This window comes from Hyphomicrobium sp., assembly GCF_009026145.1.
Taxonomy (GTDB): Bacteria; Pseudomonadota; Alphaproteobacteria; order Rhizobiales; family Hyphomicrobiaceae; genus Hyphomicrobium_A.
The window spans coordinates 1-229,415 of the sequence record NZ_WBUE01000002.1; the positions used below are offsets into that span (position 1 = coordinate 1).

Below are 229,415 nucleotides of genomic sequence, written 5' to 3' on the forward strand. Positions count from 1 at the left end.
CTTTAGGTCCTGAGCGATGATAGCCCGGCCCGTGAAGCGCCGGGTGGGACCCTAAGGCCCGTTGCCGTCGTGAAGAGCACCCTCGGCTTTGCGAGCCACCGCACGCGGGCGCCGAAAGGCTGCCGGAATTTGACTATGGATGGCGGTCGTTTGGCGCCCGCGTTCCCTCACTGCCGCATGCCTCGGAGCGCCCGCTCGCGAGCGGCGATGCGGCGCGCCCCGCAAGCAAAGGAGAAGAGCACGCATGCAATCCACCGCGCCGGGGAAGCGAGACAACCGCAGCGGCGGCGCCGCGCAGACGGCGCAGGAGCTGTTCGGCGAGGAGGGCTATTTCGAGAAGCGCCTGCTCGCCTCGGCCATGGGTCTGCCGCGCGTATGCCGGGTGAAGAAATGCCGGCGGCGCAAGCGCTGCTTCGGCTTAGGCGTCGTCTGCCTCGACGATCACGCCAGCCTCGCCAAGAAGCGCTTTCGCAGCGCGATGGCCATCCTCGGCTTGTCGCTATCCGACGCGGACGGCACGCCGATCAAGGGCAACGGGCAATAGGCCATGGGCGGGACTCGACTGTCATCCCGGGCAAGTGAGCGGCAGCGAACGCAGACCCGGGATCCAGCACAAGGTGCGCGCAGCTATTTAGCAATGCGGTGTCTTCGACTGGATATGCGCTGGATTCCGGATCGCCGCTGCGCAGCGTCCGGGATGACAGACGGAAAGGCGGGATCAGCGTTTGCCGAGGGCGAGGCTCTGCACGCCGGTGGGCGCCAGCTTGGGGCGCACGCTCGAGATCTGCCCCGAGTTGACGCCCGCCCAGCCGATCTCGCCCGACAGACGCCCATACTCGATCTTCGGGCAGCGGTTCATGACCACCTTCAGCCCCGCCGCCTCGGCCTCGCGCGCCGCCTCCTCGTTGCGCACGCCGAGCTGCATCCACACGACCTTGAGGCCGAGCTTGTCTTTCAGCGCGATCGCCTCGCGCGTCACCTCGAGCGCGGCCTCCGAGTTGCGGAAGATGTCGATGACGTCGACGGGGCCCGGCACGTCGGCGAGGCACGCGTATACGGTCTGCCCGAGAATCTTCTGCCCCGCATTGCCCGGGTTGACGGGGTGGATGGTGTAGCCCTTGCCCGTCAAATACTTCATGGCGAAGTAGCTCGGCCGCGAGGTGTTGGCCGAGGCGCCAACGAAGGCGAACACCCGCGCTTCGCGCAAAATGTCGGCGATGTAGTCGTCGCTGTAGCGGTCGTGGCTGGTAAGCGGTTTGCTCATGCGCGGGGTCTATCACATGTCGAGGACGACGCGGCCACCATCGTCGAGCGTGAAATAGGGGTTGTGTGCCACCTCCCACAAGTGGCCGTCGGGGTCGGCGAAGTAGCCGGCATAGCCGCCCCAGAAGGTCTTGCCCGCCGGCTTGATCAGCTTGCCGCCGGCGGCGACCGCCTCGGCGAGCGCCGCGTCGACGTCGGCCTCGCTGCGGGCGTTGTGGGCCAGCGCGATGCCGGCAAAGCCTCTAGCCGTGCCGGCGGAGCCGGTCGGCGTGTCGGCGACGGTGGCGTCCTCGGCCAGCGCGCCGCGGCCGAACAGGGCGAGCACGACGCCGCCGGCGGGAAAGAAGGTGACGTTGTCATTGGAGGCGCGCCCGGCTTTGAAGCCCAGCGCCTCGTAGAAGGCGCGCGCACGGGCGAGGTCGGCGACGCCGAGGGTGATGAGCGACAGGCGCGGCTGCATCGGCGGCTCCTCAGCAGCCCTTCCACTCCGGCTTCCGCTTGCCGAGGAAGGCGCTTATCCCCTCCTCCGCGTCGCGTGCCATCATGTTGTCGACCATCACCTGCGCCGCGTGGGCGTAGGCCTCTTTCAGCGGCATCTCGGCTTGGGCGTAGAAGGCGGCCTTGCCCATGGCGACGGTGAGCGGCGACTTGGCGGCTATCCTTTCGGCGAGGCCGATGGCTTCGGGCAGCACCTGGCTCGCCGGGACGGCCCGGTTGACGAGGCCGAGGTCGGCGGCCTCGGAAGCCGACAGCATGTCGCCGAGCAGCAGCATCTCCATCGCCCGCTTGCGCGGCACGTTGCGCGACAGGGCGACCATGGGCGTCGAGCAGAAGAGGCCGATGTTGACGCCGGGGGTGCAGAACTGGGCTTCCTCCGCGGCGACGGCGAGGTCGCACGTGGCGACGAGCTGGCAGCCGGCGGCGGTGGCGGTGCCCTGCACGGCGGCGATGATGGGCTTGGGGCAGGCGACGATGGCCTGCATCATGGCCGAGCAGCGGGTCATCGCCTCGCTGTAGAAGGCGAGGCCCTTGTCGGCGTCGGCGCGGTGGGCGATGAGCTCTTTCAGGTCGTGGCCGGAGGAGAACACGGGGCCGCTCGCGGCGAGCACGATGGCGGCGACTGATTTGTCGGCGCCGAGCTTGTCGATGGCGGCGTGCACCTCGCCGATCATGGCCAGCGACAGCGCGTTGCGCGTCGCCGGCCGGTTCAAGGTGAGGAGGGCAACGCCGGGCCGCGGCCGCTCGAGGGTGAGCAGCGGCGCCTCGGTGGTCGACGGTGTAGCGGCGGTGTGCGTGCGCTCCTGCATCATCAAGTTATCCTCGCCGGCTAAGGCCGGCCTACAATGCTACTGCAGGGCGCGCTCGATCTCGGCCCGGTGCGCCTTGACCAGCTCGACGTTTTCCAGGTGCTCGAGCCGCGGCGTGGTGTTGATCGCATCGTTTAATTCCTCAATGAGCTGCTTCTTGTCGGCGTCGGGGATCGAGGCATCGGCGGTGACGTCGGCGAGCTCCTTTTTCAACGCCTCGACCGGCTCGGTGAACTCGCCGGATTTGGAATCGAGGCCGGCCATGACGATCGAGATGTTGGCGGCGACGTCGTCGAGTTCGGAAAAGCTGCCGAGCCCGTGCTTCTTGGCAATGGCGTCGAGCTCGGCTTGCAGGCCCGCGTCGATGTTGTCGCCGGCCTCCTGCAGCTTCGTCGCCACGCTGGCGAGGTCGGGCTGCGCCGAGATGAAGCTTTTCACCTGCGCCTCGGTCAGCTTGATCTGCTTGATCGGCTCTTCCTTCGGCTCCTGCGCCGCCGCCGGAAGGCCGAGCGCTAGGCACATCACCGCCAGCAAGGGGATAAAACGTATCAGAGCCTGCCGCATTCGGTCTTCTCCCTGGGAGTTATGTTCCGCCTGCGCGGATTTGAACGGCGATTGCCATCAATATTTTGCGACGATTTCACGCCCTGAGGACAAAGCGGCGCTGATGCTTTCACTCATCTTTGCCAATTGCCTCAAACCGGCCGGCGCCGCAAGCACGCCCCCCACAGCTTTTGCGTCGTCGCCCGCTCGCCAGGCGGTATTACGTTACCACATTGCATAATACATTGATATGCTTTGTGTTTTCAGTTTTTAGCGGCAACTCAATTGACAGGCGGCGGCGGATCTGGTTTCAAGGCGCCTCTCGCGCCGGAGCGTGCAGCGCATTGGGCGCGCGCCATTCTGGCGATCCAGCATTGGAGCCCCGACTATGACGACCTACGTCGCCAAGCCCGGCGAGGTGGAGAAGAAGTGGATCCTCATCGACGCCGATGGCCTCGTCGTCGGTCGGCTCGCCGCTCTCATCGCCACGCGCCTCAAGGGCAAGCACAAGCCAATCTACACCCCGCACGTCGACTGCGGCGACAACATCGTCGTCATCAACGCCGAGAAGGTGATCTTCTCCGGCGATAAGCACAACGACAAGGTCTACTACCGCCACACCGGTCATCCGGGCGGCGTCAAGGAGACCACGCCGCGCCGGATCCTCGAGGGCAAGCACCCCGAGCGCGTGGTCGAGTTGGCGGTCGAGCGCATGCTGAAGCGCGGGCCGCTGCAGCGCAAGCTGATGCGTAATCTGAAGATCTACAAGGGCACCGAGCACCCGCACGCGGCACAGAGCCCGGAGAAGCTCGACGTGGCGAAGCTCAACCGCAAGAACGCGAGGGTCTGAGGCGATGGCGCAGGAAACCAAGTCTTTGGAAGACCTCGGCGAGATCAAGGGCGCGGCCATGGCCGCCGCCGCTCCCCAGCACGTGCAGAAGCTCGACAGCCTCGGGCGCGCCTACGCCACGGGCAAGCGCAAGAACGCGGTCGCCCGCGTGTGGATCAAGCCCGGCCGCGGCGCCATCACCGTCAACGATAAGGACTACACCAAGTATTTTGCGCGCCCGGTGCTGCAGATGCTGCTGCAGCAGCCGCTGTCGGCCGTGAACCGCGCGACGCAGTACGACATCATGGTGACTGTGGTCGGCGGCGGATTGTCCGGTCAGGCCGGCGCCGTCCGCCACGGCATCTCCAAGGCGCTGACCTACTTCGAGCCCGACCTGCGCAGCGTCCTCAAGAAGGGCGGCTTCCTGACGCGCGACAGCCGCGTCGTCGAGCGCAAGAAGTACGGCCGCATGAAGGCTCGCCGCAGCTTCCAGTTCTCCAAGCGTTAAGGAACAAGGCCGGCTTCGGCACGGTTTTCAGACGGGCCACTCCTCGGAGTGGCCCGTCGCATTTTGGCGACCTGAGACTTGCCCACCGTTCGCGGGAATGCCACATACGCGGCCGGTGGGAGACACGGCGTTGCGGCCTTTGCCGCCAACGCCATGACAGGGCAGGTGAAATGGATTGGCTGCTGCAAGACCTCGGCACGATGCTGAGCGTAGTCATTGAGGAAGCCGGTCATCTGCTCTCTCCCGAATGGTACCGGCAGAACTTCTTCGCCCTCATCAACATCACCATGATCGACCTGGTGCTGGCGGGCGACAACGCCATCATCGTCGGTCTCGCCGCCTCACGCGTGCCGAAAGAAATTCGCGCCAAGGTGATCTTCTGGGGCATCGCCGCCGCGGTGGTGCTGCGCGTCTTCTTTGCCGCCGTCACGGTACAGCTCCTGGCCATCATCGGCTTGACGCTCGCCGGCGGCCTGCTGCTTTTGTGGGTCTGCTGGAAGATGTACCTGCAGATCACCACCGGCAGTCAGCATACGGATATCGAGCCCGGCGAACCGGTGCAAAACGGCGAGCTCGGCTTTTGGACGGCCGTCGGTCTCATCACCATCGCCGACGTTTCCATGTCGCTCGACAACGTGCTGGCTGTGGCCGGCGCTGCCAAGGGCTCGACGCTGGTTCTGGTCATCGGCCTTGCCGTGGCCATCGTGCTGATGGCCGTTGCCTCGCACTACATTGCCGAGCTGCTGGTGAAGTACCCCTGGATCACGTGGATCGGCCTGCTCATCATCCTGTGGGTGGCGCTCGGCATGATTTACGAGGGCTCGCACGAGGTGACCTGCAAAGCATTCAACTTCGGCTGCTCGGAGACCTTGTGGGAGGGTATCCTGCACCGCTTGGGGCTGGCCTCGCCTCCAACCCCGGTTCCGGCCCCAGCGCCCTAGTTGCCTATCCGCAGCGCTACCTCGCGCTCTATATTATCGGCACGCAATTGACAGGCCGGTGCGCGGCGCCTTAAGCCGCGCGTGCGACAGGCCGCTTACTGCCGCGGAACCCAGCCAATGAGCACGTCACAGCACCCGAAAATCTTCATCGACGGCGAGGCCGGCACGACCGGGCTCGAGATCCGCGAGCGGCTGGCGCGCGTCGCGGGCATCGAGGTGAAGAGCATCGATCCAGCGCTGCGCAAGGATGCAGCCGCGCGCAAGGCGATGCTGCGCGAGGTCGATCTCGTGGTGCTGTGTCTGCCCGACCATGCGGCGCGCGAGGCCGTCGCCCTCGCCGACGAGTTGGGCGCCGAGGCGCCGCGCATCCTCGACGCCTCGACCGCGCACCGCGTGGCGCCCGGCTGGGTCTACGGCTTTGCCGAGCTGAATGCTGCACAGGAAGAGGCTGTCCGGAAAGCCAGCCGGGTGGCTAACCCCGGCTGCTATCCGACGGGCGCCATCGCGCTCATCCGGCCGCTCGTCGATGCCGGGATCATCCCCGCCGACTACCCGCTTACCGTCAACGCGGTGAGCGGCTATTCGGGCGGCGGCCGCAGCATGATCCAAGACTATGAGACCGGCACCGCGCCTTCGTTCGAGCTCTACGCGCTCGGCCTTGAGCACAAGCACGTGCCGGAGCTGATGCGCTATGCCGGCCTCAGCCGGCGCCCGATATTCGTGCCCTCGGTCGGCAATTTCCGCCAGGGCATGCTGGTGTCGGTTCCCTTGCACCTCGATGCCCTGCCGGGCAATCCGTGCCTGCGCGACCTCGAGTTGACACTCGATGCACATTATCGCGGCCAGGAGCTGATCAGCGTCGCCCGCGAGCCTATGGCCAAAGCCGTGCGCCTTGCCGCCGAGGAGCTCAACGGCACCGACCGCATGGAGCTGTTCGTATTCGGCAAGGCCGACCTGAAGCAGGCCGTCCTCGTTGCTCGCCTCGACAATCTCGGCAAGGGCGCCGCCGGCGCAGCGGTGCAAAACATCGGTCTGATGCTGGGGCTGGACTCGGCCGTCGCACCGGCATCTTCGGCTAAGGCGCGGCAGCCCGCGCAATTGCGCTGAGATGCAGCGTGGCGGCGGCGATCACGATGGCCGCGCCGGCCTGGTGCGCCAAGCCTAGAGCCAGCGGCACGCCCGACAGAAGCGTCCAGATGCCGATCAGCATCTGTGCAAGAAGGCAAACGGCAAGCAGAGCCGCGGACCCTACGACGCGCTCGTCGTCGGCGGAGCGTATCAGCGATACGAGGTGCACGAGCGCGAGGACGACGACGACGTACGCGACGACGCGATGATCGAACTGCGTCGTCGTCACGTTCTCGAAGAAGTTGAGATACCAGGGCGTGTGCGAGGCGAGCCCGTCGGGTACGAGCTTGCCGTCCATAAGTGGCCAGGTGTTGTGGGTGAGGCCGGCCTTCAACCCGGCGACCAGCGCGCCGAGGCCGGACTGCACGAAAATGAGGGCAAACAGCGCAATTGCCGTGCGCCGCTGGCCGCGCGTCACCGTGTGAAGACGGATGCGCCCGCTCTCAGGCCCGGCTTCGAGCGCCAGCCAGACGAGCAGCGCCAGGATCGAGAAGGCCGTAAGAAGGTGCAGCGCGAGACGGTATTGGCTGACGTCGATGCGCTCGCTGAGCCCCGACTTCACCATGTACCAGCCGATAGCCCCTTGCAGGCCACCCAGCGCGAAGATTCCAAGACACTTGAGCGCGAAGCTGCCGCGCAGCTTGCCCGTGAGCCAGAAGAAGAGGAATGGCAGGGCGAAGGCGATGCCGATGAAGCGGCCGAGAAACCTGTGTGTCCACTCCCACCAGTAGATGGCCTTGAAGGCCTCTAGCGACATACCCGCGTTGACGATCGAGTACTCGGGGATCGCCTTGTACTTGTCGAACGCCGCCTGCCAGTCGGCCTCGCTAAGCGGCGGGATGGCGCCGAGCAGCGGCTGCCACTCGGTGATCGATAGGCCGCTGTCGGTAAGACGCGTGGCGCCGCCGACGACGATCATGGCGAACACGAGCGCCGCGACGATGAGCAGCCAGACGCGTACGGCGCCATCGGCGCTGGCGCCGGCAGCGCCGCTCATGCGGTGTGGAACGGGTATGGCCAAGGCGTGCTCTGCCCCTACTCAACCTGAGGCCGGGTGATAATGGCCGGGCCATGCGCGATCAAGGCGCCGAACGCCGCGGGCGATGCTGCAGTGCGAGCAGGCTTCAGGCGGAAAGCCGCGCGCCGGCGTAGCGCTTCAGCGTGTTCATCAGCGCGAACGGAACGCCCGACAGCAGTGCCTTGACGTAGCGCAGATCCTGAAAGTCGCCGTTGAGGGAAAGACGGGGCAGCGCGGTCAGCTCGTGCGCGTGCTCGGGGTAGAGCAGCCCCTTTTGCGTGGTCACAGCCGTCTCGATGCCGAGCTCCTCGGCGAGCCGGAACTCGCGCCCACCGGCGCTTTTCGCACAGCCGTAGGGGTAGCTGAAATGGCGGCAGGGGCGCCCCAGCTCCGCCTCGATGCGGATGATGCTCTCCGCCATCTCGGCGCGCGCTTCGGCCTCGCTCAACTTGGCGAGCGCGAAATGCCGCTTCGTGTGGGCACCGATCGTGACCAGTGGATCGTCGGCAAGATCGCGCAGCTCGTCCCACGACATGACCAGATTGGCGTGCGCGGCCTTGGGGTCGATGTTGTGCGTGGCGGCGAGCTCGGCCACCACGGCGCGCGCTTGCGTCTCGGGCAGCGCGCGCAGCCACCAGTAGATCTCGTGATGCGCGGCCTCCTTCTCGGCGGCCGTCGCTAGACGGAAGTGACGCGTTTCGCCGCGCATGGCAAGGGTGATCTGCGGCGCGGCGCGCAGCACCTTCTCGAACGTCAGCCACCAGAAGTCGCCGCGGCCGTCGGCGAGGTCGGTGGTGACGTAAACGGTGAAGGGGGTGCCGTAGCGGCGGAAGACCGGATAGGCGTATTCGCGGTTGTCGCGATAGCCATCGTCGAGCGTAAAACAGGCAAACGGCCGCGCTTCATCCGCGTACTCGAGCCGCTCGCGTACCGCATCGAGCGGGATGATATCGAAACCGGCGTCGATGACCTCGCGCACGACGGAATCGAGGAAGCTCGGCGTCACCTTGAGGATGCGGCTCGGCTCGAACTCCTGTGGCGGGCTGGGATCCACATGGTGCAGCATGAAGATGACGCCAGCGCCGCGTGTGTAGGGGGCAAGCAGACTGCCGGCGCCGGAATAGTGCACGGCGGCCAGCGCCGTCTTGATGAGCGTTGTCGATCGCCTGCTCATGCTGTCCTCTTGCGCGGGGTGTCGCGCGCCGCAGCGCGTACTGCCGACACTCCAGCAATATTCGTGCAGGCGCCTTCGCTGGGTGATTAACCCACTCGGGCGAGCAGGCCGTTTGGCTAATGCCCCATTAAATGGGGCAGTCCGTCACTCTCGGTCAGCCAGTGCGCGCTTCGAGGTTGCCCCTGGCGGCGAAGCGAGCAAGCCGCTCGCGCGCCAACTGGTTCGATTTGGCACGCTCGAGGCGGAACAGCTCGATATCGGTGACCTCGAAGCCGAGGAAGCTTCCCGGCACATCCGGCATGGCACCCCGACGCTTAGGCTCGCTGACGACGATGCCGGCATCAAAGCGTCCGAGGATCGCCTCAAACAGCGCGCGCGCGACGTCGTTGCGGGCCGCCACCACGATGTGATCGTAGGCAGTGTCGAGCGCGTCGAGCGTGAGGTTGAGCTGGTCGGGGTCGAGCACGGTGTCCCGGTCGAGCACGGCGGTTCCGGCCGGGATGAAGTGTGCGCCGCTGGCCGGGATGCGGGTAACGACGTCCTCGAAGGTTGCCTTGCCCTGCAACAGCTCGTTGAGGCCGGCGCGCGGCTCGAAGCCCATTCGCTCCGCGATCCCGTGGCCCTCCGGGCTCCAATCGATGAGGATCACATCGGCGCCTGCGTCGGACATGGCCTTGACCAGCTCGACGGCCTCGGTGCCAACGTCGATCTGGTCGGAGGCGCCGGTCATCAGCGCGCGGTAGCCGCCGATGTCCTGTGGATGCGCCACCAGCTGGAGGGCAAGGTCGCCGATCGACTGCACGACGTGGACGCGGCTGGCGTCGCGCGCGAAGACGGGTAGCCCGCCGGCGCCAACGGCGGCGCCGCTTTCCCTGCCGGCAGGCTGACGCTGGGCAGGAGCGGCTCGCGCGGCGGTGAACAGCGCCCTGGTGACGACGACGGCGATGCCGAACAGCAGCGTCGCCAGAGCGACGAGGATCGCGTAGGGCAACGGCTTGGGGAAGCTCGGCACGCTGGTCGGGCGCGCCACCGACACGATCTGTGCCTCGACCGGCACCGCGCGCCGGTCGGCGGTCACGCGGTTGGCTTCGAAACGCGCCTGCAGGCGCTCGAGCTCGGCGCGCTTCGACTTGGCGACGGCCTCCAGCTGGCGCAGCTGCACTTCGTCGTCGCCGGTGCCGACGACCTGCTTCTTCATCGCTTCGAGGCTCTGGCGCACGGCGGCTTCACGCGAGGCGGCGATGGAGGCGCTCTTCTCGATGCCCTCGACGATCTTGCCCACCTCGCTCTTGATCTGGCGCTGCAGTCCTTCGAGGTCGGCGCGCAACTGGCGCATGCGCGGATGGGCGGGAAGCAACGTCGCCGACAGCTCCGACAGCTGGCGCTCGACGCGCACGCGTTGCTGCACGAGGTTCTGGATGAGCGGCGAGCGCTGCACGTCGGGAAGCGCCTCGGCATTGCCGGCGCGCACCATCTCGCGCACCGACTGGGCGCGCGCATCGGCTTCACTGCGCGCCGCCTGCGCCTTGGTCAGCTCGGCATTGAGGTCGGCGAGCTGCTGCTGGTTGAGGCCGGTGTTGTTCGGGCCGCCCTTGAAGATGTTGGCTTGAGCGCGGAAGCGTTCGACCGCCGCCTCCGCCTCGGCGACCTCCTTGACGAGCTTGTCGATCTTCGGCTGCAGCGCTTTCTGCACCTCGTCGGTTTCCGACAGGGTGCGGGTGGCGAGCAGCGTGCGATACGTCTCGGCAATGCGGTTCGCCACCTCGGCGGCGAGCTTCGGGTCGCTGGAGGTGAATTGGATGCCGATGACGCGGCTCTCTTTGGGCGAGTAGACCTCGAGGCGGCTGAAGAAGGCCTTGAGCACGCGGTCCTGCTCGCTCTCCTCGTTGCGAGTGCCGATATCGAGCGCCCGCAGGATCCGATCGAGCTTACTCGGCGGCTGCAGCGCGTCGTTGAACTCGGGGTTCTTGTCGAGCTTCTCCTCGGAGATGATCTGCAGGGCGAGGTCCGGAGACAAGAGACTACGCAGGTGCGTGTTGATCGCCTCCTTGTCGAGGCGTGCCGCCACCGAATCGAAGGTGCGGTCGTTGCCATCCTTGGGCGCGACCACCTGGATCTGTGCCTCGGACGTATAGCGCGGCGGGAATTGCGACAGGACCGCGTAGGTGATGCCGCCGGTAATGAGGCTCAGCACGATGAGCTTCGGCAGGGCGCGCCGCAGCGAGCGCCACACGGCACTGATGTCGATGTCGTCGGGGGACGCGGTGGTCATTGGGGGCCGCTTCAAATGAAGACCTAATGGTTGCTTCAAATTAGAGCGCTGTCGGGTTGCGATTTGATTAAGCGTCCAAAGATCGGACGCCCGCTCAGAATTTGTTAACCGATCGGCCCGCACAGTGAGTGTGCGACGAACCTATCCGCTCCGGCTCTCGGTCCATGTCCTTGCGCATCGCATCATTGCTGGCTGCTGCGGCCGTCCTCATGGGCGGCTGCGCGCAATCGCACCTGGCCCAGATGAGCGAGGACCTGAGCGGGCTGGGCAAGCTCGACGCCGTCAGCGTGCTGCCGGTCGATGTCATCTACGACAAGCCGGACGCCGCCACCACCGACCCGGCGCAGCCGGTCAAGGCTGCGGCTTGGGGCGAGGCCGTCGTCCAGCAGGGCGCCTCCGACAAGGTCACCGGCTGGGGCGACACTACCGTCGACCAGGTGCTGCCGCTCAAGGGCAGCGACACCGGCATCGACACCGGCACCAACACCGCGGCGCCCGCGCCCGTGAAGGTCGCCGACGGCTGGCATACCGACGCCTCTCGCATAGTCTCGCCGGTTCCCGTGGGGCCGCCGCCTGCTCCCGTCGCCTGGGGCCCCGCCGTCGTCGTCACCGCCATGCCCTCAGGCGGGCCGACTGGCTTTGAGCCCTACATCCTCGATACCGGCGACAGGCTGCGCGTGTTCGTCTACGGCCAGCCGAACCTGTCGCGGCTATACACGGTCGATCAGGTCGGCAACATCGCCATTCCGCTGATCGGCTCGGTGCGCGCCCGCGGCCGCACCACGGTCGACCTGGAACGTACCATCGCCGCCAGGCTGGGGCGCGAGTTCGTCAAGGATCCGCAAGTGACCGTGGATGTGGCGCAGAACCGTCCGTTCTTCATTCTGGGCGAGGTACGCCTCCCCGGCCAGTACCCGTTCATCTCCGGCATGACGGTCGAGCAGGCCGTCGCCGTGGGCGGCGGTTACACCGAGCGCGCCAGCAAGCGCTCGTACCGCATCACCCGCAAGCTGGGCGCCCTCATTGACCAAATCGAAGCACCTGCCGACTACCCATTGTGCCCTGGCGACACCGTTTACGTCTTCGAACGGTGGTTCTAGTTGCAGGTGAACATCGGGAGCCGGCGTGGCCGAGCGCTTGCGCATCATCCATTGTTTTCGCGCGCCCGTCGGCGGCCTGTTCCGGCACGTGCTCGACCTGAGCGGCGAGCAGGCCGCGCGCGGGCACGAGGTCGGCTACATCCTCGATTCCACCGTCTCCGACCCGCTCACCGAAGCACGCCTCGCCAAGGCTGAAGGCCACCTGACGCTCGGTATCGCGCGCATTCCCATGGGACGGTTACCGGGGCCGCGGGACCTCGCGACGAGCCGCGCCGTCCGCGACATCGCGCGCCGACTGCACGTCGACGTGTTGCATGGGCACGGCGCCAAGGGGGGCGCCTACGCGCGCCTGGCGGCACGCGAGTTGCGCCTCGACGGCCGCAACATGGCGACGTTCTACACGCCGCACGGCGGCAGCCTGCACTACAAGCTCAGCTCGCCCCAGGGTATCTTGTACGCGGCGATCGAGAAGTTCCTCGTCCGCTACACCGACGGCCTCATCTTCGAGAGCGATTTCATCCGCCGGGTCTACAATCGGAAGGTCGGCGCCCGCGGCGTGCCGGAACGGGTGATCCCCAACGCGCTGCAGCCGGGCGACTTTGCCCCACATCAGCCGAACACGGACGCAGCCGACTTCCTGTTCATCGGCGAGTTGCGGCAGCTGAAAGGCGTCGATGTCCTGTTGCAGGCCATCGCGCGCCTCGCGGCCCTGCGGCCCGTGCGCGCCGTCATCGTCGGCGCGGGGCCTGACGCCACCGCATTCAAAGCTCTGGCCCATCAGCTTGGTCTCGATGCCGTCGTCGATTTTCGCGACGCGATGCCGGCTCGCGCCGCCTTCGCGCTCGGTCGCAGCCTCGTTGTCCCGTCTCGAGCCGAGAGCATGCCGTACATCGTCCTGGAAGCAGCCGCCGCCGGCATACCGCTGCTGGCCACCAACGTCGGCGGCATTCCCGAGATCGTTAACGGCACCGGCACGCCTCTCATGCCGCCGGGCGACGCCGAGGCCCTGGCGCGCGCCATGCAGGGCTTCCTCGATGACCCCGAGGGCGCCAAAGCGCGCGCCGAGCGCCTGAAAACGGCAGTCGCCGAGCGCTTCACAGTCGCGCGGGCGGCCGACGAGGTGCTGGCCTTCTACGCCGAGCGTCTCGGCCGCTAACCTTACCTGCAAAGCTTACCGACCGAGCTGCCCCGCATCCGCGCCGTGGCACGAAGTCTGCTTACGAGTTGGGCAGTCTCGCGTCACAGGTCACGGATCCCACCGAATGCTCAACATTGGCCACGCCTCCGTTCCGCAGACGGTACCCATTGCGCGCCAAGCCCCGCGCCTCGCCGATTTCCGCTTCGACGACAAGACCAGCCTCATGTCGATGGTCGTCATCCGCGGGGCCGTGCGCGCACTCGACATCGTCCTCGTCTGCATGCTCGGCCTGGTGGTCGCAGAGTTCTACGTCGACGAGCCGGTGATCATCGGCAACCCCTACTACATGGCAGCGATCGGCATGACGGCGGTGGTAACCGCTGCCGGCTTCGACATGCTCGGCCTTTACTCGCATGCCTCGTTCAACTCCTTCATCCGGCAGATGCCGCGCGTCCTGATTGCGTGGACGGCTGCCTTTGCACTGCTGCTCGCTGGCGCCTTCTTCCTCAAGGCTGGCCACGAATTCTCCCGCGTCTGGTTCGCCGCCTGGTACGTCACCGGCATCGTCGTATTGCTCGGCGAGCGCCTCGTCGTCGCCGGAATCGTTCGTCGCTGGACGCAGCAGGGGCGGCTCTACCGCCGCGCCGCGATCTATGGCGGCGGCGTCATTTCGGAGAAGCTGATCTCCGACCTCGAGGTCGACGTCGACAGCGACATCCGCATCACCGGCATCTTCGACGACCGCAGCGATGACCGCGTCGATCGCGTCATTGCCGGCTACCCGCGCCTCGGCGGGCTGAAGCAGCTCGTCTCCTTCGCCCGCAACTCGCGCCTCGACCTCGTCATCGTCGCACTGCCGATCACCGCCGAGAAACGCGTGGTCGAAGTGACGCGCTCGCTGGCCGTGCTGCCGGCCGATATCAAGCTGCCGGCGCGCGCCACCGAGCTGCGCTTCACCCCCGGCACCTACTCGCGCATCGGCAACGTCGCCATGATCGACTTGCTGGAGAAGCCCATCGCCGACTGGGGCTCGGTGTCGAAGTGGGTGTTCGACAAAGTGGTCGGCACCTTGGCGCTCATCTTTCTGGCGCCGCTCATGCTCGCCGTCGCAGCAGCGATCAAGCTCGACAGCCGCGGCCCCGTGCTGTTCCGCCAGAAGCGCTACGGCTTCAACAACGAGCTGATCGAGGTGTTCAAGTTCCGCTCGATGCACACCGACCGCTGCGACGCCAACGCCGCCAAGCTCGTCACCAAGGACGATCCGCGCGTGACTCGCGTCGGGCGCTTCATCCGCAAGACCAGCCTCGACGAGCTGCCGCAGCTGTTCAACGTCATCCTCGGCAACCTGTCGCTGGTCGGGCCGCGTCCGCATGCGCTCGAGGCGAAGGCCGCCGGCGACCTCTACGACGAGGTCGTCGATGGATACTTCGCACGTCACAAAGTGAAACCCGGAATTACCGGTTGGGCACAAATCAACGGCTGGCGGGGAGAGACCGACACTCCCGAAAAAATTCAGAAGCGCGTTGAATGCGACATTTACTATATCGAGAACTGGTCGCTGCTGCTCGATACCTACATCCTGCTAAAGACGCCCTTCGCGCTGCTCAAGTCTGAGAACGCCTACTGAGCGGTGAGCGCGGGAGCGCAAGGATGACGGTCATCGCCGCAGACATTGACAGTGGCGGCGCCGCGCCCGGCACAGTTGCAGCGCGGCGCGGCCTCGTCACTCGGCTGGCGCTTGCCGCCGTAGCGCTGACGATTGCGGCGAGCGGCATCGTATTCACTGAGCCGGCGCCGGTCGACGCGCTCACCGTCGGCCTCATCGTGCTGCTGCCGACCATCGGACTAGTTGCCTTCAATCCTGGGATTTTGGCCTTCGGCGCGCTGTGGCTCGTCGCCGGTGCCGGCGCCATCCTCGCCGCCTCGTTCTCGCTCGACCTCAGGGCGACGGCGACCCATGTCGCCGTGACGCTCTATCTCTACGCCGCGTGCTTGATATTTGCCGCGTTCGTCGCCCGCTCACCCCGCGCTCACACCCAGCTGATCCTCAAGGCGTGGACCTTTGCCGCGTTCCTAGCGTGTGGCGCCGCCGTGCTCGGCTATTTCGGACTGATCCCCGGCGGCTATGAGGTCTTTACGCACAACGACCGCGCCAGCGGCACGTTCAAGGACCCCAACGTGTTCGGGCCGTTCCTCGTCGTGCCGCTGCTCTACGTGCTCAATTCGGCCCTGGAGCGCTCGCTCGGCAAGATGCTGCTGCCGCTCGCCGGCGCCGCGTTCCTCGCGCTCGGCGTCTTCTTGAGCTTTTCGCGCGGCGCCTGGATCAATCTCGTCGTGGCTCTCGCAATCTACGGCTACCTGCTCCTGGTGACGACGCGGCAAGCGCGTGTACGCCTGAAGTTCATCGGACTGCTCGCGGCGGGAGGCATCCTTGCCGCCGGCGGTGTCATCGCCGCGCTCAGCTCCGATCAGGTCGCCGACCTGCTCAGTCAACGTGCCAGCTTCGAGCAGTCGTACGACACCGGCACCGAGGGGCGCTTCGGCGGCCAGGAGAAAGCCGTCGGGCTTATCGTCGAGCACCCGCTCGGCATCGGCGCCAAGGAATTTTCCGCCCGTCACCATCCAGAAGAGGTGCACAACGTCTACCTGACGCTGCTCTTGAGCGCCGGCTGGCTGGGGGGCGGCATCTACTTGATCCTCGTAGCGCTGACGCTCATGCTCGGCTTCCGCTTCACCCTGAAGGCGACCGACACGCGTATGCTGTTCCTCGTCGTCTTTGCCGGATTCGCCGCGACGGCGTTCGAGGGCGTCATCATCGATAGCGATCACTGGCGCCACTTCTACCTCATGATGGCCATCATCTGGGGAGTGATGACGGCATCGCCGGCGCCGCAGCGTGCGCCCGTGATCGAGCGCCGGGTGCCGCGTCTATTGCGTCCGTTGCCGCGCGCGCATCTGCCAGCCCTCGACGCCCGCACCTCATCGGATCGGCGCCACGCGCGGCTTGATCTCAGCCGATGAGGCGCAGGTGATTGTCGAACGCGCGGCCGGGAAAGGTCGTCGTTACCAGATGAGTGTGGTCCGGCCGATCGGTCTGCAACACGCCCATGCCGGAGCTCATCGCGAACCCTGAGCGCGAAGCCCCCGTCACACCGCAGCCATCCATCAGCAGCGTCTCGCCGATGATCGCTGCGCGCTCGGTGTCGACATAGATGATGCGGCCGGCGCGCGGAGCCGAAGCCGCAATGATGCGCCCATCGCCACTGACGGCAACGGCGCCGATGTACCCGGCCAGCTCCGCACCCATCGGCCTTGCCGGCTCGACGATCCGCAGCGGCTGATCGAGGCCGGCGCATCCGACGAGTTCCGGCGTCTCCGCGTCCGCCCCCTCCCACTGGCAGCCGAACCACACGAGCCCGCGCGCATCCTGCGCCAGGTGGCGGATCGACAGCTTGTGTAGGCTGGCGCGCTGCATGTGTTGGGAAAGGAGCCTGCCGCTCGCGCTGTCGATGAAGGCCAGCGAGGGCTGCATGGATGAGAGATTGAGCTTCTCGCGCCCCGTCTCGATGTGAGTCTCGATGCCGCCGTTGGCGACGGCGAGCGTCTTGCCGTCGGCCAGGAGGATCACCTCGTGCGGACCGATGCCGTAGGTGGGAAACTCGCCGATGCGGCGATAGTTGCCCATAGCGTCGTAGACGCCGATGCGCCCGTCGCGCGTGTCGTTATCGTGCTCGGTGGCATACAGAAGCCGCCCGTCGCGCGCGAACACGCCATGGCCGTAGAAGTGGCGGTTGGCGGGGGTGGTGAACAGCACCGGCTCCCGTCGATCGTGCAGGTCGAAGGCGAGCGCGAACGAGCCGGGGCGACGGGCGAACACCACCGCCTGTCCGCTGGCGCGGTCGAGCGCGATGTCGTGGCCACGCCCTTCGAGCGGCAGCTCGCGCAGGACGGTGCCGTCGAGCGACAGCACCACGACCGAATAGCTGCCGTCGGGCCGGCGGCAGGCTGCGATGAGATCGCCTGCCGCGACGCCGCTGCCGAGGTCGCCGTCAAGCATGCCGGCGAATGCGCGCGTGGCACCCGCCGACGCCATGGTGAGCGCCGTGCCAATCAGGAAGTGCCGCCGGTCAATCGCCATCGAGCTCGTTGAACCCTACCGTCAGTCCCGCCAGCGGGGCGATCTCGCGCCCCACCAGCTTGCGAATGCCCTCGACGTGAAAGCGCACCATGCGCAGCTCGCGCTCGCGGTCCTTGTGGTCCTTGGCGCGCGGGATATTTTCTACCGCGGCGGGTGCGTCGCGAGCCAGCCTCTCGAATGCCGCGGAGATCCAGCGCGGCATCCAACCCTTGTCGCTGGGGACGCTGCGAGCAAGGCCCATCGTCTCGTAGAGAGCCTTGGCGGAGGCGATGCCAGAGACGATATAGCGCGCGCTGAGCCCGGAGCGCTGAAAGGGCAAGCGAGGCGGCTTGTCGGGGGTAGCGATAGCCGCGATCATCGGTGCGACCTCGCGGTCCTGGATCATCTGCAGCCCGGTGACGAGCGCGCGCGCAAAATCTGCCGCGGCCTCCTCCGCCGTCTTGTATGGGGTCCCCTGCGGGTCGGGCTCGAGCATGCGGCGGCGCCAACCTCCTTCGCCATCCCATTCGGCGACGACCTCGGAAGCGAGACCGTTCATCGCTCGCGCTATGGCCAGAGCCAGCCGGCAGCGGTAGCGGGCGTCGTCGTCAGCGCCGGTGATCGGGTGTTCGTCGTCGTGGAGCAGGACCTCGAGGGCCGATAAACCCTGTACGGCGGCGCTCTTCTTGGCGAGTGTGACGGGATCGAGCGCGGTCGCGTCGCGCTTGGCGATGAGCGCATTGATCTGGCGCTGCGCAACGCCGCGCGGATCGGGCCAGAAATAGAACCGCTCGGGGCGCCCGATCTCGGACATCGGGCCGAAACGGAGGAACTCCGCCTCCGCCCAAGCGAGCGCCGTCTCCGCAAAATCGCGCTTGGCGTTGGCGAGCCCGCCCTTGGCGCCATCGCAGATGCGCGCGATGTCCGCGGCGAGGCCTCCGCTCGCCTGTTCCAGACGCTTGAAGCGCGGCAGAACGTAAGAATCGATGACGCGCGCGCTGAGCTTGGAAAAGGACGGCGCAGCCGGGGCAGCCGGCACCGTGCCGGCAGGCGCGATGATGCTGAAGATGCAGACGGCGGCGAGGCCCCGCGCGGCAGCTCGTGTCATCTTCATCCGATCCAGCACCGCCGGCACCTTTTGCCGCCTGGCCTGCGTTCTCTTACCGCAAGCGAAGGGCTTTATCGTCGCCCGGCCCAATGGCGTTCATTGGACCGATTTCATAAAGTGCCGCGAGACAAAAATATTCTTGACTTCGGCAGTCTGAAATCATTGAGATCACCCGCAAAAGTGCGCGCACACATGCGACTACTGGCCGAGATTAGATCGGCAGCTTGCCGGTGGCGCTGCCGACAGAGCCGAGGCAGATTTGGTCCAAATTCTAGAGGTGCAATGGACATGCTGAGAGCGCTAGCTGCCCCCACAGTATGCCTCCTCTGTGCCGCTGCCTTACCGCCAGTTGCCGCCGCCGATGCGCCCGATGTTGCGGCGGTAGCGAAGACCTATGCCGACATCGCCGAGGCCGGCTATACCGACTCGCTGATCGAGGCGCGCAAGCTCGAGGCGGCGATCGACACACTGATCAAGACGCCGACGGAAGACAACCTTGCTACCGCACGCAAAGCGTGGATCGCCGCGCGCGTGCCTTATATGCAGACGGAGGCGTTCCGCTTCGGCAACAAGATCGTCGACGACTGGGAGGGCCGCGTGAATGCCTGGCCGCTCGACGAGGGGCTGATCGACTACGTGTCGCAGGACTACGTCGATCAGGCACCCGCCAACGACCTCTACGTCGCCAACATCATCGCCAACACCTCGATCAAGATCGCCGGCGAGCCTGTCGACACCTCGAACATCACCAAGGAGCTGCTGTCGGGCAAGCTGCAGGAGGCCGGCGGCGTCGAGAGCAATGTGGCGACCGGCTATCACGCCATCGAGTTCCTGCTCTGGGGACAGGACCTCAACGGCACCGGCCCCGGCGCCGGCAACCGCCCGGCGACGGACTACGATACCAAGAGCTGCACGGGGGGCCATTGCGATCGCCGCGCCCAATATCTGGAGGTGGTCACCGATCTGCTGCTCGATGACCTTGCATTCATGGCCGCCCAGTGGGGCCCGGATGGCGCCGCTCGCCAGGCGGTGATGGCCGATGGCGGCCGCGCCGCGCTCATTGCCATCTTCAAGGGGCTCGGCAGCCTGTCGTACGGCGAGATGGCCGGCGAGCGCATGAAGCTCGCCCTCCTCATCCACGACCCGGAGGAGGAGCACGACTGCTTCTCCGACAATACGCACGACGCGCACTATTACGACGCGCTCGGCATCCGCAACGTCTACCTCGGCAGCTACAAGCGCCTCGACGGCTCGGTCGTCGCCGGCCCCAGCCCCTCCGACATCGTGCGCGCCAAGTCGGCCGAGGCCGACGCGCGCACGCAGTCTGCACTCGATGAAACGATGAAGCTCATGGACGCGATCGGGCAGCGGGCCAAGGGCGGCGAGGCCTACGATCAGATGATCGGCGAAGGCAACGAGGCGGGAAACGCCCTCGTCGACGAGGCGATCCAGGCGCTCATCGCCCAGGCGAAGGAATTCGAGCGCGATATCACCGCTCTCGACCTGAAAGCGATCGAGTTCGAGGGTTCCGACAGCCTCGACAGTCCCGGCAACGTCAGGTGAAGCCAACGTGCCTCAGCGCGGCCAACGATCCCGTAGCTCGTGCGGCGCAAGCAAGCATTCGGCTGCGCTGCCGCACGCCGGTAACCGATAAGCGCGCATGCCCCAGAGCCCCAACAATCGGCCATTGAGACTGCGGCTCCCGCTGCTCCTCGTTCCCGGACTGACGGCCGTCTGCCTGGCTGCTGCAGCGCTAGGCGGCGCGCCGGCTCCCGTCCGCATCAGCGAGGCTGCAATCCCCAACGAGCCTGGCGAGGAAAGTCCCGGCGGCAGCGCGACGACCCGGGATAGCATCGACACGCGCGAGGCCTTCTCACACTTCTCGCACGGCATCGGCCTCGAGGGGGAAGCCAAGTTCAAGGTCGGCAATGCCATCTTCCGCAAGCTGTGGGTCTCGGCCCCCTCCTCGACGACGAGCTCCGACGGCCTGGGCCCGCTCTATAACTCCCGCTCCTGCCAGAGCTGTCACCTGAAGGACGGGCGCGGGCGCCCGCCAGCGGCGAATTTCCCTGCCGATACGGCGGAATCGATGTTCCTGCGCCTCTCCATCCCGCCGCAGAACGACGAGCACCGCCGCCTGCTCGCCGAGCGCCACGTCAACACCATCAACGAGCCGACCTACGGCGAGCAATTGCAGAACATCGCCATCCAGGGCCTCGACAACGAAGGCCACATGCACATCGACTACAAGGAGGAGCCGCTGGCGCTCGGCGACGGCACCGTCGTCAGCTTGCGGCGTCCGACCTACAGTATCGAAGGGCTCAAGTACGGCCCGCTGCACCCCGACACCATGCTGTCGCCGCGCGTCGCGCCACCGATGATCGGAGTCGGCTTGCTCGAGGCTATTCCCGAGGCCGATATCCGCACCAGGGCAGACGCCGGCGACAAGGACAAGGACGGCATCTCTGGCCGCACCAACGAGGTGTGGTCGGCGGAGCATAACAAGGTCGCGCTCGGACGCTTCGGCTGGAAGGCCGGCAAGCCTTCCGTGCGCGAGCAGGCGGCCGGCGCCTTTGCCGGCGACATGGGGCTGTCCACCCCGCTCGTCCCCAATCCGTCGGGCGACTGCACCGCGGCTCAGCCAGCCTGCCTCAACGCGCCCAACGGCAACACCGAGCGGGACGGCGGCCTCGAGGTCGGCGCCAAGCTGTTCGACCACGTGGTGTTCTACTCGCAGAACCTCGCTGTGCCGCCGCGCCGCAACTTCAACGATCCAGCGGTCAATCGCGGCAAGACATTGTTCTATGCGCTTCGCTGCCAGAGCTGCCATACGCCCTCGTTCACGACCGGGAAGGTCGAAGGCCAGCCGCACTTGAGCAAGCAGAAGATCTGGCCGTACACCGACCTTCTGCTGCACGACATGGGCGAGGGGCTTGCCGATAACCGCCCCGAGGGGATGGCCGACGGACGCGAGTGGCGCACGGCGCCGCTGTGGGGGCTCGGTCTGACCAGGCTCGTGAGCGGCCACACGCAGTTCCTGCACGACGGACGCGCGCGCAGCATCGAGGAAGCAATCCTGTGGCACGCCGGGGAGGCGAAATCCGCCCGCGACGGGTACGCGGCGCTCTCCAAGGCTGATCGCGAGGCGCTGATCAAATTCGTGGAGTCGCTTTGAGGAAGGGATGCCGGCGCGGCGCACGGGGGTGCGTGCTTTGGGCGGCGATGCTCCTGGCTGCAGCGCAGAGTCCGACCGCCGCGTTCGACGACGCGGCGCTTGCGCGGCGGAGCTACGACAACATCATACTGCCGGGCTACGCGCGTTTCGCTGAAGCCGCGCGCGCATTCGCCGCCGAGGCCGACCAGCTTTGCCAAGCCCCATCGCCAGCGGCGCTCGATGCCACGCGCGCCGTGGCGCGCGACGCGCTACTCGCCTTCGGCCGCATCGAGCCCTTCCGCTTCGGCCCGATTACCGCCAAGCAGCGCCTCGAGCGGCTGCTGTTCTATCCCGATCCGCACGGCATCGTCGGCAAGCAAACGAGCCGGCTGCTCGCCAAGGGCGACGCGGCCGACCTCGATCCAGAGAAGCTCGCCAGAGCTAGCGTCGCGGTGCAGGGCTTCGGAGCCGTCGACGCCGTGCTTTACGGCAACGGCTCGGAAGTGCTGGCCGCGGGCCGGCCCGACGCCGGATTCCGCTGCCGCTACCTGCGCGCGCTCGCCCTCGGCATCGCGCAGATTGCCGGCGATGCGCATGCCGAATGGGCCGCAGACTATGGGCGCACGTGGCTGCAGCCAGGGTTCGGAAACATGGAGTATCTCACGGCCGAGGAGACGACACAGGCGCTGTACCGCGCCTACGTGGCGGAGCTGGAGGTGACCCGCCTGCAGCGCCTGGCACCGCTGCTGGGCGGCGAGGCGAAGGCATCCGCTGCAGCAACGCCGCTACTGCCGCACAGCGACCTCGGCCTGGCGTTCAGCCTCGCCGGCATCGAAGGCGCGCGCACCATCCTCGGGCCGAGCGGGTTCCTCGCCGGCGCGCTTGCAGCCAGCGACAAGGAGCGCTCGGCCATCTCCATCCTCGGCAGCGTCGCCACCGATCTCGGCTTCGCCCTGCGCGCCGGGGAGGCCGCAGAGGAAGCGGTGCCAAACGCCCTCGCCGACCGCCCAGCGCTGCAGCGACTAGCGCCGATGCTGCTGTCGCTCAAGAACGCTGAGGACACAGGGCGCGCCGCGCTCGGAGAGCTCACCGGACGCACGCTTGGCTTCAACTCGCTCGACGGCGACTGAGCGCGCGACTATTCCGCCGCCTCGGCTGTTTTCCGCGGCTGGAACTGGCCCGACATGTCGACCACGGACTGCGCGGCCGTCGGAGACGGCAGACGCATCACGTCCTTGGCATTGAGATCGAAATGATTGAGATCGACCATGCGGATCGTCTGGTCATCGTAGCTCTTATAGTAGACACGCAGGCTCTGCGGGTCGCGCATGGTGGTGAAGATCGTCTGATCGGCGTGCGTGACGCCTTGCGCCTCGACGCGCGCGATGCCGTAGGGAATGTCGAAGTTGTTGAGGATGTGGAAGCCGCTCAAGATTCCCGACTGCGCATCGGGTACGGCGAACGCAGTGGCACTGAACACGGCGGCGCGCACGAAGCGCGAAGGCGGCGTGAAGTCGCCCGGCAGCCCGAGCATTCCCGCCCCCATGCCGAAGCTCTGGAACGTCGTCCCGTCGAGCTTCACCGGTGGCACGTCGCGCGGGCTGAGCGCGATGTAGTTGCGCAGGTTCGTCATGTGCCAGTCGAAGCTCGGCGAGTTGGTGAGCACGCCCAGCGGATTGTCACTCACGACCAGCTTGCCGCCGAGCGGCTCGATGACGATGCTCTTGCCGCTCTTATCGTAGACGACCCAGTGGAAGGGCTGCACCGTCGGCGGCCAACCCGGCAGCAGCGTCGGCGCGACGATAGCCTCGCCGGCTTCGACTGCCGCACGGACCTCATCGACGGTGGCGAACTGGGTGAGGATCCACGTCGAGAAGTCGATGGACGACATCGACTTCGACTGATTTTCGGGCGTCGTCGGCGTGTACTCGGCCGCGGTGGGGAAATAGAAGGCGCCGATGGCGAGCCCCTTCTCGTTGACGCCATCCATGACGCCGAGGTTGCCGAATACGATGGCGCCGAGCACGCCGTAGCGTGTCGTCCACTTTTTGCCGTCGCCCAGCGGCGTCTGGCCCGTGAAGTTGTAGTTGCGCGGCAGGACGGCGTACGTGATATCGAGCGGGATACCGAACTCCACCGTGCGTCCGTGCACGATCGTGCCGTCGGCATTGCGCAACATGATGCCGGTGCAGGCGCTGGCGCCCTGCGCGGCGGCGAAGGTGAGGATCGCGGCGAGCGCAAGGGCGCGGAAAAGCACTGAATGGCGGTTCATGGGTCGGGCTCCCTGGTCCGGTCGCAAGGGCGCCGGCTGGGGACCAAGACATACAGAAGCTTGCTTGAGATCCGGTGCGATCGATCGTTCGAATTGTCTGCGATGGCGGGCGGCCCTGCTGCACTGCAGCAGGGCCTGCTCGTGAAGCACAAGAGACTGTCTGTGTTGCGCTTCTGCCACGCCATTGCGGGCTAACATTCCCCTTGTGTCGAGAGACCAGAGCAACAAGGGCTCCGGCACAGAAAACCTAGGGGAGAAGACAAATGGATCTCGTTACGGCACTGGCTCTCAGCATCGGCCTTTTAGGAGGCGTTGCGACCTATCTTTATCTTTCCGATCCGCTCATGCTCGGCCTGCAGATCTGGGCAGCGTTCATCGCCTGGGCGAGCTTCTTTCACTGCGGCGGCAAGATCCAAGGTTTCTTTTCGAGCATCCTCGCCAACTTGTGGGGCGTGGTGTGGGGCGCGCTCACGCTCATCGCTTTCTCCAATCTCGACCTCGGCTTGGCTGCTCCGATCTGGGCGGGCATCTGCGTGGCGGTCGGTGTCGCCCTGATGATTTTGGGCAGCAAGATCCCGATCTTCTCGGCAATCCCGGCGACGGTCTATGGCTACGCTGCCACGGTCGCACTCGCGCTGCTGACGAACACGGTGCCCGGCCTCGTCGAGCCGACGCTCACCAATCCGGCGGCGATCGTCGCGATGTCGATGATCGGCGGCGCCATCTTCGGCCTCATCTCCGAGGCGCTGGCTGGCGCGTTGGCAAGGTCGTAAGCGCGGGCGAGCAACGGACGTAGCGCCATTGGGTGGTTTGCCCAATGGCGTTGCGTTGCTTAGTGGCCGCGGGCGCGATGCTCGCGGTAGCGGTGGATCAGTGCGTTGGTGGAGCTATCGTGCTCGAGCTTCGGCTCGTCCGCAGCGCGCAACTCGCCGATGATCTTCTCTGCCAGCACCTTGCCGAGCTCGACCCCCCACTGATCGAACGAGCCGATGCCCCAGACAGCGCCCTGCACGAACACGCTGTGCTCATAGAGCGCGATGAGCGCCCCGAGCGTGCGCGGATCGAGCCGCTCGGCAAGGAGCATGTTGCTCGGCCGGTTGCCTTCCATGACGCGGTACGGCACGTCTGCAGCTTCCACGCCCTCGGCAGCGACCTCCTCAGCCGTCTTGCCGAAGGCCAGTCCTTCCGCCTGGGCGAAGAGGTTCGCCGTCAGCAAATCGTGCGGCGCCGCGAGCGGGCTCATAGGCTCGAGGAAGCCGATGAAGTCGGCTGGCACGAGGTGCGTTCCCTGGTGCAGCAGCTGGTAGAAGGAGTGCTGGCCGTCCGTGCCCGGCTCGCCCCACAGGATCGGACCGGTCCCATAGTCGACACGGCGGCGCGTCAGGTCCACGCACTTGCCGCTGCTTTCCATCTGCAGCTGCTGCAGGTAGGCGGGGAAGCGCGCGAGATTTTGCGCGTAGGGAAGCACCGCCAGCGTCTCGGCGCCGAAGAAGTCCGCATACCACACGGTCAAGAGCCCCAACAGAACGGGCAAGTTCCTGTCGAGCGGCGTGGTGCGGAAGTGCACGTCCATGTCATAGTAGCCGGCCAGCATGGCGCGGAAATTCTCCGGCCCGACGGCGAGCATCGTCGACAGGCCGATGGCCGAATCGAGCGAGTAGCGTCCTCCCACCCAGTCCCAGAATTCGAACATGTTGGAAGTGTCGATGCCGAAGGCGCGCACGCCGGCGGCGTTGGTCGACACGGCGGCGAAGTGCTTAGCGACGGCGGATTCATCGCCGAGCTTGTTGATGAGCCAGGCGCGCGCCACGTCGGCATTGCTCATCGTCTCCAGCGTCGTGAAGGTCTTGGAGGAGACGATGAACAGGGTCTCGGCGGCGTCGAGATCCTGCGTTGCTTCGGTGAAGGCGGCGCCGTCGACATTGGCGATAAAGCGAAAGCGCAAGTTTCGGTCGCTGTAGCGGCGCAGGGCCAGGTAGGCCATCTCGGGGCCGACGTGCGAGCCGCCGATGCCGATGTTGACGACGTTGCGGATGCGCTTGCCGGTGTGCCCCTTCCAAGCGCCGGAGCGCACGCGAGTGGAAAAGTCCGCCATGCGGTCGAGCACGGCGTGCACGGCGGGGACGACGTTGCGGCCATCGACCTCGATCACGGCATCGCGCGGGGCCCGCAGTGCGGTGTGCAGCACGGCGCGGCGTTCGGTGACGTTGATCTTGTCGCCGCGGAACATTGCCGCGCGCTTCTCCGTCAACCCGCGCTCCTCGGCGAGCTTGACGAGGAGCGCAACGGTCTCGCCAGTGATGCGGTTCTTGGAATAGTCGAGGAAGATGCCGGCGCCTTCGGCGGTGAAGCGCACGGCCCGTTTCCGGTCGTCGACAAATAGCTTGCGCAGGTGCACGTCTTTGATCGCCGCATGGTGCTCGGCGAGCGCCTGCCAGGTGGCGCTCGAGGTGAGCGGCGCCTCGGCCGAGTCGCGGATCATTGGCGTCCCCTATGCCAGCGCCTTGCTCTTGGCTCCGATCGACTTGAGCAAGTCCTGCCACGAGGCGATGAACGCCTTGGCGCCGTCCGACTGCAGCTTGCGCGCTAGAGCCGCCACGTCGATACCGGCCTTGGCGTAGGCGGCGAGCACGGCATCGCAATCGCCGCCATCGGGGTTGAGGACACCCTTGATGGCGCCATGATCGGCAAAGGCGCGCAGCGTATCCTCGGGCATGGTGTTGACGGTATTCGGCGCCGCCAGGGCTTCGATGTAGAGCGTGTCGGTGGCGCGCTTGTCCTTGCTCGAGGTGCTGGCGAATAGCAGGCGCTGCGGGCGCGCGCCGATCCCTTCCAGCCGCTGCCAGCGGTCCGAGGCTGTCAGCCCGCGGTAGGCGCGATAGGCATGCTGGCCGACGGCGATCCCCAAGCGGTTCTTCAGCTCGTCCGGCACCTCCTCGACGACGGCGCGGTCCCAGCGGCTGATGAACACCGAGGCGACCGAGCGCACGTCGGCATCGAGCCCGGCCGCGACGCGCCGCTCCAGGCCGCGCATGTAGGCTTCGGCGGCCGCGAGATAGTCTGCCGACGAGAACAGCAGCGTCACATTGACGGACACCCCCGCGAACGTCGCCGCCTCGATGGCGGGCAGCCCTTCGCGCGTGCCGGGGATCTTGATGAATAGGTTCGGCCTGCCGGCCTTGGCATAAAGGCGCTTGGCCTCGGCGATGGTCGCCTCGGTGTCGTAGGCGAGCAGCGGCGACACCTCGAGCGACACGAAGCCGTCGACACCGGACGTCCGCTTGTGCACCGGCAGGAAGAGGTCGGCGGCACGCCTTAGATCATCCAGTGCCAGCTCGAAGAACAGCGCCTCGTCGCTGAGACCCTTGCGCATCAGCGCCTCGACGGCAGCGTCGTATTCGGAGCCCTTGCCGATCGCCTTCTCGAAGATGGTCGGGTTGGAGGTGAGGCCGGTGACCGACAGCTCGGCGATCATCTTTTGCAGTCGCCCGCTGTCGAGCATGTCGCGTGTGATGTCGTCGATCCACAAGCTCTGGCCGGCGTCGTGCAGTTGTTGTGTCGCCCTCACGGCGTTGCCTCCAATTTCGTCTTTGAGACCTCAGGCTGGCGCGAGCAGTCCCAACGTTTGTTCTAGCGGCCTTTTGGCCGATCGGACTGTATTTCTTGGCTGAATTTTGCACCGTGGCGTAGCACTACAGGCCGGGCCGCGCCACGACTTTCGCGCCCTTCTCGGCGGTAAGGTTGAACCTGCCAGGATCGGCCGACCGCCGTCGCCGTTACATCATCCGGAGCCCCGCAGCACTACATCAGCTGGGCAGCACTCCACCGAGCGCTTTGAACCGCTTCGTCCCTTCTCCGGCCATACTCTGCAACAGCGTCGCCTCGCTCGCGCGGTGCTCGGGCTTGCCTGAACCGGGAAACACGATTGTTATCACATTCGGCCCCATACCCGCGTTGATGACGGTGCCGTTACTGCGCAGACGTTCCTCGCCCAGCTTACGCATAAGCTCGATCGAGCCTTCGCCGATCTTCGTCTTCGGCCCGCGATCAGCAAACACCGCGAACGACAATTCGTCCTTGTAAACTACGGCCGCATAGTCTCCCAGACTGATGCCGAATTGAGTCGGCCAAGACTCGGGAAGCGGCAGCACGAAGTAAGGGACGCGATTGGAATCGATCGAGGTCTTCTTGGCGTCTCTATAACGGAGCGTGGTATCGGGCTGCCAGTAGATGTCCCCCTTACCGCGCCCGTTCGCCCAGCCGTCGGTGTCGAGCTGAAGCTCGGAGTCGAGGTACAGCTCCTTTCCGGGCAGCGTCGCCAGCATGCGAGGCGGCAGCTTGAATGCCTGGTTGATGACCTTGGCTTGGGCCACCAGCTGGCTGATGCCACCGAGAACCTTCCGACTCGCGGCGGGCGGCACATAGGAAGCGGCGAATGCCGGACTGGCAGCAAACGCCGAAACGACATTGCTCAACATCGTGCTCGCCAGCAGATGCGTTGGGATATCTGTCTCGAGCGTGCTCGGGCTGTGCGTAAAGTACTCCTTTGGAAACTGCTTCTGCAGCAGCCGCTCAATTTCGACGACGATCGCATCGAGGGGCAGCGCCGGGTCTATATTGAAGCCTGCCAGGGCATGGCGCGATTTGGGGCCGATGGCACCGTCCATATTTCCGATCTTCTGGCCCAGACGAATTAGTCCCGATTGGATGTAGCCCGTGCGCGGATCGGGGCCCAAGTCATCGACTTTCTGACCGGTCGACACGATGGCACTCGCCGCCATCGCTCTATAGGCGCTTTCGAAATTCGTTCCGTTGCCAGCATTGTAGTAGTCGTAGACGAGATCGTGGCTGCCCCGGCAATCGAAGTGCCAAGCCTCGCTCAAACTCATATCCGGTGATTTGATGATTGGGACCAGATTGAACGAGCGCGCGATCGGCCAGAATGCCGGCAGGCCCAGCTTCTTGATCTGGTCGAGCTCAAGATCGAAGGCACGCCCCGCCTCGTGCATGCTGCCGCCGGGCGGGGGGCTGTAGGCCTTCTTCTTGCCGGTGACATAGTCGAGATGTGCCTGGCGCTGCATGTCGTAAGATCGATAGAGATCCGACAGCACGAGACTTGCCTTGTAGGCAGGAAGGCTCGCTCGCAAGCCGACGATCGACGCGTACATGTCGGGCGTGCATCTCGCGAGATGAGAGGGGAGATCGCCTTTGTAGATGGAAGGTGTCTTAATGGAGACAAGTGGAGCAAACATGGCTCACCTATAAGAATTATCTGCAATTTCGAAATTATATCCCGGCGGCCCAGGCGTCGCTAGCTGGGCTGCGCAGTGGGCACGGACACCTCTGTCACTGGCCCTCAGAGGGGCGGCTCCGCGTCACTTCTGCGCCTCCACAGCCCTCCCGATTCCGCTCAGGATCGCAGCTGACACTCCCCAACCTCCGGCAGGAACTCGACCATGGAATACCGGCGTCTTGGCGCATCTGGATTCAGTGTCCCCGCGTTGAGCTTCGGCACCGGCACCTTCGGCGGCAAGGGCGAGCTGTTCGGCTCCTGGGGCAACACCGACGTCGCCGAGGCGCGGCGCCTGATCGACATCTGCCTCGACGCTGGCGTTTCGATGTTCGATACCGCGGACGTCTACTCAACAGGCGAGTCCGAGCGCATCGCGCGGCGTCCGAGTACGAGGTTTCTCCATTGCAAAAGGATCGTTGCGTGTTCATACTCGTAGCGAGCATTTTTGTGGTCATTGCGTCCGCGGCTTATCGCGGACATTGAAGCGCCGGCCAAGTCGGCGGATTCCATTGCGACACAAGGGTCTTAGTCGGGCTCTCCCCGACAAGCACATAGTGTGAGGCGATTGGTGAGCCGTATGCCGATTTCGAAAACTGATTGGGAACTACTGATTGAGCGCAAGCGCGTCGATACGCGAGGCACGCGCAAACGGACCGTTGGTCGATATCAAGTCTACCACGATGGACGCGCCGTCTCCGGTCTGTCCGGTGTCGTTGCTGAGACGCGCGGACCGGGAGACAACTCTCGACCTGGGAACAATCGTCGGATCGAGGCCGGGCGCTATCCACTGTTGACGCAAGACGGCACCAATTATGTGACCATCGGCTACACGCCCAACCGCAACCCGGCGGCAATCCCGCGTCCCGGATTGGAGCTCGGCAAGACGGGGAAGCGGTCGGAGATCCTCTTCCATCCTGGACGCGGTTTCCTTTCCAGCGTCGGCTGCATCAATCCGGCGCGTACGCTTGCCAACGCCAACTCGGACATCGACTTCGAGGATAGCCGCAAGCGCGTGATCGCCGTCATCGATGACCTGAAATCCTATCTCGGCTCCTCTTTTCCAGGTCGCAACGGCAAGCCGATCCCCAAGGCAACCGTCGTAATCGATGGAGAACCCTAGCGCGCCGCGGGCGCTTGGGCGGCGCGAGACGTCCGGCGATGCACGAATTGCGCGGCGGCGCGCGGTGCCCACGAAGGGCCCGTGCATCGAGGCGCGCAGCTGGCCGTCCCCATCACCTGCCGACCTCACCGAGCCGGAAACGGGTGAAGCGATCGACGACGAGATGGCAATCCAAGTGATGGTCGGAGCGGGGAGATTTGAACTCCCGACCCCCAGTCCCCCAGGGATAGGAGGTGCGTTTTCGCGGCTCCATCAGGTTCATCCTGGTTCAGACGAGGGGCGCCCAAGTGATCAATCCCACGCGAAAAAATGCGAACACCGGCGAACCTGCCGGAACGCTCAATAACTGTCACGCTGAGACACCAGTGAGACACGGACTTGCCTTGAAAAAGTCATGTCTCAATTTCCAGCATTATGCTTGTAACTCCATGACATAGGCCGCGCGTTCGTGGTCTGGGGGTCAAGCAGTCTCTTGGAACTGGGGTCTCAAGTTCATGCCAAGCCTGGATCCGCGCGGCCGCGCGATCGCTCGGGCGATCAACGGTCCGCGCGCCACGTATGCGATCGAGCGTCACGATCGTCTCTACCTCGACGTCCGCGGAGGGGGACGCGCCGCTTGGCGGATTCGCTACCGTCCCAAGCCAAACGCCAATCAGCGCTGGTTCACGCTCTCCGAAGACGCCCGCAACGCGGACTTCAACAAGATCGCGCAGAAGGCGAGCGAACTGCTCACCGCGCTGCAGCTACACGGCGTCGATCCTCAGCTCGAACAGAAGAAGGCATCAGCACCGCAACGCGGCCTGACCGATTGCTACAAGCTGTGGCTCGATCACACTGGCAAGCGTCGTGGCAGGCCCCTCAGCCCGAGAACACGCGCTGCATACGAGTCTCTGTTCGAGATGTATATCGAGCCGCATCTGGGCAAATGCTCGTTATCCGAGATCGATCGGCCGACAGTCGAGCAGGCATTGGCAAAGGTGAAAGCGGCCTCGACCAATGCCGAGAAGGGCTATCGCGGTCTTCAGGCGACCAAGGTCCTGAAGGTCCTGTCCAGCGTCTATGAGTGGTGCATGGACCAGGAATGGATTGCTCGCAATCCGTGTCGCGGGATCGACAAGCCGGTGCCCATCGCTCATCCCAACGGCAAGCAGTCGCGTCCGCCATCCAATTCCGAGCTGCGCCAGCTGTGGAACGAAGGCCCCAACGTGATGTCGCCAGCGCAGACTCGGGTGATGCGACTGGCCATTCTTATCGGCCGCCGCATCAGCGAAATCACCGGAGCAGATCGTGAGGACGCCAAGCTTGATGGCGTGATGCCGTGTCTGTTCATCCCGGCCCAGCGCGAAGGCAACAAGCCAAAAGTCGATGATGCCGTGCCTCTGCCGCCGCTCGCGCTATCAATCATGAAGGAGGCGCTTGCCGCATCGAAGCCGGGCGAGCCCCTCTTCGTAGGGGCCGCCACGCGGTGGACGACGTCAAAGGTGCTGACCACAACACGGCGTGCCTGGAATTGGCCGGATCCGCCGGTGCGCTTCCATGACTTTCGCAGGCTCATCAATGATCAGATGGCCGCTCTCGGCGTCCCCACCGAGCTGCGCAGCCGCACGCTGCATCATACCGGCGACCTGCAGCAGCTCGCGAATACAGTCTACTCGGCATACGATTTTCTGCCGGAGCGCCTGCGCGCGCTGCAGCTGTGGGAGGATCGGCTCCTGGAAATCGTAACAAACCGGCCACCTGCAGGCCTGCGGTGGTGACCAACCTATGTAACGCGTGCATACGGAGCTATCCCAGCACTTATTGGGGGCTGGAGGCGCGATTTCCTCCTTCCACGCGTCAACGCGCTCTGCTGGTCCTTCCAATCGAGCCTGAGTAAATATGCCCTTGACAGCATATGTTGTGAAAGGAATACTCATGAGCTGGGAAGTTCTGTTCCATGATGCGTTCGAGCCAGAGTTCGATCAGTTCTCTCAAGCCGTGCAGGATGAACTTCTCGCCCATGCCCGGCTGCTTGAGGAATTCGGACCGTCACTTGCGCGACCGAACGTGGATACCCTCAAAGGGTCGGGCCACGAGAATATGAAGGAGCTGCGCTTTAAGGCCGACGATGGTGTGTGGCGCGTGGCCTTCGCCTTCGATCCGAGGCGCCGGGCGATCCTGCTGGTAGCCGGGGACAAGTCAGGCGGCAGCGAACAGAGATATTACAAGAGGCTGATCAAGAAGGCGGATGAGCGCTTCGACAGCCACCTTGAGCTGCTCAAGAAGGAGCAGCAGAAGGAAAAGGGACAGTAACATGGCAAAATCACTGAAGGATAAGATGCAGTCGCTGGATGCGAAGCGTCGAAAGAAGATTGAGGCGCGTGCGACTGAGCTTGTTGCTGAAGAGATGTCCCTGCGGGATCTACGCAAGGCGCTCGACAAGACGCAGGTCAAGATAGCGAAGACGCTGGGCATCAAGCAGGATGGCGTCTCGCGCATCGAAAAGCGAAGCGATCTCCTGCTCTCAACGCTGCGCAGCTATGTGGAAGCGATGGGCGGAGAGCTGCGGCTGATCGCGGAGTTTCCCGATCGTCCGCCGGTCGCGCTCTCCGGCGTTGCGGAGCCCGAGGCTCAGGTTATTCCAGCAAAGCCCGCGAGACACTCGGGCAAGGACAAGCATTCTGCCTAGCGAGAGGATAGCCGCCAGCGATCTCTGCGCGCTGTGCGGTCTCCCAGGCGCCAGCTTAGGATCCGGTTCCCGTCAGGTTCGAGTTGCTCTTTATCGTCATCGCCACCGCGAAGGCGCTTGATCTGGATCAGGCGGCTCCGGCTAAGTGCGGGCCTGCACGCGCGAATGCCTGGCACTCGTCGCCGATACTTCGCTCTCAGGCGCCCGCAGGTCACCTTGATTGAGAGACAGAGCAGCGTGCTCCCACGTCTACTCAAAACTACTGATGTCACGACGCCTTTCTGGCCAATTCTTCCGTCAAGTGGTTACCACCTGCCGATTTTGACCCTTCTCTGCCCTCTGCTTCGCCGGCAGGCATCGTCTGGAGCTGAGGAAGAAGCGGACCAGCCGCCGACATCCATCCGACGGAAGAGGCTGGCAGAACAGCGGAAGAATGGTCTCAGACAAGCTCCGCTCTGAGGCGCTGCGCCACCTCGTCGACGGCGGTGCCAACGGCGGGGCTGAGCGACGCCCCCGGCTCGAAGCGGGCGCCTTCGATCGCATAGACGATGCAGCGGGTTGGAAGCTGTCCCAGAGCACGGGCCAGCTCGATAGCTTCGGCGAGGCCGAGCCCGTGTGTCGAAGCGGCAGATGCATGCTGGGGTAGGCGCGCTTCGGCTACATCGAAACGCGATACTGAACCAGGAGGCGCGCCCGACGCACACGCGTCGATGAGGTAGGCCGCCTCGGCACCTTCGATCCGTGCCAGGATCCTCACAACCTCTCCCGTCTCTTCGGCTAGGAGGACGTCTTGCGGCAGTGCGCCCCGCAGCCGCTGCACAACCTCACGCCCCGCCGCATCGTCCCCGCGATCGGGATTGCCGATGCCGAGCACCACCCGGCGGCCAGCCACGCGCGGCATGTCAGCCCCGATCCATGTCGAGACGCAAGAAGTGCGTGGCGCACGAGATGCACGGATCGTAGTTGCGCACGGTCTGCTCGCAGCGGCGCCGCAGGGCGTCGTCCGGCAGGTCGAGGAAGCCGCCGATGTAGCTCGCCAGGTCCTCCTCGATGCTCATCTGGTTCTGCGAGGTCGGCGGCACGATTTTCGCCTCAGCAATCGTGCCGTCCTGCTCCAGGCGGTAGCGGTGATAGAGCAGGCCGCGCGGCGCCTCCGTTGCGCCAAAGCCGACGGCAGCGCGCGGTTCGGCGGCGATGAACGGTTTTTCTGGCGGCTCGTAGGCTTCAATGATGCGGAGAGCCTCGTCGCAAGCATAGAGCACCTCGACGGCGCGCACGATGATGCTGCGGTAGGGATTGGTGCATGTCTCTTGAAGGCCTGCCGAGCGTGCGGCCTCCTGCGCCAGCGGGGACAGCTTGTCGAAGTTGAGGCTGTAGCGGGCCATCGGTCCGCACAGATAGGAGCCGGCGCCGATGATATGGGAGCGCAGAGCGGTAGAGTGTTCGGCGTGCCTCTCCTCGAAATGCGCTTCGTACGCGTGCGGCGTGATCGAAAGCCCGCGGTTCGAGGTGATCTTGCCTTGGTTGAAGGGATACTCGTCGGGGTGAGAGAGCGCTACGAAGGTGTAGTCGCGTGTCCGGTCGGGGAAGTCGAAGCCGGCAGTCCATTTCACGGTCTCAAGCGCCAGCTCGCGCGCCTGCGTTAATTGCTCGGCAAGGGGGCCAAGCTCGCGCTTGCGCGGGGCGCGGTAATAGCCGCCGACGCGCGCATTAATGGGGTGGATCTCGCGCCCGCCGAGCAACGTCAGGATCTCGTTGCCGGCCTTTTTGAGCGCCAGCCCGCGGCGCACCGCGTCGCGGTGGTCCTGCGCCATGGCAATCGCGCTGTCGTAGCCGAGGAAATCGGGTGCATGCAGCATGTAGATGTGCAGCACGTGGCTCTCGATCCACTCGCCGCAGTAAAGGAGACGCCGCAGATCGCGTAAGGGTCCGGTCACGGCGATGCCGAGGGCGTCCTCCATCGCATGGATCGCGCTCATCTGGTAGGCGACCGGGCAGATGCCGCAGATGCGCGCGGTGATGTCCGGCGCCTCCATGAAGCTGCGTCCGCGCAGGAACGCCTCGAAGAAACGCGGCGGCTCGAAAATGGAAAGCTCCGCCGACTGCACCGCGCCGTCGCGCACCACTACCTTGAGCGCGCCCTCGCCCTCGACGCGGGCCAAATAGTCGACCTTGATGGTCCTAGGAGCCATTCTTTGCCTCGTGGCGCGCGCTCTCCTTGCGGAACGCCGGCGCGTTGGCATTGAAAGTGCGGTAGACGCGCTGCAGCGCCCGCTCGTCCATGCCGAGATCGCGCAAGGCGCGACTGAGCGAAACGGTGTCGGGCGACTCCATCGGGCCATAGCAGCCGTAGCATCCGCGGTCGTAGGAGGGACAGATGGCGCCGCAGCCCGAATGCGTGACCGGCCCCAGACATGGAGTTCCGTGGGCCACCATCATGCACACGTTGCCTTTGAGCTTGCACTCGATGCAGACGCTGTGTGGTGGCGTCACCGGGCGGCGCCCCGCGAGATAGGCGGAGATCACTTCCAAGAGCTGGCGCTTGGAGATGGGGCAGCCGCGCAATTCGAAGTCGACGGGCACGTGATCGGCAATGGCCGTGGAATGCGCCAGCGTCTTGATGTACTCGGGGTGGGCATAGACGACCGAGACGTACTGCGAGACGTCGGCGAAGTTGCGCAGCGCCTGGATGCCGCCGGCGGTGGCGCAGGCGCCGATTGTGATCAGCGTCTTTGAGCGCTCGCGCACCTCGCGGATGCGCTTAGCGTCGTGTGGCGTGGTGACCGAGCCCTCGACCAGGGACACATCGTACGTGCCCTCGATCTCGCCCTCGGTCGCCTCCTTGAAGTAGGCGATGTCGATGGCGCCGGCCACGGCCAGGAACTCGTCCTCGCAGTCGAGCAGGCTCAACTGACACCCGTCGCAGGAGGCAAACTTCCATACCGCCAGTCGGGGTTTGCGCTTGCCTTCGGCCACCTCAGATCTCCTTCAGGGCCAGGTACCTGCTGATGCGGTCGTGGCGGAACACCGGACCATCGCGGCAAACGAACACCGGCGCAAACTGGCAATGACCGCACAGCCCGATGGCGCACTTCATGTTGCGCTCCATGGAAAGATGTATGGAGCTATCCTGCATCGCCGCATCACGCAGGGCCGTGATGGCGAAGCGCATCATGATCTCGGGCCCGCACACTAGCGCGACGGTGCGTGCAGGGTCGAAGCCGGCGCGCGGAATAAGCGTGGTGACGACGCCGACGTGACCGTGCCATGTCGCCGGCGCATGATCGACGGTTACCTCGACATCCATGTCGAAGCGGGCTCGCCAGGCGTGCAGCTCCTGGCCAAACAGGATGTCGTCAGGGCTACGTGTACCGTAGTAGAGCCAGATCTTTCCGTATTGCGCGCGCTCGGCGAGGAGCCGGTAGAGCGCGGGCCGCAGCGGCGCCAGTCCGAGTCCGCCGGCGATGACGATCACGTCGCGGTCGGCAGCATCCGCCATCGGCCAGCCGACGCCGAATGGCCCGCGCAGCCCAATCGCGTCACCGGCGCGCAAAGCAGTGAGCGCCCGCGACACGGGACCGACCGCGCGAACCGTGTGGACAAGGCGGCTCTGGTCGGCCGGGTCCCCGCTCATGCTGATCGGCACCTCGCCGACACCCGGCACCGACAGCATGTTGAACTGGCCGGGTACGAACGCCGGCAGCGACGCGCCGCCGAGATCAAGGTCGAGGGTCCAGATATCGCCGACCTCATGGTGGTTATGGCGCACGCGCGCTGCGAGCGGCAGCATCGGATCAGCGTGCATGTCGGACATCGCGGTCTCGGTCTCAGGTTTTCGTCCCATAGACATCGAGGATCTGCAAACGCGTTCCGTGCAGACGCTGGATGAGAACCGGAACGAAGCGCTTCATCATTTCGTAGCCCAGATCGTGATCGGCGTCGCACTTCTCTCTGAGGCAGGTGGCGTCCATGGCGATCGCGCGCACGAAGTCGACTGCCCTGGCGTCGTAGCTCCAGCGATAGGGCGGAATGAGCCACGACACGCCCACGATCTCACCCTCGCCGATGGTCTGGAAGACAATGGGCGCGCGGCCCGGCGCGGCGATCTCGAATGCCACCCGGCCCTGCCGCAACAGGTAGAGATGGTCGGCCGGGTCGCCCTCGTGGCCGATATACTGGTCCGCCTCGAAATGCACATTCTTGGCGCAGCCGCACACGAGCTTGCAGAACGCATCGCTAACACCCGCAAAGAAGGGATGCGCTTTGATGGTGTCCTCGAGGGATTTCACCTCCATGACATCCTCCGTCAGTTGCCTTCGCTTTCCCGGATAGCATGCACCTCCTCGGTGATGTCGATGCCGACGGGGCACCAGGTGATGCACCGCCCGCATCCGACGCAGCCGGAGGTCCCGAACTGGTCAACCCAGGTGGCGAGCTTGTGGGTCATCCACTGGCGATAGCGTGAGTGTGGGCTGGCGCGCACGCTGCCGCCGTGGATGTAGGAAAAATCCATGGTGAAGCACGAATCCCAACGTTGAGTGCGTTCCGCGCGCGAACCATCGAGCGCACTGTGATCCTCAACGGAAGTGCAAAAGCACGTGGGGCACACCATCGTGCAGTTCGCGCACGTCAGGCACCGCTCCGCCACGTTATCCCAGCGGGGATGGTCGAGATTTTCCATAAGAAGCTCGTGCACGTCGTCGGAGCGCATCTGCCGCCCCATCGCAGCGGCGGTCGCCTTGACGATCTGCTCGGCCGCGGCCACCTCCTCCTGCGTTGCTGCGCGCTGCGGCAGCTCGCCCAGCACCCGGCGGCCAGCATCGCTTCCCGCCTCGATCAGAAAGCGGTGCTCGTCGCCCTCGAAGAGTTCGGTGAGGGCGAGGTCGAACCCGGAAGAAACACCGGGCCCGGTGTTCATGGAGGCGCAAAAGCAGGTTCCGCCAGCCGTTGCGCAATTGATGGCGACGATGAACGCGCTCTCGCGCCGCGCCTTGTAGTGCGGGTCAACGTAAGAGCCGCCGAGGAACACCCGGTCCTGGATGGCGATGGCGGCGAGGTCGCAGGCGCGCACGCCGATGAATGCGAAGCGGTCGGGCACGTCGGGGTCGCGCGTAAAGCGCAGATCCTTCCCCTCGCGCTCGGCCATCCACAGCCGCAGCATCGGCGGATGCAGAAATCTCTTCCAGGAATGTGCGCCGACCGCAAAGCCGAACAGCGCCTCGTCGTTGCTCCGGATCAGGCGGTAATATCCGCCATCCTGCTCGTCCGTCCATCCCTTGGGCAGATCGGTGATCGAGCTAATGTCATCAATGACGATAGCCTGATCGCGCACCGTCGGGCCAATGACCCGGAACCCGCGCGCTGCAAGCGCACGAAGCAGCTTATCGAGGCCATCCAGCGTCAGGATTGCCGGCTCGCCCGTTGGCATTGCGGCTCCTTTCCATCCCACACCGCGCGGGATGCGTCACCCAATATTACGAGGATAACCGGGTAGTCGCCCCGTTTCGAGCGCCAGGGTGATTTTATCGCCCTCAGGTCTGCCTGTCATGGTCGGGCGATCCGCGAGAGGATACATCTCAAATCCAGCGCCGAGCGAAGGCGCACGGCATCTGCACCGTTTGGTCCTTCTAGGGGGAGAGGATATTCGCGTCGCCGCGACGCGCTTTAGCGGTTGGGACAGCCAATCACCCGAGATAAAGAGCGCCTGCCCGGAGTGAAGACGGGAGGAATGAGCGTACATCTGTGTCGGCGGCGTCGAAGTCCGGTCCTGGCCCTGGCTGTGGGAAAAGACCTCCCCTTCTATGATTCCCCTGATGATTCTCAGGGCGTGATCATGAAGCGGTTCGTCGAGGGAGCAGATCGTGCGCAATCGACACTGCTGCCGGAGTACCTTGACGACTGGATCGACGAGGAGAACCCGGTAATCGACGCTTTCGTTGATGCGCTCGATCTCGGCGATCTCGGGTTCGACGGCATCGAGCCCGCCGCGACGGGAAAGCCAGGCTTCCACCCATCGGTTCTCTTGAAGCTCTACGTCTACGGCTATCTCAACCGCGTGCAGTCGAGCCGGCGGCTCGAGCGCGAAGCGGGACGCAATCTGGAGCTTCTCTGGCTATTGCGTCGCCAAGCGCCCGATCACAAGACCATCGCCGACTTCCGCAAGGACAATGGCCCCGAGATTGCGCCAGGTCTGCGCACGCTTCGTGGAGCTGTGTCGCGAGCCCGGACTGCTCGCGACGGCGAGTGTCGCCATCGACGGCAGCAAGTTCGTCTTGGCGAAGCCAAGCTCCGCTTGGACGCCCGTCAACAACCGCGACAAGAACTTCACCAAGGGCAAGGTAGAGCGTCGTAGGGCGCAGCTGGAAGAGAGCGTTGCGCGCTGTCTCACCCAGCTCGATACGGCCGACCGACAGGAGCCGACGGAGGCACTTGCCGCGAAGGCTAAGCATCTCGATGAGAAGCTTACCAGGCTGAAGAGCGAGATGGATAGGCTCGCCGCCTACGAGCGACAGATGCTTGCCTCGCCCGATCAGCAGATCTCGTTGACCGACAGCCGCTCAATGGCAACGAGCGGACGCGGCTCCGGCGTTGTCGGCTACAACGTGCAAGTGGCCGTCGAGACCGAGAACCATCTGATCATCACGCACGAGGTGACGACCTCAGGATCGGACCGCCTTTGCGGCCTTGCCAACGCGCGGCAGCTGTGAGCGGTCCGAGCCTAGGTCATCGTGCTCGAGCTTGCCGAACCGTGACCTCGCGTCTGGGCGAGATCATGCAATTTGCCGGTGGCGTCATGCTCTCTCCATCGCTGTTGATCCTGGCGATGACAGTCCTCACAACCCGAGATTCTGAAGGGGACCCAATGCAGATCCTGAAAGGATCAATGCTCGGCCCACTAACAGCGACGGCCCTCCTATCCAATCTTGTGCCTCAATCCCCTGCTGTCAATGGAGGCCGAGCAGGTCGCCACTGCGGCAGCGAACCTTGATGCTGGGCATCTTCCAACCCCTTCAGGACACATGATGCGGAAGCGCGGCACGACTTCCTCGTGCGCCAGCACGATGGCGACTGACAGTCGAAGTTCCTCGAGAACATTATCCTTCATCCGGACTTTCGCAGATGGCGTTCGATCATCAGCTCACCCGCATCGCCGGCATTTCTCCATGCCTGCCAAACACCCGCTCGAGCTCCGCGATTACACGCGATGTCATCGCCGTCTCACGGCGCGGCAACAGGGCGATTAGCCCTTGTTCTATGTCGCTTTCCGTGAGCGCCGTCGTTTCGCCGAAGGAGATTGCAGGTCGGCGTTCGATACGGCGCATCATGCCTTGGCGCACGTCGCGCGCAACGGCACACGATGAGATGGAATCGGCCGCGTGCAGATGACCAGAGATCGCGAAGCCCGTCGCCAGCTTCCAGGCCATGAAGTTCCCGAGCAGTCGGATGCGCCTTCGACGATCGGCGACGTCGTCGGGCAGCTGCATGAGGATGACGAAGTGCCCATCAGGCGTGCAGATTCGGAAGCGCGGGATCACGGCATGACCGTCGCGCACGATCGCTTCGGACATGCCGAGCTCCTCGAGCAACAGGTCCTGCAAGCGGCTTGCCGTGTACCGTGCGCATGTTGCTGACGGTCGCTGTTCCGGGCAGCTGGCATCATCTACCGCCCTCGGCCTTTGACCTATCTTCTTCTGTGCCGGCTTCGGCAGGAGCGACCAAATAATCTCCATCAGCATATCGCCAGAGATTTCGTCGCCCGTCTTCAGGCTCTCAACCACGAACCTGTGGACCTCTTCGTATTGCTCACGGCTGCCGGCGCGCAAACGTCCGCCGACCTGCTGACCGAGCCGCTTATCGTCGCTGTCCGATCGCATGACCAACCCCGCTGACAAGACGCCACCTGCGATTTTATCAACGCGCCGCAGCAGGGCTATCGGGCGCCGCCCTCGGAGACGAGATGTCCCCTAAAAAACATCTCGGAGCGCCGAATACGACGACGAAGGCTGCAACCCGCCAAAACACGGCCGCTGCAATCGTCGCAGCAGCCGCCCTTGGAACTTCCGGCAGCGGTTGCAGGCGTTGTTTCGCGTGCAGCGCAGCGTCGAAATGGCTCGACTCCATCAGTCCTTACGTCAAACGATCATCTGATCACGTTAACTGGAGAGGATACTTCGAGGGCGGGAGGTTTGCCATGCTGCACGGCGATCGGCGAATGGTCTTCGAGAGCGGCAGTACCGATGCTCTCCAGCGCGCGTACGACGGCGCGTGCTGGACAGCGGGCATCCACACGCGTCCTCACGCGAGCGATACAAGCGCGATCGCTGCGCCCCGCGATGCCCTCACCCAGGCCGTCGTCAAGTTCGCGTCCACCGGCGTGGGCGATGTCCAGGAACTCAAAGCGCGCGCCCTGAAAAGCGTATTTGATAAGTCCTTGGTTTTTCTGCGCTGTCGAGCAGACGGCCAACACTAGCGCACTTGGACGATAGGTTGGCACCTTTGGCTTGGCCCTAGCGTGCCGTCTTTCCCGCCGCAACTTCATTTGGCCTGCGGCGGCTCTATCATGCGCGCCCTGGAGATGCGCGGGTCTGTCATCGGCGCGAGACGAGCGGCTGCGCGGTGCCCATTGGAACGCTGGCGTGATCCAGCGCGGAGACGATCCATGAACGCAATGCAACCGAATAGTCGACCCGAGGCACCCATGAGTGCCATCAGGAGAGCGGGAATCGTCGTCATTTGGCTATTCCCCTACCTACTGGCGACCGGCACCTACTTCGCCGGCGCGGTCTACGAGCCCGCCCTCGCTTTGCGGACGCCCGTCCTCCAATGGCCGGTGCCGCAGCCTGTGTACGGCGGATTGCTGGTCTTGCTGCTGATCGCCATCACCTGGCTCATCGGCGAGTTTTTCTCGGTAACAAGCCGCGAGACCGTCGTGACGGCGCTGCAGTTCGATGCCGTATTCAGCACGACGGCCGCGATACTCTTCACGGGCGCCGCTGGGTGGCTGATCGGCACCGGCCGGCTCGAGTGGTGGTTCGTCGTGCCGTGGATCGCCACCATTATCGATGCACTGACTGCTGGCTGGCTCAGCGTCAATAATGCGGCGCAAAAGCCGTTCATGAGCCAGAAGGGCACCGTCTGAGGAAGTAAGGCGATCATTGTCTTTGCATGGGCGACTGCTAGGCTCTCCGTTCTTGCAAGCGGCCGGGCCTGACGATGAGCAGCTTCCTCAGATCTCTCTTTGTAACAGGTAGTGTTGTCGCGCTTCTCCTCATTCTTGTGATCGTCGAGGTTGTCGTCGCGATGTTCGCGTACATGTACTTGGCGCTCAATCACGTCGAGACATTCGGATACCTCGTCGGCCTGTCGCGCGACGTGCTCAAACTCTTCGCCGATCAATTGAAGCAGCTCTCTCCAGAGCTTGCCCTCCGTGCCGACACGACACTGCTCGGCGAGCTTGGCCCAAAGTCGATCCTGCTGTTGTTGATCGGTCTGACGGTGAGCGGCTTGGGGCGGCTTGCAGGATGGATCGCCCGACGCTGGTATGCGCGGGCAAGTTCGGCTTGATCTCTTGCGTTCCGACGCGGCGCTTCTTGTTAATCGACAATCCCCACCCGTCTCCAAAGACCGCAAGCGCTCATAGTTGCCCGCGTCACAGTAGGCCTCGCGCCACGTCGCCCTGCCGATGAAGGGACAATGAACGTCAGCTTCACAACGAATTCATTGCCCTCGGCACTAGATCGCCACAAGGCGCGAGATCCCGGCAATGGAAGAATAGACGCCGGGCCTTGCAGTCGAATGCGACAACGAGGAGACGGAGATGAAATACAAGCTGCCGTTTGCGTCGCTGGGTGCCCCTGGCATTTGGTGTTGTGACTACCGCTGCTCTGGCCGCACCTGCAAGCGGTCTTAATGGCATGCGCTCTGACCAGGGCTCGAAATTACTCAACACTGTTCGTGACGATCACCATCATCACGACCGCGGCCCTTGGTGGCGACGGTATCGTTGGAATGATGATGACCGCGGACATGGCCAGTGGTGGTGGCAGCGCCGTCATCACCGCGATCGGGGCCACGACCGTGGTCACCACGATCATGATGGTCGCGATGGTCACCGCAACCGCTAGCTCCACCCGAGCTGGTTGAGCTTTCCACGTGAATTCACCCCTGGAGCCCTGGCCCTACTGCCGGGGCTCTTTGCCTCTGCCTTCGGCGCAACCCGCATCACGGATCCCAGTTCATCCCGGTTCGGCCAGCCCTTCGCCAGCACCCTAGAATCCGTTGAACATGGTAGGGATACATCGCGCGTCTGATCAAACGATCGAGTGTGACGAGCGGTGGGAGGCTAGTAGGGCGTGCACAACGATATCGAGCACCTCAATGCGGACTGCACCTGCGTTACGCTTGATCGTGATGCGCTGTGCCGGGCGATCGAAAAGGTGGTCGCGGATCCGGATTTCTGCCGCGACTTGGCCGTGACGCGTCCACAATTGCTCTCAGCCCAGCCGTTGTTCCTCGCCGCCGCGCACGCCGAGCGTATGCAGCAGACCATCCGCGCCATCGAGGCCATTGCGTGCCTGCCAGCCTACCAATCGGCGGTGCTCGCGTATGCTCCGGAGATCGCTCTGTATCGGCCCGGCCCCATTGGCGTCTTCATGGGCTATGATTTTCATTTAGGTGCCGCAGGTCCCAAGCTTATCGAGATCAATACCAATGCGGGCGGGGCACTGATCAACGCCTACGTGCTGCAAGCGCAGCGGGCTTGTTGCAGTGATATGGTCCGGGCCGCTTCCTTGCCCATAGATCTCGATGTCCTCTGCGCTGACTTCGCGGCAAGTTTTGAAGCCGAGTGGCAGCGGCAGGGTCGCGTGGGGCCTATTCAGACCGTGGCGATTGTCGATCACGCACCGCGGGAGCAATTCCTCTATCCCGAGTTCGTCCTGTTCCAGCGACTATTCGAGAACCACGGCATCGCTGCGATCATCGCGGCGCCCGCAGAGCTATCACATCGCGGGGGCAACTTGTGGCATGGTGAGCAGCGTATCGACGTCGTTTATAATCGGCTGACCGACTTCTATCTGGAGCAGCCTGAGAGCCGTGCGCTTCGCAGTGCCTACTTGGCCGGCGAGGTTGTCGTGACCCCCAATCCCTGGGTGCATGCGCTCTACGCAAATAAGCGTAACCTGGTGCAGCTGAGCGACGGCGACCTGTTGCGGACGTGGGGCGTCGCTGAAGATCAGGTTCGCCTACTGCATGAAGTCATCCCGCACACTGTCGCAGTGACGCCAGGCCGTGCCGCCGAATTGTGGAGCCGGCGCGACAAGCTCTTCTTCAAGCCGAGCTCGGGTTACGGAGGCAAGGCGGCCTATCGGGGCGACAAGATCACACGCGGGGTGTGGGCCGATATTGTGGACGCCGGGTATGTGGCCCAAGAGCTCGTGCCCCCCAGCACCCGGACGATCGCCATCGATGGAAAGCTGGAGCGGCTGAAAGTCGACGTGCGAAACTATACCTATGACGGCAAAGTTCAGCTGATCGCGGCGCGCTTGTATCAGGGCCAGACAACGAATTTCCGAACGCCCGGTGGCGGATTTGCTCCGGTCTTCGTCGGAACATCTGCAGCGGCGGCCACCGATGGAGGCATCAGCTGCGGCTCTTTTCCGCGCTCCCAATGAGAGACAGCCCTTTCGTAGTCCTGGTCACTCGCCGCAAATGCGATTGCTCCCAGCACGAACCAAGCGCCGGTTCAAAGCTCAATTCTCATGGTCGTCATCATGCACCTTGCGTGCTTCTTGTCCCCGCAACACGTCAATCTCGGCAGCTGGGGCTTCGTCAAGGCAACCTTCTTCGACCTGCAATGTCGAGAAATACATTCCGAAATTTGAGCGCAAAAGGTCGTGCACTTCCTTCAGCACACGCTGACCATCACGCGCTAGATCGTCCACGCGGATATGCGCCGAGAAGACGTTGCGTCCTTGCGTCAGGCTCCACGCGTGAACGTGATGCACATCGACGACACCGACCACGCTACGGATGCTGCCCAACGCTGCATCCAGATCAAGTCCTGGAGGCGTGCTCTCCAACAGAATGACCAAGGAATCCTTGAGAATCTGCCAGGAGGCCCAGAACAGCACGAGGCCAAATGCCATGCCGAGCACCGCATCGATGGCCAGAAATCCGGTAAGCCACACGACTGTCGCGGAAACGATGATGATGATGCTGCCGACGAAGGTTTGCACGACATGCCAAAAGGCACCACGCATATTGAGGTTCTCTCGCTGGCGGCCATACAGCAACCGCAGCGCAATCACCTCCGTCGCGATGCCGCCTGCGGCGGCGAGCAACATCGCTCCCGTGCGTAATTCGACAGGTTCCATCAGACGCATGCCGCCCATCCACAGCACATAACCGGCCATGAGGAGAAGGAACACGCCATTGAAGAGCGCTCCGATGATTTCGGCGCGCGCCCAGCCATAAGTCTGCGCCAGGCTCGCTCTGCGCTCGCTGAGGCGCTGTGCAACGAGCGCGATCAAGACGCCGCCGACGGCGGAAAAGGTGTGGAAGGCATCTGAGAGAACGGCGACCGAACTGGCCTGCCCCTCGGAACGATACCAAGCCCTAAGTTAGAACCCGGCCGTGTTCAGCCAGCGTCTGGGCTGGCCGGAGCGGAGCGTAGGGCAGACCGGATGCTGGGGGCAAGATCGCTTCTGGAGCTGGCGGGCGATAGCCGAGGGATGAGTGCGGGCGGATGGCATTGTAGTGGCGCCTCCAGTTCTCGATCAGAACTTGCGCCTCCCGCATCGTGGTGAAGATCTCTCCGTTTAGCAGCTCGTCTCTGAGCTTTGAGTTCAGGCTCTCGCAGTAGCCGTTCTCCCACGGACTTCCCGGTTCGATGTAGAGCGTCTTCACTCCCATCCGGTCAAGCCATTCGCGCACGTTGATGGCGATGAACTCGGGGCCGTTGTCTGACCTGATGTGCTGGGGTGGGCCGTGGGTAACGAAGAGATCCGTCAGGCACTGGAGCACGTCGTCGGATCTGAGCCGTCGCGCAACAACGATCGTCAGGCAGCGGCGCGTGAACTCGTCGAGCACGACGAGCATGCGGAAGGCGCGACCGTCCTCAGTCCGATCCTGGACGAAGTCGTAGGACCAGACGTGGTTCGGACGCTGCGGTCGGAGACGGACGCACGATCCATCGTTGAGCCACAGACGGCCCCGTTTGGGTTGCTTCATTGGCACTTTCAGCCCTTCCCGGCGCCAGATGCGATAGACGCGTTTGACGTTGACCCGCCAGCCTTCGGCGACAAGCATCTCGCGAATGCGCCGGTAGCCGTAGCGGCCGTACCGCGTCGTCAGGCGTCTTGAGATGTCGCCTCTGCGTCGCACGTGGCTGTCCGACGACAGAACACGCGCGACGCTCCGAGACATCCGGCTGCGAACGCACGTGTTCGACGCACGCGCGCTTCCGGGAAGGGCTATTTTCCCTCGAGAGCTTCCTTCAGGATCAGCTTGTCGAGCGTCAGCTCGGACACCGCCTTTTCAGACGGTCGTTCTCACGTTCGAGATCCTTTAGGCGTTTGGCCTGATCGAGCTTCAACCCACCGTAGTCACGCCGCCAACGATTGTAGCTCTGCTCCGAGATGCCGATGCCCCGGCAGATCGTGCCAATCGCCTGCCCTTGTCCGAGGCGGACCTCTGCTTCCCGCAGAAGCCCGATGATCTGCTCTGTCGTGTACCGCTTCCGTGCCATTCCCTGCTCTCCTCAATCGAGGTGGAAATAGCCGGATTCGCTCACTCAGCTTGGCATCGGTTTAGGGGAGCAGACCACGCGTCATTGACGCCATCTCCGACCATGCCGACCCTCTTGCCCTGGGCCTGCAGCTCTTTAACTTTCGACGCTTTCTGACCCGAAAGCACGTCGGCAAGGACGATGTCGAGGCCAAGATCGCGAGCGATGCACTGGGCGGTGCCGGCGTTGTCGCCGGTCAACATGGCGACCCGAACGCCGCGCTCGCGCAACTTGGCAACGGGGGTGGCTGCGGTCTGTCGTGGCGCATCGGCGATCGCGATCAGTCCGATCACCGTGGCAGCCCGCGCCACATGCACCACGGTCCTCCCGGCGCCCTGCAACCGCCGCGCTTCTGCGGCAAGCTCGCCGAGAGCAAGCTTCTGCGAATCCATGAGCCGGCGATTGCCAAGAAACACGGTCTCTCCGTCGATCTCGGCGCGCGCGCCCATACCCTCCAGGTTCTCGAAACCGGATTGGGTAGGAACAGCGAGGCCTTGTGCGCGCCGAACAATGGCCTGCGCCAGGGGATGATCCGAGCCCTGCTCGACGGAGGCTGCACTCTTCAGAACGTCTTCGATCCTGGCGTCCTTCGCTACGACCACGTCGATGACCTCCGGCTGGCCGACGGTGAGCGTCCCGGTCTTGTCGAAAATGATGACATCGAGCTTGGTCGCGTCCTCCAAGGCGCCGGCGTTCTTGAATAAAATTCCGTTCATGGCGCCAAGGCCGGTGCCCACCATGACCGCCATTGGCGTCGCCAACGCCAGGGCGTCTGGGCAGGCGATGACAAAGACGGTGATCGTCAGAGTCATGGCGAACAGTAACGGCTGGCCGACAGCAGCCCGATCACAATGGCGGCGAGCACCAGCCACTGCGACGCGCGGTCAGCCAGAAGCTGAGCCGGCGCCTTGGAGTTCTGGGCCTCCTGCACCAATTTCACGATCTGCGCGAGTGCCGTATCCGCGCCCACCTTGGTGGCGGTGTAGCGGAACGCGCCGCTCTTGTTGATCGTAGCGCCGATCACTGTGTCGCCGGGTTTCTTCTCGGTCGGCATCGATTCGCCGGTCAACATCGACTCGTCCACCGGCGAACGCCCCTCAGTAACCTTGCCGTCAACCGGAATCTTGTTGCCTGGCCGGATCATCACGATGTCGCCCACCAAAACCTCGGCGGTCGGAATCTCCTGCTCCTGTCCATTGCGAAGTACTGTTGCCATCGGCGGCGCCAGGTCAAGGAGAGCGCGCATCGCTTCCGAACTCGAAGGGCATCTCACCTTCGCCTTCAAGCATGAAGGGCTCGATCTCACTGTCCTCTGCCGGCTTTTCGATGCACTCGATCCGGCCGAGATCGAAGCCATTGTTCGCGCGAAGCCCACCGGCACGTACGGCCGCCGCGCCTGGTTTCTTTATGAGTGGCTGACGGGAAGGAAGCTCGATCTGCCCGCTATGACCATGGGCAACTACGTCAACGTGGTCGATCCCAAGCTCCAGTATGAGGGGAGCCCCAGCGCCTCACCCCGCCACCGGGTGAAGAACAATTTGCCTGGCACCCGTGAATTCTGCCCCCTAGTCTTTCGCACCAAGGCGCTTGACGAGTTCCTCGCCACGGATCTTGCGGCAAGGGCACGAGAGATTGTGGCCGACGTGCCGGCTGATGTGCTCGCGCGCACGGCCGCGTTTCTTCTGCTCAAGGATTCAAGGCAAGCTACACCATCGAGGGCGAATCGCCGCCGCACGACCGCATACAGCGGTGGGGGCGCGCCATCGGCGAGGCCGGACGCCAGCCGCTCGATCTCGATGAGCTGCTTCGCCTCCAGCGCATCGTGATTGGCGATGACCGTTTTGTTCGTCTCGGCTTGCGCGACGAGGGCGGCTTTGTCGGCGAGCACGAACGCGAAAGCCGCATGCCCGTACCCGACCACATCAGCGCGCGGCCGCAGGACCTCGCTTCTCTCATCGACGGCATGATCGCCTTCGACCGGGACGCCGCCCCGCACCTTGATCCCGTGATCGCCGCGGCCGTGCTCGCCTTCGGCTTCGTCTACGCACATCCCTTCGAGGATGGAAACGGCCGCATCCACCGCTACCTCATCCATCATGTCCTTGCCATGCGAGGATTCAATCCGCCCGGCGTCGTGTTTCCCGTGTCTGCCGCCATCCTCGACAGGATCGACGACTATCGCCGCGTTCTCGAATCCTACTCGCAACGGCTCCTGCCCGTCGTGAAGTGGAAAGCCACCGAGCGCGGCAATATCGAGGTCCTCAACAACACCGCGGACTTCTACCGCTTCTTCGATGCGACGCCCCACGCCGAATTCCTCTATGCCTGCGTGCGCAAGACAATCGAGGAGGATCTTCCAAACGAAACCACCTACTTGCGCCGCTACGATGCGTTTCGGTCAGGCGTCGGGGCAATGATCGACATGCCCGACAGCACAGTCGAACAGCACAGTCGATCTGCTCTTCCGCATGCTCCGGCAGAATAGCGGGCGCTTGTCGAAGCGCGCCCGTGAACGTGAGTTTGCTCAGCTCACAGATGAAGAAGCGGTCAGCATCGAGCAACTTTACGGCACCATTTTCAGCGCCGACGAGTTGGGTCGAGGCAGGAACGAGATACTGATCGAAGCGCGCCGCGCAGGCGCGAGAACGCCTGGCCGGGGTCCCTGAGGAGGAGAAGGAGCTGCTTTGGGTCGTGCTCGCCAACGGCGAGGCAAGCCCGCGTCGCGGACAACGAAGCGGCCTTCCTGCGGCGTTACGATAGTTTCCGCGCAGGCATTGAGGCGTTCCTCGACATGCCTGATCATACGATGGACTTGTGTTCCGCATGCTCCGCCAAAACAGCGGCAAGCTCTCCGAACGCGCCCGCAAGCGCGAGTTCGCGAAGCTAACTGATGACGAAGCCAAACAGATCGAAGATCGCTACGAGGAAATATTCGCGCAGTAGGGCATCCATGCCGCATCCAAAAGCTCCGCGCCTTTGGACCGTCGCTATCGCGACAAAATCTGGATAACTAAGAAGATAAAGACCAAGGTCGTAAGCGCGATGTGGAAGTCGAGAACCAGCCGTTGGGCATGGCCTGCTGTCATCCATCGCGATAAGAAAAGTGCCATTCGGAACTTCCTTCCTGAGCGAAGGGTTACTCTCTTTGCTGGCCCACGCGGACTCGCACGCGGGCCTCATTATTTTCTCCCCAATATCCAAGTCGGGCTGAATTCGTTTCCGTTTTAGATTGCTTTCAGAGACGGTGCCGTTGACCTTCGCGAACTCCTCACAATTCCTTCGGTAGTCGCAGCCCCGATGTGTTAAGGAGGAGCATGCGCTATCACAAAGCGGTTCAGATCACGAAGGTGGAAGCCGACTCCATCATCGCGACGACGCGTGCTTCGCCCACCGGCGTCGTTGTGCTCTCACATCACGAGAAATGGTACGACGTTCGCACCATGACGCGTGCCGAGATCGAGGCGTTCACCGCCGACCTGGCCCGCATCGACATCGCCGCCGACGCAGCCAAAACGGCCCTGCCCAACTGATTGTCGCGGAACTGAAACGAGCTACCGCTTGCTCGGTTTCGCGAGCGTCTTCGAGGGCCGCGCGAATGAAGACGTCACGGACGATATCGCCAAGTCTGCGCGCTTTTGCACGGGCTCTTTCTTGGGTTTGCGGATTTCACGGTTCGATCTGGTATGACCTTTGGCCATCTTGAGCGCCTCCAATGCCTTTTCTGTTGCCTTGCCTCATACCGATCTCATCCGACCGACCGGAACGCACCGGCACACGAGGTTGCTTTCCTCGACGATCCGCTCGCACGGCTCCATGATCGTCTTGATCCGATAAAGCCGTTCCGCGCCCACTTGCGGCAAAAGCCGAAGGATCTTGTAGGTCCTGACCGAACCCGACCCACCTGAGCGAGAGGGGATGAGATCGACCATCTGGCCGACCTTGAACTTGTGCACTAGCCGCCCTCCCCATCGCTTGCGAGGGCTGCCTCCAGATCCGCGGGCACGACCTCGACGAGCTGCCGCGAAAGCGACGCGGAGTTCGTCGACGGGAGCTCAATCGTCGTTCTCACGCGGCGATAAGCAACGAAGGAAAGCCCGTCGAGCTGCTCCTCTGTCACCACCACCGAGTAGACACCCGGAGGAAAGGTGCCCTGCACGCCTCGCAACGAGAAGGGGTGCGCAAAGGTCACCGTCGCGTTGGTCAGCCGTTCCGTCATTCGAGGCCTCCGCCGTAGCTCGGCCATCAGCCGGCCTATAACACCAACGGCCCCTCGCAATGAGCGAGCGTGAGCCGTTGGTTGGCCAAGGGGCCAGCCTCTAGAGCTGGCGACCCTTTGCGAAGGCATCAACGTCCTTCTGGGCCTGAGCGCGGTCGAGCTGATACTTGGACTGCACCTGGGACACGAGGTCATCCTTGCTCTTCAGAGCGATGACGTCCGCCTCGGTGAACTTCGACCACTTCTGCGCGATCTCGCTTCGCATGCCCGCGCTGCTTGCCGGGGCGGGGCTCGCCTGTGTGTTCTCTGTCATGAGTATCTCCATAAAATATGAAAGTATAATTTGAATGCGAACCACCAAAACTATTGTTGTGATTTATACGCGGAGATGATGTTCAAAATGTGTCCGCGCAAAATATTTTTCTAATCAAGGGCCCATATATACCTACAGTATGCAGGTAGTGACTTGGAGCGCAATTGGCACTTGGGACAGTAATACTTCTTTGGCGATCACGGTGTCTAAGAAACTCCGTGAACTTCTACAGTACATAACGCTCACTGTCGTGCCCCCCGCGTGTCACCGCCGCTCCGCTCGTCCCCGCTGCCACGCGCGTCAAAGCTGTCCGAAACGTTGACCATGGCGCGGTCAGCGCACCATTCACCCGAGAGCAGGAGAAGGACGACGACGCTCCCTCGAGCGGGAATATACTCGTCATCGAAGATGACCCGGCTGTGCGCGAGACGATCAAGCTGCTTCTCGATGGAGAGGGGCACCGCACGTCCGTCGCAGTCGATGGAGCGAGCGCTCTCGAGCTGGCGGCGCAAGAGGCGACACGGCCCGACCTGGTGATCGCCGACTACAACCTGCCGCGTGACGTCAACGGCCTCGATATCATCGCGAGCCTGCAGAGCCAGCTACCGCACCAGATCCCGGCCATCGTCCTCACGGGCGATATCTCGACCGACACCTTGCGCGAGATTGCGCGCCACGGATTCATCCATCTGAACAAGCCGGTCAAGGCCCAGCAGCTGACCCGCCTCATCCAGCGCCTCCTCATCAAAGCGGTGCCATCAGCTCTCGAAAACGTGCCGCAGCTGGCGCTACCCTTGGACGGCCGGAAAATGCCCACGGTGTTCGTGGTCGATGATGATGCGGCCGTCCGCGAAGCGACGCGCGACTTGCTCCGGGAGAACGGCTACGCCGTCGAGGTATTTGCCGACGGCGAAGCTTTTTTGCGAGCGGATCGGTTTGAAGGTTGCCTGTTGGTCGACGCGCGAATGCCCGGCATGACCGGTCTGGAGCTGATCGAACGCCTCAAGGCAGATGGCCGTGCCCTACCGACCATCATGATCACGGGAAGTGGCGACGTCCCTTTGGCGGTTGAGGCCATGAAGGCCGGCGCGATTGATTTCATCGAGAAACCGATCGGGCACATTGACCTGCTCGCCAGCATCGAACGCGCGCTCGATCACAGCGGGGATGCGCTGAAGCTGTCGCAATCGCAAGACACGGCCCGAACGCGTGTCGCAAGCCTGACGGCGCGTCAGCGTCAGATCATGGATCTCGTGCTGGCGGGTCGTCCGAGCAAGAACATTGCCGCCGACCTCGGCATCAGCCAGCGCACCGTGGACAACCATCGCGCTGCCATCATGAAGAAGACGGGGTCGAAGTCTCTTCCTGCTCTGATCCGATTGGCAATTGCGGCTGCCTGAAACCACGCCTCGCCGGTGGGTCCGACGGTAAAGCGGCCCGACTGTGCGGGGAGCAAGCCGGGCCGCCTTGCGGAATGAGGGTCCACTTGATCGAGTACGCGGAACATCTCTCTCTTTCGCGTGTTCCCTCAAGTCCGGATTAAAGCGCTCGATGGGTCCGTACGCCAAGCTACGGAATGTACCTAGCCGCGCTTTACTAACCCGGCTGGTCGGACCGTAGACCGGTAACCGATCATCAGAAGCTCCATCGACACGCCGGCGATAACACCCGACAAGAAGCCGATTCAAGCTGCGGGGGGCGGACCGAGCACGCTCAAGCTCAGGCCATACCCCGCCAAGCCACCCACGACAGACGCGATGACCGAGTTGATCAAGACGATCCCGGGAATGAGCAACCTCCCTGGGCCCGGACCGGCCGCGCGAATTGATGCGAAGATGGTGAAGTGGCGAACGACCGTGGCCACGAGCACCGCCAGAAATGCGGCCGCCACTGCCAGAAGGGCTCTGTTCGCGACGATGTCATCAAGCGCAAGGCCAGCCACCGCTCCGGCGACTCCACTTGTGACAACCGCAAGGACGATGCCCGTCGATATGAGCTTTTGATATTGTGACGTTCTTGGCCTCCTAGTCTCGTTTGGTCCTGGCAGTGTGCGACGTCGCGAGCGCCCAGCGCGCCCACGCTCTGTGTTCAATCCGCGCTCAAATAAAGCACTGATCCGGCAATTAAGATGATCAGCGCGACGCAAATCGCCGGCGGCGGCGCGATCCATGCGTTAAGCGGCCGCCAGCGAAACCCATCGGCGGCTATCTTCTGGGCCGTATAACGCACGGGACACATATCCTCTTTGCCAGGTTATGCGGCGACGATGCAGTCGCCGGCCAACAGCAAACACGCGCGCATGCATGCTCAAATCCGGACGCGCGTGTCAGCGGACATTACCGAAAGAGGTGGGCCGCACGTAGAGTCGGAATGTACTCAGGCTGCAAGCGGTCGTTGCCGACAAAGCTCTAACCCTCGACGGGCTAGTCGCTGATACGCGCTATCAACCTACGGATATCGCTCAGACCTCGCTCGATCGCTTGGTGCGACGATCGTGTGGCTAGAGTGCAAGGCTTGGAAGTAGTTCGACCAAGCAGTGTCTGGTGACATTGGCGGAGCGTCAACTGGCAAAGGTCGGTTCCTCCAGGACGCTGAACCGGCGAACTGACCGCCGGCGTCTGGAATTGGCTCTTGGACGAAAGCCATGTCAACCGTCGGACGAGCGTTCGCGAAGTACCGGAGACGTCTTATGTCCAGGTCCTTGACGACCATCGCGCTGGACCATTTCGGTCCAGTGCGGTCAGCGATTATTGGCTAAAGAACTCGTGCGACATGACCATAACGGCCGCGCCTTCGATCGGTGGCGCATGCGCCCGAAATCAACGTAGAGCCGCAATCGATCACGGTCTGGGGAATTCGCATCGATCCTGACGGCACAATTCGTGGAACAACCGGTACCCACGCGGAAGCGACTTTTGCTGGTTGCCCCGCATTAAAACTGGCAGCGCCGCGAGTGATCTTCTGCTACCTTTTCACAGGTACAGATAAAGCGCGTACCCAACGATCCCAGCAATAAAGAGGGCCGGGATGACGATCGGCGGGACGAACCACTCCTGCCAGAACCCATACTGTGGCGTTTGCTTAAGCATGGTCGCAGGCTATCACGCCCGCCAACAGTCGCGCAATCAAGCTCTGAACCGAGTCGCGCAGCGGTGGTGGGGGGTTGAGTACGGCTATCGAACCTGGACTGCGATCGGTAGCGGCGCCCGCTAGCATACGGGCGCCGAAACGTTCGACCTCTTAGTTGACGGGTCAGTGGGCAAGATGGGCGCGGGCCTGACCTTCAGTGAAGTGGCTTTTGCGACCAGCTGGCGCCACGTCAGTCGTCGTGGCTTGGTTTCTGGGAGTGCGATCAGAAGTGCCTTCCGAAGTCCGGGCAGCTTCCGTTCCGGTCGCGCCAGACCACGTCGCGCCCCGGGTACGATCAGGCGTCGCATCGCCAGGTGTGCGATCCGACGTCTTATCCGCCGCATCGCTCGCCCCGTCGACAGCTGAGGTCGAACTCTGAGCCCGCGGAGCGGGCGCCTCGGCGTCGGCCGATGACAGCCCGGCCGCGCCGAAAGCAAGCGTCGCCGCGCCCACAATGATGGCTTTGAACATTTTTCTATCCTTTATTCTCGGGAACTCGACAAATCGGATTCCTGGGGAGCAGGTGCGCACAAAGCGCCCGCTCGGCCAAGATTCGGAAAGTGCTCATTCGCCAACTTCAACGGACGAGAGGGCACTGAGCGTCCGCGATCATTAGACTGAAATCGCGGCCGACCCTCGGAACGGACGTGGATTTCGGCAGCGTCGATCTCCAGCTCCTTGTTTTTCGCCTGCCGCGCATATGCCCTCAGCGCTTCCAATTTGTCGCAAATGGCCCTGGCCTCATCCACCTTTTAGCATCGAGGCTAATTGCTTCTTTCTGAGCGCAGTGGCTTCAATGGGCACTTGCTCAGAAGCCCCATAGCCGGGAGGGTAACCGGCCCTGATGCTCGGCATCCGTCAGTTCGCGGACGTCACGCGGGCATGAGTGCTGGAACTCCCGTTTCTTGGTGATCAGCCCGTCATGTCCCTTCTCACCCGTTCGCTTCACGACAGACGTCGGCTGCATTCGAAGGGTAAGCGGACCGGATGCAGGCGTCCGCTGAACGGAAGAGGCTCGCCCGTCGGCGACATGACACTGACGCCGCTCGATGTCCGCCATCAGGGGATGAGAAGTTCATCTGGCACCCAGTCCGAGACCGGTTGCGGTGGCCAGCAAATAAAGATCAATTCCAGCTCGCGCCACCGTTATTGGCGCGAGCGAATTGCGGCCCGCGATTCCGGGTGCGTCGCGCGCCAAATGCCGGATGTCTGCCGCAAAGGCGGCCACAACATTGGGAATCCTCTGACACACCGCCGTTAGAGCCGCTCAGGGGCTTGAGCGAGGTTGAGATAGCGGCGAGGGACGACGTTGTTGGCCAAGGCCTAACATGAGCAGGGTGCGACGACGCGCAAAACGGCCCGCAAGCGGGAACGGCTCCCCCAGACGCAGCCAACGACAACGCACCGGACGGCACTGCCCCTTCGCCAGTGGAAACCTATTGACGTGCCTCCGTCAGTACCCGCCAACGCCACCCGACGCGCTCACCGGCACCTAAGCGTTGCAGCACGTGTTTTCCGCCTTTTTTCAGGCCGAACGTGACAGCCCTCTGAAATTCTGACAAAAATCGGACGGGGGTTGAACGGCATCCATTGACCGGGTGACGTCATGACCAACAAGGGGTTTGGCGAACCTGTCCTTGAGGCTTCCCTGCATCAGCTTGCAGCGATCCTGCAATCCGCTATTGACGCCATCATCTCGATCGATGCGCTTGGCACCATCGAGAGCGTCAATCCAGCGACCGAGAAGATGTTCGGATACACAGCTGCCGAGCTGATCGGGCAGAATGTGAAGCTGCTCATGCCTGAGCCGTATCGGCGCGATCATGATAGCTATATCCGTCAGTACCGCCACACGGGGCAGCGTAGGATCATCGGCCTCGGCCGGGAGGTGACCGGGCAACGCAAGGACGGCTCAACATTTCCTATGCACCTCTCGGTCAGCGAGTATGAGATTGGCGGCAAGCGTCATTTTGCTGGCGTCGTGCGGGATCTGACGCACCAGGCGCAGCAAGAAGAGGTGCTGCGCCGGTCACAGCGCATGGATGTGCTCGGCCAGCTCACCGGCGGCATCGCCCACGACTTCAACAACCTTTTGACCATTATCATCGGCAGCCATGAGCTGGCCGAGGAAACGTCGGATCCAGAGAAGGTGCGCGAGCTTATGCGACGCGCCAATGAAGCGGCGCACATGGGAGCGAGGCTGACCAGCCGACTCCTCAGCTTCTCCCGCCAGCGGAAGTTGGAGCCGGCCGTCATCAACCTCAACGAGCACGTCCTCGGCATGCTGGAGCTGCTGCGCCGGTCGCTTGGTGAGACCATCAGCCTCACGACGTCATTGGTCGGCGATTTGTGGAGCGTTTGCGTCGATCCGAGCGAGATCGAGAATGCCGTACTCAACCTTTCTCTCAATAGCCGCGATGCCATGCCCCAAGGCGGCAACCTCAGCCTCGAAACGCGCAATCACAAAATCGTCAGCGATGACGCGGAGCAATACGGTCTTGCGCCAGGCGAATACGTGCGGCTGACAGTCTCTGACACTGGCTCGGGCATGACTCCCGAGGTCGCCGCGCGCGTCTTCGAACCATTCTTCACGACAAAGCCGGTCGGTCGTGGCACAGGGCTCGGGCTTGCCAGCACCTACGGCTTCGTGAAGCAGTCGGGCGGTAGTGCTACGATCTATAGCGAAGTCGGCCGTGGCACGACAGTCAACCTCTATCTGCCGAGACACGGCGCGCAGCAAAGTCGCCTGGGCGGGGATACGCCTGTTAGGGCGCCGTGCGCCGACGATGAACTCGTGCTGGTCGTTGAGGATAACCCGGAGCTGCGTGCTTTGACACTCGATCGCCTGAAGTGCCTCGGCTATCGCGTCATCGAGGCCGACGGCGGTCCTGCGGCACTGGCGATACTCGAAGCGGGAGAGCCGATTGATCTGATCTTCAGCGATGTCATCATGCCGGGGGGCATCACGGGTAATGAGCTTGCCGCCGCCGCTCGGGAGCGCAATCCGGCAATCAAGATCCTCCTCACTTCGGGGTATGATGCCGAACTCGCCGTCGAAGCCGACACGATGGCAGACGATTTGAAAGTGCTGCGCAAACCTTACAAGCAAGCCGATCTTGCCCGCGCGCTGCGGGACATCCTTGACTCTTGAGGTCGCGACCAGCGAGCAGGAGAACGTTCCTGTCCCCGAAGGCACAGCTGCCGTGGCTCGTCACCGTTATCGCGCTTGCGGCAGTGTTAGCCGCTCCTGCACCAGCACTCTCACAGTCCATCGAATCCGGTAAATCAGACTACCTACGCCTTTGCGCACTCTGCCACGGCTTGGAGAGCACGGGTCTCGGGCCCCTTCGCGAAGCCATGAAGATCGCCCCGGCCAATCTCACCCTCATCACACGTCGACATGGCGGCAAATTTCCCGCCGACTACGTCAAGCGGGTTATCACCGAGGGCGGCGGCATAAGGGGTCACGGTTCCTCGGCCATGCTGGCCTGGGGTCCTGTCTTCAACGCCGAGCAAGACGGCGCCTCACCAGACGCGCGCATCGAGGAGTTGACCCGCTACATCGAAAGCATCCAGCAGCGCTGACGGGCATCCCCATCGGCCCACTTGGAAGGGCCCACGCAGAAATCCCTCCGAACCAACTCCGATCGCAGATCGCGGCTCTCGTCGACTGCTACACGTGTCCCTCGCTACAACGGCGTTCCCGGACAAGTCATCCGCCAACACCCGAGACGGCCGAGCGAACCCTTAACCGGCCGTGGCGGTCCTCATTCCGCATTGGTGCAAGGAAGGGGATGGGAGGCGACATCGCCCGCGTGCAGGAGCAAGTGAACTCTATCGAAGCGGAGCTCAGGCACGGCTGCTACGAGAGACCCGCCTCGGCAACCTCGAGCACAAAGTCTTCGGTGTCCCTCGCCGCTAGTCAGTCTTGATCCAAAGCGGTGATATGGTGTTCCTATATGAAGGCGGTCCCGACTGCGGCCGAGCCGTGTCTCACCCGTCGTGAGTCCAGACTGGAGCCCGCGCTCAAAGCAGAAATACTACCCGGATGACCAGGCGACGGGCTCCAAGCCGGGCGAGCTGCGCGGCGCTTTCACCGTCACTCAAAAACTGAAGTGAGCCTCATCGCCAGAGCGATTTGCGCGTTGCACTGAGGACAGAAATTCAGCCGGCATATTCTCCGTCGGATCACAACGGCAAAGAAAATGCAAAACCGTCTCTTCAAGCTTGCTGCCGTTGCCGAGCTTACCGTCCTGGCCACGGCCGCCCTGGCGGTGCCGGCCGACATCGTCGTTCGCGTGCTGAGCAAGGATGCCAAGTTCATCGGCACGAGTATGGGCGGGATGCGGGTGACGCTGCGCGATGGCCACACCGGCAAAGTGCTAGCCACCGGGCTCACGCGTGGTGGCACCGGCGATACCGAGCGCCGCATGCACGAGAGCGCGGGGCGCCGCGCACAGCTGTCAGATCCCTCCGCCGCCAGGTTCTCGGTAACCGTCGATCAGCCGATGGGGGGCGCATACTGCTCTGTGTCTCAACCAAGGAGACAGGCCATGGAAAACGATCGCCTACCTGACAAACTGGTAGGCAGATCCGCGTTTCGATGAGCAAATACAATGATCGAATGTTATCGGACACGGTGTGGGTTCTTCCAAGCCAGCCGAATTGGATTTTTTTAACAGCCCAACTTTTTGCGTTCTGCGGCACGCGCCGCGATCCATGCCTCGACCTCCGACAAGAGCCATGCCACGCGGTTCGCGCCAACCTGGATCCGGCGCGGAAACAACCCGCGCTTCTCGAGCCGCAGGATATGCTGCGGTGTGTAGGGCACGATGCTGCGCAGCTCCGCTCTCGTGATCAGCCGCGTGGGCGGCAGAGCCATAGTTCCTGCCTCGTCCCCGACCGGCGCATCGCGGATGCGCATAGTAGAGGTGGTCCCCGCTTGCGCCGCGTCAACATCCTCGCCTTTCACTCCTTTGGGCTTTGCAGCCTGCGACGGCAAGCGATGCGACATCGGCTCGCGCTCCTTCGACCAGGAAACCATCGAGCCCATCAGCTCTCCTCCTTCTGCTCGCGTCGCCAGACAAGCCGCACGACGCCGTCCTCAGTGGCTTCGAACAGCGCGCCCCAAATCGGCTGCGGCAATGCGGGATCATCGAGCTTGACCCGCAAATAGCTCTCCTCGCTCCCCTGCTTGGTGCGTCGCCAGGCAACCCCGATCTCCGTCGAGCCGGCCATGACACGGAAGTCGGGTCCCGCCTGCCCCTCCTTGCGGTCGTTGGCGATCAAGCGGACTTTGGCCGTTACGGTCAGCGTGCGGATCGTGCCGGCGTAGCCGTCTTTGACCGCCGAGAAAATACCAATGACGGGCATCTGCAGGTCTCCTCGCTTCTCTGTTGGATGCGTGTGTCGGGTAGGGACGCAGGACGATGTCCTTGTGCACGATGACGCGCAGCGGCCAGCCGGGCCGCACGGTGATCGTCGGCTGCACATTGAGATTGCGCTCGATGAGGCGCTGGCCGGCGCGGTTGGTGGTCGATTGCGTGGAGAGCTGCAGCGCCCGAACCAGATCGCTGTCGCTCGCGCCGAAAGCGAGCTCGCTGCCGACGCCGAGCACGGTGGCGAGTGCGACGCCCTTCAAGAGCTTCCAGGTATGCAGATCGACCTCGTCGGCAAGGCCGGCATAGCCGCCGGTATCCGTCGCCGGGAGATTGTCGATCACCACCGAGCTGCCGTCGGGCCGGATGATGCGCTGCCAGACGACGAGGGCGCGTTCCTGCCCGAAGGCGACGACGTTGTCATACTTGCCGATCAGGCGCGATCCCTGTGGGATGAGGAGGAAGCCGCCGGACACCGTGTCGAAAACGTTCTCCGTCACGTGCGCGATGACAACCCCGGGAAGATCGGAGTTGAGGCCGCTGACCAGGCTCGCGGCGATGACGGTGCCGGCCATCAACTGGTAGGGTGAGGCCGGCGTCTGAAGGCCATGCGGGTTGTAGATCTCCTTCTCCGGTGCGGCCGTGAGGAACGACAGCTTGCGCGTTGCCTCGGTCGCATCGGTTCCGACCGGATCGACGTCGCCAATGGCCAGGCTACGCGCGCGCTCGGCCGCCCGCAGCACAGCGTGCGCCGCCGTGTTGCCCTCGGCTGCGGCCGATCGCGGTCCGGCATCGGCATGCGTCGCCGGCGCAGCGACCTCGCGTGCCGGCGGCGCCTTGAGCTGCAGCCGAAAGAAAACCTGGGACTCGCGGGCCTGGACGGCCATGCGGACGAGGTGCTCCTTCTCGATGCGCTCGGTGTCGCCGCGCGGATCGGCAAGGTTTGGCGGCGTCAGCTTCGGAACACCAATCGGCACCTTCGCTGCCTCCGTCTTCTCCTCTCCCGGCTTCTCCTCTCCCGGCACGCTGTCGTAGGTGGCCGGGAGTCTGGCCAGCCGGTCGGTGATCGGTTTGTGCTCGACGTTGATGAGCTCCTCAGGCGTGAGGGCGCGCAGGGTCGGTGGCTTGAACGCCACGAGGACAAGGCCCGAGATGAGGATCAAGATCAGAGCCGCGCCGCCGATCAGCACCTTGCGGTTGATGCGGGTGACCGGCTGCGGCCTTGCCCGCAGCGCGAACGCTTCCGGCGCCGCTTTGGCATCAGGCGCATCGGCCTTGTCGGCACCAGTGTCGGTCATTACCGCGTCTCCCGCCAGACGGCGTCGGTGCGGACGATGCGCACCACGCGCTGCGGCTCCCGGCCAAGCCGGAGCTCGGCGGCAGCAAACAGGCGGTCGACGATGTAGGTCGTGCCCCGCACCCGGTAGTTGACGAGCGCCGGTTTGCCGTCGGGTCCGATGACGAACAGCGGCGGCGCCTCGCTCTGCGCCAGACCTGCGGGGAACTGGATGTAGACCTTGTGGCCATCGTCGAACACCTGCCGCGGCTTCCAGGGCGCATCGCCTTCCAGGCGATAGCGGAACCGCAGCTGATCGATGTTGACGCCGACGTCGGCGACCGCCGTCGCCGCGGCGTCTCGCTCGGCCTGTTGCTTCCGGAGCGCGATGAGCTCGCCAGCCGGATAGGTCCACGACACGGACGCCATGTACGTGGCATCGCTCGAGCGCATCTCGAGGTGATAGGTGCGCCGGTCGGTGGTGATGACTAGGTTGGTCTGAAGGTCGGCGGCGATGGGCTTGACCAGGATATGCACCTGCGCGTCCTCCTCCTCGCCGCTCGATGTGTCGCCGACCACCCAGCGCACCGTATCGCCGGCGGAAACGGAGACCAGTCTCTCGCCGCTCTCGAGCGCGATGTCGGTCACCTGGTTGACGGCCGCATAGAGCTGATAGAGCGCACCCTTGGTGTAGGGATAGACCTGGATGGCGTTGATGTAGCCGTCCTTGACCGGCTCCAGGCGCGCCGCGGCGTTGGCGCCGGCCACGCGGTCCTTGGGCGCGCGCGGGTCCTTATCTTTCTCGCCGGGCTTCGGGACCGGCTTCAATTGCCCAGGCAGCGGCAGAGGCTTCGGCACCTCGACGTATTGCACGAGCGGCTGCGGCTCCGGCTCGCGTTGCGCCGGCTTGAACACGGCGTTGTCGAGCAAGGGAACCTCCGGCACCATGGCGGTGGCGGCGCAGCCGCAAAGGAGGCCCGTCAGGGCGACGGCCGCATAGATCCGTGGCGATGTCATCTGGGCTCTCCTGCGCTGACGTCCTGCGACCAGTTGAAGGTGTGCACGTAGATGCCGAGCGGGTTCTTGCGCACGGCTTCGGCGGTCCTGGGTGGCATGATGAGGATGGAGAACAGGCCGGTGAACCGACGGGTCCCTTTCAGCGCACCGCCCTCGAAGGTTCGCTCCAGCCAGCGCGCTTGGAATGAGGAGTCCGAGGCGCGCACGACGCTGGTGACCTCGACCGCGACAGTCTCGCGACCGACCTTGGCGAAGGGGTCGTTGGCGCGCGCATATTCGTTGAGCGTGACCGCGGCCCGCTCGGTGACGAAGTCGTAGGCCTTGAGCCAGTTCTGCTTGACGACCACGGCATCGCTCGACAGCGCGCGGACGTTGTCGACGAAGCGCGCCAGGTGATAGGCGATCTGCGCATCGTTCGGCTTATAGGCCTCGGCCGCGGGGCCGACGGCGCGGGCCCCGCCGCGCGGGTCGACCTCGACAACGTAAGGTGTCGTCGTTGGGGACCGGCCGATCCACAGCAGGGTTGCGGCGAGGATCAGCGAGACGCCCAAGCTGCCGAGCGCCATCAGGCGCCAATTGCGCGCCTGCACGCGGGCGCTGCCGATGCGCTCGTCCCAGACTTGCGCCGCCTTCTGATAGGGCGTGACCGGCTCCGGGGTCTCGCCATAGCGCAACGTCGAACGTTTGAACGACATGCGTCCTGTCTCCTTTATTTGCTGGTCTTGAGATCCGGGCCACCGCCACTCGCCGGCCGATCGCCCTCGCGCAGGGCTTGCGCGGCCACCATGCCGGCCTGCGTCAGCTGCTGCCGACGTGCGAGGCTTTGCGCCCACGCGGGCGGACTTTGCTGTATGGTGCCAGGCGCAATGGTGCCGGCGCCGGGATCGCTGGCGCCGGACGATGGACGCGTATCGCGATAGCCCTGGGCCGCACCTTGCCGGTAGGCGTCACGCACCGGTGCCGTCGCCGATGCCATCATGCGCGAGGGCGGAGCCGAGATCGTCGTGCGCGCGACGCCGGACATGCCACTCGTTTCATAGGCGGCGCCGACCCGACCCGCGAGAGAGGCGGCGGCCTTAATGCTGCCGCCCGCAGCGCCGCCAGCCAATCGCGCGCCGCCCGCCAACGCCAATCCGCCGGCAACCGCCGTACCACCCAGCGCCGCCGTGGTGGCGACGGCCGCGCCGGCGCCGAGCTGCGGGGCGCCCGAGATCAGGCCGGCGGCGATCGCCGGCACGAAGACGGCCAATCCGAACACGGCGATCGCCGCCAGGATGCACGATGCCGCCTGCGTCAGGGTGATTTCGCCTGCCGGCCCGCTCAACGTGCCGAACAGCGTGGCGCCGATGCCGATCACGATCGCCAGCACCATGAGCTTGATGCCGGAGGAGATAACGTTGCCGAGCACGCGCTCGGCAAGGAACGCGGTCTGGCCGAACAAGGCGAACGGGACCAGCACGAAGCCTGCCAGCACCGTCAGCTTGAACTCGATGATGGCGATGAACAGCTGGACGGAGAGGACGAAGAAGGCGAGGAGCACGATCGCCCACGCCAGCATCAGCACGGCGATGGTGGCAAAGTTGGAGAAGAAGGTCGTGAAGCCCATGAGCTCGCCGGCCTTCTCCAAGAGCGGCTTGGAGGCCGTATAGCCGGTCGACGCCACGAACCCCGGCCGCATCAAGTCGGCGGCGGTGAGCGACGTGCCCGACGCCTTCAGCCCCAGTCCGGCAAACGACTGGAAGACGATGTCGGCGAGCTGTCGGAAGTTGGAGAGCAGGAGCGCGAAAAAGCCGACGTACAGCACCTTCTTGATCAGCTGTGCCGGAAGGTTGTCCTCGCCCATCAGCGCCCAGAACAGGCCCGCCAGCGTGATGTCGATTGCCACCAGGATGCTGGTGAGGAAGGCGACGTCGCCGGCGAGCAATCCGAACCCGCTGTCGATGTAGCGGCTGAAGGTCTCGGTGAAGAGATCGATGATGGCGAGATCGTCCATGGGGTCCTCGGGGCGTGTCGGCAAAGCTTCGCCGTCGGCGGAAAATCGGTTCGCCGTTGGCCATGTCAGAGGGCGGCTAGTGTCGTCGGAGGCTGCGATCGTGACCGGGCATGCGTTTCTCCATGTGCTATCGGCTCGCCGAATATCCGGAGCCGGTCCCGACAAAGGACTTGAAGCGCTGACGCGCCTCATACTCGGTGGCGAGGTCACGGGCCCGCGTCAGCGTCTCGGCACGCGCCTGCGCCGCAACGAGGCCCTGCAGCGCCAGCGACTGCTTGACGCTGAGGCCGGCGAGCTCGTTGCCGGCTTGCGCGGCTTCGAGCGCTCCGACGGCGTGGCGCGAACGCGCGAGGGCATCACCGAGCAGGCGGGCGCCGATCTCGATGCTGTCGGCAATCTGACCCTGCACCAGGGCAGAGCGCCGGAAGGCGGCGTATTCCTCCTCCCAGCGGGTCGTGGCATTGCGCAGCACATCGTCAGAGGTGAGCGCGGCCGACGCTTGCCCGGGAAACATTTTGTCGTAGTTGGTTTGCGTCTCCCGCAGATCCAAGGCAATGCCCTCCCCGGCCTTCATCTGGCTCTCGATGTCGGCGAGCGTGCGTTGCAGATCCGGGGAGATCGTTTCGCCCAGCGGTGAAAGGTTCTGGTCCATGCGCACAAGAATCTGCGCCTGGTTTTGGAGCGCGCGAATCTGATTGTTGATCTGCTCGAGCGCCCGCGCGGCGGAGAGCAGGTTCTGCTGGTAGTTCGACGGATCGAACACCGTCATCTGCGCGCGCGCCTGCGACACGCCGCTGATGAGAACGCCGGCGGCGAGCGGCAGCATCGTGAGCACTGTGCGGCGGGGTGTCATTGGCCTGCTCCTTTGGCTTGGCTCGGGGTGACGCGGAACGGTGAGAGGCGTTGCGGCAGCGGTGGGCCGCCCGGCAATCCGGGCAGTGGCGTTTGCTCCGCAAGCGAGGTGTTTGCAGACGGCGCCTTGGGCGCCAACGCCGTGCGATCCTTGGGCTCTGCCGGGGCCTCGGGTTGCACCGCCTCCTTCCGCACTGCCGGAGGCAAGGGCGGCGGGATCGCCGTCGGGGCCTGCCAGCCGTCGAGCAGCTCGGCGGCCCAGGCCAGATTCTTGGCGGCGAGGAAGCGCGCGGCGAAGCTTTTGGGTTCGCTCGTCGCCAGACAGTGCTCGATGAGCCGCTGGTCGTCGGGCGAGGACGCCCCGCACAGCGCGAGCGCCACCGGCCCGAGGCCCAACGCGAAGAGACGATTGCCGCGGGCCGTCTGGGCGTAGTAGTCGCGCTTCGGCGTGGCGACGCTCAGGATCTCGATCTGGCGAGCGTTGAGGCCGAAGCGTTCATAGACGGTCTTCGCCTGCGGCTCGAGCGCGCGATCGTTGGGCAGGAAGATGCGGGTCGGGCAGCTTTCGATGAGGGCCGGGGCAATGCTCGAGCGCTCGATGTCGGCCAGCGACTGGCTGGCGAAGACGACGGCAACATTGCGCTTGCGCAAGGTCTTCAGCCATTCGCGGATGCGCGCGGCGAACAGCGCGTCATCGAGGAAGGTCCAGGCCTCGTCGAGCACCAGCAAGGTCGGCTGCCCGTCGAAGCGCGCCTCGAGGCGATGGAACAGATACGTCAGCACCGGCGGAATCAGCGCCTTGTGCGCCATCAGCTGCTCCAGCTCGATGTGCAGCACGTCCGTCTCGGCAATCTCCTCCGATGAGCCATCGAGAAGCCGGCCATAGGCCCCTTCCAGCGTATAGGGCGACAGGGCGGCGACCAGCGCCGCTGACTGGATGAGCACGGCAAGCCCAGTCAGGGTGCGCTCGGCGCGCGGCGCCGAAGCCAGACTCTTGAGGGCGGTCCAGACCGCATCCTTGACTTCCGGCGTCACGCGCACGCCTTCGGCCGTGAGGAGCGCCGTTACCCATTGCAAGGCGAAGGCGATCTCGCCGGGCTCGTCGATGCGCGCCAAGGGCTGCAGCGAGAGCGTGCCTTCGAGGCCGAGATCGATGCTGGCGCCGCCCATGGCGAGGGTGGCGGCGCGGGCCGAGCGGCCGCGGTCGAAGAGCACGACCTGCGCGCCGATGAAGCGGCGGAACTGCAGCGCCAGCAGGGCGAGGAGCACCGACTTGCCGGCGCCGGTCGGACCAACGATGAGCGTGTGGCCGACGTCGCCGACGTGCAGATCGAGGCGGAACGGCGTTGCCCCGCGCGTCTCCGCCATCATCAGCGTGGGAGCATTGAGGTGGCGGTTCATTTCCGGCCCGGCCCACACCGCCGAGACCGGCATCATGTGGGCAAGGTTCAAGGTGTGCATGATCGGCTGACGCACGTTGGCGTAAGGGTTGCCGGGCAGTGAGCCGAGCCAGGTTTCCACGGCATTCAAGGTCTCGCGGATGGTGACGAAGCCGCGGGTGTTGATGATCCGCTCGACGGCGAGCAGCTTCTCGTTCGCCTGGCGCACGTCGACATCGGCGACCACGATGGCGGTGGTCAGGTAGCCGAACGCCACGTCGTCCTGTCCGAGCTCCTGCAGCGCCTCATCCGCGTCCATCGCCTTGTTGTCGGCGTCGGGATCGACGAGCGCCGTCTCGCGGTTGAACATGACCTCGCGCAGGATGGCGCTGACCGACTTGCGCTTGGCAAACCATTGGCGCCTGAGCCGCGTCAGGTGACGCGTGGCTTCGGTCTTGTCGAGGGCGATCCACCGTGTCGTCCAGCGGTAGGCAAAGCCGAGGTCATTGAGGGCATCGAGCACGCCCGGCACGGTGGCATTGGGGAAGCCGAGCACGGTCAGCACGCGCAGATGCTGATCACCGAGCTTCGGCTCGAGGCCGCCGAGAAACGGGCGGTCGCAGAGGATGGCGTCGATGTGGGCCGGGACCGCCGGCACGGCGACCGGATGGCGCTTATCCGAGATCGTGCCATGCAGGTAGGTGAGCGTCGCCGCATCATCGAGCGCCTCCGCCTCAGGCAGGATGGAAGCGAGCATCTGCAGCGCCCGGTCGGTCTCGGTGATGAACCATTCGAGCTGCGCCCGCGGCTCGACACCGATGGCCGTCTCGTCGCTGCGCTCGTAGAGCAGGCGATCGGCCCGCGCCTCGTTCTCGGGCGGCGGCAGATAGAGGAAGGTCAGGTAGTAGCGGCTCTCGTGATGGACGCCGTCGGCGCTGAAGGCGGCATAGCGTTCCTGATCGACGAGCCACGAGGCCGGATCGGCGAACCGTGCACCGGGATACGCGTTCGCGGGAATGCGCTCGGCTTCGAAGAAGAGCGCCCAGCCGGCACCGAACCGCTTCAGGACGTTGTTGAGGCGCGCGGTCACCGAGACCAGCTCGGCCTCGGTGGCGCTGTCGAGATCGGGACCGCGATAGCGCAGCGTGCGCTGGAACGAGCCGTCCTTGTTGAGCACGACACCCGGCGCCACCAGGCACGCCCACGGCAGATAATCGGCCAAGCCAGTCGATGCCTTGCGGTACTCGGCGAGGTTCAGCATGACAGCGCTCCCTTGTGGCGGGCATGACGGGAGAGCACAGTGAGGAAGGCCGGATCCTTGCGCGTGACCCAGACGGCGACGGCGTGACCAGTGAGCCAGATCAGCAAGCCGGCCAGCCACAGACGCAGGCCGAGGCCGATCGCGGCGGCGAGCGTTCCGTTGAGGATGGCGAAGTTGCGCGGGCTGCCGGCCAAGAGGATCGGCTCGGTGAGCGCGCGGTGCAGGATGACCTCGTAGCCTGGGGTGGTGGACGGTTGACCGATCATGGGGTGCTGATGCTCCGCGCTTCAGTTGATGAGGGCGCCGCCGGCAAAGGAGAAGAACGACAGGAAGAAGGAGGTGGCGGCGAAGGCGATCGAGAGGCCGAACACGATCTGCAGGAGACGGCGCAGGCCGCCGCCCATATCGCCGAAGGCGAGGCTGAGCCCGGTGACGATGATGACGATGACGGCGATGACCTTGGCGACGGGGCCTTCGATCGATTCCAGGATGCGATGCAGCGGCGCCTCCCAGGGCATGCCGGAGCCGGCGGCGTGCGCCGTGGCGGCCATGAGTATGAAGCAACCGCTCACGCAGGCTGCGGTGCGCATGAGACGTTGGACCAGGCGTGACATCTGCTGCTCCCTCTCAAACTGTGTGCAAGGTTGGCCGCCCGGGCGGTTGCAGCTCGTAGTCGCCGTCCTCATCGAGGCGCACCAGCTCGAGCACGCTCTCGACGCGGCGGCCGATGCCGCGCCCGGCGAGGAACACGACGACGTCGATAGCTTCGGCGATGAGCTCGCGCGGCACCGTGACGACCGCTTCCTGCACGAGCTGCTCGAGCCGGTAGAGCCCCGCCTCGGCGGAGTTGGCGTGGACGGTGGCGATGCCGCCGGGATGCCCGGTGTTCCAAGCCTTCAGCATGTCGAGGGCTTCCGGGCCGCGGACCTCGCCGACAATGATGCGGTCGGGACGCAGCCGCAGCGTCGAGCGCACGAGATCGGCGAGCGAGGCGATACCTGGCTTGGTGCACAGCGCCACGCAATCGGCCGCGGCGCACCGCAATTCGCGCGTGTCCTCCAGGATCAGCACGCGCTCGCCAAGCTCGGCGACCTCGGCCAGCAGCGCGTTGACCAGCGTGGTCTTCCCCGAGGAGGTGCCGCCGACGACGAGTATGTTCTTGCGCTGGCGCACGGCCAGCGTCAGGGCTGCGGCCTGGGGCGCCGACATGATGCGCGCGGTGACGTAGTCGGCCAGGCGATAGAGCAGATCTGCCGGCTTGCGCACGGCAAAACACGGCGCCGGCGCCACCGGCGGCAGGATGCCCTCGAAGCGCTCGCCCGTGTCGGGCAGCTCGGCGGACACGATCGGCGCCTTGTCGTGCACCTCGCGGCGCACGTGCGCGGCGACGAGGCGGATAATCCGCTCGGCCTCCGCGCTGCCGATGCGCTCGCCAGTATCCTGGCGGCCGACGGTGGCGCGGTCGATCCACAGCCTGCCGTCGGGATTGACCATGACCTCGATCACGGTCGGGTCGGCGAGCGCGGCGGCGATGGTCGGGCCGAAGGCCGTGCGCAGCATCTGCCGGCGGCGCCCTTGCGCGACCTCGGCGACCGGCAGGGACACGGGATCAGTCATGGGATCAGTCATGGGCCTTCCCTCCTTCGGATCTTTCATTCGGTGCCTGGCCGTTGCGATGGGCGGCCCGATTCTTCAGCGGCGCGTCGTCGGACGCCGTCACGAAGAGATCGGGGTCGTTGACGGCGATCGTCTCCAGCACCTCGGAGACGAGGCGCTGGTCGCCGGCGAGGCGCCGGCCGATCTGGGCGACGAAGACCTGGAAGCGCTCCTTGCCGAGGAGGCGTGCCGGCTCCTGCTCGCTCTGCGCCAGCGGGGGCGTGATGGTCAGGTAGTAGCGCACGAACAGCGCCAGGGTCTCCGTGGCGATGGCGACATCGCGCTTGATGGTCGCCACGGATTTGCTCAGCTCGTTGAGGCGCCGGGCGAGACCCTCGTCGACGCCCGGATGCTGGTGCGGCTCAAGGCTGGCCCGCAGCGCTTCCTCGACCAGGGCCGACTTGGCGCCGTTGCGTTGCCGGGCGACGAGATCGAGCTGCCGGGCGAGCGGTCGCGAGAGATAGAGTGTGTAGCGCTTCTTGCTCATCTAGAGACGCAGCCCCGGAAACTGGATCACCGTGTCGAGATCATCGCTTGTGGCCGGCGCTTCCTCCTCGAGGGCTTGATCCTCAAGGCTCGCCGCGAACAGCGGCAGATCGCGCAAGGGACGCTCCGGCTTGTCCTTCTTCTGGCGCGAGACCTCGCGCCGAGGGCGTCGGCTGTCGTCATCGGCGGTGTCGGAGGTCACGAGCTCCGACCAGGCCCTGTCGAGACGAGGATCCGTGCCGCGGATCTGATCGGACCAGTCGTCACCGCGGGCGCGGGGCATGTGCGCTGCGTGATCCCCGGAGAGCTCGGGTGCCGGCAGGCATCGCGTCAGGAAATTGCGATCGGCGTAGTACCTGAGCTTGCGAGCGCGGATCGGCGGCACGCCCGACACGAGCACCAGTGCCTCGTCCTGCGGCAACTGCAGGACCTCGCCGGGCGTCAGCAACGGCCGTGGCGTCTCCTGCTGCGAGATCGTGGTGTGCGACAGCCAGGCCGACAGGCGCTTGCCGGAGAGGTTCGTTTGCCGCTTGAGCTCGGTGGCGGTGCCCAGCGCATCGGACAGGCGCTTGGCCGTGCGCTCGTCGTTGGGGGCGAAAGCAACGCGGAAGTGGCAATTATCGAGGATGGCGTGATGGGTGCCGTAGGCCTTGTCGATCTGGTTCAGCGACTGGGCGATAAGGAAGGCCCGCACGCCGTAGCCGGCCATGAACGCCAGCGAGGTCTCGAAGAATTCGAGGCGCCCGAGCGCCGGGAACTCATCGAGCATCAGCAGGAGCGGGCGCTGCGGGGTCTCGGCCGTGGCGGCCGGTAGCGTCTCCGTGAGGCGGCGTGCGATCTGATTGAGGATCAGGCGCACGAGCGGCTTCGTGCGTGAGATGTCGGAGGGCGGCACGATGAGGTAGAGCGAGACCGGGCGCTCGGCCGCGATCAGATCCGCGATGCGCCAGTCGGAGTGGGCCGTGTTGGCGGCGATCAGCGGATCGCGATAGAGACCGAGGAAGCTCATGGCGGTCGAGACGACGCCGGAGCGCTCGTTCTCCGACTTGTTCAAGAGCTCGCGGGCAACCGAGGCCACGACCGGATGCACCATCGGCGCCTCTGACGTGCCAAGATGGTTGGTCGTCAGCATGATCTTGAGGGTGCGCAGGATCGAGCGCGAGGGATCGGCGAGAAAGGTCGCGACGCGCTCCAGCGTCTTGTCCTTTTCTGCGTAAAGGACGTGGAGGATGGCGCCGGTCAAGAGAGCGTGCGCCGTCTTCTCCCAATGATCGCGCCGCTCGCGCGCCCCTTCCGGATCGACAAGGATATCGGCGATGTTTTGCACGTCGCGCACCTCGTGCGCACCCTTGCGCACCTCGATGAGGGGGTTGAAGCGGGCCGAGCCCGGATCGGTCGGATCGAAGCGCAGGCAACGGGAGAACTGCGCGCGCCAGCCCGCGGTCAGCTCCCAGTTCTCGCCTTTGATGTCGTGGACGACGGCGGAGCCGGTCCAGGTGAGCAGCGTCGGCAGCACGAGGCCGACGCCCTTGCCGGAGCGCGTGGGCGCCACGGCGAGCACGTGCTCCGGGCCGTCATGGCGCAAGTAGCGGTCGTCATAGAGACCAAGGATAACGCCGCCATCGCCCAGGAGCCCCGCGCGCGCGATGTCAGAGGCGTCCGCCCAGCGGGCCGAGCCGTAGGTCGTCGCGATAAACCTGTGGCTTGCCCGCCGGGCGGCCCCCCCGAGCGCGATGGCGCCGCTCAGCAGCCCCCCGGCTGCGGCGAGGACGCCGGCGCGCGCGAACACATGCGGCGCCTGGTTGTCGAAGGCCAGCCACCAGGAGAAAAGCTGCCAGGGCGCGTAGATCTTGACCCCGGCCAGCTCGATCCAGGATGCCCCAAGCGCGGCCTGATAGCCGAGCATGGCAGCGGCCCACTGCGTGGCAGCCCACAGGCTGAGGAGGGTCAGGATGAAGGCTGCGGCGACTTGCAGTGCATAGCTGCGATCCGGCATGACTTCCAATCGTCCCGACCACGCTTTCGACTGCCGCTCAGCATGGGCGCGCGGCATCGCAGCGTGAATTAGGAAACGCCGTGAAAGGCGTGACGATGCGGGAAGTCGCGGGAAGTATGCCGTTCGAAGCGTCCTCTTAGAAAGTACTGGGACCTCGTCGTGTGTCTGCCTCACGGAGCCGCCCTTGCCTGCGGCCCCCTTTGGGGGGCGGCTCCGGGAGGCGGACCACGGCCATGCCTCATGGTGGGCCCGGCGTCGTCGCCCAATCGCCGCGAACGCATAGCGAGGTGGAAATTGTGGTCCGCGCCACGGGACCGTCACCCGCATGGGCCGAGACCCGCCGCGGCTGGCGGGGCTCGGGCACGCGGCCCTACGCCCGCGGGGTAGGGCCCGGCCGCGGCTTTTGATGCCGCGGGGCGCGCAACCGAAGGGACGTAGCACATTCAGCAACGATCAAGCGAAGCTTGCTTGGTCCATCCGGCAAGGTGCCGGCAGCGTGGACACTCACGGCTCTGCTGTCGCCGCGCGAAGAGGGTGCGCCCTTGATGGGCACATCGACTCGACTTCATGGAGCTCATCACCGCGGCGGACCGGCGAACCCAAACGAGCGGTCAGAGTCAGTCGCCGGGTAAAAGCTGTAGCGAGGGTTCAGATCACTGGATGGCCGATCATGATCTGAGGACGTCGGTTCTTGAACAGCCACCTCTTGGCGACTTCCGCACGGCCGAGATAGCTGTCATTCAGTTGCATTCGGCACGGCACCTGGACGCGACTTTGTTGTCGTCCGTAGTCCACCCGAACGTGTTGCAGAACTCCCATTGAGGCCGCTGGCGAACCATGATTCCGTTGCTCACGAAGCGGCAGCGGCTGGGGCGAGCCATGATGGGGCGAAGCAAGTCCGGGCAAGGGCAGTTCTTCTACAAGTTCAATCTCGACGACGTTGTGCCGCCCGACCACCTCGTGCGCAAGATTGACACCGTGCTCGATCTCGGCTGGGTGCACGAGGAACTGGCGCCCTACTACTCGCACACGGGTCGACCATCGATCGATCCCGAGCTGATGATCCGAATGCTCATCGTCGGCTACGTGTTCGCCATTCGCTCTGAGCGCATGATCTGTCGCGAGGTCCAGGTGAACCTCGCCTACCGCTGGTATTGCAGGCTCGGCATCGAGGACCAGGTCCCCGATCATTCTGCGTTCTCACGCGCCAGGCACGAGCGTTTCCGTGAGAGCGATGTCCTGCGCCGCGTGTTCGAGCGGGTGGCGACGATCTGCATCGTGGCGGGCCTCGTCGGCGGCGAGGCGTTCTCGGTCGACGCGAGCCTGATCAAGGCAGACGTCGACAAGCACAAGCGAGTACCCGGCGATCAGCCGATCGACTGGCCGACGCCGGAGCAAGCTTCGCACGCGGTCCGTGAGTATCTGGCGACCCTCGATGCTGCACCCGATGATGAGGGCGAGAGTGGAGATGGTGGCTCAAGCGGTGGCGGTGGCGGCAAACCGCCGAAGGAGATGTCGCTGACCGATCCGCAGGCGGCTTGGGTCGCGCGCAAGAGCATGGATCCGTTCTTCGCCTACGACGCGAACTATCTCATCGACAACAAGCTCGGCATCATCGTCGACGCCGAGGGAACGCGCGCCAACCGCACTGACGAGATCGCCGTCACCGAGACCATGCTCGAGCGGGTCGAGCGCCGGTTCGGCTTGGCGCCAGAGCGGCTCGCCGGCGATACCGCCTATGGCGCGGCAAGGCTCCTGGCTCTGGGATAGAGGCATCGTTCCGCACGTGCCTGTCTGGGACAAGTCGAAACAAACCGGCGGCCGCTTCACGAAGGAGGACTTCGTCTTCGATCGCGACAGGAACGTCTACATCTGTCCGGCCGGCGCTGAGCTCGCGCATTCCGGGATCGTCGACCAGGGACGCATCCTTCCCTACCGGGCGAGCAAGAACGATTGCTCCACCTGCGCGCTCAGGCCTCAGTGCACAACGGCTCCGGCCCGCAAGGTCTCGCGCGACATCGACGAGGACGTACGCGATCAGGTCCGTGCGCTCGCCAACACCGAAGCCTTCCAGGTCTCGCGCCGCGAGCGCAAGAAAGTCGAGATGAGGTTCGCGCACATGAAGCGCATCCACAAGCTCGACCGGCTGCGCCCGCGCGGTCTATCGGGAGCGAAGGACGAGGTGCTGCTCACTGCGACGGCGCAGAACCTGAGGCGGCTCGCAAAGCTCCTCTGCCGGGCCCGCCCCGTGTCACCACCTTATGTGCAGCATAGGCGTGCAGTGGCGTGAGGTGTTGGTGCCAATGCGTCCACGCCGCCGCCCTGTAGACGAGCGGAATAACGAGGCCGGCGAAAAATCGCCGCCGAGCCCCGCGACTGAGCTTCTATGGGGTTTTGCAACACGTTCCACCCCTGAGCGGACGAAACTTCCACTTCTCGTCATCAGCTTCGAGCGGAAGTCCGAACACAACGTCCGCGGAGTGCGTGTGATCGCCGGGCCTCGTCCTGCGTCCAGCCTTTATGTTGCAGGAGCCGGAGCGCGGAGCTGTGGGATATCGTCCTGGAGGCGCGACCAGACGTTTGTCGCTATTCCCGGCGACCTGACGTGCACCCCGATGTCGCCGAGTGGGAAATCGGGATCGCTCGCGGCCGAGCCCCAGTTGAGGCTTGAGGTGACAACGTTGTCGCCGTCCCACAGCAGGAGCTTGCCGTGCATCGGCGGCTTCTCGAGCTGTATCAGCTCGACGCCGTGCTCGGCGGCTTCCTGCTTGAGCTCCCGGATATGGCGGTTTTTGAGGGGACCGCTCGGCTGCGTATACAGCACCTTGACGATACGGGTCGTGCGTGCCGCGGCCTCGGCCGGCAGCAGCGCGCCGGGCCGCGCGGTCGACCCCAGCCGGTGCGTGCCGATGACGAGAAGATCGCGGGCCTCGCCGCCGGCGCGGCGCAGCAGGCGGTGATGATCCTCGCCGGTGATGACGTCGACCAGCGCGTCGCCGTCACTGCCGCGCAGCCATGTGAGCTCGCTCCTCAGTAGCGCCATCTCGTTGGCGAGCGTGTCCGACAGTCCGCGGTCGCCGGCCATCTTGCCGATCGCGGCAGCGATGCGGGACACGAGCTGCGGGTGACGTAGTAGCGTCGTGATCTCGACGGAGCGGAACGGCGACTTCAGCCAATTGCAGGAGCTGACGGCGGCGATCCAGCCGCCCTCTGGCGTGTCGAACAGCAGCAGCTTGGCATGCGATCCCGTCGACTGCAGGGCCACCCTGACCCTTCGATGCAGGACCTCGTCGCGGCGCACGATGTCGATGAGACGTTCCGCCGTTACGGCGTGGCGCGTCTTGTCCTCCTCGTCGCCGGCGGCGCCCCAGAGGATGTCGATGGTGACGCCGCGCGCGCAGGCTGCACGCATGGCGGGAAGCAGCGGGTCGATGTCCTCAAGGCGCAGGAAAGTGGAATGGATGACGAGGCGCGACGCAGCCTCCCCGACGAGCTGGCGCAGCAGCGTACCCTGCGCCGAGCCGCCAATGACGATGTCGTCGGGTGCAAACCGGCAGCGTACGGGATCCTGTGGCGCCGGCCGATCGAGGGAACCGGCGAAGGCGACAGAGTAGGCGCGATCGTCGCGATTGCCCGATGCCGCCTCGAGCACGATCTTGTGCAGCACTTGCCCGGCGCTTTCGGGCAGGTCGCGGACGATGCCGTTGTCGACGGTGACGCCGATATATTCCTTGGAGATGACGCCGGTGCCGGGCTCAATGGCGGCGAGCTTTTCCTGCCGCCCGCGGGTGGCGAACTGCGAGATGCGGGCGATCATGACATCGGTGCCGATGTCGAGGACGCCGCCGGTGACGTCGACCACAATGGCGGGCGTTCCCTTGCGGTACTTGCGATGATGATCGAGATCTTTCTGCCGCATGCGGCGCACGTCGCGCGCGGCGATGACGCGGCCGCTCACGCGCTCGAGAACGAAGCTGATCCAGGCGTCGGTCTCCTTTGGGATGAAAGGCAAGGGATCGCCGCTCTGCACCAGTCTGGTGCCGTAGGTGCTGGCAACGAACTTATGCGCACCGTCGATGACCGCCAGCCGAGCGAAGCGAAAGCGCATGAGCCGCGACAGGGCGGAGACGATGACCTGGTGCGGGAGGTTGGCGTCGCTGGCGAGGTCGCCGATGGTCTGGGCGCGCTTCGATATGGCCCACAGGACGAGCTCCTCGACGGGGGTCCAGGCGCGGCCCTGATGCAGCCGCACCTGACAGCGGACGCGGTAGACCGGGATGCAAACGAGCTTCGTCATCGACGCCTCCGCAGGTCGCGGGGGGCGATGATGGTGGCCAGCGGCAGGCCAGGGCGGCGTTCCTGTTGGCGCAGTTTGTCGATGGTGGCGAGCATGGTGAGGATGAAGTCGAGAGGATGCTCGGCCTCATCCGGGTTGACCCCCAGCGCCGCCTCGCGCAGGAAGGCGAGGCTGCCGACGAGGATGAGCTTGTGCTTGGCGCGGCTGAGCATGACGTTCATGCGCCGCCGCTCGCGCAGGAAGCCCAGGGCTCCGACGCCGACGCGCGGATTGTTCCTCACCAGCGAGATGACGACGACGTCCGCCTCGCTGCCCTGGAAGGAGTCGACGGTGCCGACGAGGCCCATGCCCTTGCGTACCGGGACGAAGCCGTCGCGGATATGCGCGAGATCCTTCTTCAAGGCCAGGGCGAGGCGCTGCTCGAGCAGGGCGACCTGTCCGGTATAGGGCGACAGGATGGCGAGCGAGGGCCGCTTGCCCTCGGCTGGGGCGAGGTGGCGCAGCACTTCGATGACGGCATCGGCCTCGGCGGGGTTGTGCCATTTGGGCCTGCTGCGTTCGGCGAACCTGTCGTCGTGGGTGGCGCTGACATGCGGAAAATCGACAACGACGACCGGCGAGGCGGTGAGCGCGGCGCTGCAGTCGACGGGCGGGGGTTGCGTGGCGGCGTCGGCCTGTCGCTGCGCGTCGGTCTCAAGCTTGCCGGCGTAGAAGGCCGCGGACACGATCTCGGCGATCGCGGGGTCCATGCGGCGTTGCTTGGTGAGCGTTGCCGCGACCTGCTGCGGCTGCGCCGACGCGACGGCGCGCCGCTCATCCTCCTCGACGATCGATTTGAAGGGCTCGATGAGCTCGCGGGCGAGGCGCTGGATCTCGGCCTTATGGGCGTCGTTGCGCAACAGCGCGCCGAGCTGTTCTAGCACCGCCTCGTTGAAGAGGGGACCGACGGCGTCCGGCGCGTTGGCGACCATCTTCTTGACGACCGTGGCGTCGCAGAACACACGCTCGAGCTGGGCGGCGTCGAACGGCGGCAATTGGCGATGATCGCCGATGAGCAGGCGGCGGTTGCCGAGCGCCAGCGCGCCGGCGAGCTCTGGGCCGGTTGCCTTACCGGCCTCCTCGACGACGACCCAGTCGAACGATTCCTGCGCCGCTACCATGCGGGCGACGTCACCGGAATTGAGGGTGGTGACGACGATATTCGCCGCCTCGAGCATGAGGCTCCACAGCACGCCACTGTCCTCGTTCTCGGCATCCTCGGTCGCAGTGGCGGCGGCGAGCTTGTCGACATGGGCGCGCAGGCCGGATGGGGCGTTGTTGACGAGGCTGCTGAGGCGGAACTTGTGCAGCGCAGCGTCGGCGACCTTGTCGACGCGGCGCGGGCTGCTCACTTTGCCGTCCGCGGCCATGGATCTGACGAGCAGTAGGTCCTCGGAGAGCGTGCCGTCGTCTTTCAGCTCGGCGATCTTTTCCTCGATGTGATTGAGCGCGTCGTGGCCCTGTGCGCAGATCAAGAGGCGCGAGGCTGCATCGTGGCGGAAGATGGTTTCGACGGTGGCGGTGGCAAGAGTTGTCTTGCCGACGCCCGGCGGCCCGACGACCAGGAAGCCGGGTGCCGTGCTCCACAAGTGCCGCAACGCCTTCTGCTTGGGATCGTCGAGGCGGGCGAAGGTGGCGCTCGTTTCGTCCAACTGCGCATGGCGTAGCCTGCGGCGGGCACGCCAGGGGTCGTGCAGCATCTCCACGAGGTCGAGGCGCGCGTCGAGGGCGTCGATATTGCGCATGCGGCGCTTGATCTGCTGCTCGGTGCCCTTCTCCTGCTCCGGGCGCAGATAGAGCGAGCTCGCCATGGGGAGACTGCCTTCGACGTTGAAGCAGTACCCGTCGAGACCGTCGACCTGCTCGTTGCCGACATAGGTGACGGCGACGTCCTGGGCGCGGGAGGCGCCCAGGCGCCCGGAGCCGCTAATCCGCCAGCGCACGCCGGAATCACGTTCCTCCTGCTCGAAGAGGCGCTGCAGGGCGGCGCTCGTATGCGCGATGCCGATGTGCTGGGCGATGGCATCGCGGTCGTTGCCGGGAAGCGCCCTGACGACGACCTGCCGGTGATCGCCGGTGCGCTCGGCGAGGATCTCGATGGGGAGGACGTCGAGCGATTTGATGACGGCGCCGACGATCTCGAGCAGATTGAGAGCCGTCTTGACGATGACGAGCGTGTCGGGCGCCTCGCTTTGCGGTGTGCCGGCAATGGCCTCCCAGCTCATGCCGGCGCGGCCGACAGCCGTGCGGTACTCCTCCGCCTCCCGGTCGGTGCTGGCCACATCGATGGCGACGTCGAGGGCGTGCGGGCGTAAGCCGGCGCCGCCGGGCAGCGTGTCTGTGCGCGCCTTGATGTCTTCGCACACGGCGATGTCCCAGGTTTCCTCGCCGTCGATGCTGTGCGGACGCAAGCGGTAGACGAGCCGCTGGGTGACGAGGTCGAGGCGCAGGAGGGCTATATCGTGCCGCGCCGGAGCGAGAAGCGTGGCGCCGGCATCGAGATCGGCGCGCGCGAAGGCGATCTGCTGCGCGCGCTCATCGACCGGGATGGCCCCTGCCGTGGCATCGTATACGGCCCGCGCCAGCCCGGCCTTCGGCCGTAGCAGCAGCGTGAGCCGGCCTTGCTGGCGGGAAGCCGTGGCGCCGACCTCGACGGCGATGTCGGAGCATTGGCGCGCAAGCGCCTGCGCCTCCAGCGAATCCCTCGGGCGCGGCCGGCAGACGTGGCGCAGCCAGCTCTGCTCGGCTTTGCTGAGGAAGGGCACGTCGCGGCCGGCCTGCGGGCCGATGATCCCGGCCGCATCGACGACAATGCCGAGAAGGTGGCAGAGGATGGCGCCCAGCGCCTTCCAATCGTCGACAAAGGCGATGGCGCCGTCGTAAGCATGCAAGGCTTTGGCGGCGGTCGGCGGATCGGCGTTGCGCCGTTCGGCGTCGAGCCAGAGCGACCATTCAAAGCCGGTGAGGCGAAAGTCGGGGCTCGATCCGCCCTCGGTGAAAATGACGTCCTCGCTGACGCGCCCGTGTACAAGGCCTTGGGCGTGCACGACGCCGAGCGCGATGGCGATCCTGCGCACGTTCTGCCACAAGCGCGCGCGGTGCGCGGGGATGCCGAGGGAGCGCAGCCAGTGCGTCGCCTTGCAGCGTTCGAGAAGGTCGGACAGCGGGTGGCCGGCGCGCTGCATGAGGACGCCGAAGTCGTTTTCGTCCTCGACGAACTCGACCAGGTCGACGACGACGTCGTGTGCGCCGGCGTGCGACATGACCCGCTGCACATGGCGCATTTCATGGCGCCAGATCTCGCGCAGCTCGGCGTCGGCCGGGCTTCCGGTCTTGCGCCAGAGCTTGAGGCAGAACTCTTCGCCGGTCTGCCGGTCGGTCACCTCGAAATAGGTATGGCCAAGCGCCTCGCGCGACCTAGTGGTGACGCCATCGCCGTCGAATTCAAACCGCGCATCGAGCGAGCGGCGCTTCTGACTGGTCTTGCCGGATGGGTTTCCCATGAGCCAGAGCATGTCGCGGTGCGCGGCGCATTAACAGCCAATTGTCGGCCCATTTCAGATCGCTGGTGTGGATAAGTGACATTTCGGTGCAGCGGATGATGGTGGTCGCTTGCAAGTGCATAGCTGCTGCAATTGGGCGGCGTTGCCGAGAGGCGCGGCGCAGTGCTGAATAACCATCCCGGCCTTTGAAGGATTGGGGCGAGACATGACGGAATGCACGATCTGGGTTGCCTACAACAGCGACGACGAGTACTTCCTCACATGCGAGCGCCCAGGAGGCCATGGAGCGCCTGGTGCAGGGTGTCGGCTATGCCGAGGGGGCGGCGCGTCGTGGCGCTGAAGGTTACTCTCCCATGCGCCAAGCCCGCGAGCGCGCCGGCGACGATCGCCGACGGGAGCCGCAAGTTGCGGTGAAAGTCGAGTGATGGTGGCCGTAAGCGAATTGCGCTGCATTGGAGCGCATTGGGCAAGCACCATCACGCTCGAGGACGTGACAATTTGTGGCTGGTCTAGTGCCGGTAACGACATCAGGGGCCCGGCAAGTTTGCCGGGTCTCAACCAAATAGCGGACATGATCGGCGACACATTCCGGTCGCAAGTCATCTGCGACCGACTTCCGCTAGTGGGATGTCGCGCAGGATTGGGCACCGCACGAGCTAGCGGACATCGCTTTGAAACCGTGCCAACGGGGTCAGAGGTTCTCCGCCTTATGCGGAGGCGCGGTGATCACGACACAGTCAAGCACCACGCCTCGCGTGCCCACGGCGAGTTCCGCGGCGTGGATTAGGCGCGATCGCCACTGGCTTTGGTCGGACATCCCGTCCTATCCATGCTGCGCGGGTAGCTGTAAGGGGAGCTCTATGACTTTCGACGACACGACGACTTTCACTGAAGGCGCACTTGAGCAGGTTGCCATCCAGAACGCACGAAAGCTCGATGATGAGAGAGGAACTGCTTCCCGGAAGCACTTCCTAGATGCGTACGCTGAGCACCTAGAAGCGCTGAAACGTGGCCGCTCGACGAGGTGATCACTGGCCACCGCTCCGCGCTTTGTGGAGCGGGTGGTACTTGAGATTCGAGAATGACGATTGTGGATGAGTGGCGTCAGGTGGCTCAGCCGCACGCAGTCGCCCAAATCTAAAGCTGCCAATGGTAGCAGTGATCCAATAGCGGCCCTCGGCTCGCCGACGCTAAGGGCCACTAGCCGACATGCAGGCTAGTAATGCGTGATCGCCGTACACGGGTGCTCATCCCAAAAGAGGCCTTCGGCTTAGGCGGCAATGCGGTGAAGCCACAACGTCCCGTCTAGCCCGACAGACTCTCGTAGCGTCCCGCACTCAGAAACTGCAGCAGGATGAGGGCGGCGGCCGTGAGCCCGAGAGCGGTTCCAAGCTCGTTAAACGGGCCCACAGGCTCCAGGCCACTGAGCCGCGCCGCCAGAAACGGCCCTAGTGCGAGCGCGATGAACCCCGCAGCGAGAAGCATGCCGGACAGGCCGGGTTCAGAGCGGCTCTTCTTCGCAAGACGCATCCCAACTCCATCAGTCCTGCCGCATGCACCTTTCCCCGCCAGGGCGGAAATGAACGCGGCCGCCGCTATTCGAGACCCTTGGCCCAGTCATCCCATTGATGCCAGGCCTCCTGCGGATAACCGATCTTCCTATCGACCAGCCCCTGCACCGCGGCCGCCAGCTTCTTGCCGTCGGCTGCCTCCTCGGGTTTGATCAGATGCGCCTCGATCAGCAATCGCATATGCTCGTCCGTCAGGACGACCGTAACCTCGCGCCGCTCTGCATTTGCCATTCATGCGGTCCTTTCAAAAGCGCAGGCGGTATCATGGCCGCCCGCCCGCGGCTCACGACTTCCTCCCGATCTTGCGTTCAAGCCGCGTCGCCCCGGCGACTGAATTGAATATGGTTCCGAACTTGCGGACGTTTTCGTGCAGCAGATCGAGCCGGCGGTCCGGCTCGTCGGTATTGACGATGAACTCATAGGTGATCGCCACCGTCTCGAGCGGCTTGGCCTGACGCACGTCGTGCAGCTTCACCTCGACACCGCGGAACGCAAAGTGCAGCATCGACGCCACGCGCTCGATCGCCACCGCTGCAACGCTGAGCCAATACACGGTGGTGCGGGAGCAGGCTTGGGTGCTTCTTCAGGGCAAGTGCTTTCGCTAGTAGGGGGCGAACCGGTGGTTCCGATTGCTGGAGCTAGGGCCGCGGAAGGCGAGGCGCATCTGTTTTTCGGTCTCGATTAGAGCGAAGAACACCGCGCCGACAGCGACGATCAGGAGACCATCCGCCAGCGGGACGCCTTGCGTACCGAACACGGCCTGCAAGGGCGGCAGGTAGATGATGGCGAACTGCGCAGCCGTGACCGCGGCGACGCATGCCCACACGACCTTTGTTCCCTTTGCCGCGGCCCAGGTCAGCGACGTGCCGTGAATGTTGCGTATGAAGAAGAGGTGGAAGATCTCCAAGACCACCAGCATGTTCATCGCCATGGTCTGTGCCAGCGCGACGGGATACCCCCTGTCGATCGCGTAAAAGTACATGCCGAAAACCGCAATGAGGAAGAAGGCCGAAACCATCACGATGTGCCAGATCAACCCGCCTGTGAGCAGCGGCTCGTCGCGCGGGCGGGGCGGGCGGCGCATGGTGCCCGGCTCTGAGGGCTCGAAGGCCAGAGCGAGGCCCAGCGTCACGCCGGTGATGAGGTTGATCCAGAGGATTTGCACCGCTGTGATCGGCAGCGCCATGCCGGCGAAGAGTGCCACGACGATGGTCATCGACTCGCCCGCGTTGGTGGGCAGCGTCCAGCTGATGACCTTCTTGATGTTGTCGTAAACGGTTCGCCCCTCACGCACGGCCGCCGCGATCGAGGCGAAATTGTCGTCGGCTAGCACCAGTTCGGCGGCCTCCTTCGCGGCCTCGCTGCCCTTTTGCCCCATGGCGATGCCGGCATCGGCGCGCTTGAGCGCGGGCGCATCGTTCACCCCGTCGCCGGTCATGGCAACGGTGAGCCCCCGCGACTGCAGCGCAGTCACGAGGCGTAGCTTATGGGCGGGTGACGTGCGCGCGAAAATGTCAGTGACTACCGCCGCCTCGGAGAGATCGGCCTCATCCATCGTGTCGATGTCAGCGCCGGTCAGCACGCGCGTCGTGTTTTTCAGCCCGATCTGGGCGGCGATCGCACGTGCCGTTGCGGCATGGTCGCCCGTGATCATCTTCACCCTGATTCCCGCCGCGTGGCACTCGGTGACGGCTTTGATGGCCTCGGCGCGTGGCGCATCGATCAGGCCAACCAGGCCGATCAGTGTGAGGCGCCCATCCAAATCCGCGGCGTTTAGGACCGTGTGCTGCTGCCGCACGGCGCGCGCAGCGACTGCGATGACGCGCTGGCCGTCAGCAGCAAGTTCTTCCACCAACCTGTGCCAGTGACTCTCGTCGAGCGGCGCAGTCCCACCATCGGCGGCACGCTGGCCGGAGCAGAGCGCCAGCACCACCTCGGGCGCGCCCTTGACGTGGATGCAGGCATGGCCCTCGTGGTCGTGGTGCAGGACGGCCATGTAGCGGTGTGCGGCGTCGAAAGGTATCGCGTCGGTGCGGTTCCATTCGCGGAAGGGCTCGGGGCCCGCGCCCGTGATCCTGCCGGCGAGCGCCATCAGCGCGCCCTCCATTGGGTCGCCCTCCACCCGCCAGCCATCCTCTGCTTCGTGCAGCATCGCGTCGTTGCACAGCCCCGCGGCGCGCGCGAATTCCATCAGGACGGCGTGCTCGACCGGGTCGGCATCCGCCTCGCGCCAGCGCACCGCGCCTTCGGGCGCCTAGCCCTCGCCTCCGATGGAGTAGGTGTGCTCCGTGGCGGCGAGCGTCGCCGCCATCATCTCGTTGCCGGTGAGCGTACCGGTCTTGTCGGAGCAGATGACGGAAACCGAGCCTAGTGTCTCGATTGCCGGCAGGCGCCGGACAATCGCGTTCCTCCGCGCCATGGCCTGCACGCCCACGGCGAGCGTGATCGTCAGCACCGCGGGCAGTCCTTCGGGAATCGCGGCGACCGACAGGCCCACCACGGCCATAAAGAGCTCCGCGAAGGGCAGGTGGCCGACGAAATAGCCATAGGCGAGAAGCGTTCCGGCGACGATCAGGATGAAGACCGTCAGCCAGCGGGCGAAGGTGTCCATCTGTTCCACGAGCGGCGTCGTCAGCGTCTGGACTTCGGACAGCATCCCGCTGATGCGGCCGATCTGGGTGCCCATTCCGGTGGCCGCGACGACGCCATGCCCCGCACCGGCGGCGACCAGCGTGCCGCTGAACAGCATCGAGGTCCGGTCTCCGAGCGCGGCGTCCATCGCGACCGGCGCCGTGCCCTTCTCAACAGGAACGGATTCGCCCGTCAGGATGGCCTCCTCGGTCTTCAGGCCTCGTGCCTCGATCAGCCGCAAATCGGCCGGAACGCGGTCGCCGGCCTCGATCAGCACGATGTCGCCCGGCACCAGATCTGCCGCGTCCACGCTCTGGCGCCGCCCGCCGCGCAAAACGGCCGAGCGCGGTGCGAGCATGCTGCGGATCGCCGCCATTGCCTGCTCTGCGCGGCCCTCCTGCACGAAGCCGATGATCGCGTTGACGATCACGACCGCGAGAATCACCCCAGTATCCGCCCAGTGCTGCAGCGCCGCCGTCACCGCTGCCGAGGCGATCAGCACATAGATCAGCACGTTGTGGAAATGCGCGAGGAATCTCAGGACGGCGCTGCGCTTCGGCGGCTCCGGCAGACGGTTGGGCCCGTGCTCGGCCAGGCGCCGCGCCGCTTCCGTGGACGACAGGCCAGCCGCTGTCGCCTGTAGCGAACGCAGTGCGTCGTCCGGCGAGACGGCGTGAAACGCGGGGCTCTGGGGGTGCTCGGTCATTCCTGTCTGCGTGCCCTCTCCCTGCGGTCCCCTAGCCTTTCGCCACGAGCACGTCGAGGGGTGAGATCGCTCAGCATACTTAACGCCACGCTGCCAATGACCGCATGGCTGAAACCGGCTCGTCCGTGTGTGCCAAGGGCTAACAGGTCCGCGAGAAGATAGACATCTGGTCGCTACCGCAATACCCCGATCAGCGGACGTGGTCGGCGACGCTCGCCTCGCCGATCACGGGGCGGCCGATTTCCGCTTTTGGGATCGAGCGACACTCTCCAGCTGAGTGAAGCTGACCAGGCTAATGACCGCTACTGGCCCTGAGCGCTAAGTCGCGTGTCGGCTGCTTCCAGAGGTTGAGCGGACATGGTCCTCAAGGGGATTTGGCGCTACGTCGGTGGCTCGACCTCCGGAATCTCTGCAACGCGTAGGTCACCACCGTGGCAACGAAGTTAGGTCCCTAAGTCGCTTCGGGTCATCATTCCCCGTCCAGGTAACGTCCGCGGCACGGCCGGTCTCCCCCCAGCTGCTGACGACTTGGTTTGGCGTTGAAGTAACTATCGCACGAAAGAAATAGCTCGTAATCGCGCCTCGCCATGCCCATGTGTGTTTGATCGTCTGTCATCGAACAGGACTTCACCAAGGCGGCACCTTCACTCAGGACCTCCATATCCAGCGCCGACGCCGTTTGAGAGCGTCCTGACGGAGCGCCCGCGCTGTCCCACCTGCCACCCCCCCCCGCCATTGCTCCAGTGGTGTCCACGTATTGTCGGGAAGGTCTCGTTGAAAATGATTGGGTCCGCAGCGCTTGTGGATTTGAGTGGAGTAGTGGCTTCAAGGGACTGTTAGTTTGAGACGCAGCAACCTCGTCGTCGGCGCATTCGTCGTCGCCTCCGTGGTCTTTGGCTATCAGCTCTACCAGGTGCGGCAGAACACGAAAGGGCGTTCCAATGCCATCGCAGAACGATAATGGCGGCCGGGGTGGCCCGTGGGGTAGCGGGGCCAGACCCGACTCCGATCTTGAGGATCTGATCCGGCAGGGGCAGGGTCGCCTCAAGCAGATCATGCCGAGTGGTAACCCGCGTGGAGTAATCGTCCTCGCCGTCCTTGCTCTGGCCGGCCTAGGCGTATGGACGGCCTATTACACTGTGCCGAGCGATTCTGTCGCTGTCGTGCAGCGTTTCGGTAAGTATCTCAAGGACGTCCCGCCCGGACTGCATTTCAAGCTGCCGCTGGGCATTGACGCGGCCACGATCGTCCCCGTCAAACGGCAGTTGAAGCAGGAATTCGGGTTCGCGACCCCAGGCGCCAGCGATCCGTATCAGAGTCCTCGCGACGCAACGCGGGAGACCCAGATGGTGACCGGCGACCTGAACGCCGCGCTGGTCGAATGGGTGGTTCAATACCGGATCTCGGATCCCGTTAAATTTCTTTTCGAGGTTCGTGAGCCGAGCGAAACCCTCCGCAATGTTTCCGAGTCCGTGATGCGCGAGGTCGTAGGCGACCGCACCGTCGACGAGGTGATCACCATCGGTCGCCAGGAGATTGAGAGCGAGGCGCTGACCAAGATGCAGGCGCTCTCGACCAAATATGCAATGGGGATCAGCATCGACCAGGTTCAATTGAAAAACATCAATCCGCCCCAACCGGTGCAGGAGTCGTTCAACGAGGTCAACCAGGCCCAGCAGGAGAAAGAGAAGCTGATCAACGAAGCCAGGCGCGATTACAACAAGGTGATCCCGCTGGCCGAGGGCGAGAAGGATCAGCGGATTCGCGAGGCCGATGGCTACCGGCTCAAGAGGATCAATGAAGCGGAAGGCGACGCAGCCCGGTTCAGCACGCTGTTGGCGGAATACACCAAGGCTCCCGAGGTCACTCGCCGCCGCATCTATATCGAAACCCTGCAGGAGGTCATGCCGGGCATACGCTCCAAGATAATTGTCGACGAACAGACGCGCGGCATCCTGCCATTGTTGAACCTCGACACCCAGAAGGGAGAGAAGCCATGAACCGGATCACGCAAATAGCGATCTTGGCGGTTTTGGGCGTCGGGGCGTACATCGTGATGAGTGCGATCTATACGGTCAGCGAAGTGGAGCAGGCGATCATCACGCAGTTCGGCAAGCCTGTGGGCGCGCCGGTGACCACCGCCGGTCTGAAGTTCAAGATCCCGTTCATTCAGGACGTCAATCCGATCGACAAGCGGGTCCTTGAGTGGGACGGCAATCCATCGGACATGCCGACCAAGGACAAGCTCTACATCTCAGTCGACCTATTCGCCCGCTGGCGGATTACAGACCCCCTCCAGTATTTTCTGCGGCTGCGCGATGAACGCAGTGCCCAGTCCCGCCTCGACGATATTCTAGGCAGTGAGACCCGTAATGCTGTCGCTAAGCATGAGCTGATCGAGATTATCCGCACCACCAAGGATCGCGTGCCGTTGCGAGACACGCTGCTAACCGAGGCTGAACGCAATCAGGATATCGGGGCGCTGGTGCCGATCCAGAAGGGGCGCAAGCTGGTCGAACAGGAGATCTTCTCTGCGGCTGCCGAGAAGGTTCGCGTTTTCGGTATCGAATTGCTCGATATTCGGTTCAAGCGGATCAACTACAATGAGAGCGTTCGCCCGAAGATCTACGATCGCATGATCAGCGAACGGCGGCAGATCGCGGAACGCTTCCTGTCAGAAGGTAACGGCGAGGCTGCCAGAATTCGCGGCAATCGTGAGCGCGACCTGAACAAGATCCAGTCTGAAGCCTACCGTCAGGTTGAGGAGATCCGCGGCGTGGCGGACGCGAAAGCCACTGAAATCTACGCGAAGGCTTACAACCAGAGCCCTGAAGCGGCTGCATTCTATGAATTCACACGGACCATGCAAGCCTACAAATCCATCATCGCCAAAAACACGACCCTTGTCCTTTCCACGGACAGTGACCTCTTCAAATTCCTAAAGGGTATGACCCCAAAGAGCAGCGTCGTTCCGGCCCAACCTTCCGGCGGCAACTGATGACAACGCGCGGACGTTGCAAGCGGGTGACCTTCATACGGCCCATCGTCCTCCAGGCCGCTGAAAAACTCCTCGCGCGTTGATGATCGTGGCATCGTCTCCGCTGCGCGCCGACGAGGTGATCGAGTAGCGGTTCGCTGCATGTCGGCTCAGGGTCAAAATCGACGCTTGGTAACCAGACGACGGACGAAATAGCCTGTAAACAGTCGTCAGATCCGTTGCTCAGCTCATGGCGGTCACATGCTGCTCTGTCTCTCAACCAAGGAGACAGACCATGGAAAACGATCAGCTAACTGCGCTCGAGACGGTTCGCCGCCCACCTTGGAACAAAGGCAAGCTCGTAGGCGCCAAGCCGCCCCTGCGACCAAGCCACGTCTGGTCGATACGAACGAAGCTGCAGATGGCGGGTCGAAAGCGCGACCTCGCCCTATTCAACCTCGCCATCGACAGCAAACTGCGCGGCTGTGATGTCGTCGCTCTGCGCGTGGATGACGTGGCGCCAAGCGGCTATGCCATGGATCGCGCAACCATCAGGCAGAAGAAGACCGGCCGGCCGGTACGCTTCGAGCTGACAGACCAGACTCGTCTGGCCATCGATGAGTACCTGAGACTGACCGGACGGAAGCCGGACCAGTTTCTGTTCGCCGGCCATGGCGACAACGTGCGCGGGTTGACGACACGACAGTACGCCCGCCTTGTGCAAGAGTGGGTAGCCAGCATCGGACTCGACCCGGCCAAGTTTGGCACCCACTCGTTGCGACGTACGAAAGCGGTGTTGATCTACCGGCGCACCGGCAATCTGCGTGCGGTTCAACTATTGCTTGGACATTCGAAGATCGAGAGCACCGTCCGTTACCTCGGCATCGAGGTCGATGATGCAATCGAGATCGCGGAGAAGATCGACATCTGACGCTATACGCCAATCAGCGGACGTGGTCGGCGACGGCCACCGCCTCGCCGATCATGGGGCAGTCGACTTCCGCTTTCGGGATCAACCGGACGATAGCTGAAGTTTTGCGCCGATCGCCCTTGCAGCGACGGCGGGACCCACGCCAAGGCAGCTTCTATATGCAGGCCAGCGACGGGGCCGATGCTGTCGAAGAAGTAGCTAGCGCTTGAGCGTCGGAAGGGCGGCCTTAGCCGCTACAAGGTCGGGCGTAGCACCGCTCGAACCGACGCCAACTCACGCACGCGCAAGGCATTGCTGACGGCGCCCACAGTTGTGCGATCGGGTTTGCTCGGTGGTCATGTACGCCCTGGCAGCGTCCGGCCACGGTCAAGAGTCCAGGTCACGCGGCGTTGGCCGATCACACCCGTGACGACCTGTCCGCGGAACGGCTCAAGCGCCGGTCGCCAGGGCGCCAGCGTGAATGTATCCTGGCGCCGGATGACTGCGAGCTTGCCGCTCGGTGTCGTTATCGGGCGATCATAGACGCCCGTAATGGGTGCCCCTCGAGCGGCAGGGAAAAATGTGGCGCCATAGAGACGTGACAGGTCCTCTACCAAGCGCTCCGTTTCCGATCTGCGGAGGGTACGCATCATTTTGGGAGCGGTAACAATGTCGCCGGTGAGCGACACAGCTGCGAGCTTGCGCGTAGCCAACCACTGACCACGCGCGGCCATGGCATGTTCCACATCGCGGGCAAAGCCAAGCGTGCCAGGCTGGGGCTGCCATTGGGCGATGATGGCCTGGTCGAGCCACGTCGGGCCGTCGTAGTTGACCTGGCGCTCCAATTCGACCAGCGAAAGCTCCTGGAGTTTGGCAACCCGTGATGGCTTGCCGTCGAGGCTGTCGCCGACCAGCGCCACGAGGCCGCCACGCGCTGGCACTTGGGCAGCTTTGAGCCGCCCGAGCTCTGCGTAGTGCACGCGGCCATCGACGGCATCGATCACGATCCAGGTATTGTCGCTGATCTCGTCGACGAGGCCGACACCCACGACCTTGCCGATCAGCGGCGCCTTGCGCGCACCCCGCTCGAACAGCGCCAGGGCAGCGGCGCCGCGCTCGATGCCGGCCTCGCGCAGCGCAATCTGCATCATCTTGAACTTATCGGCGCGCTCGCCGAGCTGGCGCAGCTTGCTCTCCATCCTCGGGTCGAGCGCCCACACGCCCCGTTGCCGCTCCTCGGCAAGCCCGAGCCGCTCCAGCGTCTTGAGGCGACCGATCCGGAGCGTGTGCTGGGTCGGGTCCTGCTCCTCCGCGGACGTCATGACCAGGATACCCTCCTTGGCGCGCGCCCTTAGGGCGTGGTCGAGGCGGGTCAGCCTTTCCCGGCCGACCTCATTGAACTGCTTCTGGATACGCTCGAGCTGGCTTTCCGGCCCGAGCTCGAGCGTGACGAGTGCCTGGGCGCGTGCCCGCACCCCGTGGCTGATGTAATCCCGCGCCATGACCAGGTCCCTCCCCTCCTCGTCCCGGCCGCGGATGACGATGTGGGTGTGCGGATGACCGGTGTTGAAATGATCGACCGCGATCCAGTCGAGCTTGGTATCGAGGTCCCGCTGCATCTGGGCGAGGAGATCGCGGATGAAGGGCTTCAGGTCGGCGAGCCGCCTGCCTTCGTCGGCGGACACGATGAAGCGGAACTGGTGCGGATCGTTCGCCGAGCGGGCGAGGAACGCGGCCGCATCGACATCCTCGCCGGATGCATCATAGAGACGTCCGGGTGTGCCTTCGCGCGTGACCCTGTCGCGCAGGATGTATTTCAGGTGCGCGCGCGCCGCACCGAGATCGCCGCTGGCGATGCGCGTGTAGCGCGCCTTGACGATGACGCGCCGGCTGCCGGGTGCGATAAGCCCAGCAGCGGCCCGAAGCCCGGTGCCCATGCCGCGCGTCAGGCTACCAGGCGCAACGTGTCCTTTGTGCCGCAGCGCTCGGGCGCCGTGCTTGCCGGCCTGGCGGAAGACGAGCGTGGCGTGACGCTCCGCGCGTCCTCGGCGCGCATCGCGAATGCGACCAAGCTTCGGAACGAAGTTGTCTTGCGCCATGCGTCACCTCGCCTACGCGGTGGAACGCAAAGCGAGATGGCGTCGGGCTCGGCACATTCAAGACGGCGTCAAACATCGTGCTGACCACGCACGCGAAATATCAAGCGATGACGTCACCGACGCGTTGCTGATGTCAGGGCCGAGCGGCCCGTTGCGGCCTTGGACGCGCACCTGACGTCAGTCCTTTATCTTGATGTCCACTTCTACCCCGACTGGCATTCTCGCAGGTGCACGGATTCTCTTACCGATGGCTGAGAAGCTCGTCAGGTTGTAGGGGGCGACGTCTAGGCTCGAAGGACGAATAGAGGAATCGCCGCGCCGACAATTTCGGCGCGATCGATGGGGCCGAAGTAACGACTGTCGAAGCTCTCCGCATGCGTGCCGAGAACGAACAGCTGCCCCCTCTGCAGATGCTGGCAGCCTTGCCACACTGGCAGCCGCCGGCCTCCTCTATCGAAGCCTAAGGCGATGACGCGCCGCTGCCCGGACATCCATATCACCCGTCCCCGGCGGCACACGCGATCGCCCTCCATGGCGGCAACGCGCTTCAAGAGCAGCACGTGCGGGCCGACATAGTTGCGCCGCTCGGCGAGGGCCTGCGGCAAGCCGGATAAGCGGACCAGGACATAGTCGCCGATGCGCAGCGGCCGGCGCACAATGACGTAGAGCCCGATCTGCACACTCGCGGACGTGTTCCACACCAGCACAAGGCGCTTAGGTCCCAAGGCCGTGGCCGTAAGCAGCGCAACAGAGCCCAGCGCGAGGAGAGCCCCCGCCTTCATCCTCATTCGACTAGCCCGGAAGTCGCGCGCCGTCGCGTGCTCTCGGACCAGGCCTTGAGGTCATCACGGTGATAGACGACGCGGCCGCCATGCTTCCGGAAGCGCGGACCGATCCCCTGCCAGCGCATGTTGTCGAGCGTGCGCTTCTTCAAGCGCAGATAGACAGCCGCCTCTTTGACATCGAGAAATGGGGTTGCCTCTTCCTCCGTCATGCGTGCACTCCCGTGAATGGCCAGGCATGGAGAATGGGTGGGATTGCGCGCGATGGGGAGTGTCGAAGGGCAGGTGGCCTCATACGCCACCCCCCTCACAAGAACTCGCGGTAGCCTCCCGCAACCAGCGATAAGCCACGTTTCAGCGCCCGGCGGATGCGATCTTTGAGAGCCGTGCTCGCGCTCCGCCAAGCGTCTTCGGTGCGCTCGGCGCCGAAGATGACGGTGGCGATGGCGCGGTAGGTCGCGCCGACCCGATGCCCATCGAGCGCGATGAGCGCATCGCGCACCGCGAGGCTTGTCGCCGTCCACTGCCAATCCTCGGAACGCTCAATGTCGCGAGAGAGAATGTCGCTCAGAGTTGCAAAGCTATCCCGGGCACGCTCGAGACGCTGAAGGCCGTCGACGTGAAAGACGACGCGTGCCGGCGCGACGGCCACGGCCGCTCCGTCGAGAAGGATCGAGATCGTGCTCCGATCGGCGATGAACTTTAGGTGTTGCGTACCTTTGGCATCGATCAGGAGCTGTCGAATGGCCGGAAGAGTTGCCAAGCAGAGATCGCCGCCCTGCGCGCGAGATGCCGTCCCCGATAAGGTCAGCGGGAGAGCCTCGGGCGACCAAAAAACGTTTGCGGTGGGGGCGGGCTTATGGGGATCGGCGAAAGGAGCAGAGGCCCCAGGCTTCGGCCCGGCGGCAGCGGCGGCGCAGTCGACACAGAGTAATCCCTGTCCGATGCCGGCAGAGATTTGCGCACCGCCCGGCGTGCAATCGGTAGTCTCGCTGATAGTCTTTATTGCGACGGAGAAACTCCCATGCCCACCCGGGCCCGGGCAGCGTCCTCACATAGTCGTACTGATCCAGGATCGGGGGCCAAGACGGGCCGACCGAAGGGCGCGCCTTCTCAGGCGGTGTTCTTTGGGGTAGCCGGGCAGGCATAGTTATCCCCCTGGCGAGAGGCAGGCCTCTCGTCATCCTTGCTTCAATGATCGACTTTCGATGGCGATCGGATCGGATGACGTGCGATTGATCTCGATCGCTTCCCGCGAAATGCGGCCGTTATACAGCTGCTGAGCGCGCGCTGTCTTAAGTTGACTCTTGTTATCATGAATCAATGGAAAACCCTCGTGCCCGGAGGCACGAGGGCGAAGGCGAGAGCTTGCGCTCTTAGTCTTGCGGGTTCCAGATCAGCGCGAACACGCTGTCATCGTCCTGACCCGCCGCTCGGCCGAGGTTCGCATACAGCGTCCGCGACCCGAACTCCGGAGCGGCGATCGAAAGCGCGACGTAATCCTTGCCGGAGGTTTGACCCTTACGGATCCAGCCGGCGCCGATCTCGATGCCTTGCGACATCACCCGATAGTCGGGCTGGTTCGGCGCCGCCTTGTCCGAGACCGGCAGGAGTGCGATCTCGGCGCGGATCGAGAGGGTTCTGAGCTCGCCCTCAAAGCGGCCATCTTCGCGCTTGGTGACAGATCCGATGGTAGCCATGTGACTGGTCCTTTCTCTTGTCCGGCGAGAGACCATCTCCCGCCGGCGTGCAGGACCAGGCGGCCGGCTGGCGCCCGCGGAACCATCTTGGCCGGAGCGATCAGCGCAGGACCCGAGGCTCAAGGTTTTTTTGCAGCGTCAGCGGCGCGAGGAAGCCGGTCCCCTGACCGGCGGGGAACAAAAACCGCGAGCGCGAGGGTTTCCGCGCCAGGGCGACGCCGGCCGTAGTTTGCACGACAAGAGGCGGGGGTGGACGGAGCGGAAACGAAAGCAGGGCCGCGTCACGCTGGCTCGGATTGGCACGCGCCGAGGCTTGGACGCCGGGTGAAGCAGAAGCCGCCCGCCCGAGGTCAGCGAATTGCCAATTGGACCGCGAGCCCACCGGACCAGTGCTCGTAGCATGATGGTGCAGGCAAGGAGAGGCGCCCTGCCATGAGATCCGTCAGAAGCATCGGCGACGATTCGTTGCCTTCTGCCGCGACGTATCGGCGATCGGCCGCAGAAACGAGCGTCAGCAGCGGGTCAGGCCATCTGACGAGCGATCGCCTGTGCACCCGACCCGTAAGCGCGCGTGCAACTCTCGCCTTCGCCCCTCCTCAAAGGGCCGTTGGTCATTGCTCTCCGGTTGGCGCCAATAGACTACGCAACGCCGCGCGCCGCGCTTGATCCGACGCTCCTTCCGCCCATTCGCTCACCATCTGAGTGGTCGTCAAGGGAACAACTCCCGCCTGCAGCAGGCGGTCGATGGCGGGGCATTTCGCATGTCGGTCGCAGCTTGGGCAGGCATCCATAAGCACGAACACATCGAAGCCATCGGCAAGGGCGTTGAGGGCCGCGAACGTGACGCTGCGTTCGAGCCAAAAGCCGCAGAGCAGGAGGCAAGCCTTACCCTCTTCAGCGAGCGCCGCCCCGAGCCCGCTGCCAGACCACATCGATCCGGCGGAGCCGACAGCGTAGATGCGGGGTTTGGCGTGATCACAGGGTTGCGCAATCCATTCTCGTTCGTCGAGCTCATCTCCATGGATCGCAAAGAATTTTGGCACATCGAGAACCCTAGCAGCCTGCTGGACTAACGCGTGGCGACTGATGAGTGTGTCTTGGCCGCCGTCAGCCTGATCGGTGCGTTCGGCATTGCGCCGTGTGGGGTCGATAAAGAGTATGCAGCAGTCCTCAGGCTTAAGAAGTGGCGCCATGGGTGCTCCCCTCGCAGATGTCGGAACATCAGCAAAGGGCGCGAGATTTCGCCGAGGTCATGACCGAGGGATCGTCTCAGAGGACACAAAAATTTGTGTGGTGAGGGATAGTGCGGTAGCCAATGATCCGTTGACACGCTCTGACGGGTGCAGACCTTCCTCTGACCGGCGCGACCATGGATGGGGGTGGCGCTGATGCTGGTCGCGGCCACATTGCCAAGAGCATTCTTTTTTGCCGATTGTGCCATGTCCTGAGACGCAGCATCTCGCGCGCTGCCGATGGTTTCTCAAATTGCTTCAGCGGCGTGGTCTTTTCGCGCGAATTAATTCGCATGGATCGATGTCGAGCGCCATGGCCAGTCGGCCGAGCACCGTGACACTGGCCGATACCTTGGCACTCTCGATCTTCCCGATGTAGCGCGAGCTGATGCCGGCGCGATGCGCCAGCTCCTCTTGCGTCAAATCCCGGTCATGACGCGCCTGACGCAGGTTCACGGCCATGACCTCCTTGAGGTCCATGGCAGAGATGGAACTTGTTTAGGCATTATCGTTCCAGGAACGATAGTTCCTATTACTTTGTGACTGTGATAATTCTTGAGGACTTTTCGTCTGCCGCAAGTGGGCAAAAGAAAATCGGGCTGGGCAGGGTCCCCGCGAGACCGAGACATTCGCCGTTGGGCAAAACATGGACAGGACGCGCAAGCATGGGGTTGAGGGGCGGCTTACCCTCACCCTCGATGGCGGAGGCAAGGCCTACGTCGCAACCTATCGGGTCGCCGACACGTCGGGCCCCTTGGCTTCGATCGTGCTACCCCGTGAGGTCGTTGAGGCCGCCGTCTTCATCAATGCCCGCATAGGCCTTGAGCTGCGAACTGACGGCAGTCTGCTGGCCTTTGCGAGCCATACTTCTATGCAAACGCTGGCCTGCGCCTCGCTTAGCGAGCTGGTGGACGAAACGCTACGGCCGGAGTTTATTGCCCTGGAAGAAACGCCGAACGCTCTGACCGAACTCGAGGCCCAACTTGAGCGAGCCCTGGTCTCGGTGCGGGAATTCCGGTCGCGGCGGAGCATCGGCTAGTCCTCGTTAATTACCGAATTGGCATGCCAATTCGGTATCGTCGCCATCAAGCTCCGACAATGATGCTTTTCTCCGCCGATCAGTTTACCTCGTTGACGCAGACATCTCCCCTGCGCTGGCGTTCACGGCAACGGTCTACCATCGGGATCGGGAGAATACGCCAGTGGCCTGCCCCTCACCACGATACCAGGCTCTGAGTTAGAACCGGGCCGTGTTCGGCCAGCGTCTGCTCTGGCCGAAGCGGAGCGTAGGGCAGACCAGCTGCTGGCGGCAAGATCGCTTCCGGAGCTGGTGGCCGGTAACGGAGCGATGAGTGCGGTCTGACGGCATTGTAGTGCCGCCGCCAGGTTTCGATCAGCACCTGCGCTTCCCGCATCGTCGTGAAGATTTCGCCATTCAAGAGCTTGTCGCGGAGCTTGGCGTTCAGGCTCTCGCAATCGCCGTTCTCCCACGGGCTGCCTGGCTCGATGAAGAGCGTCTTGACGCCGATCCGGCCCAACCAGTCCCGCACGGCCGTGTCCGCGAACTCGGGGCCATTATCGGAGCGAATGTGCTCGGGCGGTCCATGGGTGACGAAGAGATCGGTCAGGCACTGGAGCACGTCATCGGCTCTCAGCCGTCTGGCAACGACAATCGCCAGGGATCGGTGGGTAAACTCGTCGAGCACGACCAGCATGCGGAAGGCGCGTCCGTCCCGGGTGCGATCCTGGACGAAGTCGTAGGACCAGACGTGGTTCGGCCGTTCGGGCCTCAAACGAACGCTCGATCCATCGTTGAGCCATAGGCGGCCCCGTTTCGGTTGTTTCGTCGGCACTTTGAGCCCCTCCCGGCGCCAGATGCGATAGACGCGCTTGACGTTGACCCGCCAGCCCTCGGCGACCAGCATCTCGCGAATGCGGCGGTAGCCGTAGCGGCCATAGCGGGTCGCCAGCCGCACGATATCGGCCGTCAGCGCTGCTTCGTCGTCAGATGTCTTGAGGCGTCGTCTCCGCGTCGCACGCGGCTGGCCTACGACAGCGCACGCGCGACGCTCCGAGATGGGAAGACAAGAGCGGACGTGCTCGACGCACGCCCGCTTCCGAGAAGGGCTCAATATTTTCGCTCGAGGGCTTCCTTGAGGATCAGCTTGTCGAGCGTCAGCTCGGACACCGCCTTCTTCAGACGGTCGTTCTCACGTTCGAGATCCTTGAGGCGTTTGGCCTGATCGAGCTTCAACCCACCGTAGTCACGCCGCCAACGATAGTAGCTCTGCTCTGAGATGCCGATGCCCCGGCAGATCGTGCCAATCGCCTGCCCTTGTCCGAGGCCGACCTCAGCTTCCCGCAGAAGCCCGATAATCTGCTCTGTCGTGTACCGCTTCCGTGCCATTCCCTTCTCTCCTCAATCAGGTGGAAATAGCCGGATTCGCTCACTCAGCTTGGCATCGGTTTAGGGGAGCAGACCACCTGGAGTCGGGAGATAAACGATAGCATGACCAGGCCGTTGAGCACGGCAACACCTGACAAAGCAATGAAGCCCACGCCGGCCGGTATGACGATTTGCAGGCGTGTGCTAGCGGAGATCAGCTGTTCGAACGTGCGGCCGTAGTGGATCCAATAGCCGGCCGGCAACTCAACCTCGCTGCGAACCCTTGTCCTGACCTCTTCGACGAATGATCCTTTTCTGAGGCTCGCAGGCAACTCTAAACGCGTCGATAGATAGCCTCTGTTCCCCTCCGGAACTGCAAACGCCCACGCCCCACCGCGACGGCGGCGATCGCACGCAAGATGCAGCGGGAGTTACTGCCAGTGCCCGAAGGGTAAGAGAGGCACAGCGACCTTGCCGCCTTGAATTACGGTTCCCGCAGCGGCCTTTGCCGCCGCGGGGCGTACGCACGACTAGTGGTGGTGGTGGCCATGGTGATGATGGCGGTGGTGCCCGTGCCAATGGCGGAATCCGTAGAAGGGCGCAGCGTAGAACGGGAAATGCCGATGGCGGCGATAATGCCTGAAATGCCTATGCTGATGATGGCGCCGATGAACCTTTTGCACCATGCCATTCTCGACGGTGACCGTACGCGGTGGAGCAACGGGAGCCGCGTAAAGCGACGTTGCGGTTAGCCCCAACGCACAGACAAGACAGCCCGCCCTAATCACATTCAGCATTGACGTTCCTCCTCAGAAATAGCGCTTGGCCGCTAGCGAAGGACGCCGAGCTCGGGGAGCAGCCAGCGTTCGACACTCGCGGCCATGATAGTTGCACGCCAAGCTGAAACCTACCTGAACGACTAAATCATCGTTCAGATGCGTTACGGTTGTGAGGGGCAGCACGATGCAACGTCCAGGCCCTAGGGGCCTGGACGCGTGGAGATCGCAAAGACGGCGAAAGGCGCTGAGCTAGTGACTGTGAGCGTCCTTGATGCCGAGCAGCTTCTGCGCGTCCTTCAGTGCCGCCTCGCATTCTTCTTCCTTCTTGGCAGTATGCAGCTCTTCTGCTTTCGCACGCGCCGCCTTCACCGTAGCCATGTCGGCATCATTCAACTTCGCGCTGGCCATAGCCTTGTCGACCGTGCCCATATCCTCATGACAGTGGCCTTCGCCGGCAATGGCCGGCGCCGCCAATCCGATCACGAGGGCGGCAGTCACCATGCTCACTTTCATCATGTTCGACCTTTCCTTTGCTCTCTTGCTGTGAGCCGAGAGCGCCTACGGGCTCTCGGCTCGGGATTCAGACAGTAGTCTACGAACTTGCTTGCGGGCCTCGCTCATCAGTGACGCGAGTGACCGTGCCGGTGTCCGCGCCGCGCATACCTGAACCAGCGGTCGCTGGACCAACGCGTGCGCACGTGGCCGCGGTTATGGCGATAGCCGTGCCGTGCGTACCCCCGGTCGTGATGGCCGGAGCTGTAACCAGCTCTGCCGTACTCACCTGCCTGTGCGCTCGATGCAAGACCGGCAGCAGCCGCGAGCGTCAGAAGGCTTAGGGCGACAAGTGTGGGTGTGCGTGCCATGAGAGATTCTCCTCTGATCGATTTTCTTGTTCCGCCGGCTCTCGTGGTCGGCACGCAATTCTTATCGGCCGCCGGATGTCTCGATGCTGAAAGGTGCATTCACCGGCAATTCATCGACCTGAGACGGAGCTGAATAAGAGCAGAGTTGGATGTTTTTCTGGCGCTCAGCTGAAACGAAACTGAACTGGCTCGCCCGCTCTTCTTGTGGTCACCTTGAGAAGTCTAAATGCGCTTCGCGGTCTAAGCTGCGGGGGTCCGCACGGGAGCTCTCGGCGAAGCGCCTGAAGTCATCCTGCGCGGCCTGCGTGTTCCCGAGTCGCTCATGCAGCAGCGCTCTGTCTGCTCGCGCATAGAGATCATCGGGGTCAAGCTCGAGAGCGGTATTGAGGTCGATGAGTGCTAGGCCATCGAGGCCCTTGCGGAGAAATTGCTGGGCGCGCCGGTGGTGCGCCTCGGCATATCTGGGTAGCGATTGGATCGTCGCATTCATATCCGATATCGCGGCGTCCAGTTGGCCCGTCTTTTGATATGCAAGAGAACGCTTGAAGTACGACATCGCAGGAACCTTGCTGCGCCCGATCGCCCGCGAGAAACTGACGATCGCTTCGGCGAACTTTCCCTGCACCATCTGGGCGATACCGAGATTGTCGAAGACCAGGCCTTCCCCGAAATCCGGATCCAGGAACGCTACCGCCGAGTAGTCATCGGCGGCGCTTGCCCACATGCGAAGGCGCGCGTAGATCAGGCCGCGATGGTAATAGGCAGCGGCCAAGGTCGGGGCGAGCGCGCGACGGCATAATCCGCGTCGCCGATGGCGCCCATGCTGTCACCACGCAACGAGCGAACATTTGCGCGTGCCGCATAGGCGATCGCATTGTCGGGATCGAACCGGATGGCGGTGGTCAACTGCTCAAAGGCGCGAGCCAAATCTCCGCGGCGGGTGTATTCAACACCGAGGTCGTAGGCCCGCCTGCTCAGCATCCGCTTCCGCAGTGAAAGACTCGGTGAGGCGTCGGTGAGCTCGATATTCATTGGCGGCGCCAGCGAGACAGTTTCGACGATGCGATATTCTGGTCGTATGGGCCGATGCGATGCAACGTCTGCCGCACGCGCCACGGCTATCGTGATGCCGAACATCACGATAGCCGTGGCGATACGCTCACTCATTCTGCGGGCTGGCCCTCGGCTGCTGGCTGCAGAGCAACCTCCTCAACCAGGATATACCTCTTGTAGAGGGCCGGCAGCACAATGAGCGTCAACAGCGTCGCCGTGATCAGGCCGCCGATCACAACCGTCGCCAGCGGCTTTTGCACCTCCGCGCCGGTTCCGGTTGCCAGCGCCATGGGCACGAATCCGAGCGAGGCGACGAGCGCCGTCATGAGCACCGGACGCAGGCGCGTCATCGCGCCTTCGAAGATGGCCTGCTCCCCCGGCAAGCCCCGCTCCAGCAGCTGATTGATGTAGGTGACCATCACCAGGCCGTTGAGCACAGCGATGCCGGAGAGCGCGATGAAGCCGACGGCAGCCGATATCGAGAACGGCATGCCGCTGAAATACAGCGTGAATATGCCGCCCGATACCGCAAGCGGCACGCCGGAGAAGACGAGCAGGGCCTCGCGCACGTTGCCGAGCGCGGTGAACAGCATCAGGAAGATCACGAAGAAGCACGCGGGCACAACGATCAGAAGCCGGCTCTGAGCGGCCTGCAGGTTTTCGAACTGGCCGCCCCAAGTGATCCAAGTGCCCGGCGGCAATTTCACCTGCGCGTCGATCTTTGCCTGAGCCTCCGCGACAAACGAGCCAATGTCGCGACCGCGGACGTTGGCCTGCACCACCACCCGGCGCTTGCCGTTCTCGCGACTGATTTGATTGGGACCTTCCTCAATATTGAAACTCGCCAGCGTCTTGATCGGCACGAAGTTCGGACGGCCACCGGCAGCCGAAGGAAGCGCAACCGGAAGGTTTCGCAAGGCTTCGAGGTCTTCTCTCAGGTTGTCCGGAAGGCGAACGATGATGTCGAAGCGCCGATCGCCCTCGAAGACCAAACCGGTCTCGCGCCCACCAATGGCAATCGAGATAACATCAAGCACGTCGCCGACATTGAGGCCGTTGCGGGCGATCGCCGCCTTATCCAGCTTGACGTTCAGCATCGGCAGACCCGTGGTCTGCTCGACCTTGACGTCCGCGGCACCCGGCACGGAGCGCAACACGCCGGCGATCTTGTTGGCGGTGTCTCCCAGCTGCTCGAATTTGTCGCCGAATACCTTCACGGCGACATCGCTGCGCACGCCGGCAATGAGCTCGTTGAAGCGCATCTGAATAGGCTGCGTGTATTCGTAGTTGTTGCCCGGCAGCAGGCCCACCGCCTTGGCAATGCGGTCGATGAGCTCTGCCTTCGTCTCGTATGGATTGGGCCACTCGTCCTGCGGCTTCAGCATGATAAATGTGTCGGAGACGTGCGGTGGCATCGGGTCCGACGCCATTTCCGCAGTGCCTGTCTTGGAGAAAACGAAGGCGACTTCAGGAAACTTCTTCACCGCAGTCTCGACCTGGAGCTGCATGTCAGTCGACTGGCTGAGCGACGTGGAGGGTATGCGCATCGCGTGCATAGCCAGGTTCTTCTCATCGAGCGTCGGAATGAACTCCTGTCCGAGCCGCGTAAACAGGAACATCGAGATGGCGAAAAAGCCGATCGCAACGAGGATGACGAAACCAGTGTCGGCGAGCCCGGCCCGCAGCATCGGGGCGTAGCGAGCCTTCGCCACGCGGATCACTAAGTTCTCTTTCTCTTCCACCTTCCCAGAGATAAAGATGGCGATCATCGCCGGAACGAAGGTCAGGGACAGCACGAAGGCGCAAAGCAGTGCGATGATGACCGTCAAAGCCATCGGCTCGAACATCTTGCCTTCTACGCCTGTGAAGGTGAGCAGGGGCAGATAAACGGTAATGATGATGATCTGACCGAAGACGGTCGGCTGAATCATCTCCTTGCTTGCGACCATCACCTCGTGCATACGCTCATCGAGCCTCAACAGCCGACCTTCGTGATGCTGTCGTTCAGCGAGCTTGCGGATCGCGTTCTCCGTGATGATCACCGCACCGTCGACGATAAGGCCGAAATCGAGAGCACCGAGGCTCATTAGGTTCGCCGAGATGCCGGTGTGCACCATGCCAATGATCGTCATTAGCATGGTGATGGGGATTACGAGCGCTGTAATCAGTGACGCACGCAGGTTGCCGAGCATCAAGAACAGCACAACGATGACCAGAAGGGCGCCTTCGGCCAAGTTCTTCGCCACCGTCTTGATCGTGGCGTCGACAAGCAAGGTGCGGTTCAGTACCGTCTGAATGCCGATGTCGGGAGGAAGCGACTTGTTGATTTCCGTGATCTTCGCATCCACGGCGTGTGATACGGTGCGGCTGTTGCCTCCCTTCAACATCATAGCCGTGCCGACGACAACCTCGTCGCCATTTTCGCTCGCGGAGCCCGTGCGCAACTCGCGCCCGATACCTACGTCGGCGACATCCTTGAGGTAGACAGGTATTCCGTTCTTGTTGGCGACGATGACGTTGCCAATGTCCTTGATCGTCTCCAGCCTTCCATCCGCACGCACAACATAGGATTCGCCCCGCTGCTCGAGATAGCCGGCGCCAACGCTGGTGTTATTGCGTTCGAGTGCGGCGATCACGTCCGGGAAAGAAAGCCCGTAGGAGAGCAACTTCTCCGGGTCCGGCTGAACTTGGTACTGTTGCTCGAAGCCGCCGATCGCGTCCACTTCGGCGACACCCAGCACTCCCTTGAGTTGCGGGCGGATAATCCAGTCCTCAACCGTGCGCAGGTAGGTCGCCAGCTCGAAATCCTTGCGCAGGTGCACGCCCTCGGGGGTGAGATAGCTCCCGTCGCTCTGCCACCCGGGTTGACCATCGCGGATCTCGGCACCCTTACCATTGGGGTGCTTGTAGTGCACCGTCCACATGTAGATCTCGCCGAGGCCAGTCGACACCGCCCCCATCCGCGGCTCGGCGCCAACGGGTAGATTTCCCTTGGCCTGGGCGAGACGTTCCGCGACCTGGGTGCGCGCAAAATAGATGTCGACGTTGTCGTCAAAGACGGCAACGACCTGCGAGAACCCGTTGCGCGACAGCGAGCGCGTGTAGGAAAGGCCCGGGATACCGGCGAGCGCTGTCTCGATTGGGTACGTGACGTTCTTCTCGATTTCGAATGGCGATAATCCTGGGACTTCCGTGTTGATCTGCACCTGATTGTTGGTGATATCAGGCACGGCATCGATCGGCAGCTGAGACAGCGATTTGATGCCGAACGCTGCGACGGCGGCGACCGCGAGCACGACCAGGAAGCGCTGTGCGACCGAGAAGTTGAGGATTTTCTCTATCATTGCCGCGCTCCTCAGTGCTCGTGCTCGGCTTCGGCCTTGCCGAGCTCGGCCTTGAGCGCAAAGGTTTTCTTGACGGCAATGGTCTCGCCTGGCTTGAGCCCGGATAGTACTTCGACGTGGTGCGAATCCTCCCGGCCGGTGGTTACAGCCCGAGCTTTGAAGCCTCCATCTTCACTCACGAAGACAGATTTTTGCCCATTGATGGTCTGAATGGCCTCATGCGGCACTGCGATGTCGACGGACTGTCGGCCAGAGATGAGCTGCGCGCGCACGTAATCGCCAAGCTGCCATTCACCATTGGCGTTGTCGACCTCGCCGATCGCCCGCGCCGACCGAGTCTCCGGATCGATCACCGGGCTGAGAGCAACGATCTTGCCGCGCGCCGTGCGCCCCGCGCCGCTCACGATCACTTCCTGGCCTTCCTTGGCGAACGGCAAATCGGCAGGTTGCACGGCAAGATCGACCCACACCGTCGACAGGTCGGCGATGTTGAAGATTTCAGTGCTGGTGGAGACCATCTCGCCGAGGACGAGGTTGCGTGCGGTTACCCGTCCTGAGATCGGTGAGCGGATCTCATAAGTGCGGAACGATTGCTCCTGCTCCGCCGGCTTGATGACATCATCGATATCCTGTTCCTCGAGGCCCATCGTGTGCAGCTTCTGATGCGCCAGCTCCAGCTGGATCTTGGCCATCTCGAACGCATTGTTAGCGTTGAGGTATTCCTGCTCGGCAGTTACTTTCAGCTTCCACAGTCTCTCCTCGCGCTGGAAGACGGACTTTGCCAGCTCCTCGGCGCGCCAAGCCTCGAGGTACTGTGATTTCGCATCGGCCATCTCGCGGCTTTCAAGGGTCGCGAGCACGTCGCCTTTGGTTACCGCCTCGCCGAGCCGCTTGTTGATGGTCGCGACCGTCCCGGACAGCTTGGGAACGATCTCGGCCTGCTTGTTCGCGTTCAGCGCGATGCGTCCGGGAACGCTGATCTCCTTGATCAGCGTTGTCGCCTCTACAGGTGCGCTCTCGATCCCGGCGGCGCTAATCTGCTCAGGTGTTAGCTTGACTAGGCCTTCGGCTTCCTTCTCGCCGTGTGCGTGGCCGCCTTCGCCCACATGTTTGTGGCCTTCAGGCTCGTTTGCGCCGTGCTCATGCCTATCCGGCTCCTTCTCATGGCCATCGGCTTCGGCTCCGTGCGTATGTCCGTCCTCTTCCTTGGCGCCGTGTACGTGCCCGTCGTCATCCTTGGCTGCACCGACCGCCGCTGTTGCACCGCTGCTGTCATGGAGGCCGAGCTTCTCGCCCAATGCTGAGAAGAAACCGGCTTCGCAGACACGCGTTGCAAAGCCCTCCTTGTCGGGTTCGTGGGCCTCCTCGTGACTATGTCCGCTCGTGGCAGGGGCGCCGCCACAGCTTTTCGAGACTTCGCGAAAGCCGACGAAAGCGAGCAGCCCAATAAGGGCGAGGCCAGTAAACAGTTTTGTCGTTCGTGTCATGCGATACTCACCTACCGAGGCCGTTCAGATCGCGCCCGATAAGCGCTTCGACCTGAACACGGGCCTTTTCGTAGTCCGCGCGCGCGTTGACGAACTCGCGGCGCGCTTCAAACAGGGTGCGTTGCGTATCGAGCACGTTCAGGAGGTCGAACTTTCCTTCCTGATATCCCGTGCGCGTTCGGTCGAAGGCCGACTGGGCGGCTGGTAGCACCCGGCTTTCGATAGCCTTGGCTTGCGCATCGGCGGCCGCCAGAGCTCCAAGCGCACCGATGAGTGTGTTGGTCAGCTGCGTGCGCGCCGCGTGCGCATCGAACTCCGCCCTGGCTATCCGATGATGCGCGGCTGCTATCGCGCCTTCGTTGCGGTCGAAGAGCGGCAGCGGAAGCGATACGGCGGCAATCATGCCAGAAGAATCGTCGGTTTCAAAGCGCCGGACACCCGCACCGATGGTCACGTTCGGAATCGCCTTTGATCGCTCCACCTCCAGCACCGCATAACGATGTCCAATGGTATCCCCCCAACGCGCCAAAGACGGATTGGCATCGAGGAAGGCCCTAACCTCCTCGAGGGAAGGCGCGCTGCGGTTGGCTCCCAGGCGCCCCGCCGCCCGCGAGAAGGTTGCGTGGCTGCTTCCCCAAAGGGTCGCCAATTGATCGCGGGTAGCTGCCAGGCGCGCCTCTTCGGCGGCCAGTGCAGCCTGGGCGTTGGCAACAGAGACTTTCGCTCGGTCAAGCTCGATCAGGCTCGCGCGGCCCGCTTTGACGCGTGCGTCGACCGCTGCCTGGGTCTTCTGCGACACGCTCACGAAATCGCGTAGGATTGCCACGCGCTCCTGGGCGGCGAGAACGTCGACAAAGAGCTGCGCTGCATCCGTGGCGGCCTGAAGGCGCGTCACCTCGTAGTCCCAGCCGGCGATTGATGCCTCGAGATTTGCTGCGTTCAGCCGCGCCAGGCGCTTGCCCCCCAGCTCGAGCGTTTGCGAGAGTTGGAGGCTTTCGCTCGAGTCGTCTTTGGCGATGCCGCCGGAATTCGGTAGGTTCTCGAGGTTCAGTGCCAGCTCGGGATTGAGGCGCCGCGATGCCTGGAAGGCGTCGCCATGCTTGGCCTCGATCTCGGCGTAGGCCGCCTTCATCGCGGGGCTGTAGGCGACCGCGCCATTGACTGCGTGGCCGAAGGTGATCGTCCCCGATGGGGACGGCACACTACCCGTTTCCGGAGGTGGCGGAGCGGATGTCTGCCAGCCATAGGTGACCCCCTGCGCCGCTTCCGGCACGACAAAAGTCTCCGTGTAGCCGCCGCAACCGGCTAGGGCAGAGGTCAATACTGCGATACTTGCTCGGCTTGTGGCGCCGTATCGGCGTGCCATGTTTGCTCCCGGATGCGTACTCAAGCGCGACGTCCTCCTATCCGGAGGCCGCCAGACTAAAGTTCCGCCCGGGTCTAGATCCGTAGAACGGTCGTTCTGTGCGACACCAGTCGGTCGACCGAGCGCTCGTATCCCCAACTCGGTCGAAGGTGCATACTTGTGTAGCCGTCATCGATCGCTGGTTCCCTGTAAGTTGCGATCGATGCGGGCGCAGGTGGCAGCCTTGTCACGGCGTGCTTAAGATCAGAGGATCGCTGCGGAAGGCCGTTGAGCGTTACAAGCTTGTAGTCGACGCAATCGTCCGACCCTTCCAGCACTGCACCGTGATCAGAATGATCGACAGCTGTACGAACATGCCGTGCCCCATGGTGAGGTGCGTTCTGGACAAGTTCAATCGCCCGGTGGCCATCAGCGCCAAGGCAGTAGACCAGCGGCAACCCCGCCGCGATGCTGGCGGGAATGAAAACGAGCAGAAGGATGGTAGCGACCAGGCGCCGCCAAAACCCCATTGGAACGAATCCTGCTAACACCTCGCTTACGCTAATGGGCATGAATGGCCTCATTTTCAAGCGAAACAGCGAAGTCGCGCGGATTGCCTGGCCGATTGTCGCCACCCCGCCACATGGCTAAACTTGCTGCGGCCTCCAAATTCACCATATCGGCCAACGATTCGTGGCACCTGATCATGTTCGCCCCCCCTCATGGCAGTCGGTCGTCGATGCGAGGCTTGTTGGTGGCCTCGCCCCTGGTCTTCGGTCACCTATTGCGAAGCATCGTAGACAACGGCAGCTGCGAGACGTGCCAATTGCTCGCGGTTGCGCTCGCCGCCCTGCACGGCTGTCATGATCCTGAGGGCCATCAGCTTTCGCGCAGCCTCGGATAGTTCCACGTTCTGATCGCGCAACGCCGCGCAGGCTTCGTCGTAAGCCCGGGCCATAGTGGCAGCTAGAGAAGTGCCGAATGCGACATCATCGAAAATCATTTTCTTCAATCGTTGGCGCTGCGAGGAGGCGGCGAAATCGAGCACACACTTTACCATCTTGAAAGCAGCACCGCTGGCGTGCAGCCAAGCCTCAGCGAGGGCCGTTATAGATGCTGCCTCGATGGCACTTCATACCAACGCGGCGCGTGTTGTGGCAGTGCAGATCACGATCGCCTCTCAGGTTATGCGGGCTCCGAACATTCCTCTCCCCTGTTGTCGGCTTGGCGAGCGCCGGCTTCTCGCAGCTTTCTACATGGTTCGGGACTGCAAGGAGTACACCGAATGAAATTGCGGCAAGTGCCGTAACTAGGACGAGTCTCATCGGGTACCTCTTCAGGAGGCGAATTGCACACCAAGCTGAAACCCACCTGAAAAGCCCTGCGGCTATGAGGTCACGTTCAGTGAATATGATGAACCTCAGCTCCCCTGGTATGATCCGAACGTGCATCATACCCCCGTCGAACCGGAGGGGTCGCCATTCGCATTTTGCTGGTCGAGGATGATGAGGAGATCGCTGTCCGCCTTGCCAGGGGCCTGAAGGCGGCGGGCTTCATCGTCGATCGCGCGTCCAACGGAGACGACGGCTACATGCTGGGGCGCGATCAGAAATTCGACGCCGCAATACTCGACTTAGGGTTACCAGGGATGGATGGTCTAAGTGTCCTCCAGATGTGGCGTGCTGAAAATGTGAGAATGCCGGTGCTCATTCTCACGGCACGCGGAACCTTGACCGAGAAAGTGAAGGGACTCAACGCCGGGGCCGATGACTATATCGCCAAGCCGTTCCACACGCCGGAAATCGTGGCGCGCCTTCATGCCTTGACGCGCCGGAGCTCCGGCGCTGCTCACCCTCTCCTCAGCCACAGAAACATCGCGCTCGACACGATTTCCGGCAAGGCAACCGTGCACGGACGGTCGGTTGCACTCACTGCTCTGGAGCTCCGCATGTTGACTTATTTTCTGCTACGGGTCGGGCGCATCGTGACCCAGGAGGAACTTGCGGAGCATCTCTACGGTGTTGATGACAGTGCAGAGTCCAACACCATAGAGGTCTATATCGCGCGGCTGCGCAAGAAGCTCGGGCGCGACCTCATCACGACGGTCCGTGGGCTCGGTTATCGGATGGACTGACGTCGAATGCGTAGCCTCAGGATGCGTCTCATCGTTGGCGCGGTAGTTTGGATCGCCATCGGCGTCGCTGCGGCGGGAGTGCTGCTTTCCGCCGTCTTCAAAGAGTTTCTGCTGACGCAGTATGCCGATCAGCTGCATGTCAGTCTGGACGAACTCGAGCGGCTTATCCAAGCGGGTTCGGATGGGCAGGTGAAGCTTGAGCGACCGCTGAGCGATCCCCGATACAGTGCTCATCTCTCAGGTGCCTATTGGGAGATTCAAAAGAACAGCACCGTGCTCGCTCGTTCGCCCTCTCTCGAGGGGCCGATGCTCAAGGTGCCTGCTGGCGCGGGTGAGGACGCACAAACCCATACGTACGAGATCGATGGCCCTACCGGAAAGCTAATGATCGCTGAGCGCCTACGTTGGCTCGGTCAGGATGAGGCGCCGACGCGCATCATTGTCGGCAACGATAGGAACGCACTCGATCGCGAAATGCAGAAGTTCAACTACGTGCTTCTCTGGTCGCTCGGGGGCTTCGCGATCTCGCTCATCGCTGCCGCCGCCGTTCTTCTGCTGTACGCCATGAATCCGTTTGGCCAGTTGCGAAAGGCGCTCGCGCGATTGCGGAAGGGAGAGGCGATCGCGATTAGTGGTGCCTTCCCTGACGAAGTGCAACCATTGATCGATGACCTGAATAGTCTTCTCGCCAACTCGGGAGAGCAGATGGTGCGCGCTCGCACACAGGCCGGGAACATGGCACACGGCTTGAAAAGCTCGCTCGCCATCCTGGTGGACGAGGCGCATCGCCTTCGCGAAAGGGGCGAGGCAGAAACGGCTACACTCATCTTAGATCATGCACGACGCATGCAGCGCCAGATCGACTATCAGATCGCTCGTGCTAGGGCTGCCGCCTCTCGTGCCAAGCCAGGGCAGGCATCGTCGCTATCGACGGCGACGGAGGTCATCGTTCATGCGATGGAGCGCCTCTATCACGAGCGAGGTATTCGCATAGACAATGTCGTCCCTTCCGGCACCACGGTTGCTTGCGACGCCGAGGATCTGAGCGAGATGCTGGCCAACATCGTCGACAATGCGTGCAAGCATGCCAAGCATATTGTTCGCATCGCCGTGGAGGAGTCAGGTCCGCGAACATTCATCGGCATCGTTGTCGAGGACGACGGGCCCGGCCTCCCGCCCGAGGCATGGGACGTGGTCTTTAACATTGGTGAACAGTGGCGCAAAACCTCAGGAGGTTCGGGTCTTGGTCTCACCATCGTGCGTGACTTGGCGCAGCTCTATAACGGGTCGGTGCAGCTCGACCAATCTGACCTAGGCGGGCTGAAGGTGACCCTGGAACTTCCGGTCCATCCAGAAACCGCGCGGGCTGCATAATCTGCTGGGAATAGGTCCCTATGGAATGCAAAAAGACCCATGACACGCGCTTGGCGGCGCACCCCGCCCGATACAAGCGCGTTCGTGCCGCCCATCAGACGGAGCTTGCGGAGGACTACGTCAAGCTCATCGCTGAGCTCATTGCTGAGAAAGGCGAAGCGCGGCTCGTCGATCTGGCGGAGCGGCTTGGCGTCACCAAGGCGACCGTCAACAACACCATCCTGCGCCTGAAGCGCGACGGCTTCGTAACCAGCGAGCGCTACCGAGCCATTTTCCTGACTGACAAAGGTCGGAAGGTTGCGGCAGCTTCACGCGCTCGTCATACCATCGTACATGATTTGCTCATCTCCCTCGGCGTTGATGCCGAGACGGCCGCCGCCGATGCCGAAGGTATCGAACATCACGTCAGTAAGACGACGCTGAAGGCGTTCTGCGCGCACCTCGTTAAGTACGCTCGCAAATAGGGCGGCGTAAGCTGGTGGTCTACAGAGAGCCCGCACCTCGGCTGTCAGGACTGTTCGATGCTGTCACGGTTCGGACGCCCAGTTTATCTTCGACAGGACAGATAACCAAGTCCGAGACCTGAACTCCAATGATGCAAGTCCAACCGGGCCATAACATCGACCAGCCTCCAGACCAATACGGCGCAGCCGGCTGCTGCAGCTCCGAGGCGAGCATTGGCCGCACCACCGCGGTCCGGCCTGGCCGCCTCTTTAAGATTCATGGCATGGACTGCGCGGAAGAAGTCGCGGCGCTCAAGCAAGCTCTCGGCCCGCTCGTCGGCGGCGCAGATAGGCTTGCCTTCGACGTCCTGAACGGGCGCATGACGGTCTCTGACAGTGCGTTCGACGTGCCTGACGGATCGATCATCAAGGCGGTCGCCGGAACCGGGATGAGCGCGCTACCATGGGAGGAGTACACAAGGAAGGATGAAAGCTACGGCCACCGCCGCCAGCAGATGCTCTTCACTGCGGCGAGCGGCGCCTGTGTGCTGCTGGGCTTGGTCCTCCACATTGTACTCGCAGGCGGTTTCCTCGAGGCCTGGCGACTCCTTAGCGGTCACGCTGGTCAGCCCATGCCATGGCCTGAGGTCGCGGCCTACCTCGCCGCAGTTCTCTTCGGCGGGCGATTCGTCGTCGTCAAAGCGTGGTACGCGGCGCGTAATCTGCGCCCGGACATGAATCTCCTGATGACCGTTGCCGTTGTCGGAGCCATGACAATCGGTGAGTGGTTCGAGGCTGCTACGGTATCCTTCCTGTTCGCCTTATCATTGGCGCTCGAGAGCTGGAGCGTCGCCCGCGCGCGTCGTGCGATTGCCGCACTCCTCGACCTCGCACCGCCAACCGCCCGCCTTCTCCATGTCAACGGTTCCGAAAGCATCGTGCCTGTCGCCGAGATCAAAACTGGCGACCGGTTCATCGTGCCGGCAGGTGAGCGGATCGCGCTCGACGGCCGTGTTGTAGCAGGCACGAGCGCCGTGAACCAGGCGCCCATCACTGGCGAGAGCGTGCCCGTCGAGAAGGAAGTCGGCGCTGACGTGTTCGCCGGCACGATCAATGGCGACGGGACGCTCACGGTGGAAACGACGCGCATTGCGCAAGACACGACGCTCGCTCGCATCATTCATATGGTCGAGGAAGCTCACGCCCGCAGGGCTCCATCCGAGCAGTGGGTGGAGCGCTTCGCGCGTGTCTACACGCCTGCCGTCATGGCGTTCGCCTTGTTGGTATTCCTTATCCCCCCGCTCCTCACCGGCGCTCTTTGGCATGTGTGGTTCTACCGTGCGCTTATCCTGCTGGTAATTGCCTGTCCCTGCGCCCTCGTGATCTCTACACCAGTGTCGATCGTCGCCTCGCTCACAGCCGCGGCGCGCGCTGGCGTGCTGGTCAAAGGTGGCGCTTTCATCGAGCTTCCCGCCCGCCTCAAAGCAATTGCCCTGGACAAGACCGGGACCGTCACGCGTGGCGAGCCAGAAGTCGTCACCGTTATTCCCCTCGACGGTCATACGGAAGCCGAGCTTCTCGCGCGTGCCGCGGCACTCGAGGCTCGGTCCACTCATCCCCTGGCGCGCGCGGTTCTCCGCCACGCCGAGCTTCAAGGCGTTGCCCCTGAGCCCGCAACCGACGTGACGCTGCTCAAAGGCAAGGGGCTCATGGGTGTCTTCAATGGTGAACCGTTCTGGCTCGGTTCCCATCGCTACGTTGTGGAGCGCGGCCAGGATGCGCCGGAGGTTGCTCGCCCTGCGGAAATACTGGAAGCGGAAGGCAAAACCGTGATCGTCATCGGCAATGCCCGGCACGTGTGCGGCCTGATCGCCGTGGCCGACACGATCCGTCCTGGGGCCCGTGCGATCATGCAGCAGCTGCACGCCGCCGGCATCGCGCATGTGGTGATGCTAACGGGCGACAATCGCGTCACAGCCGAAGCGATCGCGCGCGAAGTCGGCATTGACGAGGTGCACTCCGAGCTTCTTCCCGAAGACAAGGTCAGGAAGGTCGAGGAGTTGGTCGAGACGTATGGCACGGTCGCGATGGTGGGCGACGGAGTCAACGACGCACCGGCGCTGGCGCGCGCGAACGTCGGGATCGCCATGGGGGCGATCGGTTCCGACGCGGCGATCGAGACCGCAGACATCGCGCTCATGACCGATGATGTCGCGAAGCTCCCCTGGCTCGTGCGTCATTCCCGTCGCACCCTGTCCATCATCCGCGAGAACATCGTTTTTTCCCTGGGCGTCAAGGCCGTGTTCGTGGTGCTGACCTTTGCCGGCATGGCAACGCTGTGGGGCGCAATTGCCGCCGACGTCGGCGCCTCGTTATTGGTCGTGGCGAATGGGCTGCGGCTCTTACGCTAGATTCGCTGCAGTGACCGATGAGCGACTTCTCACGTAGGATTAGACCTAGCTATGCCTACCGAGTGTCGCCGGGATTGTCAGGTTCATTTACAGATCAACACTGGGATCGTGCTGGATGTGAGCACATGCAAGGCCTGGCTGCCGAGAAAGAAACGAGCAACGCCCCGACGTCCATGGGATGCCATGACGATGAGATCACATTTGTGGTCATTGGCCTGGTCGACGATTGCCTCGGCAGCAAAGTGATGAGTGACGTGAACCGTCTTACATGAGACGCCTAGCTCGCGGGCCATCTCGGCGACCTTTCCAAGAATCCGTCCCGCGCTCGCCTCTGCGACTGCGTCGTATTCCTTTATCGGAAATGCCAGTGCCCACTCTCCGGTGACCGCTGACGAATGAGGCTCGGTCACGTTTATCGCAGTGACGTCGGCGCCAAGTTTGGCGGCCAGGGCCAGACCTTGTTCGACTGCCCTATCAGAGAGCTCCGTTCCGTCGGTGGCAATGAGAATGCGGGAGTACATATTCCGATCGCTGCAGGTGGGCGCGGGGTGCTTCCCCCCGGTCACATAATATTAGCTCCCTCGTTGCCTGCAGCCAACATGGCAAGGGTCTTGGCCCTCCGGGGATTCTCAAACCCTGTGGGGCTCTTCGCTCTTCGCCTCTTGTTCCTGCATTCGGCTGCCCGATATCTTCCATCAGGTGCTGCACGAGTGGCACCTCGTGACGTCCGGAGGTGAAGAAGGTCTCCGTTCCCAGTCGAATATGAGAGGTGGATGGACAATGAGTACTCGCAAATGGCTGATAGTGGGTGCGCTGCTGGCTACAGCGGTGGTGGCATCGGGGGCAATGGCGCAGGACAAAGACCAACCGACGCCGATGATGGGGCCGGGCATGATGGGTCATGGGATGATGGGTCAGATGCCAATGATGGGGAATATGCCGATGGGCATGATGGGGCGGGGAATGATGGGGCCGGGCATGATGATCGGTCACGGCCCTATGATGGAGGGACAGCTCACCTACTTGAAAGCCGAGCTCGGCATCACCGACGCGCAGATGGAGGCTTGGAATGCCTACGTCGAGGCGGTGAAAGCGCGAGCGGCGACCATGCAGGGCATGCACGCCAGTATGATGCAGGCTATGCAGTCAGGTACTGCGTTGCAGCGCATGGAGGCACATACCCAGGCGATGCAGAGCATGGTTGACAGCATGAAAGCGATCAGGCCAGCGACAGAGGCGCTCTACGAGGTTTTGACAGACGAGCAAAAGAAGAAGGCCGATCTTCTGTTGGGAAATGGTTGCTGCATGATGTGAATATGTGAAGAGCTGAACCATCGGATACGGTGCTCGTACCAGTCTCGTGTTCTTACGGCTCTTCGGCCTCGGTAGCCTGATTGCTTGGCCGACGAGAGGGGCCACATCGCGCTTCGCAAGCTCGTTACCACCCTGTACGACGCTGCAAGTCCGGTAGACCTCTCCGGTAAAGACCTCAGCTTCCTGGATCTTAGTGACCTCGACTTCAAGCGCAGCAACCTTGCAGGCGCGAACTTACTCGGGCAAATCTGAGCCAACCTTGCCTTCGTCAATTTTGCCGACGCCAAGCTCGACCGCACTATTTTATCCCGAGCGAATCTTACCGGCGTCGACCTTGCACGGGTTACGATGTATGTGCCGTCGGTGCCCTCAGCTTCCACGCGCCGGCCTCCGACGCACCGAACCGTGACGCCAGCAAGAACCACACCCCAAGCGACCGCCCACGCCGTCAGATTCGACGCCGTGGCCGTGGGGCAAGAGCGGTGGCCGGCCGGCAGGCAGGCCTAGGAAAAAGAGCCCGGGCGCCAGGTGGGGTAATGCGATCCCCGGCCCTCGCGCAACGGCTCCCAAGTGCAATCGTCGGCTTAATAGGGCGGCGCACACTCAGCGCCTCGCCGCTCCATTTGAGGGATAGTGGTTCAGGCGTGGGGTCAGGCGGCTTTCCGTGCGGCGCTGTCACGCCTGCCAACCGCCCCATACGATGATGCCCATTCCGAGCAGCGTGACGGCGACGCCCGTCACATCCCAGGCCGTGAGAGCTGCGCCATCGACTTGCCGCAGCCAGACCAGCGCGACCGCGACGTATACGCCACCGTACGCGGCATAGACGCGCCCTGAATTAGTAGGGTGCAGGGTCAAGAGCCAGACGAACAGAGCAAGGCTCGCTGCCGCAATCGGCAGCAGCCAAAGCGGGCCCTGCTTCTTCAGCCAGAGGTACGGAAGATAGCACCCGACGATTTCGGCAATCGCAGTCACGATAAACAGGGCGAGCGTCTTGAAGAGGATCATGAGGCGGTGAGGCAATAGTGCGACGACGTTTCGATCCGCTTAACCTTCCTTTTCGGCAGCGAGCAATCTTCAAGGTGCACACAGCTGCATTTAAGGCCGACGTCGATCGCGCGCCGGATGCGTGCGCCCATTCGCTCACCATTTGCGCGGTTGTCAAGGGGACACCTCCGGCCTGCAGCAGGCGGTCGATGGCGGGGCATTTCGCATGTCGGTCGCAGCTTGGGCAGGCATCCATAAGCACGAATACGTCGAAGCCATCGGCAAGGGCATTGAGGGCCGCGAAGGTGACGCTCCGTTCGAGCCAAAAGCCGCAGAGCACGAGGCAAGCCCTACCCTCTTCAGCGAGCGCCGCCCCGAGCCCGCTGCTGGACCACATCGATCCCGCGGTGCCGACAGCGTAGATGCGGCGTTTGGCGCGATCACAGGGCTGGGCAATCCATTCTCGTTCGTCGACCTCATCCCCTTGGATCGCAAAGAATTTTGGCACCTCGAGAACCTGGCAGCCTGCTCGACTAACGCGTGACGGCCGATGAGTGCGTCTTGGCTACCGTCAGCCTGATCGGTGCGTTCGGCGTTCCGCCGCACAGGATCGATAAAGAGTATGCAGCAGTCCTCAGGCTTAAGAAGTGGCGCCATGGGTCCTCCCTTTGCGGATGTTCCGACATCTGCAAAAACCCGCGAGATTTCGCCGAGGTCATGACCGAGTGATCGTCTCAGAGGACACAAAAATTTGTGGTGACGAACTGCTCCATAGCAACGAGCTATAGAAAGTAGGCGCACATACGGGATTGACGGGCGGTTTACCCTCGCCCTCGATGGCGGCGGCAACGCCTACGTCGCAACCTATCGGCTCGCCGACACGTCGGGCCCTTTGGCTTCGATCGTGCTACCCCGCGAGGTCGTTGAGGCCACCGTCTTCATCAACGCGAGCGTCGGCCTCGAGCTGCGAACAGACGGCGGTCTAGTAGCCTTTGCGAGCCACACTTCCATGCAAACGCTGGCCTCGGCCTCGCTTATCGAGCTGGTGAACGAGACGCTACGGCCGGAATTTGTTGCGTTGGAGGAAACGGAGAATGCCCTGACCGAACTCGAAGCCCAACTCGCGCGCGCGCTGGTCGCCGTGCAGGAATTGCGGTCGCGGCGGAGCATCCGCTAGCCCTGCTACTCATTGAATTGGCAGGCCGATTTGAATCCTCGCCATCAAGCCCGGACGCTGATCCGTTTTCGGTCGCCTATTGAAGTGCTGTAGTCGCAGTTGCTAGCTCCTTTTCGTTATCGGATCGAGAATTGGAGCTCAACGGAGCCGGCATGGTATACGGCGCCGCTCTTGGGATCTGTCCAGTGCGAGTCCCGTGTCATTCTTTGAGCCACTTAGCCTCTTTGACACAAATCAACTTACGCCGACATACTCATGCTTATCTAAGCATGGCCAAGGACAACGACATTGCACAGCTCGAAACCGTTCCCCTTTGGAATGCTGGAAGCTTCGGAACCTAGAGAAGCTCCAAACCCGACAACCATCGCAAGCACGCCGAGATGCACATTGAGAAGGGCTGCTTAGGTTCTTAGGATCGCGGGGAACATTGCCGTGTCGCGCATCCATTCCAGCAGCAACAACACGGAGGCGCTTTACGCAATTGCATTGGCACTGCTGGTGGGAATTGGTGTCGCCGACATCAATTACAACCGTTGGGCGCCGGCAGCGACAGCTGCAGCCAAGGATCTGACCAAGAGCGGCACGGTATTCCAGGACTGCGCGGCCTGCCCGCAGATGGTGGTCATCCCCGCGGGCAGCTTCATGATGGGATCGCCGGAAGCCGACAAAGACGCCCGCGACGATGAACGTCCTCAGCACAAGGTCATCATCGCAAAGGCTTTTGCGGTGTCGAGGTTTGAGGTGACGTTTGCGGAATGGAACGCCTGCGTCGATGCTGGCGGCTGCGCGCATCGACCCAGCGACCAGGGATGGGGCCAGGGCGCGCGGCCCGTGATCAACGTGTCCTGGGACGACATCACCAAGCAATACCTGCCGTGGCTGAACAGGGTGACTGGCCAGGCGTATCGGCTACTGACCGAGGCGGAATGGGAGTACGCCGCGCGCGCGGGAACGATGACGCGCTACTCGTGGGGTGATGACCTCGGGGAGAACAACGCCAACTGCAACGGCTGCAAGAGCCGGTGGGACAACGAGCAGACGGCACCTGTGGGCTCGTTCAACCCCAACGACTTCGGCCTCTACGACATGCATGGCAATGTCTGGGAATGGGTGCAGGACTGTTATAACGAGAATGCGTACGCGACAGCTCCCACGGATGGCTCCGCCGCCCCCGACGAGCCCAACTGCTCTCGCGTTCTTCGCGGTAGCTCCTGGCTCGGCAATCCGAGGAGCATGCACGCGGCGTTCCGCAACGGGATCTATGCCGACTACCGGTTCAAAGGCTATGGCTTCCGTGTTGCCCGCGTTCTTCCCGCTGCCACGACAAATTAGCTTCTGCTGCGTCAACACTTTGCTTGTTCATTCAAGCTCAGCGAGAACCAAGTGACGACGATCACCCAAAGATCGAGAGCGAATTTACGCCGCTCATCCAGTCGACGAAGGCATAAATCACGACGAAGTGGGTAGGAGCGAGGTCAAGATTTCGATCCGTCGCGTGCATGACGCCGCCAAGCGGCTGCGCCAGGACGGCACGCGCCTGCAGCGCCACGTGGAGCCCGGCAAGGAGGCCGACCCAGTGGACGCGCCACGTGGCCGCGTCGACCGTCTGCAGCTCTGGCGGATACCTTTCGAGGCGCCACTTCTAAGTGGCGCCTCGACTTCAAGGGAGTGATCTTTCGCGTCTTTTCTATTGGTGATCGTGCCTGCTGCCCTTTTTGGGGACGGGCTCTGCGAGTATTTCTTTGCACCGCGCATGCGTCAAATTCATCGCGCTCGGTCCCTGGCCCTTGTCCTGTGAGTGCTCATGGCGTTGCTCGGTCCCCATCTGCTTTTCCATCTCCTCGCATTTTGCACGTTCCTCGGCTGTGGCCGCGAATGCGCTATGACTCCACGCTGCCATGATCGCTAACGCAGCCAGGCCGATGATCGGACTCTTAATAGGCACAAGTCTCATTCAACTTCTCCTTTTGTGCTCCAATAGCAGTTTCCGTATTTGCGCGATGGAGCGTCTTCGCAGCAAACCGTGACGCCATTCGGCATCAAATGAAGGTAGCTGTGGCTTCCGACCTGCCTCCGGCGCGGATAGCCCCCACAACGGGTTGTTTTCGGCTGAAAAGAATCACTGGCGAAACCATCGAGGGAACTATCTGAAGAACACGTACTTGATGAGCGCGGCGATGACGAGGACGAGGATGAGGAGCCCAATCCAGCTTCCGATTCCCATGCCCCACATCATCCACCCATCGGTCATGTCATGCATAATGGGACCCTCCAAGCTCGGGTTAGCGTACGTCGATGGTGTGTACCGAGAGCCTGCTCAAGCTAAGCGAGAACCAAGTGAAGATGACAACATCAATGAGCGTTACCATCGTCGCCTGTACCATGACGATCACCTGAAAGATCGAGAGCAAATTTACGCCGCGCATCCAATCGACGAAGGCGTAAACCACGACGAAGAGGGGTAAGAGCGAGATCAAGATCTCGATCATCGCGTGCATGACGCCGCTACGCGGTTGCGCCAGGACGGCACGCGCCTGCAGCGCGATGTAGAGAAGGGCAATGACACCGACCCAGGAGACATGCCACATGGCCGCGTCGACCGTCTGCAGCTGCGGGGAGTGCCCCCACCAGAGCACGTACAAAAGCAACCCGGAGAGGACAATTGGCGCTCCGTGGTTGAAAAGAAAGGCGGCGAGTCGCCGCCCGATTGGTGTCGTGCTTGCTTCAGGGGTTGTCATCGCCCACCTCCCGTTTCCATGCGGTGCTCGGCATTGGCAGTGGTCATCGTGTCGCTTTCAGCGGGGTGGCTGCCGCGATGTTCATGCCGCGCGCCGTCGCTTGCTGATCGGCTGGTCCGACATCGAGCGCAATCCTCTTACGGATTTGCTCGAGCTCATCTTTGGACAACGTCTCCTTGCTCAGCAGCTGCTTCGCTGACTGCTCCAGGAGTGGCCGGTGCTTTTCCAGAATTGCCACGGCGTGCTGGAACGCGCTGTCGACCAGTTCTTTGACCGCGTGGTCAATCGCCTCTGCGGTTCCGTCGGCATAAGCGCGCGGGCGCCAAGTTGGATGCTGGCCCACAAGAAAGGTCGCCGGCTCTGGCTCATAGGCGACCGGACCAAGTTCCGATGTCATGCCGTAGCGAACCACCATATTGCGCGCGATGTCCGTCGCCCGCGCAAGATCGTCGGCGGCGCCAGTTGAAACTTCGGAAAAGACGATGCTCTCCGCCGCGCGGCCGCCGAGCAGCACCGCCATGCGGTTGGCCAGCTCCAAACGGCCCATGAGAAAGCGATCCTCTGTGGGTCTTTGCAACGTGTAGCCGAGCGCACCGATTCCCCGCGGGATGATGGAGACCTTGTGCACCGGATCGGTTCCCGGGAGCGCTATGGCGACGAGCGCGTGGCCCATCTCGTGGTGTGCAACGACCTCGCGCTCGCGCGGGGTCAATATCCTGCTCTTCTTTTCTATTCCGGCCACGATGCGTTCGATCGCCTGCGTAAAATCCTCGAGCGTGGTCTTCTCCGCGCCCCGGCGGGTTGCAACGAGCGCTGCTTCGTTGACGAGGTTCGCCAGATCGGCCCCGGTAAATCCCGGTGTCAATGCTGCGATGGCATCGATGTCGAGGTCCGGCACGATCCGGATCTTTCTCAGGTGTACGGTGAGGATTTCCGCGCGACCCTTGCGATCGGGTCGATCGACGAGGACCTGTCGGTCGAAGCGGCCGGCCCGCAGGAGCGCCGGGTCGAGAATTTCGGGTCGATTGGTGGCGGCGAGAACAATGATTCCGAGGCTCGGATCGAAGCCATCCATCTCGGCGAGGAGCTGATTGAGCGTCTGCTCCTTTTCGTCATGGCCACCGCCCGGATAATCTAATCCGCGCGCCCGCCCCAACGCATCGAGCTCGTCGATGAAGATGATCGCCGGAGCCTGCGCCCGCGCCTGCTCAAAGAGGTCGCGCACGCGCGCCGCGCCGACGCCGACAAACATCTCAACGAACTCGGAGCCGGTGATGGAAAAGAAACGAACGCCTGCTTCACCGGCAACGGCGCGGGCAAGCAACGTCTTGCCGGTGCCCGGTGGGCCGACCAGCAAAGTCCCTTTCGGAATGCGCGCGCCGAGTCGTCCGTACGTCTGCGGGTCCTTGAGAAAGCCGACGACTTCCGCAAGCTCCTGCTTGGCTTCAGGCACACCCGCGACATCGGCAAACGTCACCTTGACGTCCCGCTCTGCGTAGATCTTTGCCTTGCTGTGGCCGATGCTCATCAAGCCGCCGTGCTGCGATGAGATCATCGGGCGCATGAGGAGCAGCCATAAGAGAATGAAGCCGACGCTCGGCAGCAGCCAGGAGAGGATGTTCTCGAAGAGGCCCGGTTCGGGCTCCCCGGAAAACTTGATATTCCGCTTTGTCAGCTCGTCTGCGGTCTGTGGATCGACCCGGATTGTGGAAAAGTGCTGCGGCTGTCCTTGGTCAGCGGGCCTCGCAAAGGACCCGGTGATGCGCGTCGGCCCGATCACAAGATCCTTCACCTCGCCCTTGTCGACAAGCTCCCGGAACTCGCTATAGGGAATTGTCTTGAGGTGCCCCTGTCCGACGAGAAAATCGCGAATGAGCAACACCGCGAAGATGGCGATGATGAAATAGAGCAGATCGAACTTGAATTCCCGCTTCGCGGGCATCTTGTACTTATCGGTCACGATCGCGCCCTTCCGCACTGCCGTAAGTGAAAAGACGATCCAAGCGGGGGAAGAACCCGGGCACAGTGTGCATGTATGTGCGGTACATCTCCCCGAACTCCGCGATCGCATCACGCTCCTCGTGATGCGCGAGGCGGACGTACATCCACACCAGCACCGGGAACATGAGAAGGGTGAGGATGGTCGGCCACTGCAGCAGGAAGCCGAACATCACGATGATGAAGCCGACATATTGGGGATGGCGCACGTAGGCATAGGGACCGGTCGTTGCGAGCGCGTGCCTTTTCTGTGCCTGGTAAAGCACAGACCATGCGCTCGAAATGAGATAGAAGCCGCCGCCGATGAAGACGAAGCTCAGAAGGTGGAATGGCCCGAAGTGCGGGTTCGCCTTCCAGCCGAACAGCATCTCCAAGAGGTGGCCGGCGTCGTGCGAGAACCAATCGACGTCGGGATACCGGCTCTGCAGCCACCCTGACAGGAAGTAGATGGTGAGCGGAAAGCCGTACATCTCCGTGAACAGCGCGACGATAAACGCGCTGAAGGCGCTGAAGGATCGCCAGTCGCGCGGCGTGTTCGGCTTGAAGAAGGTGAAGGCGAAGAAAATGAAGATCACCGAGTTGATGATCACGAGGCTCCATAATCCATAAGCCGGTGCTTGCTCGGTCATGACTTCTCTCCCTTCGATGCATCCCAGCTTCCGGTTGAGCCTCGTGTATCGGGGCCGGCCCGAGGGCTTGCCTGCTCACCATGTCCACCGTGGCCCCCGTGCCCAAAGATGTGCAGGAGGGGACAGGCGAGAATGAGCAGCCACAGGCCAACGCCAAGGATGTGCGCGCGATGCTCACTGACTAGGAGGAACCCGCCAATGAGCAGCAACGCCAACCACACGATGAAGGTACGAGACCCCCAAAAGCTTCCTTCCGACGATGGCCGCCTATCGTGCTCGGCATGTTCATGATCAGTCATGTTGGCGCTCCTTATTCAGTGAACCGGCCACGCATCAAATGGACGTTGCTTCATGCGGCCACTTGTTGATACCAACGGCTTGGTCGCTGACCACGACGTCACAAGCTCCCAATTGCGCGCGAGGACTTCAACGGGGGCAAAGCCAGCCCTTTGCAGGTAGGCTAATACGTCGCCGTACAGATTGGCAGCCGCAGAAGACGTGAACAGCAGCGGCCACACCAACAGCCACCACAGCGCGTTCGCCGGCCGATCGATGTCAACCGCGAATAGCCGTCCACCGTCCCTCGGGACGCGGTAAACCTCGCGCAAGCCAATGCGCTTTACCTCAGGTGGCAGGTGATGCAGCGTGAAGCTTGAAACGACGACGTCGAACGCTCCATCCGCAAATGGCAGCTCCTCCACTGCGGCGAGCCGAAACACCGCGGAGCTTCCCTCGAACACCGCCTTCCGCCGTGCGCCCGTGATCATCGCCGCGCTTGGATCAATACCTGTCGCGGATCCCGGGGGCCCGCCGGCGTCAGCAGCGAGACGCGTCAGCACGCCCGTACCGCAGCCCACGTCGAGCACACGGTCGCCGGTTGCGATGTTGGCGAGGCGCAACGTTTCACGCCGGAAGCTCCGGCCGATGCCGAGGCTGGAACACAAGGCATCGTGGAACGGAGCCGCCCAACCCATGGTAACGCTGTCGGTGTGCACCGCCGCCTGGTCGATGGCACGCTGTGACTGATGCCCAACCCACAGAGGCCCCACAGGCTCTCGCACGATAGGATGTGAGCCAAGTGCGCGCATTGCCGGTCTCTCGGCAGGCGCCGCGTATTCGCGAACATAGGTCTGCGGGTTGGCCTTGAACTTGGCCACACACTGTGTCGAACAGAAGTAATACGTCTTGCCCTTGTACGTTGCGGTTCCAGCCGCTTTGTCCGGAACGACTGTCATGCCGCAAACAGGATCCACGACCTCTGTTGTGGCCTTGAGCATGGCTGTCACTCACGAGCAACTAGATTATACGTCCAGGCGAAGATCGCGCCAGCTATGAACCCAACCAATCCGAGGCCAATCAGCCCGCAGAAGAAACGGAAGAGGCTAAGGGGCTGCGCCGACTTGATTGGGTTCAAGTCGAGCCCGTGCGCAAACGAGTTGAAAAATGCCAGCACCCCATCTGGCCAAATCGCAACCGCTATGGCGCAAAGCGTGTTGAGAACGGCGAGCGTGGCCGCGACTGCTATGCCTGCTGAAATAGGACTGAGTTTATCCACGGCGAGACTCCCTTTGTCGGGCACGAGGCGCCTCTCGCCTCTCTGCCTGCGGAGACACTCCGGTGCCCATCCTCGGCTTTTCACCGACGTAGCGATCGGGATGCGCAACAAAGCACCCGTGACATTGGCCACAGCAGAAGAAGTAGGCCCAGCCGCGATAATCTTCGTGGGCATGGGCGTCGCCGAGATCAAACTCTCGTCCGCAAACAGGGTCTTTGACGCGGATCATTTCGACACTCCCTTAGTGAAAGACCATGCCCGCGACGTGGAAGCCCGCATCCGCGTGCACGACCTCGCCGGTGATCGACGCTCCATAGTCGCTGGCAAGCAGTACTGACACCCGCCCGATCTCGCAGGCGTCGACCGTGCGCCGGAGCGGCGCCTTCTCGGCGGCCTCCGCAAGGAGCTCGTCGAAATGCTCGATGCCGGAGGCGGCGCGTGTCTTGATGGGGCCGGCCGAGATTGCGTTGACGCGAATGCTCTTGGGCCCGAGCTCGTGCGCGAGGTAGCGCACCGAGGCTTCAAGGGCGGCCTTGACCGGGCCCATGACGTTGTAATGGTCAACGACCTTCTCGGCACCGTAATAGCTCAGGGTGAGCAGGCTGCCGCCGTTCTCCATCAGTGGCTCGGCGAGTCGCGCCATGCGAATGAAGGAGTGGCAGGAGATCAGCATCGACTCCGCAAACCCATCTGCCGAGCAATCGACAAGCCTGCCGTGCAGGTCTTCCTTGCGTGCCCAGGCGATGGCATGAAAGACGACATCAAGGCGTCCCCACTTTTTCTTCACGGCGTCGAACACAGCCTCGAGTTGCCCGGGCACGGCAACGTTGCACGGCATCAGGATCTCCGCGCTCAGTTCGGTTGCGAGCGGCGCAACGTGCGGCTTCGCTTTGTCGTTCAAGTAAGTCATGGCGAGGTCCGCGCCGGCGCCGCGCAAATGCTTGGCCGCCCACCAGGCGAGACTGTCCGCGTTCGCCACGCCGACCACCAAGGCTTTCTTTCCCTTCAGATCGATGACTTCCATTTCAGCGTTCCATCTTGATCCGATACGCTCAGGGGAGCAGGACATATGTTCCAGGTGCATCGCATAGGGGCGCATAGCCCTTTGACGAGTCTCCCAGTCCAGGTGGCGGCACACGATCTGCGGAAGAATGTTTGCTCAGCCACTTTTGCCAGCAAGGCCACCACGAGCCTTCGTGATGGAAAGCGTTTTGCACCCAGTCGTCAGGAGCCACGTACTTCTCGCTTTCCGCATGCGTGGCGATCTGGTGTTTGCGGTTAGGACGACCCGGCGGATTGACGATCCCGGCATTATGACCGCCATTGGACAATACGAACGTCACATCGGCGTCGGTCAGAGCTTGGATCTTGTAGACCGATCGCCAGGGGGCCACGTGGTCAGAGATCGTGCTCACCGCGAAGACCGGCACGCGGATGTCGCGCAACGAGACTGGCCGCCCGTCGACCTCGAAATGCCGGGTTGCCAGCTCGTTATTGAGGAACAGGCGGCGAAGGTATTCCGAGTGCATGCGGGCGGGCATGCGGGTCGCATCGGCGTTCCACGCCATGAGATCGAACATTGGCGGACGTTCGCCCTTGAGGTAGCTCCGCACCATCGTCGACCAAATCAGGTCATTGGAGCGCAAGATCTGGAACGCGCCCGCCATCTGCCTTGTATCCAGATAGCCCTGCTCAGCCATCATGTCCTCGAGGAAGCTCACCTGAGCCTCGTCGATGAACAGCATGAGCTCGCCGGCCTCGGTGAAGTCGGTCTGCGCTGCGAGAAGTGTGAGTGAGCCCAGGCGCTGGTCACCATCGCGAACCATCGCCGCCGCGACGATGGCGAGCAACGTGCCGCCAAGGCAATATCCGACAGCGTGAGTCGGCCGGCCGGGGACGATTACCGAGACAACCTCGAGCGCGGCCATCATGCCGAGCCGCCGGTAGTCGTCCATGCCGAGGTCGCGATCCTCGCCGGTCGGGTTCTTCCAGGAGAGGACAAAAACGGTATGGCCGTGGTCCACCAGGTACTTCACCAGCGAGTTCACTGGCGACAGGTCAAGGATGTAGTACTTCATGATCCAGGCCGGCACGATCAAAACCGGCTCCCGATAGACGCTGTCCGTCACGGGCGCGTACTGAATGAGTTCCATCAGCCGGTTGCGCGCGACAACCTTGCCCGGAGTGACGGCAACGTCGCGTCCAACCTGAAATGCGTCTGCACCGAAGGGCTTCCTGCCTTCGACAAGGCGCCGCTGATCCTCCCAAAAGTTGATGGCGCCACGCACGAGATTCATTCCAGCTTGTCGAAACGTGATCTCGAGCACCTCAGGATTTGTCAGCAGGAAATTCGCCGGTGAGACCACGTCAAGTATCTGACGCGCGATGAAAGACGCGATGTCCTCGTGATGCGCGGAAACGCCCCTAACGTCAGTCGTCGCGCGATGCCACCACTGCTGTGTGAGCAGGAAACCCTGTGAGATAGCGTTGAACGGCCAGCGGTGCCATGCATCACCCACGAAGCGCTTGTCATTCGCAGCCAGCTCTACACAGGCCTCGCAGTCGGGATCGATCAAGGCCTTGGGGCAGTACTCAAGAAAATGCATCCAATTGTGAGCTGCGGCCTCTGCGAGTTCGATCTGTTTGTCTGGCGAGAAGAGCAGGTGCTGCGTCCAATCGGTGTAAGCCTGGATCAGGGCAGCGGGCGACACACCCATGGTCAGGCGTGCAATGGCTCCGTGCAGGGGGCGATCGAGCGAGAAGCGCAGCCGCTCCCTAGCCTCCGGGGGCTGCCCTTCGTTCGCTGGTGTTAGCTCTTGCATAGCGTTAGGCCGTCAGAGGATGGCAAGCCGACTCGGGCTGCGGCGCGCATTGAAGCGTCGGCTCCACAGGAGCGGGCTTTGAAACGACGAGGTTGGCAGTCCGGTCATGGATCAGGGCGGCCAGCGCCAAGGCGGCGAGCCGCGCCGGCGCGGGATCGGAGCGCGAGCTCAAGACGACGGGCGCGGATAACCCGAGGACGATGCCGGCTGGGATGGCATCGGCGAGGTACTCCAGGTTTTTCGCGAGGATGTTGCCAGAGACAAGATCGGGCACGAGGAGGATGTCGCAGTCCCCGGCCACCTTGGACGCGATGCCCTTTTCTTTCGCGGCCCTGAGCGAGATCGCATTGTCGAACGCGAGTGGGCCGTCCACGATGGCTGCGGTGATCTGGCCGCGTTGCGCCATGAGCGTTAGGCACGCGGCATCAATCGTGGACGCAATAGCGGGATTAACCGTTTCGACGGCAGATAGGACAGCGACTTTGGGCGTCTCCACGCCGAGCAGATGACAGAGCTCGATGGCGTTCTGAAGAATCTGCGTCTTCGCGTTGAGGTCGGGCGCGATGTTGATCGCGGCATCAGTGATAATGAGCAGCTTTGAATATGAGGGTATGTCGCACAAGAAGGCGTGGCTCACCCGCCGTCCCGGAACGCGCAGGCCATGCTCGGCATCGAGAAGCGCGTGCATCAAGGCGTCGGTATGAATAAGCCCCTTCATCAGGACGTCGGCCTTTCCCTCACGAACGAGCCTGACGCCCGCGGCGGCCGCCGCGGTGTCGCTGGTGGTTTCAACGAAATTCTCCGTCGCGACTTCGATGGCGGCCGAAGCCCTGAGATCGCGGATGGGTTTTGCCTCGCCGATGAGGATTGGCTCGACAAAGCCGAGATCGACGGCGTCATGGAGCGTATCGAGCAGCACTTTCTGCGCCGCGTTCACGACGGCGACCCGAATGGGATTCAATCCCTCGGCCTGATCGATGAGCTTTTGAAGCTTGCTCGCTTGGCGTCCCATGGTGTCACGCCCCCGCTTGCGCCAGCTGACGAGCGCACAGGTGTATGACGTGACGCGCGATCATCACCTCCTCATCGGAATGCACAGCCTGCACCGTCACGGCTGCCCCAGAAGGGGAGATGGTCATATCTCCCGCCAGATTGGTCTTGCGATCGAGGGTTATGCCGAGATAGGCAAGACCGTCGCAGATGCGCGCGCGGATTTCGGGGGCATTGGCACCAATGCCGCCCGTGAAGACCAGACGGTCAAGGCCCCCCAGTGCGGCCGTCAGCGCTGCAAGATGCTGTCGTGCGCGATAGCAGAAGAGATCAATTGCCTCCGCCGCTGCCGGATTGTCGTCTTGACTCAACAGCTGGCGCATGTCGCTCGACGCGCCAGAGACGCCGAGGAGTCCGGAGCGCTCATAAAGCAGCTTCTGCACTGCTTCAGCGCTCATGCCCTTTTCCATCAGCAGGTAGAGGAGTACCCCCGGGTCCAGATCGCCGGAGCGCGTGCCCATCATCAGGCCCGCGAGCGTGCTGAAGCCCATGGTGGTTTCGACACTCCGGCCATCCTTGAGCGCACACATGGACGCGCCGTTTCCGAGATGGGCAACGAGGATACGCTCACGCGCAACATTCACGCCGTCCTTACGGAGTGCATCGACGATGTATTCGTACGACAGACCGTGGAAGCCATAGCGCCGGATTGCTTGGTCTTGAAACTCCCGCGGCAGGGTTGTCAGCCTGGCGAGACGGGGCAGGCTGTGGTGGAAGGCCGTATCGAAGCAGGCAACCTGTGGCAGGTCCGGCTGCAGCTCCCGAATGGCGGCTATTCCGGCGAGGTTGTGCGGCAGATGGAGGGGCGCAAGCGGGACGAGGAGCTGCAGCCGCACTTCCAGCTCTTTCGTCACCGGCAATGGGCAATCACAATTCGCACCGCCGTGAACGATCCGGTGGCCGACAGCGCTAAGCGTCCGGGCGCCGAGTTGCTCCCCTAAGGTCTTGATCAGGAGAAAGAGCGCCGCCTTGTGATTCACGATCGAGGATGGTTGGTCAAAAAGTACCTTGCCGGTCTCATCCCTGACTTCGAAGCGGCCGCCCACAAGCCCGATCCTGTCGACGATGCCGGAAAGGAGGCGCGGCATTGTCGGATCCGTCGCAAAGACGGCGAACTTAACGCTGGACGAACCGGAATTGATGACCAAGACGGCACTGCCTGGTGCTTGTAGTGTTTGCGGGGTCGCCATGCCTACACCTCTGTTTGATCCCATGACACTCAAGCTCAGCCGCTAGGAGAATGAATGACACCCAAGTAGACGGCCGCGACTGCGAAGATCACCGCGAGGATTGCAGCGGCGACGAAACCGATTCTTTTGAGAGAACTCCTGCCGTGCGCTGTCTGGAGCCGCTCTATCAGCGTCTGGTACACGCGCTCAGTCATGGTAAGCCTCCTGTCAGCATTGAATGGGCCCGCATCAGAGACTTGCGTTCTCGCACCGCCGCATCGTGGCGTTACATCATGCAGCCCATCGAAGTGAGAAGCTCATCCGCTCTCTTCTTCTGATCGGGCGCCAATGCAGCATAGAGTGCCGCCAGCGGCGGTTTGATAACCTGGAGCGCCTTGACCCGCGCTTCCATTGCCGTGAGGTGCATCTCGAGCCGCTCGACCGGAGTCATATCCGACACGCGGCCATTCATTGTCTGCCGCATATCATGCATGCCTTGAAGATTGACCCTCAACGCATCGGCGTAGGCATCCCAGAGATCCTTCTGCGCGTCGGTGACGGCAAGCTCGGCCTTGAGAAAGGCTATGCGGCCCTCAGCGAATGAGGGCATGTCTTCGCCCCGCATCATGCCTCCCATCATGGGGCAATTCCCGGCCATCAGTCCCGCCATTGGGCCGACGCCTCGCATCATGTGCCACTGGGCGTCGGGCGTCGCCATGCCGCCACCCATCATCTTGCCGTGCATCTCCTGCATCATCTTCATCATGGGCATGTCCTTGCCGCCCATCATGCCCATGCCCTCTTTCTGCATCGGAGCAGTGCTCTCAGGTTGAGCCTGCGGCGCCGGCGCGGCGGGTGCCGTCTCCCCCCCAGGGTGGTGGCCTTGAGCGGATGCCCCGGTGGTCACGAGGAGCATCAGAGTCGCGGCCGCCATCGTGTTCGTTAAGAGCTTCATCACCTGCATCATGTCCATTCTCCTGGTGTGTGAGGAGCGCCAGCTACTTGCTCGCCTTATCGCTCCCGCAACAGCACGAGCTGTCGCCCGAGTGATGCGAGTGCTCGCGCTTGGAAGCTCCTTGCGGATTGGCTTGCTCCTGCGCGGCCGGCTGCGCCTTCTCGGCATTTGCATGGCTCTCGCCGCAACAGCCGTGCTTCTTTGGCTCCGCTGAGGGGTGTTCGTGCGTGTGAGTGGTCTTCGACATATCGCTTCTCCTCATGCTCAAGATCTGAATTTCGATACTGGCATCAGCACCCATGCCGATGCCGTTGACTCTCCTGCGCAGGGGCTGTGCCGCCGTGTGCGCCGTGGGGCGTTGCGGCCACTGTCGCTGGCTGCTCTGCCCCTTCGCGGGACGCTTCCGGATCGCGCCGGTCACGCCCATGACCGCCATGTCCCCGGCCGTGCCCATGGCCGCCATGGCCGAACATGTGCAGCGCGAGAAACCCGAGGGCGAAGACGATCCAAATCCAATTGTTTCCAAGCCATTCCATCGTTCTGTTCCTTCTCTTCGACTAAATCGCCTCATCCGCTTCGCTTCGACGTCGGGCCTGCTCACTCTGCGGCGATCTTCAGGCTCGCTTCACAACCCTCCTTAGCTTTGAGCGCCGCCTCCCGCTCCGCGAGGTAGTCGCGCGTGAGGGGCACCGCGTCCTGACGCTTGGCCAGCTGGATTTGAAAGACCATCAGCCCGCAGTGGCGGAAGGCGCATTCGCAGGCGGCGAGGTAAAACTCCCACATGCGGCAGAAGCGCTCGTCATAGAGCAATTTCGCCTCCCCGCGCCGAGCAAGAAAGCGCTCGCGCCACGCCCGCAGTGTCTCCGCATAGTGGAGGCGCAGGATCTCGATGTCGGTGACGACGAGGCCCGCGCGCTCAATTGCCGGTAAGACCTCGGAAAGCGCGGGGACATACCCACCAGGGAAGATGTATTTCGCGATCCAGGGATTGCAGGCACCGGGGCCGTCCACGCAGCCGATGGAGTGGAGCAGCATGACCCCGTCGTCGGCTAGGAGGTCCGCCGCCTTATTGAAGAACGCGCCGTAGTAGCCGACCCCCACGTGTTCGAACATGCCGACGGATACGATGCGGTCGAAGGATTCCGAGACTGCTCGGTAGTCCTGCAGGCGGAACCTGGCACTTGACGCGACACCCCGCTCGCGAGCGCGCGCGTTGGCAATTCCGAGCTGCTCCTCGGACAGGGTGACACCTGTAACGTCGGCCCCACAGTAGTCCGCAAGATAGAGCGCAAGGCCGCCCCATCCGCAGCCGATATCGAGAACACGCTGGCCCGGCTCAATGAGGAGCTTGGCGGCGATGTGGCGTTTCTTGGCGAGCTGGGCTTCCGCCAGGCTCTGGTCTGGCCGCTCGAAATAGGCGCAGGAGTACTGGCGATCGGGATCGAGGAACAGGTCGTAGAGGCGCCCGTCGAGGTCGTAGTGGTGCGCGACATTGCGCCTGGCGCGCCACGCACTGTTGTGCTGCTGGAGACGGCGGAAGGTGGTGCGAAGCCGGGTACGGGCTTTGGCTATTGGGTGCGGCTCGCGCAATTTGAGGTTCGAGGCCGCAAGAGAAAGCACATCATAGATCGAGCCCTGCGTGACGGCGAGGCGCCGCTCCATGAAGAGCTCGCCGAACGCGAGCGCGGGATTGAGGACGAGCTGGCGGGCTGCGCGATTGTCGGCAAAGCGAATGGCCAGTGGACTGCCGGTTCCGTCGCCCACAACGAAACGCGCACCGGTCGCCGTCTCGACCTCCAAGGTCCCGTGTTGCACAACCTGCTTGAGAAAGGCGCGAAGAAGGCGAGCCATGTCACTCTCCGTAGATGGTCGTGAAGGTGCGCTCTTGAGCTGCGTCGCGGAGCCGACGCGCCGTCTCCCAAAAGGCAGAGATGTGGGCGATGAGCTGCCGCTCCTGCGCCATGAGCGGATGGTCGTCCGCCATCGGATGGCGCCCCTTGGCTACGGCGTCGGCGAGGACCTCGAAAGCTCTCATCCATGGATTGAAGCTCTCCGACCAGAGATAGGTCTTCATGCGCATCGGGTGCAGCCACTGCATGGAGAGTGCGAGCCACGGGTTGGCAATCGCCTTCACCCACGGGCTCATGAACGTGCGATAGAGCGCCTCGTTGAACTCCGAGACGTTGCGCACGTTCTCGAAGGACTTGCGCGGATAGTCGAAGTGCAAGTCCTCGACCTTGCGCGGCTCGAAGCGCACCGAGTACTGGTCGCGCGCGCAATCCGGGTCGCCGGTCGGATTGTCGATCTTCATCTCGTAGAGCCCCGGAGCGAGCGCCTCGATGTCGGGGAGATTTTCAAGAATCGCGCGGTGCTCGAAGCGGACGACATTGGCCGAGACAAAGATGCCGAGATGCCCGATGCGCGGGTTGGTCAAATAGATGATGCGCTGCCCTGCCTGCTTGAGGGCCTCGGTGCTCTTGTAGACGGCCGGAACCCAGCCGAGCGCCTGGTGCGGCGGGGTGATGTTGTCGCCGTAGGACGCGAAGACGACGAGCGGGCTCTTGATCTTGGTAAGATCGACCGTGCAGTGCTCGTCGATGCGCAGTTGCCCCTGCTCGAGCTTGTTGCCGACGAACAAGTCCTCGACGATCGTAACGATCTCTTCGCCGCTCAGGCGGTAGAATCCATTCCACCAGCGCTCGAAGTCGAGGAAGCGATCGCTTTCGCCGTCGATCTTGGTGAAGAGGTTCGCGTACTTGTCCCAGACCGCGTTTCCGGGCTTCAGGTTCTCGAAATTCTGCACGAGCCAAGCCCCGTCGAAGCGATCCTGGTTGAGATCAGCCAGGAAGTGCGCCAGCCACACCCCGCCGACGAAACCGCCGAGAACCCGCATCGGGTTAACGCCCGGCTCGCCCTCCCAATAAGACAAGGGCGACCCGTTCAACACTACCGGGCCGACCGACCCCGGGCAGTGCGCCGACAGGAGCGTTGCTGCCCAGCCTCCCTGGCAATTGCCGTAGAGCACTGGTGCCTTGCCATCGTGGCGCGCCGCAACGTCCTCCACGAACCTGCGTAGTGCGGCGAGCACGTCGGACAGCGTCTGATGGGGGTTGGGCTCGGGGAAGAAGACGACAAAATACACGGGGTGGCCGGTGTGCAGCGCCACGCCGACCTCCGACTCGCGCTTGAAGCCGCCCATACCGGGGCCATGCCCAGCGCGCGGATCGAGGACGATCACGGGCGGCTTTCCTGGGTCGACGCAATCGTCCCAACAATCCTCACCGACCTCGGTGATGCGCAGAAGCGCGTAGTTCACCGGGCGCTCGAACTGGCGTGCATCGAGCAGCGTCTCATACTTGAAATTGAGAAGCGGCGGCAGGCCGGCACGCTCGTGGTCGAGCATGTTGTTGGCGCGCCGGCGCAACGTGTCGAAGAAGAGGATTGTGCGCTCCAGCACATCCCGCTGGTAGACCAGCAAATCGAGGGGTCCGACTTCCAGGGCGTTGCGTAGCGGCGCCGGGAGCTCCTCTTTAGCCGTGGCTTCTTTGCTTTGCGGCTGCCTCGCGGCGGACCGCCCGGGCTGCATAGGGCGGCTCTTGATGGGCGCCGACAGGACGGGATCGCGCGAGGTCACCAGCGCCTTCGTTGTCTTCTTCAGCTTGTCTTCCGACATGACGCCAATTCCCCTATCCGCGGCGAGCGGCAAAGAAGTTGAACAGAGCGCCGAAGACGACGGCCACATACCAGCCGTAGACCAGGCTCTCGACGAGACCGAGAAGCATTCCAAACGCAGTCCAATCGAAGCCAGGAAAGAATTGGAGCCACGGCAGGTGCATGCGCACATCCGGTAAAACGAGGCCGAGCGCGATGCAGATAAGATAGGAAATGGCGAAGAACGTGCTCAGGCTCAGCCCGAACGCAATGATCGGAATTTCCGCTTCTCGGGCCGTGGTCGTCTGATATCCGGCTGCCATGACACTTTCCTCGATCTGCCTGTTCAAGATTGACACTCAAATGTTCGACATCGCGTGCCCCCTGCTTCGATCATTCGCGCCGCCCCATCGGCTACGTCTCGTGAAGACGTTGAACAGCACGCCGAACACGGCCGCGCTGTAGAACCCGTAGGCCAGGCTCTCAATAAGGCCATGATGGATCCCTGCATCGGTCCAGCCGAAGCGCGGGAAGAATTGGAGCAGCGCGTGCGTCCCAATATTGGGAGCAAGAAAGCCCAGGCCGACGCACAGCAGGAAGGTGATCGCCAAAAACGCGCTCAGGCTGAAGGCCAAGGCGGTGATCGGAATTTGCGGCGCACTGTCGAGCGTCATGTCGTTGCCTCATTCAATCAACCGGTGCCAACCCCGATGCGGAGAGCAGATTTCGTCTTGGCAAGGCGCTCCTCGGATGCCCTCAAGGAAACTCTGTAGTGAGGTGAGCATCCGACAGTTGATTCTCGTCAATGGCGGTCCACCCATGAGCCACCTATTTGGTAACAGCCTGTAACAACGACGCCGTTAGACCGAGGAGGCGTTAGCAGATCGTCATGCTTAATCCGAAGAAGACGCTAGACCTTCCAGCGGTTGGAAGGTCAATCAGCAATTGAGGAGGCCCGGATGAAGCTTCGCATTGGCGACGCAGCTCGCTTGTCTGACGTCTCGGCCAAACTGATCCGCTATTACGAGAGCAGACGACTGTTGAGCCCCGCCGGCAGGGACGCCAGCGGTTACCGGGTCTTCGACGACCGCAACGTGCACGAGCTCCGCTTCATTAAGCGTGCCCGCTCGCTCGGCTTTCCGATCAAGCAGATCGACGAGCTGCTTAATCTATGGCGCGATAAGAGGCGCCCCAGCCGCAAGGTTCGTGTGCTGGCCGTTCGTCACCGCGACGAGGTCAAGGCCCGCATGCAAGCTCACCAAGCAATCATTGACGTGCTAAGTCGCCTGATCGCTGCCTGCAAGGGTGACGAACGGCCCGATTGTCCAATTCTCGATGAGCTTGCAAAGCGGAGCACTCGCGCACGTTGAGCAAGCAAATGCCCACGGCTCTTGCCGGGACCTGTTGCAAGGTCCCGGCGCGAGTCCAGTCAATAATTACGCTGTCGACCGGAGGAGGTCTTCGGGCTCTTCTGATCTCGGAGTTCTCGGCAGACCATCGTGGTAGCCGGGCTTGTGGTGGGCGATCACGATTGCTCCGCTGGCGGAGAACCGATCACGCGCCTTCTCGCGGGCCGCCTTCTTATTCGTCTTCAGAGTGTCGGCCTGTTTTCCATGGTCGTGCGGCACGGCGTAGGGTGTGCCTTTGTAGGGATAGACCCACACGGTGTTCGCAGTAGCTTGATTGACAGCACCCGCCATCGCGACTGCGGCAAGGGCTGCGGCAACAACCAGAGGCTTAAACATTCTCGTCTCCCGAGGTTTTGTATTGCGACTATGCCAATAAGTTCGCGACCCTCACTCGTTCGGTTACAAGGAACGAATGTACGCCGAGGCCGTGCCTCTTAATCGCGCTCAGTGACCTTCGGCGCGTAACCGAAATTGGGTGCCAGACGAACTAATCGACAGCGGGGAAGGTATGTTGGCCAATGAGGCCGAGCTAAAGAAGCTAATGGTGGCCGGCCTCAAAGGTGACGAGGCTTCCTATCGCGCGCTTCTCGAACAGCTCAGTCAGTACCTGCGGGGCTATTACAGAGCTAAGCTGGCGCAAGCCGGCCGGGGCCTAACGGACGCCGAGGACTTGCTGCAAGAAGTGCTGATGGCCATCCACACGCGTCGCCATACGTACGATCCCAATGCGCTGTTCACGCCATGGATGCATGCCATTGCGCGCTACAAGCTCATTGACTACCTGCGTCGAACGCAAGGCTCCCGTGTTGACGTCCCCATCGACGATGCGAGCGAGATTGCCGCACAGGACGAGCATGTCGCCGCGGAAAGCAGCCACGATCTGCAGAAGCTCTTGAGCCAGCTTCCCGATAAGATGCGGCGCGCGATTGAGAGTGTGAAGATCGACGGGCTGAGCGTCGCCGAGGCCGCGAAGCGCTGCGGGATGTCGGAATCGGCGGTCAAGGTCAACGTGCACAGGGGGCTCAAAGCCTTGGCCGCCCTGATCGCGCGGGAGGAGACAACGTGAAGACCAACGATCTGGTCGAGATTCTGAGCAAGAACGTCGAAACTGTGAACCCAAGGCGCGTGGCCCGCGAGCTCGTGGGAGCGGTCGTGGTCGGCACGCTCGCCGTGCTTGGCTTCGTATTGGTCGCTCGCGGCATTCGATTGGATATCCACGACCTGCACGCGCTGGCCTTCCTACTGCTCAAACTTGGCTTCGCGGCGGTAGTTGTCATTTGGGGATCGGTTTACCTTGTCAGGCTGGCGCGCCCGGGTGGTGATGCCGAAGCGACGATCGTCCGTGCGAGTTGGCCTCTCATCGGCATAGCGCTCCTCGCCACGCTCAGTCTTATGGCCGCGCCCGTATGGCACTGGCAAAGCATGGCCATGGGAGATGGATGGCTCGAATGTCTCATCTCTGTTCCGCTCATCGCCGTCGTTCCATTTGCCGTGGTCGTGTGGGTGCTGCGCCGGATGGCCCCGACCAACCTAGCGCGTGCCGGCGCACTCGCTGGCTTTGTCGCTGGCGGGATGAGTGCAATGGGCTACGCACTGCATTGCACTGGAGATTCCTTGCCCTTCATCGCGCTGTGGTACGGCGGCACAATCGCCCTCTGCACGCTGGCCGGTGCGATGCTCGGTCCTCGCCTCCTACGTTGGTGACGTTCGCGCGATTTAAGGTTACGGCGTCGCGAACGTAGCCGTTAGTGCTTGCATGGCTTGAACCCGGAATTATGGGGCCAGGGCAACACGCCGATCTTGAGGAGGCGTTTGGTGGAGATCACTTGAGGAGCCATTTCGTGGAGATCACCTTTCTGGGGGCGACCGGCACAGTCACTGGCTCAAAGTATCTTTTTGACGACGACGACACGATTTGCCTCATCGACTGCGGCCTCTTCCAGGGCTTCAAACAGCTCCGGCTGCGCAATTGGCAGCCATTGCCGATCGACCCGCGGCGCATCAGCTCCGTTGTGCTGACGCACGCCCACATCGATCACAGTGGATACCTTCCGCTGCTCGTAAAGAACGGATTCAGTGGGCCCATCTATTGCAGCCAGGCGACCCGCGAGCTTTGCCAGATACTGCTGCCCGACTCGGCCCATCTGCAGGAGGAGGAGGCGCGCTACGCAAACAAGCGGGGTTTCTCCAAGCACAAGCCAGCCTTACCCCTTTACACCGTCGAGGACGCTAATCGCGCACTCAAGAATTTCCATGCAATAAATTTCGACGAGCCGTTACGGCTCAGCTCGGCAACTTCCGCCCACTTGCTGCCTGCCGGACATATCCTCGGCGCATCGATGATCATGATTGAAAGCGGGGGAAAGCGGATCCTCTTCTCCGGCGATCTCGGCAGGCCCAACGATCCCATCATGCGCCCTCCAGTCGCCGTGGAGCGTGCCGATGTGCTCGTGCTCGAATCGACGTACGGGAACAGAAGGCATCGCGCCGCCAGCCCCGAGGACGAGCTTGGGTCACACCTCACGCGCACACTTGAGCGTGGCGGTGTCGTCGTAATTCCGGCGTTCGCCGTTGGCCGCGCGCAGACACTGTTACACTTGATGGCGCGTCTCAAAGGACGTGGCCTCGTTCCGAACGTGCCCATCTATCTCAATAGCCCCATGGCCGTCGACGCAACGCGCATCTATCACACCTACCGTTCCGAGCATCGGCTGAGCGTCGAGGAGTGCACGGCTGCCTGCCAGATTGCCGAGTTCGTAAATAGCCCCGAAGCGTCGAAAGAATTGAATCAGAAACGCGGTCCGATGATCATCATCTCGGCGAGTGGCATGGCAACGGGTGGCCGCGTTCTGCACCATTTGAAAGCGTTCGCGCCCGACCCCAAGAACATGATCCTGTTCTCTGGGTTTCAGGCGGGAGGAACGCGGGGAGCCGCCCTCGTCGGCGGAGCGGACAGCGTCAAGATTCACGGGCAATATGTTCCGGTGCGGGCTGAGGTCGCCAACCTCGAGGGTCTCTCCGGCCACGCCGACTACGCCGAGATCCTCGACTGGCTTCGAGCGTTTCGCCAGGCCCCCGGCAAGATCTGCATCACGCATGGAGAGCCGGCGGCAGCTGACGCCATGCGACTTCACATTCAAGAAAACCTTGGATGGAGAAGCCGCGTTCCCGCCTACCTTGAAAAGATGGCCCTGAAATGAGCAGCGTCGACAATCAACCACAAGCATCGGACGCCATCGATCACAAGGCCGAGCAATCGCCACCATCGCGACTCGTGCTGCGCCGGCTCGGCATCGACACTTATCAGGAACACATCGTCTTTATGCGCGCAGACTGCCATGTCTGCCGCTCCGAAGGTTTTGAAGCGCGTTCGCGCGTGCGGGTGGCGACAGGGGGCAAGAGCCTGCTGGCGACGCTGAACGTGATCAAGTCCGAGCTTCTGAGCCTTGATGAGGGGAGCCTGTCGGAGGCGGCGTGGACGCTGCTTGGCGTGCAGGACGGCGATGTCATCGAGGTGACCCATGCCGAGCCGGTCGAATCGGAGCGCTTCGTGCGCGCCAAGGCCTATGGCGAGCGTCTGCCAGATCCCGCCCTCAACGCAATCGTTGGAGATATCGCCGAGGGTCTCTATTCAGATCTCCACCTGGCTGCTTTTGTGACGGCGTGCGCCGGCAACCGCCTCGATCTCGATGAAACGATCGGTCTTACGCGGGCGATGATTGCCGTCGGCGATCGCATCTCCTGGCCATATCCGATCGTTGCCGACAAGCACTGCGTCGGTGGCCTGCCGGGAAACAGGACGACGATGTTGGTCGTCCCGATCGTCGCCGCACTGGGTCTGCCGATACCCAAGACGTCCTCGCGATCCATCACGTCGCCGGCCGGCACCGCCGACACGATGGAGATCCTGGCACCGGTGAATCTCGATTTGGCGACCATGCGCCGCGTCGTCGAGCGTGAGGGTGGCTGCATCGTTTGGGGAGGAAATGCGCGCCTCAGTCCCGCCGACGATATCCTCATCCGCGTCGAGCGCCCCTTGGACTTTGACAGCGAGGGTCAACTCGTGGCCTCAGTCCTTTCCAAGAAGCTCGCTGCCGGTGCCACGCACGCCGTATTCGACTTGCCCGTCGGCCCGACCGCCAAAGTCCGCAGCCGCGAGGCCGCGAAGCGGCTAGGTGAACGGTTAAGCGCAGTCGGCGCGATCCTTGGGCTCAACGCCCGCATCGTGGAGACCGACGGCACCCAGCCAGTGGGGCGCGGGATCGGGCCGGCGCTGGAGGCGCGCGATGTCCTCGCGGTTATCCAGCAAGGCGCGAGCGCGCCGACGGACTTGCGTGACCGCGCTCTGCATCTCGCTGGGCACCTGCTGGAACTTGGCGGCCGCGCGCGCCCGGGCGAGGGGGTGCGGCTCGCGGCTGAGGCACTCGAGACAGGCATCGCATGGCAGAAATTCCAGGCCATTTGCGAAGCGCAGGGTGGCATGCGAGCCCCGCCTCTGGCCCCGCAACTGCATCCGGTGGTGGCGTCGTCTGGGGGGCGTGTCGCCACGATGGACAACCGCCGCCTCGCCAAAGTCGCCAAGCTGGCGGGCGCTCCCAAGTCGCCCGCGGCAGGGATCGACTTGCACGTTCGTCTCGAAGACAGAGTGGAAGCAGGGCAACCGCTCTTCACCGTTCATGCCCAGTCCCGTGGGGAGCTTGCGTATGCGCTCAACTACGTCGCCGCCCAGCGCATGATTATCGGTGTCGTGGGGTAGTCATGAAACCGCTGCTGTTCGCGATGCCCGGTAACGAGGACTTCACCGGCCGCTTGATAGCCGCTCTCGGCGCAGAGCCCGGGTCGCTCGAGATGCGCCGGTTTCCCGACGGCGAGACCTACGTGCGGCTTGCCAGCGACGTTGATGGTCGGTCAACCGCGTTCGTGTGCACGCTCGACCGGCCCAACGACAAGACCCTGCCCTTGCTCTTCACGGCGCATGCGGCACGCGATCTCGGCGCTTCCCGCGTGGGCTTGGTCGCGCCCTATTTGGGCTACATGCGGCAGGACAAGCGCTTTCGTCCAGGCGAGGCAATCACATCAAGCGCTTTCGGCAGCCTTCTCTCGTCCAGCTTCGACTGGATCGTGACGGTCGATCCGCATCTGCATCGTCGCACGTCCATGTCGGAGATCTACGCCATTCCCGTCGCAGTCTGCCATGCAGCCCCGAAACTATCGGCGTGGATACGCGAGCACGCGCCAAACGCGCTCGTCATTGGCCCAGACGTCGAGAGCGAGCAATGGGTCAGCACCGTTGCTGCAGACGCAGGCGTGCCCTGCGTCACCCTCGAGAAGACCCGGCGTGGCGATCGCGACGTTGAGATCAAGTTACCCGATCTCGAAGCCTGGCGCAGCCGGACGCCGGTCCTCGTTGACGACATCATTTCCTCGGGGCGGACCATGGAGGTCGCCATCAGACACCTGAGCGAGCTTGGGTTCAGCCCTCCAATATGTCTGGGCATACATGGACTGTTTGCCGACGACGCATTCGAACGGCTCGAGGCGGCGGGGGCCTCCAGCATCGTTTGCACCAACACCGTGTCTCATAAGGCTACCGCACTAGACGTCAGCGATATCGTGGCAAAGGCAATGTCATCACTGGTCCAATAGGCCGGCCTAGCGCGGAGAGACCATATGGCGACGGACAAGTCCTCGAAGCAGACGGAAACGACTGCGCCAGAGCCATGCAGTCCGCCGGCAGCCGAAGCATGCTGCGATCAGGCCCTCATGAAGCTCGCCACCTATGAGCGTCTTCGCATTGCGGAGAAAGCCGCGGTCTATCGTCGTCACGATGCCCAATTTGCCGATTGGGCATGCGGAAGTTCGATCGTTGAGCACAGCGATCTTACGCAGGTGCGCGTCTACGAATTGGCCGAGCTGCTCGCCAAGCGGGGTACGGTCCCGACGGCGGGTTGGGTCTTTGAGAAGCTGATTGCGGCGGACCGCTTGACCAGCGCAGCGATGTGGCTTGTGGTCCATATGACATACGCAAAACGGGTCCGTCTTAGCGGTCAGGCGCTCGAAGCGGCCGACTTCAAGACGACGCCCGAGGGGCACACCGGCGGCTCCCTGAATATGGTGCCGGCATATGTTGGATACCTGACGGCCAATCTCGTTTCCGCAATGACTCGATCGTGGATCATGGGCCAGGGACACTGCGTGGCTGCGATCGAGGCGGTCAATACGCTGGTCGGAAACCTTTCGCCAGAGCAGAGGGAGCGATACTCGTTCAGCGAGGCAGGACTAAGCCAGCTTGTGGCGGACTTCTACTCTTACGCCATACGCCCGGACGGCTCTCCGGCGGCGCCGATCGGAAGCCATGTCAACGCGCATACAGCCGGCGGACTTTTCGAAGGCGGTTACCTCGGTTTTGCCGAGCTCGAATATGTCCATATGCCGCTCCCTGGAGAGAGCCTCGTCGCCTTTCTGAGCGACGGAGCATTTGAAGAGCAGCGCGGAAGCGATTGGTCGCCGCGATGGTGGCGCGCGCACGATAGCGGCCCAGTGATGCCGATCATGATCTTGAATGGACGCCGCATCGAGCAACGATCCGCGGTCACGCAGGACGGCGGAGCCGATTGGCTTCGCACTCATTTGCGCCAAAGCGGCTTTGATCCGATCGATATCGACGGCCGCGATGCTGCAGCATTCACGTGGGCCATTCTCGAAATGGAAAGCAGACTTACTACCAGCTCCGAGGCCATCAGATCCGGTACTCTGCGCTATCCCGTACCACTACCGTATGCCATTGCGCACACGATCAAAGGCTACGGCTTTCCGGGAGCCGGCTCCATTCAGGCGCACAACCTCCCCCTCGACGGGAATCCGTCAACTGACGCAGCAGCCAGACGTTCCTTCAACGACGGTGCAAAACGCCTTTGGGTCGCACCGGAGGCTGTGCGCGAGGCGGTCGAAGCCTTCAGCATCCATGCAGCACAGAAGCGCCACAAGGAGGCAGATCACAGGCTTGCTACGCGCTCCGTAGCGATTCCGAGTCTGCCGGAGCCTGCTTGGCGAAGTCCCGGGGAGACCACTTTTTCGCCCATGGGTGCAATCGATGCTTATTTCGTCGATCTCGTGCGCGCCAATCCCGGCTTGCGGCCGCGCGTCGCCAATCCAGATGAGTTGCAGAGCAACCACATGGGAGAGACGCTGAAGGTGCTAAAGCATCGGGTCAACCGGCCGGAACCGGGAGTGCCAGAGGCGATCGACGGTTCCGTCATTACCGCGCTCAACGAGGAGGCCGTGATTGGGGCTGTGCTCGGGAACAAGGGAGGAATCAACCTGGCGGTGACCTACGAAGCCTTCGCCGTGAAGATGCTCGGCGCGCTCCGCCAGGAAATGATCTTCGCGCGCGACCGCCGTGAGGTGGGGCGGCCGTCCGGTTGGATCAGCGTCCCTGTGATCGTCACCTCGCACACGTGGGAGAATGGCAAGAACGAGCTATCACACCAGGATCCGACGTTTGCTGAGGCGCTCCTCGGTGAAATGTCGGATGTTTCGCGCATTCTCTTTCCAGCCGACGCTAACACTGCAGTCGAGGCGCTCCGAAGCGTCTATACGCGGACTGGCCAGATTGCCTGCCTTGTCGTTCCCAAGCGTCCCGTCGCCGATGTCTTTGATGCAGAAGATTCGCGGATGCTCGTGTCGCGAGGCGGTGCGATCGTCGCGGGTGATGTGTCAGAATCCGCAATGCAACTGGTCGCGATTGGCGCCTATCAGCTCCGAGAAGCATTGCGCGCCCGTCAGCGCTTGGAATCACGCGGCTGTCGCGCGTGCGTGGCTTATCTTTTCGAGCCGGGGCGATTTCGTGAACCGCGTGACGCAATGGAGGAACAGGTTGTTGCGCGAGATGAGGAGCTTCGTTCGCTGTTCCCGGCAGTGCTCCCCCGAATTTTTATAACGCATACGCGACCGGAGCCAATGATCGGCGTTTTGCGACGGCTGGAAGCCGGTCGGGTGCCCAGTCGATTTGCAGGATTCAGGAACCGGGGTGGAACGCTCGACATATTCGGAATGCTATTTGCAAACCGTTGCACGTGGGCACATTTGGTCCAAGCTTGTGCCGAGCTCCTGGGCGCCGCCCCGCAAGGGATGCTCGAGCCAAATGAAATTGCGGCGCTCGCAGGAAACGGAGACCCGCGAGCCATTTTTTGAGGACTCCGTGGTGAGGATGGACGCCCAAGAGGGGCAGCATGATCGCAGATGAATACGTCTGGCTAGCGTGGTCAATCGGGCTCCTCATCCCATGGCTTGCTGTGTATGTGGCGTTTCCGCGCCAGCGCAAGGTCATGCTGTGGACCAGTCTGCTCACGATGCCATTCGGGTTGACCGAGCCGCTCTTCGTCCCCGCCTACTGGAGTCCGCCGAGCCTGTTCGATCTTGCGCGGACAACAGGCTTTGATATCGAAAGCTTCATTTTCTCCTTTGGCATCGGCGGCATCGGCGCTGTCCTGTACAATCTGTGGACTGGCCGAGAGCTTGCGCCGGTGGTTGACGGGGAGCGGCTCGCCCAGCGGCACAACTTGCACGGATGGGCGCTGGCTGTCCCATTCTTATCGTTTCCGATTCTCTACACGCTGCCTTGGAATCCGATCTATGCGGCCATCGTCGCCATGGCCTTGGGCGCCGCTGCTGCGATTTGGTGTCGGCCGGACTTGGCGCGCAAGACGTGGATCGGCGCCGCCCTCTTCGTGGCATACTACTCCGTGTTCCTCGTTGGGATCGAACTGACAGTACCCGGTTACATCGCGCGGGTGTGGAACCTCGGCGCTTTATCGGGCGTGAGCATCGGCGGCATGCCGATCGAAGAGCTCTTATTCGCCGCTGCGTTCGGCGCATACTGGTCGAGTGTGTATGAGCATTTCACGTGGCGGAGGCTGCGTGCCGACGCGGGGTAAAGAGAAGCCCCGGGGCCACCGTCTCGGCGTCGCGAGGGCAATCGCTCACGGTCCGCCCAATCGCGAAAGAGCGGTCGTCGCAGTGCCGAGGCCGTCGGCGCATGACAATGGTAGACGCGACAAACTCGCGGTAGCCACAGCCACGTGCGCGCCAGTTACAGACCGTTACCAATTTCCGCGGCTCTCCGTCCTGGGACGCGCTGGATTCCCTCTCCATGTAACACGGCCGGGCCACGACGCATCGAAGGAGGACGGCACGTTCTTGTCGTCGAGCGGCGGCCCGCAGTCTCGTCACGTGGTTGCTGCGCATGAACAGTTTCCGCGCAAGACAGAGCCTCGCTCCCATGCTGACGCTCCCCGCGGCAGGCGGCCTTGAATTGAGGAAACGGATGGAGGATCACACCATGAAACGGCTGATAACGCTGGCATTCGTTGCCGCGACATTCGCGTCGATTACTGGTGCTGCGCAAGCGGCGCCGGTAATGGGCGTGTCAGATGCACTCAGAGCTATATCGAGCACATCAGCCAGCGGCCAGGTCGAGCAGGTCAGGCATCGTCGTCATCGCCACGGCCATGTCTACCTTTACATCGGTCACCGTCATCACGGATGGCGACATCACCGCCATCATTACCGTCACCACGGGCACCATGGTCATGGCCATGGTCACGGCCATGGTCACGGTCATGGCCACGGTCATGGCCACGGGCATCACTGAGTGCCGGGTCGGCGGACCGAACTGAGCGACACGCTGACGGCAGCGCACTGATGACGCGCAAGCTTTTGTTATCGAGCGTTGGCGGAGCCGCTCGCCTTCGGGCTGTTGATCGCCGTGGTCGAGTGGCTTGGCTAAAGCCCGTAGCAAAATAGCCCGTCGATATCCCTCCGCGGGCTATTGCGAGTAGTACACTGAAGACGTTACCGGCCTTGCACACCCCGCCTCCACGGAGAGGCGCGACGCAACCGTCCTTGGTTACGGCGGGTCTCTGACCTAGCCTGCCCGTGGGCGGCCGCGGTTTCCGCCGCGGCACCTCGCCGGCAAATATTTTCTGAGTGTGGCTGAACCCGCCACTGAACGAAGTGTTCGTCCGTTTGGGGCTGCTACGGAGTTCTGCAACTGAAGCTGCCACTTGCTAACATCCTGTCTTTAGATCCGGTTGACGAGTCCACCGAGCGCGCGAGCAAGGAAGCGTCAGTCAAATCCGATCGGCCTTCGCGGCCATCTTGGGAACAAGACGCACCCGATAGCTCGCATTTCCACATCTAAGAAGCCAAACGCTTTCATTCAGCCTCGAGCGCTGCAAGTCCCGTTCGGCGCTGATGACCTTGTCACAGGAAAGCCCTTGTTTGCGTATTTGGGCCGCAATGATTTCCTTCTCCTCGGCGGCGCGCGCCTGAGAAAAGTCTCCTAGGCCGAGTTCAGGACTGCCGAGGTGGGCATGACGACTGTAACGAAGCCGGCAGAGAGCGTTGGAAGGCCAACGATTCTTTTCTGGGTAGAGTTTCCCTGGGCGGCCACCAAACCAACGTCGCTACGCTATTTCCGCGCCTGGCAGAGCAGATGCGGCTCGTGGCGACAGGCGTCATGATCTGGGACCACGCGGCTGTGCTCGTAACCCTTCTCATGGGCATCGTGGTGGCAGTGGTCTGCGCTTGAAACACAGCCCACACCAACCCAATGGACGTGGTGGTCCCCGGCATTTTGCCGGCCATTGTCGTCGCCCGCATGTTCGGCGATCTGCAAGTGTGCATGAGGCACCGGCGATGGTGCGATTGACTTGGTGGGCCCGACATCGTGGTGCGCAAGGGCAGAACCACCTAGGAACAAAAGAGCGATGACAGTCGAGGGGAAAATGTGGCGCATAGCAATATCTCCTTCCCTTTCAACACTTGAAGCCGGCCACGCAGCGCGATGGGCGGTCGGCTCAAGCCGAGCTGCGGTACGTCGGACGCGACTTCATCCTGCTTGGGACGCCACAAGCCCTGCCAACCGGCCGTTCCTCTGCGCCCAATGATCATGGTGGCTGCGAGTTCACCTTCACTGCAGCATCAGCGCTGTATCGCCCTCGTGAACGACAGCTGAACGCCTTTGGAGCTCCTTTGAGCGCATAGACACGGCAGCTCTATGACCGGCCGCAAGAGCGTTCAGGTGCTTGGGGGTATCACATAAGGATCATCTTACCGCATGCGTTGCTAGGCCAGTTGCCTACGCCGTGGCCTTCCGATGCGGCGACCGCTGGTAGCCAGCCGCCTCACAGAAAAAAGTGGATGATTCCCGACACTGCGCCCATCAGGAATCAAGACAATCAAGACATGCGCTGCGGCCATCAAGCTCACCTCAGTGGACGAGGAGGACGCAAGGATTCAGGCACCATCACTAAACGCACGCCGGTCCAAGACGCCCAAAACGAGGCCGCGTGGTTCTGGGGAACCGCGCGGCCATTCAGTGCCGAAAAACCTAAATGAGCGTCCACTCAAGCGCGGGAGCTGATCTCGGCGCCACGGAGCAAGCAGCTTCAGGTCAGAGGGGTCCACAGGGCAGGGTTCAGTGGTCATGCCCGTGACCGTGACCGTGGCCATGTCCATGACCGTGACCGTGGCCATGACCGTGACCATGTCCATGACCGTGACCGTGGCCATGTCCATGACCGTGACCTTGACTATCTACGAGGTCGATGACGTGGCCGTGGCCGTGGCCGAGGCTATGTACAAGGTCGCTGACGACGTGCCCAGCGTCGTCTCCGGCCTGCGCGGCCGCAGCCATGGCCGTCAGCGCAAGCATGACGACGACGGTACCGGCGAGGATGGTTTTCATGCTCTGTTCTCCTTTGTGTTCGATTGAGGGGTTGACTGGCGGACGGTATACCGGCGCGGCACGGGCGCTGTTCCCTAAGAAACAGGATCGGTGCCCGGAGCCATCAAACTTTCCAACCCCATGGCTAACCACACCGTGATCTCGATCGGGATCGAATGGGTGGCAGCCGGCCACATCGCGCAGCTGTGGAACCTCGGCGCATTGTCGCGCCCGAACATCGCCGGCATGCCAATCGAAGAGATCTTGTTCGGCGCTGCTTTTGGCGCATACTCGTCGAGCGTGTATGAGCATTTCACGTGGCGGAGACTTGCGGGCCGCATAACCGCGGTTGCCACCGCTGGCGCCGCCACTTGATCGTATCTCGGCTCGCAGCGAGGCACTGTCTTGCGGCGTGTGAGTGAACGGAAATTTATGACTCGAACAGTGGCCGTTGGACGACCATGAAATCCTTGCTTCGGCTGCTCCGCATCACATTTGAAGTTCCCCGATTTGCGGTGGGCCGTGCGCTGGAGCGCCCGCATCTCGCTCGCTCGCAGCAGCGAGCGCCGCAGCGCCTTTGCCTCGCGCTCGCGCGGCTCGGTCCAACCTTCATCAAGTTCGGTCAGGCGCTCAGCCTCCGTCGGGATCTTCTCCCCGATGAATACGTTGAGGCGCTGCAGTCGCTTCAGGAAAACATTGCCCCCTTTCCGGCAGGAGACGCGATCCGAGAGATCGAGCATGGGCTAGGACGGTCGATTCAGGAGCTCTTTGCACGCTTCGATCAAAAACCTCTCGCCGCCGCTTCGATCGCACAGGTGCACACTGCGGAGCTACATGATGGACGTCAGGTAATCGTCAAGGTCCGCCGGATCGGCATCAAGGCGCAGATCGATCGCGATATGCGAGCGCTTTTCATGCTGGCGCGGGCGGCCGTGACGCTCCGGCCAGGCCTGAAGCACTACCAGCCGACGCGCATCGTCGAGGAGATCTGGAGCAACCTGAAGAAGGAGATCGACTTCCGACAAGAAGCGCGCAACATCAAGCGCTTCGTGACAGCCTTTTCCGGCTCGCCGACGATTGACATTCCCAACGTTGTCGACGATCTCATCTGCGAGACCGTCATCGTTCAGGAGCGCAGCAGCGGCCGGCGCATCGATGATCCCACCATCAAGTCGGACGGTCCGCGCCTGGCGCAGAACTTTGTCGATGCGTACCTGCATCAGATCTTCGTCCTCGGCGTCTTCCATGGGGACCCACACCCAGGGAACATCTTCATCACCGCCGAGGGAAAGATCTGCCTGCATGATTTCGGGCTTGTCGGATTTCTCGATCTGGCCACGCGCCGCAAGCTTGCTGCCTTCACCAATGCCTTCATTCATGAGGATGCCGACTGGCTCTTGGACGCCGCGATCGATCTCGGCGTGCTGGGCGGGAAGATGAACCGTACAAATATGCGCCGCGGGCTGTCCGAGATCCTCGCCGACTACGCTGCAATCCCGCTCAAGGATTGGTCTTTGGCGGACGCGTTCCTGCGCGTCATGCGGCTGGGCCAGGCGCAGAATGTCCTCATGCCTTACGAACTTGTGGTGCTGATGCGCGCCATGTTCAACGCCGAGCATGCGGTGCGTACGCTCGACCCGGAATTCGCACTTCTTGACAGCCTGCAAGAGAAAGGTCCCAAAGTGCTCCAGACCGCAATGGCGGAGACGGACTGGCAGAGTGCCCTCGATCGCCTGAGGCAGGATAGTCTGATCGCCGCGCACGACCTCCCTGCGATCCTGGCTTCATGGACCCGGCGACTGAACCAAGAGGGCGAAGGTTTGGGCTTGAGCGTGCGGCTTCAAGGGCTCGACGGACTGGAGGCGCATATCGATCGCAGCAGCAACCGCGTGGCGCTCGCGCTCGTCACGCTGGGTCTATACATTGCTGGATCGCTGCTTATGCAGCACAGCATCGGCCCGCGCCTTTACGGCGAGGTGCCGGCACTCGCCGCGGTCGCCCATGGCTTGGCGCTGTGGTTCACCTTTCGGCTGGCGAGGGGAATTACCCGATCAGGAAGGCTTTGATGGCGCTCGAGAAGTGATTGCCTTGCCGCGGAGTGCTAAGCGCAGCAAGCGCCTCACCAGTTGGAGACGATGGCACATATTGCGATCGCACTAGGGGGTGCATCTATTGGTCGGGCTGGCATGCTCCATTAAGATGCGCGGTTGAAGCCAAGAGCAGATAGGGGATGCTGTCTTGCCCGATTTACTGCCGACTTTGATCCAGAATTGGCGGAACGATCCCGCCGGTACATATCAGACATGGTTCTTGTGGGAGGAGCGCCTCAAGAACTTTCGCTCAATCCGCAGGGGAATTCAGCAGATTGTCGCGGAGATCAACACCGGTAGATTCGGTAGCGCTTATCGCGGCTCTTCGTTGGAGACAGTCGTCGGCTCAATCGCTGAGCAACGGCAAATCTTCAAGGGCGCCGATCACGCGTTTTTATGGAAGCCGAAACTGCGCATACCTGACATCTACGAGTGCCCTGAGAACCAGCGATCTTTTGGGCAGCTTCTCGACATTTGCGTCTGTTGCAATACCGAGCAGCAAGTCCTCGCGGCAATTCACAAGATCGATGCCAAGGCCATCAAAGGTCTCGGCCCTGCGGTTGCCAATCTTCTCTACTTCCTGCACCCCACTTTCATGCCGCCTTTCAACACGGCTATCGTGAATGGCTACAACGCCTTGAGCGGCGCGAATGTGAAGCTCGGCCGTTGGGATGAATATCTAGCTATGCGAGATGGCATCCTTGCGATGAACTCGAAATACTGTGACCTCCTTTCAAACGACTTGGGTGCTATCGGCGGCCTGCTATTCGACGTTGGAAGCGGGCGCTATACCGCCCCGCCGAGAGACGACGACTCGAGGTGCCGCGCCGAGTGGGAAGCGGATCTCACCCGCGTTAGAGAGGAGAGCGCCAAGGTGGCCAGGACCCTAGCGGCGGAACGCGAGAGCGATCAGACGCACACCGAAGTCCAGGGCTGGCTCCGCGACCTCGGCAAGGCCCTTGGATATGAGGTGTGGGTCGCCGCCAACGACCAAGGCCGAACTTACAACGGAGGCAGGCTTGGCGATGGATGTATGGCAGCGCTTCCGGACACTGTCGGTAATGCTGCCGGATCGGACGCGGTTCGGTTGATAGATATTCTGTGGATCGACCAGCCGACAGGCCTAATCGTCGCGGCCTACGAAGTTGAGCACACCACCTCGATCTACTCTGGAATTATTCGCATGCTCGACTTGGCACTTGGTACCGAAGCGCGTGCTCTGGAAGGGCTCTTTCTCGTCGCGCCCGACGACCGTGAGCGAGATGTGCGGGCGCAGCTCGCACGTCCGGCGTTCACTCGCATCGCAGACATGAAGGTACGTTATATTCCCTACAGCGAGCTGAGAGCGAACCGCGAGGCGATCGCGCGGTTCGGTTCCGGTATGAAGGCAGTGCAAGCCATCTCGCGAATCTTGATTTGACCGCGCATCAAGGCCCGATGCGTTCGCACTTGCAAGTGCGACTTGTTACCATCCGTTACACCACTATCGCCCGCCAACGAGGCCAAATTTGACTTTGCTCAAGCGCAGACACCTTCGCCTGTCCTACTTGGGTTGAATGTTTGAGGGCGCCGCTATTCGCTCACCTGGGTGTAATACACTGATGATACGGCTGGTCCTTGCCGCTCTGATTGGCCTCGGTCTCGTTCTCGCGCCGATTGCGGGTGCCATGCCCGGAGCGTTGACGCACGTGAACCATTCCACAGCAGTGGCGATGTCATCTACGGATGGGGATTGCCTTTGCTGCCAGACCGCCACTCAATGCACCATGAGGACCTGCGTCACGCATTGCTCGCAGCTTGGCCCCGCTTTAGATCTCGCGTCCAATTTAGCGTTGGTCGGCCGCACCGCGTTGAGCGGCTTCGAGCCTTCCACGTATTACGGCCTCACCTACCAGCCCCCAACGCCGCCTCCCCGCGCTTGATCCTTCACACGTCACTTCGCGAGCGACGACGCTCGCAGTCTGCCGCGGCGCCTTGTGTTGCGCGGCCGGTGAAGACAAATCGAAGACCTCAGGAGATACGGCAATGTTGAAATCACTTATCACTGCTTTGGCCCTTGTCGCGGTGGCAATGACGGGTGTCGTTGGTCAGGCTCAGGCACATCACAAGCCGGGATATCATGATGGCTTGCCGAAGATGCCGAAGCCGCTGACGCCGCTGTCGCCCCGGCTGCCGCGGAATTAAGCGACGAACACAGGCGGATTGGTCCGATATCGACCGATCCTCACCCGACTTGAGACGCATGCCGGCCCGGCCCCTCATACATAGTGACGGGGCCGGGTCGGTCAATTTTCGCGGTGGATGCTAGTTGGCGTTGATCCGAGAAATTCCTCGGTGAGAACTGTACGCCGTTACCGCGCTCCGGTCATACGCGAATTGTCATTGTCCGTGCGGCACGCACTTCTTCTTTACGGCGTCATAGTGCTGGCCCTCGGGGCACGATTGCGCAAAGGCGGGCAAAGTTGCTGCCGACAACGTTACTGCTGCCAGGAGCGCGATGATGATCTTGTGCATGAGGCCTCCAATTAACACGCTTTCGCGCATTCTCATTTGGTCCGAGCCATGCCCGGCGCCACAACGCAGCGGCTTCGGGCTGAGTTCCACGTGCCCATCGCGGCCCGCGCGCCCTTCATACGTCATTCGAGGATGGGTGGACCGTGACGATCCTCACCATGCACGCCGCAGAGCGGCAGCAAGGCATCACACGGTCCTCAACTTGACCGCGCATGATGATGGGGCGCGACGGCATCGATCAGAGACCAGTTGGTGCGGCGGATAACGCCACCAACACCACGTCTCGACGCCCGTCGCAGCATCAGCCTCGCTAATTTGGCATCGGCATTGACATGGGCATCTCATGGATCTCACGCGCGCGCATTGAGAAATCGCCATAAAGCGCTGCCAGCGTGACTCCAACGGCTAGCATGGCGATGGTGAGAAGCGTGACTGAGAGCTTGGCTTCGGCGGAGACGCCTCCCGTCTCCATCCTGGTCATGTTGTCTTCCGTGCACAGATGTACCGCGGTGGTGGAAAGCCGCGCCCGCTCCGCCGCGATTTGCGTGCCGCCCTTGCCAAGGGCACGCTCCGTTCCCATGCCATGCTTCAACCCGTTCTGGACGAGCCACCAATTGACGGGATAGGCGAGTGCTGCGCCGACGAGCGAGGCGATCGACATGATTCCCCAAAAGCGCAGGGATGTCGGCTCCATCGCCCGCATGTCTCTGGTCATCAGGACAGCCATGACCGGAATCATGCCGGCCATCACTGTATTCATCGAGAGCCACTCGGGGAGCAACGTACCTTTGACCGCCTGCCAGTAGGTCCCGCCGAGCAGGTCCTTCATAAAGAGGGCTTGGAAGATGAACAGGCCAAGTGCAAAACCGGCGACGTATTCGACGACTGCATCAACGCCCATTGGCAACCCGAGCAAGCTGGTGACCGCGGCTGCGAGAATGATGCCTGTCGCGTCTCCCGCCATGCAGTGAATCGTTGAGCCGACCGACTGCTTCCAGAGCAGCACGATGAACTTCTCGTGCGTGCCGGGCGTGGGTTCGCGGCAAGAGAACCAGTACACGATGAAGGCCACCGGCCCCATGTAAAGCGTGACCAAAATCCAGCCCCACTTCATCACCTTCATCTCTGGCGTGCGCGTAATCAAATCCCATGCGATGTAGATTGCGGACAAGGCGGTCAGCGAAAACCATACCCACAGCGTGATGTCTATCCAGTGGTGACTACCTGCGAGCATTGAAGCCTTCATTCCTGTGGCGCGCCGACAAGCTCGATTCAGACACCTGCCTCGGCACTCCGTGTTGGCTCGGCTTCGGCAAAGACCATATAGACGATATAGAGCGACATCAGAGCCCCGCCGAAACAGAACACCGATATGTAGGCGAACTGGAAGAACAGATACGTCGTGGTGGCGACCATGGAAATGAGCACGCCAAACATTTGCGCGCGTCGATTCGAAGACGTGAGCAGCGGAGCAATCACCACGAAGAGATAGATCGCGTACGTAAGATCCCGCTGCATGATGAAGTCAAAGAGTACGGTCCCCTGGTAGCTGATCGCGTAGGGGAGGAATTTGGTGACCAGCCACCCCTCGTGCGCGAAGTAGGGGAGATACTGCATGGCGCCGAGCATGCCGCCCAAAATGGCAAAGATCATATAGATGTACCGCCGTCGGCACGGCTCGAGGAAGTAGGTCGAGAACGGTACCCAGACGGGCCATGCCAGCCACGAAAAGAACATGTAAGCCATCGAGTACCGCTCGACCATGCTGTCGCTCGACAGGGCGTTGCCGGTCCAGACAAGGCCCTCAAAGAGCTGTTGCAGGCCGAAAAGCAGCGGCAGTGCGGCGATGGGGAGATACTGGCGGTTTGTCCGGTAAGCTCGGTATATAGTGACCGCTCCAGCGGGGACGAGAACCGCCGCCGCAGTAAAGCTTGCTTCTGCCGAAAAGCACATGACGAATTCGCGTCCACGATCGATTTGGGCGTTGCGGGGCCAAGTGCAGCAGGCGATTGTTCTAACGAGAGCCCTCGTGACATTGAGCCTCGGCCGCGCACCCATTTTCCAGACGTTAGGCGGAGCGCCCCCAATAGCAGAATCGCGCCTCCTGAGATGCGGAAATCGACGGCGGCTTCACCTCCCAACTGACGCTATTGCTTCAATTATTGTTGGTCATTCAGGGCTCGGTGTCCATAATAATTCGACGCCGTGGCGGATTGAGAGCACTCGATTTTAACAGCCCACGGACGATCATACCGATCGAGCGACATCGGCCAAGTGGACGCCGCGGATGAATAAACGGGGCTCGAAGCGACGGACGACGCGACACCTGTCTAGGGGCGGTGTCTGCGCCTCGATCAGTAGCCGTCGAACCGGTATCATGGAGATTGGCATGTCTGGTTCATTCACAAGCGTCTCGCGGTTCGCCCGTATTGCGATGCTCGCGCCGCTTGTCGGTATTCTGGTGTCGGGATGTGGCATCAACACCATCCCGACTTACGAAGAACAGGCCAAGGCCAAATGGTCGGACGTGCAGAACCAATATCAGCGGCGGGCAGATCTCATCCCCAATCTGGTCGAGACGGTTAAAGGCTTTGCGCAGCAGGAGCGCGCCGTGCTCGAGGCAGTGACAAACGCGCGGGCACGCGCGACGTCCATCCAGGTCAACGCGGATACGATCACCGACCCTGAAGCCTTCAAGAAATTCCAGGCGGCGCAGGCGCAATTGTCCGGCGCGCTCGGGCGTCTGCTCGCGGTTTCCGAAAGCTACCCCGACCTCAAGTCTAACCAGAACTTTCTGGCACTGCAGTCGCAGCTCGAAGGCACGGAAAACCGCATCGCAGTTGCGCGCCGCGACTACATCGAAGCGATACGGCTCTACAATACGGCACTTCGAACCTTTCCGGGGGTGATCTGGGCATCGACGCTCTACAAGAGCAACAAGCCTATGCAAGAGTTTACGGTCGCTGAGGACGCAAAACGGCCGCCACAAGTGAAGTTCTGAGGGAGAGCGCATGATCCGCCGTGCGATCTTCGTTGCCGTCGCGTGGATCTGTCTGATCGGAGCGGGTGGTGCTCAGACGCTCAGCTTTCCCGCGCTGACTGGCCGCGTCGTCGACGAGGCAGGCGTGCTAGACGCGACAGCGCGCGCGGCGTTGACCGAGGCGCTGGCCGATCTTGAGAAGAAGACGTCGGACCAGCTCGTCGTCGTCACACTGAAATCGCTGCAAGGCACTTCGATCGAAGATTACGGATATCAACTGGGACGGCGCTGGCAGATCGGCCAGAAGGATAAGAACAACGGCGCCCTGCTGATCGTGGCACCAACCGAACGGAAAGTGCGAATCGAAGTCGGTTATGGCCTCGAGGGCACGCTGACCGACGCCATCGGCAAATTCATTATCGAGACTTCGATCCTGCCGCGCTTCAAGGCCGGCGATTTTTCCGGTGGCATCAAGCGCGGTGTCGAGGACCTTATCCAGGTGCTCAGCGGTAATGCCGAGGAATGGCAACGCCAGGCCACACAAAGTTCCTCACCCCACATCGCACAGCCTGACGCCGATGTCTCCCTTTGGCCAGCGATCGTCATTGTTCTCATTGGGGCCGGATTGCTGATCTTCTGCGCGACCACGGGTGGCACCCTTTGCGAGGCGCTTTTGCAGATTCTCTTCTTGATGCTCTTGTCCCGAGGAGGCAGGTCGTCGCACGGCAGGTCGTCCTGGTCGGGCGGCGGCGGCTCGTTCGGCGGCGGCGGCTCGTCGGGAAGCTGGTGAGGAAGGAAGAATGATCACCCACTCGGACAAGACACGCATCAGTGATGCTATCCGAAATGTGGAGTCGCGCACGGCCGGAGAAATCTTTTGCATCTTGGCTCGGCATTCAAGCGACTACCGACTGGTGCCGGTTGCTTGGGCTGCCGCAATAGCGTTATTCGCGCCGCTGCCGTTCGTTTACCTAACGAGTTGGTCGGCAGCGACCATCTATCTCGGGCAACTCATCACCTTCGTGGTTGTAGCTATCGCCCTGTCGCATCCGAAGCTGCGGTTCCGCATCGTGCCGCGCCGGGCCAAGCACGATCGGGCCCACGCCGAGGCGATGCGTCAATTTCTCGCCCAGGGGTTGGACAAGATGGACAAGACGGAGCATCGCACCGGGGTACTCATTTTTGCCTCGACGGCAGAGCGCTATGTGGAGATCGTCGCAGACGCCGGGATTAACGAGAAAGTCGCGTCACAGGTCTGGGATGACGCGATCAACGCCTTAGTAACGGCAGTCAAAGCCGGCCGGCCCGCCGACGGCTTCGTGTCGGCGATCGAACGATGCGGAGCGGTGCTCGCCGCGCATTTTCCGCCGGGCGCGCTGAAGCGTGACGAGTTGCCCGACAAACTCCTCGAAATATAAACTACTGCGGCCGATGGCGCCCAGCTAGACAGGGTAGGTGTCGGGATTTCATGAAGCCGCGGTCGGCATTTTGACGGGTTCCACGTGTTCTGCGACAGCTGCCATCAAGCGATCCCTGCCTATGACCGTCTACGGCTACAAGCGCTCAAAGATTTGCGCGTCCTCAAAGAGCAGCCGCACAGCCCTTTAGAGAGGTCATGCCGGACTCCTGGAAAGTCCATGCGTTTCGTTGGCGACGACCACTCGGTGTGGCATATATTGGATGCGCAATTTTCGACATTCTGTTTTCCGGCATTCGGGCTGCTTGCTGCCCTTGCGCCGGCCAGTCCGTTGCCGATCTCCGGTGGCCGCCTTGCTTTCCTGACGGGATTTCCAATGTTCGCCGCTGCTGGTTTTGTGCTGGGCGCACTCTATGGAATCGCGTGGGAATTCTGGAGCAAAAGGCTGCGCTGAGACGACGTCATGCAGCGGTGTCTCGACCAGGCGCCGCCGTGCGCCTCCTCAAATTGGATTTCGAGCGCTGCTTCGACAAGCCCAGGCCCCTACCCCGTTTTTTGCCGAAAGAGCCACGTCGCGGCGGAGAACGTTGCGGCGGCAATCAGTGCCAGTGGCCAGACGTGAGCCGCGATCACGTCGATGGGCAAGTCCTTCAGAAAGGCACCCTTCGCGATGACGACGAAATGACGGACCGGATTGAGCAGGGTCAGCGTCTGCAGCCAGTCCGGCATATTGGAAACGGGTGTCGCGTAGCCCGACAGCAGTATGGCGGGCGAAAGAAACATGAAGGCGCCGATAATGGCCTGCTGCTGGGTCGAGGCGAGCGACGATATGAACAACCCGATCCCTATGATGGACAGGAGATAGACGATCATCGAGCCGTAGAGCAGCAGCATCGAGCCTTCCATCGGGACCAGAAGCACGTACATCGCGATCAGCATGATGATGGTGGTTTCGGCAACAGCGATCAGCAGCGCCGATGCCGCCTTGCCAGCCAGAATTTCCCAAGATGTCAGGGGTGAAACGAGAAGCTGCTCGAAGGAGCCGAGTTCCCGCTCCCGCGCAACCGACAGGGCGGAGACCATCATGCCGACAGCTGTCGTCAGAACCGCGAACAGGCCTGGCACCGTCGACCAGAGCGTATCGGAATTCGGATTGAACCAGGTGCGCGCGACGACGACGCTTGGGGGGGCGCGCAGGCCGCTGAGTTGGGCGACCTCTGCGCTCAGACGATCAACGATTTCGACCGTGTAGCCCTGGATGATTTGCGCTGCGTTCGAACGCCGGCCATCGAGGAGGAGCTGGACCTCGGCCGGCTCACCGGCCGCAAGCTTGCGCGTGAAGTCTTGGCCGATATGCAGGACAGCAGGCGCGGCGCGCGAGTCGATCACCCGTGCGATATCGCCCACGTTCTGGAGTGTTATGATTTCCGAGAATTGAGGCGAACCCTCAAAACGCGAGATTAGCTCGCGCGACTGGACACTGCGGTTGTCATCCAGCACGGCGAGGGGCACGTTCTTCACCTCCTGCGTCGCCGCATATGAGAAGATCAGCACCTGGATCATCGGTGAAATGAGAAGGATGATCCGGTTGCCGCGGTCGCGCCAGTTGGCGAGAAGCTCCTTGAGGATCAGGGACCACAAGCGCGGACGCATGTTTCAATCGAGCCTTGTTTTGGTCTTCAGGGCGGTGAAAGTGATGTAAACGGTGGCAATCGCAGCCATCGCGGCGAGGTTGGGCCAGATGACGCTCCAGATGTCGCCGGCAAGGAAAAGCGTCTGAAGGCCGGCGACGAAGAAGCGCGCGGGGACCGCGTAGGAAATAATCTGCAGCGGTACGGGCATGCCGGCGATCTCGAATACGAAGCCCGAAAAGAAGAAGCTCGGCAGGAAGGCGGAGATCAACGTGCTCTGGGCGGCGACAAGTTGGTTGCGGGCCAGCGTGGAGATCAAGAGGCCCTGCGCAAGCGCTGTGGTGAGGAAGACAGCTGACAGCAGTGCGAGCACGAGGAACGACCCGCGAAACGGCACGCCGAACAGGAGTAATGCCGTCGCTGTCGCGAGTGCCATGGTGATCATGCCGAGCATGAAATAGGGAACAAGCTTGCCCGCCATTAAGTCGATGATGCCAATGGGTGTCGCGAGCATTGCCTCCATCGTGCCGCGCTCCCATTCGCGTGCGACGACGAGCGCCGTCAGCAGCGCGCCGATGAGCATCAGGATAATCGCAATCGAGCCCGGCACGAGATAGTGATGGCTGGATATCTCCGGATTGAACCAGACACGCGGCTCGACCGAGATCGGCAATGCTACGGCCTCGCCACGCGTGACTGCCTCCTGCGTGAGCCAATTGCCCCAAGCACCTTGAAGATAGTTGCGCACCAGGGTCGCCTGGTTGGGGTCGCTGCCGTCGACGATGACCTGGATCGGTGCGCGTTCGCCACGCGCGGCCTGCACGGTGAAATTGGCAGCAAGAACAACGATGCCGTCGATCCGCCCAGCCACGAGGTCACGTTCAAAGTTGTGCCGATCACGGGATGTGCGAGCTGCAAACACGGAAGAGTTCATCAGCGAGGCCGTGAAACTGCCGGTTTCCGGTGTTGGATTCTCGATTACGATCCCAATCTCGATACGCCGTGCGTCGAAGGTTACGCCGTAACCGAATAGGAAGAGCAGTGTCAGTGGAAGGATGACCGCAATGATGACTGTGCTCGGATCGCGAAGGATCTGGCGCATCTCCTTGCGGATCAGCGCAACGATACGGCGGAAGCGGTCGGACGAATTAAACGATGATGTGCTCATGCGGCCAATGTCGCGTCATCGGCCTCAACCAAAGAGATGAACGCGTCCTCGAGTGTAGGGTCTGGAAGCTCTACCCTCTTCGCTTTGACCTTTAGATCGTCGGGAGATCCACTCGCGATCACGCGCCCGCGATAGATGAGCGCGATGCGATCGCAATACTCGGCCTCATCGAGAAAATGCGTCGTCACCATGACCGTGACACCACCCTGCACGAGCGCATTAATGTGCGCCCAGAATTCGCGACGCGTCAGCGGATCGACGCCCGACGTTGGCTCATCGAGAAAGAGGACCGGTGGCTCGTGCATGACCGCGCAGGATAGCGCCAGCCGCTGCTTATAGCCCGCCGGCAGCGTTCCGGCGCTTGTTTCCATGTACCGCTGCAAACCGAACACCTCCGTCACGCGATCCACGGCGCGCCGGCGGCGCATGCCGATGAGCCCGTAAACGCCGGCGAAGAACTCGAGGTTCTGGGCGACGCTAAGATCGCCATAGAGTGAAAACTTCTGCGCCATATAGCCAAGCCGGTTTCGCGCGGCGGACGACTGGGCTGCGACGTCGAGGCCCGCGACATGAGCTTCGCCAGAGGTTGGGCGCAGCAGGCCGCACAGCATCTTGAATGTCGTCGATTTGCCGGCGCCGTTCGGCCCGAGCAAGCCAAAGATCTCACCCTCCCCAATCGAGAACGAGATCCGGTCGGCCGCGGTGAATGAGCCGTAGCGGCGGGTCAGCTCCTTGGCCTCGACCACCGGCCCCGCGTCCGGCTTGGCGCGGCCAGCGGTCGCGGGGAGTCGCGATACCGGCGGGCTGGCACTGCCGAGGAGACTAACGAACGCATCCTCAAACCGGGGAGGAGCAGGAGCGACCTCCACCACTGCCACGTCCTTAAAATCTTCGGCTGAAGGCGGAAGCGCACCTGCCGCCAAGACGACGCGGACGTTTGCGCCCTGGACGATGCCGTCAATAACGCCCGGCATCTTAGCGGCGGAGGCGAGAACCGTACGGCGCCGCACTCCGGCATTGCGCACGTGAAAGCTCCGGCCCGACATGCGGTTTGTGAGCTCCGATGGCGAGCCTTCGTAGATCAGCCTGCCGTCACTCATTAAAAGCACCCGCTCGCACCGTTCCGCCTCGTCGAGATAGGCCGTGCTCCAGACAACGCCGATGCCTTGACCAGTGAGCGTCCGGACCATGCGCCAGAGCTCACGGCGAGAGACCGGATCGACGCCAGCGGTCGGCTCATCGAGTAGGAGCAGACGAGGTGTGCGGACTAACGCGCATGCAAGCCCAAGCTTCTGCTTCATACCTCCAGACAGCGCTCCAGCGAGACGGCCGGCAAACGGAGCGAGGCTTGTGAAAGCCAGAAGACGGTCGAAGGCGATACGGCGCTCGTCCCCTACTACGGCACGCAGGTCGGCGTAGAGCGTCAGGTTCTCGAGAACCGTCAAATCCTCGTAAAGTCCGAACCGCTGCGGCATGTAGGCGACGAGATCACGCACCACGGAAGCCTCCGAGACGGGATCGCGGCCGCAGACGCTGAGCGTGCCCGAATCTGCTTTGAGTAGACCCAAGATCAAGCGAAGCAGCGTTGTCTTGCCCGCACCGTCAGGTCCAGCGAGTCCAGTAATCCCTCCGCCCATGATCGTGGTGGTCATTTCGGCAATCGCCGGCTGGGAGGTGGCATCAAACCGCTTCGAAACGCGACCGAGCCGAATGAGTGCATCATTCATGGCTCACGTTCCACTCCCGTTCTTCACCAGAACCGTGACCGGCATGCCTTGGAGAAGGCCGGCTGTCTCACCCTCGATCACAACACGAAGGCGATAGACGAGGCTGGTGCGCAGTTCCTTCGTTTCGACCGACTTGGGCGTAAACTCAGCAACCGGTGAGATGAACCCGATTTGCCCACGATAGGTGTTGCCTGAATCGGTGCGGACCTCGACCGGCATCCCGGGTCGGATACGCCCGAGGTCGGGTTCCGCCACATAGGTCCGCACCCACACGGGCGAGACAATGGTCACGGCATAGACCGTCTCACCAGCCCCGACGATGGCACCCGGCTCGCGGACGCGAGTCAACACAACACCCTCGCTCGGAGCGATCAGATCGGCATCGGCCAGCCTGCGTTCTGCTTGCGCGAGGATCGCATTCTCAGCTTCGAGCTGAGCCCTGGCGGCATCTATGTCCTCGCGACGCGGTCCGCTCAGGGCCAGCTTCAACGTCTCCTGCGCGGACTTCAGTGCCGCCTGCGCCTCCTCGGAGGCTGCGGTCGCCTCATCATGCCTTTGGTGAGGAGACACGCCACGCCCGGCGAGTTGCTGCTGCCGATTGAGCGTCGCCTCGGCGAGCGCGACGGCAGCTTCCCGCTCGGCAACAACGGCGCGCGCCTGAGAAATTTCCTCGGGCCGCGTGCCGTTTTCGAGCCTGGCCAGAACAGCCGCCTGAGCCGTTTCGCGCGCACGGGCCAACCTGACCTCGTCAGCGAAATAGGACTTGTCCAGCGAGGCAACGATTTTACCGGCCTCGACCCGATCACCCTCATCGACCTTCATCTCGGCGATCCGGCCCGCAACCTTGAAGCTCAGATTGACGTGCCGGACGTCGACATTGCCTTGGAGGACGATGCTGCTGTTGTCCTTGGATCGAAGGCCCACGAAGGTGCTCCAAGCGGCGACGATCATGACGAGGATCGCGAGGCCGCTCCCGGTCGCTACTCGCTTGCTGAAACGGTTCAAGCGGATGTCTCCATTCTCCCAAACACCTTCCATTGAGCCTAGTTAGGCCACGTTTGAGATTTGCTGCAAGAAGGGAGCTCCAAAGCCTAAAAACGCCCCCAAAATTCGCGATCCGTCTCAAGGTTGGCATGACTGCCTTGCTCATAGTCGGCTTATTTGCTGATGCGCGATGATGTGGTTTATTTCCTCTCGCGTTCCATGATCGCCACGCCATCGCTAATTCTGTCACTGGGGTGCAGCACGACCGCATCCCCGGGCGAGAGACCCGAAAGCACCTCCGCCACGCGATTATTGCGCTGCCCTATTTTGACAACAGTTGTGCGTGCGCGCCCCTCCCTAACGGCAAAAACCGCCCAATCCTCACCCTTGCGGAAAAGCGCACTCACCGGCACGGTCAAGACGTCATCGGCACTCCAGACGGTGACGTGAACGATCACCCGGAACTCATGTCCCAGCCGAGACCAGATTGCCGGTGGGTCGACAAAATCGATGATCGTCCGCACCCGCTGCTCCTCGATGCCGAGGGCTGAGACCTTGAGAAATCCCGCAGGGTCAACGCGAGTCACACGCCCTTTAATGGGCGCCCCACCCCAGCCATCAATAATCACCGCCGCACCCGGTTTGATGCGCACTGCGTCGGTCGAGAGCAGCTCAGCCACCACCTCGAGATCCAGCGGATCGCCGATTTCGATCAGCGGTGTGCCGGCCAAGACGGGCGCTTCGCTGTCCTGGATGATCTTCAGCACGCGCCCGGTGACCGGTGACCTTATCTCGATGCAACAGCCCGGGTTTGTCGGTGCAGAGACGCTGGCGGGATCGATGAGGCGCGCGGCTGCCACCGCTTGCTCACTGCGCTTCACATCGAGCTGGGCCTTCGCGCTCGCCAGAGCGGCTTCATTGATGTCGACGTCTAGTCTTGCCTTCTCCAGGGCCTTGACCGAGATCGTATCGGTACGCGCAAGCGATTCAGCCCGCTTGAGATCGTCACGGGCGAACCCTAGCGCCGCCTCGACTCGGCGCACCTCGGCTTCGGCCAGTTTCACGGCCGCCTCGGCGGCAGTTGCCGCCGCCTTGAGCTCCTCGCGCGAGCGCACGTCGAGAAAGCTTGGCGGCATCGGCTGCATAACCGCCACGATTGTCTCGCCTGCGGTGACCTGATCGCCAACGTGACTGGAGGCTTCGTCATGGCCACCAGGGCGCGAGATCCTTAAAATCTTTCCTGCGACGGGTGCGGCAACCGTATACACATGACGCACGCGCGTCTTGGCTTCATCGTCCACGGTGACCTCCATGGGGCCCCACGTCGCGATCGCGATGTCGACGGGAATGGGCCGCGGCCATGCAAACCACGCGAGCCCGGCAATTAGTACCCCCAGCACGACGGCGCCCGCTGCTCGTTTCAGCCAAGTTGTGCGCATGGTCTAATCCCGGGTTTTAAGGACGGACACGAGGTCGAGCTGGGCAACGCGTCGGCGTACGACAAGCGCGGAAAACAGAGCCGCGGCAATGACAATCCCACTGGCCAGCACATAGGTGGAATGCTCGACGATGAGGCGGACCCGCATCAGCTCGCCCGCCAATTGCGTCTTCATGATCCAGGCGAGACCGTAGCCGATCGCCCATCCCGGCGGCTGGGCAATCAACGTCAAGAGCGCGAGTTCAAGAAGCAGAATCCAGAGAACCTCTGTGCGGGTGAAGCCGAGAACGCGCAGGCTGGCCAATTCCCGGGCCCGCTCCGAAAGCGAGATGCGCGCGCTGTTATAGACGACCCCAAATGCGATGACTGCGGCAAGGCCCGTGTAGATGCCCGCGATCGTGTTGATGATCAGTGCCGTGATCTGGCGAAAGTTCGCCAACGAGAAGCTCTGCAGACCCATTGCACCGACTGTCGGCAAGCGCTTCACCGCATCGTAAAGAAGCGGGGCGCTGTTCTCATCGACGCTCAGATTGACGCTGTTGACGGCCGGCGCCTCACGCAAGAGGCGGGAAAGGGCATCGGCGTTCATCATGCCCTTGATGCCGAAATAGTCCTCGATGATCGCGGCTACTGGTAGCGATACGGTTCTCCGCTGCCCCTCAAGCAAATCGACCTCGACGGCATCGCCTGCTTGGACGCCGAGGATCTTGGCGAGCCACTCGGAGATTGCCAAACCGCTTTCCGGCAGTACGACCGGTTGCAGATTTACGTCGATGATGCGCTTGAGATCGGCATCGCTCGGTCTGCCGCTGATTGTGATGCGTCGCTCGACGGGCCCCTTGCGGATGCGAACGGGAACCTCCCGTTGCGGCTCAACCGCGAGAACGCCGGGAAGCCTCTTAACTTGATGAAGCACGTCTTGCGAGCGCTTCTCAAAGAAGCTCAGGGAAGCATCCTGCCGATCGGCCATGAAGTATGTCACGTCAATCAGGTTTTCCATGGTGCCCCGCGTAAACAGCGACACGACGAGTATCGCTGTTGCCAGCGCCATGCCGAGCACGGTGAAGGTCGCGCGGATCGGATGGTGGGCAATGTTGCGCACCATCATCATCGTGGGTTGTGACAGGATCCGGTCGATGGCGAGCGTCGGTGGCAGCACGTGCCGGAATCGCGCGGGCGCCGGTGGCTGCATGGCGACCGCTGGCGGCATCCTCATGACATCGCGAAGGGCATGGACGGCCCCACCGACGGCAGCAACGAGACTGAGCGCACCCGCTGTAAGATAAAGGTCGGGACTCTGCACGAAGACGAGAAAGGGGAAGCGGAACAGGTCGCCGTTTATCTTCGTGATGTAGATGCCAAGCCACGCGCCCGCCCCGATGCCGATGGCGATGCCGATCGCGGCGATGACAATGACAAACTTGACGTAGTGGAACGTAATGGCAATCCCGCCGTAGCCCAGTGCCTTGAGCAGCCCGATCTGCTCGCGCTCCAAGGCGACGAGCCGCGTCATCGTGATGTTGACCAGGAATGCCGCTACCAGAAGAAAGATCGGCGGCAAGGTACGGCTCATGTTTTTCAGCATCTCGAGATCGTGGTCGAGCCACGCGTGCGATGTCTGGTCCTTTCGACCGTACGCTGCGCGGCCGCCGTACCGGTCAAGCAAGGCATCAAGTCGTTGGAACACCTCGCGCTCAGAAGTACCGCGCAGCAGCTTGACGCTCACCGCAGAGAATGCGCGGTCGAGATCGTAGGCGTTGGCAAGCGCCTTTTCGGACATCCAGATGATGCCGAAGCGACGGTCGTCCGGCATGATGTCGCCGGGGCCCACGGCAAAGATGAACTCCGGAGAAAGGGCTATCCCGACGACCGTCAGCTCGCGTTTGCGGCCGTTCAGTATTGCTGAGAAACGCGAACCGGGAGCGAAGTTGTGTGAGTTTGCGAAACTCTCGCTGACCACGACCTCGTCGGCGTTGCCGGGCTCGGGCATACGGCCCAGCCGGAGATAGAGCCGATTGAGGACCGGTTCGCCGACGTCGGGCAAGGAGATGAATTGTCCCGTCGCCGGCTCGCGAAAATTCGGTATGTCGAGCAGCGCGAGCTTGGCGATGCGTGCGTCCACCGCGGCCACGCCGGGGATCTCCACGATGCGGTCGACGAGCGACCTTGGCGCGCGCTTCACCACGGCAAAGACGTCGCCAAACCGGTAGCGCTCATAATAGGCAATGCGAGTCTCATCGAGCGACCGGTAGGAGCCAACCGCCATCACCAGCGTCGCCACGCCGCCGCCGATGACAAGCGCAATGGCAAGGGCCTGGGCCCAAAGCCGTCTCAGGTCGCGAAACAATTTGATGTCGAGTGCATGCATGACACTCACCAGACGAGTTCAGCTGCCGAGCGGCGTGTCTCGTTCTTGTGCTCTTTGGAAATCTGACCATCGGCAAAGAACAGCACGCGATCCGCAACGTCCCGAATGCTGGCGTTGTGGGTGATGATGAGCGTCGTTGTCCCAAGCTGCGAGTTGACGCTCAGCAAGGCTTCAATGACGCGAATTCCAGTCTGTGAATCCAAGGCTCCCGTGGGCTCGTCACACAACAGCACGTCGGGCCGCTTGGCGATTGCTCGTGCGATTGCTACGCGCTGCTGCTCACCCCCTGAAAGCTGCGAGGGGAAATGGTCCATCCGCGCTTCGAGCCCGACGAGCGCGAGCGCCTCCTGCGGCCGCATTGGATGCTCAGCGATCTCCGTCACCAACGCGATGTTCTCATAGGCCGTAAGGCTAGGAACCAAATTGTAGAATTGGAACACGAAGCCAACGTGCCGCCGGCGATAGTTAGTGAGTTCCCCGTCCTCGAGGGAGGTCAGCTCTAGATCCTTGAAGAACAGATGGCCGCTCGTCGCGCGATCGATGCCGCCCATAATGTTCAGCAGGGTCGACTTGCCGCTGCCCGATGGTCCGAGCAGCACGACCACTTCGCCGGCCCAAATGTCGAGATCCAGAGACCGCAGCGCGCGCACCTCGACGTCGCCCGACGTGTAGATCTTGGTCAGGCCCCGGGCGGTGAAAACCTTCTTACTCGCGTTGCTCATCTCACTCACCGGACACGGTCCACCGCAGCCCACTCAAGCGACCGACATGGCCTGCAGCAGAAATGACTTCCAAAGCAAAGGAATGCCCGCAATCTCGCGCTCCGCAATGGCGCGGATCGCATCTTCGGCGTCGGCGCTCAGCACGCCTTCGTGACAGCCGATGCGCAGGTATGTCATGCGCGGCCGGTCGACCGGCGACCCGATCTGGCTGACGAGATAGCACTCCGCCTCGGCGATTCCCGGCACCTCGGCGACGATCGCAGCGGCCAAACGCGACGCCGCTACATTATAGAGCTTGCCGACATGTGTGATCGGGTTCTTGCCCGCGAGCGCCTCGAGTGTCATCGGACGACCCGGCGTGATGAGCCCGTTTGCACGATTGCCGCGGCCCGTCTGCCCGTCGTCACCCCCCTCAGCCGATGTGCCGGCAACCGTAAGATAGACGGAGCCATTAGCGATATCGTCCGCCGCATTGATGAGCACCGAGACTTCGAGGGCCGTCGCATTGCTTGCCGACTCGAGTGCAGCCGCCGTTAGGCGTTCCTTCGCCTCGTTATAGGCGGTCATGTCTGTGAGAAAGCGGCCTATGAAGGCGCACGAGACCGTGAGCGCAATGCGCTCATGCTCGCGCACGCCCATCACTTTGATGTCCTCCCCAGTTTCAGGGAACTCAGCCTTGAACTGGGGCTCATTGAGGCTTCGTTCGACCGCAAGGACGGTGCGCTCGAGGTCGGTCAACGGTGCGAAGCCTGCTCCGCATGACGTATCGTTCGCCAGATACGCACCTTCGTCGCGTTGGCGCATGAACAGGTCAACCAGGTCACCAGAGCCTGGTCGCAACAGGCAATGGACGCGAACGTCCGTCTCCGGTGCGAGCGCATGTATGTTCTCGCGCAGCCAAGCGGTCGCGGTTTCCTCCGCGAGCGCACGGACGGGGACTGGCTTTCCGCGTGCTTCCGACGTTGCGCGGCCGGCAAGATAGATATCCATCGGCTCGACGATACGACCGCCGCCAAAGGCGGGTTCGGCCCGACCTGCCGCAAGCAAGGCCTTGTCGACGTTGTGATGCAGAACGAGCCCAAACTCGTCGATGTATTTTCTCGACAACGCGACGCTGAGCTGCTCGCTCAGCATGTCGCAGATGGTGTCGGGGTGGCCGAGACCTTTGCGTTCAACGATCTCGACCGGCCGCATCCCGACCCAAGCTCCACCATGAGCCTCGATCCGGACCTGCATCCCTTCCTCCTCGAATGGACGCGCCACCGACATATGGCCTTCACTTCGCGATCATGCCATTCGCGAGTTGACCGGCGTCAAAGAGAAATACGGCATTTGGATCAGCAGGCGGGCCGTGCCGGTCCTTGCCGTGAAAGTCGCACCGCGACAGCAGATCCCGGATGACATTCAATCGTGCAGACCGCTTCTCGTCGGCGCGGACGATGATCCACGGCGCAAACACGCTATGTGTACGCGCCAGCATCACGTTTCTGGCTTCTGAATAGTCTTTCCAATGCCTTGACGCCTTGGCGTCGATCGGGCTCAGCTTCCACTGTCGGAGCGGGTCCTTGTGCCGCTGCTTCAGTCGCCGTTCCTGCTCCTCGTGACTGATGTCGAGGTAATACTTGAGGATGGTGAAGCCGCAATGCACGAGCAACTGCTCGAACATCGGCACGGTCTTCATGAACTCCTCGTACTCTGCGTCGGTGCAGAAACCCATCACGCGCTCGACGCCGGCGCGATTGTACCAGCTGCGATTGAAGAGAACGATCTCACCGCCTACGGGAAGCTGCTCGACATAGCGCTGGAAGTACCAGGCTCGCTGGTCGCGGTCAGACGGCGCTCCCAGGGCTACGACACGCGTCTCGCGCGGGCTTAAGTGCTCGACGATACGCTTGATCGTGCCGTCCTTGCCGGCAGCATCGCGGCCTTCGAAGATCACCAGCACCTTCTGCCCGTGCTTGATGACGTGCTTCTGGAATTTCACGAGCTCGACCTGAGCCTGGTGGAAGGCGTGCTCGTAAGCGGCATCGTCGTTCTTCGTTGCATGCCTCATCCGCTTGAACCCCGGTAGCGATAGTTCTGATCACGGATTGCGGTGGTCGTACGTGAACTTGAGTGTGACCGGCTTCGTCGCGCCAGGGCGCTTGATTGTCAGCACGATCGTGTAAAGGTCGGCACCGGGCAGTTCAAAGTAGGCGCCATAGGTGGTCGTCCTGGCGATGGTCATCGGCTCCATCGCCTTTCTGGGACCGGAAAGACCCAATCCGGATACCTGTGCGGTCACCATGGCATCCGAAATCCGCGCTCCGCTACCGGATTCGAAGACCGCCGCCACGAGGTGGTATTGATGGTGTCCACGTGGCACCCCGTCGTGCATGGGCTTATCGGCTTCCGTTGCGGCGTGGCCTTGGGTGATCTCCGCGGGTACGAAGCCGATGTAGGCTTCGATCCCCCCGGCCTTCTGGTAGAGGCCGCCCGCGCCTGCACTTGCCGGGAGACCGCCAAGGGAGGTCGCGAGCAAAACCCCATAGAGAAAAGCCCGCGGCCATTCTTTGAGTATAAGGCTCATGGGTCCTTCCCTGCGCGTCATGAGCGCTCGAGGGCGAGCGCGATACCCTGGCCGCCGCCAATGCACAGGGTCACGAGACCGCGCTTGATGCCGTCGCGGCGCATTGCATGCAGAAGGCGCGTCGTGAGGATTGCGCCGGTCGCACCGATGGGATGCCCATGGGCAATAGCACCGCCCTCGACGTTGACGATGTCCTCGGGCAGACCGATCTCCTTCATCAGCGCGATGACGATGGCGGCAAAGGCCTCGTTGACCTCGGCACGTTCCACGTCGCCGATCGGCCAGCCGGCGCGCTCGAGCACTTGCCGCACCGCTGGGATCGGCCCGAGACCGAACATGCCGGGCTCCACCGCGCCAACACCGTAGGCTACAAGGCGTGCGAACGGCTGCAGCCCGCGCTTCTCGGCCCACTTGGCATCGGCGACGATCATGGCCGCCGCACCACTGTTCAGGCCGGGAGCGTTCCCCGCCGTGATGGTGCCGTCCTTGCGGAAGGCGGGCTTCAGCTTGGCCAGTGACTCGGCCGTCGCATCGGGCCGGTTGTGCTCATCCTTGTCGAACACGATGTGCTTTTTTCCGCCTAGGATCTCGATCGGCGTGATCTCTTCGGCAAACTTGCCCGCAGCCTGCGCCTTGGCGAAGCGCTGCTGCGTTCTCAGCGCCCAAGCATCCTGCGCCTCTCGCGTAATCTGATATTTGCTGACGAGATCCTCGGTGTGCCAACCGGAATGCTGGCCCGAGAACGCGTCGTTGAGGCCGTCGCGCAGCATGCTGTCGTAGATCTGCGCGTCGCCCATGCGGTAGCCCCAGCGCCCGCCACTCATGAGATACGGCGCCTGGTCCATGTTCTCCATGCCGCCCGCTACGCAGCACGAGGCATGCCCCAGCATCACCTCTTGGGCGGCGGAAGCGATCGCTTGCGCGCCCGAACCGCAGACGCGATTTACGGTCATGGCCGGCACCTCGACAGGTATTCCGGCTGCGCGCATGGCCTGCCGCGCCGGGTTCATCTTCGCCCCGGCCTGGACGACCTGCCCCATGACGACCGAGTCCACATCCGCTCCGTCGAGCTTGGCGCGTCCGAGCGTCGCTTTGATAACCTCCGCGCCGAGGTCGGTTGCGGCGATGCCCTTCAATGCCCCGCCATAAGTTCCGATCGCGGTGCGTACGGGAGCACAGAGAACAACGTGGGATTTGGCCATCGATCATCTCCTGCCGGCTATGGCGCTAATGTGGAAGGTAGCGCTGCGAGGCACGGGCCTCCGGCACTGACGCAATGGCCCCGCGCGGCCCCGTGCCGTGAAGACGTTGGGCCAGCCCGAAACTGGCGACGAGCGCCGACAGCACAACTACGGCCGTTACGGTGAACGCCGCGCCGGGCAGTATGGTGACACCGAACAGCAAACCGCCGGCCGCGGAGCCCAGCGCTTGCCCAAGGCTCGCGGCCGCCGTGGCCCAGCCGAGATCGGCCCCTTGCGTTTCACCAGCGCCAAGCGACACCCAGTACGTCACGATCGGAGATAGAAGGCCGGCACTTGCCGCGACCAACGCCACCGCGGCAGTGGTCGCAGAATCGCTCGTAGCCAGGGGGACTGCGAGGAGACCCAGCGCCAGCGTCACCACGCCAGGCGTGAACAGCCAGCGCGTTGAGTCCGGCTTGACGAGCGGGGAAAATATGAGCGCCTGAGCTGCGAACATGACCAGACTGCACGCGGCGAACATCCTGCCGATTTGACTGGCATCCATGCCGAGTTCGTACCTGCCGCGCAGCGAGAGTCCAACCTCGAAGGCGCCGACGGCCACGGCGGTGACAAAGGCGATGGCCCATAAGCGCAGCATCACGGACCAGTCACTATGCTTGTTCGTCGCCGCAATCCGGCGCTGCCGTCCGGGGACCGGACGGGGCACGAGGCGCCAAATCGCCAAAGCAGCGATGAGCGCAAGGGCCGACGTGGCCAGGAACAGGACAGAAAAGGCTCGCGCGACTGCTTCGGTCGGCGGTTCCTTAAAGGTGCCTAGCACAAGGCCGCCCAATATCGGGCCAACAAAGAATCCGAGCATCCCCGCGACGCCAATTAGCGCGAAACGGTGCGCGCGCCATTCCTTCGAGGGGGCGTGATCGCCGATGAGGGCATACGCAGCTGGCACAATCGCCGCCGCGAATACACCGTCGAAGAACCGGCCAAGGTAGACGAGAGGTATGCTTTCCAAGCGTGCGAACAAGGCAACGCTGGCGGCAAATCCGGTGAGGCCCGTGAGCAGCACCGGGCGTCGCCCCCACCGGTCGGAAATCTTGCCCCAAAACGGCGCGAACAAAAAGATGGCAAGAATATAGGTCCCGGTGATCAGACCGGTATGCCAAGGCGACGTTGCAGGGTCAGTCGCACCCGAGATCCGATCGACCAGATAGGGCAGGATCGGCAGCACGATGCCGTACCCGACGCTGATCGCGAACACGGCCAGCAGTAGGGCGAAGAGTGCATCCCAAGATAGCGGCTGCAATCTCAGCTCCTCGATCACGCAATCGCCTCCGCTGGGCGCAAGGCGAGCTCCTGTTTGCTACTGTATCGGGAGATGCCGGCGAGCTTGACGCGCTTGAGCATCAGCGCGTTGACGGCGACGATCACGGAGCTGCCGGACATCGACAGAGCGGCGATCTCGGGGCTGAGCAGGAACGGGTAGAAAACACCGGCGGCCAACGGGAAGGCGATGACATTGTAGCCAACCGCCCACCACAGGTTCTGGTGCATCTTGCGCAGCGTGGCTCGTGACAGCTCTACGGCGCCGACCACATCGTAGGGGTCGCTCTTCATCAACACCACATCGGCGCTCTCGATAGCAACGTCGGTGCCGGCGCCGATGGCAAATCCGACATCGGCCTGCGTCAGGGCAGGGGCGTCATTAACGCCATCGCCGACCATGCCGACTTTCTTCCCCTGCCCCTGCAGCTCCTTCACCTTTTCGGCTTTCTGCCCCGGAAGCACATCGGCCAGGACGATATCGACGCCAAGATCGCGGGCAATGCGTTCGGCCGTGCCGGCATTGTCGCCGGTCAACATGGCCACCTGCACGCCCCGCTCGCGCAATTGGGCGACGGTGGCGGCGGCCGTGGGGCGCGGCGCGTCGGCAATGGCGATCAGTCCGATTACCTTGCCGGCCCGCGCCACATGCACCACGGTTCTGCCGGCGCCCTGCAACCGCCGCGCTTCGGCCGCGAGCTCACCGAGCGCGAGCTTCTGCGAATCCATGAGCCGGCGATTGCCCAGGAACACGGTCTCGCCGCCGATCTCGGCGCGCGCGCCCATGCCCTCGATGTTCTCGAAGCCGGACTGGCGTGGAACGGCGAGGCCTTGCGCGCGCCGAACGATGGCTTGCGCCAGGGGATGATCCGACCCTTGCTCGACCGAGGCGGCGTTGGTCAGCACGTCATCGATGGTCGCGCCCTTTGCCGTCACCACATCGACGACCTCAGGCTGCCCGACAGTAAGCGTCCCAGTCTTGTCGAAGATGATGACATCGAGCTTCGTTGCGTCCTCCAAGGCAGCGGCATTCTTAAAAAGGATTCCATTCATGGCGCCGAGGCCGGTCCCGACCATGATGGCCATGGGCGTTGCCAGCCCGAGGGCGTCCGGGCAGGCGATGACAAAGACGGTGATGGTGAGAGTCATGGCGAACAGCAACGTCTCGCCGATCCACCAGAACCAAACCGCAAAGGTCAGCAGCCCGATGACGATGGCGGCCAGCACGAGCCACTGGGACGCGCGGTCGGCCAAGAGCTGTGCTGGCGCTTTGGAGTTCTGCGCCTCCTGCACCAGCTTCACAATCTGCGCCAGGGCTGTGTCCGCCCCCACCTTGGTGGCCGTGTAGCGGAAGGTTCCGCTCTTGTTGATCGTTGCACCGATCACCGTGTCGCCGGGCTTCTTCTCGATCGGCATCGATTCGCCGGTCAACATCGATTCATCGACCGTAGAGCGCCCTTCGGTGACCTTGCCGTCGACCGGTATCTTGTTGCCTGGCCGGATGACGACCGTATCGCCGACGAGCACCTCTGCCGTCGAGATCTCGATCTCGCGCCCTTTGCGAAGCACTGTCGCCATCGGCGGCGCCAGATCGAGCAAGGCGCGGATCGCTTCCGAGGCCCCTGCCCGAGCGCGCATCTCGAGCCAGTGACCGAGCAGAATGAAAACGAGCAGGACGGCGGAAGCCTCATAAAACTGCTCGCCCTCAAAGAAGAAGGTGGCACCGACGCTGAAGAGGTAGCCGGTGCCGACGCTGAGGACGACGAGCACGGCCATGTTGAGGACGCCGTTGCGCAGCGCGCGCACGGCGGCGACGACGAATGGCCATACAGGATAAAGGATCGCGGCACTCGCAAGGAAGAACAGGAACAGATTGAGTTGCAGACCAAAGGGCGGCTTCAGCTGAACGAAGTCCATGCCCATCGGCGAGTAGAGAAAGATTGGGATACTGAAGACCAGGCTGATCCAGAACCGGTTGCGCATATCGCGAACCATGTCCTGCATGTCCATTCCCGCTGCGTGACCCATTTCATGGGTCATCTCGTCCATCCGCCCCGCGGCGGCGGCATGGACATGCGCAGGCTCTCGTTCGCGATCCCTCGGTGGGGCGTGATGCGCCTCAGGCACCGGTACGGCATGAACACTATGCACGTGGTCGCCTGCATGGTCTTTCGGGCGCGACGCGGGCTTGCTGCGAGCCGGTTCCGCGCCCTCACAGAGATGCTTGGGCTCCAGCCTGCCGGCACAATGATGCCCACACTGCTCGATTGCCTGCGCGAGAGCCGCGACAGTGACCCGCTGCTCGTCGAAAGTGACAGTGGCGCAACCGGAGACCGGGTTGACCGCCACCGCCGCGACGCCATCGAGCTTCGCCAGCTGCTTCTCGACGCCCTGGGCTCCGAGCGGTGACAGGAGCTCCCCAACGTGCAGGTTAATGGTTTTCATCCGGTTTGTTCTCCGCGATTAAGCTGGCCGGGGCACGCGTGGGGGGACACGCACCGACGAATTGATGGTGGTACCGCAATGCCCTCCGTCGCCTGCGCGACACGCCGAAATGTGTGATCGCCCAACGCACCTGCCTTTGATCTAGGTCAGCTTAGGCAGATTTGCAGTCGCTGAGTTTGTAACCGCCTGTAACAGCTCTCTGGCGAGATCGCTCGGATCGGCCCGCCGGGGGTCGAAAAGCAGATAGCTGGGATAGCAGGGCTCGGCCAATAACGGTCTGCTGCACCATAGGACCGGGCGCTGTGTACCGGGCAAGGTCCCGTTAGAGACACAGGCCCCGTAGGCCCGAGAATAGGTTAAGGCCTGCTACGGCAAGCGATTGGTCTCAGGGCGGCTAATCCAGGCGCAAGGAGCGCGGCGGGGCGACTTGTCACTGCCACGAGGGTTGGACCACCGCGCGATCACGCTGATTCGACCAAGGCGAGGCGCTGGTCCAGATCAATTGCGCGATCATGCAAGGCAGCGAGCGAGGAGCGATGGCCTATAGAAACGATCGCCGCATTGGGCAGCTCGGCTTGGATAGCTCACATCAGATAAGCCTCCGCATGCTCGTCGAGTGCCGACGTCGCCTCGTCGAGGAACAAGACATCGGGACGCGCAATCAGCGCCCGGGCAAAGCCAATCCGCTGCTGCTCTCCCAAAGAAAGCATGGCGCTCCATTGGTCGACATGGTCGAGCGAAGCCAAGAGGTGGCCAAGGCCGACCTTGGCAAGCGCGTGGCGTAACTCTGAATCGGGGATGGCGTGCTCCTCCGCAGGATAGGCGAGCACTACCCGCAGGGATCCTAGTGGCAAGTACGGCGATTGCGGTAGCACAAGCATCCGCGCGCCCTCCACCAGCGCGACACTTCCGCTGGAATAGGGCCAGAAGCCGCAAATGGCGCGCAGCAACGTTGTCTTGCCGCATTCCGATGGTCCTTTGAGGAGTAGCGTCTGCCCCGCCTCGACACTGAAGTTGGCGCCCTCAATGAGCGCCGTGCCGTCCGGTGTCGTCACGTTGAGCTCGGCAACGGAAAGCGGCACCTGGGGCCATCCTCTCTCCATCGCCACGCCGCCCCTCGGGGGGACCGGTCCAGCAAGGCCCGCTTGCGCCGCGAATCCCGACAGACGGTCAACAACGGCTTTCCACTCAGCAATGCGCGCATAGGCATTGACGAAGAACGAGAGTGAGGTTTGCACCTGCCCAAAGGCGCCTGCCGTCTGCATGATGGTGCCTGAGCTGAATCTGTCCCGTGAAGAAGGGCCGCGCCAGGATTGCGTACGGCGAGATAACAGCAGCCTGGTTGTAGCCGGCCGTGAAGAACGTCAGCGTCTTTTGCCGGCGCATGATGGCGTGCCAGTTTCCGACAATGCTCGCGAAGCGGCTGGAGAGAGTAACCCGCGCTCGGCGGCCTCGCCGCCCATCAGCGCTACTTGCTCTGCGTTCTCGCGCAGGCGCACAAGGCCAAAGCGGAAGTCAGCTCCCAAGCGCTGCTGGTTGAACTTGAGGCCTATGAGCCTGCGGCCGATCAATGAGCGCCCATGGTTGCCATGAGCGCAAACGCGGCTGCGATCCACACCAGATAGCCTGGCACGGCAAACTCGTGATTTCCGATCACCAACGGGACCTGGCTCGAGATGCCCCAGAGGATCGCGCCGAACGAAGCGAGCATGGTCACCGCGGACAACAACCCGATGCCGAGCGACAACGTCTGATCGATGAACATGGCGACGTCATCGGCGATGCGCTGATCGGGATTGTCGGCGGCGTCCCCCTTAAGCCGCATCCGGTAGTGCACGCCATTGGTGAGCCAGCGGTCGAGATAGGTATGCGTCATCCATCGCCGCCAGCGGATTTGCAGCCATTGATTGAGATAGAGCTGATAGACGGAAACGAGCATGAAGGCGGCGCCGATGACGGCGAAGAGGATGAGCTGCCGCCAGAACACCAGGCAGGTTCTTCTTCTGCAGCGCGTCGAAGAAGTCTGCGTTCCAGTAATTGAACCAGACCGTCAGACAGACTTGCGTGCACTCGGCAGCTACGACAGCAGCGAGAACGGCGCGTCCAATCCGCGCTTCCTTGACGCTCCAGGTACTGAGTGGACCGAATTGAACTGTGGTCTCTTCATTCGAGGTGAAGTAGGAGGCCGCCAGCCGCCATATTGCGGGGATTTGCTTTTGTGCCTTGTCCAACATTCCGCAACGACTCGCTTAGGCAAAGTGGTTCTGCCCGGCCGAGCGCGATCTGATGCAATCAGGAGATCGCGCTTGAAACGAGTGCAGATGCCGCGCGGGAGGACTTCAAGCGCTTTGCGGAGAAATCGAAGAAATGATCCGCGCAGGCTCGATCGCGAGTCGCATATTGCCACCGCGCCCCGCGAGCACCTCCCGTGAGCGCGCCATCGCCTGCACGTCAGATGACGGTGTCACTGCTCGCTGGGACCTCAATGATGACTTCAATACATGCCGGCCCAACGAGAACGAAACAGAGCATCGGGGTCGTTGCAGTAATGGCCGGGGGAACGATCGCATTCGCTGTCCCATACTTATGGCGCGCAGTCCCCAGGGGAACAGGTGTGTGCCGGTTCACATGCTACCGAACGCGCATTCCCAACAGCAAACCTCTCAGGGGCGACAATCAAAAATGCAGCACTCAGGAAAGAGCTACGACCGACTGGCTCGGTTCTATGATGCCGTGTCACATTTCTATAGCGGGGGCCAGATTCACGCGCTAAAGGCTTCTCAGATCGACGAATTGCAGCCCGGCAGCAGGATCTTGTACGCTGGTGTCGGTGGGGGTGAAGATGCACTGCTGGCTGCAGAACGCGGGGTGATGCTGACCATCCTAGATGCATCGCCGTTGATGCTCGAGCGGGCCGCGCGCAAATTCCGCGCTGCGCGCGTCTACGATCACATCGAAATTATCTGCTCCGACGTGCTCGAGCATGAGCGCCCCGTCTACTACGACGTCGTTGTTGCCAATTTCTTCCTGAACATTTTCTCTGAGCCCACCATGAAAGTCGTGCTGGCTCACCTGGTGACGATGATCAAGCCAGGCGGGAAGCTATTGATTGGTGATTTCTCCTATCCCCGGGGACGATCGACCACGAGAGCCATTCAATGCATGTACTACTACCTTTCCATGTTCACCTTCTGGCTCCTTGGCGGCACGCCTCTGCATCCGATCTACGACTACCCGCAATTTTTTGGGGACGTCGATCTTCGCACGCAGAGCGTCAAGCGCTTCAAAGTAAGCGCACTTTTCCCCGTCTCGTTCGCAGCAATCTCGGCGGTAAAGATGTAAAAGGATGCTGTCGGTCATCGCATGCGCAACCTCAAAAAGCTATCGTGGCCGCTGATGATCTCGTCGCTATCATCTGTCGGAGCTGCGTCGGGTTGAGTTCTCTTTCGACACCGAGCGACGGACCTGCAATAGTTGCTTACGCGATGCATGCCATCGCGACGCATGCGCTTCCGGCCTTTCCTTACCGGTTGCCGTTACGCAAAACTTTTCGGGTTGCGCGCCACACGAGGGGCAACGCGCGAGCCGCGCATCGACGCTACTCATGTAGAATAGCTCGTCTCGATATTGTGCGGACCATGGCACTCGTGTCATGAAGTTGTTCTCTCCATCAACGCCGCTCGGCTCTGCGAGCACGCGCCCATGATGCAACGTGGTCAAAAGTTAAGGGTCTGCAACCGGCACCCTACGTCTTGATTTAGTCTCGGATCACTCACGCCGTCCTTCGTCAAGCAGGCTTCCCTGTTGCGGTTTTCGGCCGCTACGCTCGCACGTCCCTCCGCGAGGGACGTACTATCTTGAATGCCTGCGCGCCGGCATGACGCCCGTCCACATGTGCAGCCGACCGGGCGTCAGCGCCTGCAGGATTAGCCCCGTGAATGCGCACGTTCGCAACCGACAGCGCTGGAATGTGCGCGAATAGCGCCCGCTTGATCTGTCCTCCAAATCTATCGGCCTTGGCTATGGACAGCGTGTTGTCGACAAGGACCGCCACGTCGGCGTGAAGCCGATGGCCGAGCCAGCGCACCTCAACCTCAAGCAATTTGTTAAGACCGTCGACGTGCTCTGCCGCATGACGAATTTCGCCGACGAGGCCCGGGTCCACTCCATCGAGCGTCCGCGTGAGGACAGACTTAGCGGCTCTCAATATAGATCCCGCGCCCCCCGTAAAGTTTCACACCCTATCGCTAATGACTATGAGACTGCAGTGGTGACGTAAGTGCCTTCCCTCCGTCGCCATGCGTTACGCAGTCATGCTGCATACTCATCATTTGGTCCGCATTTGATGGTCGCATTTGACCATGTGCGCCTGGGCCATGCGGCGGCCACAGTCACAGGACGAGGCCCAACGAAAGGAGAGCAGGGCAACACGAAGGATGCCATGTAGAGAGGATGGCGGGTGCTCGTGCCAGCGTCAAGTGAGCATTCCGTAGCAGTGTGTCAGCGAGAAGCAGCGAAGAACGGGTATCCTAATTTCTGATTGTGTTGCTCGAAGCGTCCAGCGTCGGGCACCGTTACCATGCGACGGGCGCGTCAAAGTTGGCCGCCCTATTCCCTCCGTGCGTGCGAGCGCACGATCGTCGAAGCCCGCGGTCTCTGGCGATAGAAGCGCTGGAAGCTTGGCGTGTTGGGCGTCTTCGTCCAGATACCTGGGATCGCTTCGTCCTTATGGCAGTAAATGCGGCGCGGCAGGTTGTGGCAGTGGTGATAGCTGCGCGGGGCGGCCAGTTCGAATGACGGCCGCTTATATATCTCTGCCATCGGAAACGAGCCAAATGGGCTTGCTTCAGCGCCGATCGCGAATAGAGACGCACAAACTAGGAGCGCAAGTCGCAGCATGAAAGGCGTGTCCATGTGCATCTCTTTCACAATCTGCCTGCTCGCAATGGGGCTCGATGTGCAGCGGGCGCCTCATCAGAGCCCTGGGAGGTGCATCACCGAGCCGTTTCAATTTCGATAACTGTCAGCTCACCGTTCACTTTGTCGGCCATGAACTTGATCGCGTCCCCTGGCTTCACTTCTTTGAGCATGGCCGGCTTGCCTGCTTTGAACACCATTGTCATGGCCTCCATCTGCAGGTTGGGAATGGCGTCGTGGGCGATAGTTATTTTGCCGGCCGATTCATCGACCTTGGTGACCTTGCCGGCGACCACGGGATGGTCCTGTCCCTCATGAGCAAACGTTGCCGATATCGGTGAAACCGCGATTGCCGCCATGACGAAGGCAGCCGACAAGAACATGCGCATAGCTTTCTCTCCTAAACCCGTTTGCAACGACTTCAGGTGCCAAGCCTATGCCTGTGCACCCCACGGCAACAGTCGATATGGCGTCAATCCGCAGAGATTTGCGGGAACAGGACGGCAATTTTGGTAACCGCTTGTAACGGTCCGCCGCGTTTGAGAGGCGACCTTATTGTTGAACCCTGCCCCAGAGCCGAGCGCCAACCTTGGAACGAGTGAGGCCGCACTAGTCTTCGACGGCAGCGCATGCTATTCATTCTTATATGAGTACGAATATACGAAAACGGCCGCGCCCGCCCGCTGACGCCTGCGGCGTCCCCTGCTTCCAGATAGACCTCGTGCGGCAGCTGCGGGCGCAGCTGCCGAGCGATGAGGTGCTCGCCGAGATGCGCGGTACATTTGCCGCGCTGGCCGATCCGGCGCGGCTGAAGATCCTCTATGCGCTCCGCAACGGCGAGGAACTCTGCGTCTGCGACGTGGCGCACGTGCTGGGCACCAGCATCTCGACCGCCTCGCACCACCTGCGCAAGCTGCGGGACTTGAAGATTCTCAAATACCGCAACGACGGAAAGATGGCCTACTACGCGCTCCGCAGTCCGCTGGCGCGGCGGCTGGTGCGGCAAGCCCTGGAGAGTGTGCAGGGGTAAGCGATGCGTACAAAGGAGAAAGGCGAGTCCTCGGTCGTTGCCGTCGTCCAAGAGCAACTGGACGCCGCCATCGGCGCGACCAAGTGCCACCAATGCGGCTGCTTGCAGCAGACGGTGGAGGCGCTGGCGACGACGCCGGCCGGCAAGGACGCGCTGGCGGACAAGCTGAGTGAGGCGCGCGCGGTCTTCAAGGCCAAGTGCTATGACTGCCTCGGCTGTGCGGTTTGCTATCCGGCCATCGCCGCCAACGCCTTTGTCGAGGCATTCCCCGACGCGGGCGCGGGCTTGGATCTGTGCCCCACCGAGGCGCCAGAGGAACGGGGAGGCTGGCCGCCGCTGCCAGGTGATTATCACGTGCTGCGCTACCGCGCGCCGGTCGCCGTTTGCGTGCTCAACAGCGGGGAGCTGGCGCTGAGGCTCAGCCGTCGGGCTCTCGAGGGCCTAGCGATTGTCGGCACCATGCACACCGAGAACCTGGGGATCGAGCGGCTCATCAAGAATATTACGAGTAACCCGCATATTCGCTTTCTGCTGCTGTGCGGCGAGGACACGCAGAAGGTCGTCGGGCATCTGCCGGGGCAATCCCTGCACAGCCTTTTTGCGAACGGCATCGATGAGCGCGGGCGCATCGTCGGAGCGCGCGGCAAACGCCCGGTGCTCAGAAACGTCTCCCCGGAGGAGATCGCGGCGTTCCGCCGGCAGATCGAACTCATTTCGCGCATCGGCGAAGAACGCGAAGTCGCCATTGTTGATGAGGTCGACCGTCTGCGTCGGCGCGATCCTGGCCCATACACCGCCATCGTTGCTGCACCGGCCGTGGAGATGGTGCAAGGGAAAGAACCGGAACGGCTGGTGCTCGATGCGGGTGGTTACTTCGTTGTCTATCCCGATTTCCGGCACGCACGGCTGACGCTGGAACACTACACCAACCCCGGCGTGCTGGACTGCGTCATCGAGGGCGCCACACCGGCGGCGCTCTATGCAACCGCCATCGACCGCGGGTTGCTCACGCGTCTCGATCATGCCGCCTATCTCGGCCGCGAGCTGGCCCGCGCCGAAGAGAGCCTGCGCACCGGCCGGCCATACGTGCAGGACCGCGCGCCCGGCGAGGTTCTGCCAGTTGCTGTCAAACCTGCGTGCGGCTGCGGCCCGGAAGAGGTGTGCCATGAACGGTAGATGGGTTGGCCTTGCCAGCGTGCTGCTCGCCGCTGTGGGCGTTGTCACCTATAAGCAAGTGGCTTCCGGCACAGGGCCTTTGGAGGCGGCTACCAGCACGCCGTCCGTGCTTCTGGTCGCCGATCTCAACGAGGCGGGAGATGCCGGCGATGGCTGCGCGCAAATCATCAGCGCCGTGCGCAGCGCCGGCAAGCGCGGCATCGAGGTCGCGGAGCTCATGCCGAACAACTCTTCTAAGCTGCTTGCGCGCTACCGCGTGGTGGCGGCTCCGACCGTGATCATCATCGACAAGGACGGCCGCGAAACTGCGCGTTACGAGGGGGAAGACACAGAGACCGTGCAGGCCATCGAGGCCAAGCTTGCCACGCTGGGCAGCGACTAGATGGATGTTGTCGCTCAGCTTGAGCGGCGCGCTCACCGGCGGCAGCTTGATGGCGCTACCGTTGTCGCTCGCCGGTGGGGTGATTGCGGGGCTGAATCCCTGCTGCCTGGGCTCTATCCCGCCGCGGCGGCGACCTGTTGCGCCGGCAGAGAGTCCGATCCGCGGCGCAGCGCCTCCAACGTCGTAGCCTTCGTACTCGGCATTGCCGTCGCCATGGCGGCCCTGGGCCTTGCCATCTCCCTGGCGGGACGCATTACGGGGCTGGGAAGCGGTGGGCGCTACCTAGCGGCGCTGGTGCCGCTGCTGATGGGGGTGCATCTATTGGGCTGGGTGCACCTGCCCTTGGCGCGGCTGAGGGCGCCCGACTCCGCGCCGGCGGCGCCTTCGGTACGGGCTTTCTTCTCTCGCCGGTCCTCGGGCCGTGCGGCACACCCATCCTGGCCGCGGTGCTGTCTTATGCCGCGTACCAAGGGCAGATGCTGTATGGCGCCCTGCTGCTCTTTCTCTAGGGCCTCGGCGCCAGCGCGCCGCTGCTGTTGGTGGGCACCGGTGAAGAAAGCCTCGCCCGGTCACTGGATGCTGCCGGGTGGAGCGCTTGGGTGGATCGGGGATCCGGCGGTCTGCTGTTGGCCCTCGGCTTTTATCTGTTGTGGGTCGCCTGAGATTGGCAGCAGCTGACCACCGGATCGAACTCACATCCCGAGGCGCGTCTCACGGACGGATGGTAGAGTGATCATGACGCGAAGTCCTCCCTCATGGCGATTCGCGAGCGTGATATCGCCACCGAGACCGCGGATCAAACTCCGGGCAACCGTCAACCCGAGACCGGTGCCATCGATTGCCTTGTCGGTCGTTTGCGGCAGGCGCCGAAACGGCTCGAAAATCTCTGCGTGGAGAGGCTCGGGAATGCCAGGGCCATCGTCCTCCACCGCAATCTCGATCGCGCCGGGCTGTTCGGCAACAGAGATTCTCGCCCGCTTGCCATACTTGACTGCGTTCTCCACGATGTTCGTCAGCGCACGCTGCAAAGCGATGGGCCGAGTGCGAAGAGGAAGATGCTCCGGGCCGCTGAAATTCACTTCGCCGCCAGCATCGCTCGCATCGTCGGCCACACGCTGCACAAGTGACATGACGTCGAGCATCTCAGTCGGTTCGGCCGTGAAGTCGAGGCGTGCAAAGCCAAGAGTGGCCGCGATCATGCGCTGCATTTGCTGCAGGTCTTGGAGGATCGCCCTGCGGGCTTCCTCCTCGCCAATCTCCTCCACCCTGAGGCGTAGCCGTGTGATCGGCGTCCCGAGGTCGTGCGCAATAGCTGCCGCAAGGGCGATCCGGTCCTCCACCAGCCGGCGGATGCGGGCTTGCATACGGTTGAACGCCTTCGCCGCCGTGCGCACCTCAAATGGTCCCCGCTCATCCAGCGGGGGCGCCTGAATGTCGGTCCCTAACCGCTCGGCTGCCGCGGCAAAATAGGTCAGAGGCTGCGTCCAACGCTGCAGCACCCAGCCGGCCACAAGAAGCACTGACGTCAACATCGCGCCGAGCGCCGCACCGACTTTCCAAACGGAAAACGGGCTGACGCCTAAGAGCGGGCTTACTGCTGCCAGCCATGAACCGTCGGCCAGCTGAACCTTTGTTGTCACCGTGCCGAGTGGATAGATTTCCGCTAACGGCTTTTCCGGTATGTGCTCGATCTCCGCGTGGGTCGACTTGTTCATTGTCGCCAGCAGGGCGTTGATTTCCCCGCCGTGTACGCAACGCGGATGCCCTGTGGCAGGGGGCGTCCCAGCATCGCACTCAGCATATGCTCGAAGAAATGAAGCCTCGTCCCCTCGGGCAGCGACTGGCTGGAAGTGGGACCGGATGACACCGAAAATTGGACGAGCGGGCTACTGACGAGCTGCAATACTGACGTGCGCTCCCCAACAGGAGTTCTTTCGGCCAGCTTCGAGATCGATGCGATGCAGTCGGCCAGCAGAGCATCGTGCAGCAGCCCGGCGGTCATCTCACTTCGCTGCGCGTAGAGCCATAGACCAATGAGATGCGATAACGACAAGAATACCAACAGGACGACGATGATACGGCCTTTGATGGTGTCGAGGATTTGCGTCATTCCGCGCTCCCAATCACCTCCGGGGTGAACGCGTACCCCTTGTTGCGGATTGTCTTGATGAGCCGCGGCTGTTGCGGATCTGCTTCAATCTTGCGTCTTAGCCGCGTGACTTGCATGTCGATGCCGCGGTCGAAGGCAATAGCCGAGCGACCACGTGCGAGGTCGAGAAGCTGCTCCCGCGATAAAACGATCTGAGGATGCTCGGCAAAGGCGACAAGCAGGTCGAACTCACCATCAGTGAGCATCACACTCACGCCCGCCGGCGACTCCAATCGCCTGCGGCTGCGATCAAGCGTCCAACCCTCAAAGCGCAGCACGCTCGCCTTCTGCAGCACGTTCTGCGGAGGGAGCTCATTGGCGCGCCGCAAAACGGCCCTGATCCGCTCCAGAAGCTCCTGCGGATTGAACGGCTTCTGCACGTAATCGTCGGCTCCCATTTTGAGGCCGCGGATACGGTCGGCGTCTGAGCCGAGCAGCGTCAGCAGAATGATTGGGATGCGGCTCGTCTCTCTAAGCTCACGGCAGAGTGTCAGACCATCCTCACCCGGCATGACGCGATCGAGGATGACGAGATCGATGTTGGTTACGCCGAGGATCCGCCGCATCTCCTCGCCGTCTGCGGCCACATCTACGCGCAGGCCGTGCCTTCGCAGGAACCGTGACAGGAGATTGCGGAGCTCCTGGTCGTCGTCGACCACGAGAATATGGGGCTCGGTTTGCATTGCCATGCCTCTACTTGCATCGATCACAAGTGAACTTAAGGCCAAGCAAAATGCTTCCTCGAGGTCACGTTGTAACAGTACGTAACAGGCCAACAGCGTGACGTTGCGTTACGCTTGCAGGCTCGACAGCTGGATCGGCTGCAATCAAATTGGTGAATGAGGGACGGCCGCTGACAGCTGCGGGGCTCATAACCGAAGCTGGCTCACTTCCAAATCTGGGGAGCGCATTATGAAGTATCTCATCGGGTTCGTCGCCACGCTCCTGCTCGCCGCAAGCAGTGGCCTACTGGTCATTTTGAGCGGCGCTTTCAATGTCGCGGCCACCAACCCAGACAGCCAAATGACCGAGTGGCTTCTGCACACGACGATGCGGCGCTCCGTGGCGATGCGCTCGTCGGCAATCGTCGCACCACAGAGCTTCACCGAGGCGCAGGTGCGGGCCGGCTTCAAAGAGTTCAGGGCGATGTGTGCCGGGTGCCATGGGGCACCGGGCAAGATGCGGAGCGCGGCCGGCAAGGGGCTGCGTCCACGGGCGCCGGATCTCGCCTTGGCGGCGCCTGAGTGGACGAATGCGAACCTGTTCTGGATCGTCCAGAACGGCGTCAAGATGACGGGCATGCCATCATTCGGCCCGACACACGACGAGCAGACGCTTTGGAATATCGTCGCCTTCGTACGCCAGCTTCCGAACGTGACCGCTGAACAGTATCGGGCCCTCGAGGACGAGAGTGTCGCCGCGGGAGAGCACGAGCACTGAACAAAGCTACTGCAGCAATGAGCTCGATAGCGGTCGTTGGTTTCGCATGGTGTGTGTAACGCATCGTAACAGACGTGTTGTTGTGCGAGCACACCTGATCGCCGACGGACGCCTCCGCACGCCAGCAAACTTGAACGAGCTTGGCCAAGCGCTTAGCAAAGGATGTGAACGGATTTTGCACAGGATTCGCATGCCGCTGTGCCGGATAGCCATGGTCGTGCTGGGGTGCCTGGTGTGGGGGCTGTCAACGCCTGCCATGGCCTGCGACCACGCCCCCCGCGCTGACAGTGCGGCGATCGCTGACGCCAGTGCGCCCACCGCAGAAGCGGCATCCCTTACACACCCCACTCCGCTCGCACCCGCGATTTCTGTTGCGCACGCCGCTCGCAGCCTCCCGATCAACAAGTGTCCGGGCGCGTGCCCCGGTGCGTGTTGCTGCCATGGCGGCGTAGCATCGTGCTCCGCCGCGCATCCACCGGGTCACGAGAGCAGTGCCTTCCAACTACCCCCCGCGACAGGGACCGTTCGGGCCGGCCACAAGCCCGAGCAGGCGGTTCGCTACCGAGAGCCACTCTATGGGCTGGATCGGCCGCCCAAGGCGTGATGATCGAACCGGGCTCGATCGCGTGATGCTCGCCGACGAGTAGGGGCATCATCCAGTCTGCGCGTCGTAGTCGATTGAACCTGTGGCGCCGCGACGTTGCTTGCTTTCGCGGGTCACGCATCGTGACGCGTCGCAATAGGAGCAGACGTATGCGTGTACCAAGGCCAGCGCTGGCGCTGTTGTTGCTACTTCTCGCCGGTTGGGGCGAGCGCGATCTCGACTGGCCATATGCGGGGCCCATGCCGGATCAGCCGGTGGTGGTCCCGGAGGCGCACTACGGCTCCGTGCTGAGCGGCACGCGCAGCTTCCGGCCCGTGGAACCGCTACCGTGGGGCGGCGTGAACCGGCGTGTCACCCCCGAACAAAAAAGCGCGCCTCCCGACAAGTCGCAGCCGATGGAGGAGATGCCCAGTCATCGCCACCACTAGGTCACCGCAATCAGTATGAGCGTACGTATCGGGGGTTGAGATGCTGAAGGCAAGCGCGGAGGCAATGCACAGGGGGCGCCGATCGGTCGCCATCTTTTCCGTGCTTGCGGTCGGGGCACTGACAAGCGGCTGCGCGCACTTCTCACCCGATGCCGGCATGCTGCTGGTCGAGGAGCAAGCCGGCGCCCAGCTCAACAGCGAGGTCGTGAAGGTCCGCGACGAGGCCGATGCGGCGGCTATCGAGGCGCGCGTCCAATCGTTGCTCGCCCAGCAGATGAGCGCCGAGTCAGCAGTCCAGATCGCCCTGCTCAATAACCGCGGCCTGCAGGCCGCCTACAATGAGCTCGGCATCTCGGAAGCGCAGATGGTGGAGGCGAGCCTGCCGCCGAGTCCGGCATTCGCGCTGTCGAAGCTGTTCACCACGGGGCAGTTCGAGATTGAGCGGCAGATCGTGCAGAACGTGCTTGGCTTGCTGACGCTGCCGCGACGCCGAGAGATCGCCGAAGATAAGTTCCATCAGGCCCAGGTGCGCGCCGTGGAAGCGACGCTGCGCACGGCGGCGGAAGCGCGGCGTGCTTATTACCGCGCCGTAGCGGCCAATCAGATTGTAAGTTTCCTGGCGAAAGCGCGGACATCGGCCGAGTCGGTCTCCGAGCTATCCAAGAAGCTGGGCGAGACCGGCGCCCTGCCGAAACTCGATCAGGCGCGCGAGCACGCCTTTTACGCGGAGATCTCCGCGCAGCTCGCCACAGCTCGGTTGCGGCAGCGCGTCGAGCGCCAGAAGCTCAACCGAACTCTAGGTCTCTGGGGTGCGCAGACAAGCTACAAGCTCCCCGGCACGCTGGCGAAACTGCCGCCGCCCCCACCCTCGATCGCCGACATCGAAACCCAAGCGGTGCTGTCGCGCGCCGACCTGCAGATTGCCCGCATGGAGCTCACGATCCTTGCCAAGCAGTACGGGCTCACGTACGCCACCCGCTTCGTCAACGTGCTTCAGGTGGCCGGCATCAACACCTCCGACAGCACGCTCGTGCCGCAGACCAACGGCGAGGAGCTGCGCGACAAGGACAAGTTCAACGGCTACGCAATCGATTTCGAGATCCCCATCTACGATTTCGGCCGGGCGCGCACCCGGCTCGCCGAGCAACACTATATGCGGGCCGTCAATCTGCTCATCGAGCGGGCCGTCAACGTGCGCTCGCAAGCGGGCGAGGCCTATCAGACGTACCGCGGCACATACGATATCGCCCGCCACTTCGAGAAAGAAATACTACCGCTGCGCGACATCATCTCCGAGCAGGAGCTACTCAATTACAGCGGCATGCTCACCGATGTCTTCGAGCTGTTGGCTGATGCCCGGGCGCGCATCCTGGCCAACGTTCAGGCGATCGAGGCGAGGCGCGACTTCTGGCTGGCGAAAGTCGATCTGCACGTGGCCATCGTCGGTGGCGGGGCCGGCGAGGCCGCGAACCCCATGGAAACAGCCACGTTGGCCTCGGGCACTGGGCGTGATTGAGTGTCCCTCTTACATTAGAAGGCGTAACCTCGCCGGGTGGCGGAACGAAACATCGGTGAGATCGACTACGCGTATCGCGAGGACTGTATCATGACTCTCTCCCGCAGGAATTTCATGGTCGCCACGGGCGGCCTCGCGCTGCTGAACAGCGGTTTGGTCTCGGGCCGCGCGGCAGCCGCCGGCATACCCGAAGCGCCGATCCAGACTTCACCCGCCATGCAACCGCCGCTCGTGCCCCCCTCGGGCCCCGACTACCAGCCGGTCGTCACCCTCAACGGCTGGACGCTGCCCTGGCGGCAGAACGGCGACTGGAAGGAGTTCCACCTCGTCGCCGAGCCGGTGGTGCGCGAAATAGCGCCGGGCATGAAAGCGCATCTGTGGGGCTACAACGGCCAATCGCCCGGGCCGACCATCGAGGCGGTGGAGGGCGACAAGGTACGCATCTTCGTCACCAACAAGCTGCCCGAGCACACCACCATCCACTGGCACGGGCAGATCCTGCCCTCGGGCATGGACGGCGTCGGCGGCCTGTCGCAACCGCAGATCAAGCCTGGCAAGACCTTCGTCTACGAGTTCCAGCTCAAGGACAGTGGGACCTTCATGTACCACCCGCACGCCGACGAGATGGTGCAGATGGCGATGGGCATGATGGGCTCATTCGTCGTCCATCCGCGCGACCCGAAGCTCCATCGCGTCGATCGCGACTTCGCGTTTGTGCTCGCTTCTTATCTCATCGAGCCGGGCGGCTACGTGCCGAAGGTCGCGGAGATGGTCGACTTCAACCTGTGGACCTTCAACAGCCGCGTCTTCCCCGGCATCGATCATCTCGTGGTGCGCCAGGGCGACCGGGTGCGGGTGCGCGTAGCCAATCTGAGCATGACCAGCCACCCCATTCATATGCACGGCTATCATTTCAGCGTCACCTGCACGGACGGTGGCTGGGTGCCGGAAAGCGCCCGCTGGCCAGAGACGACGATCAATGTGCCCGTCGGTGCCATACGCGCCTTCGAGTTCGACGCCGCGTACGAGGGCGATTGGGCCCTGCACTGCCACAAGTCGCACCACACCATGAACGCCATGGGCCACAACGTGAAGACCTACATCGGGGTGGACCAGAAGGGGATCCAGCAGCAGATCCGCAACCTGGTCGGCGGCGGCTACATGGCCATGGGCAAGGACGGCATGGCGGAGATGGGGGAGATGCAGATGCCGCTGCCCGACAACACGCTGCCGATGATGACGGGCTTTGCGCAGTTCGGGGCCGTCGAGATGGGCGGCATGTTCACCGTCGTCAAAGTGCGCGAGGGCCTGGCACGCGACGACTACAAGGACCCGGGCTGGTTCAAGAATCCGCCGGGCACGGTTGCTTTCGAGTGGAAGGGCGGGGCACTTGAAGCGCCGCGTGCCTCAGTTGGGAAGAATGGAGATGCGGGCGGTGCCGAGTTCAAGGCCGTGAAGCCTCAAGGGCACGGCGGTCATTCTGGCCACTAGCGCTACACGCCATTACCGCTGATCGCTCCAATCTCAATGGCAAGCGTCACCTGCGCTGATCAAACTCGCGTTTGAACTATTGTTTGTCGCCAACTCTACTCAAGCGCTGTGATAGCCCGCGCAGGACGTGCCAACCGGCAGACGCTATCACGCATGCAGGCGCAGCAGCTACGGGGAAGGCACTTAAGCGCGTGACGCGCTTCACCTTCCGTTGCCAAGGGGTGAGAGAAGACTTCACAGCAATCGATCTGTTCCTGGACCGGCCCTTCATATGGCCGAGGGTTGGGCAACTCGGCTGCTGACTTTATTGATTCCGCCGACGTCACAGTGACCTTCATTGCACGTTTCTATGGATACATGTTGTTACGCAATTTCGGGGTCGCTACGGGCTGATCAGTTGATGTGCCCTGCCCACATATACGCATCCACTTTTGGATCAGGTCTGCGATCTTCGTTTGGAGGCATCCCATGAAAACGTTGCTAACAGCCATAGCGCTCTTCGGATTCCTTGCCGTGTATGCGACGGCGGCTACATCACGCATCCTCTGCGACGAGGAGTATCAGTTATCGGGCGGCGCTTTCATCGCGACGCCGTACTGCCAGGATGAGTATTTGGCCAAGGTTGCGCGCGAGCGCGGCATGAATGTCAGCGGCGCGTTCGTCCGCAACGATCCTGCGATCAAAGAGGACGCCTGCCGGCGCGTCGGATACAATCTCCGCGTAAGGTTGGATTGCCCCACCTTCCGCGGCAACTAACGGTAGCGCGCCACAGACGCTAGCGATTCTTAGCCCCTTCCACAGCCAGCGCATGCCGGGAAACGCGCTATCATACGCAACGGCGCAGAGACCAGCTCTGCGCCCATCCGCAGTGGTCGAAGGAATCACAATCGATGGCATGCTCTTCATGGCCACGCGGCACGCCGCGTCGCTCGTCGACACGTTACCGGACTACGGACTTCGCAGTGACTGGATAGGTGCGGCAACCAGTTGATCGATATCAATTCATAAGATCGCCGGTCGTGCGTATGTATCCCAATGCCACGCTTGCTTCCCCCGGCAAGCCAGCTCCCCCAGCTATCGTGGCAAGAAGGGGCGTCCCGGTCTTACCCTCAGACCCGGCGCCTCTTTTTTTCCTCTCGCTTCGGATTTGGATCGCCCTCGCTGCCCTGGCCCTTCGCCGCCATCTTCGGCGCCGGTGCGCGGCGAACATGCACATCTCAGCGTCCGCCGCGACGCTCTCTGCGCCCACCGCTAACCCCACCGACCTCGCGAATTCCGAACAAGCGCGGCGTCAGTCCGACGGCTCAACGCGAAGCGGCGGGCCCATGGCCGAACAAGATGCCCCCAGGGGCTTCGTACGACAGACAGCGCGTCCTAGGTGTACCGCTTGCCGTCGGAGATCATTGCAGTTCCGCCAGCCACGTTACAAGCCGTTACTAAATAAATCGAGTGGGATCCGAAATTGAACGTGCCCTGATGCGAAATCCTTCGAGCGGGCAGAAGCCCCCCGGCGGCATAGTCGTCTAGCCTGGAGACAAGCAATGATCATCACGGCCACGGAATCGGACACGGGGACTATGGGCTGTGCGGGGCACTGCTAAATGGAAATACTTGAGAGAGCTGTCATGCGGACGAATCTAACGCCGAAGGCGTTGCTATCGGCGCTCGTTTTTGCCTTGGCTTCTCCCGCGCTCGCGCACGAAGGGCACGATCACGGCCCGCCGGCTGTCGAATTGCCGACATCCAACCAGCCTCGCGCCATTGCAGCGAGTGAGGATTACGAGATCGTCGCGGTTCTCAAGGGCGAGGAGCTATTCATTTACGTAGACCGGTTCGCTGACAATAGCCCCGTGACCGAAGCTCGTCTCACTGTCACTTTCGGCACTACGGATATCCAGACCAAATTGATGCCAGACGGTGTCTTCAAACTTGAAAGTAGAGAACTACGGCGGCCGGGCAAGCATGAACTCATTTTCGCGGTTGAAGAAGGCTCGAAGAGTGATCTTCTGATTACAAGTCTCGAAGTTCCCGAGCTGGCACTTGAATTGGCACCACAGTCCAACTCGGACCGGTTCCTGACATCGCATCTTGAGACGGCAATTTCTACGGTGAAGTCTTGGGTGACCCCACGGCAAATCGGCGTAACCGGCGGCATTCTTGGCGTCCTTCTCTTGGCGCTGCTCATATTACGTCGAAGGAAAGCCAGAGCGCTCAAGGCTGTCGTTACCGAGGTGGATCAGGCTAATGCCGACGCGGCCAAGACCGGTGTGTCGAAGCTTCGACCAAGATCGGCAGGACCCGCCGCCGCTGCAGCAATTCTGCTGCTCTTAGTCTCGCCGGCGACAAGGGCCGTCGCCCACGGAGACGAGGACCATGGCGATGCCAAACAATCGATTGCATTTGCCGGCGATGCCCCACGGCGGTTGCCGGACGCAAGCGTCTACCTACCGAAGCCCTCGCAGCGACTGCTCGAAGTGAGAACCATCCAAGCCAGGGAGACGACGACACAGCCAAGCGTCTCGTTCGTGGGCCGCATCATCGCCAATCCCGACCGCTTCGCCGTCGTACAAAGCACGCTTGGTGGGCGCTTCACGGCGCCCGCTTCCGGTCTTCCGAAGCTCGGACAAGCCGTCAGGGCGGGCGAAGTTTTGGGCTATGTGGCACCCTACATCGCTACGATTGACCGGTCCGACGCGGCCCAGACGGCGGGCAATCTCGAGCAAGAGATTGCACTGGCGGAAAACCGGCTAGCGCGCGCCAAGCGGCTGCTCGCGGTCAATGCCGGCACAAGAGTTCAGGTGGAGGAAATCGAGATCCAACTCAAGGGCCTTGAGAAGCGCCGAGCCGATCTGCGGGCGAACCAGACCACCCCCGAGCCGCTCGTTGCGCCCATCGAGGGCGTGATCGCCGCCACCAAGGTTGTGGCCGGACAGGTCATCGAGGCGAAGGACGTCCTGTACGAGATCATCGATCCGTCGAGCCTGTGGGTCGAGGCGTTCGCTTTCGACCAGTCTGCGCCTCAAGCATTCTCCGAGGCATCGGCAACGGCGCACAACTCCGCTTCTTTCAAGCTGAGGTTCATCGGCCGGAGCCGTGCACTGCGACAGCAGTCGACCGTGCTGCATTTCGCCATCGAGAACCCCGCCACCTCCCTCAACGTCGGAATGCCCGTCACAGTGCTGGTTCGGGAAGGCGCCGCGATCAAAGGCATCGTCCTTCCGAAAGCGGCCGTCGTCCGTGCCGGGAATGGTGAGAATGTTGTGTGGCAGCACCGGGAGCCGGAGCGCTTCATTGCCGCGCCGGTCAAGGTTTCAAGCTTCGACGGCGAGCGCGTACTGGTAAAGGGTGGCCTCAAGGCTGGCGAACGCATCGTGGTTGAGGGCGCCGAGCTCATTAACCAGGTGCGGTAGGGAACGCCTCGATGTTCAACTTCCTGGTCAGAAACAGCCTTAAGAATCGCGTGTTCGTTCTCGCTGCCGCGCTCTTACTGATTGGCTATGGCAGCGTCGCTCTGCCGCGTCTGCCGGTGGACGTGTTCCCCGACCTCAACAAACCTCTCGTTACGCTCATGACCGAGGCCGAGGGGCTCGCGCCGCAAGAGGTTGAGCAGCTTGTCACTTACCCGATAGAAACGACGATGAACGGCATGCCTGGCGTCACGCGCGTCCGGTCCGTATCTGGCGTCGGCCTGTCGATCGTCTTTGTCGAGTTCGACTGGGGCACCGACATCTATCGCAACCGCCAGCAAGTGGCAGAGCGGCTCGCTCTGATCCAGAGCCAGCTTCCGCAGGGCGTACTCCCACAGATGGGGCCCATCTCGTCCATCATGGGCGAGATCATGCTCGTTGCCATCTCGAGCGACGGCCCGAGCCCGATGGACGTGCGGGAGATAGCTGACTTTGTGATCCGGCCGCAGCTCCTGGCGATCCCAGGTGTCAGCCAAGTGATCCCGATCGGGGGCGAGGTGCGACAGTATCGGGTGACACCCAACCTCGTCGCGATGCAGGCACTGGAGATCACCGCCGATACGATCGAGACCGCAATCAAGCGGTTCGGCTCCAATACCGGTGGCGGCTTCGTCGATCAGCACAGCCGCGAGTACCTCATCCGCAATGTTGGCTTGACCAACCGCCTCGAGGATCTCCGCAACGTGGTCGTCGCCTCCCGCGACGGACAGCCGATACTGTTGCGCCAAGTTGCCGAGGTGGATTTCGCTCCCCGCGTGAAGCGCGGAGACGCCGGCTTCATGGGCGCGCCCGCCGTTGTCATTTCGGTCCAGAAGCAGCCGGGCGCCGACACCATCAAGCTGACCAAGACAATCGAGACGACCCTCGCGGAGCTGGAGAAGACACTCCCGGAAGGAATCGCGGCGACCAACATACAGTTTCGGCAAGCAACCTTCATTGAGACCTCGATAGGCAATGTCGAAAAAGTCCTGGTCGAAGCCGCCGCCATCGTGGCGATTATCCTCATCGTCTTTCTCATGAATTGGCGGGCGACCATCATCTCGCTGACGGCTATTCCGATCTCAATTCTGATCACGGTCGTTGTGTTTCAGGCTTTCGGCCTCACGATCAACACCATGACGCTTGGCGGTCTTGCCATTGCCATGGGTGAGCTTGTCGACGACGCGGTCGTTGACGTCGAAAACGTCTTGCGGCGACTGAAAGAGAACTGCGCGGCATTACACCCTCAACCGGTGCTCGACGTTATCGCCCGTGCCTCTCAGGAGGTCCGCTCCGGCATCGTGAATGCCACCATCATCATCGTGCTGGTGTTCGTGCCACTGTTTGCGCTGTCCGGCATTGAAGGCCGGCTCTTTTCGCCCCTCGGCGTTGCCTACATCGTGTCGATTCTGGGCAGCCTCATCACGTCGATCACGGTCACACCCGTGCTGTCCTACTATCTGCTCGCCAAGACAAGACACGCGGACGAGAAGGATAGCCTCGTGGCGGGCATCCTCAAGGCCGGCAACCGCAAGGCACTCGACTTCTTCTTCAACCACCCGATGCCGCTCATCAGCGTGATTGCGACCGCCGTGGTCGCCTCGGGCTATGCGGCGACCTTGCTGCCACGTTCCTTCCTGCCGCCGTTCAATGAAGGCACGTTGACGATCAGCACACTCTTCAACCCCGGAATTTCACTGGCTGAATCGAATCGGCTGGGTCTCATCGCCGAGCGCCTGATCCGCGAAGTGCCCGAAGTTGTATCCGTGGGCCGCCGCACGGGTCGCGCCGAATTGGACGAGCATGCGGAAGGCGTACATTCGAGCGAGATCGACGTGGACTTGAAGCGGTCGGAGCGACCGAAGGAGGCTGTGATGGCCGACATCCGGTCACGGCTATCCTCCCTGCCGATGGCGGTCAACATCGGGCAGCCGATCTCGCACCGCTTGGACCACTTGTTGTCGGGCGTGCGCGCCGAAATTGCGCTCAAGGTTTACGGTGAGGATCTCGACACCCTGCGCACGCTGGCCGAGACGTTGCGCGAAAAGCTGTCGCGCATCGACGGGCTCGTCGACCTGCAGATCGAGAAGCAGGTACGCATTCCCCAGCTTCGGGTTGCGGTCAATTACGAGAGGATCGCGCTTTACGGCATCACGCCCTCGGCGGTCACCGAGGCTCTCGAGGGTCTTTCCAATGGACGGGTCGTTTCGCAAATTTTGCAGGGTAATCGGCGCTTCGATGTGGTGCTCCGACTGCAGGATGCGGACCGCTCAACACAAGGGCTGAGCAAGCTCCTACTTCCCACGCCCAACGGCTACATCCCCCTCGGTCTCGTCGCCACCGTCACCGAGGACGATGGGCCCAATCAGATCCTGCGGGAAAACGGGCAGAGGCGCATCGTGGTGCTCGCAAATAGCAACGGCCAGCGGGATTTGGCGAAGATCATCGCAGACATCCGCAGCGCCATTGCCACGACCCAGCTTCCGAGCGGCTACCGCACGAGCCTCGAGGGAACCTTCCAGGCGCAAGAGGAAGCGGCCTTGTTGATCGGACTCCTTTCGCTCATGTCGCTCGGGCTCATCTTCGTGGTGCTCTATACGCGCTACCAGTCGGTGATTTTGGCATTGATTATCATGGGCAACGTGCCGCTGGCGCTGATCGGCAGCATCATTGCGCTTTGGCTCGCCGGGCAACCCTTATCGGTGGCGAGCATGATCGGTTTCATCACGCTCACGGGCATCAGCGCGCGCAATGGCATCCTGAAAATCAGTCACTACATCAATTTGGCGCTCTACGAGGGAGAGACCTTCGGGCGGGCGCACATCATTCGCGGCAGCCTGGAGCGGCTGACGCCTGTCCTCATGACGGCACTTGCCGCGGGACTCGCCCTGATCCCGCTCTTGTTCGGTGCGGGGGAGGCCGGCCGCGAGATCCTGCACCCCGTGGCGGTCACCATTTTCGGTGGGCTCATCAGCTCCACGCTCCTCGACACCTTTCTCACGCCGGTCATGTTCCTCAAGTTCGGGCGAAAGCCGCTCGAACGGATCATGGCCGGGAGAAAAGCAGCTCTCGCGCCGGCCGAAGCCTTTTAACTCTAGATACGGAGAACACCATGCGTGTAAAGCATCTCATCCTCGCCGCCGTACTATTCGCCGGCCCCGGAAATTCCTTCGCCCATGAGGAGGCGAACGGCCCCAACGGCGGCCAGATCGCCGACGTGCAGGGCCACCATGTCGAGTTCACCGTCAAGGACAAAGAGATCGTCCTCTTTCTGACTGATGAAGACAGCAAGCCCATCGCCTCCAAGGGCGCCTCGGGCCGCGTGATCATTCAAGCCGGCGGCAGGCAGGTGACGGTAGCCTTGGCGCCGACCGATCCGAACGTGATGACCGCCAAGCTCGATGCTCCACTTGCCGCACGAGCGAAAGTCGTCGTCTCGGCGAAACTCGGTGACGGTCACGATATCCAGGCACGCTTCGTCGCGAAGTGAGGAGAAACCCGAGATGTCGTATTTTAAGAATTCGGCCATCCTGGCCTTGGTGCTTGCGATGCCCCTTGGCCTTGCGCGTGGGAGTGAAGAGCAAGGACATCACGGGCAAGATGAAAGTTCGGCAAATGGCATACCCGGCGACATGAATAAGCCGTCGCGGCTTGTCGCGGTATCCATGCGGGAAGGGGATGGCAAGATGCTGTTTGTGCCCGACGCCGTGACCGTGGCCAAGGGAGAGCAGATTCACTTCCAGCTAAGGAATGACGGGGAGCTCGAGCATGAATTCGTGCTAGGGACCGCTGAGGAGTTCGCCGAGCACGCCGAAAAAATGAAGGCGCCTGATACGATGCACCGCGGCCCCAACGCCGTGCTACTCGGGCCAAAGGCGAGCGGGGATCTTGTCTGGAAATTCACGACGCCGGGCGACTTTGAATTTGCTTGCCTTATTCCCGGTCACCTGGAGGCTGGGATGAAGGGAAAAGTCGTCGTGAAATGACGGGCGAATTGTTGGGAGTTCGGGCATCGCTTATGGTGCGAAGACAGACTATGGGACCTTGCCATACACGACGCCCAACAATGCTAATGTTGTGCCCATGAGCATTGCCCGCCATGCACAATCGTTGAGGCTGCCATTTAGGGCCGCGCCCGCGAGGGCGGTCTGCCCGTTCAAGGAATATGGCGTCAGAGCACGCTCAATTCGCAGAGATGATCCTCTCCATGGACTCGTAGCTCCTGAACAGCAAAGTCGAAATCGCGAGGTGATGATAATGTTTGGCGCAATGCAACGAGCGACTGACTGGAGGACGGGATGCTGAACACGAAACTGGTCACCTGGGCGCTGGGCCTCTTCACCGCCGTCACCTTCGTGGTGTGCGTAATATACGGCCTCGTGACGCCACAGAGTCTGCGTATGAGCGAATTTCTCGAAATGGTGCTGCCGGCCTTCAAGTGGCTCACCTGGTGGGGCTTTCTGCTCGGCCTCGTAGAGAGCTTTCTGTACGGGGTCTATGTCGGCCTGGTGTATTGTCCGATCTATAATTGGTTGTACCGGCTCTGGGGTGAGGAGCGGGAATGATGATGGCGGGGGCCTTCGCGCTGCCGATAACCAGCGATGAGCGCCAGAACGGCGGGGGAGCGTTTCCTGTCGAAAGGATCCAGATTCTTATCGGCGCGTGTTCAGACAACGAGCAGCGGCAAACTCAGAGAAGCCGGCGTGCCGCCCTCCCGATCAGCTCAAGGCCGCGCTCGCGCCATCCGCGAAGCCGCCATTGCGACGGCATTACCTGCGCCGCATCCCGGACATCATCCTCATGCTGGACGCGCAGTGCTTCTGCCAAATTACGATCACGCGCGATTAGCACCAGCTCCTGGTTGACGAACAGGCTCAAGTGATCGAGGTTGGCTGACCCGATTACGCTCCATTCCCCATCGACCACTGATGCCTTGGCGTGCAGTTTGCGTGACAAGTACTCGTAGACCTGGACACCCGCCGCCAGGAGAGGCGCGTAAGCGGCCCGAGTCGCCCAGCCTGCGACCAGCGGGTCGCCTGTGCGGGGAACCAGCAGTCGCACCTCAACGCCGCGCTTTGCCGCGTTTCGGAGTGCTGTTTCGATGAGCGTTCCCGGCGCGAAATAGGGCGACGTGAGAGCCAAGTAGCGTTGCGACCTTTCGATCAGGTTTGCGTGCAGACAGGCGAGGCGTTGTTGGCAATAGCGCGAATGGCTTGGCACGAGTAGCGCGTCGAGTCCTGTGGGCGTTTCCGGAATTGCTTCGGGATGGATGGGTGTCGTGTCGTTCCAAAGCTGGTCGGACAACAGGGAGGCAACACGCGCAAGCGGCCCAGCAACGCGGACATGCGTGTCGCGCTGTCGGCGATCCCCAGATAGTTTGCGCGAGTTCAGTCGGCGAATGTTGAAACCGCCAAGAAAAGCAACCTGGCCATCGACAACGAGGAGCTTACGATGGTTTCGCTGAAGGTACTCAAGCGGGCGGAGCCAGCGAAAAGGATGGAACCACTTAAACTTTACGCCCGCGAGCTCAAGGTCGCGCTGAATGCTGGCAAATGCCGGGTAGCCAGACCCGAACGCGTCCAGGTGTAGGTGTACCTGGAGCCCCGCGCGAGCCTTGGCTGCCAATGCGGTAGCAAAGCGCTTCCCCACCTCGTCGGCCGCGAAGATGTACGACTCCATCCCGACGTCGCGCTGGGCGCCTTCGATGCTGTCGATCATCGCGTCGTAAAGCTCATCGCCCTCGGTAAAGACGCGGAAAGTACCGCGTCCCTCACGGAGCGACGGCACGCAAATTCGCGCGCGTTCGCTCGCTATGTCAGCCTGCCTGCACGCTGTGGAAGGACCGGTGTTGCACTTGACCTCGGCAGGTCCTCGCGAGTCGTTTCGATCAGTCATTCCGCGCCCGTGGACGTCTGTCGACCGTGCGTCACTTGGTTGTCCTCCCAAATCGTGACCTCAAACAAGACGTTTCTGAGCCAATCGTAACATGATGACCAAGCTCGCTCGTGTATCGAAGGAAGGGTCTCAGGTCAGCAAGCCGCAGGTCTGGGTTCAAACTTCGCGCTCGGTAGGTGGGTGATCGTGTCTTGGACGACTACGCATGTGATGGCGCGTTCGCCGATACGCTCGCCACTCTAAAGGCTTTCTACTGGCGCGGTCGGCCAGATCAGTAGCACGTAGGGATCGACGGAGCCTATGCATGAGCGAATTTATCGAAACGAGTTTGCTGGCGTTCAAGTGGCTCACTGGTGGGGCACTCTCCTGGGACCCGTGGAGAGCTTCCTGTACGAGGTCTATGCCGGCTTGGCTGCTGCACCGGTCTCGCGCAGGAAGAACGTTAGGATGAGCGCCAGTATGATGGCGCCGGCCCAGATGAGGTCGGCTTGATGAAACGTCGGAAGCGTGGGCAGCTCAGCGCCGGAAAATTGCTGGAGGGCAAGGCCGAAGACCGGGGCCAGAAGGGCACTGAAGCTAAAGACCAGGAAGTTGATCGCTCCTGTCGTGCTGCCCTTTACGCTATCAGGATTGGCCTCTTTGGCGATCGTGTAAGGGATTACGGCCGCGCCGGAGCCGATACCGAATATCAGGGCTCCGATATAAATCGACAGGTACTGATGTAGGTAGACTACGCCTATCCCCGAGACGAGCATTAGCACGATCCCGCCAGCCAGGACAGGCTTACGGCGCCCCCACCAGTCGGCCACATAGCCCAGCAGGGGCGCGCCCATCACCCATCCGAGCGGGACCATGGATGATCGCGCGACGGCGTCCCCTGCCTCAATGCCGAGGCCTTGACGGAGAAAGGGCACTCCCCAGATCATGTCGCCGATGGTCGTCGGCATGAAGAGCAGACCCGCAATAATACCGCAGAGATAGGATTGTGGATTGCGTAGAATCACTTTGTAAGGCGAGAACATGGACCAAAAGGAACCCCGCACCGGCACGTGACTTCCCGGCGTCACGATCAGAAGCAACATAGCGATGATGCCGATCAGAATTCCGGCATAGGGCCAAAACGACTGCCAAGCGATCGGCCCCTGAACCAGCGCACCGACAATAAACTGTCCCGCGAAACCGCCCAGCAGCCCGGCGGCCTGCGTAAATCCGATTACGGTCGCCAGCCGGCGAGCGGAGAACCCGTGCACAGCGAGATAGACCGCGCCGGTGAAGGCGAAGGCCGAACCTGCGCCCTGTAGCAGCCGTCCCGTTCCAGCAAGTTCGACTCCACCTAGGACGAATAACCCGCTGCCAATGGCCACAGTGAAGACGCCGAGCGGAAGAGGAAGCTTCGCGCCAAAACGATCGAGCGACGCGCCAGCTACGATGGAGAAGCCAGCAAGGGTGTAGTAGTAGAGTCCAACGAGCGTGCTAACACCGAGTGCCGTGAGCCCGAATGCAGTAGACAACTCCGGGATCATGACGCCTGGCGCCGAGCGCAGCACGTATGTCAAGAAAAAGAAGACTAGACAGAAAAGCCAGGCGAGAACAAAACCCGGATGGGAATCCAGCTTCGTCGCTGATGACGCTTGTGCTCGCGCTTCGGGCATACAGCCTGCCCTATATTCGGAGTGCACTTACCGGTGGGTGCCTCCCGAGGATGTCGGCATCTCGCATTGTGAGTGAACTTTCGAAGGTTGCGGTGATGCGGTGCCAGGAGCCCTGAGCTGTTGCGCTCCGCCTTGACCTACACACCGCAGGCAGCGAAGTCCCTGCATGGCCATCGTTGTGGGCAGCTTCTTTCAGCCAGCGAGCCCCCTCTCCGCTTCCGGCTTAAGATCTATTCGGCCACGTGCACAATGCGCCGCGTCCGCGGATCAACGATCACGTGCCGATCATTCACGATGGAGTACTGATGCCTGCGGGCCCCCGGCACCTGCCTCACGAGGTCGTCGGGAAGTGGGTGAAAGCGGGCCGAGTGGGGAAGAATCGCCCCAACCTGCACTTTGAAATCCCGATGATGCGTGGAGGCGAAGCCATGACTGTGGCCGTGCTCGCGGAGCATGTGCCCGTGCGCCGGCGTGTAGGTATTCGTGCTTCCATGGCTACCGGTTTCATGATCGTCATGCTGAGCAACGGCCGGAGTGATGCCGACATTTGCACCAACGAGCAGGGCCACGACTGCGGTCACGCCCAACACCGGTATCTTCATAGAACGTCTCATGTGGTTCTCTTCTAGCCTGAGGTCTTCTTGTTCCCTCGATGTAGTAGCGTCGGGACACGTCGAATTTCAGACCCATACCAATCTGATTGGTAACGCGTTGTAACGGCTCAGTCGGCAATTCAAGGATTTGGCACAGGTCAGCGGCGTGGGCGCCCCCGAGCTCGCTGGCGGACGCGCCGGCGCGTGTACGACCTCCCGCGCTGGCGATATCTGTGCATGGAGAAAACGCCATGAAGGCACTTCTTGCCTGTATGCGTTAGGCCGGCTGCTTGCCTGGGGGCGAGACGCACGCGGTAGGCCGCATTCTGACGGCTGCTGGTCACCGAGCCGGAGAGGACAACTGCCGCTAAGCCGAGACAGAGCGAGCGAAGTCCGACAATTTTTCTCATTGCGCACCTCTTGGGTGCCTGGGGTGCGCGCCGCAATGCGGCTCTTACTGACGCCAAGTGCGCTTACAGACTGTTACCAAATTTTGGTCCGCCAACTGCTCGACTTCGCGGGACACCGTCTCGATGTAAACACGGTGAACAACGAGAGCACAGGCGAGGTGCCGACGAAGACGATCGATTTGCGATCTCATCTCTCTTGGTTCCTGCAAGAGCGGCTCTGATCTGAGCGGCGGGCCCGGAAACCAAGCCGGCGTTGTGCGTTGCACGATCACCGCGAGGAGAACGCAACTGGGGGTCACCCGTTGGCTTCACTCAACCCGCTCTCCCAAGGAGAAAAGCCATGTTACGCTATTTGACACAGTTCGCCTGTGGCGCTGCCGCGTTGGTCTTCATGGTCGTCGGCGCGCAAGCCATCCCTGCGCCGAAGCCTGCCGGCATTGCTGAAGCCTCAGCTGTGGATACGGTGCATTACCGTCGCCATCGACACCACCGGCGCTATTACCGGCACTACTACGGGTATTACCCGGGCTACTATTATTTGCATCCGTACTTTGGACATCACCATCACCGGCACTTTGCCTTCCATGGTCACCACGGGTTCCATGGATTCCACGGTTTCCATGGGGGCCATGGAGGTCACGGCGGCCATGGCGGTCATGGCGGTCATCACTGACTGCCGCACCGGTCGATGCTAGCGAACCGCTCTTCGGCCGCGGGCCGCCATGAGCGAAAGAGTGGAAATTCTGGCGCAGCCTGGTCGAGAAATGGGTCAAGCTCAGATGGTGGCGCAATGGCGATCAGGTTATTAGCCTCGTGCTGGACCCCGTCAGCGCGACGAAAGGGGACGCAATTGTCTGGGCCCTGGTTTGTCCGCCGCGCGGCGCCCGGAGTCGGCCGCCCACGTCATGGTGGCGGCCACGCGGGCGGTGGCTACGGCGGCGGTCATCGCCGTTAGCAAGCACATCCGCCGCTCGGCACGTTCCCAAGCAGGGGATCAGCGTGTCGAGCGTCAGCCCGGAGACCGCCTTCTTGAGCTGGTTATTCTCCTGCTCAAGCTCCTTGAGCCGCTTGGCCTGGTTGGGCTTCAAGCCTCCATACTTTCGCCGCCACCGGTCGTAAGTCTGCTCGCTGATCCCGATCACACACAGGGTCCCCACCGCCTGGCCCTGAGACATACGAACCTCCGCTTCGAGCTCCTCCATCGAGGACAGATTGGTATCGACTCAGGATGGCAGGCCAACCTGATTTCATGGCTCTTGGCTGTTCGGTGCTGTCGCGTTGCGCCGCCTAAATGATGTATCGGTCCCAGCCTGCATAAGCGTCCTTGACGCGTCCGCGGGGGATCGCCAACGCGATTAGCAGTGCACCGCCGATGACGCCGCTCCAGGTGGCGAGTGCCGAGCCGCTGCCTTCAAGCAGCCACGGTGCACCAATCAGCCAGGCGCCGAACAGAATATTGATGAAGCGCACCGCGCGCGCGACCTCGGCGAAGGCCATGATCGAGAACACCACCACCAGAGAGCCCACCAGATGGTCGCTATCGGCCATGGCGCCCGAGTTGCCGAAGGTGAGCCGCGTCAGCATGAGCCAGACGCCAATCGCGCTACTCACCGCCAGCGTGACAGGGAAGCTCATGCCGCGGTCGGCCTCCCGCAGCATCTCGCCTACGGTTCCCAACAGACCTCTGGAGGAGTCGTCACTGCCGCCCTCCATCGCGTCCCCCATCAAGAAGGTGCGCCAGAACGGCTTACCTTGGCGGCGCGCCCAGACCAGGAATTGGCCCATTGCTACGAATTCGTCGAGCTGGTACGGGATCATGATTGTCATCGCCAGGGCCGCAATCAGGCAGAGCGTGCACCAGGTGCCGATAACGATCGGCTGGATGATGATGAAATAGATGCTCACCACGCCGAGCGGTACGATGAGGAAGGTGAGTGCCAGCACCATCCACGGCATGGTGCGCCAGCGGTCTTTGCCGCCCATCCAAGTCATCACCAGCTCGAGCATGTAAACGATGGCGCCCAGGGCCCCATCCGCAATCGGCCAAGCCTTGGAGACGTCTGAAGTGATGATCGCTTCGGTGCCATTCATGACACCTTTCATCTCGCCGCTGCCGGCGAAGAACGGCTCCCAGACGAAACCGACATGGCCTAGTTGATAGGCGCCGAGATAGCGGGCGATTAAAAATCCGAGAAAAGCGAGTACCGCGATCGGCGTGCGCTGTAGCCAGCTCGACGGGGTATACCCCCAACCCGGTGGGATGTCGGGCTTGCCCATCATGCCTTCCATGCTCATGCCAGGCATCATTGGCACCAGCATCGAGAAGGCGATGACGAGCCCGCCGACCAGGGTGTCATTGGCATAGGCGGCGGGCAACGGCGTCCAGAATATTAGCGGCGCGAACAGCAGCCAGCCGCCGACGAAAGCGTTGGCCCATTGCGCCCAGGGAAAGCGGCGCGACGAATCGAGGGACAATCTACTGAAAACGATCACCAGAACGCCACTGATGACATCGCTCCAGGTCATTGCCAGATTGCGCAGCTCGAACGACGGCAGCCCTCGCTCGGCCATGACGCGCAACTGGTCGGCATTGGGGACGAAATCGCTCAGATAGCCCAATGTCAGCGGGCTAGTTAGCAGCCAGAATCCGAGCATCAGGTTGAGGTAATGCGGCCACAGCATTTTGCGGTGGTCTTCGACCATCATGTCGGCATGGCCAGCCGCATGATCCATTGCGGCGCCGCGCGGCACGAGCGTCATGCCGCATTTGGGGCAAGTGCCCGGCTCCTTGCTCACGACCTCGGGGTGCATCGGGCAGGTGTACTCGACCGCCTCCCCGGCATGCTTCATATCGCCGTGTCCGGCATGGTCTTCCTGCATGACCTTCCCCGGGACCTGGCGCAGTTCGAGCGGCATGCCGCATTTGGGACACCGGCCCGGTTCGCCGCTCGTGACCTCGGGGTGCAGCGGGCAGGTGCACTCGAGCGCCTCGGCCGGCAGCGTGGCAGGTTCCAGGGCCGTGCCGCAGCGCGGACAGTTGCCCGGCGAAGACTGAGCGACTGTGGGGTGCATCGGGCAGGCATATACGCGGCGGCCTGATACGGTGAGCCGGGCGTCACCGTGCGCGTGCATGTGGCCGGAGGCGGGCGCGGGCTTGGTCGCCGGCACGGCGCGCTCCGCCCTTTTCTGCAAGGCTGATGGTGGCTCGAGGCCGTGCTCGCGGTACCAGCCGAGGGGATCGGCCTTCAATGCCGCAACCATCTTCGGCATCGTCTCGCGCAGCGAGTGGCGCGGCTGCCAGCCGAGCAAGCTGCGGGCGCGCGTGATATCGAGCGCGTAGTGGTCATTGGCGCGGTCGATCATCCAGGGCTTGATAAACGGATGCTGGCCGGGGATGTGGTCCTGAACCCAGGCCCCGATCTTCGCCATCAGCCAGGGGACATTCTGCGTCTCCCATGACTCCTCGCCAATCAGCCGCCGGAACGTATGCTGCAGCTCGTCATAGCTGAGCGTCTCCGGCTCGCCGATCAGGATCGCCACCTCGGGCGGTAGCTTCGCTCGACGCTTGATGGTGCGCTCGATCGCGTCCACCACGTCGTCGAGATGAACGAAAGCCTGGCCGTGCGCGCTCGAGCCGGAGTAGAGGTGGCCAGCGAGCTGCCGCTCGTAGATGCGCTGGATCTGGTGGGCGAGCGGCGGGGAGTCGCAGACGTCGTTGTAGACCCCGGCAAGGCGCAGGGTCACGGCGGGAATGTCGCCACGATGCTGCCGAATCAGCGCCTCGGTGCGCACCTTTGACTCGGGATAGGCCCAGGTCGGCCCGAGCGGCCAATCCTCAGTTATGAACTGCCCCGGCTCGCCCGGCCGGTGCACCAGCATGGTGCTCGAGAAAATGAACTGCTCGACCTTGAAGTGCTCGCGGAGCCCGAGCAACAGGCGTCGCGTGCCGTTGACGGTGATCTCGTCGTATTTGCGGCTCGGTTGGCCGAGGAAATCGTAATACGCAGCCAGATGCACCACGCTGATGATGTGCGTCCCATGGTGCTCGCGCAAGACGAGCAGCCCTTCGCGGACGCTGTCATCGGAAGTAATGTCGACGGGTATGCGCACGCAGCCCGGTGGTGGCGGCGTAGGCGACTTGAGGTCGAAACCCACGACATCGCTGAACTGACCGGTCAACCGCCGCGCCACTGCGCTGCCGATTCGGCCGTTGCTGCCGGTGACGAGGACGATACCCTTTGTCATCGCTGGCATGGCTGCAACTCCGCCTGATGTTGCATTGGGGGCCGACTATCGCCGCGTCTTCCTGGTCGAGCAAGATGTCAAAGAAGTTGCGCGCGGCGGGCTCCGAGAGGGGATTGTCACCGACACGAAAAGGGTCATTGTTTCGTCTCTGGCTAGGGGGAAACGCGCTGATCGAGCGCGTCGTAATCCACAGCTTGCATGTTAGAAGATGCCTTCATAAACGCGACGATGTCCCAAATCTCCTGATCGGTCAGAGACGACCCCCAGGCCGGCATGCCGGTGAACCTGATGCCGTTCTTCGTCACCCAGAACAGCTCGGCGGCAGTCATATCGCTCACCAACTCGGCAAGCGGAGGCGCTTCCGGATTGAGCCCTTTCGACATCATCGTTACCTGCCAGCTGGGCGGGGTATGGCACATGGCGCATTGATCTCGGAAGAGGCGAAAGCCGTTCTCCACCCGTCGCGCCTCGCCAAGGCGCGGCACCTGGATGTCCTTAGCGTGGCGGCGCACAGAGGCTTCGCGTGTGGTGATCAGTACCCATCGCAGTGGCGCCGCGTCGCTCACCGTCGCGGCGACGTTGAAGACGCCTGAGTAAATCACTGCAAGCGCCACAAGCACGCCGAGGAGGGGCCCGAGAACAGTGTAGATGAGCAGTGCAGCAAGTATCGGTTTCCAGGTCCCCGGCCCAAAGATTGCACGCCCGGCATGCGTGATGTGCCCGGCATGGCCAGCCGCATGATCCATTGCGGCGCCGCGCGGCACGAGCGTCATGCCGCATTTGGGGCAAGTGCCCGGCTCCTTGCTCACGACCTCGGGGTGCATCGGGCAGGTGTACTCGACCGCCTCCCCGGCATGCTTCATATCGCCGTGTCCGGCATGGTCTTCCTGCATGACCTTCCCCGGGACCTGGCGCAGTTCGAGCGGCATGCCGCATTTGGGACACCGGCCCGGTTCGCCGCTCGTGACCTCGGGGTGCAGCGGGCAGGTGCACTCGAGCGCCTCGGCCGGCAGCGTGGCAGGTTCCAGGGCCGTGCCGCAGCGCGGACAGTTGCCCGGCGAAGACTGAGCGACTGTGGGGTGCATCGGGCAGGCATATACGCGGCGGCCTGATACGGTGAGCCGGGCGTCACCGTGCGCGTGCATGTGGCCGGAGGCGGGCGCGGGCTTGGTCGCCGGCACGGCGCGCTCCGCCCTTTTCTGCAAGGCTGATGGTGGCTCGAGGCCGTGCTCGCGGTACCAGCCGAGGGGATCGGCCTTCAATGCCGCAACCATCTTCGGCATCGTCTCGCGCAGCGAGTGGCGCGGCTGCCAGCCGAGCAAGCTGCGGGCGCGCGTGATATCGAGCGCGTAGTGGTCATTGGCGCGGTCGATCATCCAGGGCTTGATAAACGGATGCTGGCCGGGGATGTGGTCCTGAACCCAGGCCCCGATCTTCGCCATCAGCCAGGGGACATTCTGCGTCTCCCATGACTCCTCGCCAATCAGCCGCCGGAACGTATGCTGCAGCTCGTCATAGCTGAGCGTCTCCGGCTCGCCGATCAGGATCGCCACCTCGGGCGGTAGCTTCGCTCGACGCTTGATGGTGCGCTCGATCGCGTCCACCACGTCGTCGAGATGAACGAAAGCCTGGCCGTGCGCGCTCGAGCCGGAGTAGAGGTGGCCAGCGAGCTGCCGCTCGTAGATGCGCTGGATCTGGTGGGCGAGCGGCGGGGAGTCGCAGACGTCGTTGTAGACCCCGGCAAGGCGCAGGGTCACGGCGGGAATGTCGCCACGATGCTGCCGAATCAGCGCCTCGGTGCGCACCTTTGACTCGGGATAGGCCCAGGTCGGCCCGAGCGGCCAATCCTCAGTTATGAACTGCCCCGGCTCGCCCGGCCGGTGCACCAGCATGGTGCTCGAGAAAATGAACTGCTCGACCTTGAAGTGCTCGCGGAGCCCGAGCAACAGGCGTCGCGTGCCGTTGACGGTGATCTCGTCGTATTTGCGGCTCGGTTGGCCGAGGAAATCGTAATACGCAGCCAGATGCACCACGCTGATGATGTGCGTCCCATGGTGCTCGCGCAAGACGAGCAGCCCTTCGCGGACGCTGTCATCGGAAGTAATGTCGACGGGTATGCGCACGCAGCCCGGTGGTGGCGGCGTAGGCGACTTGAGGTCGAAACCCACGACATCGCTGAACTGACCGGTCAACCGCCGCGCCACTGCGCTGCCGATTCGGCCGTTGCTGCCGGTGACGAGGACGATACCCTTTGTCATCGCTGGCATGGCTGCAACTCCGCCTGATGTTGCATTGGGGGCCGACTATCGCCGCGTCTTCCTGCCCATTATTGCCTGAACCCAAAAGCCCGCCCCCAGGATCAGTTCAGGCTGGGGCAAGCTCCTCCGCCACGTACCAATTATGCACTTCGGGCATGTCGTCGAACTTAACGCCCAGTGCGGGAGTGGCGATCTCGACGATCGTTCCGGTCTTGCCAATCGTCATCTTGTCATGCTGCAGGCCGGGTTTCACCCTGACCCGATCCCCAACTGAGTACGAGTCTCCCTCAAGTTCCTCTGCCACATACCACTTGTGTATCTCAGGCATCCCCTCAAACTTCACGGCGAGAGCGGGACTGCCGATCTCGATGACGGTTCCGGTCCTTCCGCGGGTCATGGCATTGTGTTCTATGGTAGGCTTGACCCGCACGCGCTCACCGAGCGCGTAGCCGCCCGCGTCAGCCACGGACATCTCGGCCAGCACGATCCTCCCGCGGTGGGGCTCGATTCCGCTCGGATCGAAGTTCTGACTGACGCCATCGGCCGCCGTTATGTGCGGCACTTGTTGGTCGTGGTCGAAACTCGCGCCGGTCCGCATTCGGATGGCTTCGCGGACGAAGATCGTAATCGCCTTTCTGTAATCGGACGGGGCATTGGTTTCCTGCAACCAAACCATCTGCAGTTTACCGCTGTGGCGCCACAGTGAGAACTCCCGGCCGGCGACCGGCGACTGACCAGGGCCCGCCATACGCGCCAGCTGCTCCTCATCGGAGCCAGCTATTGCCTGACCGGAGACGCCCATCATCACCGCGATGAGAGTGCCGGCCAGAACACCGGATTTGATCTTCATGAGTTTCTCTCCGGCTCGCCGCGTGGCGACACTGCGCTCTTCCGACAGCGGCGGCTCGCGCCTCTGAAGTGGTGATTTGCCAACACCGGCTATTCGCTCCTCCTCTAGAGTTACAAAGTTCCATCCACTAAAGTTACACAAAGTTGCACAAACATATGACCACACAATTCTCACCTAACTAAGCTACCCCTAAGCGCGCAAAATTGATATCGTGATCAGTGGTTTTAAGGGGGATACCATGCGGTTCTTTTCGGCCATCGTACTAATCGGCACCCTGACCGTGCCGTCGGTCGACGCTCACGCCGGCGAAATCGATACCGACCACCTCTTCGCCTTCTCTCAGGGCACCGATATCGGCGAAGTGGGCACAAAGGAGCTAGAGAGCGACACGAACGGCCGCTTCGGCAAACGCGACGGCAGGTACGCGGCCTATTCACAAGAGATTGAAGTCGGGTACATTCCCATCAAGAACCTGCACGTGTTCGCCGGCGGTTCGCTTGCCTATTTTGACATTGCGGACGTGCCTGAACTCGACGATCGCCAGCGGCTGTCGTTCGAAGAACTGGAGATTGAGGTGCGGTATCGGCTGATGGACCGCAACCCGGCTGGGCCGCGGTCGACGAGACAAGCGGCGAGCCAGTCGACAGCTACGGTGCCGCCTTTGCAGTTTTGGCCGACAAAGAGCTTGTTAAGGACCTGGTCGTGTCCGTCATCAATATCGTCTACGAACCCGAAGCTACCCGCGAAGACGGATCCTGGGAGAGAGAATCGGCTCTGGAGGTTAGCGGGGCGGTGCTAGCGCAGGTGCGTCCGGGTCTCTTCATTGGCGTTGGGGCGCAACACCTGCGCCAATATGAGGGCCTCACGCTCGACAGCCTCGCCGGTCAGGCCACGTTTTTCGGGCCGAACATCTGCTGGCATCCCAACGACATCTGGGTCATCGCCGGCTGGAGCACTCAGGTTGCGGGCAACGATGCGAGCGGGTTGAACGATTCCCTCGATCTCGTGAACTTCGAGCGCCAGCAGGCGAAGCTTACTGTTGGCTTTAGCTTCTGATATCGACCTTTGATTCGAGCTAACCCTTTTTTCGAGCTAACCCCTTTTGAGCGGGGACTTGGAGGCGTCTATATCTGGGATATCTGCGTTCCCTAGTGGCGTTAGCATTTTTCCTGCCATAGGCTCTCACCCGCGAACTTGGCTCGCCGACGGTGGTTAGGTGGCTCCCCGGCGTTCCGTTTAATCTGCTGGCCTCGAAATAAGCCCCCATCCCCCATCGTCTGCCTTGGGGCAGGGTCAAGAGCCGAGCCGGCTTTCTCGACCACACTTTGTGGGTCAATCAAATTACCTGAAGCAATGCGTGGCCGCCCACTCCGGCAGCGATTGTAGCGGCGAATATAAGGGCGCTCCAGCGAGCCAAGACGCCTCCGGCGAGACCGTAGACCAGCAATCCCTTCATGATCACATTGGCACCAGCGGCAATGAGGATCGCTACACCCGCCGTCCCCTCTGACAGAGTCTGATCTGCGCTGAGCTTGCCGAGCGAAATCGTAATCGCATCGGCATCGGCGAGACCCGATACACCTGCCAATGCAAATATTCCGAACGATCCGAGCCGATCCTTGAGGATGCCTGCGAGCAATAGAGTACCCGCGAGCAGCGCGCCGACGATCATGGCGGGACCAAACTCAGCAGGATTGCGGAGTTCCTCGCTCAACGCCACCGGCGTAGCATTGCTGCGCCAGAGCCACCACCCCGCGCCAGCTGTCGTAAGTCCCATCAATCCCAACGGTACCCACATCGACAACAGCAGGGGAGCGTAAACGATCGCGAGCAGTATCATTACGCGGGCGAGCATCACACTGCACGCGAACGCGATCCCGGCTGCCAACACTTTCGATAGGAGAGCATCGCCCTTAGCCATGCGCGCTAAGGTCATCGTTGTGGCCGTCGACGACGCGAGACCGCCGAAGAGCCCGACCAGCAGGATGCCTCGTTCCGGCCCAGCGAGCTTGACGGCAATATACCCGGCAAAGGATAGGCCTGAGATCAACACAACGGCCCATCCGACTTGGTAGGGATTGAATGCGTCAGAGGGGCCGTATCCGACATTGGGCAAGAGGGGCAGAACGACGACGGCGATTAGAAGGAACTGGATTGCGGTCTGCAGCTCGCGGGCCTCGATCAGCTCGAGCCATCGGTGAAGAGCGGGCTTAAGGCTGAGCAGGAGAGTCGTGACGACCGCCGCTGCTGCGGCGATCGCAGGATATCCTCGCACGGCAGCGGCACCCGATCCAAACACAACAAGACCCGCCACAATGGTGGTCAGGCCAATTCGGTGGTGAACCTGCACACATCGCCAATATCCGAGTGCTAAGAAGCCGGCTGTGGTGAGAATGCCCGCAGCAAGCACCATCCCGCCCAATTCGGAGCCCAGAAAGCCGCAAATGCCCCCGAAAAGTCCGATGAGGGCAAATGTTCGAATGCCCGCGATTCGTTCGCCCTCTTCGCGCGCGCGCTGGTGCCAGCCTCGCTCCAGGCCGACCAGTAGACCACCCGCCGATGCAATCGCGAGGCCTTGGAAAAGCTGGATCTGGTCGGTCGGCATAACTTCCACCAAAGGAAATGCTCGACTACCCGCTCGCCGTTGAAGAGGAGGCCAGCTAAGCGAAGTCGGCTCAGAAAGGCTAAGGTCGCGGTCGCGCGCAAGCTGGCCGTCATTCTGCACTGCATGTGGGTCGACGGCACCGAGTTCGTTTCAAAGAAGGAGGCGGCAGCGTAGCGCGCAACGGGAGATCACGCGTCTTCCTGCTCCTAAGCGGTAAACGATTTCCCTGCCGGACGAAGGCGGTGGCGAGTTCGTTCAATGCTTTGCGTGGGCCCGCAATGGCCACCGCGCTTTCGACATTGATCCGCCAGTGTCATCTTACGCCATCATGCGGAGGGGTCCCCTGGCGCGGAGAGAACAGTGGGCCCGACAAGAATGATCGCAGAAAGCTTGATACCTAGTCCCGAATTTAAAGAACAGCATCGACCGACTAAGACCTTGAGGTCTGAAAACAAGAGTTAGTCCGCGCTTTGATATTTGAAGGATACTTTCACCTTGGTGCGATACGCCACGACCTTGCCGTTTTCAATCACGATATCCTGCTCGGCAACCTCGGCAACCCGCAGTTCTCGTAGATGCGTGCTCGCTTCCTCGATCACCGATTTGGCAGCCTGCTCCCACGACTCTGTACTGCAGCCGATCAATTCTATCACTTTATACATGCTGTTCGGCATTGAAGCCTCCTTCGGTCTTTGTGTGAGCGCTAGCCCTAATCGCAGGGATCGTCATTTTCGGCATTGAGGCAGATCAAGCGCAAAGCGGCAAAATCAGGACGGAAACCTGTCCCAGCACAAACTCATGGTCACAGACGGGCTGCGTTAACGAGAGCCCCAATAGGCGAGCCCAAGCACGGCGATCACGGCGATCATGACCGTGCAGCAGACGATGATCCAAAGCCACGCCCTCCAGCCCTCTTGAGCTTCGTCGTCCGATTCATGCTGCATGGCTCGATACGCTCCTAGTCATATTTTGGCCCGGCTGTGCTCCACCCAAGCCAATTATACAATGGGCAATAGCCCCGGATGCCAGTTGCTACAAAGTCCACTCCCAATGCGATCAGTACGAAATATAGAAGCAGCCAAACTAAACCGGCCCCGCCGAAGAGCAACACCAGTGCCCATATGGCCAGAGCGCCACCCAGCGTCACACGGAGCACCCGTTCGACTGTCCCGAGGTTCTTCTTCTTTTTCATTAGAAGCTCCTATCAGTCGCTGTTTGGGGCAACGTCGTCTTCGAGCCGACGTGTCGCTTACGGCTTAGCCCGTGCATGCCCTAGCCTTGAGCGCTTTGTTGCGGTGCCGGTCGAGGTCTCCAGCTTCGAGAGAACGGGGCTTGGTAGCTGACGGACAGCGACTGCTGCGACAACTGCCAAACGAATGTTATCTTTGCTTTCTCTCATTGCCTGTATCCAGGTTCGTTCTCTCCCGGGCGAATTTCGAATTCCATTCAGAATTATTTGGTAACGCATCGTAACAGATCAGTCGGCAGCCCAAGGATTTCGGCGTAGGTCAGCTGCGGCAGCGCCCCGAGCTCGCTGGCTAAGGCGCGCACGCTAGTGTATGACGTCCCGCGCTGGGGTAACTGTCCATGGAGGGAACACGATGAAGGCACTTCTTGCCCTGCTGACCTTAGGCCTTGCGGCTGCGTCCACCATCCCAGTGATGGCGCACGACGGCGCGGCGCCGATGACAAAGGCCGAATGCGAAAAGACGCCGGACATGCAGTGGGACGCAAAGACCGGTACGTGTGTGCACAAATGACGAACTAGCGGATTGGGGCGGCGGATCGCATGAGCCGCCGCCCTCTGCTGCCTTAGCCGCGCTCACCTGGTCACATGGCCAACGCGCGGCTGACGCCTCAGTCAATGCGTTCAACGTCGGCGGCCCTCTTGGGAATGAGACGCACGCGATAGGTCGCATTCTGACATTTCAAGACCCAAACGGCTTCATTTGGCTTCGAGCGCTCGCGCTCGGCTTCGGCACGCAACGGGCGGTCACAGACAAATCCTTGCTTGCGGATTTGGGCCGCAATGACGGCCGCCTCTTCGGCAGCCTGCGCCTCGGAAACATGGATCGGCATCGGTCTGTAATCGCCGGTGCCAGGGATAACAATCGGAGCCAAGCCGAGAAGAAGCGACGGAAGACCGAAAGAAATTTGTGTCATTGTGCACCTGTGGAACGCCCCGGGCTGTGCGCCGCGATGCGGTACTCTCTGCAGCCGGCTATGACCTCAATTTATACGATATAGGCCAAGCAGCACTCCGCTTACAGATTGTTACCAAATTTTTTTGGTGCGCCTTCCCCCAACTTCGCCAGCTACACTGCCGAACGAAAACGAAGCACGCCGTGGCATGGCGAGCTCGAAGAAACCGCGAGAACTGGTGGTCTCATCTCTTGTGGACCCCACGGGTTGCCGCGGAAGTCCACGCCTGCACTGATAGCCGCGTAGAGAACGGCAATGAACCGAGCGTCGGCGAGTGGCGGGGCCATTAGCGCGCAGCTGCTGGGAATCGAGAATGCCGCTTCGACCCACACCAACCTGTTTGCGCTCATCCACGCTTAGGGCGGAGGCGGCGGCTGCTCCGGCTATTGGAGCCCAATTCTTTGGTAACTGAACGCATAAGCGGGTTTCTTGACGCCGCCAGGGATCTCGATGGTGGGTCAAGGTTCCAAGCATCGGCCCACGTGTCAGCTCCTTCGCGGTGCCAGTGCGAACAAGAATGGCTATCAGCCGAAGGACCCCGATATGAACATGCGCTGACACACGCGTTCAGTGTGAGTTCAAGCCCGGGCCCATAGCTTCTTGCTCTATCGCCGAAGGGCTCTGAGCCGAGCCTGGAATTGTTGCAAGATGGAGAGCACCATGAAGCTTCACTCAATGTTATTGAGTTCCGCCGTCGTTGCGGCCGCGACTTTTGTAGCGCTGCCGGCATCGGCCGAAAGTTACGGCGCCTACGGTTTGCGGCATGGAGGCCGCAACTATGCTTCGCATTTACTGGGAAGCGCCTGGAGAAATAGTGGGGATGCCCATCACTTCGCCGCTCGAGATATCCGCGTACGCAGACATGGGTTTTGGGATCGATGGGCGGGGCCACGCTGACATTTGCAGCGCCGCTCGCACGTCGACATGCACTAACGTCCTTTTGGCTAGGGGCCGCGCGAGCCGCGCGGCCCCGGTCTATGTCTTAAGAACTGCTTATTTCCGCTGGAATGCCCCGAATGCAATGTTGCTTGCTGCGACCCTCATAGGCGTTCACCGCATCGAGCTTTTTTACCCGTTGCAGGCCAAATAAAGTCCTGCCTGCCACTGGTCGTGCGGGACGCGCTTCTGTTTTGCGGTGTCACAGTGCTGTCCTTCAGGGCACTTTTTCTGCGCGGATGCCCTAAGTGACGCAGTACTTGGGGCTGCAGCCGCCAAGGCTATGATGATGATGATCTTGTGCGTGGAACATAATTGAGCAGCGCTATCGTTTTTCGATGCCGCGAGAGTGGGCTTAGTCCCGGGCTCTGTGCCTCGGTTCCCACTGCTGCACTGGCAAGTTAGGCCGGCGCGCCAGTCGGTTTGGGCGAGTAGCCGACGGCGTGGATGACGCGTGCATGCCACGCGCGCGGCGGTCGAGGAAGGCATCGTGCCAGGCGGCGGCGTGGACTTGCTGCGGGCGGGGAAGGTGCTCCACAACCTCAGCGTGGAGAATGACGACCAGAAGGTCGGCATCAATATCGTCCGCAAGGCGCTGCTGGCTCCTGCAAGGCAGATCTTCACCATGCCGGCGAGAACGGCTCCGTAATCGTGGGCAAGATCATCGAGAACAGCAAAATACGCCTTGGGCTACGACGCCCAGACCCATTCCTTCGGCGACCTCGTTGCCGAGGGCGTCATCGATCCGACGAAGGTAGTACGCTGCGCCCCGCAGGATGCATCCTCCGTGAATTCGCTGAGCGTTCTGGCTTGGCGTTCGGTGACGTCTGCCGCGCTTGGCTGCCTCACCCACCGCGCGCCAGAAACAAAAACGCCCGCGGCTTCATCAGCGGCAGGCGTAGCGTCTCGTCGAGACTAGAACTTGACCCTGCCGATTCGGGCCTATCTGTAAACAACTTTTTGAAGATGCTACGCGCGTTGCCCGAGCGCATCACTTGCCCCACGATACTCTGCAATTTCGACCGGCACGCTATTGACGATGCGAAGACCAAGACCGCGTCCCTCATCAGGGCGTCCTCTGCGCCGATCTTTTTAGTTCCTCCGCGCGCTGACTGCTGCACCGCTGCACTTCACGCCATGATGGAGCAGCACCCTCGACCCCGGTGGACGTGAAGCCCTGCCGGGGTCACTCTTCTAGAGGTCGAGCTCTGCGCCGGCATGGCATTGCGCCGGCATGGCATTCCCTCGGCGCCGGCATCTTGTCGTGCGACTCGCGCGGCGGCTTGCGCTTGAATTTCCAGCCCGCCAGACGCCGGCCATCCGCGCAATTCTGATGCAATCTGGCGATTCGCCAGAAAGTGCAGATTCGCCCGGCCCCTCTAGGTATGAGAGGCCGGGCCTTGCGGATTGGCTCCTCTGCGGAGCCGATCCCAAGCTTGCCGTTCGCTTACTTTCTCGGCTGCGGTGTGACCGGCGTAACGGGGCACCCCGCTGTGAAAATCCCTGGCACGCAGTGCCCTGTCTTGTGGTGCGCCTGCGCCGCGCCAGCAAATCCGACGGCAGCGATCGACGCCACAAGGAGTGCAGCGAACATCGACTTCATCATTTTCGTGTCTCCCGAGTTTTGATGTCTGCTCTCTTGCGGAGAGCGTGATGAGGGATCGCCCCCCTAATGCTGTCGCTACCTTCTCGGCGGTAGCTGCGGTGCGGTCGGCGTATAGGGGCATCCCTTCGTTGAGGTACCGGGCGGGGGACAGTTGACCTGCGCCTGCGCGACGCCGGCGAGTGTCAACGTCGCCGCCATGCCCAGGGCCAAAGCCCCGATGAGTGCTTTCAGCATTGTCGTTACTCCAAGTTTGATCATCCAATCGCGCAACAAGAGGCGCGCACCATCATTCGCGAGCCTCGCTGCCCGCGACATTCAGCTGGAACGATCAAATTCGCGGTGGTGGGGTCGGTGGTCGCCAGTTCAGCCCATGAGGCATCGGGGGCACGATGCCACTCAATGCGGCGTGGCCGATCAGCGCTACGGGGAAGAATACGTCGGAAGCAAAACCTGTTAGTGAGCAGTTCATGCTGCACATGGCCGCGACGCATTTGCCAATCTTATCGCAGCAGGGGCACGGCTTGTCAGTCGACGACGTCCTAGCCGGCCCGGCGTGGTCTCCGGCGTGACTCATGAGAGTTGCCGGCGCTGCGGCCACGGCGTTGGCGGGTGCGACGGGTGAGAGCACGAGCCCGACGCTGACGAGAGCGGCAATAATCAATCTGACGATCAGCATGCGCTTCACCGCTTCGCTATGCGCTTCGCCTTGTTGCAAATATTGTTCGCCGTCAATACGCCTTCAAGCCAAATCGGCCTGAGTGCAACGCAGCATGGAACCCGAGCGCGGCCGGCCCTGATCATTGGGCCGGCCGCGCGGCTCCGCCTTAGCGGGCCTTCACCCGAGACTTCGCCCTTGCCTTCGGAGCCCTGTAGAGTCGATAGGACTTGCGGGGCTCGTAGCTCGGCTCGACTTGGGCCGGCGCCATATCGACGGTCCGCGACTGGGTCCGGGCCGGCCAGTGGGTGGACGGATCGGAATTCCAGGTCTTGTCAGCCATGGCGCTGCCAGCGACGCCGAACAGACCTGCGACCAAGATGGCCGCTGTCATGATAGTCTTCATCGGATTTCTCCTGAGCGTGTTGTTTCTGCCCGTGCTGCGTTTTGGGCGCCTACGGGCTCGTTCGAATGCCAGCGAATGCGAAGGTGCACGGCGTATGGCCACGCGAATCCGCTTTGCTGCGAGGTGCGCTCAGGCGCGCGGGGGTGGGGTCGGTGGTGGCCTGCTCAGCCCGTGATGCATGATAGGTACGATACCACGTAAGACGGCATGACCGATGAATTCTATATTGAAGAAAGGATCTGATGGCGCGAGTTGCACGCAGCCCATTGTGCAAACGGGGGCAACGCATTTCGCAGCGAAATCGCAGCATTGGCATGGCTTGTCGGGGGAGGTTGTGGCTGCAGCGCGGCTAGCGTCCATAGAGGCAGACGAAGTAAGAACATTGGCGCTCGCAATGGGCGATAGGACGAGCCCGATGCTGACCAGTATGGCGACAAATAGCCTGATGCCGGGCATGCGCTTCTTGTCCTGCTTCTTTCGCCGCACGCTTTGCCTAAGGTGCATATCGATGCCCACCACTATCGATTCAAGCATCAATCCCGCGTGCCGCGCGGCATCGTTTCCATAGCTAGCTGTCATGCGGGGCTCGCGTCGAGGAACAGATCGCTGGTGTAGTAGCGCTCGGCCGACGACGGCGCGAAGGTGACGATCGTCCTGCCGGCGTACTCCGGCCGCTCGGCAACGGAGAGCGCGGCTGCCACGTTGGCACCGGTGGAGATGCCGCCGGGGATACCTTCCACTTTGGCGACGAGGCGCGCGACCTCGAACGCCTGCTCGCTCGACACGGTGACGATCTCATCGATGAAGCTGGTGTCGAGGATCGAGGGGATGAAGCCGGCGCCGATGCCCTGGATCTTGTGCGGCCCGCGCGGCTTGCCGGAAAGAACCGGGCTGGTCGTCGGCTCGACGGCGATGATCTTGAGGTCAGGCTTGCGAGGCTTCAGTGCTCGTCCGCAACCCGTCAGCGTGCCGCCCGTGCCGACGCCGATCACGAGGGCATCGACCTTGCCATGCGTATCGTTCCAGATCTCCTCGGCCGTCGTCAATTCATGAACGAGCGGGTTGGCCGGGTTATCGAATTGCCCGGGGATGACGGCGTTGGGAATCGTCTTGGCGAGCTCGTTGGCGCGCTCCACGGCCTGCGGCATACCGCCGGGCCCGGGCGTCAGCTCCAATTCCGCGCCAAGGTGGGTCAGGATCTTGCGCCGCTCCATCGACATGGTTTCCGGCATGACGAGAATTAGCCGGTAGCCGCGCGCCGCGGCGACGAAGGCGAGACCAATGCCGGTGTTGCCGGACGTCGGCTCGACAAGCACCGTCTTGCCTGGCGTGATCTTCCCCTGCGCTTCGAGGGCGTCGATCATCGATACGCCGATGCGATCCTTCACCGACGACAGCGGGTTGAAGAACTCGAGCTTCAATAGAATGTCGGCCTTCACCTTGGCCGCGCTCGTGATCTTCGACAGGCGGACGAGCGGCGTGTGCCCAATGGTTTCGGCGATTGAATCATAAACGCGGCCGCGGCCCCACGTCTTGGTGGCGGCAAGGGTTTTGATCTCAATCAGCGTCGTCCTGGACCTTTGCTGCATGGCACCTGTCTCCGGTGAATAGGGGACGCTTACTCGGTGGCGAAGACCGCTGGCGCGGCGTCCTGGCCCGTTATCGAGAGGATCTCGAATGAGCCCGTCTTGCTGCCGGACATGCCGGGCGAACCGGGCGGCATTCCCGGCAGCGTAATGCCCTTGATGGCCGGCTTCTCACTAAGCAACCGATTGATCGAGCCCACAGGCACGTGCCCTTCCACTACGTAGCCGCCGATCACCGCCGTGTGGCAGCCTTCGAGATTCTTGCCAACGCCGTACTTCTGTTTGATCGGCGTCATGTCCGGCGCCTCGATGACGGTTACGTCAAAGCCATTGGTGCGCAGGTAGTCGGCGTATTTTTTGCAGCATGAGCAGTTTGGGATCTTGTACAACGTGGCCGCGACTCTTTCCTCGGCCATGGCGGACAGCGTTGCGAGCGCGAGCACCAGGCTCGCCGTAACCATGCGGATCATGCTTCGACCTCCTCTCTGGAGCTTTCATTGCATTGGGCTTCCCCTTCACGGCCAACGCGCGGCAGGCGCCAGCCTTTGATGAGGCCGTAGATGGCGGGAATGACGATGAGCGTCAGCAGGGTCGAGGAGACCATGCCGCCGATCATCGGCACCGCGATGCGCTGCATCACCTCCGAGCCGGTGCCGGTGCTCCACAGGATGGGCAGCAGTCCGGCAATGATGGCGACGACGGTCATCATCTTGGGGCGCACGCGCTCCACCGCGCCTTCCATGATCGCCGCGTGCAGATCGGTGCGCGACAAGGGGCGCCCTTCCCGCTGCGCGCGCTCTCGGGCCTCGTTCAGCGCCTGATCGAGGTAGATGAGCATGACGACGCCCGTCTCCGCGGCGACGCCGGCGAGGGCGATGAAGCCCACCGCGACGGCGACCGAAAGGTTGAAGCCGAGCCACCACATGAGCCAGAAGCCGCCGACGAGCGCAAAGGGCAGCGACAGCATGACGATCAGCGTCTCGGTCCAGCGGCGGAAGTTCAGGTAGAGCAGCAACACAATGATCAACAGCGTCACCGGGACGACGACCTTCAACCGCTCCTTGGCGCGCTCGTAGTATTCGAACTGGCCGCTCCAGGTGACGTAGTAGCCGTCGGGCAGCTTCACCTGCGCGGTGACCGCGCGCTGCGCGTCGGCGACGTAGCTGCCGAGGTCACGATCGCGCACGTCGACGAAGATGTAGGCGACGAGCTGCGCGTCCTCGGTGCGGATGGAGGCGGGCCCTTGCGTGCGCTTCACCGTGGCGACCTCCCCCAGCGGCACCGTGCCGCCACCGGGAAGGGTGACGAGAACATCCCGCGCGATCGCGTTCGGATCGGAGCGCAGCTCGCGCGGATAGCGCACGTTGACCGCATAGCGCTCGCGCCCTTCGACGGTCGTGGTCACCGTCTCGGCGCCGAGCGCGGTGGCGACGACGTCCTGCACGTCGCCCACCATCAGACCGTAGCGGCCGAGCTGATCGCGCTTGGGCTCGATCTCGAGATAATAGCCGCCGATGACGCGCTCGGCGTAGGCGCTGGCGGTACCCGGTACGTTGCGCAGGGCCACCTCGATCTCGCGGGCGCTACGCTCGATCTCCTTCAGATTCTGGCCGAACACCTTGACGCCGATGGGCGTGCGGATGCCTGTCGCAAGCATGTCGATGCGCGCCTTGATGGGCATCGTCCAAGCATTGGAGACGCCCGGGAACTGCAGCGACTTGTCCATCTCGCCGATGAGCTTGTCGGTCGTCATGCCGGGGCGCCATTCGCTTGCGGGTTTGAGATTGATGACGGTCTCGAACATCTCGGTCGGCGCCGGGTCGGTGGCAGTCGCCGCGCGCCCCGCCTTGCCGTACACGGACTGGACCTCTGGGAAGGACTTGATAATCCGGTCCTGGGTCTGCAGCAGCTCGGCTGCCTTGGTGATGGAAAGGCCGGGGAGCGACACCGGCATATAGAGCAGCGTGCCTTCGTTGAGGTTGGGCATGAACTCCGACCCGAGCTTGGCCGCCGGCCAGATGCTGATGGCGAGCACCACCATCGCCAGCGCGATGGTCAGCGTCTTGGCTTTGAGCACGGCGTCGATCACCGGGCGGTAGACCCAGATCAGGAAGCGGTTGATAGGGTTCTTCTGCTCGGGAAGGATTTTGCCGCGCACGAAGATCACCATCAGCGCCGGGACGACGGTCACGGACAGGAAAGCCGCCGCTCCCATGGCGAAGGTCTTGGTGAAGGCAAGCGGCTTGAACAGGCGCCCTTCCTGCGCCTCGAGCGTGAAGATGGGCAGGAACGACACCGTGATGATGAGGAGCGAGAAGAACAGCGCCGGCCCGACCTGGGTCGCGGCCTCGATCAGGATCTCCATGCGCGGCTTATCGGGTGGCGCGCGCTCGAGATGCTTGTGAGCGTTCTCGATCATCACGATGGCCGCGTCCACCATGGCGCCGATGGCAATGGCGATGCCGCCGAGGCTCATGATGTTGGAGCTGATCCCCAACAGATACATGCACACGTAGGCGATGAGCACGCCCAGCGGCAGCGTCAGAATGGCGACGAAGGCGCTGCGCGCATGCAACAGGAACACGACGCACACGAGCGCCACGATGAGGCTTTCCTCGGTGAGCGTGCGTTTGAGGGTTTCGATCGCCCGCTTGATCAGCTCCGAGCGGTCGTAGACGGGAATGATTTCCGTGCCGTCCGGTAAGCTCGATTTGATCTCCTCCAATCGCGTTTTGATGTCGTCGATGACCGCGAGCGCATTTTGCCCATAGCGCTGCACGGCAATGCCGGAGACTACCTCTCCCTCACCGTTGAGCTCGGTGATGCCGCGGCGCTCGTCTGGGGCCAATTCCACGCGCGCCACGTCGCGGAGATAGACCGGTGTGCCGTTCTCACTCTTCAGAACGATCTGCTCGAGATCCTTGATATTCCTGATGTAGCCGCGCCCGCGCACCATGAACTCGGTCTCGGCGAGCTCGACGACGCGCCCGCCGACGTCCATGTTCGAATCACGAATCGCGTCCTTGATCTTGGCGAGCGAGATGTTGAAGGTCTTGAGCCGGCCGGGATCGACCACAACGCTATACTGGCGCACGAACCCGCCGACGCTCGCGACCTCAGCTACCCCTTCTGCCTTCGCCAGCGCATAGCGCACCTGCCAGTCCTGAATGGTGCGCAGGTCGGCCAGGTTCCGCTCTGCGGCCATGACCGCATACTGGTAGACCCAGCCGACGCCCGTGGCGTCGGGGCCGATGGTCGGGGTGACGTTGCGCGGCAAGTTGCGTGCGGCGAAGCTCAGATATTCGAGCACGCGCGAGCGCGCCCAGTAGATGTCCGTGCCTTCCTCGAAGATGACGTAGACGAAGCTGACGCCGAAGAACGAGAACCCGCGCACCACGCGCGACTTCGGCACCGAGAGCATGGCCGTGGTCAGCGGATAGGTGATCTGGTCCTCGACCACCTGTGGGGCCTGGCCCGGCGCCTCCGTATAGATGATGACCTGCGTGTCCGAGAGGTCGGGAATGGCATCAAGCGGCACGTTCCTGATGGCGTAGATGCCGGCGCCGGTGGCAAACACGGCGCCGAGCAGGACCAACATGAGGTTGTTCGCCGACCAGCGGATGATCCAGGCAATCATTGGCCAGCCTCCGCACCGGATTTCATCTCCTGATCTTTCGCGCCAGGCTCGCCGGGAGCGAACCCCTTGAGGGCGGCCCGCAGATTGCTTTCCGCGTCGATGAGGAAGTTTGCCGCGGTGACCACCTTGTCGCCGGCCTTGACCCCCTCGGTCACCTCGCGGAACCCGTCTCCGTGCTGCCCGAGCTTGACCTCGCGCGGCTCGAAGCGGCCGTCGCCTTTGTCGAGAATGACCACCTGGCGCGTTCCGCTGTCGATAACGGCACTGTTCGGCACCGCCACGACCTCGCGATCGGCGCCGGCCGTGATCTCGACGTCCGCATACATGTCGGGTAGCAGCGCCAGATCGGGATTGGGCAGCTCGATGCGGACGGGGGCGGTACGCGTCTCCTTGTTGAGATGCGGATACACGACGGCGACCTTGCCGCGGAACTCCCGGTCCGGGTAGGCGCGGGCACGCACCGTTACCGGCTGACCGACCTTGAGGGCGCCAAGCTCGGCCTCCGGCACGTCGGCCATCACCCACACGTACGAATGGTCGGCAATGCGGAACAGCACTTCGCCGGCCTGCGCGCGCATGCCCTCGACGGCGGTGCGATCGAGAACGATCCCGTCGTTCGGCGCGCGCCAGACGATGGTATCGGGAACATTGCGCGTGCGTGCGATACCATCGATGACGTCCTTCGGGATCTTCATGTTCTCCAGGCGCCGCCGCGCCCCGATGACGGGTGCGCGCGTGCGCGCACTTTCTGCCGCTGTCCGCCTGCCAGAGGCGATGGGTCCCCAGCCCGTCTCTTCCTCGACGACCAGCCGGGCGCCGATGGAGAGCAGCTCGGGCGCATAGATCGTCATCAGCGGCTCGCCCGCCTTGACATGCGTTCCGGTCGTGACGTCCGCGACCTTCTCGAGATAGCCGTCGAAGCGCAGGGCGATGACCGAGATGCGCCGCTCATCCAGCTTGACGATGCCGGGTGCGCGCACGGTATGGCCCAAGGTGCGCTTTTTCACCTCCTCGCTGCGCACGCCGCTGCGCTGGATCTTCTCCGGCGAGATGCTGACGCTGCCCGCGTCGTCCTCGCCTTCGTAGACGGGGATGTAGTCCATCCCCATGGAGTCCTTCTTCGGCACCGGGGAGATGTCGGGCAGGCCCATGGGATTGCGGTAGTAGAGGATCTTCTTCTCGCCCTGGCCGGAATTGGCTGGTGGCGCTGCGGCAGCTTTGCTCGGCTCGTCTAAGCGCACGTCTTCGCTCGCATGCACGGCGAGATACGGTTTTCCGGCTTCGGTGCTCTTGGGTGTTAGCGAGTAGAACGGTTTGCCATCGGGATCACGGTAATAGATGACCGGACCCGTGGCTTTGGAGGCCGATGCGCTCATCACCGCTGCGGAGTTTGGTGGCAGCCTGATGAGACCAGTCTGACCAGACCAAAGCCCGGCTCCCGCCGCAGCCGCAATGACTGCGGCGGTTGCCACGCCCTTCAAGGCGCCGTTCATTGGGTGGCCGTGACGATGAGCTTGTTCTCAACCGTCCCGGCCTCTCCCTGAACTTTGGCGGCGAGCGACAGCGCCCACCTGCCGGCCATGGTGAGTTTCGTCTTGAAGCGATAGACGCCCGGCTCGGTCGCGGCGACCGGCTCAAGAGGCGAATCCATCATCGCCATGCCGTCCGGCCCCATGTCGATCCGTTTGGCGAAGATCACCGCGTCGGGGATCGGACGACCCGATGGCTTGTGCACGAGCTTCACCGCGATGACCGCGTCGCCCTGCTTTACCGCCTGGTCGATGAGCTGGAACTCGTAATCCTTGCTGTCAGCCAAGGACGTTGTCGCCATGGCCGCGAGGAGCGCGGTGCCGATGGCCCCCGCGCGCATAGAATTGCGTCGCATCGTATTTCTCTCCTGCTTGTCCTGAACCTTCGCGCCAGCCAGCACGGCCAACGCGCGCGCAGCCGCAGCACGTGCCGCGACGGCGCTCATCGCCTGCGGGCGAGGGGTTTCAGACGCTAGGAGGTCGGAGAAGCGGGGGGATGAGAGAGTCGGCCGCAACCTGTGGCGCCGCGGGCAGCAGTCGCGAGCTTGCCACCCTGCTCTGTGGGGGCGCATCTGCTACGGGCGACGACAGAGGCTGGAAGCAGGTAACCAGGCAAGTGCCCATATCCGGGCACACCTTCTGCGGGCAATCAGGGCACGGGTTCGCGGGCTTATGGCAGGGCATCTGCTCGGATGCCGCTGCCGCAGACGTCGAAGTGGCCATCGCCAGGGCGACAGACGCCGTCATCGGCATAGCAATAAGCGCCCCGAGCATGGCAAGCATGCCCAGGACCGCAAAACAGCGATGGAATAAACGTCTGCTCACGGGAAAAGACTGCCATACCTTCCGCATCCACGCAAATGATACGTCCAATGGCGTTGCTGACCGGTGAATTAACCGTAACCTGTGGTGAGGTGCTTACGCTTTTCGTGGGGCAAGCGAACACCGTCTGCTCTAGGTTGCCGTTCACGGCGCGTGGAGTGTGACTGGAGTTCCGCCGACAGCTGACCTCATCGACGGCTGCGTGATCCTCGCCGCGCCAGATCCGTGAGAACGGGCATGACTCTCGAGTTCTACTAGCTCGTTGCAGTGCGAGATGCGTTCATTGCATCCAAACCCAAGAGTGCCAACATTAAACAAAGTGGCTCACAGGGATGAGCGGTTGATGCGCATGCGGATCCTCAGATCGATCCTTGCCGCCCTTGTTAGCATTGGGCTCGTACTTGCGCCCATCCCTGGCGCCAGTGCGATTGGATCGATGCAGTCCGCAATGACCGACGACGCGGCGCACACCCCTAAGTCAACATCACCCATCAAAAAGTCTTGTCCCTGCTGCGATGTCGGCAAGTGCGTCGCGGCGGCGATGTGCACAATGAGCTGCGTGCAGTTCGCGTCCGCGCATGGCGGGGACCGGCGCATTTGGGACATCGAGGAGCTCGACCTCGCCTTCAAGGCGCTGCCGCGCGAAGGTGGGGAGGCTGAGCCGATCTTCACCTCCGGCGAAACGGACAGCTGGGCTGACTTCACGTGACGATCGTCAAGCTGAAGCACGTCGATGCCTTCACCGACCGCCACGGCCGTCGCCGCTACTATTTCCGCAAGGGCAAGGGTGCGCGCATCGCCTTGCCAGGGACGCCCGGATCTCCGGAATTCCTCGCCGCCTACCAGCGCGCCCTCAATGGCCAGCCCACTGCGACGTCGCCGAAGGTACGCACCGCAGCGTTGCCGAGTGGGGCACCGTGTTCGCCGATCCGGTCGTGGCGACCGCCATCCTCGACCGGCTGCTGCACCACAGCCACGTGCTGACGATCCGCGGCGACAGCTACCGGCTCCGCGCCAAGCGCAAGAGCGGCCTCATCAAGCCGCCCGCCGGTGACGGGCCTGCGGTCGGCTCCGCCTCCCTTCGTCCCGCCACCGGTGATCATCAACCGACACCATGACCCAAGTGAGAGCAGTTCTTCATGACGCAAAGGGGCGCATTGCCTCATCAAAGTTGTTACCGAATAAGCTGACCGTCACGGGTGCGGGGCCGCCGGGGAATCAGGTCGCTGGCGCCCATGATGGGGCGGATCAGCATGCGCGCACGGCGCGAACTCGTGGCCGCGGTAGCGGACCGCTATCGCATGGCGGAGCGGATGGAGAAGGGCCGGATCCTCGACGAGCTCACGGCCGTGACCGGGTGGCACCGCAAGCATGCCGTGCGGGTGCTCAACCCGGAGAGGGCACGGCCGAGGATGCGGCGACCGCCGCGACGGATCTACAGCGAGGCCATTCGCGACGCGCTGATCGCCCTGTGGGAGGCTTCCGATCGCGTGTGCGGGAAGCGTCTCAAGGTCATGATCCCGGTCCTGCTGCCGGCGCTGGAACGCCACGGACGACTGAACCTCGGCGAGGCCGATCGAGCTCTCGTGCTGACGGCCAGCGCGGCAATGATCGACCGGATGCTGCGCGACGTTCGCATCGCGGCCCGTGGCGGCCGGCGCCGGCGCGCAGGATTCTCATCGGCGGTGCGTCGTGAGGTGCCAATTCGGACCTTCAACGACTGGGGCGATCCGCCACCGGGCTTCTGCGAGGCCGATCTCGTCGCGCACGGCGGCGTGTCGGTCACCGGCGCGTTCATCCAGACGTTGACGATCGTCGACGTAGCCACCGGCTGGACCGAATGCTTGCCGTTGTTGGTTCGCCAGGCGACGCTGGTCGTGCAGGCGATCGAGCGGGCACAGAGCCTCTTTCCCTGGCTGATCTGCGGGCTCGATTTCGACAACGACAGCGCGTTCATGAACGATGTCGTGGTGCCCTGGTGCCGGGCGCACGGCATCGCGGTCACGCGCTCGCGCGCCTATAAGAAGAACGACCAGGCCTTTGTCGAGCAGAAGAACGGGGCAGTGGTCCGCCGATTGGTCGGCTACGGCCGGTTCGAGGGCATCGAGGCGACGCGCGCGCTGGCACGCCTCTTTGCTGCGGCGCGGCTCTACGTGAACTTCTTCCAGCCCTCCTTCAAGCTGAGGGAGAAAGCGGCGCGAGGGTGCCAAAATCATCAAGCGCTACCACGCGCCGGCGACACCCTGCGAGCGCGCTCTGGCACACCCGGCGATCAACAAGGCCATCAAACGCAAGCTGCGCGAGATGCGGCGCGGTCTGGATCCGGTCGCCTTGCTGGCGGAGGTGCGCGAGGCCCAGGCGCAACTGGGCAAGCGCGTCGACCGACGCGCCGGATCGCCAATCGAGTCACCTACCAACGAGGCGACGTTCACGAGCTTCGCCGAAGGGCTTGGCAAGGCGTGGGAAACGGGTGAGCGGCGGGCCATACATCGCCGGCCCTACGTCCGGCGCAAGCCCGTGCCGCGGCGCGCCTCGATGCTGGACCCGTACGTCGCCACGATCGAGGCATGGCTCGCGGCCGAGCCACACCTCACGGCTGTCGCCATCATAGATCGGCTTCGTCGATGCACGCCGGATGCCTTCGGCGACCGGCAGCTGCGCACGCTGCAGCGTTTCGTGAAGTCCTGGCGAGCCAGGACCGCCAAGCTGCTGATCGACGGTGCGGAGGCGGTGATCAACATCGACGCGCCTGCTTCCGTCCCGGCCGGGACGGAAGCAGGCAGAACGCACCAAACACCGATGCCACGCCTCGGTAACATTGCTCCGTGAGGCAATACGAGGGGGCAGTTCTGGATGGCGTTTGACAGTGTAGTGATAGGATGAGCTGCTGAGAAACCGCTTACATCGGAGAGAAGCTATGGCCGATCACGTGTACAAGCACATCCAACTCACGGGGACGTCCGCGGTCTCAAGCGACGATGCGATTCGGGCCGCAATTGCCAAGGCCGCGAAGACGGTACGTGGGATGCGCTGGTTCGAGGTGATCGAAACACGAGGACATATCGAGGACGGCGCCATCAACCACTGGCAGGTTTCAATCAGAGTGGGATTCACGCTGGAAGACTAACTCGGTGAACCGGTCACCGGGGGCGCTAGCGCTGTCTTGCTCTTGGAAGGTGGGGAGGATGCGGACAGTGGCGGATTTGGTTTGGGTGGTTTTTCTCAGCCGAACCGCTTCCGCCGGATCAACGATGTTCGCGCAGCTCATTCGAGACCTTTCGCCCAGTCGTCCCATGCGTGCCAGCACTCTTACTCCCGTCACGTTCTCACGTGACGAGCCGGTGGGATGAGGCCGGGCGTTGTGATATAATTTCGATATGATCAAGGTGCTGGAGGATGCCCTCAAAAAAGTGCGGGAACTGCCGGAGGAGCGGCAGGAGTTCGCCGCGGAGGTCCTGGAGACGATCGTCGCACAAGACGATGGCGTATATCACCTGACCGACGAAGACCGCACCGAGGTGCGCGCAGGGCTCGCCGAAATCGAGCGCGGGGAAATCGCGAGCGACGAAGACGTTGCGGCCATGTGGAAGCGCTTCGGTCTATGACCCTGCGGTATTCGGCGCGAGCGCGCACACAGATCGATTACATTTTCGGTTGGTTGTCGGAGCGGAATGTTGGTGCAGCCCACGACGTAGTGTCGGCGATTGCGGGAGTTCTCAAAGCAGTCTCGAAGTGGCCGGAGATGGGGAAGGCGACTGAAGAAGGGGACGTGCGCGTCGTGATCGTGCCGCGCTATTTGTTTCGCATTTTCTATCGCGTCGAAGGCGACACTATTTTCGTCATTCGAGTGCTGCACCCGAGGCAGGAGCGGTAAGCGGGCACGTGTCCAATGTGTCGCAGAGCCGCTTGACCTAGATCAAAGCACCTCAGGGGAAAGAGGAAAACGCTTCACTAGCTTTTGCAGCGGCGCATGGACTGAGCTCGAGTCTAATGTGCATGCTGCAAGTATCGGGAAACTCTTGGAGAGGAGACGCCCGATGACCATCATCAATCAACTTCTGAAAGTGAAGGGGCACGGCTGCTTTTCGGTCGGGCCCGGCGAAACCGTGTATGCGGCCATAGAGAAAATGGCGGAGAAGAATGTCGGGTCAGTGCTCGTGATGGATAGGGCAACGCTCGTCGGCATCTTCACCGAACGTGATTATGCGCGGAACGTTGTGCTCAAGGGCAGGAGTTCTCCGCAGACCCTCGTCAGAGACATCATGTCAACAGAGCTCGCATGCGTGGCGCCTGACGATACTGTCGAGGACTGCATGGCACTCATGACGGAAACACGCGTACGCCATCTGCCCGTCGTTGAGGATGAAGCCGTGGTGGGCGTCATCTCGATCGGAGATCTGGTCAAGAGCATCATCGATGACCAGCGTTTTATGATCGACCAGTTGGAGACCTACATCAGCGGCGAGGTCTATGTGCATTGACGCCATGCCGCGGGTGTCGGGTGAGCTCGGATATCCTGTTTGGAGTGCCATCCCAAAGGAGGGCCAAAAATGAGCGGGCTTAGCGATCATCAGCCGATGCTTACTTGGTATCTTGATTGCCCCGAGTTGATGGCTCGCATGATGGAGCGCGCGGGTGTGAGCCCGACCGAGGCTGCCCGCGTCGATGGCGGCCTCGCCTGGCTAGAAGCCCGGACCAAATGCATCTACTGTCGCCATGTCGGGAAATGCTGCAATTGGCCCGAGGGCTCAGACACGCGCAGCACGCCGGCAGATTTCTGTCTTAACTTTGAGTTCTTCGGTTCCTGTGCGGAGCACCCGTCTGCTCGCATCTGCGATCACTGATGCCCGTCAGCCCATTGGCAGCGGGCAGCTGCCGCCGCGGCATAGGGCATCAGCGAGGGCAGCGGCCACGAAAGGCCGCCCTTTTTGCGCTTCGCGGAGAAGGTGGGGAGGATGCAGATTTCAAGGGAGGTCATTTCTCCTGGAATGTTGGGATGATGCGGACGGTGGCGGTTTTGGTGAGGGTGGTGCCGTCGAGCGCGAGGCACGAGAGCGTGTAGGTGGTCTCGCCGGTGATGGGTTTGGAGAGGTTGCCGCCGAGCGGGGATTGAAGGCCACTCCAGCTGTCGCCGTTTTGTCCTTGCACGGTGCAGCTCTGCACGTTGGCGGCGCTCCAGTTCACGTTGGTGGTGTTGCCGGTTCTGACGAGCGAAGGGATGACGCGCAGGTCGAGGTTGGGGAGGAGTTGGACGGTGCCGAGCCCTCCGCTGGTATCCCCGCCGCTGTTGTCGTTCTCGTTGAGATCAACGGTCGCTGAGGCGGTGCACGAGAAAGAGATGCTCGCCCAGCCGGGGGAGTTGCCGTTCTGGTCTTGCGCGAGGACCTTGACCGTCTTTGCGCCGGCAATGGCGTAGGTGCGGCTCGGACATTTCAAGCCTGTGCACGTGAAGAGCCCACAGTCGCAGCGTACGCCCCCGGTGAAGGCCGTCTTGCGGACGAGGAAGACATAGGTCCTGTTGGTGACAGTTGGTCACGATTGGGGATTGTTCCGTGCCTATGTCTGGAGATAGGTCCTCGCGGCGCTACGATATCGTTGCCGAGAGTCGGGGGCGGTGGAGCAAGTCCGAGAAGGAAGCCGTTGCCGCCGAGGCTGCCGCGCCGGATGTCAATGTCTCGGCGATTGCCCGCCGGCATGGCATCAGCCCGAGCCTTCTTTTCCGCTGGATCAAGATCCATGGACCTCGACCTGGCGAGCCGGCCAAGGCCGCGCCGGCCTTCCTACCTGTGGCACTGCCGTCACCAGGAGTGATCGAGCCCTCGGAACCCACGGGCCATCCCAGCAAGCGAAGCGGCCGGACCTGTCGCGCGTCCTCGCCCTCTGATGGGCGCATCGAGATCGAACTTTGCAACGGGCGGCTCCTGCGTGTCGGCACTTGCGTAGATGCGGTGACGCTCAAGCGCCTGATCGACGTCCTGGAGGCGTGATGATTCCGGTCCCCTCCGGCGTGCGCGTGTGGATCGCGAGCGGGTACACCGACATGAGAAAGGGTTTTGCCTCGCTGGCTCTGCTTGTGCAGGAGAAGCTGGCCAAGGATCCGCACGGCGGGCACCTGTTCGTGTTCCGGGGACGCCGCGGCGACCTCATCAAGATCATCTGGCATGACGGGCAGGGCGCCTGCCTGTTCGCGAAACGGCTCGAGCGCGGTCGCTTCATCTGGCCGACGCCTTCGGAAGGCGCGGTGCCGATGACGCGGGCCCAGCTCGGCTACATGCTCGAGGGGATCGATTGGCGGGCGCCGCAGCAGACGTGGCGGCCCGAGATCGCGGGGTGACTGAACACGTGTGACCTCGGCGACTCGCGTCGTGGATTATCATTGCGAGTCCACCCAGACGATGAGCGAGGCAGCTATGATCATGGGCTATGGCACTCGATCCCAGGCAGCTTCCCAATGACATCGCGACGTTGAAGGCGATGCTCATTGCCTCCGAGAGCCGGGCCGAGGCCGCCGAGACGCGCGCCATCGACCTCGACGCCGAGATCGCCAATCTGAAGCTGACCATCGCCAAGATGCAGCGCGAGGCGTTCGGCTCGAACTCCGAGAGGAGCGCCAAGCTCCTCGATCAGCTCGAGCTGCAGCTCGCCGAGCTCGTCGAGAGAAAGGCCGAGAACGAGACAGCAACCGCGGTCGCCCATCCTGCCGCTTCTGCGAAGGCCGACAGCCGCAAGCCAGTGCGCAGGCCGTTGCCGGAGCACCTTCCGCGCGAGCGGCTTGTGCATCCCGCACCGGCAGTCTGCCCTTGCTGCTCGGGGACGAAGTTCCGCAAGCTCGGCGAGGACGCGATGGAGACGCTCGAGCGCGTCCGGCGCATTGGAAGGTCATCGTGCACGTGCGCGAGCGCCTCGCCTGCCGGACCTGCGACACGATTGTCCAGACGCCAGCGCCTTCGCATCCGATCGCACGCGGCCGCGCGGGACCGAACCTGCTCGCCAATGTACTGTTCGGCAAGTTCGCGGCGCACCTTCCCTTGAACCGGCAGAGCAAATCTATGCGAACGAGGGCGTCGATCTCGACATCTCGACGCTTGCCGACTGGGTGGGCGCGTGCGCGGCGACGCTAATGCCTCTGCGCGATGAGATCGAGAAGCACGCCCTCGCCGCCGGTCGCGTCCACGCCGATGACACCACCGTCCCGGTGTTGGCCAGGGGCAAGTGCACGACGGGACGGTTGTGGACTTACGTGAGGGACGACAAGCCATTCGCTGGCACAGCCGCACCGGCAGCTCTCTATCACTACTCGCCCAACCGCGATGGCGCCCATCCCGAGACGCATCTGGCCAGCTACACTGGCCCCCTGCAGGCCGATGCCTACGCCGGCTTCAACGGGCTCTACGTCGAAGGCCGCAAGCCGGGACCGATCATCGAGGCTGCGTGCTGA

Annotated in this window: 214 protein-coding genes and 14 pseudogenes (1 of these 228 running past the window's edge); 94 read left to right on the forward strand and 134 right to left on the reverse strand. The window is 62.7% G+C overall.

From position 1 onward, the window contains the following. Positions 1-244: 244 nt before the first annotated feature. Positions 245-544 (forward strand): hypothetical protein, encoded by a 300-nt coding sequence (locus F9K20_RS01855; RefSeq protein ID WP_290997128.1) that lies wholly within the window; start codon positions 245-247, stop codon positions 542-544. Positions 545-718: 174 nt separating this feature from the next. Here the strand turns inward: F9K20_RS01855 and F9K20_RS01860 are convergent, their stop codons facing one another. The 4 genes from F9K20_RS01860 to F9K20_RS01875 are packed head-to-tail and all read right to left on the reverse strand — an operon-like array spanning position 719 to position 3,134. Beyond that, on the reverse strand, positions 719-1,264 hold the full coding sequence (locus F9K20_RS01860; RefSeq protein WP_290997129.1) for a CoA-binding protein: 546 nt from the start codon (positions 1,262-1,264) through the stop codon (positions 719-721). A 12-nt stretch (positions 1,265-1,276) separates the two neighbouring features. Continuing rightward, positions 1,277-1,723: a VOC family protein gene (locus tag F9K20_RS01865; protein ID WP_290997130.1), complete on the reverse strand. Its 447-nt coding sequence runs from the start codon at positions 1,721-1,723 to the stop codon at positions 1,277-1,279. Between the two features lie 10 nt (positions 1,724-1,733). Further along, positions 1,734-2,573 carry an enoyl-CoA hydratase gene (locus tag F9K20_RS01870; protein ID WP_290997131.1) on the reverse strand — a complete coding sequence of 280 codons (840 nt, stop codon included), beginning with the start codon at positions 2,571-2,573 and terminating at the stop codon, positions 1,734-1,736. Positions 2,574-2,609: 36 nt separating this feature from the next. Then, positions 2,610-3,134: a hypothetical protein gene (locus F9K20_RS01875; RefSeq protein WP_290997132.1), complete on the reverse strand. Its 525-nt coding sequence runs from the start codon at positions 3,132-3,134 to the stop codon at positions 2,610-2,612. Between the two features lie 367 nt (positions 3,135-3,501). Between F9K20_RS01875 and rplM the strand changes: the two genes are divergently transcribed. The 4 genes from rplM to argC all read left to right on the forward strand — a co-directional run bounded on the left by rplM (position 3,502) and on the right by argC (position 6,498). Next, on the forward strand, positions 3,502-3,963 hold the full coding sequence (gene rplM / locus F9K20_RS01880) for a 50S ribosomal protein L13 (protein WP_290997133.1): 462 nt from the start codon (positions 3,502-3,504) through the stop codon (positions 3,961-3,963). Positions 3,964-3,967: 4 nt separating this feature from the next. Further along, positions 3,968-4,450, forward strand: a complete 483-nt coding sequence (rpsI, locus tag F9K20_RS01885) for a 30S ribosomal protein S9 (protein ID WP_290997134.1) — start codon at positions 3,968-3,970, stop codon at positions 4,448-4,450. Positions 4,451-4,620: 170 nt separating this feature from the next. Continuing rightward, positions 4,621-5,391 (forward strand): TerC family protein, encoded by a 771-nt coding sequence (locus tag F9K20_RS01890; RefSeq protein ID WP_290997135.1) that lies wholly within the window; start codon positions 4,621-4,623, stop codon positions 5,389-5,391. Positions 5,392-5,508: 117 nt separating this feature from the next. Then, positions 5,509-6,498 carry an N-acetyl-gamma-glutamyl-phosphate reductase gene (argC, locus tag F9K20_RS01895; protein ID WP_290997136.1) on the forward strand — a complete coding sequence of 330 codons (990 nt, stop codon included), beginning with the start codon at positions 5,509-5,511 and terminating at the stop codon, positions 6,496-6,498. On the opposite strand, the gene F9K20_RS01900 is transcribed toward argC, so the two are convergent. From F9K20_RS01900 to F9K20_RS01910, 3 genes are all read right to left on the reverse strand, one after another. Continuing rightward, on the reverse strand, positions 6,467-7,540 hold the full coding sequence (locus F9K20_RS01900) for a COX15/CtaA family protein (protein ID WP_290997137.1): 1,074 nt from the start codon (positions 7,538-7,540) through the stop codon (positions 6,467-6,469). The two genes, argC and F9K20_RS01900, sit on opposite strands and share 32 nt — an antisense overlap. Before the next feature lie 103 nt (positions 7,541-7,643). Next, positions 7,644-8,711, reverse strand: a complete 1,068-nt coding sequence (locus tag F9K20_RS01905; protein ID WP_290997138.1) for a polysaccharide deacetylase family protein — start codon at positions 8,709-8,711, stop codon at positions 7,644-7,646. A 154-nt stretch (positions 8,712-8,865) separates the two neighbouring features. After that, positions 8,866-10,983 carry an exopolysaccharide transport family protein gene (locus F9K20_RS01910; protein ID WP_290997139.1) on the reverse strand — a complete coding sequence of 706 codons (2,118 nt, stop codon included), beginning with the start codon at positions 10,981-10,983 and terminating at the stop codon, positions 8,866-8,868. Between the two features lie 164 nt (positions 10,984-11,147). On the opposite strand from F9K20_RS01910, the gene F9K20_RS01915 reads away from it, so the two are divergent. The 4 genes from F9K20_RS01915 to F9K20_RS01930 all read left to right on the forward strand — a co-directional run bounded on the left by F9K20_RS01915 (position 11,148) and on the right by F9K20_RS01930 (position 16,242). Next, positions 11,148-12,083, forward strand: coding sequence for a polysaccharide biosynthesis/export family protein (locus tag F9K20_RS01915; RefSeq protein ID WP_290997140.1), 936 nt, complete (start codon positions 11,148-11,150; stop codon positions 12,081-12,083). Positions 12,084-12,108: 25 nt separating this feature from the next. Next, a complete protein-coding gene (locus F9K20_RS01920; RefSeq protein ID WP_290997141.1) occupies positions 12,109-13,239 on the forward strand; it encodes a glycosyltransferase family 4 protein in 1,131 nt (376 codons plus the stop codon). A 106-nt stretch (positions 13,240-13,345) separates the two neighbouring features. Then, the gene (locus F9K20_RS01925; protein WP_290997142.1) at positions 13,346-14,848 is read left to right on the forward strand and encodes an undecaprenyl-phosphate glucose phosphotransferase; all 1,503 of its coding nucleotides are present in this window, start codon (positions 13,346-13,348) and stop codon (positions 14,846-14,848) included. Between the two features lie 23 nt (positions 14,849-14,871). After that, a complete protein-coding gene (locus F9K20_RS01930) occupies positions 14,872-16,242 on the forward strand; it encodes an O-antigen ligase (protein ID WP_290997143.1) in 1,371 nt (456 codons plus the stop codon). On the opposite strand, the gene F9K20_RS01935 is transcribed toward F9K20_RS01930, so the two are convergent. Together F9K20_RS01935 and F9K20_RS01940 are read right to left on the reverse strand one after the other, a co-directional pair. After that, positions 16,232-17,359 (reverse strand): DUF1513 domain-containing protein, encoded by a 1,128-nt coding sequence (locus F9K20_RS01935; protein WP_290997144.1) that lies wholly within the window; start codon positions 17,357-17,359, stop codon positions 16,232-16,234. The genes F9K20_RS01930 and F9K20_RS01935 overlap by 11 nt on opposite strands. Then, positions 17,349-18,446 carry an imelysin family protein gene (locus F9K20_RS01940; protein ID WP_290997145.1) on the reverse strand — a complete coding sequence of 366 codons (1,098 nt, stop codon included), beginning with the start codon at positions 18,444-18,446 and terminating at the stop codon, positions 17,349-17,351. Before F9K20_RS01940 ends, F9K20_RS01935 begins: the two co-directional genes overlap by 11 nt. Positions 18,447-18,734: 288 nt before the next feature. On the opposite strand from F9K20_RS01940, the gene F9K20_RS01945 reads away from it, so the two are divergent. The 3 genes from F9K20_RS01945 to F9K20_RS01955 all read left to right on the forward strand — a co-directional run bounded on the left by F9K20_RS01945 (position 18,735) and on the right by F9K20_RS01955 (position 22,730). Next, complete coding sequence (locus F9K20_RS01945) at positions 18,735-20,009, forward strand: imelysin family protein (protein ID WP_290997146.1); 1,275 nt, start codon at positions 18,735-18,737, stop codon at positions 20,007-20,009. A gap of 124 nt (positions 20,010-20,133) precedes the next feature. Then, positions 20,134-21,621, forward strand: coding sequence for a di-heme oxidoredictase family protein (locus tag F9K20_RS01950; RefSeq protein WP_290997147.1), 1,488 nt, complete (start codon positions 20,134-20,136; stop codon positions 21,619-21,621). A 47-nt stretch (positions 21,622-21,668) separates the two neighbouring features. Continuing rightward, on the forward strand, positions 21,669-22,730 hold the full coding sequence (locus F9K20_RS01955) for an imelysin family protein (RefSeq protein ID WP_290997148.1): 1,062 nt from the start codon (positions 21,669-21,671) through the stop codon (positions 22,728-22,730). Positions 22,731-22,738: 8 nt separating this feature from the next. On the opposite strand, the gene F9K20_RS01960 is transcribed toward F9K20_RS01955, so the two are convergent. After that, on the reverse strand, positions 22,739-23,872 hold the full coding sequence (locus tag F9K20_RS01960) for a choloylglycine hydrolase family protein (protein ID WP_290997149.1): 1,134 nt from the start codon (positions 23,870-23,872) through the stop codon (positions 22,739-22,741). A gap of 263 nt (positions 23,873-24,135) precedes the next feature. Here F9K20_RS01960 and F9K20_RS01965 point away from each other — a divergent pair, with 263 nt between their 5' ends. After that, positions 24,136-24,645: a DUF1097 domain-containing protein gene (locus F9K20_RS01965; RefSeq protein WP_290997150.1), complete on the forward strand. Its 510-nt coding sequence runs from the start codon at positions 24,136-24,138 to the stop codon at positions 24,643-24,645. 59 nt (positions 24,646-24,704) lie between these two features. Here the strand turns inward: F9K20_RS01965 and pgi are convergent, their stop codons facing one another. The 3 genes from pgi to F9K20_RS01980 all read right to left on the reverse strand — a co-directional run bounded on the left by pgi (position 24,705) and on the right by F9K20_RS01980 (position 29,040). Further along, positions 24,705-26,354 (reverse strand): glucose-6-phosphate isomerase, encoded by a 1,650-nt coding sequence (gene pgi, locus F9K20_RS01970; RefSeq protein ID WP_290997151.1) that lies wholly within the window; start codon positions 26,352-26,354, stop codon positions 24,705-24,707. Positions 26,355-26,363: 9 nt separating this feature from the next. Next, the gene (gene tal, locus F9K20_RS01975) at positions 26,364-27,440 is read right to left on the reverse strand and encodes a transaldolase (RefSeq protein ID WP_290997152.1); all 1,077 of its coding nucleotides are present in this window, start codon (positions 27,438-27,440) and stop codon (positions 26,364-26,366) included. 238 nt (positions 27,441-27,678) lie between these two features. Further along, positions 27,679-29,040: a glycoside hydrolase family 75 protein gene (locus F9K20_RS01980; protein ID WP_290997153.1), complete on the reverse strand. Its 1,362-nt coding sequence runs from the start codon at positions 29,038-29,040 to the stop codon at positions 27,679-27,681. A 288-nt stretch (positions 29,041-29,328) separates the two neighbouring features. Between F9K20_RS01980 and F9K20_RS01985 the strand changes: the two are divergent. The 5 genes and pseudogenes from F9K20_RS01985 to F9K20_RS02005 all read left to right on the forward strand — a co-directional run. Further along, positions 29,329-29,535 (forward strand): annotated as a pseudogene (locus F9K20_RS01985) (aldo/keto reductase); the annotation flags it as partial. Between the two features lie 207 nt (positions 29,536-29,742). Continuing rightward, entirely contained in the window at positions 29,743-30,285 is a 543-nt protein-coding gene (locus F9K20_RS01990; RefSeq protein ID WP_290997154.1) for a hypothetical protein, read from the forward strand. 494 nt (positions 30,286-30,779) lie between these two features. Continuing rightward, entirely contained in the window at positions 30,780-32,042 is a 1,263-nt protein-coding gene (locus F9K20_RS01995; RefSeq protein ID WP_290997155.1) for a hypothetical protein, read from the forward strand. Between the two features lie 157 nt (positions 32,043-32,199). Further along, the gene (locus F9K20_RS02000; RefSeq protein WP_290997156.1) at positions 32,200-32,577 is read left to right on the forward strand and encodes a type II toxin-antitoxin system RelE/ParE family toxin; all 378 of its coding nucleotides are present in this window, start codon (positions 32,200-32,202) and stop codon (positions 32,575-32,577) included. A 25-nt stretch (positions 32,578-32,602) separates the two neighbouring features. Then, positions 32,603-32,953 (forward strand): helix-turn-helix domain-containing protein, encoded by a 351-nt coding sequence (locus tag F9K20_RS02005; RefSeq protein ID WP_290997157.1) that lies wholly within the window; start codon positions 32,603-32,605, stop codon positions 32,951-32,953. A gap of 439 nt (positions 32,954-33,392) precedes the next feature. On the opposite strand, the gene F9K20_RS02010 is transcribed toward F9K20_RS02005, so the two are convergent. The 6 genes from F9K20_RS02010 to F9K20_RS02035 are packed head-to-tail and all read right to left on the reverse strand — an operon-like array spanning position 33,393 to position 38,381. After that, positions 33,393-33,854 carry a hydrogenase maturation protease gene (locus F9K20_RS02010; RefSeq protein ID WP_290997158.1) on the reverse strand — a complete coding sequence of 154 codons (462 nt, stop codon included), beginning with the start codon at positions 33,852-33,854 and terminating at the stop codon, positions 33,393-33,395. 1 nt (position 33,855) lies between these two features. Further along, positions 33,856-35,145 carry a Ni/Fe hydrogenase subunit alpha gene (locus F9K20_RS02015; protein WP_290997159.1) on the reverse strand — a complete coding sequence of 430 codons (1,290 nt, stop codon included), beginning with the start codon at positions 35,143-35,145 and terminating at the stop codon, positions 33,856-33,858. Next, the gene (locus tag F9K20_RS02020; RefSeq protein ID WP_290997160.1) at positions 35,135-35,929 is read right to left on the reverse strand and encodes an oxidoreductase; all 795 of its coding nucleotides are present in this window, start codon (positions 35,927-35,929) and stop codon (positions 35,135-35,137) included. Before F9K20_RS02020 ends, F9K20_RS02015 begins: the two co-directional genes overlap by 11 nt. A 1-nt stretch (position 35,930) precedes the next feature. Further along, complete coding sequence (locus F9K20_RS02025) at positions 35,931-36,767, reverse strand: FAD/NAD(P)-binding protein (RefSeq protein ID WP_290997161.1); 837 nt, start codon at positions 36,765-36,767, stop codon at positions 35,931-35,933. A gap of 13 nt (positions 36,768-36,780) precedes the next feature. Beyond that, the gene (locus tag F9K20_RS02030; RefSeq protein ID WP_367115852.1) at positions 36,781-37,248 is read right to left on the reverse strand and encodes a cyclic nucleotide-binding domain-containing protein; all 468 of its coding nucleotides are present in this window, start codon (positions 37,246-37,248) and stop codon (positions 36,781-36,783) included. Between the two features lie 11 nt (positions 37,249-37,259). Further along, positions 37,260-38,381, reverse strand: coding sequence for a 4Fe-4S dicluster domain-containing protein (locus F9K20_RS02035; RefSeq protein ID WP_290997162.1), 1,122 nt, complete (start codon positions 38,379-38,381; stop codon positions 37,260-37,262). 405 nt (positions 38,382-38,786) lie between these two features. Here F9K20_RS02035 and F9K20_RS02040 point away from each other — a divergent pair. Continuing rightward, positions 38,787-39,627 (forward strand): annotated as a pseudogene (locus tag F9K20_RS02040) (transposase); the annotation flags it as partial. Between the two features lie 459 nt (positions 39,628-40,086). On the opposite strand, the gene F9K20_RS02045 reads toward F9K20_RS02040, so the two are convergent. Next, the gene (locus F9K20_RS02045; protein ID WP_290997163.1) at positions 40,087-40,827 is read right to left on the reverse strand and encodes a hypothetical protein; all 741 of its coding nucleotides are present in this window, start codon (positions 40,825-40,827) and stop codon (positions 40,087-40,089) included. A gap of 317 nt (positions 40,828-41,144) precedes the next feature. On the opposite strand from F9K20_RS02045, the gene F9K20_RS02050 reads away from it, so the two are divergent. From F9K20_RS02050 to F9K20_RS02060, 3 genes are all read left to right on the forward strand, one after another. Next, positions 41,145-41,423: a hypothetical protein gene (locus F9K20_RS02050; RefSeq protein ID WP_290997164.1), complete on the forward strand. Its 279-nt coding sequence runs from the start codon at positions 41,145-41,147 to the stop codon at positions 41,421-41,423. 189 nt (positions 41,424-41,612) lie between these two features. Continuing rightward, positions 41,613-42,092, forward strand: coding sequence for a hypothetical protein (locus F9K20_RS02055; protein WP_290997165.1), 480 nt, complete (start codon positions 41,613-41,615; stop codon positions 42,090-42,092). Positions 42,093-42,166: 74 nt separating this feature from the next. Further along, the gene (locus F9K20_RS02060) at positions 42,167-42,517 is read left to right on the forward strand and encodes a hypothetical protein (RefSeq protein WP_290997166.1); all 351 of its coding nucleotides are present in this window, start codon (positions 42,167-42,169) and stop codon (positions 42,515-42,517) included. Positions 42,518-42,891: 374 nt separating this feature from the next. On the opposite strand, the gene F9K20_RS02065 is transcribed toward F9K20_RS02060, so the two are convergent. Further along, entirely contained in the window at positions 42,892-43,065 is a 174-nt protein-coding gene (locus tag F9K20_RS02065; protein ID WP_290997167.1) for a hypothetical protein, read from the reverse strand. A gap of 240 nt (positions 43,066-43,305) precedes the next feature. Here F9K20_RS02065 and F9K20_RS02070 point away from each other — a divergent pair, with 240 nt between their 5' ends. Then, positions 43,306-44,625 (forward strand): hypothetical protein, encoded by a 1,320-nt coding sequence (locus F9K20_RS02070; protein ID WP_290997168.1) that lies wholly within the window; start codon positions 43,306-43,308, stop codon positions 44,623-44,625. Positions 44,626-44,703: 78 nt separating this feature from the next. Here the strand turns inward: F9K20_RS02070 and F9K20_RS02075 are convergent. The 4 genes and pseudogenes from F9K20_RS02075 to F9K20_RS02090 form a co-directional block, all read right to left on the reverse strand. After that, a pseudogene (locus F9K20_RS02075) lies at positions 44,704-45,531 on the reverse strand (cation diffusion facilitator family transporter); the annotation flags it as partial. A 37-nt stretch (positions 45,532-45,568) separates the two neighbouring features. Next, a pseudogene (locus F9K20_RS02080) lies at positions 45,569-46,700 on the reverse strand (IS3 family transposase). 41 nt (positions 46,701-46,741) lie between these two features. Then, the gene (locus F9K20_RS02085; RefSeq protein WP_290997169.1) at positions 46,742-47,551 is read right to left on the reverse strand and encodes an HAD-IC family P-type ATPase; all 810 of its coding nucleotides are present in this window, start codon (positions 47,549-47,551) and stop codon (positions 46,742-46,744) included. Further along, entirely contained in the window at positions 47,548-47,955 is a 408-nt protein-coding gene (locus F9K20_RS02090) for an HAD-IC family P-type ATPase (RefSeq protein WP_290997170.1), read from the reverse strand. The genes F9K20_RS02085 and F9K20_RS02090 overlap by 4 nt, the downstream gene beginning before the upstream one ends. On the opposite strand from F9K20_RS02090, the gene F9K20_RS02095 reads away from it, so the two are divergent. The 4 genes from F9K20_RS02095 (at position 47,936) to F9K20_RS02110 (ending at position 50,269) form a co-directional block, all read left to right on the forward strand. Next, a complete protein-coding gene (locus F9K20_RS02095; RefSeq protein ID WP_290997171.1) occupies positions 47,936-48,565 on the forward strand; it encodes a hypothetical protein in 630 nt (209 codons plus the stop codon). The two genes, F9K20_RS02090 and F9K20_RS02095, sit on opposite strands and share 20 nt — an antisense overlap. Then, positions 48,562-49,224 carry a Fic family protein gene (locus F9K20_RS02100; protein ID WP_290997172.1) on the forward strand — a complete coding sequence of 221 codons (663 nt, stop codon included), beginning with the start codon at positions 48,562-48,564 and terminating at the stop codon, positions 49,222-49,224. The genes F9K20_RS02095 and F9K20_RS02100 overlap by 4 nt, the downstream gene beginning before the upstream one ends. A gap of 329 nt (positions 49,225-49,553) precedes the next feature. Further along, positions 49,554-49,682: a hypothetical protein gene (locus F9K20_RS02105; protein ID WP_290997173.1), complete on the forward strand. Its 129-nt coding sequence runs from the start codon at positions 49,554-49,556 to the stop codon at positions 49,680-49,682. Between the two features lie 371 nt (positions 49,683-50,053). After that, positions 50,054-50,269, forward strand: coding sequence for a hypothetical protein (locus F9K20_RS02110; RefSeq protein ID WP_290997174.1), 216 nt, complete (start codon positions 50,054-50,056; stop codon positions 50,267-50,269). Between the two features lie 204 nt (positions 50,270-50,473). On the opposite strand, the gene F9K20_RS02115 is transcribed toward F9K20_RS02110, so the two are convergent. The 3 genes from F9K20_RS02115 to F9K20_RS02125 all read right to left on the reverse strand — a co-directional run bounded on the left by F9K20_RS02115 (position 50,474) and on the right by F9K20_RS02125 (position 51,268). Beyond that, entirely contained in the window at positions 50,474-50,692 is a 219-nt protein-coding gene (locus tag F9K20_RS02115; RefSeq protein ID WP_290997175.1) for a hypothetical protein, read from the reverse strand. Next, positions 50,692-50,955 carry a hypothetical protein gene (locus F9K20_RS02120; protein WP_290997176.1) on the reverse strand — a complete coding sequence of 88 codons (264 nt, stop codon included), beginning with the start codon at positions 50,953-50,955 and terminating at the stop codon, positions 50,692-50,694. Before F9K20_RS02120 ends, F9K20_RS02115 begins: the two co-directional genes overlap by 1 nt. Before the next feature lie 100 nt (positions 50,956-51,055). Next, positions 51,056-51,268, reverse strand: a complete 213-nt coding sequence (locus tag F9K20_RS02125) for a hypothetical protein (protein ID WP_290997177.1) — start codon at positions 51,266-51,268, stop codon at positions 51,056-51,058. Positions 51,269-51,669: 401 nt separating this feature from the next. Between F9K20_RS02125 and F9K20_RS02130 the strand changes: the two genes are divergently transcribed. Continuing rightward, entirely contained in the window at positions 51,670-52,668 is a 999-nt protein-coding gene (locus tag F9K20_RS02130) for a response regulator (RefSeq protein WP_290997402.1), read from the forward strand. Positions 52,669-53,356: 688 nt separating this feature from the next. On the opposite strand, the gene F9K20_RS02135 is transcribed toward F9K20_RS02130, so the two are convergent. Both F9K20_RS02135 and F9K20_RS02140 read right to left on the reverse strand, forming a co-directional pair. Then, positions 53,357-53,497, reverse strand: coding sequence for a hypothetical protein (locus F9K20_RS02135; protein ID WP_290997178.1), 141 nt, complete (start codon positions 53,495-53,497; stop codon positions 53,357-53,359). A 1,023-nt stretch (positions 53,498-54,520) separates the two neighbouring features. Further along, positions 54,521-54,868: a hypothetical protein gene (locus tag F9K20_RS02140; protein WP_290997179.1), complete on the reverse strand. Its 348-nt coding sequence runs from the start codon at positions 54,866-54,868 to the stop codon at positions 54,521-54,523. Positions 54,869-56,003: 1,135 nt separating this feature from the next. On the opposite strand from F9K20_RS02140, the gene F9K20_RS02145 reads away from it, so the two are divergent. The 3 genes from F9K20_RS02145 (at position 56,004) to F9K20_RS02155 (ending at position 59,004) form a co-directional block, all read left to right on the forward strand. Further along, on the forward strand, positions 56,004-57,548 hold the full coding sequence (locus F9K20_RS02145; RefSeq protein ID WP_290997180.1) for a PAS domain S-box protein: 1,545 nt from the start codon (positions 56,004-56,006) through the stop codon (positions 57,546-57,548). An 83-nt stretch (positions 57,549-57,631) separates the two neighbouring features. Continuing rightward, positions 57,632-57,982, forward strand: coding sequence for a cytochrome c (locus F9K20_RS02150; RefSeq protein WP_290997403.1), 351 nt, complete (start codon positions 57,632-57,634; stop codon positions 57,980-57,982). Positions 57,983-58,602: 620 nt separating this feature from the next. Beyond that, complete coding sequence (locus F9K20_RS02155; RefSeq protein ID WP_290997181.1) at positions 58,603-59,004, forward strand: hypothetical protein; 402 nt, start codon at positions 58,603-58,605, stop codon at positions 59,002-59,004. 68 nt (positions 59,005-59,072) lie between these two features. On the opposite strand, the gene F9K20_RS02160 is transcribed toward F9K20_RS02155, so the two are convergent. The 13 genes and pseudogenes from F9K20_RS02160 to traG all read right to left on the reverse strand — a co-directional run bounded on the left by F9K20_RS02160 (position 59,073) and on the right by traG (position 71,691). After that, on the reverse strand, positions 59,073-59,450 hold the full coding sequence (locus F9K20_RS02160; RefSeq protein ID WP_290997182.1) for an AlpA family transcriptional regulator: 378 nt from the start codon (positions 59,448-59,450) through the stop codon (positions 59,073-59,075). Next, positions 59,450-59,890 (reverse strand): DUF736 domain-containing protein, encoded by a 441-nt coding sequence (locus tag F9K20_RS02165; RefSeq protein WP_367115853.1) that lies wholly within the window; start codon positions 59,888-59,890, stop codon positions 59,450-59,452. Before F9K20_RS02165 ends, F9K20_RS02160 begins: the two co-directional genes overlap by 1 nt. Continuing rightward, a pseudogene (locus F9K20_RS21205) lies at positions 59,832-61,073 on the reverse strand (TrbI/VirB10 family protein); the annotation flags it as partial. The pseudogene F9K20_RS21205 and the gene F9K20_RS02165, both read right to left, overlap by 59 nt. Continuing rightward, complete coding sequence (trbG, locus tag F9K20_RS02175) at positions 61,073-62,068, reverse strand: P-type conjugative transfer protein TrbG (protein WP_290997184.1); 996 nt, start codon at positions 62,066-62,068, stop codon at positions 61,073-61,075. The pseudogene F9K20_RS21205 and the gene trbG, both read right to left, overlap by 1 nt. Continuing rightward, positions 62,065-62,763 carry a conjugal transfer protein TrbF gene (gene trbF / locus F9K20_RS02180; protein WP_290997185.1) on the reverse strand — a complete coding sequence of 233 codons (699 nt, stop codon included), beginning with the start codon at positions 62,761-62,763 and terminating at the stop codon, positions 62,065-62,067. The genes trbG and trbF overlap by 4 nt, the downstream gene beginning before the upstream one ends. Positions 62,764-62,777: 14 nt before the next feature. Continuing rightward, positions 62,778-64,061, reverse strand: coding sequence for a P-type conjugative transfer protein TrbL (gene trbL / locus F9K20_RS02185; protein ID WP_290997186.1), 1,284 nt, complete (start codon positions 64,059-64,061; stop codon positions 62,778-62,780). 127 nt (positions 64,062-64,188) lie between these two features. After that, on the reverse strand, positions 64,189-64,914 hold the full coding sequence (trbJ, locus tag F9K20_RS02190) for a P-type conjugative transfer protein TrbJ (RefSeq protein ID WP_290997187.1): 726 nt from the start codon (positions 64,912-64,914) through the stop codon (positions 64,189-64,191). After that, the gene (gene trbE / locus F9K20_RS02195) at positions 64,911-67,553 is read right to left on the reverse strand and encodes a conjugal transfer protein TrbE (RefSeq protein WP_290997188.1); all 2,643 of its coding nucleotides are present in this window, start codon (positions 67,551-67,553) and stop codon (positions 64,911-64,913) included. The genes trbJ and trbE overlap by 4 nt, the downstream gene beginning before the upstream one ends. Further along, positions 67,547-67,819 (reverse strand): VirB3 family type IV secretion system protein, encoded by a 273-nt coding sequence (locus F9K20_RS02200; protein WP_290997189.1) that lies wholly within the window; start codon positions 67,817-67,819, stop codon positions 67,547-67,549. Before F9K20_RS02200 ends, trbE begins: the two co-directional genes overlap by 7 nt. Positions 67,820-67,840: 21 nt before the next feature. Beyond that, entirely contained in the window at positions 67,841-68,167 is a 327-nt protein-coding gene (locus F9K20_RS02205; protein WP_290997190.1) for a TrbC/VirB2 family protein, read from the reverse strand. A 13-nt stretch (positions 68,168-68,180) separates the two neighbouring features. After that, positions 68,181-69,170: a P-type conjugative transfer ATPase TrbB gene (gene trbB, locus F9K20_RS02210; protein WP_290997404.1), complete on the reverse strand. Its 990-nt coding sequence runs from the start codon at positions 69,168-69,170 to the stop codon at positions 68,181-68,183. Between the two features lie 4 nt (positions 69,171-69,174). After that, on the reverse strand, positions 69,175-69,696 hold the full coding sequence (locus tag F9K20_RS02215) for a CopG family transcriptional regulator (RefSeq protein WP_290997191.1): 522 nt from the start codon (positions 69,694-69,696) through the stop codon (positions 69,175-69,177). Further along, a complete protein-coding gene (gene traG / locus F9K20_RS02220) occupies positions 69,697-71,691 on the reverse strand; it encodes an IncP-type conjugal transfer protein TraG (protein WP_290997192.1) in 1,995 nt (664 codons plus the stop codon). A gap of 879 nt (positions 71,692-72,570) precedes the next feature. Here traG and F9K20_RS02225 point away from each other — a divergent pair. After that, positions 72,571-73,981: pseudogene (locus tag F9K20_RS02225) on the forward strand (transposase). A 228-nt stretch (positions 73,982-74,209) separates the two neighbouring features. On the opposite strand, the gene F9K20_RS02230 reads toward F9K20_RS02225, so the two are convergent. The 7 genes from F9K20_RS02230 to F9K20_RS02260 form a co-directional block, all read right to left on the reverse strand. Next, on the reverse strand, positions 74,210-75,988 hold the full coding sequence (locus F9K20_RS02230; RefSeq protein ID WP_290997193.1) for a phosphatidylserine synthase: 1,779 nt from the start codon (positions 75,986-75,988) through the stop codon (positions 74,210-74,212). Then, positions 75,985-79,542 (reverse strand): AAA domain-containing protein, encoded by a 3,558-nt coding sequence (locus F9K20_RS02235; RefSeq protein ID WP_290997194.1) that lies wholly within the window; start codon positions 79,540-79,542, stop codon positions 75,985-75,987. Before F9K20_RS02235 ends, F9K20_RS02230 begins: the two co-directional genes overlap by 4 nt. Before the next feature lie 1,293 nt (positions 79,543-80,835). Next, positions 80,836-81,060 (reverse strand): hypothetical protein, encoded by a 225-nt coding sequence (locus F9K20_RS02240; RefSeq protein WP_290997195.1) that lies wholly within the window; start codon positions 81,058-81,060, stop codon positions 80,836-80,838. A 65-nt stretch (positions 81,061-81,125) separates the two neighbouring features. Then, positions 81,126-81,332, reverse strand: a complete 207-nt coding sequence (locus tag F9K20_RS02245) for a hypothetical protein (RefSeq protein ID WP_290997196.1) — start codon at positions 81,330-81,332, stop codon at positions 81,126-81,128. Between the two features lie 52 nt (positions 81,333-81,384). Continuing rightward, positions 81,385-81,630 (reverse strand): hypothetical protein, encoded by a 246-nt coding sequence (locus F9K20_RS02250; protein ID WP_290997197.1) that lies wholly within the window; start codon positions 81,628-81,630, stop codon positions 81,385-81,387. Between the two features lie 72 nt (positions 81,631-81,702). Continuing rightward, a complete protein-coding gene (locus tag F9K20_RS02255; RefSeq protein ID WP_290997198.1) occupies positions 81,703-83,340 on the reverse strand; it encodes an HAD-IC family P-type ATPase in 1,638 nt (545 codons plus the stop codon). A 15-nt stretch (positions 83,341-83,355) separates the two neighbouring features. Beyond that, on the reverse strand, positions 83,356-84,438 hold the full coding sequence (locus F9K20_RS02260) for an HAD-IC family P-type ATPase (RefSeq protein WP_290997199.1): 1,083 nt from the start codon (positions 84,436-84,438) through the stop codon (positions 83,356-83,358). A 941-nt stretch (positions 84,439-85,379) separates the two neighbouring features. Here F9K20_RS02260 and hflK point away from each other — a divergent pair. The 3 genes from hflK (at position 85,380) to F9K20_RS02275 (ending at position 88,346) form a co-directional block, all read left to right on the forward strand. After that, on the forward strand, positions 85,380-86,438 hold the full coding sequence (hflK, locus tag F9K20_RS02265) for an FtsH protease activity modulator HflK (RefSeq protein WP_290997200.1): 1,059 nt from the start codon (positions 85,380-85,382) through the stop codon (positions 86,436-86,438). Beyond that, positions 86,435-87,436, forward strand: a complete 1,002-nt coding sequence (hflC, locus tag F9K20_RS02270; RefSeq protein WP_290997201.1) for a protease modulator HflC — start codon at positions 86,435-86,437, stop codon at positions 87,434-87,436. Before hflK ends, hflC begins: the two co-directional genes overlap by 4 nt. A gap of 274 nt (positions 87,437-87,710) precedes the next feature. Further along, complete coding sequence (locus tag F9K20_RS02275; protein ID WP_290997202.1) at positions 87,711-88,346, forward strand: tyrosine-type recombinase/integrase; 636 nt, start codon at positions 87,711-87,713, stop codon at positions 88,344-88,346. A 335-nt stretch (positions 88,347-88,681) separates the two neighbouring features. On the opposite strand, the gene F9K20_RS02280 is transcribed toward F9K20_RS02275, so the two are convergent. From F9K20_RS02280 to F9K20_RS02310, 8 genes are all read right to left on the reverse strand, one after another. Beyond that, complete coding sequence (locus F9K20_RS02280; RefSeq protein WP_290997203.1) at positions 88,682-90,424, reverse strand: DUF3363 domain-containing protein; 1,743 nt, start codon at positions 90,422-90,424, stop codon at positions 88,682-88,684. A gap of 284 nt (positions 90,425-90,708) precedes the next feature. After that, complete coding sequence (locus tag F9K20_RS02285) at positions 90,709-91,212, reverse strand: S26 family signal peptidase (RefSeq protein ID WP_290997204.1); 504 nt, start codon at positions 91,210-91,212, stop codon at positions 90,709-90,711. Beyond that, positions 91,209-91,418, reverse strand: a complete 210-nt coding sequence (locus tag F9K20_RS02290) for a helix-turn-helix domain-containing protein (RefSeq protein WP_290997205.1) — start codon at positions 91,416-91,418, stop codon at positions 91,209-91,211. The genes F9K20_RS02285 and F9K20_RS02290 overlap by 4 nt, the downstream gene beginning before the upstream one ends. A gap of 95 nt (positions 91,419-91,513) precedes the next feature. Further along, the gene (locus tag F9K20_RS02295) at positions 91,514-91,969 is read right to left on the reverse strand and encodes a DUF2285 domain-containing protein (RefSeq protein WP_290997206.1); all 456 of its coding nucleotides are present in this window, start codon (positions 91,967-91,969) and stop codon (positions 91,514-91,516) included. Positions 91,970-92,063: 94 nt separating this feature from the next. Beyond that, positions 92,064-92,390, reverse strand: a complete 327-nt coding sequence (locus tag F9K20_RS21210; protein ID WP_367238055.1) for a DUF6499 domain-containing protein — start codon at positions 92,388-92,390, stop codon at positions 92,064-92,066. 192 nt (positions 92,391-92,582) lie between these two features. Further along, entirely contained in the window at positions 92,583-92,906 is a 324-nt protein-coding gene (locus F9K20_RS02300) for a DUF736 family protein (RefSeq protein ID WP_290997207.1), read from the reverse strand. A 611-nt stretch (positions 92,907-93,517) separates the two neighbouring features. Beyond that, on the reverse strand, positions 93,518-94,099 hold the full coding sequence (locus F9K20_RS02305; RefSeq protein WP_290997208.1) for an isochorismatase family protein: 582 nt from the start codon (positions 94,097-94,099) through the stop codon (positions 93,518-93,520). Positions 94,100-94,396: 297 nt separating this feature from the next. Then, positions 94,397-94,618 carry a helix-turn-helix domain-containing protein gene (locus tag F9K20_RS02310; RefSeq protein WP_290997209.1) on the reverse strand — a complete coding sequence of 74 codons (222 nt, stop codon included), beginning with the start codon at positions 94,616-94,618 and terminating at the stop codon, positions 94,397-94,399. Between the two features lie 166 nt (positions 94,619-94,784). Between F9K20_RS02310 and F9K20_RS02315 the strand changes: the two genes are divergently transcribed. Beyond that, positions 94,785-95,177 (forward strand): hypothetical protein, encoded by a 393-nt coding sequence (locus F9K20_RS02315; protein WP_290997210.1) that lies wholly within the window; start codon positions 94,785-94,787, stop codon positions 95,175-95,177. Positions 95,178-95,352: 175 nt separating this feature from the next. Here the strand turns inward: F9K20_RS02315 and F9K20_RS02320 are convergent. The 9 genes and pseudogenes from F9K20_RS02320 to F9K20_RS02360 all read right to left on the reverse strand — a co-directional run bounded on the left by F9K20_RS02320 (position 95,353) and on the right by F9K20_RS02360 (position 106,443). Continuing rightward, a protein-coding gene (locus F9K20_RS02320; protein WP_290997211.1) for an IS3 family transposase occupies positions 95,353-96,545 on the reverse strand; the annotation gives its coding sequence in 2 pieces (ribosomal slippage) (positions 95,353-96,284 and positions 96,284-96,545; 1,194 coding nt in all). 80 nt (positions 96,546-96,625) lie between these two features. Further along, a pseudogene (locus F9K20_RS02325) lies at positions 96,626-96,835 on the reverse strand (hypothetical protein); the annotation flags it as partial. Positions 96,836-97,552: 717 nt separating this feature from the next. After that, complete coding sequence (locus F9K20_RS02330; RefSeq protein WP_290997212.1) at positions 97,553-97,819, reverse strand: hypothetical protein; 267 nt, start codon at positions 97,817-97,819, stop codon at positions 97,553-97,555. Between the two features lie 555 nt (positions 97,820-98,374). Beyond that, positions 98,375-98,938, reverse strand: a complete 564-nt coding sequence (locus F9K20_RS02335) for a tetratricopeptide repeat protein (protein ID WP_290997213.1) — start codon at positions 98,936-98,938, stop codon at positions 98,375-98,377. Beyond that, positions 98,908-99,333, reverse strand: coding sequence for a tetratricopeptide repeat protein (locus F9K20_RS02340; RefSeq protein WP_290997214.1), 426 nt, complete (start codon positions 99,331-99,333; stop codon positions 98,908-98,910). Before F9K20_RS02340 ends, F9K20_RS02335 begins: the two co-directional genes overlap by 31 nt. Continuing rightward, a complete protein-coding gene (locus tag F9K20_RS02345) occupies positions 99,330-102,563 on the reverse strand; it encodes a CusA/CzcA family heavy metal efflux RND transporter (RefSeq protein ID WP_290997215.1) in 3,234 nt (1,077 codons plus the stop codon). Before F9K20_RS02345 ends, F9K20_RS02340 begins: the two co-directional genes overlap by 4 nt. An 11-nt stretch (positions 102,564-102,574) precedes the next feature. Further along, the gene (locus F9K20_RS02350; RefSeq protein WP_290997216.1) at positions 102,575-103,861 is read right to left on the reverse strand and encodes an efflux RND transporter periplasmic adaptor subunit; all 1,287 of its coding nucleotides are present in this window, start codon (positions 103,859-103,861) and stop codon (positions 102,575-102,577) included. A 196-nt stretch (positions 103,862-104,057) separates the two neighbouring features. Beyond that, positions 104,058-105,371, reverse strand: a complete 1,314-nt coding sequence (locus F9K20_RS02355; RefSeq protein ID WP_290997217.1) for a TolC family protein — start codon at positions 105,369-105,371, stop codon at positions 104,058-104,060. An 805-nt stretch (positions 105,372-106,176) separates the two neighbouring features. Then, positions 106,177-106,443: a hypothetical protein gene (locus F9K20_RS02360; protein WP_290997218.1), complete on the reverse strand. Its 267-nt coding sequence runs from the start codon at positions 106,441-106,443 to the stop codon at positions 106,177-106,179. Positions 106,444-106,884: 441 nt separating this feature from the next. On the opposite strand from F9K20_RS02360, the gene F9K20_RS02365 reads away from it, so the two are divergent. The 4 genes from F9K20_RS02365 (at position 106,885) to F9K20_RS02380 (ending at position 111,757) form a co-directional block, all read left to right on the forward strand. After that, entirely contained in the window at positions 106,885-107,529 is a 645-nt protein-coding gene (locus F9K20_RS02365) for a response regulator transcription factor (protein WP_367115823.1), read from the forward strand. A 21-nt stretch (positions 107,530-107,550) separates the two neighbouring features. Beyond that, the gene (locus tag F9K20_RS02370) at positions 107,551-108,903 is read left to right on the forward strand and encodes a HAMP domain-containing sensor histidine kinase (protein ID WP_290997219.1); all 1,353 of its coding nucleotides are present in this window, start codon (positions 107,551-107,553) and stop codon (positions 108,901-108,903) included. A 20-nt stretch (positions 108,904-108,923) separates the two neighbouring features. Continuing rightward, the gene (mntR, locus tag F9K20_RS02375; RefSeq protein WP_290997220.1) at positions 108,924-109,367 is read left to right on the forward strand and encodes a manganese-binding transcriptional regulator MntR; all 444 of its coding nucleotides are present in this window, start codon (positions 108,924-108,926) and stop codon (positions 109,365-109,367) included. Positions 109,368-109,630: 263 nt separating this feature from the next. Next, entirely contained in the window at positions 109,631-111,757 is a 2,127-nt protein-coding gene (locus F9K20_RS02380) for a heavy metal translocating P-type ATPase (protein ID WP_290997221.1), read from the forward strand. Positions 111,758-111,840: 83 nt separating this feature from the next. Here the strand turns inward: F9K20_RS02380 and F9K20_RS02385 are convergent, their stop codons facing one another. Further along, positions 111,841-112,278: a universal stress protein gene (locus F9K20_RS02385; RefSeq protein WP_290997222.1), complete on the reverse strand. Its 438-nt coding sequence runs from the start codon at positions 112,276-112,278 to the stop codon at positions 111,841-111,843. Positions 112,279-112,537: 259 nt separating this feature from the next. Here F9K20_RS02385 and F9K20_RS02390 point away from each other — a divergent pair, with 259 nt between their 5' ends. Both F9K20_RS02390 and F9K20_RS21215 read left to right on the forward strand, forming a co-directional pair. Then, positions 112,538-113,071, forward strand: coding sequence for a Spy/CpxP family protein refolding chaperone (locus F9K20_RS02390; protein WP_290997223.1), 534 nt, complete (start codon positions 112,538-112,540; stop codon positions 113,069-113,071). A gap of 264 nt (positions 113,072-113,335) precedes the next feature. Continuing rightward, a pseudogene (locus F9K20_RS21215) lies at positions 113,336-113,578 on the forward strand (pentapeptide repeat-containing protein); the annotation flags it as partial. Between the two features lie 168 nt (positions 113,579-113,746). Here the strand turns inward: F9K20_RS21215 and F9K20_RS02395 are convergent. Together F9K20_RS02395 and F9K20_RS21220 are read right to left on the reverse strand one after the other, a co-directional pair. Beyond that, positions 113,747-114,079, reverse strand: coding sequence for a YnfA family protein (locus F9K20_RS02395; RefSeq protein ID WP_290997224.1), 333 nt, complete (start codon positions 114,077-114,079; stop codon positions 113,747-113,749). A 202-nt stretch (positions 114,080-114,281) separates the two neighbouring features. Continuing rightward, positions 114,282-114,455, reverse strand: a pseudogene (locus tag F9K20_RS21220) (isochorismatase family protein); the annotation flags it as partial. A 612-nt stretch (positions 114,456-115,067) separates the two neighbouring features. Between F9K20_RS21220 and F9K20_RS02405 the strand changes: the two are divergent. Together F9K20_RS02405 and F9K20_RS02410 are read left to right on the forward strand one after the other, a co-directional pair. Further along, a complete protein-coding gene (locus F9K20_RS02405) occupies positions 115,068-115,235 on the forward strand; it encodes a hypothetical protein (protein ID WP_290997226.1) in 168 nt (55 codons plus the stop codon). A gap of 432 nt (positions 115,236-115,667) precedes the next feature. Beyond that, entirely contained in the window at positions 115,668-116,567 is a 900-nt protein-coding gene (locus F9K20_RS02410) for a formylglycine-generating enzyme family protein (protein WP_290997227.1), read from the forward strand. Between the two features lie 61 nt (positions 116,568-116,628). Here the strand turns inward: F9K20_RS02410 and F9K20_RS02415 are convergent, their stop codons facing one another. The 19 genes from F9K20_RS02415 to F9K20_RS02500 all read right to left on the reverse strand — a co-directional run bounded on the left by F9K20_RS02415 (position 116,629) and on the right by F9K20_RS02500 (position 132,476). Continuing rightward, the gene (locus F9K20_RS02415; protein ID WP_290997228.1) at positions 116,629-116,784 is read right to left on the reverse strand and encodes a hypothetical protein; all 156 of its coding nucleotides are present in this window, start codon (positions 116,782-116,784) and stop codon (positions 116,629-116,631) included. 733 nt (positions 116,785-117,517) lie between these two features. Next, positions 117,518-117,973, reverse strand: a complete 456-nt coding sequence (locus tag F9K20_RS02420; protein ID WP_290997229.1) for a hypothetical protein — start codon at positions 117,971-117,973, stop codon at positions 117,518-117,520. A 43-nt stretch (positions 117,974-118,016) separates the two neighbouring features. Beyond that, positions 118,017-119,915 carry an ATP-dependent zinc metalloprotease FtsH gene (gene ftsH, locus F9K20_RS02425; RefSeq protein WP_290997406.1) on the reverse strand — a complete coding sequence of 633 codons (1,899 nt, stop codon included), beginning with the start codon at positions 119,913-119,915 and terminating at the stop codon, positions 118,017-118,019. A gap of 7 nt (positions 119,916-119,922) precedes the next feature. After that, a complete protein-coding gene (locus tag F9K20_RS02430; RefSeq protein ID WP_290997230.1) occupies positions 119,923-120,600 on the reverse strand; it encodes an isoprenylcysteine carboxylmethyltransferase family protein in 678 nt (225 codons plus the stop codon). After that, on the reverse strand, positions 120,597-120,899 hold the full coding sequence (locus F9K20_RS02435; RefSeq protein WP_290997231.1) for a DUF2933 domain-containing protein: 303 nt from the start codon (positions 120,897-120,899) through the stop codon (positions 120,597-120,599). The genes F9K20_RS02430 and F9K20_RS02435 overlap by 4 nt, the downstream gene beginning before the upstream one ends. Before the next feature lie 15 nt (positions 120,900-120,914). Continuing rightward, positions 120,915-121,877: a methyltransferase domain-containing protein gene (locus F9K20_RS02440; protein ID WP_290997232.1), complete on the reverse strand. Its 963-nt coding sequence runs from the start codon at positions 121,875-121,877 to the stop codon at positions 120,915-120,917. A gap of 5 nt (positions 121,878-121,882) precedes the next feature. After that, the gene (locus F9K20_RS02445; protein WP_290997233.1) at positions 121,883-122,155 is read right to left on the reverse strand and encodes a DUF5676 family membrane protein; all 273 of its coding nucleotides are present in this window, start codon (positions 122,153-122,155) and stop codon (positions 121,883-121,885) included. Further along, on the reverse strand, positions 122,148-122,384 hold the full coding sequence (locus F9K20_RS21225) for a YHS domain-containing protein (protein ID WP_367115822.1): 237 nt from the start codon (positions 122,382-122,384) through the stop codon (positions 122,148-122,150). Before F9K20_RS21225 ends, F9K20_RS02445 begins: the two co-directional genes overlap by 8 nt. 12 nt (positions 122,385-122,396) lie before the next feature. Next, positions 122,397-123,179 carry an enoyl-ACP reductase FabI gene (gene fabI / locus F9K20_RS02450; RefSeq protein WP_290997234.1) on the reverse strand — a complete coding sequence of 261 codons (783 nt, stop codon included), beginning with the start codon at positions 123,177-123,179 and terminating at the stop codon, positions 122,397-122,399. A gap of 28 nt (positions 123,180-123,207) precedes the next feature. Then, entirely contained in the window at positions 123,208-124,977 is a 1,770-nt protein-coding gene (locus tag F9K20_RS02455) for an alpha/beta fold hydrolase (RefSeq protein ID WP_290997235.1), read from the reverse strand. Between the two features lie 4 nt (positions 124,978-124,981). Beyond that, positions 124,982-125,989: a bifunctional enoyl-CoA hydratase/phosphate acetyltransferase gene (locus F9K20_RS02460; RefSeq protein ID WP_290997236.1), complete on the reverse strand. Its 1,008-nt coding sequence runs from the start codon at positions 125,987-125,989 to the stop codon at positions 124,982-124,984. 4 nt (positions 125,990-125,993) lie between these two features. Next, on the reverse strand, positions 125,994-127,175 hold the full coding sequence (locus F9K20_RS02465; protein ID WP_290997237.1) for an acetate/propionate family kinase: 1,182 nt from the start codon (positions 127,173-127,175) through the stop codon (positions 125,994-125,996). Between the two features lie 77 nt (positions 127,176-127,252). After that, the gene (locus F9K20_RS02470) at positions 127,253-127,411 is read right to left on the reverse strand and encodes a hypothetical protein (RefSeq protein WP_290997238.1); all 159 of its coding nucleotides are present in this window, start codon (positions 127,409-127,411) and stop codon (positions 127,253-127,255) included. A 71-nt stretch (positions 127,412-127,482) separates the two neighbouring features. Then, positions 127,483-128,163 (reverse strand): Spy/CpxP family protein refolding chaperone, encoded by a 681-nt coding sequence (locus F9K20_RS02475; protein WP_290997239.1) that lies wholly within the window; start codon positions 128,161-128,163, stop codon positions 127,483-127,485. Positions 128,164-128,194: 31 nt separating this feature from the next. Continuing rightward, positions 128,195-128,605 carry a hypothetical protein gene (locus F9K20_RS02480; RefSeq protein WP_290997240.1) on the reverse strand — a complete coding sequence of 137 codons (411 nt, stop codon included), beginning with the start codon at positions 128,603-128,605 and terminating at the stop codon, positions 128,195-128,197. 143 nt (positions 128,606-128,748) lie between these two features. Continuing rightward, on the reverse strand, positions 128,749-130,002 hold the full coding sequence (locus F9K20_RS02485; RefSeq protein WP_290997241.1) for a cyclopropane-fatty-acyl-phospholipid synthase family protein: 1,254 nt from the start codon (positions 130,000-130,002) through the stop codon (positions 128,749-128,751). 1 nt (position 130,003) lies between these two features. After that, the gene (locus F9K20_RS02490; protein ID WP_290997242.1) at positions 130,004-131,824 is read right to left on the reverse strand and encodes a DUF3141 domain-containing protein; all 1,821 of its coding nucleotides are present in this window, start codon (positions 131,822-131,824) and stop codon (positions 130,004-130,006) included. Positions 131,825-131,837: 13 nt separating this feature from the next. Further along, positions 131,838-132,125, reverse strand: a complete 288-nt coding sequence (locus F9K20_RS02495; RefSeq protein WP_290997243.1) for a DUF5676 family membrane protein — start codon at positions 132,123-132,125, stop codon at positions 131,838-131,840. A gap of 36 nt (positions 132,126-132,161) precedes the next feature. Then, positions 132,162-132,476, reverse strand: coding sequence for a hypothetical protein (locus F9K20_RS02500; RefSeq protein WP_290997244.1), 315 nt, complete (start codon positions 132,474-132,476; stop codon positions 132,162-132,164). Positions 132,477-132,761: 285 nt separating this feature from the next. On the opposite strand from F9K20_RS02500, the gene F9K20_RS02505 reads away from it, so the two are divergent. Then, on the forward strand, positions 132,762-133,172 hold the full coding sequence (locus F9K20_RS02505; protein WP_290997407.1) for a MerR family transcriptional regulator: 411 nt from the start codon (positions 132,762-132,764) through the stop codon (positions 133,170-133,172). Between the two features lie 66 nt (positions 133,173-133,238). Here F9K20_RS02505 and F9K20_RS02510 read toward each other — a convergent pair whose 3' ends face one another. After that, complete coding sequence (locus F9K20_RS02510; protein ID WP_290997245.1) at positions 133,239-133,547, reverse strand: hypothetical protein; 309 nt, start codon at positions 133,545-133,547, stop codon at positions 133,239-133,241. Between the two features lie 172 nt (positions 133,548-133,719). Between F9K20_RS02510 and F9K20_RS02515 the strand changes: the two genes are divergently transcribed. The 13 genes from F9K20_RS02515 (at position 133,720) to F9K20_RS02575 (ending at position 149,213) form a co-directional block, all read left to right on the forward strand. Continuing rightward, positions 133,720-134,277 carry a sigma-70 family RNA polymerase sigma factor gene (locus F9K20_RS02515; protein ID WP_290997246.1) on the forward strand — a complete coding sequence of 186 codons (558 nt, stop codon included), beginning with the start codon at positions 133,720-133,722 and terminating at the stop codon, positions 134,275-134,277. Beyond that, entirely contained in the window at positions 134,274-134,915 is a 642-nt protein-coding gene (locus tag F9K20_RS02520; RefSeq protein WP_290997247.1) for a DUF1109 domain-containing protein, read from the forward strand. Before F9K20_RS02515 ends, F9K20_RS02520 begins: the two co-directional genes overlap by 4 nt. 137 nt (positions 134,916-135,052) lie before the next feature. After that, positions 135,053-136,411 carry an MBL fold metallo-hydrolase RNA specificity domain-containing protein gene (locus F9K20_RS02525; protein ID WP_290997248.1) on the forward strand — a complete coding sequence of 453 codons (1,359 nt, stop codon included), beginning with the start codon at positions 135,053-135,055 and terminating at the stop codon, positions 136,409-136,411. Next, positions 136,408-137,967, forward strand: a complete 1,560-nt coding sequence (locus F9K20_RS02530; protein ID WP_290997249.1) for a thymidine phosphorylase family protein — start codon at positions 136,408-136,410, stop codon at positions 137,965-137,967. The genes F9K20_RS02525 and F9K20_RS02530 overlap by 4 nt, the downstream gene beginning before the upstream one ends. 2 nt (positions 137,968-137,969) lie before the next feature. After that, positions 137,970-138,857 carry a ribose-phosphate pyrophosphokinase gene (locus F9K20_RS02535; protein ID WP_290997250.1) on the forward strand — a complete coding sequence of 296 codons (888 nt, stop codon included), beginning with the start codon at positions 137,970-137,972 and terminating at the stop codon, positions 138,855-138,857. Between the two features lie 117 nt (positions 138,858-138,974). Then, positions 138,975-141,404, forward strand: a complete 2,430-nt coding sequence (locus F9K20_RS02540) for a xylulose 5-phosphate 3-epimerase (protein WP_290997251.1) — start codon at positions 138,975-138,977, stop codon at positions 141,402-141,404. Positions 141,405-141,442: 38 nt separating this feature from the next. Then, positions 141,443-142,147, forward strand: coding sequence for a lycopene cyclase domain-containing protein (locus tag F9K20_RS02545; RefSeq protein WP_290997252.1), 705 nt, complete (start codon positions 141,443-141,445; stop codon positions 142,145-142,147). A 495-nt stretch (positions 142,148-142,642) separates the two neighbouring features. Beyond that, a complete protein-coding gene (locus F9K20_RS02550) occupies positions 142,643-142,888 on the forward strand; it encodes a hypothetical protein (protein WP_290997253.1) in 246 nt (81 codons plus the stop codon). A gap of 1,811 nt (positions 142,889-144,699) precedes the next feature. Beyond that, on the forward strand, positions 144,700-144,987 hold the full coding sequence (locus tag F9K20_RS02555) for a hypothetical protein (RefSeq protein ID WP_290997254.1): 288 nt from the start codon (positions 144,700-144,702) through the stop codon (positions 144,985-144,987). Between the two features lie 63 nt (positions 144,988-145,050). After that, positions 145,051-145,314 (forward strand): hypothetical protein, encoded by a 264-nt coding sequence (locus tag F9K20_RS02560; RefSeq protein ID WP_290997255.1) that lies wholly within the window; start codon positions 145,051-145,053, stop codon positions 145,312-145,314. A 140-nt stretch (positions 145,315-145,454) separates the two neighbouring features. Continuing rightward, positions 145,455-147,005, forward strand: coding sequence for an AarF/UbiB family protein (locus tag F9K20_RS02565; RefSeq protein WP_290997256.1), 1,551 nt, complete (start codon positions 145,455-145,457; stop codon positions 147,003-147,005). A 172-nt stretch (positions 147,006-147,177) separates the two neighbouring features. Continuing rightward, positions 147,178-148,449, forward strand: a complete 1,272-nt coding sequence (locus F9K20_RS02570) for a type II restriction endonuclease (protein WP_290997257.1) — start codon at positions 147,178-147,180, stop codon at positions 148,447-148,449. A gap of 605 nt (positions 148,450-149,054) precedes the next feature. Next, on the forward strand, positions 149,055-149,213 hold the full coding sequence (locus F9K20_RS02575) for a hypothetical protein (RefSeq protein ID WP_290997258.1): 159 nt from the start codon (positions 149,055-149,057) through the stop codon (positions 149,211-149,213). 195 nt (positions 149,214-149,408) lie between these two features. On the opposite strand, the gene F9K20_RS02580 is transcribed toward F9K20_RS02575, so the two are convergent. The 3 genes from F9K20_RS02580 to F9K20_RS02590 all read right to left on the reverse strand — a co-directional run bounded on the left by F9K20_RS02580 (position 149,409) and on the right by F9K20_RS02590 (position 151,496). Next, positions 149,409-149,543: a carbohydrate-binding module family 14 protein gene (locus tag F9K20_RS02580; RefSeq protein WP_290997259.1), complete on the reverse strand. Its 135-nt coding sequence runs from the start codon at positions 149,541-149,543 to the stop codon at positions 149,409-149,411. A 310-nt stretch (positions 149,544-149,853) separates the two neighbouring features. Next, positions 149,854-150,789: a DUF4396 domain-containing protein gene (locus F9K20_RS02585; RefSeq protein ID WP_290997260.1), complete on the reverse strand. Its 936-nt coding sequence runs from the start codon at positions 150,787-150,789 to the stop codon at positions 149,854-149,856. 26 nt (positions 150,790-150,815) lie between these two features. Further along, positions 150,816-151,496: a DUF6629 family protein gene (locus F9K20_RS02590; RefSeq protein WP_290997261.1), complete on the reverse strand. Its 681-nt coding sequence runs from the start codon at positions 151,494-151,496 to the stop codon at positions 150,816-150,818. Between the two features lie 481 nt (positions 151,497-151,977). On the opposite strand from F9K20_RS02590, the gene F9K20_RS02595 reads away from it, so the two are divergent. The 4 genes from F9K20_RS02595 to F9K20_RS02610 all read left to right on the forward strand — a co-directional run bounded on the left by F9K20_RS02595 (position 151,978) and on the right by F9K20_RS02610 (position 154,394). Continuing rightward, on the forward strand, positions 151,978-152,544 hold the full coding sequence (locus F9K20_RS02595) for a LemA family protein (protein WP_290997408.1): 567 nt from the start codon (positions 151,978-151,980) through the stop codon (positions 152,542-152,544). Between the two features lie 10 nt (positions 152,545-152,554). Next, complete coding sequence (locus F9K20_RS02600) at positions 152,555-153,313, forward strand: YgcG family protein (protein ID WP_290997262.1); 759 nt, start codon at positions 152,555-152,557, stop codon at positions 153,311-153,313. Between the two features lie 10 nt (positions 153,314-153,323). Further along, a complete protein-coding gene (locus F9K20_RS02605; RefSeq protein ID WP_290997263.1) occupies positions 153,324-153,941 on the forward strand; it encodes a TPM domain-containing protein in 618 nt (205 codons plus the stop codon). A gap of 219 nt (positions 153,942-154,160) precedes the next feature. Continuing rightward, positions 154,161-154,394, forward strand: a complete 234-nt coding sequence (locus F9K20_RS02610) for a hypothetical protein (RefSeq protein WP_290997264.1) — start codon at positions 154,161-154,163, stop codon at positions 154,392-154,394. A gap of 89 nt (positions 154,395-154,483) precedes the next feature. On the opposite strand, the gene F9K20_RS02615 is transcribed toward F9K20_RS02610, so the two are convergent. The 16 genes from F9K20_RS02615 to F9K20_RS02685 all read right to left on the reverse strand — a co-directional run bounded on the left by F9K20_RS02615 (position 154,484) and on the right by F9K20_RS02685 (position 173,549). Then, positions 154,484-155,593 carry an ABC transporter permease gene (locus F9K20_RS02615; RefSeq protein ID WP_290997265.1) on the reverse strand — a complete coding sequence of 370 codons (1,110 nt, stop codon included), beginning with the start codon at positions 155,591-155,593 and terminating at the stop codon, positions 154,484-154,486. A gap of 3 nt (positions 155,594-155,596) precedes the next feature. After that, a complete protein-coding gene (locus tag F9K20_RS02620) occupies positions 155,597-156,739 on the reverse strand; it encodes an ABC transporter permease (RefSeq protein WP_290997266.1) in 1,143 nt (380 codons plus the stop codon). Further along, positions 156,736-158,466, reverse strand: a complete 1,731-nt coding sequence (locus F9K20_RS02625; RefSeq protein WP_290997267.1) for an ATP-binding cassette domain-containing protein — start codon at positions 158,464-158,466, stop codon at positions 156,736-156,738. Before F9K20_RS02625 ends, F9K20_RS02620 begins: the two co-directional genes overlap by 4 nt. Positions 158,467-158,469: 3 nt before the next feature. After that, entirely contained in the window at positions 158,470-159,471 is a 1,002-nt protein-coding gene (locus F9K20_RS02630) for an efflux RND transporter periplasmic adaptor subunit (protein WP_290997268.1), read from the reverse strand. Positions 159,472-159,650: 179 nt separating this feature from the next. Beyond that, positions 159,651-160,751: an efflux RND transporter periplasmic adaptor subunit gene (locus tag F9K20_RS02635; RefSeq protein WP_367115821.1), complete on the reverse strand. Its 1,101-nt coding sequence runs from the start codon at positions 160,749-160,751 to the stop codon at positions 159,651-159,653. 141 nt (positions 160,752-160,892) lie between these two features. Beyond that, a complete protein-coding gene (locus F9K20_RS02640; protein ID WP_290997270.1) occupies positions 160,893-163,256 on the reverse strand; it encodes an ABC transporter permease in 2,364 nt (787 codons plus the stop codon). Between the two features lie 5 nt (positions 163,257-163,261). Beyond that, the gene (locus tag F9K20_RS02645) at positions 163,262-163,978 is read right to left on the reverse strand and encodes an ABC transporter ATP-binding protein (protein WP_290997271.1); all 717 of its coding nucleotides are present in this window, start codon (positions 163,976-163,978) and stop codon (positions 163,262-163,264) included. 33 nt (positions 163,979-164,011) lie between these two features. Then, the gene (locus F9K20_RS02650; RefSeq protein WP_290997272.1) at positions 164,012-165,214 is read right to left on the reverse strand and encodes a methionine adenosyltransferase; all 1,203 of its coding nucleotides are present in this window, start codon (positions 165,212-165,214) and stop codon (positions 164,012-164,014) included. A 40-nt stretch (positions 165,215-165,254) separates the two neighbouring features. Beyond that, a complete protein-coding gene (ppk2, locus tag F9K20_RS02655) occupies positions 165,255-166,031 on the reverse strand; it encodes a polyphosphate kinase 2 (protein WP_290997273.1) in 777 nt (258 codons plus the stop codon). Between the two features lie 30 nt (positions 166,032-166,061). Next, positions 166,062-166,547, reverse strand: coding sequence for a hypothetical protein (locus tag F9K20_RS02660; RefSeq protein ID WP_290997274.1), 486 nt, complete (start codon positions 166,545-166,547; stop codon positions 166,062-166,064). Positions 166,548-166,564: 17 nt separating this feature from the next. Continuing rightward, entirely contained in the window at positions 166,565-167,749 is a 1,185-nt protein-coding gene (locus F9K20_RS02665; RefSeq protein ID WP_290997275.1) for an acetyl-CoA C-acetyltransferase, read from the reverse strand. A gap of 25 nt (positions 167,750-167,774) precedes the next feature. Further along, complete coding sequence (locus tag F9K20_RS02670) at positions 167,775-169,067, reverse strand: MFS transporter (protein ID WP_290997276.1); 1,293 nt, start codon at positions 169,065-169,067, stop codon at positions 167,775-167,777. Next, on the reverse strand, positions 169,064-171,511 hold the full coding sequence (locus F9K20_RS02675) for a heavy metal translocating P-type ATPase (RefSeq protein WP_290997277.1): 2,448 nt from the start codon (positions 171,509-171,511) through the stop codon (positions 169,064-169,066). The genes F9K20_RS02670 and F9K20_RS02675 overlap by 4 nt, the downstream gene beginning before the upstream one ends. Before the next feature lie 584 nt (positions 171,512-172,095). Further along, on the reverse strand, positions 172,096-172,776 hold the full coding sequence (locus F9K20_RS02680; RefSeq protein WP_290997278.1) for an ATP-binding cassette domain-containing protein: 681 nt from the start codon (positions 172,774-172,776) through the stop codon (positions 172,096-172,098). A 99-nt stretch (positions 172,777-172,875) separates the two neighbouring features. Continuing rightward, positions 172,876-173,127, reverse strand: coding sequence for a hypothetical protein (locus tag F9K20_RS21230; RefSeq protein ID WP_367115820.1), 252 nt, complete (start codon positions 173,125-173,127; stop codon positions 172,876-172,878). Then, positions 173,079-173,549, reverse strand: coding sequence for an SbmA/BacA-like family transporter (locus F9K20_RS02685; RefSeq protein WP_290997409.1), 471 nt, complete (start codon positions 173,547-173,549; stop codon positions 173,079-173,081). The genes F9K20_RS21230 and F9K20_RS02685 overlap by 49 nt, the downstream gene beginning before the upstream one ends. Positions 173,550-174,127: 578 nt before the next feature. On the opposite strand from F9K20_RS02685, the gene F9K20_RS02690 reads away from it, so the two are divergent. Next, entirely contained in the window at positions 174,128-174,853 is a 726-nt protein-coding gene (locus F9K20_RS02690; protein ID WP_290997279.1) for a class I SAM-dependent methyltransferase, read from the forward strand. A 478-nt stretch (positions 174,854-175,331) separates the two neighbouring features. On the opposite strand, the gene F9K20_RS21235 is transcribed toward F9K20_RS02690, so the two are convergent. Together F9K20_RS21235 and F9K20_RS02695 are read right to left on the reverse strand one after the other, a co-directional pair. Then, the gene (locus F9K20_RS21235) at positions 175,332-175,676 is read right to left on the reverse strand and encodes a cation transporter dimerization domain-containing protein (protein ID WP_367115819.1); all 345 of its coding nucleotides are present in this window, start codon (positions 175,674-175,676) and stop codon (positions 175,332-175,334) included. 829 nt (positions 175,677-176,505) lie between these two features. Beyond that, the gene (locus tag F9K20_RS02695) at positions 176,506-176,817 is read right to left on the reverse strand and encodes a copper-binding protein (RefSeq protein ID WP_290997280.1); all 312 of its coding nucleotides are present in this window, start codon (positions 176,815-176,817) and stop codon (positions 176,506-176,508) included. A gap of 332 nt (positions 176,818-177,149) precedes the next feature. On the opposite strand from F9K20_RS02695, the gene F9K20_RS02700 reads away from it, so the two are divergent. From F9K20_RS02700 to F9K20_RS02715, 4 genes are all read left to right on the forward strand, one after another. Continuing rightward, on the forward strand, positions 177,150-177,458 hold the full coding sequence (locus tag F9K20_RS02700) for a metalloregulator ArsR/SmtB family transcription factor (RefSeq protein WP_290997281.1): 309 nt from the start codon (positions 177,150-177,152) through the stop codon (positions 177,456-177,458). A 3-nt stretch (positions 177,459-177,461) separates the two neighbouring features. Further along, positions 177,462-178,634, forward strand: a complete 1,173-nt coding sequence (locus tag F9K20_RS02705; protein WP_290997282.1) for a DUF4346 domain-containing protein — start codon at positions 177,462-177,464, stop codon at positions 178,632-178,634. Continuing rightward, positions 178,624-179,016 (forward strand): hypothetical protein, encoded by a 393-nt coding sequence (locus F9K20_RS02710; RefSeq protein WP_290997283.1) that lies wholly within the window; start codon positions 178,624-178,626, stop codon positions 179,014-179,016. Before F9K20_RS02705 ends, F9K20_RS02710 begins: the two co-directional genes overlap by 11 nt. Positions 179,017-179,153: 137 nt before the next feature. Continuing rightward, entirely contained in the window at positions 179,154-179,525 is a 372-nt protein-coding gene (locus tag F9K20_RS02715; protein ID WP_290997284.1) for a cytochrome c biogenesis protein CcdA, read from the forward strand. Positions 179,526-179,708: 183 nt separating this feature from the next. Here the strand turns inward: F9K20_RS02715 and F9K20_RS02720 are convergent, their stop codons facing one another. From F9K20_RS02720 to F9K20_RS02730, 3 genes are read right to left on the reverse strand one after another with little or no spacing between them, the layout of a single operon-like run. Further along, positions 179,709-180,731, reverse strand: coding sequence for an ATP-binding protein (locus tag F9K20_RS02720; RefSeq protein WP_290997285.1), 1,023 nt, complete (start codon positions 180,729-180,731; stop codon positions 179,709-179,711). Next, entirely contained in the window at positions 180,728-181,126 is a 399-nt protein-coding gene (locus F9K20_RS02725) for a hypothetical protein (protein ID WP_290997286.1), read from the reverse strand. Before F9K20_RS02725 ends, F9K20_RS02720 begins: the two co-directional genes overlap by 4 nt. Continuing rightward, positions 181,123-181,848 (reverse strand): response regulator, encoded by a 726-nt coding sequence (locus F9K20_RS02730; protein ID WP_290997287.1) that lies wholly within the window; start codon positions 181,846-181,848, stop codon positions 181,123-181,125. Before F9K20_RS02730 ends, F9K20_RS02725 begins: the two co-directional genes overlap by 4 nt. Positions 181,849-182,077: 229 nt before the next feature. Between F9K20_RS02730 and F9K20_RS02735 the strand changes: the two genes are divergently transcribed. The 10 genes from F9K20_RS02735 to F9K20_RS02780 all read left to right on the forward strand — a co-directional run bounded on the left by F9K20_RS02735 (position 182,078) and on the right by F9K20_RS02780 (position 194,655). Continuing rightward, entirely contained in the window at positions 182,078-182,605 is a 528-nt protein-coding gene (locus F9K20_RS02735; protein ID WP_290997288.1) for a cytochrome c, read from the forward strand. A 753-nt stretch (positions 182,606-183,358) separates the two neighbouring features. Continuing rightward, on the forward strand, positions 183,359-183,637 hold the full coding sequence (locus F9K20_RS02740) for a hypothetical protein (RefSeq protein WP_290997289.1): 279 nt from the start codon (positions 183,359-183,361) through the stop codon (positions 183,635-183,637). 40 nt (positions 183,638-183,677) lie between these two features. Then, positions 183,678-185,153, forward strand: coding sequence for a TolC family protein (locus F9K20_RS02745; protein ID WP_290997290.1), 1,476 nt, complete (start codon positions 183,678-183,680; stop codon positions 185,151-185,153). 90 nt (positions 185,154-185,243) lie between these two features. Beyond that, entirely contained in the window at positions 185,244-186,644 is a 1,401-nt protein-coding gene (locus F9K20_RS02750; RefSeq protein WP_290997291.1) for a copper oxidase, read from the forward strand. Positions 186,645-187,112: 468 nt separating this feature from the next. Beyond that, complete coding sequence (locus F9K20_RS02755; RefSeq protein WP_290997292.1) at positions 187,113-187,400, forward strand: hypothetical protein; 288 nt, start codon at positions 187,113-187,115, stop codon at positions 187,398-187,400. 869 nt (positions 187,401-188,269) lie between these two features. Next, the gene (locus F9K20_RS02760; protein ID WP_290997293.1) at positions 188,270-190,054 is read left to right on the forward strand and encodes an efflux RND transporter periplasmic adaptor subunit; all 1,785 of its coding nucleotides are present in this window, start codon (positions 188,270-188,272) and stop codon (positions 190,052-190,054) included. Positions 190,055-190,065: 11 nt separating this feature from the next. Continuing rightward, positions 190,066-193,182, forward strand: a complete 3,117-nt coding sequence (locus tag F9K20_RS02765) for an efflux RND transporter permease subunit (protein WP_290997294.1) — start codon at positions 190,066-190,068, stop codon at positions 193,180-193,182. Positions 193,183-193,202: 20 nt separating this feature from the next. Next, entirely contained in the window at positions 193,203-193,580 is a 378-nt protein-coding gene (locus tag F9K20_RS02770) for a hypothetical protein (RefSeq protein ID WP_290997295.1), read from the forward strand. A gap of 13 nt (positions 193,581-193,593) precedes the next feature. Further along, positions 193,594-194,076 (forward strand): cupredoxin family protein, encoded by a 483-nt coding sequence (locus tag F9K20_RS02775; protein WP_290997296.1) that lies wholly within the window; start codon positions 193,594-193,596, stop codon positions 194,074-194,076. Positions 194,077-194,388: 312 nt separating this feature from the next. Beyond that, entirely contained in the window at positions 194,389-194,655 is a 267-nt protein-coding gene (locus F9K20_RS02780; RefSeq protein ID WP_290997297.1) for a DUF5676 family membrane protein, read from the forward strand. A 124-nt stretch (positions 194,656-194,779) separates the two neighbouring features. On the opposite strand, the gene F9K20_RS02785 is transcribed toward F9K20_RS02780, so the two are convergent. From F9K20_RS02785 to F9K20_RS02820, 8 genes and pseudogenes are all read right to left on the reverse strand, one after another. Next, positions 194,780-195,808 (reverse strand): phosphatidylserine/phosphatidylglycerophosphate/cardiolipin synthase family protein, encoded by a 1,029-nt coding sequence (locus tag F9K20_RS02785; protein ID WP_290997298.1) that lies wholly within the window; start codon positions 195,806-195,808, stop codon positions 194,780-194,782. A 575-nt stretch (positions 195,809-196,383) separates the two neighbouring features. Beyond that, entirely contained in the window at positions 196,384-197,637 is a 1,254-nt protein-coding gene (locus tag F9K20_RS02790; RefSeq protein ID WP_290997299.1) for an MFS transporter, read from the reverse strand. Between the two features lie 230 nt (positions 197,638-197,867). Continuing rightward, positions 197,868-198,239: a DUF1236 domain-containing protein gene (locus F9K20_RS02795; protein WP_290997300.1), complete on the reverse strand. Its 372-nt coding sequence runs from the start codon at positions 198,237-198,239 to the stop codon at positions 197,868-197,870. An 849-nt stretch (positions 198,240-199,088) separates the two neighbouring features. Beyond that, positions 199,089-199,307 (reverse strand): hypothetical protein, encoded by a 219-nt coding sequence (locus F9K20_RS02800; RefSeq protein ID WP_290997301.1) that lies wholly within the window; start codon positions 199,305-199,307, stop codon positions 199,089-199,091. Between the two features lie 325 nt (positions 199,308-199,632). Continuing rightward, positions 199,633-199,815 (reverse strand): annotated as a pseudogene (locus F9K20_RS02805) (transposase); the annotation flags it as partial. Between the two features lie 112 nt (positions 199,816-199,927). After that, on the reverse strand, positions 199,928-202,894 hold the full coding sequence (locus tag F9K20_RS02810; protein WP_367238070.1) for a heavy metal-binding domain-containing protein: 2,967 nt from the start codon (positions 202,892-202,894) through the stop codon (positions 199,928-199,930). Positions 202,895-203,037: 143 nt separating this feature from the next. Further along, positions 203,038-205,152, reverse strand: a complete 2,115-nt coding sequence (locus F9K20_RS02815) for a heavy metal-binding domain-containing protein (protein WP_290997302.1) — start codon at positions 205,150-205,152, stop codon at positions 203,038-203,040. Positions 205,153-205,249: 97 nt separating this feature from the next. Further along, the gene (locus F9K20_RS02820) at positions 205,250-205,993 is read right to left on the reverse strand and encodes a hypothetical protein (protein ID WP_290997303.1); all 744 of its coding nucleotides are present in this window, start codon (positions 205,991-205,993) and stop codon (positions 205,250-205,252) included. A gap of 238 nt (positions 205,994-206,231) precedes the next feature. Between F9K20_RS02820 and F9K20_RS02825 the strand changes: the two genes are divergently transcribed. Then, positions 206,232-206,792, forward strand: coding sequence for a hypothetical protein (locus tag F9K20_RS02825; RefSeq protein WP_290997304.1), 561 nt, complete (start codon positions 206,232-206,234; stop codon positions 206,790-206,792). A gap of 5 nt (positions 206,793-206,797) precedes the next feature. Continuing rightward, on the forward strand, positions 206,798-207,049 hold the full coding sequence (locus F9K20_RS02830; protein ID WP_290997305.1) for a hypothetical protein: 252 nt from the start codon (positions 206,798-206,800) through the stop codon (positions 207,047-207,049). A gap of 280 nt (positions 207,050-207,329) precedes the next feature. On the opposite strand, the gene F9K20_RS02835 is transcribed toward F9K20_RS02830, so the two are convergent. Then, entirely contained in the window at positions 207,330-208,598 is a 1,269-nt protein-coding gene (locus tag F9K20_RS02835; RefSeq protein ID WP_290997306.1) for an MgtC/SapB family protein, read from the reverse strand. 54 nt (positions 208,599-208,652) lie between these two features. On the opposite strand from F9K20_RS02835, the pseudogene F9K20_RS02840 reads away from it, so the two are divergent. Beyond that, a pseudogene (locus tag F9K20_RS02840) lies at positions 208,653-208,772 on the forward strand (IS110 family transposase); the annotation flags it as partial. Positions 208,773-209,056: 284 nt separating this feature from the next. Here the strand turns inward: F9K20_RS02840 and F9K20_RS02845 are convergent. The 3 genes from F9K20_RS02845 to F9K20_RS02855 form a co-directional block, all read right to left on the reverse strand. Next, a complete protein-coding gene (locus F9K20_RS02845; RefSeq protein ID WP_290997307.1) occupies positions 209,057-209,272 on the reverse strand; it encodes a dodecin family protein in 216 nt (71 codons plus the stop codon). 144 nt (positions 209,273-209,416) lie between these two features. Then, entirely contained in the window at positions 209,417-209,542 is a 126-nt protein-coding gene (locus tag F9K20_RS02850) for a hypothetical protein (protein WP_290997308.1), read from the reverse strand. 14 nt (positions 209,543-209,556) lie between these two features. After that, the gene (locus tag F9K20_RS02855) at positions 209,557-209,790 is read right to left on the reverse strand and encodes a DUF2892 domain-containing protein (RefSeq protein ID WP_290997309.1); all 234 of its coding nucleotides are present in this window, start codon (positions 209,788-209,790) and stop codon (positions 209,557-209,559) included. A gap of 409 nt (positions 209,791-210,199) precedes the next feature. Here F9K20_RS02855 and F9K20_RS02860 point away from each other — a divergent pair, with 409 nt between their 5' ends. Next, the gene (locus F9K20_RS02860; RefSeq protein WP_290997310.1) at positions 210,200-210,358 is read left to right on the forward strand and encodes a hypothetical protein; all 159 of its coding nucleotides are present in this window, start codon (positions 210,200-210,202) and stop codon (positions 210,356-210,358) included. A 97-nt stretch (positions 210,359-210,455) separates the two neighbouring features. On the opposite strand, the gene F9K20_RS02865 is transcribed toward F9K20_RS02860, so the two are convergent. After that, positions 210,456-210,761, reverse strand: a complete 306-nt coding sequence (locus F9K20_RS02865) for a hypothetical protein (protein ID WP_290997311.1) — start codon at positions 210,759-210,761, stop codon at positions 210,456-210,458. Between the two features lie 1,429 nt (positions 210,762-212,190). Between F9K20_RS02865 and F9K20_RS02870 the strand changes: the two are divergent. Beyond that, a pseudogene (locus F9K20_RS02870) lies at positions 212,191-212,535 on the forward strand (TCP-1/cpn60 chaperonin family protein); the annotation flags it as partial. Positions 212,536-214,166: 1,631 nt separating this feature from the next. Here F9K20_RS02870 and F9K20_RS02875 read toward each other — a convergent pair. From F9K20_RS02875 to F9K20_RS02900, 6 genes are all read right to left on the reverse strand, one after another. Continuing rightward, entirely contained in the window at positions 214,167-214,403 is a 237-nt protein-coding gene (locus F9K20_RS02875) for a hypothetical protein (RefSeq protein ID WP_290997312.1), read from the reverse strand. Between the two features lie 575 nt (positions 214,404-214,978). Next, positions 214,979-215,992, reverse strand: a complete 1,014-nt coding sequence (gene cysK, locus F9K20_RS02880; protein ID WP_290997313.1) for a cysteine synthase A — start codon at positions 215,990-215,992, stop codon at positions 214,979-214,981. 29 nt (positions 215,993-216,021) lie between these two features. Next, complete coding sequence (locus F9K20_RS02885) at positions 216,022-216,459, reverse strand: DUF411 domain-containing protein (protein WP_290997314.1); 438 nt, start codon at positions 216,457-216,459, stop codon at positions 216,022-216,024. After that, the gene (locus F9K20_RS02890) at positions 216,456-219,626 is read right to left on the reverse strand and encodes an efflux RND transporter permease subunit (RefSeq protein ID WP_290997315.1); all 3,171 of its coding nucleotides are present in this window, start codon (positions 219,624-219,626) and stop codon (positions 216,456-216,458) included. Before F9K20_RS02890 ends, F9K20_RS02885 begins: the two co-directional genes overlap by 4 nt. Further along, the gene (locus tag F9K20_RS02895; protein ID WP_290997316.1) at positions 219,623-221,119 is read right to left on the reverse strand and encodes an efflux RND transporter periplasmic adaptor subunit; all 1,497 of its coding nucleotides are present in this window, start codon (positions 221,117-221,119) and stop codon (positions 219,623-219,625) included. Before F9K20_RS02895 ends, F9K20_RS02890 begins: the two co-directional genes overlap by 4 nt. Further along, positions 221,116-221,511, reverse strand: a complete 396-nt coding sequence (locus F9K20_RS02900; protein ID WP_290997411.1) for a FixH family protein — start codon at positions 221,509-221,511, stop codon at positions 221,116-221,118. Before F9K20_RS02900 ends, F9K20_RS02895 begins: the two co-directional genes overlap by 4 nt. Before the next feature lie 914 nt (positions 221,512-222,425). Between F9K20_RS02900 and F9K20_RS02905 the strand changes: the two genes are divergently transcribed. From F9K20_RS02905 to F9K20_RS02945, 9 genes and pseudogenes are all read left to right on the forward strand, one after another. Beyond that, complete coding sequence (locus tag F9K20_RS02905; RefSeq protein ID WP_290997317.1) at positions 222,426-222,686, forward strand: hypothetical protein; 261 nt, start codon at positions 222,426-222,428, stop codon at positions 222,684-222,686. A gap of 178 nt (positions 222,687-222,864) precedes the next feature. Continuing rightward, positions 222,865-223,095, forward strand: a pseudogene (locus tag F9K20_RS02910) (ATP-binding protein); the annotation flags it as partial. A gap of 117 nt (positions 223,096-223,212) precedes the next feature. Then, the gene (locus tag F9K20_RS02915) at positions 223,213-224,451 is read left to right on the forward strand and encodes a transposase family protein (RefSeq protein ID WP_290997318.1); all 1,239 of its coding nucleotides are present in this window, start codon (positions 223,213-223,215) and stop codon (positions 224,449-224,451) included. Positions 224,452-224,512: 61 nt separating this feature from the next. Further along, positions 224,513-224,806: a hypothetical protein gene (locus F9K20_RS02920; protein WP_290997319.1), complete on the forward strand. Its 294-nt coding sequence runs from the start codon at positions 224,513-224,515 to the stop codon at positions 224,804-224,806. A gap of 88 nt (positions 224,807-224,894) precedes the next feature. Next, positions 224,895-225,104 carry a dodecin gene (locus tag F9K20_RS02925; protein WP_290997320.1) on the forward strand — a complete coding sequence of 70 codons (210 nt, stop codon included), beginning with the start codon at positions 224,895-224,897 and terminating at the stop codon, positions 225,102-225,104. Positions 225,105-225,354: 250 nt separating this feature from the next. Next, a complete protein-coding gene (locus F9K20_RS02930) occupies positions 225,355-225,582 on the forward strand; it encodes a hypothetical protein (protein WP_290997321.1) in 228 nt (75 codons plus the stop codon). Beyond that, the gene (locus F9K20_RS02935; RefSeq protein WP_290997322.1) at positions 225,579-225,851 is read left to right on the forward strand and encodes a type II toxin-antitoxin system RelE/ParE family toxin; all 273 of its coding nucleotides are present in this window, start codon (positions 225,579-225,581) and stop codon (positions 225,849-225,851) included. The genes F9K20_RS02930 and F9K20_RS02935 overlap by 4 nt, the downstream gene beginning before the upstream one ends. 163 nt (positions 225,852-226,014) lie before the next feature. Continuing rightward, positions 226,015-226,458, forward strand: a complete 444-nt coding sequence (locus tag F9K20_RS02940; protein ID WP_290997323.1) for a CBS domain-containing protein — start codon at positions 226,015-226,017, stop codon at positions 226,456-226,458. Positions 226,459-226,527: 69 nt separating this feature from the next. After that, the gene (locus F9K20_RS02945) at positions 226,528-226,821 is read left to right on the forward strand and encodes a DUF6455 family protein (protein WP_290997324.1); all 294 of its coding nucleotides are present in this window, start codon (positions 226,528-226,530) and stop codon (positions 226,819-226,821) included. Positions 226,822-226,951: 130 nt separating this feature from the next. Here F9K20_RS02945 and F9K20_RS02950 read toward each other — a convergent pair whose 3' ends face one another. After that, on the reverse strand, positions 226,952-227,413 hold the full coding sequence (locus F9K20_RS02950) for a hypothetical protein (protein WP_290997325.1): 462 nt from the start codon (positions 227,411-227,413) through the stop codon (positions 226,952-226,954). Between the two features lie 122 nt (positions 227,414-227,535). Between F9K20_RS02950 and F9K20_RS02955 the strand changes: the two genes are divergently transcribed. The 3 genes and pseudogenes from F9K20_RS02955 to F9K20_RS02965 form a co-directional block, all read left to right on the forward strand. Further along, positions 227,536-227,964, forward strand: a complete 429-nt coding sequence (locus F9K20_RS02955) for a transposase (RefSeq protein WP_290997412.1) — start codon at positions 227,536-227,538, stop codon at positions 227,962-227,964. Beyond that, positions 227,964-228,311, forward strand: coding sequence for an IS66 family insertion sequence element accessory protein TnpB (gene tnpB, locus F9K20_RS02960; RefSeq protein ID WP_290997326.1), 348 nt, complete (start codon positions 227,964-227,966; stop codon positions 228,309-228,311). Before F9K20_RS02955 ends, tnpB begins: the two co-directional genes overlap by 1 nt. 89 nt (positions 228,312-228,400) lie before the next feature. Beyond that, positions 228,401-229,415 (forward strand): annotated as a pseudogene (locus F9K20_RS02965) (IS66 family transposase); it runs 564 nt beyond the window's last position.

Coding starts and splice junctions, on each gene's coding strand:
- F9K20_RS02935 (WP_290997322.1), top strand. CDS start 225,579: ATGACCCTGCGGTATTCGGCGCGAGCGCGCACACAGATCGATTACATT.
- F9K20_RS02405 (WP_290997226.1), top strand. CDS start 115,068: ATGCAAACGCTGGCCTCGGCCTCGCTTATCGAGCTGGTGAACGAGACG.
- F9K20_RS02300 (WP_290997207.1), bottom strand. CDS start 92,906: ATGGCTACCATCGGATCTGTCACCAAGCGCGAAGATGGCCGCTTTGAG.
- F9K20_RS02760 (WP_290997293.1), top strand. CDS start 188,270: ATGCGGACGAATCTAACGCCGAAGGCGTTGCTATCGGCGCTCGTTTTT.
- F9K20_RS02285 (WP_290997204.1), bottom strand. CDS start 91,212: ATGAGGATGAAGGCGGGGGCTCTCCTCGCGCTGGGCTCTGTTGCGCTG.
- F9K20_RS02755 (WP_290997292.1), top strand. CDS start 187,113: ATGAAAACGTTGCTAACAGCCATAGCGCTCTTCGGATTCCTTGCCGTG.
- F9K20_RS02775 (WP_290997296.1), top strand. CDS start 193,594: ATGTCGTATTTTAAGAATTCGGCCATCCTGGCCTTGGTGCTTGCGATG.
- F9K20_RS02050 (WP_290997164.1), top strand. CDS start 41,145: ATGCTGCACGGCGATCGGCGAATGGTCTTCGAGAGCGGCAGTACCGAT.
- F9K20_RS01935 (WP_290997144.1), bottom strand. CDS start 17,359: ATGGCGATTGACCGGCGGCACTTCCTGATTGGCACGGCGCTCACCATG.
- F9K20_RS02515 (WP_290997246.1), top strand. CDS start 133,720: ATGTTGGCCAATGAGGCCGAGCTAAAGAAGCTAATGGTGGCCGGCCTC.
- F9K20_RS02245 (WP_290997196.1), bottom strand. CDS start 81,332: ATGGCAAATGCAGAGCGGCGCGAGGTTACGGTCGTCCTGACGGACGAG.
- F9K20_RS01865 (WP_290997130.1), bottom strand. CDS start 1,723: ATGCAGCCGCGCCTGTCGCTCATCACCCTCGGCGTCGCCGACCTCGCC.
- F9K20_RS02800 (WP_290997301.1), bottom strand. CDS start 199,307: ATGACCGCCATGACCGCCATGGCCGCCGTGACCTCCATGGCCCCCATG.
- F9K20_RS01955 (WP_290997148.1), top strand. CDS start 21,669: ATGCTCCTGGCTGCAGCGCAGAGTCCGACCGCCGCGTTCGACGACGCG.
- F9K20_RS02770 (WP_290997295.1), top strand. CDS start 193,203: ATGCGTGTAAAGCATCTCATCCTCGCCGCCGTACTATTCGCCGGCCCC.
- F9K20_RS01855 (WP_290997128.1), top strand. CDS start 245: ATGCAATCCACCGCGCCGGGGAAGCGAGACAACCGCAGCGGCGGCGCC.
- F9K20_RS02845 (WP_290997307.1), bottom strand. CDS start 209,272: ATGCCGAACAGCATGTATAAAGTGATAGAATTGATCGGCTGCAGTACA.
- F9K20_RS02585 (WP_290997260.1), bottom strand. CDS start 150,789: ATGAAGGCTTCAATGCTCGCAGGTAGTCACCACTGGATAGACATCACG.
- pgi (WP_290997151.1), bottom strand. CDS start 26,354: ATGATCCGCGACTCGGCCGAGGCGCCGCTCACCTCGAGCGCCACCTGG.
- F9K20_RS01990 (WP_290997154.1), top strand. CDS start 29,743: ATGCCGATTTCGAAAACTGATTGGGAACTACTGATTGAGCGCAAGCGC.
- F9K20_RS02435 (WP_290997231.1), bottom strand. CDS start 120,899: ATGACTGATCATGAACATGCCGAGCACGATAGGCGGCCATCGTCGGAA.
- F9K20_RS02605 (WP_290997263.1), top strand. CDS start 153,324: ATGATCACCCACTCGGACAAGACACGCATCAGTGATGCTATCCGAAAT.
- trbE (WP_290997188.1), bottom strand. CDS start 67,553: ATGCTGAACCTCGCCGAGTACCGCAAGGCATCGACTGGCTTGGCCGAT.
- F9K20_RS01945 (WP_290997146.1), top strand. CDS start 18,735: ATGCTGAGAGCGCTAGCTGCCCCCACAGTATGCCTCCTCTGTGCCGCT.
- F9K20_RS02545 (WP_290997252.1), top strand. CDS start 141,443: ATGATCGCAGATGAATACGTCTGGCTAGCGTGGTCAATCGGGCTCCTC.
- F9K20_RS02475 (WP_290997239.1), bottom strand. CDS start 128,163: ATGATGCAGGTGATGAAGCTCTTAACGAACACGATGGCGGCCGCGACT.
- F9K20_RS02625 (WP_290997267.1), bottom strand. CDS start 158,466: ATGAATGATGCACTCATTCGGCTCGGTCGCGTTTCGAAGCGGTTTGAT.
- F9K20_RS02275 (WP_290997202.1), top strand. CDS start 87,711: ATGGAAAACGATCAGCTAACTGCGCTCGAGACGGTTCGCCGCCCACCT.
- F9K20_RS02835 (WP_290997306.1), bottom strand. CDS start 208,598: ATGCCGACCGACCAGATCCAGCTTTTCCAAGGCCTCGCGATTGCATCG.
- F9K20_RS02370 (WP_290997219.1), top strand. CDS start 107,551: ATGCGTCTCATCGTTGGCGCGGTAGTTTGGATCGCCATCGGCGTCGCT.
- F9K20_RS02055 (WP_290997165.1), top strand. CDS start 41,613: ATGAACGCAATGCAACCGAATAGTCGACCCGAGGCACCCATGAGTGCC.
- F9K20_RS02215 (WP_290997191.1), bottom strand. CDS start 69,696: ATGAGCAAGAAGCGCTACACACTCTATCTCTCGCGACCGCTCGCCCGG.
- F9K20_RS02155 (WP_290997181.1), top strand. CDS start 58,603: ATGCAAAACCGTCTCTTCAAGCTTGCTGCCGTTGCCGAGCTTACCGTC.
- F9K20_RS01905 (WP_290997138.1), bottom strand. CDS start 8,711: ATGAGCAGGCGATCGACAACGCTCATCAAGACGGCGCTGGCCGCCGTG.
- F9K20_RS02680 (WP_290997278.1), bottom strand. CDS start 172,776: ATGCAGACGGCAGGCGCCTTTGGGCAGGTGCAAACCTCACTCTCGTTC.
- F9K20_RS01940 (WP_290997145.1), bottom strand. CDS start 18,446: ATGACACGAGCTGCCGCGCGGGGCCTCGCCGCCGTCTGCATCTTCAGC.
- F9K20_RS02205 (WP_290997190.1), bottom strand. CDS start 68,167: ATGTCACGCCTGGTCCAACGTCTCATGCGCACCGCAGCCTGCGTGAGC.
- F9K20_RS01860 (WP_290997129.1), bottom strand. CDS start 1,264: ATGAGCAAACCGCTTACCAGCCACGACCGCTACAGCGACGACTACATC.
- F9K20_RS01965 (WP_290997150.1), top strand. CDS start 24,136: ATGGATCTCGTTACGGCACTGGCTCTCAGCATCGGCCTTTTAGGAGGC.
- F9K20_RS02825 (WP_290997304.1), top strand. CDS start 206,232: ATGCGGTTCTTTTCGGCCATCGTACTAATCGGCACCCTGACCGTGCCG.
- F9K20_RS02345 (WP_290997215.1), bottom strand. CDS start 102,563: ATGATAGAGAAAATCCTCAACTTCTCGGTCGCACAGCGCTTCCTGGTC.
- F9K20_RS02890 (WP_290997315.1), bottom strand. CDS start 219,626: ATGATTGCCTGGATCATCCGCTGGTCGGCGAACAACCTCATGTTGGTC.
- F9K20_RS21210 (WP_367238055.1), bottom strand. CDS start 92,390: ATGACGAGAGGCCTGCCTCTCGCCAGGGGGATAACTATGCCTGCCCGG.
- F9K20_RS02455 (WP_290997235.1), bottom strand. CDS start 124,977: ATGCAAGAGCTAACACCAGCGAACGAAGGGCAGCCCCCGGAGGCTAGG.
- F9K20_RS02720 (WP_290997285.1), bottom strand. CDS start 180,731: ATGAACAAGTCGACCCACGCGGAGATCGAGCACATACCGGAAAAGCCG.
- F9K20_RS01910 (WP_290997139.1), bottom strand. CDS start 10,983: ATGACCACCGCGTCCCCCGACGACATCGACATCAGTGCCGTGTGGCGC.
- F9K20_RS02260 (WP_290997199.1), bottom strand. CDS start 84,438: ATGACCGAGCACCCCCAGAGCCCCGCGTTTCACGCCGTCTCGCCGGAC.
- F9K20_RS01870 (WP_290997131.1), bottom strand. CDS start 2,573: ATGATGCAGGAGCGCACGCACACCGCCGCTACACCGTCGACCACCGAG.
- F9K20_RS02035 (WP_290997162.1), bottom strand. CDS start 38,381: ATGCCAACGGGCGAGCCGGCAATCCTGACGCTGGATGGCCTCGATAAG.
- F9K20_RS02705 (WP_290997282.1), top strand. CDS start 177,462: ATGCGTACAAAGGAGAAAGGCGAGTCCTCGGTCGTTGCCGTCGTCCAA.
- F9K20_RS02025 (WP_290997161.1), bottom strand. CDS start 36,767: ATGTCCGACATGCACGCTGATCCGATGCTGCCGCTCGCAGCGCGCGTG.
- tnpB (WP_290997326.1), top strand. CDS start 227,964: ATGATTCCGGTCCCCTCCGGCGTGCGCGTGTGGATCGCGAGCGGGTAC.
- F9K20_RS02060 (WP_290997166.1), top strand. CDS start 42,167: ATGAGCAGCTTCCTCAGATCTCTCTTTGTAACAGGTAGTGTTGTCGCG.
- F9K20_RS02290 (WP_290997205.1), bottom strand. CDS start 91,418: ATGACGGAGGAAGAGGCAACCCCATTTCTCGATGTCAAAGAGGCGGCT.
- F9K20_RS01925 (WP_290997142.1), top strand. CDS start 13,346: ATGCTCAACATTGGCCACGCCTCCGTTCCGCAGACGGTACCCATTGCG.
- F9K20_RS02875 (WP_290997312.1), bottom strand. CDS start 214,403: ATGAAGACTATCATGACAGCGGCCATCTTGGTCGCAGGTCTGTTCGGC.
- F9K20_RS02745 (WP_290997290.1), top strand. CDS start 183,678: ATGCTGAAGGCAAGCGCGGAGGCAATGCACAGGGGGCGCCGATCGGTC.
- F9K20_RS02575 (WP_290997258.1), top strand. CDS start 149,055: ATGTTGAAATCACTTATCACTGCTTTGGCCCTTGTCGCGGTGGCAATG.
- rplM (WP_290997133.1), top strand. CDS start 3,502: ATGACGACCTACGTCGCCAAGCCCGGCGAGGTGGAGAAGAAGTGGATC.
- argC (WP_290997136.1), top strand. CDS start 5,509: ATGAGCACGTCACAGCACCCGAAAATCTTCATCGACGGCGAGGCCGGC.
- F9K20_RS02580 (WP_290997259.1), bottom strand. CDS start 149,543: ATGCACAAGATCATCATCGCGCTCCTGGCAGCAGTAACGTTGTCGGCA.
- F9K20_RS02695 (WP_290997280.1), bottom strand. CDS start 176,817: ATGCGCATGTTCTTGTCGGCTGCCTTCGTCATGGCGGCAATCGCGGTT.
- F9K20_RS02490 (WP_290997242.1), bottom strand. CDS start 131,824: ATGTCGGAAGACAAGCTGAAGAAGACAACGAAGGCGCTGGTGACCTCG.
- F9K20_RS02795 (WP_290997300.1), bottom strand. CDS start 198,239: ATGAAGATACCGGTGTTGGGCGTGACCGCAGTCGTGGCCCTGCTCGTT.
- F9K20_RS02600 (WP_290997262.1), top strand. CDS start 152,555: ATGATCCGCCGTGCGATCTTCGTTGCCGTCGCGTGGATCTGTCTGATC.
- F9K20_RS02925 (WP_290997320.1), top strand. CDS start 224,895: ATGGCCGATCACGTGTACAAGCACATCCAACTCACGGGGACGTCCGCG.
- F9K20_RS02665 (WP_290997275.1), bottom strand. CDS start 167,749: ATGGCCAAATCCCACGTTGTTCTCTGTGCTCCCGTACGCACCGCGATC.
- F9K20_RS02230 (WP_290997193.1), bottom strand. CDS start 75,988: ATGACGAAGCTCGTTTGCATCCCGGTCTACCGCGTCCGCTGTCAGGTG.
- F9K20_RS02460 (WP_290997236.1), bottom strand. CDS start 125,989: ATGGGACGCCAAGCGAGCAAGCTTCAAAAGCTCATCGATCAGGCCGAG.
- F9K20_RS02725 (WP_290997286.1), bottom strand. CDS start 181,126: ATGACGCAAATCCTCGACACCATCAAAGGCCGTATCATCGTCGTCCTG.
- F9K20_RS02000 (WP_290997156.1), top strand. CDS start 32,200: ATGAGCTGGGAAGTTCTGTTCCATGATGCGTTCGAGCCAGAGTTCGAT.
- F9K20_RS02145 (WP_290997180.1), top strand. CDS start 56,004: ATGACCAACAAGGGGTTTGGCGAACCTGTCCTTGAGGCTTCCCTGCAT.
- F9K20_RS02480 (WP_290997240.1), bottom strand. CDS start 128,605: ATGGGCACGGCCGGGGACATGGCGGTCATGGGCGTGACCGGCGCGATC.
- ppk2 (WP_290997273.1), bottom strand. CDS start 166,031: ATGAGGCATGCAACGAAGAACGACGATGCCGCTTACGAGCACGCCTTC.
- F9K20_RS02885 (WP_290997314.1), bottom strand. CDS start 216,459: ATGATCCGCATGGTTACGGCGAGCCTGGTGCTCGCGCTCGCAACGCTG.
- F9K20_RS02120 (WP_290997176.1), bottom strand. CDS start 50,955: ATGACGGAACGGCTGACCAACGCGACGGTGACCTTTGCGCACCCCTTC.
- F9K20_RS02955 (WP_290997412.1), top strand. CDS start 227,536: ATGTCTGGAGATAGGTCCTCGCGGCGCTACGATATCGTTGCCGAGAGT.
- F9K20_RS02535 (WP_290997250.1), top strand. CDS start 137,970: ATGAAACCGCTGCTGTTCGCGATGCCCGGTAACGAGGACTTCACCGGC.
- F9K20_RS02420 (WP_290997229.1), bottom strand. CDS start 117,973: ATGACAACCCCTGAAGCAAGCACGACACCAATCGGGCGGCGACTCGCC.
- F9K20_RS02750 (WP_290997291.1), top strand. CDS start 185,244: ATGACTCTCTCCCGCAGGAATTTCATGGTCGCCACGGGCGGCCTCGCG.
- F9K20_RS02470 (WP_290997238.1), bottom strand. CDS start 127,411: ATGACTGAGCGCGTGTACCAGACGCTGATAGAGCGGCTCCAGACAGCG.
- F9K20_RS02905 (WP_290997317.1), top strand. CDS start 222,426: ATGACCGACGACGCGGCGCACACCCCTAAGTCAACATCACCCATCAAA.
- F9K20_RS02440 (WP_290997232.1), bottom strand. CDS start 121,877: ATGCTCAAGGCCACAACAGAGGTCGTGGATCCTGTTTGCGGCATGACA.
- F9K20_RS02915 (WP_290997318.1), top strand. CDS start 223,213: ATGATGGGGCGGATCAGCATGCGCGCACGGCGCGAACTCGTGGCCGCG.
- F9K20_RS02395 (WP_290997224.1), bottom strand. CDS start 114,079: ATGATCCTCTTCAAGACGCTCGCCCTGTTTATCGTGACTGCGATTGCC.
- F9K20_RS02280 (WP_290997203.1), bottom strand. CDS start 90,424: ATGGCGCAAGACAACTTCGTTCCGAAGCTTGGTCGCATTCGCGATGCG.
- F9K20_RS02015 (WP_290997159.1), bottom strand. CDS start 35,145: ATGGCTCCTAGGACCATCAAGGTCGACTATTTGGCCCGCGTCGAGGGC.
- mntR (WP_290997220.1), top strand. CDS start 108,924: ATGGAATGCAAAAAGACCCATGACACGCGCTTGGCGGCGCACCCCGCC.
- F9K20_RS01930 (WP_290997143.1), top strand. CDS start 14,872: ATGACGGTCATCGCCGCAGACATTGACAGTGGCGGCGCCGCGCCCGGC.
- F9K20_RS02640 (WP_290997270.1), bottom strand. CDS start 163,256: ATGCATGCACTCGACATCAAATTGTTTCGCGACCTGAGACGGCTTTGG.
- F9K20_RS02895 (WP_290997316.1), bottom strand. CDS start 221,119: ATGAACGGCGCCTTGAAGGGCGTGGCAACCGCCGCAGTCATTGCGGCT.
- F9K20_RS02860 (WP_290997310.1), top strand. CDS start 210,200: ATGAAGGCACTTCTTGCCCTGCTGACCTTAGGCCTTGCGGCTGCGTCC.
- rpsI (WP_290997134.1), top strand. CDS start 3,968: ATGGCGCAGGAAACCAAGTCTTTGGAAGACCTCGGCGAGATCAAGGGC.
- F9K20_RS02650 (WP_290997272.1), bottom strand. CDS start 165,214: ATGCAGGTCCGGATCGAGGCTCATGGTGGAGCTTGGGTCGGGATGCGG.
- F9K20_RS02005 (WP_290997157.1), top strand. CDS start 32,603: ATGCAGTCGCTGGATGCGAAGCGTCGAAAGAAGATTGAGGCGCGTGCG.
- trbG (WP_290997184.1), bottom strand. CDS start 62,068: ATGACATCGCCACGGATCTATGCGGCCGTCGCCCTGACGGGCCTCCTT.
- hflC (WP_290997201.1), top strand. CDS start 86,435: ATGAACCGGATCACGCAAATAGCGATCTTGGCGGTTTTGGGCGTCGGG.
- F9K20_RS02390 (WP_290997223.1), top strand. CDS start 112,538: ATGAGTACTCGCAAATGGCTGATAGTGGGTGCGCTGCTGGCTACAGCG.
- F9K20_RS02940 (WP_290997323.1), top strand. CDS start 226,015: ATGACCATCATCAATCAACTTCTGAAAGTGAAGGGGCACGGCTGCTTT.
- F9K20_RS02240 (WP_290997195.1), bottom strand. CDS start 81,060: ATGCGTCTTGCGAAGAAGAGCCGCTCTGAACCCGGCCTGTCCGGCATG.
- F9K20_RS02790 (WP_290997299.1), bottom strand. CDS start 197,637: ATGCCCGAAGCGCGAGCACAAGCGTCATCAGCGACGAAGCTGGATTCC.
- F9K20_RS02310 (WP_290997209.1), bottom strand. CDS start 94,618: ATGGACCTCAAGGAGGTCATGGCCGTGAACCTGCGTCAGGCGCGTCAT.
- F9K20_RS02530 (WP_290997249.1), top strand. CDS start 136,408: ATGAGCAGCGTCGACAATCAACCACAAGCATCGGACGCCATCGATCAC.
- F9K20_RS02380 (WP_290997221.1), top strand. CDS start 109,631: ATGGACTGCGCGGAAGAAGTCGCGGCGCTCAAGCAAGCTCTCGGCCCG.
- F9K20_RS02305 (WP_290997208.1), bottom strand. CDS start 94,099: ATGGCGCCACTTCTTAAGCCTGAGGACTGCTGCATACTCTTTATCGAC.
- F9K20_RS02780 (WP_290997297.1), top strand. CDS start 194,389: ATGCTGAACACGAAACTGGTCACCTGGGCGCTGGGCCTCTTCACCGCC.
- F9K20_RS01995 (WP_290997155.1), top strand. CDS start 30,780: ATGCCAAGCCTGGATCCGCGCGGCCGCGCGATCGCTCGGGCGATCAAC.
- cysK (WP_290997313.1), bottom strand. CDS start 215,992: ATGCAGCAAAGGTCCAGGACGACGCTGATTGAGATCAAAACCCTTGCC.
- F9K20_RS02200 (WP_290997189.1), bottom strand. CDS start 67,819: ATGATCGGTCAACCGTCCACCACCCCAGGCTACGAGGTCATCCTGCAC.
- trbL (WP_290997186.1), bottom strand. CDS start 64,061: ATGGACGATCTCGCCATCATCGATCTCTTCACCGAGACCTTCAGCCGC.
- F9K20_RS02865 (WP_290997311.1), bottom strand. CDS start 210,761: ATGACACAAATTTCTTTCGGTCTTCCGTCGCTTCTTCTCGGCTTGGCT.
- F9K20_RS01960 (WP_290997149.1), bottom strand. CDS start 23,872: ATGAACCGCCATTCAGTGCTTTTCCGCGCCCTTGCGCTCGCCGCGATC.
- F9K20_RS02110 (WP_290997174.1), top strand. CDS start 50,054: ATGCGCTATCACAAAGCGGTTCAGATCACGAAGGTGGAAGCCGACTCC.
- F9K20_RS02810 (WP_367238070.1), bottom strand. CDS start 202,894: ATGCCAGCGATGACAAAGGGTATCGTCCTCGTCACCGGCAGCAACGGC.
- F9K20_RS01980 (WP_290997153.1), bottom strand. CDS start 29,040: ATGTACGCGTCGATCGTCGGCTTGCGAGCGAGCCTTCCTGCCTACAAG.
- F9K20_RS02430 (WP_290997230.1), bottom strand. CDS start 120,600: ATGACCGAGCAAGCACCGGCTTATGGATTATGGAGCCTCGTGATCATC.
- F9K20_RS02815 (WP_290997302.1), bottom strand. CDS start 205,152: ATGCCAGCGATGACAAAGGGTATCGTCCTCGTCACCGGCAGCAACGGC.
- F9K20_RS02125 (WP_290997177.1), bottom strand. CDS start 51,268: ATGACAGAGAACACACAGGCGAGCCCCGCCCCGGCAAGCAGCGCGGGC.
- F9K20_RS02315 (WP_290997210.1), top strand. CDS start 94,785: ATGGACAGGACGCGCAAGCATGGGGTTGAGGGGCGGCTTACCCTCACC.
- F9K20_RS02620 (WP_290997266.1), bottom strand. CDS start 156,739: ATGAGCACATCATCGTTTAATTCGTCCGACCGCTTCCGCCGTATCGTT.
- F9K20_RS02555 (WP_290997254.1), top strand. CDS start 144,700: ATGCCCGTGACCGTGACCGTGGCCATGTCCATGACCGTGACCGTGGCC.
- F9K20_RS02140 (WP_290997179.1), bottom strand. CDS start 54,868: ATGTTCAAAGCCATCATTGTGGGCGCGGCGACGCTTGCTTTCGGCGCG.
- F9K20_RS02010 (WP_290997158.1), bottom strand. CDS start 33,854: ATGCCGCGCGTGGCTGGCCGCCGGGTGGTGCTCGGCATCGGCAATCCC.
- F9K20_RS01915 (WP_290997140.1), top strand. CDS start 11,148: ATGTCCTTGCGCATCGCATCATTGCTGGCTGCTGCGGCCGTCCTCATG.
- F9K20_RS02785 (WP_290997298.1), bottom strand. CDS start 195,808: ATGATCGACAGCATCGAAGGCGCCCAGCGCGACGTCGGGATGGAGTCG.
- F9K20_RS02735 (WP_290997288.1), top strand. CDS start 182,078: ATGAAGTATCTCATCGGGTTCGTCGCCACGCTCCTGCTCGCCGCAAGC.
- F9K20_RS02045 (WP_290997163.1), bottom strand. CDS start 40,827: ATGCGATCGGACAGCGACGATAAGCGGCTCGGTCAGCAGGTCGGCGGA.
- F9K20_RS02160 (WP_290997182.1), bottom strand. CDS start 59,450: ATGGGCTCGATGGTTTCCTGGTCGAAGGAGCGCGAGCCGATGTCGCAT.
- F9K20_RS02090 (WP_290997170.1), bottom strand. CDS start 47,955: ATGGCAACAGTACTTCGCAATGGACAGGAGCAGGAGATTCCGACCGCC.
- F9K20_RS02505 (WP_290997407.1), top strand. CDS start 132,762: ATGAAGCTTCGCATTGGCGACGCAGCTCGCTTGTCTGACGTCTCGGCC.
- F9K20_RS01875 (WP_290997132.1), bottom strand. CDS start 3,134: ATGCGGCAGGCTCTGATACGTTTTATCCCCTTGCTGGCGGTGATGTGC.
- F9K20_RS21225 (WP_367115822.1), bottom strand. CDS start 122,384: ATGATCCGCGTCAAAGACCCTGTTTGCGGACGAGAGTTTGATCTCGGC.
- F9K20_RS02030 (WP_367115852.1), bottom strand. CDS start 37,248: ATGGAGGTGAAATCCCTCGAGGACACCATCAAAGCGCATCCCTTCTTT.
- F9K20_RS02495 (WP_290997243.1), bottom strand. CDS start 132,125: ATGGCAGCCGGATATCAGACGACCACGGCCCGAGAAGCGGAAATTCCG.
- F9K20_RS02850 (WP_290997308.1), bottom strand. CDS start 209,542: ATGCAGCATGAATCGGACGACGAAGCTCAAGAGGGCTGGAGGGCGTGG.
- F9K20_RS02595 (WP_290997408.1), top strand. CDS start 151,978: ATGCTCGCGCCGCTTGTCGGTATTCTGGTGTCGGGATGTGGCATCAAC.
- F9K20_RS02235 (WP_290997194.1), bottom strand. CDS start 79,542: ATGCTCTGGCTCATGGGAAACCCATCCGGCAAGACCAGTCAGAAGCGC.
- F9K20_RS02615 (WP_290997265.1), bottom strand. CDS start 155,593: ATGCGTCCGCGCTTGTGGTCCCTGATCCTCAAGGAGCTTCTCGCCAAC.
- F9K20_RS02540 (WP_290997251.1), top strand. CDS start 138,975: ATGAAGCTCGCCACCTATGAGCGTCTTCGCATTGCGGAGAAAGCCGCG.
- F9K20_RS02820 (WP_290997303.1), bottom strand. CDS start 205,993: ATGAAGATCAAATCCGGTGTTCTGGCCGGCACTCTCATCGCGGTGATG.
- F9K20_RS02085 (WP_290997169.1), bottom strand. CDS start 47,551: ATGACTCTGACGATCACCGTCTTTGTCATCGCCTGCCCAGACGCCCTG.
- F9K20_RS02945 (WP_290997324.1), top strand. CDS start 226,528: ATGAGCGGGCTTAGCGATCATCAGCCGATGCTTACTTGGTATCTTGAT.
- F9K20_RS02645 (WP_290997271.1), bottom strand. CDS start 163,978: ATGAGCAACGCGAGTAAGAAGGTTTTCACCGCCCGGGGCCTGACCAAG.
- F9K20_RS02610 (WP_290997264.1), top strand. CDS start 154,161: ATGCGTTTCGTTGGCGACGACCACTCGGTGTGGCATATATTGGATGCG.
- traG (WP_290997192.1), bottom strand. CDS start 71,691: ATGCCGGATCGCAGCTATGCACTGCAAGTCGCCGCAGCCTTCATCCTG.
- fabI (WP_290997234.1), bottom strand. CDS start 123,179: ATGGAAGTCATCGATCTGAAGGGAAAGAAAGCCTTGGTGGTCGGCGTG.
- F9K20_RS02590 (WP_290997261.1), bottom strand. CDS start 151,496: ATGTGCTTTTCGGCAGAAGCAAGCTTTACTGCGGCGGCGGTTCTCGTC.
- F9K20_RS02510 (WP_290997245.1), bottom strand. CDS start 133,547: ATGTTTAAGCCTCTGGTTGTTGCCGCAGCCCTTGCCGCAGTCGCGATG.
- F9K20_RS02675 (WP_290997277.1), bottom strand. CDS start 171,511: ATGAAAACCATTAACCTGCACGTTGGGGAGCTCCTGTCACCGCTCGGA.
- F9K20_RS02500 (WP_290997244.1), bottom strand. CDS start 132,476: ATGACGCTCGACAGTGCGCCGCAAATTCCGATCACCGCCTTGGCCTTC.
- trbJ (WP_290997187.1), bottom strand. CDS start 64,914: ATGACACCCCGCCGCACAGTGCTCACGATGCTGCCGCTCGCCGCCGGC.
- F9K20_RS02660 (WP_290997274.1), bottom strand. CDS start 166,547: ATGAGCCTTATACTCAAAGAATGGCCGCGGGCTTTTCTCTATGGGGTT.
- F9K20_RS02485 (WP_290997241.1), bottom strand. CDS start 130,002: ATGGCTCGCCTTCTTCGCGCCTTTCTCAAGCAGGTTGTGCAACACGGG.
- F9K20_RS02340 (WP_290997214.1), bottom strand. CDS start 99,333: ATGAGTGAGCGTATCGCCACGGCTATCGTGATGTTCGGCATCACGATA.
- trbF (WP_290997185.1), bottom strand. CDS start 62,763: ATGTCGTTCAAACGTTCGACGTTGCGCTATGGCGAGACCCCGGAGCCG.
- F9K20_RS02900 (WP_290997411.1), bottom strand. CDS start 221,511: ATGCGACGCAATTCTATGCGCGCGGGGGCCATCGGCACCGCGCTCCTC.
- F9K20_RS02740 (WP_290997289.1), top strand. CDS start 183,359: ATGCGTGTACCAAGGCCAGCGCTGGCGCTGTTGTTGCTACTTCTCGCC.
- hflK (WP_290997200.1), top strand. CDS start 85,380: ATGCCATCGCAGAACGATAATGGCGGCCGGGGTGGCCCGTGGGGTAGC.
- F9K20_RS01890 (WP_290997135.1), top strand. CDS start 4,621: ATGGATTGGCTGCTGCAAGACCTCGGCACGATGCTGAGCGTAGTCATT.
- F9K20_RS02930 (WP_290997321.1), top strand. CDS start 225,355: ATGATCAAGGTGCTGGAGGATGCCCTCAAAAAAGTGCGGGAACTGCCG.
- F9K20_RS02920 (WP_290997319.1), top strand. CDS start 224,513: ATGCTGGACCCGTACGTCGCCACGATCGAGGCATGGCTCGCGGCCGAG.
- F9K20_RS02385 (WP_290997222.1), bottom strand. CDS start 112,278: ATGTACTCCCGCATTCTCATTGCCACCGACGGAACGGAGCTCTCTGAT.
- ftsH (WP_290997406.1), bottom strand. CDS start 119,915: ATGCCCGCGAAGCGGGAATTCAAGTTCGATCTGCTCTATTTCATCATC.
- F9K20_RS02165 (WP_367115853.1), bottom strand. CDS start 59,890: ATGTGCAGCCGACGATCACCGTGCGGCCCGGCTGGCCGCTGCGCGTCA.
- F9K20_RS02710 (WP_290997283.1), top strand. CDS start 178,624: ATGAACGGTAGATGGGTTGGCCTTGCCAGCGTGCTGCTCGCCGCTGTG.
- F9K20_RS02765 (WP_290997294.1), top strand. CDS start 190,066: ATGTTCAACTTCCTGGTCAGAAACAGCCTTAAGAATCGCGTGTTCGTT.
- F9K20_RS02330 (WP_290997212.1), bottom strand. CDS start 97,819: ATGATGAAAGTGAGCATGGTGACTGCCGCCCTCGTGATCGGATTGGCG.
- F9K20_RS02855 (WP_290997309.1), bottom strand. CDS start 209,790: ATGAAAAAGAAGAAGAACCTCGGGACAGTCGAACGGGTGCTCCGTGTG.
- F9K20_RS02730 (WP_290997287.1), bottom strand. CDS start 181,848: ATGCAAACCGAGCCCCATATTCTCGTGGTCGACGACGACCAGGAGCTC.
- trbB (WP_290997404.1), bottom strand. CDS start 69,170: ATGACTGATCCCGTGTCCCTGCCGGTCGCCGAGGTCGCGCAAGGGCGC.
- F9K20_RS02550 (WP_290997253.1), top strand. CDS start 142,643: ATGCACTCAGAGCTATATCGAGCACATCAGCCAGCGGCCAGGTCGAGC.